The 227985-nt window shown below is 71.0% G+C and carries 203 protein-coding genes and 8 tRNA genes (2 of these 211 only partly in view); 69 read left to right on the forward strand and 142 right to left on the reverse strand.

The window, feature by feature from the left end:
• Positions 1–12, forward strand: partial view of a VIT1/CCC1 transporter family protein gene (locus ACWEOH_RS15550; RefSeq protein ID WP_452032493.1) — the final stretch only. 1083 nt of this gene lie to the left of the window's left edge; 12 of the gene's 1095 nt are visible here — the last part of the coding sequence; its start codon lies beyond the left edge, outside the window; its stop codon occupies positions 10–12.
• 57 nt (positions 13–69) lie between these two features.
• On the opposite strand, the gene ACWEOH_RS15555 is transcribed toward ACWEOH_RS15550, so the two are convergent.
• Positions 70–546, reverse strand: a complete 477-nt coding sequence (locus ACWEOH_RS15555; RefSeq protein WP_452032495.1) for an Lrp/AsnC family transcriptional regulator — start codon at positions 544–546, stop codon at positions 70–72.
• Positions 547–656: 110 nt separating this feature from the next.
• Between ACWEOH_RS15555 and ACWEOH_RS15560 the strand changes: the two genes are divergently transcribed.
• Positions 657–1883, forward strand: coding sequence for a trans-sulfuration enzyme family protein (locus ACWEOH_RS15560; RefSeq protein ID WP_452032496.1), 1227 nt, complete (start codon positions 657–659; stop codon positions 1881–1883).
• A 64-nt stretch (positions 1884–1947) separates the two neighbouring features.
• Here the strand turns inward: ACWEOH_RS15560 and ACWEOH_RS15565 are convergent, their stop codons facing one another.
• Positions 1948–3375 (reverse strand): MFS transporter, encoded by a 1428-nt coding sequence (locus tag ACWEOH_RS15565; protein ID WP_452032498.1) that lies wholly within the window; start codon positions 3373–3375, stop codon positions 1948–1950.
• 89 nt (positions 3376–3464) lie between these two features.
• Positions 3465–5270 carry a DEAD/DEAH box helicase gene (locus ACWEOH_RS15570; protein WP_452032500.1) on the reverse strand — a complete coding sequence of 602 codons (1806 nt, stop codon included), beginning with the start codon at positions 5268–5270 and terminating at the stop codon, positions 3465–3467.
• Between the two features lie 118 nt (positions 5271–5388).
• Between ACWEOH_RS15570 and ACWEOH_RS15575 the strand changes: the two genes are divergently transcribed.
• On the forward strand, positions 5389–6174 hold the full coding sequence (locus ACWEOH_RS15575) for an SGNH/GDSL hydrolase family protein (protein ID WP_452032502.1): 786 nt from the start codon (positions 5389–5391) through the stop codon (positions 6172–6174).
• A gap of 6 nt (positions 6175–6180) precedes the next feature.
• On the opposite strand, the gene ACWEOH_RS15580 is transcribed toward ACWEOH_RS15575, so the two are convergent.
• Positions 6181–7470, reverse strand: coding sequence for a D-alanyl-D-alanine carboxypeptidase family protein (locus ACWEOH_RS15580; RefSeq protein WP_452032503.1), 1290 nt, complete (start codon positions 7468–7470; stop codon positions 6181–6183).
• Between the two features lie 81 nt (positions 7471–7551).
• Positions 7552–8355 (reverse strand): TrmH family RNA methyltransferase, encoded by an 804-nt coding sequence (locus ACWEOH_RS15585; RefSeq protein ID WP_452032505.1) that lies wholly within the window; start codon positions 8353–8355, stop codon positions 7552–7554.
• A 112-nt stretch (positions 8356–8467) separates the two neighbouring features.
• On the opposite strand from ACWEOH_RS15585, the gene ACWEOH_RS15590 reads away from it, so the two are divergent.
• A complete protein-coding gene (locus ACWEOH_RS15590) occupies positions 8468–9289 on the forward strand; it encodes an NAD-dependent protein deacetylase (RefSeq protein WP_452033896.1) in 822 nt (273 codons plus the stop codon).
• A 36-nt stretch (positions 9290–9325) separates the two neighbouring features.
• On the opposite strand, the gene ACWEOH_RS15595 is transcribed toward ACWEOH_RS15590, so the two are convergent.
• Positions 9326–10426, reverse strand: a complete 1101-nt coding sequence (locus ACWEOH_RS15595; protein WP_452032507.1) for a glycosyltransferase family 4 protein — start codon at positions 10424–10426, stop codon at positions 9326–9328.
• Complete coding sequence (locus ACWEOH_RS15600) at positions 10423–11316, reverse strand: alpha/beta fold hydrolase (RefSeq protein ID WP_452032509.1); 894 nt, start codon at positions 11314–11316, stop codon at positions 10423–10425. The genes ACWEOH_RS15595 and ACWEOH_RS15600 overlap by 4 nt, the downstream gene beginning before the upstream one ends.
• 111 nt (positions 11317–11427) lie before the next feature.
• Between ACWEOH_RS15600 and ACWEOH_RS15605 the strand changes: the two genes are divergently transcribed.
• The gene (locus ACWEOH_RS15605; protein WP_452032511.1) at positions 11428–12231 is read left to right on the forward strand and encodes an exonuclease domain-containing protein; all 804 of its coding nucleotides are present in this window, start codon (positions 11428–11430) and stop codon (positions 12229–12231) included.
• Between the two features lie 181 nt (positions 12232–12412).
• Entirely contained in the window at positions 12413–12883 is a 471-nt protein-coding gene (locus ACWEOH_RS15610) for a hypothetical protein (RefSeq protein WP_452032513.1), read from the forward strand.
• Positions 12884–12988: 105 nt separating this feature from the next.
• On the opposite strand, the gene ACWEOH_RS15615 is transcribed toward ACWEOH_RS15610, so the two are convergent.
• From ACWEOH_RS15615 to glgA, 3 genes are all read right to left on the reverse strand, one after another.
• Positions 12989–13237 (reverse strand): type B 50S ribosomal protein L31, encoded by a 249-nt coding sequence (locus ACWEOH_RS15615; protein ID WP_452032515.1) that lies wholly within the window; start codon positions 13235–13237, stop codon positions 12989–12991.
• 113 nt (positions 13238–13350) lie between these two features.
• Positions 13351–14136: an ABC transporter ATP-binding protein gene (locus tag ACWEOH_RS15620; protein WP_148734974.1), complete on the reverse strand. Its 786-nt coding sequence runs from the start codon at positions 14134–14136 to the stop codon at positions 13351–13353.
• 74 nt (positions 14137–14210) lie between these two features.
• Positions 14211–15398, reverse strand: a complete 1188-nt coding sequence (gene glgA / locus ACWEOH_RS15625) for a glycogen synthase (RefSeq protein WP_452032517.1) — start codon at positions 15396–15398, stop codon at positions 14211–14213.
• A gap of 88 nt (positions 15399–15486) precedes the next feature.
• Between glgA and glgC the strand changes: the two genes are divergently transcribed.
• The 3 genes from glgC to ACWEOH_RS15640 all read left to right on the forward strand — a co-directional run bounded on the left by glgC (position 15487) and on the right by ACWEOH_RS15640 (position 18426).
• The gene (gene glgC / locus ACWEOH_RS15630) at positions 15487–16734 is read left to right on the forward strand and encodes a glucose-1-phosphate adenylyltransferase (RefSeq protein WP_452032519.1); all 1248 of its coding nucleotides are present in this window, start codon (positions 15487–15489) and stop codon (positions 16732–16734) included.
• On the forward strand, positions 16731–17393 hold the full coding sequence (gene serB / locus ACWEOH_RS15635) for a phosphoserine phosphatase SerB (RefSeq protein WP_452032521.1): 663 nt from the start codon (positions 16731–16733) through the stop codon (positions 17391–17393). The genes glgC and serB overlap by 4 nt, the downstream gene beginning before the upstream one ends.
• Before the next feature lie 85 nt (positions 17394–17478).
• Positions 17479–18426 (forward strand): SMP-30/gluconolactonase/LRE family protein, encoded by a 948-nt coding sequence (locus tag ACWEOH_RS15640; RefSeq protein WP_452032523.1) that lies wholly within the window; start codon positions 17479–17481, stop codon positions 18424–18426.
• Positions 18427–18495: 69 nt separating this feature from the next.
• Here the strand turns inward: ACWEOH_RS15640 and fabG are convergent, their stop codons facing one another.
• The gene (fabG, locus tag ACWEOH_RS15645; RefSeq protein WP_452032525.1) at positions 18496–19206 is read right to left on the reverse strand and encodes a 3-oxoacyl-ACP reductase FabG; all 711 of its coding nucleotides are present in this window, start codon (positions 19204–19206) and stop codon (positions 18496–18498) included.
• A 167-nt stretch (positions 19207–19373) separates the two neighbouring features.
• On the opposite strand from fabG, the gene ACWEOH_RS15650 reads away from it, so the two are divergent.
• The 3 genes from ACWEOH_RS15650 to ACWEOH_RS15660 are packed head-to-tail and all read left to right on the forward strand — an operon-like array spanning position 19374 to position 20928.
• On the forward strand, positions 19374–19808 hold the full coding sequence (locus ACWEOH_RS15650; protein WP_452032526.1) for a DUF3099 domain-containing protein: 435 nt from the start codon (positions 19374–19376) through the stop codon (positions 19806–19808).
• Complete coding sequence (locus tag ACWEOH_RS15655; RefSeq protein ID WP_452032528.1) at positions 19805–20050, forward strand: hypothetical protein; 246 nt, start codon at positions 19805–19807, stop codon at positions 20048–20050. Before ACWEOH_RS15650 ends, ACWEOH_RS15655 begins: the two co-directional genes overlap by 4 nt.
• Positions 20047–20928 carry an SURF1 family cytochrome oxidase biogenesis protein gene (locus ACWEOH_RS15660; protein WP_452032530.1) on the forward strand — a complete coding sequence of 294 codons (882 nt, stop codon included), beginning with the start codon at positions 20047–20049 and terminating at the stop codon, positions 20926–20928. The genes ACWEOH_RS15655 and ACWEOH_RS15660 overlap by 4 nt, the downstream gene beginning before the upstream one ends.
• Positions 20929–20974: 46 nt before the next feature.
• Here the strand turns inward: ACWEOH_RS15660 and ACWEOH_RS15665 are convergent, their stop codons facing one another.
• Entirely contained in the window at positions 20975–22573 is a 1599-nt protein-coding gene (locus ACWEOH_RS15665; RefSeq protein ID WP_452032532.1) for an ABC-F family ATP-binding cassette domain-containing protein, read from the reverse strand.
• A gap of 175 nt (positions 22574–22748) precedes the next feature.
• Between ACWEOH_RS15665 and ACWEOH_RS15670 the strand changes: the two genes are divergently transcribed.
• The gene (locus ACWEOH_RS15670) at positions 22749–23846 is read left to right on the forward strand and encodes a winged helix DNA-binding domain-containing protein (protein WP_452032535.1); all 1098 of its coding nucleotides are present in this window, start codon (positions 22749–22751) and stop codon (positions 23844–23846) included.
• A gap of 81 nt (positions 23847–23927) precedes the next feature.
• On the opposite strand, the gene ACWEOH_RS15675 is transcribed toward ACWEOH_RS15670, so the two are convergent.
• Both ACWEOH_RS15675 and ACWEOH_RS15680 read right to left on the reverse strand, forming a co-directional pair.
• Positions 23928–24488, reverse strand: a complete 561-nt coding sequence (locus ACWEOH_RS15675) for a YceI family protein (protein WP_452032536.1) — start codon at positions 24486–24488, stop codon at positions 23928–23930.
• A gap of 75 nt (positions 24489–24563) precedes the next feature.
• Positions 24564–25742 carry a glycoside hydrolase family 3 N-terminal domain-containing protein gene (locus tag ACWEOH_RS15680; protein WP_452032538.1) on the reverse strand — a complete coding sequence of 393 codons (1179 nt, stop codon included), beginning with the start codon at positions 25740–25742 and terminating at the stop codon, positions 24564–24566.
• Positions 25743–25821: 79 nt separating this feature from the next.
• Between ACWEOH_RS15680 and ACWEOH_RS15685 the strand changes: the two genes are divergently transcribed.
• The 6 genes from ACWEOH_RS15685 (at position 25822) to ACWEOH_RS15710 (ending at position 32094) form a co-directional block, all read left to right on the forward strand.
• Positions 25822–26958 (forward strand): aggregation-promoting factor C-terminal-like domain-containing protein, encoded by a 1137-nt coding sequence (locus ACWEOH_RS15685; RefSeq protein ID WP_452032540.1) that lies wholly within the window; start codon positions 25822–25824, stop codon positions 26956–26958.
• Positions 26959–27006: 48 nt separating this feature from the next.
• Positions 27007–27834 carry an oxygenase MpaB family protein gene (locus ACWEOH_RS15690; RefSeq protein ID WP_452032542.1) on the forward strand — a complete coding sequence of 276 codons (828 nt, stop codon included), beginning with the start codon at positions 27007–27009 and terminating at the stop codon, positions 27832–27834.
• Complete coding sequence (locus tag ACWEOH_RS15695) at positions 27831–28325, forward strand: Lrp/AsnC family transcriptional regulator (RefSeq protein ID WP_148734963.1); 495 nt, start codon at positions 27831–27833, stop codon at positions 28323–28325. Before ACWEOH_RS15690 ends, ACWEOH_RS15695 begins: the two co-directional genes overlap by 4 nt.
• 108 nt (positions 28326–28433) lie before the next feature.
• On the forward strand, positions 28434–29576 hold the full coding sequence (pdhA, locus tag ACWEOH_RS15700) for a pyruvate dehydrogenase (acetyl-transferring) E1 component subunit alpha (RefSeq protein ID WP_452032544.1): 1143 nt from the start codon (positions 28434–28436) through the stop codon (positions 29574–29576).
• The gene (locus ACWEOH_RS15705; protein WP_148734961.1) at positions 29573–30595 is read left to right on the forward strand and encodes an alpha-ketoacid dehydrogenase subunit beta; all 1023 of its coding nucleotides are present in this window, start codon (positions 29573–29575) and stop codon (positions 30593–30595) included. Before pdhA ends, ACWEOH_RS15705 begins: the two co-directional genes overlap by 4 nt.
• Positions 30595–32094, forward strand: a complete 1500-nt coding sequence (locus tag ACWEOH_RS15710; protein WP_452032546.1) for a dihydrolipoamide acetyltransferase family protein — start codon at positions 30595–30597, stop codon at positions 32092–32094. Before ACWEOH_RS15705 ends, ACWEOH_RS15710 begins: the two co-directional genes overlap by 1 nt.
• A 106-nt stretch (positions 32095–32200) precedes the next feature.
• On the opposite strand, the gene ACWEOH_RS15715 is transcribed toward ACWEOH_RS15710, so the two are convergent.
• From ACWEOH_RS15715 to ACWEOH_RS15745, 7 genes are all read right to left on the reverse strand, one after another.
• Positions 32201–32725 (reverse strand): hypothetical protein, encoded by a 525-nt coding sequence (locus tag ACWEOH_RS15715; protein WP_452032548.1) that lies wholly within the window; start codon positions 32723–32725, stop codon positions 32201–32203.
• Between the two features lie 95 nt (positions 32726–32820).
• A complete protein-coding gene (locus ACWEOH_RS15720; protein ID WP_452032550.1) occupies positions 32821–33318 on the reverse strand; it encodes a glutathione peroxidase in 498 nt (165 codons plus the stop codon).
• Between the two features lie 811 nt (positions 33319–34129).
• Positions 34130–34504 (reverse strand): hypothetical protein, encoded by a 375-nt coding sequence (locus ACWEOH_RS15725; RefSeq protein WP_452032552.1) that lies wholly within the window; start codon positions 34502–34504, stop codon positions 34130–34132.
• Positions 34505–34516: 12 nt separating this feature from the next.
• Positions 34517–37372 carry a CHAT domain-containing protein gene (locus ACWEOH_RS15730; RefSeq protein ID WP_452032554.1) on the reverse strand — a complete coding sequence of 952 codons (2856 nt, stop codon included), beginning with the start codon at positions 37370–37372 and terminating at the stop codon, positions 34517–34519.
• 283 nt (positions 37373–37655) lie between these two features.
• Positions 37656–38567: a tetratricopeptide repeat protein gene (locus ACWEOH_RS15735; RefSeq protein ID WP_452032556.1), complete on the reverse strand. Its 912-nt coding sequence runs from the start codon at positions 38565–38567 to the stop codon at positions 37656–37658.
• A gap of 63 nt (positions 38568–38630) precedes the next feature.
• The gene (locus tag ACWEOH_RS15740; protein WP_452032558.1) at positions 38631–40382 is read right to left on the reverse strand and encodes a CHAT domain-containing protein; all 1752 of its coding nucleotides are present in this window, start codon (positions 40380–40382) and stop codon (positions 38631–38633) included.
• Between the two features lies 1 nt (position 40383).
• Positions 40384–41232 carry a hypothetical protein gene (locus ACWEOH_RS15745; protein WP_452032560.1) on the reverse strand — a complete coding sequence of 283 codons (849 nt, stop codon included), beginning with the start codon at positions 41230–41232 and terminating at the stop codon, positions 40384–40386.
• 124 nt (positions 41233–41356) lie between these two features.
• On the opposite strand from ACWEOH_RS15745, the gene ACWEOH_RS15750 reads away from it, so the two are divergent.
• The 3 genes from ACWEOH_RS15750 to ACWEOH_RS15760 all read left to right on the forward strand — a co-directional run bounded on the left by ACWEOH_RS15750 (position 41357) and on the right by ACWEOH_RS15760 (position 47476).
• Positions 41357–42151 carry a hypothetical protein gene (locus ACWEOH_RS15750; protein ID WP_452032561.1) on the forward strand — a complete coding sequence of 265 codons (795 nt, stop codon included), beginning with the start codon at positions 41357–41359 and terminating at the stop codon, positions 42149–42151.
• A gap of 3 nt (positions 42152–42154) precedes the next feature.
• On the forward strand, positions 42155–44131 hold the full coding sequence (locus ACWEOH_RS15755) for a caspase family protein (protein WP_452032563.1): 1977 nt from the start codon (positions 42155–42157) through the stop codon (positions 44129–44131).
• Between the two features lie 141 nt (positions 44132–44272).
• Entirely contained in the window at positions 44273–47476 is a 3204-nt protein-coding gene (locus tag ACWEOH_RS15760; RefSeq protein ID WP_452032565.1) for a CHAT domain-containing protein, read from the forward strand.
• A 569-nt stretch (positions 47477–48045) separates the two neighbouring features.
• Here the strand turns inward: ACWEOH_RS15760 and ACWEOH_RS15765 are convergent.
• The 12 genes from ACWEOH_RS15765 to rplU all read right to left on the reverse strand — a co-directional run bounded on the left by ACWEOH_RS15765 (position 48046) and on the right by rplU (position 59107).
• Positions 48046–51216, reverse strand: a complete 3171-nt coding sequence (locus ACWEOH_RS15765) for a CHAT domain-containing tetratricopeptide repeat protein (RefSeq protein ID WP_452032567.1) — start codon at positions 51214–51216, stop codon at positions 48046–48048.
• A gap of 533 nt (positions 51217–51749) precedes the next feature.
• Complete coding sequence (locus tag ACWEOH_RS15770) at positions 51750–51986, reverse strand: helix-turn-helix transcriptional regulator (RefSeq protein WP_452032569.1); 237 nt, start codon at positions 51984–51986, stop codon at positions 51750–51752.
• Positions 51987–52162: 176 nt separating this feature from the next.
• Positions 52163–52238: transfer RNA gene (locus ACWEOH_RS15775), tRNA-Ala, on the reverse strand.
• A gap of 100 nt (positions 52239–52338) precedes the next feature.
• Complete coding sequence (rsfS, locus tag ACWEOH_RS15780) at positions 52339–52728, reverse strand: ribosome silencing factor (RefSeq protein ID WP_148734957.1); 390 nt, start codon at positions 52726–52728, stop codon at positions 52339–52341.
• Between the two features lie 36 nt (positions 52729–52764).
• A complete protein-coding gene (locus ACWEOH_RS15785) occupies positions 52765–53883 on the reverse strand; it encodes a hypothetical protein (RefSeq protein ID WP_452032571.1) in 1119 nt (372 codons plus the stop codon).
• A gap of 35 nt (positions 53884–53918) precedes the next feature.
• The gene (gene nadD, locus ACWEOH_RS15790; protein WP_452032573.1) at positions 53919–54518 is read right to left on the reverse strand and encodes a nicotinate-nucleotide adenylyltransferase; all 600 of its coding nucleotides are present in this window, start codon (positions 54516–54518) and stop codon (positions 53919–53921) included.
• 9 nt (positions 54519–54527) lie between these two features.
• Complete coding sequence (locus tag ACWEOH_RS15795; RefSeq protein WP_452032575.1) at positions 54528–54749, reverse strand: hypothetical protein; 222 nt, start codon at positions 54747–54749, stop codon at positions 54528–54530.
• 50 nt (positions 54750–54799) lie between these two features.
• Complete coding sequence (locus tag ACWEOH_RS15800; protein WP_452032577.1) at positions 54800–56068, reverse strand: glutamate-5-semialdehyde dehydrogenase; 1269 nt, start codon at positions 56066–56068, stop codon at positions 54800–54802.
• 24 nt (positions 56069–56092) lie between these two features.
• The gene (proB, locus tag ACWEOH_RS15805) at positions 56093–56896 is read right to left on the reverse strand and encodes a glutamate 5-kinase (RefSeq protein WP_452032579.1); all 804 of its coding nucleotides are present in this window, start codon (positions 56894–56896) and stop codon (positions 56093–56095) included.
• Positions 56893–58440, reverse strand: a complete 1548-nt coding sequence (obgE, locus tag ACWEOH_RS15810) for a GTPase ObgE (protein ID WP_452032581.1) — start codon at positions 58438–58440, stop codon at positions 56893–56895. Before obgE ends, proB begins: the two co-directional genes overlap by 4 nt.
• 75 nt (positions 58441–58515) lie before the next feature.
• Positions 58516–58773, reverse strand: coding sequence for a 50S ribosomal protein L27 (gene rpmA, locus ACWEOH_RS15815; RefSeq protein ID WP_148734951.1), 258 nt, complete (start codon positions 58771–58773; stop codon positions 58516–58518).
• A gap of 25 nt (positions 58774–58798) precedes the next feature.
• Positions 58799–59107 (reverse strand): 50S ribosomal protein L21, encoded by a 309-nt coding sequence (gene rplU / locus ACWEOH_RS15820; RefSeq protein ID WP_148734950.1) that lies wholly within the window; start codon positions 59105–59107, stop codon positions 58799–58801.
• Positions 59108–59324: 217 nt separating this feature from the next.
• Here rplU and ACWEOH_RS15825 point away from each other — a divergent pair, with 217 nt between their 5' ends.
• Entirely contained in the window at positions 59325–59621 is a 297-nt protein-coding gene (locus tag ACWEOH_RS15825) for a DUF4031 domain-containing protein (RefSeq protein ID WP_452032583.1), read from the forward strand.
• Positions 59622–59662: 41 nt separating this feature from the next.
• Here the strand turns inward: ACWEOH_RS15825 and ACWEOH_RS15830 are convergent, their stop codons facing one another.
• Entirely contained in the window at positions 59663–62395 is a 2733-nt protein-coding gene (locus tag ACWEOH_RS15830; RefSeq protein ID WP_452032585.1) for an Rne/Rng family ribonuclease, read from the reverse strand.
• 278 nt (positions 62396–62673) lie between these two features.
• Between ACWEOH_RS15830 and ACWEOH_RS15835 the strand changes: the two genes are divergently transcribed.
• Entirely contained in the window at positions 62674–63300 is a 627-nt protein-coding gene (locus ACWEOH_RS15835; protein ID WP_452032587.1) for a vitamin K epoxide reductase family protein, read from the forward strand.
• 83 nt (positions 63301–63383) lie between these two features.
• On the opposite strand, the gene ndk is transcribed toward ACWEOH_RS15835, so the two are convergent.
• The 5 genes from ndk to ACWEOH_RS15860 all read right to left on the reverse strand — a co-directional run bounded on the left by ndk (position 63384) and on the right by ACWEOH_RS15860 (position 69601).
• Positions 63384–63806, reverse strand: a complete 423-nt coding sequence (gene ndk, locus ACWEOH_RS15840) for a nucleoside-diphosphate kinase (RefSeq protein WP_452032589.1) — start codon at positions 63804–63806, stop codon at positions 63384–63386.
• On the reverse strand, positions 63803–64300 hold the full coding sequence (locus ACWEOH_RS15845; RefSeq protein WP_452032590.1) for a DUF4233 domain-containing protein: 498 nt from the start codon (positions 64298–64300) through the stop codon (positions 63803–63805). The genes ndk and ACWEOH_RS15845 overlap by 4 nt, the downstream gene beginning before the upstream one ends.
• Complete coding sequence (locus tag ACWEOH_RS15850) at positions 64297–65673, reverse strand: bifunctional folylpolyglutamate synthase/dihydrofolate synthase (protein ID WP_452032592.1); 1377 nt, start codon at positions 65671–65673, stop codon at positions 64297–64299. Before ACWEOH_RS15850 ends, ACWEOH_RS15845 begins: the two co-directional genes overlap by 4 nt.
• Positions 65670–68975 (reverse strand): isoleucine--tRNA ligase, encoded by a 3306-nt coding sequence (ileS, locus tag ACWEOH_RS15855; protein WP_452032594.1) that lies wholly within the window; start codon positions 68973–68975, stop codon positions 65670–65672. Before ileS ends, ACWEOH_RS15850 begins: the two co-directional genes overlap by 4 nt.
• Before the next feature lie 230 nt (positions 68976–69205).
• Positions 69206–69601, reverse strand: a complete 396-nt coding sequence (locus ACWEOH_RS15860; protein ID WP_452032596.1) for a GntR family transcriptional regulator — start codon at positions 69599–69601, stop codon at positions 69206–69208.
• Positions 69602–69810: 209 nt separating this feature from the next.
• Between ACWEOH_RS15860 and ACWEOH_RS15865 the strand changes: the two genes are divergently transcribed.
• From ACWEOH_RS15865 to ACWEOH_RS15880, 4 genes are all read left to right on the forward strand, one after another.
• Positions 69811–71163, forward strand: a complete 1353-nt coding sequence (locus ACWEOH_RS15865; protein WP_452032598.1) for an MFS transporter — start codon at positions 69811–69813, stop codon at positions 71161–71163.
• Between the two features lie 104 nt (positions 71164–71267).
• Positions 71268–73850: a valine--tRNA ligase gene (gene valS / locus ACWEOH_RS15870; protein WP_452032600.1), complete on the forward strand. Its 2583-nt coding sequence runs from the start codon at positions 71268–71270 to the stop codon at positions 73848–73850.
• Between the two features lie 9 nt (positions 73851–73859).
• Positions 73860–74306, forward strand: a complete 447-nt coding sequence (locus tag ACWEOH_RS15875) for an N-acetyltransferase family protein (RefSeq protein WP_452032602.1) — start codon at positions 73860–73862, stop codon at positions 74304–74306.
• Positions 74306–74530 (forward strand): hypothetical protein, encoded by a 225-nt coding sequence (locus ACWEOH_RS15880; protein ID WP_452032604.1) that lies wholly within the window; start codon positions 74306–74308, stop codon positions 74528–74530. Before ACWEOH_RS15875 ends, ACWEOH_RS15880 begins: the two co-directional genes overlap by 1 nt.
• A gap of 4 nt (positions 74531–74534) precedes the next feature.
• Here ACWEOH_RS15880 and ACWEOH_RS15885 read toward each other — a convergent pair whose 3' ends face one another.
• On the reverse strand, positions 74535–75368 hold the full coding sequence (locus tag ACWEOH_RS15885; protein ID WP_452032606.1) for a methyltransferase domain-containing protein: 834 nt from the start codon (positions 75366–75368) through the stop codon (positions 74535–74537).
• Positions 75369–75422: 54 nt separating this feature from the next.
• Here ACWEOH_RS15885 and ACWEOH_RS15890 point away from each other — a divergent pair, with 54 nt between their 5' ends.
• Positions 75423–77471: a M3 family metallopeptidase gene (locus ACWEOH_RS15890; protein ID WP_452032608.1), complete on the forward strand. Its 2049-nt coding sequence runs from the start codon at positions 75423–75425 to the stop codon at positions 77469–77471.
• A gap of 114 nt (positions 77472–77585) precedes the next feature.
• Here ACWEOH_RS15890 and ACWEOH_RS15895 read toward each other — a convergent pair whose 3' ends face one another.
• The 5 genes from ACWEOH_RS15895 to sufB all read right to left on the reverse strand — a co-directional run bounded on the left by ACWEOH_RS15895 (position 77586) and on the right by sufB (position 81703).
• Positions 77586–77915 (reverse strand): metal-sulfur cluster assembly factor, encoded by a 330-nt coding sequence (locus ACWEOH_RS15895; RefSeq protein ID WP_148734936.1) that lies wholly within the window; start codon positions 77913–77915, stop codon positions 77586–77588.
• 20 nt (positions 77916–77935) lie between these two features.
• Entirely contained in the window at positions 77936–78706 is a 771-nt protein-coding gene (gene sufC / locus ACWEOH_RS15900; protein ID WP_148734935.1) for a Fe-S cluster assembly ATPase SufC, read from the reverse strand.
• A 62-nt stretch (positions 78707–78768) separates the two neighbouring features.
• Positions 78769–79095, reverse strand: a complete 327-nt coding sequence (locus ACWEOH_RS15905) for a non-heme iron oxygenase ferredoxin subunit (RefSeq protein ID WP_376954794.1) — start codon at positions 79093–79095, stop codon at positions 78769–78771.
• A 1-nt stretch (position 79096) separates the two neighbouring features.
• Positions 79097–80254, reverse strand: coding sequence for a Fe-S cluster assembly protein SufD (gene sufD / locus ACWEOH_RS15910; protein WP_452032610.1), 1158 nt, complete (start codon positions 80252–80254; stop codon positions 79097–79099).
• Between the two features lie 30 nt (positions 80255–80284).
• Positions 80285–81703 carry a Fe-S cluster assembly protein SufB gene (sufB, locus tag ACWEOH_RS15915; protein ID WP_452032612.1) on the reverse strand — a complete coding sequence of 473 codons (1419 nt, stop codon included), beginning with the start codon at positions 81701–81703 and terminating at the stop codon, positions 80285–80287.
• A 249-nt stretch (positions 81704–81952) separates the two neighbouring features.
• Between sufB and ACWEOH_RS15920 the strand changes: the two genes are divergently transcribed.
• Genes ACWEOH_RS15920 through ACWEOH_RS15930 form a run of 3 tightly spaced genes read left to right on the forward strand, consistent with a single transcriptional unit; the run spans position 81953 to position 83488 of the window.
• Positions 81953–82879, forward strand: coding sequence for a COX15/CtaA family protein (locus ACWEOH_RS15920; RefSeq protein WP_452032613.1), 927 nt, complete (start codon positions 81953–81955; stop codon positions 82877–82879).
• Positions 82876–83037, forward strand: coding sequence for a hypothetical protein (locus ACWEOH_RS15925; protein ID WP_452032615.1), 162 nt, complete (start codon positions 82876–82878; stop codon positions 83035–83037). The genes ACWEOH_RS15920 and ACWEOH_RS15925 overlap by 4 nt, the downstream gene beginning before the upstream one ends.
• Before the next feature lie 4 nt (positions 83038–83041).
• On the forward strand, positions 83042–83488 hold the full coding sequence (locus tag ACWEOH_RS15930; RefSeq protein WP_452032616.1) for a gamma carbonic anhydrase family protein: 447 nt from the start codon (positions 83042–83044) through the stop codon (positions 83486–83488).
• Here the strand turns inward: ACWEOH_RS15930 and ACWEOH_RS15935 are convergent.
• A complete protein-coding gene (locus ACWEOH_RS15935) occupies positions 83485–86382 on the reverse strand; it encodes a helix-turn-helix transcriptional regulator (protein ID WP_452032618.1) in 2898 nt (965 codons plus the stop codon). The two genes, ACWEOH_RS15930 and ACWEOH_RS15935, sit on opposite strands and share 4 nt — an antisense overlap.
• A gap of 131 nt (positions 86383–86513) precedes the next feature.
• Between ACWEOH_RS15935 and ACWEOH_RS15940 the strand changes: the two genes are divergently transcribed.
• Positions 86514–86756, forward strand: coding sequence for a hypothetical protein (locus ACWEOH_RS15940; protein ID WP_452032620.1), 243 nt, complete (start codon positions 86514–86516; stop codon positions 86754–86756).
• A 135-nt stretch (positions 86757–86891) separates the two neighbouring features.
• Here ACWEOH_RS15940 and ACWEOH_RS15945 read toward each other — a convergent pair whose 3' ends face one another.
• The gene (locus ACWEOH_RS15945) at positions 86892–87815 is read right to left on the reverse strand and encodes a heme o synthase (protein ID WP_452032622.1); all 924 of its coding nucleotides are present in this window, start codon (positions 87813–87815) and stop codon (positions 86892–86894) included.
• A 321-nt stretch (positions 87816–88136) separates the two neighbouring features.
• Here ACWEOH_RS15945 and tkt point away from each other — a divergent pair, with 321 nt between their 5' ends.
• From tkt to pgl, 6 genes are read left to right on the forward strand one after another with little or no spacing between them, the layout of a single operon-like run.
• Positions 88137–90227: a transketolase gene (gene tkt, locus ACWEOH_RS15950; RefSeq protein ID WP_452032624.1), complete on the forward strand. Its 2091-nt coding sequence runs from the start codon at positions 88137–88139 to the stop codon at positions 90225–90227.
• 24 nt (positions 90228–90251) lie between these two features.
• Complete coding sequence (gene tal / locus ACWEOH_RS15955) at positions 90252–91379, forward strand: transaldolase (protein ID WP_452032626.1); 1128 nt, start codon at positions 90252–90254, stop codon at positions 91377–91379.
• Positions 91376–92980, forward strand: coding sequence for a glucose-6-phosphate isomerase (locus ACWEOH_RS15960; protein ID WP_452032628.1), 1605 nt, complete (start codon positions 91376–91378; stop codon positions 92978–92980). Before tal ends, ACWEOH_RS15960 begins: the two co-directional genes overlap by 4 nt.
• A gap of 17 nt (positions 92981–92997) precedes the next feature.
• On the forward strand, positions 92998–94539 hold the full coding sequence (zwf, locus tag ACWEOH_RS15965) for a glucose-6-phosphate dehydrogenase (RefSeq protein ID WP_452032630.1): 1542 nt from the start codon (positions 92998–93000) through the stop codon (positions 94537–94539).
• Positions 94536–95495, forward strand: coding sequence for a glucose-6-phosphate dehydrogenase assembly protein OpcA (locus tag ACWEOH_RS15970; RefSeq protein ID WP_452032632.1), 960 nt, complete (start codon positions 94536–94538; stop codon positions 95493–95495). Before zwf ends, ACWEOH_RS15970 begins: the two co-directional genes overlap by 4 nt.
• A complete protein-coding gene (gene pgl / locus ACWEOH_RS15975; RefSeq protein WP_452032634.1) occupies positions 95492–96262 on the forward strand; it encodes a 6-phosphogluconolactonase in 771 nt (256 codons plus the stop codon). The genes ACWEOH_RS15970 and pgl overlap by 4 nt, the downstream gene beginning before the upstream one ends.
• 112 nt (positions 96263–96374) lie before the next feature.
• On the opposite strand, the gene ACWEOH_RS15980 is transcribed toward pgl, so the two are convergent.
• The 12 genes from ACWEOH_RS15980 to coaE form a co-directional block, all read right to left on the reverse strand.
• Complete coding sequence (locus tag ACWEOH_RS15980; RefSeq protein ID WP_148734920.1) at positions 96375–96743, reverse strand: RNA polymerase-binding protein RbpA; 369 nt, start codon at positions 96741–96743, stop codon at positions 96375–96377.
• Between the two features lie 13 nt (positions 96744–96756).
• Positions 96757–97008 carry a preprotein translocase subunit SecG gene (gene secG, locus ACWEOH_RS15985; protein WP_108595410.1) on the reverse strand — a complete coding sequence of 84 codons (252 nt, stop codon included), beginning with the start codon at positions 97006–97008 and terminating at the stop codon, positions 96757–96759.
• Between the two features lie 85 nt (positions 97009–97093).
• Positions 97094–97882 (reverse strand): triose-phosphate isomerase, encoded by a 789-nt coding sequence (tpiA, locus tag ACWEOH_RS15990; RefSeq protein ID WP_452032637.1) that lies wholly within the window; start codon positions 97880–97882, stop codon positions 97094–97096.
• A complete protein-coding gene (locus tag ACWEOH_RS15995; RefSeq protein ID WP_452032639.1) occupies positions 97873–99087 on the reverse strand; it encodes a phosphoglycerate kinase in 1215 nt (404 codons plus the stop codon). The genes tpiA and ACWEOH_RS15995 overlap by 10 nt, the downstream gene beginning before the upstream one ends.
• An 11-nt stretch (positions 99088–99098) precedes the next feature.
• Complete coding sequence (gene gap, locus ACWEOH_RS16000; protein WP_452032641.1) at positions 99099–100103, reverse strand: type I glyceraldehyde-3-phosphate dehydrogenase; 1005 nt, start codon at positions 100101–100103, stop codon at positions 99099–99101.
• 95 nt (positions 100104–100198) lie between these two features.
• Positions 100199–100825 carry a superoxide dismutase gene (locus ACWEOH_RS16005; RefSeq protein WP_452032643.1) on the reverse strand — a complete coding sequence of 209 codons (627 nt, stop codon included), beginning with the start codon at positions 100823–100825 and terminating at the stop codon, positions 100199–100201.
• Positions 100826–101015: 190 nt separating this feature from the next.
• The gene (gene whiA / locus ACWEOH_RS16010; RefSeq protein WP_148734915.1) at positions 101016–101993 is read right to left on the reverse strand and encodes a DNA-binding protein WhiA; all 978 of its coding nucleotides are present in this window, start codon (positions 101991–101993) and stop codon (positions 101016–101018) included.
• 37 nt (positions 101994–102030) lie between these two features.
• Entirely contained in the window at positions 102031–102912 is an 882-nt protein-coding gene (rapZ, locus tag ACWEOH_RS16015) for an RNase adapter RapZ (RefSeq protein ID WP_452032646.1), read from the reverse strand.
• A 36-nt stretch (positions 102913–102948) separates the two neighbouring features.
• Positions 102949–104910, reverse strand: a complete 1962-nt coding sequence (gene uvrC, locus ACWEOH_RS16020; protein ID WP_452032648.1) for an excinuclease ABC subunit UvrC — start codon at positions 104908–104910, stop codon at positions 102949–102951.
• Between the two features lie 5 nt (positions 104911–104915).
• A complete protein-coding gene (uvrA, locus tag ACWEOH_RS16025) occupies positions 104916–107807 on the reverse strand; it encodes an excinuclease ABC subunit UvrA (protein WP_452032650.1) in 2892 nt (963 codons plus the stop codon).
• Positions 107808–107905: 98 nt separating this feature from the next.
• Positions 107906–109972, reverse strand: coding sequence for an excinuclease ABC subunit UvrB (gene uvrB, locus ACWEOH_RS16030; RefSeq protein WP_452032652.1), 2067 nt, complete (start codon positions 109970–109972; stop codon positions 107906–107908).
• Between the two features lie 97 nt (positions 109973–110069).
• The gene (gene coaE, locus ACWEOH_RS16035; RefSeq protein ID WP_452032654.1) at positions 110070–110681 is read right to left on the reverse strand and encodes a dephospho-CoA kinase; all 612 of its coding nucleotides are present in this window, start codon (positions 110679–110681) and stop codon (positions 110070–110072) included.
• A 77-nt stretch (positions 110682–110758) separates the two neighbouring features.
• Here coaE and ACWEOH_RS16040 point away from each other — a divergent pair, with 77 nt between their 5' ends.
• Positions 110759–111379, forward strand: coding sequence for a DUF4126 domain-containing protein (locus ACWEOH_RS16040; protein ID WP_452032656.1), 621 nt, complete (start codon positions 110759–110761; stop codon positions 111377–111379).
• Between the two features lie 97 nt (positions 111380–111476).
• On the opposite strand, the gene rpsA is transcribed toward ACWEOH_RS16040, so the two are convergent.
• The 4 genes from rpsA to ACWEOH_RS16060 form a co-directional block, all read right to left on the reverse strand.
• A complete protein-coding gene (rpsA, locus tag ACWEOH_RS16045; protein WP_452032658.1) occupies positions 111477–112925 on the reverse strand; it encodes a 30S ribosomal protein S1 in 1449 nt (482 codons plus the stop codon).
• Positions 112926–113176: 251 nt separating this feature from the next.
• Positions 113177–114850 (reverse strand): DUF885 domain-containing protein, encoded by a 1674-nt coding sequence (locus tag ACWEOH_RS16050; protein WP_452032660.1) that lies wholly within the window; start codon positions 114848–114850, stop codon positions 113177–113179.
• A 145-nt stretch (positions 114851–114995) separates the two neighbouring features.
• Positions 114996–117695, reverse strand: a complete 2700-nt coding sequence (gene polA / locus ACWEOH_RS16055; protein ID WP_452032662.1) for a DNA polymerase I — start codon at positions 117693–117695, stop codon at positions 114996–114998.
• Between the two features lie 141 nt (positions 117696–117836).
• A complete protein-coding gene (locus ACWEOH_RS16060) occupies positions 117837–118442 on the reverse strand; it encodes an ANTAR domain-containing response regulator (protein ID WP_130352818.1) in 606 nt (201 codons plus the stop codon).
• A gap of 36 nt (positions 118443–118478) precedes the next feature.
• On the opposite strand from ACWEOH_RS16060, the gene ACWEOH_RS16065 reads away from it, so the two are divergent.
• Positions 118479–118564, forward strand: a tRNA-Leu gene (locus ACWEOH_RS16065).
• Between the two features lie 111 nt (positions 118565–118675).
• Here the strand turns inward: ACWEOH_RS16065 and pyk are convergent.
• From pyk to ACWEOH_RS16215, 30 genes are all read right to left on the reverse strand, one after another.
• Positions 118676–120091 (reverse strand): pyruvate kinase, encoded by a 1416-nt coding sequence (gene pyk / locus ACWEOH_RS16070; protein ID WP_452032664.1) that lies wholly within the window; start codon positions 120089–120091, stop codon positions 118676–118678.
• A gap of 84 nt (positions 120092–120175) precedes the next feature.
• Positions 120176–121633 (reverse strand): glutamate synthase subunit beta, encoded by a 1458-nt coding sequence (locus tag ACWEOH_RS16075; RefSeq protein WP_452032666.1) that lies wholly within the window; start codon positions 121631–121633, stop codon positions 120176–120178.
• Between the two features lie 114 nt (positions 121634–121747).
• Positions 121748–126271: a glutamate synthase large subunit gene (gene gltB / locus ACWEOH_RS16080; RefSeq protein ID WP_452033898.1), complete on the reverse strand. Its 4524-nt coding sequence runs from the start codon at positions 126269–126271 to the stop codon at positions 121748–121750.
• A gap of 160 nt (positions 126272–126431) precedes the next feature.
• Positions 126432–127442, reverse strand: coding sequence for a prolipoprotein diacylglyceryl transferase (lgt, locus tag ACWEOH_RS16085; protein ID WP_452032668.1), 1011 nt, complete (start codon positions 127440–127442; stop codon positions 126432–126434).
• A 59-nt stretch (positions 127443–127501) separates the two neighbouring features.
• The gene (gene trpA, locus ACWEOH_RS16090; RefSeq protein ID WP_452032669.1) at positions 127502–128299 is read right to left on the reverse strand and encodes a tryptophan synthase subunit alpha; all 798 of its coding nucleotides are present in this window, start codon (positions 128297–128299) and stop codon (positions 127502–127504) included.
• Positions 128296–129504, reverse strand: coding sequence for a tryptophan synthase subunit beta (trpB, locus tag ACWEOH_RS16095; protein ID WP_452032671.1), 1209 nt, complete (start codon positions 129502–129504; stop codon positions 128296–128298). The genes trpA and trpB overlap by 4 nt, the downstream gene beginning before the upstream one ends.
• A gap of 1 nt (position 129505) precedes the next feature.
• Positions 129506–130276 (reverse strand): indole-3-glycerol phosphate synthase TrpC, encoded by a 771-nt coding sequence (gene trpC, locus ACWEOH_RS16100; RefSeq protein ID WP_452032673.1) that lies wholly within the window; start codon positions 130274–130276, stop codon positions 129506–129508.
• A gap of 3 nt (positions 130277–130279) precedes the next feature.
• Positions 130280–130510 (reverse strand): DUF6704 family protein, encoded by a 231-nt coding sequence (locus ACWEOH_RS16105; RefSeq protein ID WP_148734899.1) that lies wholly within the window; start codon positions 130508–130510, stop codon positions 130280–130282.
• A 33-nt stretch (positions 130511–130543) separates the two neighbouring features.
• The gene (locus tag ACWEOH_RS16110) at positions 130544–131320 is read right to left on the reverse strand and encodes a Trp biosynthesis-associated membrane protein (RefSeq protein ID WP_452032675.1); all 777 of its coding nucleotides are present in this window, start codon (positions 131318–131320) and stop codon (positions 130544–130546) included.
• Positions 131317–132837, reverse strand: coding sequence for an anthranilate synthase component I (locus ACWEOH_RS16115; protein WP_452032677.1), 1521 nt, complete (start codon positions 132835–132837; stop codon positions 131317–131319). Before ACWEOH_RS16115 ends, ACWEOH_RS16110 begins: the two co-directional genes overlap by 4 nt.
• A 34-nt stretch (positions 132838–132871) precedes the next feature.
• Positions 132872–133285: a phosphoribosyl-AMP cyclohydrolase gene (gene hisI / locus ACWEOH_RS16120; protein ID WP_452032679.1), complete on the reverse strand. Its 414-nt coding sequence runs from the start codon at positions 133283–133285 to the stop codon at positions 132872–132874.
• Positions 133282–134043, reverse strand: coding sequence for an imidazole glycerol phosphate synthase subunit HisF (gene hisF, locus ACWEOH_RS16125; RefSeq protein ID WP_452032681.1), 762 nt, complete (start codon positions 134041–134043; stop codon positions 133282–133284). The genes hisI and hisF overlap by 4 nt, the downstream gene beginning before the upstream one ends.
• Before the next feature lie 10 nt (positions 134044–134053).
• Complete coding sequence (hisG, locus tag ACWEOH_RS16130; RefSeq protein ID WP_452032682.1) at positions 134054–134893, reverse strand: ATP phosphoribosyltransferase; 840 nt, start codon at positions 134891–134893, stop codon at positions 134054–134056.
• 45 nt (positions 134894–134938) lie between these two features.
• A complete protein-coding gene (locus ACWEOH_RS16135) occupies positions 134939–135202 on the reverse strand; it encodes a phosphoribosyl-ATP diphosphatase (protein WP_148734894.1) in 264 nt (87 codons plus the stop codon).
• A gap of 9 nt (positions 135203–135211) precedes the next feature.
• Complete coding sequence (gene rpe, locus ACWEOH_RS16140) at positions 135212–135883, reverse strand: ribulose-phosphate 3-epimerase (protein ID WP_452032684.1); 672 nt, start codon at positions 135881–135883, stop codon at positions 135212–135214.
• Positions 135884–135893: 10 nt separating this feature from the next.
• A complete protein-coding gene (locus ACWEOH_RS16145) occupies positions 135894–137399 on the reverse strand; it encodes an RsmB/NOP family class I SAM-dependent RNA methyltransferase (RefSeq protein WP_452032686.1) in 1506 nt (501 codons plus the stop codon).
• Entirely contained in the window at positions 137396–138334 is a 939-nt protein-coding gene (fmt, locus tag ACWEOH_RS16150) for a methionyl-tRNA formyltransferase (RefSeq protein ID WP_452032688.1), read from the reverse strand. Before fmt ends, ACWEOH_RS16145 begins: the two co-directional genes overlap by 4 nt.
• A gap of 49 nt (positions 138335–138383) precedes the next feature.
• Positions 138384–140345 carry a primosomal protein N' family DNA-binding protein gene (locus ACWEOH_RS16155; RefSeq protein ID WP_452032690.1) on the reverse strand — a complete coding sequence of 654 codons (1962 nt, stop codon included), beginning with the start codon at positions 140343–140345 and terminating at the stop codon, positions 138384–138386.
• 1 nt (position 140346) lies between these two features.
• The gene (metK, locus tag ACWEOH_RS16160; RefSeq protein ID WP_452032692.1) at positions 140347–141540 is read right to left on the reverse strand and encodes a methionine adenosyltransferase; all 1194 of its coding nucleotides are present in this window, start codon (positions 141538–141540) and stop codon (positions 140347–140349) included.
• Complete coding sequence (gene coaBC, locus ACWEOH_RS16165) at positions 141537–142793, reverse strand: bifunctional phosphopantothenoylcysteine decarboxylase/phosphopantothenate--cysteine ligase CoaBC (protein WP_452032693.1); 1257 nt, start codon at positions 142791–142793, stop codon at positions 141537–141539. Before coaBC ends, metK begins: the two co-directional genes overlap by 4 nt.
• Before the next feature lie 10 nt (positions 142794–142803).
• Entirely contained in the window at positions 142804–143061 is a 258-nt protein-coding gene (rpoZ, locus tag ACWEOH_RS16170; RefSeq protein ID WP_067947279.1) for a DNA-directed RNA polymerase subunit omega, read from the reverse strand.
• Between the two features lie 63 nt (positions 143062–143124).
• On the reverse strand, positions 143125–144057 hold the full coding sequence (gene gmk / locus ACWEOH_RS16175; RefSeq protein ID WP_452032696.1) for a guanylate kinase: 933 nt from the start codon (positions 144055–144057) through the stop codon (positions 143125–143127).
• Positions 144050–144934 (reverse strand): orotidine-5'-phosphate decarboxylase, encoded by an 885-nt coding sequence (gene pyrF / locus ACWEOH_RS16180; RefSeq protein ID WP_452032698.1) that lies wholly within the window; start codon positions 144932–144934, stop codon positions 144050–144052. Before pyrF ends, gmk begins: the two co-directional genes overlap by 8 nt.
• Entirely contained in the window at positions 144931–148218 is a 3288-nt protein-coding gene (gene carB / locus ACWEOH_RS16185) for a carbamoyl-phosphate synthase large subunit (RefSeq protein WP_452032700.1), read from the reverse strand. Before carB ends, pyrF begins: the two co-directional genes overlap by 4 nt.
• The gene (gene carA, locus ACWEOH_RS16190) at positions 148218–149375 is read right to left on the reverse strand and encodes a glutamine-hydrolyzing carbamoyl-phosphate synthase small subunit (RefSeq protein WP_452032702.1); all 1158 of its coding nucleotides are present in this window, start codon (positions 149373–149375) and stop codon (positions 148218–148220) included. The genes carB and carA overlap by 1 nt, the downstream gene beginning before the upstream one ends.
• Positions 149368–149925: a PH-like domain-containing protein gene (locus ACWEOH_RS16195; protein ID WP_452032704.1), complete on the reverse strand. Its 558-nt coding sequence runs from the start codon at positions 149923–149925 to the stop codon at positions 149368–149370. Before ACWEOH_RS16195 ends, carA begins: the two co-directional genes overlap by 8 nt.
• A complete protein-coding gene (locus tag ACWEOH_RS16200) occupies positions 149918–151258 on the reverse strand; it encodes a dihydroorotase (protein WP_452032706.1) in 1341 nt (446 codons plus the stop codon). The genes ACWEOH_RS16195 and ACWEOH_RS16200 overlap by 8 nt, the downstream gene beginning before the upstream one ends.
• Positions 151258–152208, reverse strand: a complete 951-nt coding sequence (locus ACWEOH_RS16205; protein ID WP_452032708.1) for an aspartate carbamoyltransferase catalytic subunit — start codon at positions 152206–152208, stop codon at positions 151258–151260. The genes ACWEOH_RS16200 and ACWEOH_RS16205 overlap by 1 nt, the downstream gene beginning before the upstream one ends.
• A complete protein-coding gene (gene pyrR / locus ACWEOH_RS16210) occupies positions 152208–152747 on the reverse strand; it encodes a bifunctional pyr operon transcriptional regulator/uracil phosphoribosyltransferase PyrR (protein WP_452032710.1) in 540 nt (179 codons plus the stop codon). The genes ACWEOH_RS16205 and pyrR overlap by 1 nt, the downstream gene beginning before the upstream one ends.
• Before the next feature lie 154 nt (positions 152748–152901).
• Complete coding sequence (locus tag ACWEOH_RS16215) at positions 152902–153438, reverse strand: DoxX family membrane protein (protein WP_452032712.1); 537 nt, start codon at positions 153436–153438, stop codon at positions 152902–152904.
• A gap of 192 nt (positions 153439–153630) precedes the next feature.
• Here ACWEOH_RS16215 and ACWEOH_RS16220 point away from each other — a divergent pair, with 192 nt between their 5' ends.
• Both ACWEOH_RS16220 and ACWEOH_RS16225 read left to right on the forward strand, forming a co-directional pair.
• Positions 153631–154926, forward strand: coding sequence for a glycosyltransferase (locus tag ACWEOH_RS16220; protein ID WP_452032714.1), 1296 nt, complete (start codon positions 153631–153633; stop codon positions 154924–154926).
• Positions 154927–154935: 9 nt separating this feature from the next.
• Positions 154936–155604 carry a hypothetical protein gene (locus ACWEOH_RS16225; RefSeq protein WP_452032716.1) on the forward strand — a complete coding sequence of 223 codons (669 nt, stop codon included), beginning with the start codon at positions 154936–154938 and terminating at the stop codon, positions 155602–155604.
• On the opposite strand, the gene nusB is transcribed toward ACWEOH_RS16225, so the two are convergent.
• The 13 genes from nusB to ACWEOH_RS16290 all read right to left on the reverse strand — a co-directional run bounded on the left by nusB (position 155601) and on the right by ACWEOH_RS16290 (position 167980).
• The gene (gene nusB, locus ACWEOH_RS16230) at positions 155601–156014 is read right to left on the reverse strand and encodes a transcription antitermination factor NusB (protein ID WP_148734880.1); all 414 of its coding nucleotides are present in this window, start codon (positions 156012–156014) and stop codon (positions 155601–155603) included. The two genes, ACWEOH_RS16225 and nusB, sit on opposite strands and share 4 nt — an antisense overlap.
• Positions 156014–156577 carry an elongation factor P gene (efp, locus tag ACWEOH_RS16235; RefSeq protein WP_452032718.1) on the reverse strand — a complete coding sequence of 188 codons (564 nt, stop codon included), beginning with the start codon at positions 156575–156577 and terminating at the stop codon, positions 156014–156016. The genes nusB and efp overlap by 1 nt, the downstream gene beginning before the upstream one ends.
• Before the next feature lie 77 nt (positions 156578–156654).
• Positions 156655–157095 (reverse strand): type II 3-dehydroquinate dehydratase, encoded by a 441-nt coding sequence (locus ACWEOH_RS16240; RefSeq protein WP_148734878.1) that lies wholly within the window; start codon positions 157093–157095, stop codon positions 156655–156657.
• A gap of 52 nt (positions 157096–157147) precedes the next feature.
• On the reverse strand, positions 157148–158233 hold the full coding sequence (gene aroB, locus ACWEOH_RS16245; RefSeq protein ID WP_452032720.1) for a 3-dehydroquinate synthase: 1086 nt from the start codon (positions 158231–158233) through the stop codon (positions 157148–157150).
• On the reverse strand, positions 158230–158748 hold the full coding sequence (locus ACWEOH_RS16250; protein ID WP_452032722.1) for a shikimate kinase: 519 nt from the start codon (positions 158746–158748) through the stop codon (positions 158230–158232). The genes aroB and ACWEOH_RS16250 overlap by 4 nt, the downstream gene beginning before the upstream one ends.
• Positions 158741–159961 (reverse strand): chorismate synthase, encoded by a 1221-nt coding sequence (aroC, locus tag ACWEOH_RS16255; RefSeq protein WP_452032724.1) that lies wholly within the window; start codon positions 159959–159961, stop codon positions 158741–158743. The genes ACWEOH_RS16250 and aroC overlap by 8 nt, the downstream gene beginning before the upstream one ends.
• A gap of 24 nt (positions 159962–159985) precedes the next feature.
• Positions 159986–160813, reverse strand: coding sequence for a shikimate dehydrogenase (locus tag ACWEOH_RS16260; protein ID WP_452032726.1), 828 nt, complete (start codon positions 160811–160813; stop codon positions 159986–159988).
• Positions 160803–162158 carry an endolytic transglycosylase MltG gene (mltG, locus tag ACWEOH_RS16265; protein ID WP_452032728.1) on the reverse strand — a complete coding sequence of 452 codons (1356 nt, stop codon included), beginning with the start codon at positions 162156–162158 and terminating at the stop codon, positions 160803–160805. The genes ACWEOH_RS16260 and mltG overlap by 11 nt, the downstream gene beginning before the upstream one ends.
• Positions 162155–162631, reverse strand: coding sequence for a Holliday junction resolvase RuvX (gene ruvX, locus ACWEOH_RS16270; protein ID WP_452032730.1), 477 nt, complete (start codon positions 162629–162631; stop codon positions 162155–162157). The genes mltG and ruvX overlap by 4 nt, the downstream gene beginning before the upstream one ends.
• A 4-nt stretch (positions 162632–162635) precedes the next feature.
• The gene (gene alaS / locus ACWEOH_RS16275; RefSeq protein WP_452032732.1) at positions 162636–165293 is read right to left on the reverse strand and encodes an alanine--tRNA ligase; all 2658 of its coding nucleotides are present in this window, start codon (positions 165291–165293) and stop codon (positions 162636–162638) included.
• A gap of 55 nt (positions 165294–165348) precedes the next feature.
• Positions 165349–165549 carry a hypothetical protein gene (locus ACWEOH_RS16280; RefSeq protein ID WP_452032734.1) on the reverse strand — a complete coding sequence of 67 codons (201 nt, stop codon included), beginning with the start codon at positions 165547–165549 and terminating at the stop codon, positions 165349–165351.
• Positions 165550–165723: 174 nt separating this feature from the next.
• Positions 165724–166347, reverse strand: a complete 624-nt coding sequence (gene rpsD / locus ACWEOH_RS16285; RefSeq protein WP_148734870.1) for a 30S ribosomal protein S4 — start codon at positions 166345–166347, stop codon at positions 165724–165726.
• Positions 166348–166561: 214 nt separating this feature from the next.
• Positions 166562–167980: a replication-associated recombination protein A gene (locus tag ACWEOH_RS16290; RefSeq protein ID WP_452032736.1), complete on the reverse strand. Its 1419-nt coding sequence runs from the start codon at positions 167978–167980 to the stop codon at positions 166562–166564.
• A 149-nt stretch (positions 167981–168129) separates the two neighbouring features.
• On the opposite strand from ACWEOH_RS16290, the gene ACWEOH_RS16295 reads away from it, so the two are divergent.
• Positions 168130–168915 (forward strand): peptidylprolyl isomerase, encoded by a 786-nt coding sequence (locus ACWEOH_RS16295; RefSeq protein ID WP_452032738.1) that lies wholly within the window; start codon positions 168130–168132, stop codon positions 168913–168915.
• Positions 168916–169004: 89 nt separating this feature from the next.
• Complete coding sequence (locus ACWEOH_RS16300; protein WP_452032740.1) at positions 169005–170237, forward strand: DUF349 domain-containing protein; 1233 nt, start codon at positions 169005–169007, stop codon at positions 170235–170237.
• A 16-nt stretch (positions 170238–170253) separates the two neighbouring features.
• On the opposite strand, the gene ACWEOH_RS16305 is transcribed toward ACWEOH_RS16300, so the two are convergent.
• Positions 170254–170691: an ester cyclase gene (locus tag ACWEOH_RS16305; protein WP_452032742.1), complete on the reverse strand. Its 438-nt coding sequence runs from the start codon at positions 170689–170691 to the stop codon at positions 170254–170256.
• 163 nt (positions 170692–170854) lie between these two features.
• Between ACWEOH_RS16305 and ACWEOH_RS16310 the strand changes: the two genes are divergently transcribed.
• A complete protein-coding gene (locus ACWEOH_RS16310) occupies positions 170855–171448 on the forward strand; it encodes a hypothetical protein (RefSeq protein ID WP_452032744.1) in 594 nt (197 codons plus the stop codon).
• On the opposite strand, the gene ACWEOH_RS16315 is transcribed toward ACWEOH_RS16310, so the two are convergent.
• The 12 genes from ACWEOH_RS16315 to pdxS all read right to left on the reverse strand — a co-directional run bounded on the left by ACWEOH_RS16315 (position 171427) and on the right by pdxS (position 183264).
• A complete protein-coding gene (locus ACWEOH_RS16315) occupies positions 171427–173682 on the reverse strand; it encodes a RelA/SpoT family protein (protein ID WP_452032746.1) in 2256 nt (751 codons plus the stop codon). The genes ACWEOH_RS16310 and ACWEOH_RS16315 overlap by 22 nt on opposite strands.
• 71 nt (positions 173683–173753) lie before the next feature.
• Complete coding sequence (gene secF, locus ACWEOH_RS16320) at positions 173754–174782, reverse strand: protein translocase subunit SecF (RefSeq protein WP_452032748.1); 1029 nt, start codon at positions 174780–174782, stop codon at positions 173754–173756.
• Positions 174782–176515: a protein translocase subunit SecD gene (secD, locus tag ACWEOH_RS16325; RefSeq protein ID WP_452032750.1), complete on the reverse strand. Its 1734-nt coding sequence runs from the start codon at positions 176513–176515 to the stop codon at positions 174782–174784. Before secD ends, secF begins: the two co-directional genes overlap by 1 nt.
• Positions 176516–176578: 63 nt before the next feature.
• Positions 176579–176938 (reverse strand): preprotein translocase subunit YajC, encoded by a 360-nt coding sequence (gene yajC, locus ACWEOH_RS16330; protein WP_238476427.1) that lies wholly within the window; start codon positions 176936–176938, stop codon positions 176579–176581.
• Between the two features lie 99 nt (positions 176939–177037).
• Positions 177038–178111 carry a Holliday junction branch migration DNA helicase RuvB gene (gene ruvB / locus ACWEOH_RS16335; RefSeq protein ID WP_452032752.1) on the reverse strand — a complete coding sequence of 358 codons (1074 nt, stop codon included), beginning with the start codon at positions 178109–178111 and terminating at the stop codon, positions 177038–177040.
• Positions 178108–178731, reverse strand: a complete 624-nt coding sequence (gene ruvA / locus ACWEOH_RS16340; protein ID WP_452032754.1) for a Holliday junction branch migration protein RuvA — start codon at positions 178729–178731, stop codon at positions 178108–178110. Before ruvA ends, ruvB begins: the two co-directional genes overlap by 4 nt.
• On the reverse strand, positions 178728–179336 hold the full coding sequence (gene ruvC / locus ACWEOH_RS16345) for a crossover junction endodeoxyribonuclease RuvC (RefSeq protein WP_187432701.1): 609 nt from the start codon (positions 179334–179336) through the stop codon (positions 178728–178730). The genes ruvA and ruvC overlap by 4 nt, the downstream gene beginning before the upstream one ends.
• 10 nt (positions 179337–179346) lie before the next feature.
• Positions 179347–180105 (reverse strand): YebC/PmpR family DNA-binding transcriptional regulator, encoded by a 759-nt coding sequence (locus ACWEOH_RS16350; RefSeq protein ID WP_148734859.1) that lies wholly within the window; start codon positions 180103–180105, stop codon positions 179347–179349.
• Between the two features lie 140 nt (positions 180106–180245).
• Positions 180246–180773: a DUF1697 domain-containing protein gene (locus ACWEOH_RS16355; RefSeq protein WP_452032757.1), complete on the reverse strand. Its 528-nt coding sequence runs from the start codon at positions 180771–180773 to the stop codon at positions 180246–180248.
• Between the two features lie 58 nt (positions 180774–180831).
• Complete coding sequence (locus ACWEOH_RS16360) at positions 180832–181569, reverse strand: hemerythrin domain-containing protein (RefSeq protein WP_452032759.1); 738 nt, start codon at positions 181567–181569, stop codon at positions 180832–180834.
• A gap of 151 nt (positions 181570–181720) precedes the next feature.
• On the reverse strand, positions 181721–182380 hold the full coding sequence (gene pdxT, locus ACWEOH_RS16365; protein ID WP_452033900.1) for a pyridoxal 5'-phosphate synthase glutaminase subunit PdxT: 660 nt from the start codon (positions 182378–182380) through the stop codon (positions 181721–181723).
• Positions 182374–183264 (reverse strand): pyridoxal 5'-phosphate synthase lyase subunit PdxS, encoded by an 891-nt coding sequence (pdxS, locus tag ACWEOH_RS16370; protein WP_452032761.1) that lies wholly within the window; start codon positions 183262–183264, stop codon positions 182374–182376. Before pdxS ends, pdxT begins: the two co-directional genes overlap by 7 nt.
• Before the next feature lie 111 nt (positions 183265–183375).
• Here pdxS and ACWEOH_RS16375 point away from each other — a divergent pair, with 111 nt between their 5' ends.
• Both ACWEOH_RS16375 and pdxY read left to right on the forward strand, forming a co-directional pair.
• Positions 183376–184728 carry an aminotransferase class I/II-fold pyridoxal phosphate-dependent enzyme gene (locus ACWEOH_RS16375; protein WP_452032763.1) on the forward strand — a complete coding sequence of 451 codons (1353 nt, stop codon included), beginning with the start codon at positions 183376–183378 and terminating at the stop codon, positions 184726–184728.
• 7 nt (positions 184729–184735) lie between these two features.
• Complete coding sequence (pdxY, locus tag ACWEOH_RS16380) at positions 184736–185587, forward strand: pyridoxal kinase PdxY (protein ID WP_452032765.1); 852 nt, start codon at positions 184736–184738, stop codon at positions 185585–185587.
• A 12-nt stretch (positions 185588–185599) separates the two neighbouring features.
• On the opposite strand, the gene ACWEOH_RS16385 is transcribed toward pdxY, so the two are convergent.
• Together ACWEOH_RS16385 and thrS are read right to left on the reverse strand one after the other, a co-directional pair.
• A complete protein-coding gene (locus tag ACWEOH_RS16385; protein ID WP_148734852.1) occupies positions 185600–186163 on the reverse strand; it encodes an HIT family protein in 564 nt (187 codons plus the stop codon).
• Positions 186160–188067 (reverse strand): threonine--tRNA ligase, encoded by a 1908-nt coding sequence (thrS, locus tag ACWEOH_RS16390; RefSeq protein WP_452033902.1) that lies wholly within the window; start codon positions 188065–188067, stop codon positions 186160–186162. Before thrS ends, ACWEOH_RS16385 begins: the two co-directional genes overlap by 4 nt.
• Before the next feature lie 323 nt (positions 188068–188390).
• Between thrS and ACWEOH_RS16395 the strand changes: the two genes are divergently transcribed.
• Positions 188391–190445, forward strand: a complete 2055-nt coding sequence (locus ACWEOH_RS16395; protein ID WP_452032767.1) for a glycosyl hydrolase family 28-related protein — start codon at positions 188391–188393, stop codon at positions 190443–190445.
• A 100-nt stretch (positions 190446–190545) separates the two neighbouring features.
• Here ACWEOH_RS16395 and ACWEOH_RS16400 read toward each other — a convergent pair.
• From ACWEOH_RS16400 to ACWEOH_RS16410, 3 genes are all read right to left on the reverse strand, one after another.
• Positions 190546–190620: transfer RNA gene (locus ACWEOH_RS16400), tRNA-Val, on the reverse strand.
• A 26-nt stretch (positions 190621–190646) separates the two neighbouring features.
• Positions 190647–190720, reverse strand: a tRNA-Cys gene (locus tag ACWEOH_RS16405).
• Positions 190721–190773: 53 nt separating this feature from the next.
• A tRNA-Gly gene (locus ACWEOH_RS16410) sits at positions 190774–190846 on the reverse strand.
• A 239-nt stretch (positions 190847–191085) separates the two neighbouring features.
• Between ACWEOH_RS16410 and ACWEOH_RS16415 the strand changes: the two genes are divergently transcribed.
• Both ACWEOH_RS16415 and ACWEOH_RS16420 read left to right on the forward strand, forming a co-directional pair.
• Positions 191086–191161 (forward strand) — tRNA-Val (locus tag ACWEOH_RS16415).
• Between the two features lie 152 nt (positions 191162–191313).
• Positions 191314–191673 (forward strand): VOC family protein, encoded by a 360-nt coding sequence (locus ACWEOH_RS16420; RefSeq protein WP_452032769.1) that lies wholly within the window; start codon positions 191314–191316, stop codon positions 191671–191673.
• A 64-nt stretch (positions 191674–191737) separates the two neighbouring features.
• Here ACWEOH_RS16420 and ACWEOH_RS16425 read toward each other — a convergent pair whose 3' ends face one another.
• The 3 genes from ACWEOH_RS16425 to zapE all read right to left on the reverse strand — a co-directional run bounded on the left by ACWEOH_RS16425 (position 191738) and on the right by zapE (position 194935).
• Positions 191738–192286, reverse strand: a complete 549-nt coding sequence (locus ACWEOH_RS16425; RefSeq protein WP_452032771.1) for a type II toxin-antitoxin system PemK/MazF family toxin — start codon at positions 192284–192286, stop codon at positions 191738–191740.
• 42 nt (positions 192287–192328) lie between these two features.
• Positions 192329–193594 (reverse strand): ammonium transporter, encoded by a 1266-nt coding sequence (locus ACWEOH_RS16430; RefSeq protein WP_452032773.1) that lies wholly within the window; start codon positions 193592–193594, stop codon positions 192329–192331.
• A 285-nt stretch (positions 193595–193879) separates the two neighbouring features.
• Positions 193880–194935: a cell division protein ZapE gene (zapE, locus tag ACWEOH_RS16435; protein ID WP_452032775.1), complete on the reverse strand. Its 1056-nt coding sequence runs from the start codon at positions 194933–194935 to the stop codon at positions 193880–193882.
• Positions 194936–195078: 143 nt separating this feature from the next.
• On the opposite strand from zapE, the gene ACWEOH_RS16440 reads away from it, so the two are divergent.
• Positions 195079–195978, forward strand: coding sequence for a sulfurtransferase (locus tag ACWEOH_RS16440; protein ID WP_452032777.1), 900 nt, complete (start codon positions 195079–195081; stop codon positions 195976–195978).
• A 70-nt stretch (positions 195979–196048) separates the two neighbouring features.
• The gene (locus tag ACWEOH_RS16445) at positions 196049–196486 is read left to right on the forward strand and encodes a SufE family protein (protein WP_452032779.1); all 438 of its coding nucleotides are present in this window, start codon (positions 196049–196051) and stop codon (positions 196484–196486) included.
• Between the two features lie 62 nt (positions 196487–196548).
• On the opposite strand, the gene ACWEOH_RS16450 is transcribed toward ACWEOH_RS16445, so the two are convergent.
• Positions 196549–197763, reverse strand: coding sequence for an alpha/beta hydrolase family protein (locus ACWEOH_RS16450; protein WP_452032781.1), 1215 nt, complete (start codon positions 197761–197763; stop codon positions 196549–196551).
• 91 nt (positions 197764–197854) lie between these two features.
• Between ACWEOH_RS16450 and ACWEOH_RS16455 the strand changes: the two genes are divergently transcribed.
• The 4 genes from ACWEOH_RS16455 (at position 197855) to ACWEOH_RS16470 (ending at position 203088) form a co-directional block, all read left to right on the forward strand.
• On the forward strand, positions 197855–198445 hold the full coding sequence (locus ACWEOH_RS16455) for a DUF3000 domain-containing protein (RefSeq protein WP_148734841.1): 591 nt from the start codon (positions 197855–197857) through the stop codon (positions 198443–198445).
• Positions 198438–199634: a ribonuclease D gene (locus ACWEOH_RS16460; RefSeq protein WP_452032783.1), complete on the forward strand. Its 1197-nt coding sequence runs from the start codon at positions 198438–198440 to the stop codon at positions 199632–199634. The genes ACWEOH_RS16455 and ACWEOH_RS16460 overlap by 8 nt, the downstream gene beginning before the upstream one ends.
• Before the next feature lie 77 nt (positions 199635–199711).
• Positions 199712–200917 carry a thiolase family protein gene (locus tag ACWEOH_RS16465; protein WP_148734839.1) on the forward strand — a complete coding sequence of 402 codons (1206 nt, stop codon included), beginning with the start codon at positions 199712–199714 and terminating at the stop codon, positions 200915–200917.
• 5 nt (positions 200918–200922) lie between these two features.
• On the forward strand, positions 200923–203088 hold the full coding sequence (locus ACWEOH_RS16470; RefSeq protein WP_452032785.1) for a 3-hydroxyacyl-CoA dehydrogenase NAD-binding domain-containing protein: 2166 nt from the start codon (positions 200923–200925) through the stop codon (positions 203086–203088).
• Between the two features lie 56 nt (positions 203089–203144).
• Here the strand turns inward: ACWEOH_RS16470 and dxs are convergent, their stop codons facing one another.
• A complete protein-coding gene (gene dxs / locus ACWEOH_RS16475; RefSeq protein ID WP_452032787.1) occupies positions 203145–205091 on the reverse strand; it encodes a 1-deoxy-D-xylulose-5-phosphate synthase in 1947 nt (648 codons plus the stop codon).
• A gap of 155 nt (positions 205092–205246) precedes the next feature.
• Between dxs and ACWEOH_RS16480 the strand changes: the two genes are divergently transcribed.
• Positions 205247–206434, forward strand: coding sequence for a pyridoxal phosphate-dependent aminotransferase (locus ACWEOH_RS16480; protein WP_452032789.1), 1188 nt, complete (start codon positions 205247–205249; stop codon positions 206432–206434).
• Between the two features lie 79 nt (positions 206435–206513).
• Here ACWEOH_RS16480 and acnA read toward each other — a convergent pair whose 3' ends face one another.
• The 4 genes from acnA to dut all read right to left on the reverse strand — a co-directional run bounded on the left by acnA (position 206514) and on the right by dut (position 211446).
• Entirely contained in the window at positions 206514–209324 is a 2811-nt protein-coding gene (gene acnA, locus ACWEOH_RS16485; protein WP_452032791.1) for an aconitate hydratase AcnA, read from the reverse strand.
• A 153-nt stretch (positions 209325–209477) separates the two neighbouring features.
• Positions 209478–210368: a DUF3159 domain-containing protein gene (locus ACWEOH_RS16490; protein ID WP_452032793.1), complete on the reverse strand. Its 891-nt coding sequence runs from the start codon at positions 210366–210368 to the stop codon at positions 209478–209480.
• A gap of 2 nt (positions 210369–210370) precedes the next feature.
• Positions 210371–210991, reverse strand: coding sequence for a DUF3710 domain-containing protein (locus ACWEOH_RS16495; protein ID WP_452032795.1), 621 nt, complete (start codon positions 210989–210991; stop codon positions 210371–210373).
• A complete protein-coding gene (dut, locus tag ACWEOH_RS16500) occupies positions 210988–211446 on the reverse strand; it encodes a dUTP diphosphatase (protein WP_452032797.1) in 459 nt (152 codons plus the stop codon). The genes ACWEOH_RS16495 and dut overlap by 4 nt, the downstream gene beginning before the upstream one ends.
• A 38-nt stretch (positions 211447–211484) precedes the next feature.
• Here dut and ACWEOH_RS16505 point away from each other — a divergent pair, with 38 nt between their 5' ends.
• On the forward strand, positions 211485–211949 hold the full coding sequence (locus tag ACWEOH_RS16505) for a DUF3093 domain-containing protein (RefSeq protein WP_452032799.1): 465 nt from the start codon (positions 211485–211487) through the stop codon (positions 211947–211949).
• On the opposite strand, the gene ACWEOH_RS16510 is transcribed toward ACWEOH_RS16505, so the two are convergent.
• Positions 211946–212239 carry a DUF4193 domain-containing protein gene (locus ACWEOH_RS16510; protein WP_148734830.1) on the reverse strand — a complete coding sequence of 98 codons (294 nt, stop codon included), beginning with the start codon at positions 212237–212239 and terminating at the stop codon, positions 211946–211948. The two genes, ACWEOH_RS16505 and ACWEOH_RS16510, sit on opposite strands and share 4 nt — an antisense overlap.
• A 205-nt stretch (positions 212240–212444) precedes the next feature.
• On the opposite strand from ACWEOH_RS16510, the gene sepH reads away from it, so the two are divergent.
• Together sepH and ACWEOH_RS16520 are read left to right on the forward strand one after the other, a co-directional pair.
• Complete coding sequence (gene sepH / locus ACWEOH_RS16515) at positions 212445–213560, forward strand: septation protein SepH (protein WP_452032801.1); 1116 nt, start codon at positions 212445–212447, stop codon at positions 213558–213560.
• A gap of 152 nt (positions 213561–213712) precedes the next feature.
• Positions 213713–213997: a hypothetical protein gene (locus tag ACWEOH_RS16520; RefSeq protein WP_148734828.1), complete on the forward strand. Its 285-nt coding sequence runs from the start codon at positions 213713–213715 to the stop codon at positions 213995–213997.
• Positions 213998–214099: 102 nt separating this feature from the next.
• On the opposite strand, the gene clpX is transcribed toward ACWEOH_RS16520, so the two are convergent.
• The 6 genes from clpX to ACWEOH_RS16550 form a co-directional block, all read right to left on the reverse strand.
• Positions 214100–215377 (reverse strand): ATP-dependent Clp protease ATP-binding subunit ClpX, encoded by a 1278-nt coding sequence (clpX, locus tag ACWEOH_RS16525; RefSeq protein ID WP_452032803.1) that lies wholly within the window; start codon positions 215375–215377, stop codon positions 214100–214102.
• A gap of 196 nt (positions 215378–215573) precedes the next feature.
• Complete coding sequence (locus tag ACWEOH_RS16530) at positions 215574–216242, reverse strand: ATP-dependent Clp protease proteolytic subunit (RefSeq protein WP_148734826.1); 669 nt, start codon at positions 216240–216242, stop codon at positions 215574–215576.
• 24 nt (positions 216243–216266) lie between these two features.
• Positions 216267–216899: an ATP-dependent Clp protease proteolytic subunit gene (locus ACWEOH_RS16535; protein WP_274379505.1), complete on the reverse strand. Its 633-nt coding sequence runs from the start codon at positions 216897–216899 to the stop codon at positions 216267–216269.
• Positions 216900–216932: 33 nt separating this feature from the next.
• The gene (locus tag ACWEOH_RS16540) at positions 216933–217445 is read right to left on the reverse strand and encodes a tetratricopeptide repeat protein (protein WP_452032805.1); all 513 of its coding nucleotides are present in this window, start codon (positions 217443–217445) and stop codon (positions 216933–216935) included.
• A gap of 68 nt (positions 217446–217513) precedes the next feature.
• Positions 217514–218986, reverse strand: a complete 1473-nt coding sequence (gene tig, locus ACWEOH_RS16545) for a trigger factor (RefSeq protein WP_452032806.1) — start codon at positions 218984–218986, stop codon at positions 217514–217516.
• Between the two features lie 56 nt (positions 218987–219042).
• Positions 219043–219116: transfer RNA gene (locus tag ACWEOH_RS16550), tRNA-Pro, on the reverse strand.
• 268 nt (positions 219117–219384) lie between these two features.
• Between ACWEOH_RS16550 and ACWEOH_RS16555 the strand changes: the two genes are divergently transcribed.
• Positions 219385–223137 (forward strand): SCO7613 C-terminal domain-containing membrane protein, encoded by a 3753-nt coding sequence (locus ACWEOH_RS16555; protein ID WP_452032808.1) that lies wholly within the window; start codon positions 219385–219387, stop codon positions 223135–223137.
• A 39-nt stretch (positions 223138–223176) separates the two neighbouring features.
• Here ACWEOH_RS16555 and ACWEOH_RS16560 read toward each other — a convergent pair whose 3' ends face one another.
• Positions 223177–223548, reverse strand: coding sequence for a nuclear transport factor 2 family protein (locus tag ACWEOH_RS16560; protein WP_452032810.1), 372 nt, complete (start codon positions 223546–223548; stop codon positions 223177–223179).
• Positions 223549–223643: 95 nt separating this feature from the next.
• Here ACWEOH_RS16560 and ACWEOH_RS16565 point away from each other — a divergent pair.
• The 7 genes from ACWEOH_RS16565 (at position 223644) to ACWEOH_RS16595 (ending at position 227934) form a co-directional block, all read left to right on the forward strand.
• Positions 223644–223717 (forward strand) — tRNA-Gly (locus tag ACWEOH_RS16565).
• Positions 223718–223813: 96 nt separating this feature from the next.
• Positions 223814–224140 (forward strand): hypothetical protein, encoded by a 327-nt coding sequence (locus ACWEOH_RS16570; protein ID WP_452032812.1) that lies wholly within the window; start codon positions 223814–223816, stop codon positions 224138–224140.
• 126 nt (positions 224141–224266) lie between these two features.
• The gene (locus tag ACWEOH_RS16575; protein ID WP_452032814.1) at positions 224267–224677 is read left to right on the forward strand and encodes a hypothetical protein; all 411 of its coding nucleotides are present in this window, start codon (positions 224267–224269) and stop codon (positions 224675–224677) included.
• Between the two features lie 265 nt (positions 224678–224942).
• Positions 224943–225806 (forward strand): alpha/beta fold hydrolase, encoded by an 864-nt coding sequence (locus tag ACWEOH_RS16580; RefSeq protein WP_452033904.1) that lies wholly within the window; start codon positions 224943–224945, stop codon positions 225804–225806.
• A gap of 128 nt (positions 225807–225934) precedes the next feature.
• Positions 225935–226435: a Dps family protein gene (locus ACWEOH_RS16585; RefSeq protein WP_452032816.1), complete on the forward strand. Its 501-nt coding sequence runs from the start codon at positions 225935–225937 to the stop codon at positions 226433–226435.
• Positions 226436–226477: 42 nt separating this feature from the next.
• Complete coding sequence (locus tag ACWEOH_RS16590) at positions 226478–227173, forward strand: hypothetical protein (RefSeq protein ID WP_452032818.1); 696 nt, start codon at positions 226478–226480, stop codon at positions 227171–227173.
• A complete protein-coding gene (locus ACWEOH_RS16595; protein ID WP_452032820.1) occupies positions 227170–227934 on the forward strand; it encodes a hypothetical protein in 765 nt (254 codons plus the stop codon). The genes ACWEOH_RS16590 and ACWEOH_RS16595 overlap by 4 nt, the downstream gene beginning before the upstream one ends.
• 27 nt (positions 227935–227961) lie before the next feature.
• Here the strand turns inward: ACWEOH_RS16595 and ACWEOH_RS16600 are convergent, their stop codons facing one another.
• Positions 227962–227985: the end of a response regulator gene (locus tag ACWEOH_RS16600; protein ID WP_148734816.1), read on the reverse strand. Its footprint extends 639 nt past the window's final position; the window shows 24 of its 663 coding nt (coding positions 640–663); its start codon lies beyond the right edge, outside the window; its stop codon occupies positions 227962–227964.

The following is a 227985-nucleotide window of genomic DNA, read 5'->3' on the forward strand; positions in this document are numbered from 1 at the left end:
ACGATCGGCTGACGCGCGGTCGGCTGGACCGCCGCTCCGCGCTGGTGGGCGTGCGACCCGGTGGTTCGCCTACCCGACGAGCCGGTTCCAGCCGTCGCCTTCGACGTGCTCGAAGATGAGGTTCGTCTCGGTGTGCGCCACGGCCGGATGCCCCGTGAGGTGTGCGAGCACGAACTCGCGGAGCTCCTCGGCGTCGCGCGCGGCGACGTGCAGCAGGTAGTCCTCCGCGCCCGCCATGTGGTACACGGCGAGGACGCCCGGCAAGTGCGGCACCTGCGCGCGGAACGCGTCGATCTCGCTGCGATCGTGCTTCACGAGGCGCACCGCGATGAGCGCCTGCAGCGACACCCCGAGCGAGGCCAGGTCGACGTCGACATGGTACCCGCGCACCGTGCCGAGGCTCTGCAACCGCCGCAGCCGGAGCGATACGGTGGACTCGGCGACGCCGACCTCCGCGGCGAGGGCGGCGCCCGAGGCCCTCGCATTCGCCGAGAGCGCGCGCAGCAGCGCACGGTCGACGCGGTCGAGTTCGGGTTTCTGCGCCATGAGCTCGGCTCCCCTCGGTGTGGCGTGAAGATTCTTCGGCCCTGAGAGTCTAGCGCGACGATCGTGCATGCGGGTTTGCGAATTGCTGCAGATCCTGCTTTCTTCGAGGCATGCAGACATCGTCGTCGCAGTTCGAGACCCGCGCCGTGCACGGCGGCATGGACGGGGTCCGGGCGAGCGGATCCCACGTTCCCGTCATCGACTTCTCCACCACGAACCCGCTCGGGTCGGTCGAGACCGGCGGCCTCTCCTACGAGGAGCTCGCCACCGGCCACGACCTCGGCGAGGGCCGATCGGCCGTCTACCAGCGGCTCTGGCAGCCCGGCGTCGCGCGCTTCGAGGAGTCGCTCGCGGGACTCGAGGGCACCGAGGGCGCGGTCGCGTTCGCGAGCGGCATGGCGGCGCTCGCGGCGACGCTCATCGCGACGGCCTCCGCCGGCAGGCCGCACGTCGTGGCCGTGCGCCCGCTCTACGGCGGCACCGACCACGTACTCGAGAGCGGCCTGCTCGGCACCCGGGTCACCTGGACCGACGCCGACGGCATCGCCGCCGCGATCGAGGCCGACACCGGGCTCGTCGTCGTCGAGACGCCCGCGAACCCGACGCTCGAGCTCCTCGACCTGCGCCGGGTGACGGATGCCGCGGGCGACGTGCCCGTCCTCGTCGACAACACCTTCGCCACGCCCGTGCTGCAGCGCCCGGCCGAGCACGGCGCCACGCTCGTGCTGCACAGCGCCACGAAGTACCTCGGCGGACACGGCGACGTCATGGGCGGCGTAGTGGCAGCCGACCGCGACTGGGTCGAGCGGCTCCGTCGCGTCCGCGCGCTCACGGGCGGACTCCTGCACCCGATGGCGGCGTACCTGCTGCACCGCGGCCTGCGCACGCTTCCGGTGCGGGTCCGCGCCCAGCAGGAGACGGCGCGCGTGCTCGCCGAGCGCCTGGTCGCCCACCCCGCGGTGGCGCGCGTGCACTACCCCGGGCTTCCCGGTCAGGACCCGCAGGGGCTCGTCGGCACGCAGCTGGCCGGTCCCGGCGCGATCATCGCGATCGAACTCGCCGGCGGCTACGACGCGGCGGCGCGCTTCACGGAGTCGTGCGAGCTCGCCACGCACGCAGTGTCGCTCGGCGGGGTCGACTCGCTCGTGCAGCACCCGGCGTCGCTGACGCACCGACCCGTGGCGGGCGAGGCGAAGCCGAACGCCGGGGTCGTCCGCATCTCGGTCGGCCTCGAGCACGTCGACGACCTCACGGCCGACTTCATGTCGGCGCTCGACGCCGCGGCCGAGCACGGCGGGCTCGCGGTTCCCGAGCGCGCCGACGCCACGGTCGCCTGAGCCGCCGCGAGCCCCGCTCCGCGAGCGGCGCGCTTCGCGCGAGGAGCCGCTCCGCCCGCCCCGCTCACTCGGCGGCGTGCGGGGGCACGTGCGCCGAGCCGTGCGACGGCGCGTCGGCGGCCGGCGGCGTCGCGCCCGTGGCGTCGGGCGACGGGGTCGGGTTCCGGATGCCGAGCCACGACACGACGCCGCCGATGACCAGGAACACGGCCGTGGCGACGGCCGCCCGGCGGTAGCCGACGACATCGAGCTGGGTGCCCACGATCACGCCGATGCTCGCGATCGCGACGAGCCCGGCGATGCGCGCCACGGCGTTGTTGACCGCGGAGCCGATGCCCGCGCGAGCCGGGTCGACCGCGCCGAGGATGGCGGCGGTGAGCGGCGCCACCGTGATGGCCATGCCGAGCCCCATGAGCAGGATGCCTGGCAGGAGGTGCAGCCAGTAGTTCAGGTCCGCCTGCACCATGACCGTCAGCAGGTAGCCGACGCCGACGACGAGCGGCCCGATCGTCATGAAGATGCGCGGGCCGTAGCGCGTCGACAGGGTGCCGAACCGGGAGCCGAACAGCACGAGCATGATGGTGGGCGGCAGCGTCGCGAGGCCCGCCAGCGTCGCCGAGAATCCGGCGAACTGCTGCAGGAAGATCGTCAGCACGAACGGTCCGAGCGAGAACGCCGCGTAGATGAACAGCGTGGCGACATTCCCCCAGGCGAAGTTGCGCGCCCCGAACAACGAGAGCGGCAGCATCGGATACGGAGTACGGCGCTCCCAGAGCACGAACACCACGAGCGCGGCGAGCCCGACGACGAGCGGGACCCAGACCACGGGCGACGCCCACCCGAACCGGCCCTGCTCGATGAGGGCGAACACCGTGCCGCCCAGGCCGACGACGCCGAGGGCCGCGCCCGCCCAGTCGATCGGCTCACGATCGGGGTTCGGCTCGTCGCGACCGAGCGCGCGCATCATCACGAGCGCCACGGCGATGGGCACGACGTTGATCCAGAACACGAGTCGCCATGAGACGAGGTCGACCAGCAGCCCGCCGAAGAGCGGCCCGATGAGGAACGCGCTCGTGGTCCAGGCGGTCCACTGCCCGATCGCGCGACCCTGCTCGGACTTCGAGAAGGTCGCGATGATGATCGCGAGCGAGCTCGGCACGAGCAGGGCACCCGCTGCGCCCTGGAGCGCACGGCCGACGATGAAGACGATGCCGCTCGGCGCGATCGCGCAGATCACCGAGGTGACGGCGAAGCCGTAGAGCCCGATGCGGATGATGCGCAGCCTGCCGAAGGAGTCGGACAGCGACCCCGCGAGCAGGATGAACGCACCGAGCGTGAGCAGGTACGCGTCGACCGCCCACTGCTGCAGCGCGAGGCCGCCACCGAGCTCGGCGGCGAGCGACGGCAGGGCGACGTTGATGACCGCACCGTCGAGGAACGCGATGAACGAGACGACGATCGCGACGATGAGCACTCGGGTGCGGCGTTCCACCCGCCCATGCTGGCACACGCCGCCGACGTCCGCCGAGCGGGTTCGGGTCGAGCACCGTCAGCGTCCGCCGAATGCGATCAGGCGGGTCTTCAGCGCCCGCCGAGCCGCTTGCGCAGCAGCTCGATGCGCGCCTGCAGCTGCGTCACGGTCGCGTGCGCGACGTCGGGGCCGCCGCACGCCCGGCGCAGCTCGCCGTGCACGAGCGAGTGCGGATTGCCGGTCTGCCGGGCGTAGAGCCCGACGAGCGAGTTGAGCAGCGACCGCTGCTCCTTGAGCGTGCGGTAGAGCGCCACGGGCTCGGCCTGAGCGGATGCCTCGGTCTCGACCGCGTGCCGACGCCGATCCCCCGCGCGGCGCGCCTGCCGGGCCTGCCGATGGCGCAGCAGCTCCGAGACCTGCTCGGGCTCGAGCAGTCCGGGGATGCCGATGAAGTCGTGCTCCTCGTCGCTGCCGGGCTCGGCGAGCGTGCCGAACTCGGTGCCGTCGAAGACGACGCGATCGAACGCGGCATCCGAGGCGATCGCCTCCCAGGTCCCGAGGCCGACCTCCTCCGACGCACGGTCCTCGCGGTTCGCGGACTCGAGGAGGCTGTCGTCGAGGCCGTCATCGTCGCGGTCGCCGTCGCGGCGGTCGAGCGCATGGTCGCGCTCGAGCTCGAGCTGGGCCGCCAGCTCCATGAGCACCGGCACGTTCGGGAGGAACACCGACGCGGTCTCGCCGCGGCGCCGGGCGCGCACGAAGCGGCCGATCGCCTGCGCGAAGAACAGCGGCGTCGAGGCGCTCGTCGCGTAGACCCCGACGGCGAGCCGCGGCACGTCGACGCCCTCGGACACCATGCGCACGGCGACCATCCAGCGCCGCGTGTTGTCCGAGAACTCCTCGATGCGCGCGCTCGCCTCCTTCTCGTCGGAGAGCACCACCGTGACGGGTTCGCCGCAGATGCCCTCGAGGATCTGCGCGTACGCGCGCGCGACGCTCTGGTCGGTCGCGATGACGAGCCCGCCGGCGTCGGGGATGGACTGTCGCACCTCGGTGAGGCGGCGGTCGGCGGAGGCGAGCACGGCGGGGATCCACTCCCCCGTCGGCTCGAGCGCCGTGCGCCAGGCCGACGAGGTGATGTCCTTCGTGTTGTCCTCGCCAAGGCGGGCCTCCATCTCGTCGCCCGCCTTCGTGCGCCAGCGCATGTGCCCGGCGTAGACCATGAAGATGACGGGCCGCACGACGCTGTCGGCCAGCGCGCGGCCGTAGCCGTAGTCGTAGTCCGTCTGCGACAGGCGGATGCCCTTCGCGTCGGGCTCGTACCGCACGAACGGGATGGGCGCCGTGTCGGACCGGAACGGCGTGCCCGTGAGCGACAGCCGCTTCGTCGCCGGCTCGAACGCCTCGCGGATCGCGTCGCCCCACGAGAGCGCGTCGCCGCCGTGGTGCACCTCGTCGAGGATGACGAGCGTGCGCCCCGAGATCGTGAGCTCGCGATGCAGCGCGGGGCGCATCGCGACCTGCGCGTAGGTGACCGCGACGCCGTGGAAGTGGCGGGCGGTCTGGCCGTGGGCGTTGCGGAACCCGGGGTCGAGCCGGATGCCGGCGCGGGCCGCGGCATCCGCCCACTGCCGCTTCAGGTGGTCGGTCGGCGCGACGACCGTGATGCGGTCGATGACTCGGCGGTGCCGCAGCTCGGCGGCGAGCCGCAGGGCGAAGGTCGTCTTGCCGGCGCCCGGCGTCGCCGCGGCCAGGAAGTCGCGCGGCAGCTCGGCGAGGTACTGCTCGAGGGCTTCGGCCTGCCACGCGCGCAACTTGCTGGCGGTGCCCCAGGCGGCGCGCTCTGGGAAGGACGGGGAGAGGTGCTCGGCGGCCGAGGTGCCCGGCAGGTGGCCGGAGGGGGTCGCTGTGCTCACTGGATCCGAGCGTAGCGGAGGGCCCCGACATCCCCCGAACCGGGCGATTGAGCAGACGGTCCGGCGCACGCCGGGCACGATGACCGGCCGCGTCGGCAGCCGTTGGCACAATGGAGGCATGGTCAAGCAGCAGCATCCGTGGTCCCGCTACGTCGCCCTCGGCGACTCGTTCACGGAGGGCATCGGCGACCCCGAGCCCACCGTGCCGGGCGGGCACCGCGGCTGGGCCGACCGCGTGGCCGAGGTGCTCTCGCTGGGCACCGAGGACTTCGCCTACGCGAACCTCGCGGTGCGCGGCAAGCTCATCCAGCAGATCGTCGACGAGCAGCTCGAGCCCGCGCTGGCGCTCCGGCCCGACCTCATCACCATCTCCGCGGGCGGCAACGACGTCATCCGTCCGGGCACCGACCCCGACGAGATCGCCGCGCGGTTCGAGTACGCGATCGAGCGGCTCTCCCGCGACCACGCCACCATCGTGCTGTTCACGGGCGTCGACGTGGGCTTCTCCCCCGTCTTCCGCGGCATCCGGGGCAAGGTGGCGATCTACAACGAGAACCTGCGCTCGATCGCCGCGAAGCACGACTGCATCGTCGCCGACCAATGGGCCCTCGCCGAGATCCAGGACCAGCGCATGTGGGCGCCCGACCGGCTGCACCTCAACACGCTCGGCCACCACACGGTCGCGCGCATGGTGCTCGCGGCGCTCAACGTCGACAACGACCTCGAGCCCATGAAGCCCGAGCCGCTGCCGCAGGGCACGTGGCGGCAGGCGCGCGTGGAAGACCTGGCGTGGGCGCGCGAGTACCTCGTGCCGTGGGTGCTCCGCCGCATCCGGCACCAGTCGTCGGGCGACCTCATCTCCGCCAAGCGACCGGATGCCGGGCCGTACACGCTCCCCGACTGAGACGCGTCAGCCGGCGGTCGTCGCCGCCGTCGACTCGAGCGCGCCCGGGTGCGTGAGCCGCCACCAGGCGCCGGGGTCGGTGATCGTCGCGTCGAGCACGAGCGGCACCGTGATCTCCTGCGTGCCGGCGTGCACGACGGCCGTGCCCACCTCGTCGCCGCGGGCGCCGAGCGTCACCGGGTCGGCGTGCACCTCGACGTCGACGGGCGTGTCGTTCCATACGACGACGGTCGCCCCGCCCGTCGTGCGCGCGCGAGCGGTGTCGCCCCATGGCGTGTCGTAGGTCGCGAGCGCCTCGTCGGCCTCGAGCGGCACCACCTCGTGGAACCCGGGTGCGATGGAGTCCAGCAGGGCCGCGATCGCGTCGTTCAGCACGGCGTGCGTCTCGCCGCCGAGCAGCACGCCGACGACCGTGATCGAGGAGGCGCCCACGGCGAAGTCGGCCGAGAACAGCAGGTTCGCCGCGTCATCCGTCGTGCCCGTCTTGATGCCGTCGACGCCGTGCGTGCCGAGCAGCTTGTTGCCGTTCTTCAGCGTGCCGAGCTCGGGGATGTCGACCGCCTGCGTCGCCACGATCTCGGCGAGAACCGGGTTCTCGAGCGCGAGTTCGCCGAGCCGCACGAGGTCGGCGGCCGTGCTGACGTTGTCGAGCGACAGGCCGCTGGAGTCGGCGATGCGCGTGTTCGCGAGCCCGTGCGCCTCGAGCCAGGTGCGCGCCCGCTCGAGGAAGCCGTCGACCGAGCCGAACGCCCAGTTGGCGATGGAGATCGCGTAGTTGTTGCCCGACGGCAGCATCATCGCCTCGAGGCTCTCGCGCAGCGTAAGGGTCGCCCCGGCCTGTACCGGCGCGACCGAGCCGTTCTGCGCGATCATGTCCCAGTAGATGTCGACGTCGGCGTCGGTGTACGTGATCTCGGGGCCGCCCTCGCCGGCCGCGATCGGATGCTCCTCCAGCACGACGAGCGCGGTGATCACCTTCGTGATGCTCGCCGTGGCCATGGGCGCCTGCTCGTTGCCCGCGACGAGCAGCCCGTCGTAGCCGACGGCCGCGACCGCGTAGGTGCCGAACCCGGGCAGCGCGAGCGCCTGGGGGGCGGCCACGACGGGCTCGGGATCGGTGACCGCGGGCTGGGCGGCCGGAACGGGTGCCCCGAGCGCGCCGGCCGTGTAGACGCCACCCGTCGTGAGCAGCGCGACCACGAGCGCGAGCGCGCCGAACACGACGATGCGGCGCCGGCGGTAGACCGAGGCGCTCGGGCGACGCGCGTCGACGTCGGCGGGGGCAGGGGATGGCACGCATCGAGCCTAACCGCGCCGGCTGGTGATCCCCGGTACGGCGCGGGTCGCGCCGGCGTCGACTGCGGCGGCGCCGACGGCTCAGTCGACCGCGAGCGCGTAGAGCACCACGGCCGCGGCGGCCGCGACGTTGAGCGAGTCCACACCATGCGCCATCGGGATGGTCACGATGCGGTCGGCCGCGTCGAGCGCCCGGGCGCTGAGCCCGTCGCCCTCCGCGCCGAACACGAGCGCGAGCCGCTCGGGCGGATCGTCTGCGAGGTCGCGGAGCGACACGGCGTCGTCGGCGAGGGCGAGCGCCGCGATCGAGAACCCGTGGGCGTGCAGCATCCGTGCCGCCTCGGGCCACTCGGGCAGGCGTGTCCACGGCACCTGGAACACCGTGCCCATGCTGACCCGCACGCTCCGCCGGTAGAGGGGGTCGGCGCACCGGGGCGTCACGAGCACGGCGTCCGCGCCGAGGGCGGCGACCGAGCGGAAGATCGCGCCGACGTTCGTGTGGTCGACGATGTCCTCGAGCACGACGACCCGACGCGCGGTCGCGAGCAGCTCGCCCGGGTCGGGCAGTCGCGGGCGCTCGAATGCGGCGAGGGCGCCTCGGTGCACGCGGTACCCGGTGATCGCCTCGAGCTGCTCGGGGTCGGCCAGGTGCACGGGGATGTCGAACGGCTCGAGCACCGCCTCGAGCCCCTGCAGCCACTTCTCCTCCATGAGCACCGACCGCGGGCGGTGCCCGGCGCCGATTGCCCGGCGGATGACCTTCGCGGACTCCGCGATGTAGAGGCCGTTGGCTGGCTCGTGGGCGCTGCGCAGTGCCACGTCGGTGAGCCCCGCGTAATCGGCCACGTCGTCGGATGCCGCGTCGCGGACACGTTCGATGTGCATGGTCCTCCTCCCCTCCAGCCTGCCAGCGCCCGAAACAATCCCGAAAACCGACGCGTCTAGAATCGGACCACCGTCGAAGGGAGACACGCTGGTGCCTGGCCTCGAAGCCCCGATGCTGACCGACGAGCTGCTCGATGCGGCCGTCGGGTTGATGCGCGGCGCGCGGGTCGCGGTGCTCACGGGCGCGGGCGTGTCCACCGACTCCGGCATCCCCGACTACCGCGGCGAGGGCGCTCCCGTGCGCACGCCGATGACGTTCCAGGCGTTCCTCTCCTCCGAGGCGGCGCGCAAGCGCTACTGGGCCGGCAGCCACCTCGGCTGGCGCAACTTCGGCGCCGCGCGGCCGAACTCCGGGCACCTGGCCCTCGCCGAGCTGGAGGCGGGCGGCGTCGTGCCAGGCATCGTGACCCAGAACGTCGACGGCCTGCACCGCCGCGCCGGCAGCCGGCACGTCGTCGAGCTGCACGGCGGCATGGACCGCGTGCTCTGCCTCACCTGCGGGCAGCACTACGCCCGCCAGGCCATCGCCGACCGGCTCTCCGAGCTGAATCCCGCGACCGACCTCGACGTGGCGATCCGCATGGCGCCCGACGGCGACGTCGAGGTCGACGACGTCGATGCGATGGTCATCCCCGCGTGCACGGTCTGCGGCGGCATCCTGAAGCCCGACGTGGTGTTCTTCGGCGAGTTCGTGCCGGCCGACACCTACCAGGCGGCCGCGTCGCTCGTGCAGGGCGCCGACGCGCTGCTGGTGGCGGGATCGTCGCTCGTCGTGAACTCGGGCGTGCGGCTCCTCGAGCTCGCGCGTCGGCGCCGCATGCCGATCATCGTGGTGAACCGCGGCATCACGAAGGGCGACAGCCGCGCCGCCGTGAAGATCGACGCGGGCACGAGCGAGACCCTCGTCGCCATGGCCGACGCGCTGCTCGGCTGACGCTCGCCACGCACGACGAGGCCCGACGGCCCGGGATCAGCGCCGACGCCCGTCGCGACGCCGACGCGTCCCCGGCGCCACCGTGCGGCGCATGAGCTCGAGCAGCTGCTCGGCCGACCTCGCCCAGGTGAAGCGGGCGGCGACGTCGACGGATGCCGCGGAGCGCCGCTCCCACTCCCCCGGCCGCCCGAGCGACCACAGCGCGGCGACGAGCGCCTCGGGGTTGTCGGGATCGAAGTAGAGGGCGGCGTCGCCGCCGATCTCGCGGAAGATCGGGATGTCGCTCACGACCACCGGCGTGCCGAGGCGCATCGCCTCGACGAGCGGGATGCCGAAGCCCTCGGCCCGGGACGCATGCACGAGCGCCGTCGCGCCCGACAGGAGCTGCGCGTACTCGGCATCGGTGACGCCGTCGTGGAACACGAGGCGCGCCTGCGGTGCGAGCCGGGTCAGCCGCTCGCGCTCCGCGCGGCCGATGCGGCTGGCCAGGTGCAGCTCGTGGTCGGGCAGCGCGGCCACGGCGCGCACGAGCGTGTCGACGTTCTTGTAGGGCATGTACGAGCCCATGTAGACGAGCCGGTTGCCCTCGGGCCGCGAGCGAGGCAGCGACGGCGTTCCGAGGTCGTCGGCGGCGTTCGACACCACCGTGACGGGGCGATCGGTGAGGTGGTGCTCGCGGATGAGGCCGGCAGTGGTCTGCGAGACGGTGACGACCGCGTCCGCGCGGTTCAGCAGCATCCGCTGGGGCCACCAGGCGAGGTGGTACAGCCGCCACAGGATGCGCACGAACCAGGGCAGGTCGCGCGGCGGCGTGCGGTTCTCGTAGTAGATGAGGTCGTGCAGCGTCAGCAGGAGCTTGTAGTTCCGGCCCCACGAGCCCATGGTCTGCATGGGCGTGAAGACGATGTCGGGCCGCAGCTGCTTGACCTGCTGCGCCACGAACGGCTCGCGCGGGCTCGTCGGGGAGCTCACGAGCTGCCACGGCAGGGACGGCAGCATGTCGAGCTGGCGATGGTCGCTGATGAGCATGGTGAGCGGATGCCGCTTCGCGAGCTCCGTCACGATGCCCGCCGTGAAGCGGCTGATGCCGTCGTGGTGCCCGATGCGCACGTAGCGGCAGTCGACGACGATCCTCACGCGTGTGCTCCCGAGCGGAGGAACCGCAGGATGCGCGCCGCGGCATCGCCCGGCGTCTCGTAGTGGATGAGGTGCCCGACCTCGGGGATGACCTCGAGCGTCGCGTCGGGGAACAGGGTCGCGAGCCGGTGCTGCGCCTCGATCGGCGTGACGTCGTCGCGCTCGGCCGCGACGAGCAGCGTCGGCACGTCGATGTCGTGCGCGTACTCGCTCACGTCGTGGCTGACCGACGCGCGGAACGCCTCGAGCACGGCGTCGCGGTCGCCGAACGCGGAGAAGTAGCGGTCGTGCTGGTCGTGGATCCAGCGTCGGAGCGACTTGGAGCGCGTCTTCGCCATGGTGACGCTCATGACTCGCACGATCGCGCCGTTGCGCAGCAGCGCGAAGCCGGCCTTCTCGGGCAGCGCGGCCGCGGTGCGGTAGTAGCCCACGGCGAGGCGGGTCATGATCGCGCGCGGGCCCTCGAGCGCGGGCGCGCCGATCGGGTTGACGAGCACCAGCCGCTCGGGCCGCAGTCCGCGCGCGACCGCCGCAGACGAGATGATCGATCCGAACGAGTGGCCGAGGAGGGCGTACGGGCCCGTGATGCCCACGGCGTCGATGAACGCCGCGAGCCAGTCCGCGTAGGCGTCGATGTCGTGCGGCCGGTCGGCGAACGTCGCCGAGGCGCCGAATCCGGGCAGGTCGGGCGAGATGAACCGGAACCCCGGCAACTGGGCGACCACCGGCTCGAGGCCGTGGTGGTCGCCGCGGAAGCCGTGCACGAGCACGAGCACCGGGGCATCCGCGGGGCCGTACTCCCACCACGCGGTCTCGGTGCCGTCGACGTCGACGCGATGCTCGCTGACGGGGATGCGAGCGAGCTGCTCGTCGTACGGGGAGGCGATCATTCCGCACATTCTACGGCGCGGGGGCTGGGCGATCGCCCGGGCCCCACAGCGCTCGCGACACACGCGGCGCGCTCCCCCGGGTCTGTGGGTGGGCGCCCATAGCCTTCCACCATGGATGCCTCGAGCAGCGCCCGCTGGGCCGACACCCTCGCCGTCTTCGACCTCGAGACCACCGGCATCGACGTCGACACGTGCCGCATCGTGACGGCCCACGTCGGCGTCATCGGCGCCGACGGCGCGGTGCTCGAGCAGCAGGAGTGGCTCGTCGATCCGGGCGTCGAGATCCCCACCGCCGCATCGCTCATCCACGGCGTCACGACCGAGCGCGCCCGTCTCGAGGGCCAGTCGGCGGTCAGCGCCATCGCCGAGATCATCGCCGCATTGACGGATGCCGCGAGCCGCGGCCTCCCGATCGTCGCGTACAACGCCGCCTACGACCTCACCGTGCTCGAGCGCGAGGCCGAGCGCTACGGGCACGCCCCGCTCCCCGGACCGGGTCCCGTCGTCGACCCGCTCGTCATCGACAAGGCCGTCGACCGCTACCGCCGTGGCAAGCGCACGCTCACGGCCGCCGCCGCGCACTACGGGGTGCCGTTGCTCGACGCCCACGATGCCGGCGCCGACGCCGTCGCCGCGGGCCGAGTGGCGCAGGCCATCGCGCGCGCGTTCCCCGACCTGGCGGCGCTCGCGGTGGGCGACCTGCACGATCGCCAGGTCGACTGGTGCCGCGAGCAGGCCGAGAGCTACCAGGCGTACCGCCGGGCCAACGGCGAGCCCGCGTTCACGACGTCGGGCGCGTGGCCCGTCCGACGCGCGACCGCGGTGCTCGTGGTCGCCGCGCCTGCTCCCGTCCTGGCGCCACCGGCACCCGTCGAGGCGCCCCTGCCGCCCGGCTCCGACGACATGCTCTTCTGAGGCTCGCCCTCGCGGTCTCCGACCATCGCCAACGTCGCATGCAGGAAGAACTGGTCGAGGTGCGGTGTGTCGCCGACGCGATCGCGGCGTGTCGGCCTGTCTTCCTGCATCTCTCGCAGCACACGGGGTGGTGCGTCCGCAAGGCGGTTGCCGCCGGGCCGTGAGGTCGTAGGCTCCGGGCATGACCGATTCCGAGCCGATCCTGCGCCACGTCTGGCTCCTCGACGGTCGCTCGCTGTGCGACCGGAGCAGTCGCCCCGCCGAGCTCCGCCCGCCGACGCCCGAGGAGTTCGACGCGGAGACCGCCCAGACCGAGGCCGCGCCGGCGTGCACCGCCTGCCTGTTCCTGGCTGCGAACCTGCGACAGGATGCGGCGGCCATCCTTCGCGATGCGCGAAGCGTCTGGCCACCCACCGCGGCGGCGGCGTGGGAGTCGCTCACCGACACTCGTTGGACGCAGCGCCTCGACGTCGAGGCGATCGCCCGATCGGAGCCGATCGACGCGCCGCCCGACTTCGACGGTCTCGTGCTCGCCCTCGACGCCGCCGAGCTCGATCGGATCCGCGCCGAGTGGGCCGCCGATCGGCAGCGTCGGCGCAACGCCCTGATCGGCTACTGGACCCCGTCGCAGGACTCCGAGGACGGCACCTGATCCCGTCGAGCCGTGCCGCGAGACCGTCGAGCCGTGCCGCGAGATCGTCGCCGGGCACGCCGAAGGGCGGACGACCGGAGTCGCCCGCCCTTCGGATCGGCAGGACTACTTGCCGAAGTTCTTGAAGCGCTGGTTGAACTTCTCGACGCGGCCGGCCGAGTCCATGATGCGCTGCTTGCCCGTGTAGAACGGGTGCGACTCCGACGAGATCTCGACGTCGATGACGGGGTAGGTGACGCCGTCGAGCTCGATGGTCTTCTCGCTCGTCGCGGTCGAGCGGGTGAGGAACGTGGCGCCCGAGGCGAGGTCGCGGAAGACGACGGCGTTGTACTCGGGGTGGATGTCGGTCTTCATGGAGACTTCCTTGCTGATCGGATGTGACGGGGAATCCCGCGCGCTGGGCGCAGGGAAAGCATGATGGCCCTCGGGCCAGCTATCGAGTCTAGCAGAGTCGACGCGACCGCACGTCAGGCGGCGCGCGCGGCGAACCGGCCGTCGGCTTCGGAGAGGTCGATCGACAGCCCGAACGTGTCGCTGAGGCTCTCGGACGTGAGCGCCTCGGTCAGCGGGCCGGCGGTCACGACCTTGCCGCCCGAGAGCAGCAGCGCGTGCGTGAAGCCCTGCGGGATCTCCTCGACGTGGTGGGTGACCATGACGATCGCGGGCGACGACGGCGACGAGGCGTAGCCGCCGAGCAGGCCGACGAGCTCCTCGCGGGCACCCAGGTCGAGGCTCGCGGCCGGCTCGTCGAGCAGCAGCAGCTCGGGGTCGGTCATGACCGAGCGGGCGATCTGCACGCGCTTCTGCTCACCGTCGGAGAGGCTGCCGAAGCGGCGCTCCGCGAAGCCCTCGAGCCCCCACTCGGTGAGGACGCGCTGCGCACGGCGGAGGTCGATCTCCTCGTACTCCTCGTTCCAGCGGCCGGTGACCGAGTAGGCCGCGGTCAGCACCACGTCGAGCACGGTCTCGTTCTTGGGGATCTTGCGGGCCATCGCGGTGGACGCGAAGCCGATCATGGGGCGCAGCTCGAAGACGTCGACCTTGCCGAGCGCCTCCTGGAGCACGTCGGCCGTGCCCTTGCTCGGGTGCATCGCCGCGGCCGCGATCTGCAGCAGGGTGGTCTTGCCCGCGCCGTTCGGACCGAGGATGACCCAGCGCTGGTCGGAGTCGACGCTCCACGTCACCGAGTCGAGGATCGGATTCCCGTCTCGGATGACCGACACGTCGTGGAACTGCAGCACCGTACTCGCCATGCCCACCATGCTATCGGGACCGGAAGGGCCCTCCGGTCCGCGCGCAGTCCTCGACGACGCCCCGTGGCGGTGGCTCAACTCCCGAGGACCCGTGCGTAGAGCTCGCGCGTGCGGGCGGCGATCGCGTCCCACGCGAAGTGCTCCTCAGCGCGACGGCGACCGGCCTGGCCCATCGCCTTCGCCCCAGCCGGATCGCTCACCACGCGGGTCAGCGCCGCGGCCAGGTCGGCGACGAACGCGTCGGGGTGGAGCGGGGTTCCAGTGCCGTCGTCGACCTGCTCGATCGGCACGAGCACGCCCGTGACGCCGTCGTCGACGACCTCGGGGATGCCGCCGGTCGCCGTGCCCACGACGGGCGCGCCGCACGCCATCGCCTCGAGGTTCACGATGCCGAGCGGCTCGTACACCGAGGGGCACACGAACGTGGTCGCCGCGGTCAGGAGCGCCGTGAGCTCGGGCCGCGGGAGGTGCCGGTCGATCCACACGACGCCGCCGCGCTCGGCGCTGAGCTCCTCGACGAGGCCCGTGACCTCGGCCATGATCTCCTCGGTGTCGGGCGCGCCCGCGCACAGCACGAGCTGCACGTCGGCGGGCAGCAGCCGCGCGGCGCGCAGCAGGTACGGCAGGCCCTTCTGCCGGGTGATGCGGCCCACAAAGATGACCGACGGGCGGTCGGGGTCGAGCCCCAGCGACCGTGCGAGGTCGGCGTCGTGGTTCGGCTTCCAGTCGGTGAGGTCGATGCCGTTGTAGACCACCTCGACGCGCTCGGGGTCGATGGCGGGGTACGCGCGCAGGATGTCGCGGCGCATGCCTTCGCTCACGGCGATCACGGCGTCGGCGTCCTCGAACGCGGTGCGCTCCACCCATGAGGAGAGGCGGTAGCCGCCGCCGAGCTGCTCGGCCTTCCACGGACGGAGCGGTTCGAGGCTGTGCGCGGTGACGACGTGCGGGATGTCGTGCAGGCGCTTGGCCGTGAAGCCGGCGAAGTTGGCGTACCAGGTGTGCGAGTGCACGAGGTCGGCGCCCGCGGCATCCCCGGCCATCAGCAGGTCGACGCCCATCGTGCCGAGCGCGGGGTTGCGGCCGTCGAACTCGGCGGGCGTTCCGTAGCCGATCGTGCCCGCTTCGTCGCGTGATGCGCCGAAGCAGCGGACGATGACGTCGAGGTCGCGGCGGAGCGCCCTGACGAGCTCTGCGACATGCACCCCCGCTCCTCCGTAGACCTCGGGCGGGTACTCGCGGGTGAGCAGGTCGACACGCATGCTGCAACGGTAGCGCAGCGGATGCGGCATCCGACATGGGCCGACATCGACCCCCGAAATCGCACGGCGTCTGACTACGCTGGGGTCCATGGCCACGCGCAAGGTATTCGGCATCGTGCTCGCCGGCGGCGAGGGCAAGCGGCTCATGCCCCTCACGGAGGACCGGGCCAAGCCCGCGGTTCCGTTCGGGGGACAGTACCGGCTCATCGACTTCGCCCTGTCGAACCTGCTCAACTCCGGCCTGAGGCAGATCGTGGTGCTGACGCAGTACAAGTCGCACAGCCTCGACCGCCACATCTCGCAGACGTGGCGCATGAACGGGCTGCTGAACTCCTACGTGGCCTCGGTGCCCGCGCAGCAGCGCCTCGGCAAGCGCTGGTTCTCGGGGTCGGCCGACGCGATCCTGCAGAGCCTCAACCTCATCTACGACGAGCAGCCCGACATCATCGTCGTCGTCGGCGCGGACCACGTGTACCGCATGGACTTCAGCCAGATGATCGACGCGCACATCCAGTCGGGCCAGGCGGCGACGGTCGCGGCGATCCGCCAGCCCATCTCGCTCGCCGACCAGTTCGGGGTGATCGAGGTCGACAAGGAGCACCCCGACCGCATCCACCGCTTCCTCGAGAAGCCGAAGGAGCCCGTCGGCCTGCCCGACGCCCCCAACGAGGTGCTCGCCTCGATGGGCAACTACGTCTTCGACGCCGACGCGCTGATCGATGCGGTGCTCCGCGACGGGGAGCGCACCGACTCGAGCCACGACATGGGCGGCGACATCATCCCCGCCTTCGTCTCGCAGGGTGCGGCGGGCGTGTACGACCTCAAGCGCAATGACGTGCCCGGGTCCACCGACCGCGACCGCTACTACTGGCGCGACGTGGGGACCATCGACTCGTTCTTCGAGGCGCACCAGGACCTCATCTCGGTGCTGCCCGTCTTCAACCTCTACAACCGCGAGTGGCCGATCTTCAGCCAGCAGCTCAACTCGCCGCCGGCGAAGTTCACGCGCGACGCTCGCGGCTCGCTCGGCACGGTCATCGACTCGATCGTCTCGCTCGGATCCGTCATCTCGGGCGCGCACGTCGAACGCAGCGTGCTCGGTCCGTGGGCGATCGTGGGCTCTGGCGCGCACGTCGCGGACTCGATCCTGTTCGACCGCGCCCGCATCGAGGCGGGCGCGACCGTGCAGCGGGCCATCCTCGACAAGGAGGTCGTCGTCGAGGCCGGTGCGCACATCGGCGTCGACCGCGCCGAAGACCTCGCGCGCGGCTTCATCGTGACCGACAGCGGCATCACGGTCGTCGGCAAGGGCTCCCGGGTCCGGGTCACGGCGTGACGGGCACGGCGGCCGGCCGCGCGAGCGGCCCCCTCGTCGTGCTCGACGCCGACTCCACGCTCATCCGCGAGGAGGCGATCGAGCTGCTGGCGGATGCCGCGGGCAGCCTCGAGCTCGTCACCGAGGTCACCGAGCGCGCGATGCGCGGCGAGCTCGACTTCGCCGAGAGCCTGCGCGAGCGCGTCGCGACGCTCACCGGACTCGACGTCGCCGAGTTCGAGCGCGCCCGCGCCCGGATGACGCCGACTGCCGGCGTCGAGGAGCTCATCGAGCGGGTGCACGCGATCGACGGCCGTGTCGGCGTGGTCTCGGGCGGGTTCCACGAGCTGCTCGATCCGCTCGCCGAACGCTTGGGCCTCGACTTCTGCCGCGCGAACCGCCTGGAGGTGGTCGACGGCCGCCTCTCCGGACGGGTCGACGGCGCCATCGTCGACGCGGCCGGCAAGGCGGCAGCGCTCGAGGAGTGGGCGGCGGCGAGCGGCATCCCGCTCGAGCGCACGGTCGCCGTGGGCGACGGCGCCAACGACCTGCAGATGCTCGGCCGGGCTCGCCTGGGGGTCGCGTTCTGCGCGAAGCCGGTGGTGCGCCGGCAGGCGCATGTCGCGATCGACGCACCCGATCTCAGCGCGGTGCTGCCCCTCCTCGGCTTGCGCGGCTGACCCGGTCGCGAGAGCGGATCGGCGGCGGGCTGGGAGCTTCCTCCGAACCCCGACGGCGGCGCCGGATCGGACGTAGCCTGTGCCCATGTCCGGTCGCATCGTCGCACGTACGTTCGCCGCCGCCGCGCTGACCGGACTCCTCGCCGTCGGCGCGGTCGGCACCGCACAGGCAGCCGCACCGCCGGGCGGCGGAGCGGTCGAGGACCTCATCGCCCTCCCCGACGGGTTCCAGCCCGAGGGCATCGCGATCGGCAACGGTCCCACCGCCTACGTCGGCTCGCTCGCCGACGGCGACGTCTACGTGTTCGACCTCCGCACGGGCGAGGAGATCACGACCCTCCAGGGCCCCGGCACGCCCTCGGTCGGCCTCAAGGTCGACCAGCGCGGGCGGCTCTTCATCGCCGGCGGACCCACGGGCACGGCGCGCGTCGTCGACGCGTCCACGGGTGACGTGCTGGAGACCTACCAGCTGACGACCGGACCTGCCTTCATCAACGACGTCGTGCTGACCCGCGACGGCGCGTGGTTCACGAACAGCTTCGCCGGCGAGCTCTACTTCGTGCCGCTGGGTGCGGCGGGCGCGCTCCCCGACGCGTCCGACGTCGTGACGCTGCCGCTCACGGGCGACTGGGTGCAGCAGGGCGGATTCAATGCGAACGGCATCACCGAGACGCCCGACCACCAGGCGCTGCTCGTCATCCAGTCGGCGACCGCGACGCTCTTCCGCGTCGATCCGGCCACGGGTGAGGCGACGGCGGTCGACCTCGGCGGGGAGTCGCTGGCGGCCGGCGACGGACTGCTCGTCGTCGGGAACACGCTCTACGTGGTGCAGAACCAGCTGAACACCGTCGCGGTCGTGCAGCTCAGCCCCGACGGCACGAGCGGCACGGTCGTCGACCGGATCACCGATCCCGACTTCCAGGTGCCGACGACGGTCGCTCGGTTCGGCATGAGCCTGTTCCTCCCGAACGCGCGCTTCGGCACTCCGCCGACGCCCGACACCGAGTACTCGGTGGTGCGCATCGACCGCTGAGCGGCCGATCGTCGAACCATCGCATCGCCGCGCCGGCGACGCGCGCGGCGAGGGGTACGTCGCCGGACGCTAGTGCCCCATCCCGAGGCCGCCGTCGACGGGGATGACGGCACCCGAGATGTAGCCCGCATCGTCGCCGGCGAGCCAGGTGACGACCTTGGCGACCTCGACGGGCGTCGCGAACCGACCCATCGGGATGGTCTTCTGGTACTCGGCCTGCTGCGCCTCGGACAGCTCGTCGGTCATGTCGGTCTGGATGAAGCCGGGCGCCACGACGTTCGTCGTGATGTTCCGGGCGCCGAGCTCGCGCGTGAGCGAACGCGCCATGCCCACGAGGGCGGCCTTCGACGCCGCGTAGTTGACCTGGCCGGGCGACCCGTAGAGCCCGACGACGCTCGAGATGAGCACGATGCGACCGAACCGCGCCTTGAGCATGCCCTTCGACGCGCGCTTGATCACGCGGAACGCGCCCGTGAGGTTCGTGTCGATGACGCTCGTGAACTCGTCCTCGGTCATGCGCAGCAGGAGCGTGTCGCGGGTGATGCCGGCGTTCGCCACGACCACCTCGACGGGACCGAGAGCCGCCTCGACCTCACTGAACGCCTGGTCGACCGACGCGGCATCCGTGACGTCGGCCCGCACCGTGAGCGCGCCCTCGGGGCCCTCGCCCGAGCGGGCCGTGACCGCGACCCGGTGGCCCTCGGCGAGGAACTCCTGGGCGATCGCGTAGCCGATCCCCCGGTTGCCACCGGTCACGAGGACGGTACGGCTCGTCGTCATGCTGGACTCCGTTCTGTGCGGTCGGGCGATGCCCTGCTGCGAAGGGGCGATGCCCCGGCCGATCGGCCCGTCCCAGCATAGAGGCTCCCGATCGGGGCATCCGTGGCGGCCGGACGGACGTAGGCTTGGGGTATGAGGAGGGCGCCACGAGACCCACGGCGACCAGCATGAAGCAGCAGTCGATCACCACGCTGCCGCCCTCGCCCGAAGCGGAGCGGCGTTCGCGCATGATCAAGTACACGATCGCGATGTCCATCCGCGTCGCGTGCATCTTCTGCATGCTCTTCGCGCAGGGCTGGTGGCTCGTCGTGTTCGCCGCCGGTGCGGTGTTCCTCCCCTACGTCGCGGTCGTGCTCGCCAACGTGAGCGGTCCGACGCGCAACGACGAGGTGCTGCGGCCCGGCAGCATCGTCCCGGTCGGGACGCCGCCCGATGGCGACGCCCGGCCGGAGGACGGGGCGCCCGAGGCGGGCACGTGGGGTGAGCCGGCGCCCGACGCCCCTGCGCCCGAGGCGACGGAGCCCGAGGGCGACCCGACATCGGCGCACGACGCGGGCCCCGCGGCATCCGATCGCGACGGCGATGAGCGCGGTGCCGCGTGATCGGCGGCCTCGGGGCGGAACCCGCCCAGGACGTCTGCTCGCGCGCCGCGTGCCGTGAGCCCGCGATCTGGCGCATCGACTGGCAGAACCCGCGCATCCACACCGGCGACCGGTGGAAGACCTGGCTCGCGTGCGACGAGCACGTGGAGTACCTCCGCGGGTTCCTCGAGGCGCGGTCCTTCCCGGTGCGGGTCGCGGCCTTCGACCCGGTGACGGATGCCACGGCGGGGGCTGAGCCGTGAGCGAATGGTCGTTCCTCAGGTCGTCGCGGTGGGCGGGCTACCTGGCGCTCGTGATCGTGTTCGCGATCGCGTGCAGCGCGCTCGGCACGTGGCAGCTCAACCGTCGGGCCGAGGCGCTCGCCGAGGTCGCCCGGATCGACGCCAACTACGACGCCGAGGCGGTACCGGTGGCCGAGGCCCTGCCCGATCCGGCCGGATTCGACGCCGACCAGCGCTGGCAGGTCGTCGCCCTCTCGGGCGAGTTCCTCGCCGACGAGGAGGTCGTCGTGCGCAACCGCCCATTCGAGGGCAGCTCGGGCTTCGAGGTGATCACGCCGTTCCGCCTCGACGACGGCACCGTGTTCATGGTGAACCGCGGTTGGATCGCCCAGGACTCCGACGGTCGGCCGAGCGAGTACGCGGCGCCGCCGACCGGGCGCGTCGACGTCGAGGCGCGCCTGAAGGCCGGCGAGGGCCGGATCGCCGGGCGCACGTCGACGGGGAACGAGCTCGCCACGATCGACCTCGACGAGCTCGCGGAGCGCATCGGTGGGCCGACCTATACGGGCGCGTACGGCCTGCTCGTGCAGCGCGGCGAGGACGCCGACGAGCCACCCCTCGCGGCCGCGCGTCCGGTGCGCGACGAGGGTCCGCACCTCTCCTATGCGCTGCAGTGGTTCGTGTTCGCGCTGCTCGGGTTCGCCGGGCTCGCGTGGGCGGCGAACCAGGAGCGCAAGGGGCTCGCCGAGGCATCCGCCGCCTCGGGTGCGACGACGGATGCCGCGACCGCGTCCGGCGAGCCGGCATCGGGCACTCCGGTGCGGGCGACGCGACGCCCGAAGCGGGAGCGGAAGGACGCCGACGCCGACCTCGAGGACGAGGTGCTCGACCGGCGGTGATGGAGCGTGCGGAAGCGCGTCGCTTCGCGCCGCGCTGACCTGATGCTCACGCCAGCTCGATGAGCTCCTGGTACTCCCGCGACCAGTGGTCCTCGGTGCCGTCGGGCATGATGAGCACGCGCTCGGGGTTGAGCGCCTCCACCGCGCCGGGGTCGTGGCTGACGAGCACGACCGAGCCCTCGTAGTGCGCGAGCGCGTCGAGGATCTCCTCGCGGCTCGCGGGGTCGAGGTTGTTCGTCGGCTCGTCCAGCAGCAGCACGTTCGCACCCGACACGACGATCATCGCGAGCGCCAGGCGGGTCTTCTCGCCGCCCGAGAGCACGCCGGCGGGCTTGTGCACGTCGTCGCCCGTGAAGAGGAACGAGCCGAGCACCTTGCGCGCCTCGGTCTCGGTGAGGTTCGGCGACGCGCTCACCATGTTCTGCAGCACGGTGCGCTTCACCTCGAGCGTCTCGTGCTCCTGCGCGTAGTAGCCGACACGCAGGCCGTGTCCGGGCTCGATGACGCCCGTGTCGGGCTCGTCGACGCCGGCGAGGATGCGGAGCAGCGTCGTCTTGCCCGCGCCGTTGAGCCCGATGATGACGACCTTCGAGCCGCGGTCGATCGCGAGGTCGACCGCGGTGAAGATCTCCAGCGAGCCGTAGCTCTTCGAGAGGTCGCTCGCGGTGAGCGGCGTGCGACCGCAGGGCGCCGGCGTCGGGAAGCGGAGCTTGGCCACCCGGTCGACCGAGCGCACCTCCTCGAGCCCGGCGAGGAGCTTCTCGGCGCGCGCCACCATCTGGTGCGCGGCGGCCGCCTTGGAGGCCTTCGCGCCGAACTTCGCCGCCTGCAGCTGCAGCACGCCGGCCTTCTTCTCGGCGTTGGCGCGCTCCTTCTTGCGGCGCTCCTCGTCGGCCGCGCGCTGGCGCAGGTAGTGCTTCCAGCCCATGTTGTAGATGTCGATGATCGAGCGGTTCGCGTCGAGGTAGAACACCCGGTTCACGACCTCGCCGACGAGCTCGACGTCATGGCTGATCACGATGACGCCGCCCTTGTAGCCCTTGAGGAACTCGCGGAGCCAGACGACCGAGTCGGCGTCGAGGTGGTTCGTGGGCTCGTCGAGGATCATCGTCTCGGCGTCGGAGAAGAGGATGCGGGCGAGCTCGATGCGGCGGCGCTGGCCGCCCGACAGGGTCTTCAGCGGCTGGTCGAGGATGCGGTCGGGCAGGTTGAGGTTCGACGCGATCGACGCGGCCTCGGCCTCGGCGGCGTAGCCCCCGAGCGCAGTGAAGCGGTCGGTGAGGTTGCCGTACTTCTTCATCGCGCGCTCGGCGACCGCCGGGTCGTCGCTGCCCATCTGCACGGATGCCTCGTGCATGCCGAGCACGAGGGAGCCGAGTCCGCGCGCGTCGAGGATGCGCGTGCGCGCGAGCATGTCGGGATCGCCCGAGCGCGGGTCCTGGGGCAGGTAGCCGATCTCGCCCGAGCGGTCGATGCGCCCGCCCGTCGGCAGGGTCTCGCCCGCGAGCGTCTTCGTGAGCGTGGTCTTGCCTGCGCCGTTGCGGCCGACGAGTCCCACCTTGTCACCCGAGGACACGCGGAAGTCCACGTGCTCCATGAGCACGCGCGCGCCGATGCGGATCTCGAGATCATGGACGGCGAGCAAAGGGATCCTCCGGGCGGAACGGGTGGTGGGCGACGTGCCGAGCGGCACAGCCGCCCAGTCTATCGCCGATGGCATGGGTGGCCGCCCCGAGCTGATCGGCAGCACGCCCGGACGACCGGCGGCGGGCGAGACGATCAGCCGAGCGGATGTCGCCGGCATCCGCCAGACTCGAGACATGCCGAAGCCCGCCAGCACGGCCCGCCTGCGGGCGGCCCGCCTCGCCGCGCACGGACTCCGCGACGGGCTGCCGTCGATCACCGACGCCGTGCGGCGCCTGGGTGCCGTGCAGGCGCAGGACTTCGTCGCGGCGAAGTGGGTGCTCGGCGCACGGGTCCCGGGCTCCGTCGCCGCCGACGTCGACGCGGCGCTCGAGTCGCGCGAGGTCGTGCGTTCCTGGCCGATGCGGGGCACGCTGCACATCCTCCCCACCGAGCAGCTCCGACCGATCCTGTCGATCACCGGCCCCCGCGAGCTGCGACGGGCGGCGCTGACGCACCGCACGCTCGGGCTCGACGACCAGACCTACCTGCGGGCTCGCGCGGTGGCCGAGCGGGTCCTCGCCGACGGTGCGATGTCCCGCGAGGAGTTGACGGGCGCATGGGAGGAGGCCGGCATCTCGACGGCGGGCCAACGCGGGTACCACCTCATCTGGTGGATCGCGCTCGAGGCCGTGATCTGCTGCGGACCGGTCGAGGGCCGCACCCAGCGCTTCGTCCTGCTCGACGACTGGGCGCCGCAGCAGGTCGCCCTGCCCGAGCGCGACGAGATCCTCGCCGGCCTGTTCACGGCCTACGTCGCCGGACACGGGCCCGTGACGGTGCAGGACTTCGCCTGGTGGGCCGGGCTCACGCTCGGCGACGCGCGCACGGCGCTCGCAGCCGCGGGCGACGCGGTCGTGCCGTTCGACGCCGAGCGGGTCGTCGTCGCCGACGCCGGCTGGGCGGGCGATCCCGACGCCGCGGCGCCGCGCCCGGCCGGCCGATTCGCGCTCGCCGCGTTCGACGAGTACTTCCTCGGTTACCGCGACCGCGCGCCGGTCTGCGAGCCGCTCCACGCCGGCCGCGTGGTACCGGGCGGCAACGGCGTGTTCCAGCCGATCCTCGTCGCCGGCGGTGTGGTCGAGGGGCTGTGGAAGGTCGCGCGGGCGCGAGGCGGGGCATCCGTCGCCCTGCACGGCTTCGACGGCGAACTGCAGCCCGCGCGCTACCGCCCGGCGGTCGCGAGGTGGGCGCGCTTCACGGGCGAGCGCCTCGACGCCGTCACGACCGCCTGAGCCGTCGACCGGCACTCCCCCTCCCCCGAACGCCGAACGGGCGGCGCCGAGTGCCGGCACCGCCCGTTCGCACGCGTCGGACTACTGCTCGAGCGCAGCCTGGAGCTCGAGCGTGATGGTGACGTGGTCGCCGAGGAGCACGCCGCCGGTCTCGAGCGCCGCGTTGTAGGTGAGGCCGAAGTCCTCGCGGTTCACGACGGCCTTCGCGGTGGCGCCGCCCTTGTAGTTGCCGTAGGGGTCGCCGCCGAAGCCGCCGAAGTCGAAGTCGAAGGTGACGGGCTTGGTGATGCCGCGCATGGTGAGGTCGCCGTCCACCTTGAAGTCGCCGCCCTCGACGCGCACGCCGGTCGAGACGAAGTCGATCGTCGGGTGGGACTCCGCCTCGAAGAAGTCGCCGGTGCGCAGGTGCGCGTCGCGGTTCGGCTCGTTCGTCGTGATCGACGCGACCTCGGCCGACGCGGTCACCTGGGAGTCGAGGGGGTTCTCGGCCGTGACGAAGGTGGCGTCGAAGCGCTCGAACTTGCCCTTCACCTTGCTGATCATGAGGTGACGGATGCTGAAGCCGACCTCGCTGTGCGCGGTGTCGACCTTCCAGGTGCCCACTCGGTAGCCGGGGATCTCGATCGTGGCGGTGCTCGTCATAGTGCGTTGTTCTCCGTGTTCGGTTCGTGCGGCCGGATCAGCCACACTCGATACGAACGCATTGATATGTCGCGTCTATTCCCCGGACCCGGAATCCGTCTCCTCGAGGGCGATCGTGCGACGGAGCGTCAGCACCCGCTCGACCGCATCGTCCAGGCGCTCCCCGCTGAGGCGGCCCGACTCGACCGCGCCCGTGAGCGACCCGACGAGGCCGTCCACCGAGATGCCGACCTCCGCCGGATCGGCGGGCAGCACGTAGAGCAGCAGGTCGCATCCCGCGGCGACCGCGCGCACGGCGTTCTCCCCCGGATCGGCGTACTCGGGCAGGTCGTTGCGCTGGAGCATGAGCATGTCGTCGCTCACGACGACGCCGTCGAAGCCCAGTTCGTCGCGCAGGATCCGGTGCCACTCCGCCGAGAGCGACGCCGGCGCCTGGTCGATCGCCGGGTACGCCAGGTGACCCGTCATCACGAGCTCGGCGCCGGCGTCGATGCCCGCCTCGAACGGGACGGCCGGTCCGGCCCGCCACTCGTCGATCGTGAGCGGCGCGGTCGGGATGCTCGTGTGCGAGTCGCCGGGAGCGGCGCCATGGCCCGGGAAGTGCTTGAGCGTGCTCTCCACGACGTGGCGCTCACCCGACACGGCCGCGGCCACGCGATCGGCGGCGGCCCTCGGGTCCGTCCCGAGGATGCGACCCGCGATGAACGACTCGGGATCGGGCGTGACGTCGGCGACGATCCCGAAGTTCACCGAGACGCCCGCATCGGCGAGGGCCGTGGCGCGGGCGGCGAATGCGTCCTCGGATGCCGCGGGCGGCTCGTTGCGGAGCACGTCCGCGCCGGGCTGGCCGTCCCAGGGCAGTCGCTGCACCTCGCCGCCCTCCTCGTCGATCCCGATGAGCGTGGGCGCCTCGGGATCGGCCTGCAGCGACGCCGTCAGCTCGGCCAGCTCGGGCGGGGTCGCTGGCATGTTGTCGCCCATGAGGATGAGCCCCGACACGCCCTGGTCGACGTAGGCGCGCAGCGGCGCGGGATCGACGCCCGGGGCGTGCAGCATGAGCAGCGCGGCCGCCTTCTGCTCGGTGGTCAGCTGCGACATCCGCTCGTCGACCCAGTCGCCGACGGGATCGACGGACCGCGACGGCGCGGCCGTCTCCGGTGTCCGCGCGGCGGGTGCGGGCGCGACGCAGGCGGCGGTACCGGCGAGCACGGCCACGGCCAGCAGCGGCAGGATCGTCGTTCTCGTCGTTCGCACCGGCCCGAGTGTACGCTGCGTGTCCGAACGTCCGCCGAGCAGGCTCGTGGGTAGACTCGCGGGGCTCGGAGGGGGTCCTGTGCGAATCGGAGGGAAGGCGGTCGCGGGCATCGCGGTGGTGCTCGCCGTGCTCGCCCTGCCCGCCGTGCCGGCCGTCGCCGAGGACTATCCGACCTGGGACGAGGTGCAGGCCGCGAAGGCCGACGTGACGACCCGCGAGGCCGAGGCGACGCGGATCACCGCGTTCGTCGACGAGCTCGAGGCCGAGGCCGGACGCCTTGGCGACGCCGCCGTCGTGGCCGCCGCGGCATCCGCTGCCGCCGAGTCGGCGCGCGCCGCCGCAGAGACGCGCGCCACGACACTCCGCACGCAGGCCGACGCCGCCGCGGCCGAAGCCGAGGCATCCGCCGCCCGCCTCGGACGCGTGAGCGCGGTGCTTGCCCGCTCGGGCGGCGCGGACGTCGGGCTGCGGCTCTTCTTCGACGACGGCAGCGCATCCGACCTGCTCATGGGGCTCTCCCGCGCAGCGCAGCTCGCCGACCTCTACGGCGGGGTCGCCGCACAGGCGAAGACCACGCGAGCGGATGCCGCGGCGCTGAGCGAGCAGGCGGATGTCGCGGAGTCCGAGCGGACCCGACTCGCTGCCGAGGCCGAGGCGGCCGCCGCCGAGGCGGAGGCGGCGCACGAGGCGGCAGAGGCGCGCGTGGTCGAGCAGCAGGGCGTGCTCGACACGCTCTACGCCCAGCTCGCGAGCCTGCGCGACCGCACGGTCGAGCTCGAGCGGCAGTACCGGATCGGCGAGCAGGTCGCCCAGGAGCAGGCCGCCCGTGCCGCCGCCGCTGCCGCCGCCGCAGCGGCCGGCGCGTCGAGCGGCGGCAGCACTGGACCGCCACCGCCGGGCGTCGTCGTCGACCGGGCGGCGGCGAAGGCGTACGCCGCGAGCCGCATGGCGGCGTACGGCTGGGGCTCGGACCAGTTCCGGTGCCTCGACCTGCTCTGGACGCGGGAGTCGGTCTGGCGCGCGAACGCCTACAACGCCTCGAGCGGCGCGTACGGCATCCCCCAGTCGCTGCCCGGCAGCAAGATGGCGAGCGCCGGAGCCGACTGGCGCACGAACGCGGCCACGCAGATCAACTGGGGCCTCGGGTACATCGACGCCCGCTACGGCTCGCCGTGCGCGGCGTGGGCTCATTCCGAAGCGGTCAACTGGTACTGACCGGCCGGTCGGTACGAGACGCCCGCCCGCGCAGTACAGACTGTACGGATGCGCGACCAGGACGAGCTCGAGGTGTTCCGCCGGCACGGCGCGGAGGGCGTGCTGCTGCTCGGCGGCGGCGCGGCCCTCCTCCTGCAGCTCGCCGACCCCCGGATCGCCCACGGCGTGGTGCGGCACAGCGACTTCCGCACGCGCCCGCTCGATCGCCTCGTCGGCACCCTCGACTACATCTACGCGATCGGGTTCGGCGACGACGAGACCGTGCGTGCCGCAGTGCGGGCGGTCAACGCGGCGCACGTGCCCGTGCGCGCAGCCGCGGGCGACGGGCGCCCGGCCTACAGCGCGTTCGACGCGGATGCGCAGCGCTGGGTGGCCTCGACGCTGGCGGCCGTGGCGCTCGAGCTGCGGGAACGGCTCTGGGGCCCGGTCGACGAGGCGACGGGCGACGCGATCGTGCGCGGGTACGCCGCCGTGGGCCAACGCCTCCAGGCGACGCGCGAGGGATGGCCCGAGACGCGAGCCGAGTTCGACGCGTGGTGGGCCGACCGCTCCGAGCGGCTGGCGGTGGGCGATGAGGCCCGTGCGGTCGCGCGCGCGCTGCTGTCGCGCGAGGCCGGCTTCCCGGCGGGCGCGACGACGCTGCTCGCCCCGGTGCGGCTCCTCACCGCGGCGCTCCTGCCGGCGCCCGTCCGCGAGGCGTACGGCTTCCGATGGACGCCGCGCACCGAGCGCGTCGCGGACGGCTGGATCCGCGGGATCGGCGCCGTCTGGCCGCTGCTTCCCCGGGCCGTCAGGCACGCCCCCATGCGCGCATCCCTCCGTCGCACCGGGCGTCGCAGCCGCTACGCTGGGCTTGAGCACCGAGGACGACGATGACCCAGCCAGCACCGCACCGGAACGAGCCGCTCGACAGCATCGATCGGCGCATCGTCGCGGAGCTCAGCCGAGATGGTCGCCTCTCCGTCCGAACGCTCGCGGAGCGCGTGCACATCTCCCGCACGGCCGCCCACAATCGCGTGCAGCAGCTGCAGAAGCGCGGCGTCATCACGGGCTTCGGCGCGCAGATCGACCGCAAGGCGATCGGCCTGAACATCTCGGCGCTCGTCGTCGTGCGCATCGGCGAGGTGTCGTGGGAGCAGATCGCCGCGAAGCTGGCCACCCTCCCCTTCGTCGAGAAGGTGCAGGCCGTCTCGGGCGACATCGACATCATGCTCACCGTGAGCGCGCCCGACCATGAACAGCTGAGCCAGGCGATCCTCCGCGACATCCACGACATGCCCGGCGTGGTGTCCACGAGGTCGCACCTGATCCTCGCCGAACTCGACGGACATCCGCCCGCGCAGACCCTGGACATCTGGCGCACCTGAGGCCCGTCTCGGCGGACGAACGGCAACCGTTTCACGCTGGCAGTGCCGTTCGTTCACGCTTGTCCGGGACGCCCAGCGAGGGCCTCCGGATGGGCGCACCATGGCCATATGAGCCTCAATGTCGAGCACCACGGCGTCCGCGCCCTCCCGTCCGAGAAACCGATCCGGCTGCTCGACAACGCCGGCCACGCGGTGCACGGCGCGGCCGCCGGCGGCTTCGAGCTGCCCGACGTCGAGACGCTCGTCGAGCTGTATCGGCGCATGGTCGTCGCACGCCGATTCGACGTGCAGGTCACCGCCCTCACGAAGCAGGGACGTCTTGCCACCTACCCCTCCGCGTACGGCCAGGAGGCTTGCGAGATCGGCGCCATCTCGGCGATCGAGGCGCGCGACTGGTTCTTCCCGACCTACCGCGACAGCATCGCGCTGCTGACCCGCGGCATCGAGCCCGGCGACATCCTCGCCTCCTTCCGCGGCGACTGGCACAACGGCTACGACCAGCACGCGCACCGCACGGCTTCGCAGGCGACGCCGCTCGCGACGCAGGCGCTGCACGCCGTGGGGCTCGCACACGCCGCCCGACTTCGGCAGGACCCGATCGTGACGATGACGTACCTCGGCGACGGCGCCACGAGCGAGGGCGACGCGCATGAGGCGTTCAACTTCGCCGCGGTCTGGCAGACGCCGACGGTCTTCCTGATCCAGAACAACGGCTTCGCCATCTCGACGCCGGTCTCGCGCCAGACCCGCGCCGCCACGCTCGCCGACAAGGCGGTCGGCTACGGCATGCCCGGCTACCACGTCGACGGCAACGACGTCGCGGCCATGTACGCGGTGACGCACGCCGCGGTCGAGCGCGCCCGCGCCGGCGGCGGCCCCACCCTCATCGAGGGCCTCACCTACCGGATCGAGGCGCACACGAACTCCGACGACCCGACGCGCTACCGCCACTCCCGCGACGTCGAGCACTGGAAGCGCCGCGACCCGATCGAGCGCCTCGAGAAGTACCTCGTCTCCGAGGGTGCGCTGAGCGAGTCGGCGCGTGCCGAGATCGCGGATGCCGCGGAGGCCGTGGCGGCGCACACGCGCGAGGTCATGACCGCCGAGGCCGAGCTCGACCCGCTGGAGCTCTTCGACCACGTGTACGGCCGGAAACGCGCTTCGCTCCTCGAGCAGCGTGCCCGCCTCGAGGCCGAGCTCGCCGACGCCGCCATGCACGCCGCCGCCGACCACGCCGGAGCCGCCCGATGACCGCGACCTCGACCAAGCCCGACGCCCCCGAGGCATCCGCGCCCACGCAGCTCACGATGGCCGGCGCGCTCAACGCCGCGCTCCGCGACGCCATGGAGGCTGACGACCGGGTCGTCGTCTACGGCGAGGACGTCGGCCCGCTCGGCGGCGTCTTCCGCGTCACCGACGGACTCCAGGAGCGCTTCGGCGAGGACCGCATCTGGGACTCGCCGCTGGCCGAGTCCGGCATCGTGGGCACCGCGGTGGGCATGGCCATGTACGGCATGCGCCCGGTCGTCGAGATGCAGTTCGACGCGTTCAGCTATCCGGCGTTCGAGCAGATGGTCTCGCACGTCGCGAAGATGCGGAACCGTACGAAGGGCCGGATGACGCTGCCCATGGTCGTGCGCATCCCGTGCGCCGGCGCGATCGGCGGCGTCGAGCACCACTCCGACTCCTCGGAGGCGTACTGGACGTCGACGCCCGGCCTCACGGTCGTGATGCCGTCGAACCCCGCCGACGCGTACTCGATGCTGCGCGAGGCGATCGAGAGCGACGACCCCGTCGTGTTCATGGAGCCGAAGAGCCGCTACTGGTCGAAGGCCGAGATGTCGCTGCCCGTGCGCACCGCGCCGATGGACCGCGCCGTCGTGGTGCGCGAGGGCACCGACGCGACCCTCCTCGCCTACGGACCGACCGTCCGCACCGCCCTCGAGGCGGCCGACGCCGCCGCGGCCGAGGACCTGTCGATCGAGGTCGTCGACCTGCGCAGCCTCTCCCCCTTCGACGACGAGACCGTCGGGGCATCCGTGCGCAAGACCTCGCGGGCAGCCGTGATCCACGAGGCCGCGCAGTTCGGCGGCTACGGCGCCGAGGTCGCGGCCCGGGTGACCGAGCGCAACTTCCACTGGCTCTCGGCGCCCGTGCTGCGCATCACCGGCTTCGACATCCCGTTCCCGTCGCCGAAGCTCGAGGAGTACCACCTGCCGACGCCCGACCGCGTGCTCGCCGCGCTCGACACGTGGGAGTGGGACGACTGATGGGCCGCGACTTCATCCTCCCCGACCTCGGCGAGGGCCTCACCGAGGCCGAGGTCGTCGCCTGGCTCGTCGCGCCGGGCGACGAGGTCGGCATCGACCAGCCCGTCGTCGAGCTCGAGTCCGCGAAGTCGGTCGTGCAGCTGCCGACGCCGTTCGCCGGCGTCGTCGAGACGCTCGGCGGCGAGGTCGGCCAGGTGCTGCACGCGGGCGACGTGCTCATGACGCTCGCCCCGGTCGGCGCCGAGATGGCATCGGATGCCGCGCCCGCGGCCGAGGCGTCGACGGCTGTCGCGCCCGCGGCCGAGGCGTCGACGGCTGCCGCTCCCGCACCGGTCGCCGCCGAGCCCGGCATCGCCGTGCCCACCGAGGCCGCCTCCGAGGAGTCGGGCGCGGTGCTCATCGGCTACGGCACGAAGGCCACGACCGCGACGAAGCGGTCTGCCGCGGCACCCACGCGGTTCGGGCGTCGCCGGCGCCCCGCCGGGACCGGCGCAGGCGGCGCCGGCGGCTCGGGCGGATCCGGCAGCGCCGGCCGCACCGCGACCGGGCCGGCGCCCGCCCGACTGGACCCGGCTCGCCGCTCCCCCGTCGTCTCCCCGATCGTGCGCCGGATCGCCCGCGCGCACGGCTTCGACGCGAGCCAGCTCGACGGTTCGGGCCCCGACCACCTCGTGATGCGCCGCGACGTCGAGGCGTACGTGCAGGAGCTCGAGGGCGCGCCGACGCCCGCACCCGAGGCCACGGTCGCCGAGTCCGCGACGCCCGAACGCGAGCTCGCGGCATCCGCTGCCGTGACGCCTGGGCCGGCCGGCGACCGCCGCGTACCGCTCGACCGGATGGGACGCGCCGCCGCGGCGCATTTCTCGCGGTCGCGCCGCGAGATCCCCGAGGCGACCGTGTGGATGGACGTCGACGCGACCGAGCTGCTCTCGGCGCGCCGGCAGCTGCAGGAGGCGACCGGAGAGCGCTTCGGCGTCACGGCGCTCGTGGCGCGCTTCATCGTGGCCGGGCTGGCGCGGCATCCGCTGCTCAACTCGAGCTTCGACGCCGAGCGCGACGAGATCGTGCTGCACGGCGACGTGAACCTCGGCATCGCCGCGCAGACGCCGCGCGGCCTGCTCGTGCCCGTGGTGCACGGCGCGGGCACGATGTCGCTGCGCGAGCTGCGCGATGCGATCGGCGCGCGCAGCGAGGAGGCGGCGTCGGGCGCGTTCCCGCCCTCGGCGCTCACCGGCGGCACGTTCACGCTGAACAACTACGGCACGCTCGGCGTCGACGGCTCCGCGGCGATCATCAACCACCCCGAGGCGGGCATGCTCGGCATCGGGCGCCTCGTCGAGCGGCCGTGGGTCGTCGACGGGACGCTGGCCGTTCGCACGGTGACCGAGCTCACGCTCTCGTTCGACCATCGCGTGTGCGACGGCGCCGAGGCCGCGGCGTTCCTGACCTTCGTCGCGCGCTGCATCGAGCGTCCGGTGTCGGTGCTCGCCGACCTCTGAGGCCGTCCGGCCTCCTCCCGCTGAGCCCGGCCGAACGTCGCCGGGCAGGCGGATGCCGCGGCGCCGGGCTCGAGGCGGCCGCCGCGGCATCCGTCGATCAGGGGGATCAGAAGAAGTCGTCGGGCGTGCCCGCTGCGCGTTCGACGTCGCGCGTGCTCTCGCCGGCGGCCCGGAGCTTGGCGACTGCGACCCGGAGGCCGGACTCCATCTGCGCCGCCCACGAGTCCGAGTCCCGTGCGCTCGACTCCGCGGCGCGTGCGCGCTCTTCTGCGGCCTCGGCGGTGGCCCGGGCGTCGGCGACCTGGCGCAGCGCCAGCGAGATCCCGTAGTAGGCGGCGACCATCGTGGCGATCGGCGCGGCGATGACCGCGAGCGCGCTGATCGCGGCGCCGGTCGGGCTGAACGCGATGAGCAGCGCGAACGCCAGGAAGAGCACGACGATGCCCACGAGCACCACGAGCATGAACCGCAGGTCGCGACCCCAGACGCGCGACGGTGAGCGCTGCGAGGATCCGCCGCCGGATTCGGGCTGGGGACCCGCGGGCATCACCACGGTGTCATCGGGCTGCTGGGCCGGATAGCCGGCCTGCGCCCCCTGGTCGACGATCTGACGTGAGTACGCGTCGGTCATGGCTCCCCCGCTTCCCGTGCATTGCCGGACCCCCCAATTGTGGGTCGGCCCGGCGAAGGGGTCAAGGAAACGCGCCGCCCGGACGCCCTCGCGCGTCAGGCGGCCGCGGCCTCCGCGACGCCTCGCTCGATGACCGCGAGCACCGCGGGGTCGTCGGGCTGCACGTTCGGACGGAACCGGGCGACCTCGCCGTCGGGGAGCAGCACGAACTTCTCGAAGTTCCAGGTCACGCGCCCGGCCTTGCCCGCGGCATCCGGCACCTTCGTGAGCTCGACGTAGAGCGGATGCCGCTTGCGCCCGTTGACCTTCACCTTGGCCATGAGCGGGAACGTCACGCCATAGGTCATCGAGCAGAACGACTTGATGTCCTCCGAGCTGCCCGGCTCCTGGCCGGCGAACTGGTTGCAGGGGAAGCCGAGCACGGTGAAGCCGCGGTCGCCGTACTCGCGCTGCAGCGCCTCGAGCTTCTCGTACTGCGGCGTGAGCCCGCACCGCGAGGCGACGTTCACCACCAGCACGACGCGGTCGTCGTACTCGGCCAGGGTCGTCGTCTCGCCGTCGATGGTCGTGAGCGGGATGTCTCGGAGGTCCACGCTTCGAGCCTAACGCGGGCTCGCTGGGTGTCTGCGCAGACCGCGGATACGACGATGGCCGGCGCTTCCGCGACCGGCCATTCCGTTCAAGTGGTGGATCTGAGGGGACTCGAACCCCTGACCCCCTGACGGCTCTGCACAGTGGCTTGGCGCACGTGTTCGGTTGTGGATGCCAGCAATTGTAAGGGAGCGCGGGCTGATCCAGGGGTCGGCCGTGGTCGCTCGTTGCCGTCAGATGCAGGTCTCTGTGGATGAAAAGAGCCGCCAAGAGGCCGCAGTTGCCTGGCACCCGCCTTCGGGCAGTGGGGCGAACTCCGCGCTGCACTTCGCAGCACCGGGTCATCGGGCGCAATGCTTGGGGTCAAGAACCGTGCGACGCATCGATGGCCCCACAGCGCGGAGGCATTCACACGATCCAAAAACAACTGATTGCAACTTTGGTCCACGTACCCAGACGCCCGGGTCTGTCCATGAGTACACCGAACGGTACGAACCGACGCGGTGCGTCCACTGCGGAGCGCACGCGCAAGAAGACACGCAATGACGAACCCGTAAACACTCGACGGACAGCTCGACAAGGACGGCATCTCGTTGTACGGCGACCGTCGCTGGGCCGAGCACACGGAAGCCCATCGGAAGAACACCGATTCTTCCCGGAGGTGACCTGACACGGTTGTCGTCGATGAATGCCACGTCGGGTGCTCCGGCATCCGCGTGTGTAAGTTGCCTTGCTGTCGTCCTTGTCCCGAACGCCGATCGTGACCTCGACCTCCTGCAGGGTGGCTCAGATGACTAACGCTCCATCCCGGCGTCAGGCAGTGTCGATTCGCCGGAGGAGGTCGCGGGCATCCTGGTGATCTTCCGCCGAGCGGGCGAGTCGCAGAGCCTCCAAGCCGTGGCGGCGGGCCGATGTTGGGTGACCACAATTCAAGTACACCTGAGCGAGGCAGTACTCGACCTCGTGAGTGCCGGTATCCAGCTCCTCGAGCATCTTGGCCTGGGTGATCGCCTCTTGGCAGGAGCCTCCGATCTCAAGGGCATAGATAAGCGCAATGCGGTAGTTGAGTTCCGTCGGGAACAACTCGACCATCGATCTGATCTCCTTGAGCGCTTCGAATCTCTGTCGACCATCGGGAGAGCTCGCATCCAGCGTTAGCTTTCGGGCGATGCGGGCGTGCTCATCCATCGTGGGTACCTTTCATGCTCCGACGTGGGCAAACGCCGCCCAATAGTACGGGTCGGCGAAGGGCGCCGCTTCAGCGTCGAGGCCGGGGTCGCCTTCGGTGACGCCGAGATCGCGTTGGACTCGGGTCGCGAGGTCTTCGATCCCGGAACGAAGGGTCGGCGGCCAGCCCTCGGTTGCTCGTGAGAGCTCCGCGCGATCGGCGGAACGAAGCCAGTTTTGGGCACGGGCTAGCGCTGCAGGTGCTGTCGCGCCGAGCGCGAGCTCCTCGTAGAACCGGTTCATCAGCACGGTTGTGGCACTGTCGTCCACGCGCCATAGCGAGCCCACGACCGCTGCGGCACCAGCCTCGAGCAACCCGTACAGCAGCGTGACGGGTTCGTCCGGGATTCCGCTGGCGGCTAGGTTGGTCTCGCATGCGGCGAGCACCGCCAGCCGTACACCGCTGAGGTCCATCCGGAGGATCGAACGCAGGTCGATCTCGCTGTCCGCGATGGCGAGCACGCTGTCTAGTGGTGTTACGAGGTCCGAGCGGGCGTGGCATGAGAAGTGGACAAGACCGCAGCGCGAGATCTCGTTCGGAAGCGCAGTGGCAGTGGCTGCATGAGCGCGCAGCATGCGAAGCTCGGGGAATATGTCCTTCACGCGCTCGAGCTCGCGGGGCTGACCGTCGCCGAAGCCGTCGACACCGAGAGCGATCTGAAGGGGTCTCGACCTCTCAGCCCGGCGCTGAGCTCGCCTCAGAAACCGCAGGTTGGGTTGGTAGCTGAGCGCGGTCGCGGCGAGGACGGGCTCGCCCTGCGGCCCTGGGGCAGCGTGGAGTGGGACCAGCCCGAGATATCCGACCGGGACGAGGTTGAGTTCAGTGGGCGTTCCAAGTGCGTCGATGAGAGGCGCCATGACGGCGTCTGACGCCCAGGCCAGCAGGGAGCCCAGCTCGGACCTCCACGATCCCGGCGGGCCGCCATATGCCTGCCGGAAGCGTCCGACGTGGTCGGCGGTCGCAGCTGAGGTGAGGTGTGGGAAATCGAGCGTCTCGATCCGACCGTCGATGAGGAGCAGCGCAAACCCGCCGTGTCGGCTCGCCCCGACAAAAGCGAAGGGCTGACCACCGATCTTGCGTTGCAACTCCTCCACACCGGCAGGCCCGAGCATCGAGGGCAGATCTGCACCCATACGTCCGAGTTCGGCAAGTGCGTCGTCATAGCTGGCCTTGGCCTGCCGACGGGTGGCGATCTCGCCCGCCCTCCAGGGCAGGGCCGGCTCGATGGCTGCCAGCTCGTCCAGCACAGCCAACTGTCGAGCCGACTCCTCGAAACGGGTCCGCAGGTCCTGGTGGCCCAGTGCGTCGAGGCGGTCCAGCTCCGCCGCTTCGCGCGCCAGTGTCTCGGTTAACAGGCGAGCCCGGTGGGTCTCAAGTGACCAGACCGCCTGGCTCGCATCGCCGTCCCGCATGGCCGCGTAGGCCGCTTCGACCGGCATCTGTTGAACCTTTGCCAGCCAGCCCTCCTTATGCTCTCGCCCCAGTTGGCCGTCAACGAGTAGCTGTGCGGAGACCAGTCCGGAGCGGTACGTCTCCGCGGCCAGCGCCCACTCCCCGCGTTCGGCCGCGGCATCGCCGAGAATTTGGGCGGAGAGCAGCGCGGCCGCGGAGTTGTCGACTCCGCGCTCGAAGTTGCCCGTCAGCACGGCCGCCGCCTCAGTGAGGTCAGGGTTGTCGCGCGACCGCGAAGACTCGAGCATGGCGACACCGAGGTTGTGGCGGGCGACCCAGCTGTGCGGGTCAGCGGAAGCGGCTGCTCGGAACACCTCGACGGCTCGATCGAGGTCAGCCGATCGGTGCTCGTCGGTCCAGCGGTCGAAGAGCGCGATCCCGAGAGTGTGTAGCGCGAGATCGCGGCCAGGATCCCCGGGGGCAAGAACCTTGAGAACAGCTTCGGCGCTGGTGATGGCGTCGTCGCGGTCGTAATGGCCGCCGATCACAATCGCGAGGTTTGCCCAGCCCATTGCGTCGACGGCGATTTCCCGGCGTGACCTGCCGCCGCTCTGCAGCAAGTCGCGGTAGTTGCGTATCGCACTGCGCAGGTCATCGGCGCGCTTAAGGAGCCAGTAGCGATAAGCACTACCCTGCGCGAGCGTTCGCAGTGCCGACGCGCGCTCCGCCTCGGTCTCGGCGGTAGCACTGGCATTGGCCGCCAGACCGATGGACTCGTCGAGGTCGGCCAACTCTGCGTACCGCTCGTAGCGCCTGCCCAACGCGGCAGCCAGGTCCACGGCAGCGGCTACACGGATGGATGGCTCCTCACTCTCGGCTCGCTCCAAGGCGAGCCGGTAGGTCGCAACAGCCTCGTCGAAATCGGCCCGATCGCCGCTCATGTCGGCCCGGCGTTCCAGTGCGCGGGCGACCCGGTTGAGCGTCTCCGGATGAGCCGGTGAGAGCGCTGCGACCGCGCGGCGGGCAACCTCGATCGCCACGTCGGCCTCAGCCGGGTTGGAATTCGCTCTCGCGAGAGCGTCGTGCAGCTCGCTGACGGCGCAGAGTGTACGGACCTCGGCTTCGGGATCGAGATAAGGGCCGGCCGCTGTCAGCGCGAGAACCTCGGTGGCCTCGTCGAGGTCGGAGTTCGACGAGGCAAGGTTGGCCCGCAGCAGCAGGGCCTCGGCAAGCGTGGTGCGATAGCCGGTAAGAAAGGCGCCGTCGGCCAGGGGGTTCGAAACCGCGCTCCTCAGCAGGCGGACGGCAGCGTCGGCGTCGTCGTACGCCCCAGTACGCCGGGCTCTGTCAAGATGCGCGCTCCCATACTGAAGATCACTGAGAAGTGCGCTGGCGAGCCGTCCCTCCTCGTCGCGACGTCGGCGCCTCCAGCGCACCCTGTGCTCCCTTGATGCTTCTCCGTACGAAAACAACTTCGGTAGTCGGTGGCGTATTGCACCTCCTCAGCCAAGAGGACTGCTTAAGGCATGATACCGGAGGCATCACACCGCCGCCGGCGTAGCGCGCTGGCGGATGGCGGGGTCCAGCACGTCTGCAAGTGGGACGCCGAGGTTGTGCTGAGCCCAAGTGTGCCCGGCATAGGCCGCCTTGGTGTACCAGCTGCGAGCCTCGGCCCGCTCGGGCGGGTCCAGATCCTCACTGAGCAGGTTTCCAAGCGGGTCAATCAGCTCTGAACCGCTCCAGTGCATGTTGTGCGCCGGCGTGGCCGGCCCGGGCGGCCCTCTTCCACCAGGTGCGGGCCTCGGCCAGCTCCGGCGGATCCAACAACTGCGCGAGCAGGACTCCGAGGTTGTACTGGGCACCGGTGTCCCCGGCTTCGGCAGCCAGAGTCCACCAGGTGCGTGCCTCCACAAGCTCCGGTGGGTCCAGATCCTCAATGAGCAGGACCCCAAGGTTGTACTGGGCATCGGTGTTTCCGCCATCGGCAGCCCGAGTCAACCAGGTGCGTGCCTCCACCAGGTCCGGTGGGTCCAGATCCTCACTGAGCAGGATCCCGAGGTTGACCTGGGCTTTGGTGTGCCCGCCTTTGGCAGCCTTGGTATACCAGGTGCGCGCCTCGGCCAGTTCCGGCGGGTCCAACCTTTTAGCGAGCAGCACCCCGAGGTTGTACTGGGCGCTGGCGTCCCCGGCCTTGGCAGCCTTGGTGTACCAGGTGCGGGCCTCGGCCAACTCCGGCGGGTGCAGCATGTCTGCAAGTAGGACGCCGAGGTTGTGCTGGGCCCAAGTGTGGCCGGCTTTGGCAGCCTTGGTATACCAGCTGCGGGCCTCGGGGAGCTCCGGCAGGTCCAGATCCTCACTGAGCAGGATCCCAAGGTTGTACTGGGCGTCGGTGTTCCCGGCTTTGGCAGCCTTGGTATACCAGCTGCGGGCCTCGGCCAGCTCAGGCGGGTTCAGCCTGCTGGCGAGCAGGTTTCCGAGCTTGTATTGGGCGGTGGCGTCCCCAGCTTCTGCCAGGGTCCACCAATTGCGGGCCTCGGCCAGCTCAGACGGGTTCAGCCTGGCGGCGAGCAGGGCGCCGAGGTTCTGCGCACGCCGGAACTTCATCGACTCGTACCCAACCTCGTCGGTCACGGTCGGCAGCTCCAAGCAGAGCCACGATCGCAGCCGCCAACTCCACCGTAGCGCAGATCCCGGCTAGATGCGTTCATCAGGTCCACGTGTCGCGAATTCGCATGAGCTGATGAGGCGATGCTGGACGTCCATGTCGAAGCTGAACCACGATGGCGTCTCGCGCCACCTCCCGGCCGCGGTCGATGTCCCGAATGTGACCTTGATCCCGCCTTCGGGAGACGGGAAGACGTACTTCCAGCTCTCCATCAGGAAGTTCTCCGGCATCGTTCGCGTGATGCTCGGCTCGATCGGCTCGATGTCGACCGCCTCGAGCGGCACGTTGCCGACGCGGGCGCCGTACTCTCGGCTGAGGGTCCGCATCGCGTCCCGAGTGTCTGCGAGTGTCGCCCGGCCGAGGAGCAGTCCACCCGGGAGCCAGAGCCGAAGGTCGCCGGGATGGTCGGCGTCGATATTAACGGACAGGCTGGTGATCAGGTCGTCGCGCGACGAGACGGCAACGTTCGCGGCATCCTGAAATCGCCAGAGGCGATGCGTCTGGCCCTCGTACTCCATGACCTCAGCGTCGGGGCCCAGCAACGCCAGGGCGCGGGAGAGGTTGTCGAAAACGCTCAGGCCGAGGAACCCGGCCCCATACGACGGTCGGCCTTTTGAATCCGGCCGCTTCTGGGGTTCTGTGCCATTCAACGTGTACCAGCCGACCAACGACAGGTCGAGAAGCTCGGTGTCGGGTGCGTCGACGAACAACACCGGAGCCAACCAGTCCACGTCGTAGCCTGACCTCAAGAGGGCGAGACGCCCGCTCGCCACGGCCTCTTCGACCCGAGCCTCCTCCAGGAGGAGGCCTCGATAGAACGCCCCGCCGAAGACCACCGCGGCGTCGTCCAGAACCGGCAGCTGCATCGCAACGACGGCCGGGATGCCCACTGCGATCAGTTTCGTCGCGATCGCGCTGAATGGATCCCCGGGGACAACCGTTGCGCTCTGGCACGAGTTCAGGAAGGCCAGCCGAAGGGTTGTCGCCCCTCCGATCATGTTCGCGAGGATCGATCCCGTGACCTGGTGGGATCGGCCATCCTCTTTCTCCAGGATCAGCGCCGCCTCAGCAGCCGCCGGGCCGCGCGAGTGTCCGATGTAGTGGAGGATATGGAACCCGCCCCGCAACGCCTGCTGAAGCGCATCGACAGTAGGAGGCTCCAGCCACGTGATATCGGCGAGCCCGGTCCGCGTCAACTCCTCGAGCTCGCCTTCCACGCGCTCGCGCTCTGCCGCTGTGTCGAGCGCATCCATGTCGCTGGGACTGCAGGTGACGCCCAGGATCCTGACCATTCCAGACACCAGAAGCGGATCACTTCGGCGGTTGGTCTTCACTTCCCGGAGGATGGTGATGTCCGGCTGAGTAGCGAGGTATAGCGGGTCGTCGTAGAGCAGTTCCCACGGAATCGCCAGAAGCTGCGGCGCTGACTGGAAGTCGAGGGTGACCCGAACCCGAGATCCCGGGGCTGCAGCATCCGCCCGCGCCTTGTCGTAGATCTTGCGGGCGTCGGCTTTGAAGACGGCCTCGAACAGGCGAGTGCCCAGTCCTTCGAGGTCTGGGGTGGAGCGATTCGGTGACGCGGCAGGAGCAGACAGATCACGCGTCGCCATCCTGGAGCCACCAAGGGCGATATCAGGAACGATCACCTCGACCGCGGAGGAATCATCGCCCCGGCGAATCGTCGCGCGCGTGCCGCCAGCACCGCTCAGCGCGAATTCGACCCTCAGATCGATGGGCGCCCGACTTTCGACCGGGTTGCGTGGGGCAGCATCCACGTCCACGTCAGGGATCCTTGACCGTCCACGCGAACTGGACCGTCGACTCCTTGCCGAGGCTCGCAGACGCGACCGTCGCCGTAACTATTGATGGGTCGGAGCTCGCTGCTGTGGGCTTGCCCGAGTACTTTCCCGTACTCGCGTTGATGCTAGTGCCACCCGGATGCCCAAGTGACGAATACTCCATGTCGTCGGGTCCGAGCGCCTTGACCGCGAATGCATGGATGTCTTCGTTCACGGTGCTCGTCTGGTCCGCTGGGGGCGTGACGGTGATCGTCGTCACTTCGGCATCGTCGGGCTCCCTTTCGCCGTCGGTCCCCGCAGATAGGACGCCCTGCATGATCGCCGTGATGGCAGCGGCCGATCCGGTGGCGACCTTCTCGTGAGTGACTGCCAGCAACGCGAACTGCTCCGACGCTCGGCGACCAGCGAGTCGAAGATCGCGGAGATCAGCCGTGTCGTCCGCAATCTGCGCGTAGTAACTCGCGATGATCGTGTCGGACCAGCGCCGATAAACGATGTCGCGTTCGATGGTCTGGAGAGGGTTCAGGAATAGGGCGACGGCAAGCACGGCCACCACGGCTGCAGCCGCGATGCCGGCGGCAATATTCTCGCTCTCGATTGCCCGCCAGGCCAGGAAAACGCCGCCAGCAACGAGCGCCACGCCGATTGCGCCGATCAAGATCAATCGCCAGGTCCGAGCCGCCTTGTCCGACTTTCCCAGGCCCCTGATGAATTCGCGAGCGTTCGCGTTCGCGGCGGCGATCTCGGACGCTTCCTCGGTCTTGAGTCGGGAGTAGACAGTCGGATCTACGCCGTCCTTCGGAATCGCCTGAAAGGCTCTTCTCGTCGCCATGGGCACACATTATTGGCGAGCAACATGCGCGCGCCAGTGTCTCGGATCGACTTTGCCACTTGTCTGTCAATTCGTGATAGGGAAATAATGAGGCTGACTGCAGGTTCCAGGGTGGGGGAACGTCATGACGCCGTCACAATTCATCTCTTGCTCGCCGCGACTCCTGCCGCGTTCCGACTGGGCACGCGCCGCAAGGAATGCGATCGACCAGAATGCGGCGAATCGACCGTTAGGCGTAGACGACGACGAACTGTCGAGGGCCAGCGAGGGTGATCGCCTCGCCGTCGATGTGACCCGCTACTGGGGTTCGGGCGGCGTGCATCTTACTGTCGGATTCATCGACACGCCCGACCGAGAGCTCCGCGATCGGATCGTGGCGCATCTGAATGCCTGGGGTGAGACGGCTACTGTCGAGTTCCGGCCATCCGACCGCGAGCCGCAGGTGCGCATCGCGCGCTGGACCCCGGCGGACTCGCCGGGTGATGAGGGCTACTGGTCGAATCTCGGCACTGACATTCTGCTCATCGACGCGGACCGGCCCACGATGAATCTCGAGGCATTCACGATGGCGACGCCCGACTCGGAGTTTTATCGTGTGGTGCGTCACGAAGCCGGCCACACCCTGGGCTTCCCCCACGAGCACATGCGGCAGGCAATCGTCCAGCGCCTCGACCGCGAGAAGGTCATCCGCGCCTACATGGCGTCCCAGGGTTGGTCACCCCAGGAAGTGATCGATCAGGTCCTAACACCTCTCGAGGAGTCCTCGATCCTCGGCACGCCGACCGCGGAAGAGGACTCGATCATGTGCTATCAGATCCCCGGGTTCCTCACGACGAACGGCGAGGACATCGCGGGCGGTTCGGACATCACCCCAGGCGATCGGGCTTTCGTCGCGCAGATCTATCCCAAGCAGGGGTAGACGGTGCCTCCGCGCCATCACGTCCTGCTGATCGGGATCGACGCCTACGATGGCGGCGGCATGCTGACCGGCTGCGTCAACGACATCGATGTCGTGCAGCGCCTCCTCATCGACCGTGTCGGAGTACCCGCCGCTCACATTCGCCGGCTCACGGCGCCGCGCTTCGGCAGCCCGCACGAGACAGACGTCCCGGAGGAATCGCCCGTGCTCGACACGATCCGGGCTGCCCTCTGGGAGCTCGGCACCGACGCTGTGGCGCCTGAGGACCGGGTCTTCATCTACTACTCCGGACACGGCACACAGAGTTTGCTGTCGCGCGACGGAGGCCCGCGGTTCGCGCGCGAGGCGCTGCTTCCGAAGGACAAGAAGCAGGGCACTGAGTATCGGCTCCTCTACGACTGGGAACTCAACGCGCTCATCGCCCGAATCGCCGCACGGTCGGCAGCCGTGACGGTGATCCTGGACTGTTGCAACTCCGGGGGAGCCACGCGGAGCCTCGACGAGGGGTCGACCACCGGGACGGATAGATTCTGGCCCACGCCCGAACTCACTCTGCCCGCTGGCACGGAACCCCCGGCCGGGTCCGTTCGCGGGATCGTACCGGCCGTCACCTCGCTCCAGCAGTGCCAGGTCGTGGCGGCCTGTCGCGATGACCAGCGCGCGCGCGAGTCTGGCACCGCCGGGGGCATGACAAATGGAGAGCTGAGCCGGGCGCTCCTGGCGAACCTCTCTGCCCTGTCGCACACGGAGTTGCAGGATCTGCGTTGGGGCCGCATATGGCGCGGAATTGAGGCGGATGTTCGGGAAGCGAACGCGCTCCAGACTCCTTGGCTGTTCGGTCGGTTCGGTCGACGGGTGTTCGGGTTCGGCCCGGACGATGAGACCGATCCCGGCTACGCAGTGGTGCAGATCCCCGCCGGTTACCGGATCGACGCCGGATCGCTGGCCGGGGTTACGGTCGACGCGGAGATCGGCGTCTATGGGGAGGGTCCTCCGGCCTTCCCCCCGCTGGGCACTGACGACGATCTCGCCGCCCGCAAGGGCACGATCCGCGTCGTGAAGTCAGAGCGCGCGACTAGCGAGGCGGTGGCCGTGGAGCCGTTCGTGCTGCCTGCAGCGCCACGCGGGCGACTGATCGGTTCCGGTCGCGGCGCAGAGCTTCAGGTGGCCTTGGACCCCCTCGACGCCGACTTGGCGGCGCAGCTTGACGCATCACCGCTTATCGAGATGGTTGAGCCGGACCGAGCGGAGCTCACTCTCGTGCGCAGGATCGACGGCGACTGGGCACTGGTCGATGACGTCCATGGCACAGGCGACAACGCGGACGATCCGCTTCTCGCAACGATCCCTGTCGACCGGATCGGCCTTGCGCGGTCCGCGGTCGAGCACTATCAGGCTTACTCCGCGCCGCTTCGGATGGCGCGAGCCTGCCGCGATCTGCCCAGCCTTCTGCGACTTTGGCTGCTCGATTGCGGCGACGCCTCTTTCGCGGGCGATGCCGCACAGGATCCTGACCTTCCGCAGGTTCAGCCAGGCGAGCACGCGCCGTACGAAGTGGAAATCGGGGACCGCATCTGCATCGCCGTCGAGAACGCCGCCGACGTGTCGCTGTCTGTGGCGCTCTTCGACTGCGCTGCCAGCGGCAGGGTGCTGCTGCTCGGCGAGAAGGTGATCCCCCGGCAGGCCCGGCACGTGTTCTGGCTCGATGATACGTTGGGAGAACCGTTCAGCGCGGGCTTGCCCGAGGATCGCTCCGTCGGAGTCGACCGAATAGCAGCCATCGCCACAACGCGGCGCGACGTTTCCCTCCGGTATCTGGAGCGACGACAGTCCTTCGACGAGATCATCCACCCGCTTCGCGATCGGGCGGCGCTGAGGGATCTGGGGGGAGAACGACGAAGTGACGCGCCGCCGACCGACAGCTGGACCTCGGCCTTGACGGCGCTTCGGATCGTAGGGCCTGGAGCGTTCGGGCGATGAACGCCGCGGTTGTGCGCAAGCCCGGTCTTCCTGAACCGGCTTCGTGGAGCTTCGCCCTTCCGGGCGGTGGCTGTGCGACGAGCGCCGAGCGGTCGGACCACCGACGGCTTGGGTGTCGTCGGGCGCGACGATAGGGGCAAGATGCCTACGGTGAAGTTCGGGGCAGGTCCCCAACCGGAGGTCTTCCGGAGCATCTTCGACGATGCGCTGCGGCGCGTCGATGACGCGTATGCCGGCCGATGGCCGCTTCCAGCGCCTCCGATCCCACCCGACGTCGACGCGTCAGCGCTTCTAACGGCGATCGCGGAGCTGGCCTCCGATGAGAGGCTGGGCCGCTTTGCAAGCGCGTTTGCGAATGGTTCGAGCAGCGCCGTCCTCGCGATGCCCGGGGTAGTTGCGGCGGCACTGCCCGGAGTCGAGCAATGTCTCGATCTCTGCCACCATTTGCTTACCGAGGAGGACAATGAGGGATTGGCAAACATCGGGGAGTCCGTTTCGCAGCTCGCGGCAGCGGCAGGTGAGGATCTTGAGGCGTTCGCCGTCCTAATTCCGACCGCACGTGCACGCTTCGCACTTAGAAGAATGCGCGATACCGTCAGCGCGTACGACGCCGCGATCGGCCTGGCGCAAAGCCTTCGGTCGCAGCTACCCGCGGACACCCTGAAAATCTGCCATGACAACCGTGGCCTCGCCACACTGCGACTCGGGCAGCCGCATCGCGCGCTCGAGGACTTCCGCATTGCTTCTCGACTCGCCGACGATCCGACATCGAAGGCTTACATCGACGAGCATCGAGGTCATGCGTTGCTCGATCTCGGCGAGTTCGATCGCGCGATCGCCGTGATGGAGTCGAACCTCCGTCGGATCGAGGCGATGTCGGTAGACACGCTGCTGCACGCAGATGCGCTAAACAACCTCGCGCATGCCCACGAGCTGGCGGGGAATGACGAGCGCGCTCTCGCCTTGTATGAACGTCGAGCCGAAGTGCTTCCTTATGAACTCGTTGAACGCCGCTACACGACAGCGCGAGCTCGCGCCCGAGTGCTTGTCCGCCTCGGAGACCAACAGGCCTCCGCCAGCGCCTTCGCGGAAGCCATTCATCTGGCCGAGGCATCCGTTCGCGCGCGTGTGGACCGAGAACGGTTCGATGCCGGATGGGCGAACGCGATCGCGCGACTGGTCGACGTCGACGGATCTGTCTGGAAACTGCGGTCGGAGGCCCTTGAGCGCGATCGAGCGGGAGATTTGGACGCTGCGAGAGAACTCTACCTGCGTGTATCCGAGGCGGCATCTCGAGTAGGAGATGAGCTGACTGCGCTCGAGTGCAGCGCGCACGTCGGCGCCATCGAGGCTGGTTTCGGCGCTCTTGCCCGCCGCGCACAGATCCGGCTGTCATCGGTGCGCCAGACAGCACTTACCCGGGGTCTCGCGTACCCAGCTGTCCTTGCGGGGGCGGCACTCGCCGGGCTGATCCGCCGCGGTCTCGAGTCAAACGATGCTGACCTCGACGCTCTATTTCTCACGGTAGAAGGCTGGGGGCTCGGATGGTTGGCAATTGAGCAACGCGAGGAGCTCGAGCCGAGGCTGCGCTCACAGGTTGTCTTCCGTGACCCTGGACCCGAGCTCGAAGAACTCGGACGCAGCGCCTCAGGGCATGGAGCGTTCGAACTGGCAATCCGCTATTTCGATGAAGCACTCGAACTTGCCCGAGACACCCGCGACCTGAAACGGGAGGTCTTCCGTACAGCGAATCTACTCGCTGCGCTGGAACGCGTTCCATCGGCGAAGGAGAGGACCGGCGAGGTCGCTAGCAGACTGCGAGAATTCGCGATGGACGCAGCGACGCCGGTCGAAGGACGTTTGGCGGCGCTGCACTCGCTCGGCGGGTACTTACTGAAGGAGGATGCGAGGTCCAGTCTTGATGTGCTTCGAGAGGGGTCAACCCTTTTCGAAACGCTCCGCCACGAGGCTGCGGGAGCGGTGGGTCTCGATCCTTCGCGCCTGCCCGAACTGGAGTCCCGGTTTCCCGTGCACGAACTGCTGCTAAGTGCACTGATTCAGGCGCGCGAGCCCGACATCGATGCCTTCAACCAGTTACAGCGACTTCGCGCCCGGCGTCTCATGGAGCGCCTCGCTTGGCTTCGCGACCCAGGCGAGGAATTTCAGCCGCCGGACAGCGTAGCCGTCGCTGAGTTGCTCGGTCGGTTGCCGGTGCCAACAACCCTCGTCGATGTCACCTCGGCGCCGTGGGGATTGCGCGCGTTCATCGTGGACGAGGCAGGCGTCCGGACGGTCGATGCGCACGGATCGACGGCCGAGCTCACCAGCGCAGATGTCGGCGATGTGAGACGGCGGGCGGCGTCGATTCTCGAGCTCACGCTCACAGCGAACGTCATGCGCGAGCTTGTTTCGCATGTGGAAAGCCTACTGCCGCCTGGTCGACCGATCCTGATCGCTGTCGACGACCCACTGTCGAACCTGCCGTTCGAGGCTATCCCGTTCGACGGCAGGTCCTGGGCGGAACAGCGGCCGATGGGGCGGATCCCTGCGATCGCAGCACTGCAGTTCACGCGCCCTCGCAGCTGGGCGGGAAGATCTATCGTCGTAGGCGACTCGGCAGGAGATCTTCCGGGCGCTCTCGATGAGTGTGCGCACGTTGCACGTGCGTTGGGCGCGAAAGCTTTAGTGAGGCAGGACTGCACCCTCTCGGCGGTCCGGGCCGCGATGTCCTCCGCAGGTGAGCGTCCGGACCTCGATGTCATTCACATCGCTGTCCATGGGCGCGCGGACGCGCGGAAGGGCGGGCGAGCCAGTCTTCTGTTCGCTGACGGAGCGGCAACCTCCTGGGTGGAGTTCGGTGAACTCGCGCAGCTGTCGTGGCGTGCGGGCCTCGTCGTCTTCTCGGGCTGCAGCACAGCAGTAGGTGGTCCCCGCGATGGCCAGGGCCTGTTCGGAGTGGTCCAATCGATCTTCGAAGCCGGAGCGCCTGTGGCGGTGGCAAGTCTATGGCCGGTCGACGATCAGAGCGCGCGAGACTTCATGATTGCTTTCCACGAGAGACTAGAGGCCGCGCGAACGAGAGCGAACTGGGTCGACCTCCGGCAGGTGTTGGATGAAGCGCGGCGCCACCTGCGCAGCCGGTCCACTCCTGGCAATCGGACGACTCACCCGACGTCGGTCGACGACGCCCGCACCCGCCGTGACGGGAGGGATCTGTGGTCGGCCGAGTCAGTGGACGAGACTCCGGCGGCAGCACCGACGAAGATGTTGCCGCAGTCTGCCGCGGCGCTCGAGTGGGCGGCCTTCACGCTGATCGGCGATCCGATCCTCCGGGTGCGTGCCTAGTGACTGATGCGAACTCCACCGAGGCGAATGACCCGCTCGAACCGGATACGGGTGACAACGAGGCCATTTATGCCGGGCGCTCGAACGACTCCGCGACGCCTTTTCGGTGGTCAGCCGGACCCTCGTCGATTGGCTGCGCGAGCATCGCACAAGCACGATCGGTGCTGATCTGGAGACGCATCCCGACACTCTCGCCCCTCGCTCTGCGAGACGCTGCCTCCGGATCTGTCTCCGGTGCGCTCACTATCGCGTTGACCCCCAGCATCCCGCATGCGGATGAGATCCGCGGCGCGCCAGCCGCCTCCTCGATAACCGCGGTCGGTCTGCCTCTGCGCAGCGCCTGGGATGACGAGTCCACCGCCCATCTCGCGTCAAACCCTCGAGTCGATCGGCTCGGCGGCATCCCTCGCAGAGCAGGACGACGCCGCATTCAGCCTGTTGTCCGAGGAAGCCTTACGCCACGGGAAAGTCGGAGGACTTCCCGACGCTCTCGGTCTCAGCGCCGCCATCGTCGCACGGGAGCGCGCGGTGCGCGACGAGACTCAAGGCGGCGGGCTGATCACGTCGTCTCATGTCGAGACCGACAGGATCGGGTTGCCGATGACGACGAACGAAGCCCACGACAGCATGTCCTGCGTGTCAGGCTCGATCGGAGGATGCGCTGCGGCTCGGTTGTCGAAGCCTAGATCTCGTCCATCGCGCGCCCGACCGCTATGACTACCTCGCCGTTCATCGAGCCACGTCCGCAGGTGCGCCCGCGCTCGGTCCATCACCGCGCGGATATCGACCCAGCTTGCGTGCGCTCTCGCCGCGTTGAACTCCTGGTAGAAGCCAGCCATGAACACCATGGCGGCCTCGTCCTCGACCGGCCACAGGCTGGCGACGGTCACGATGGAACCCGTCGCCGCCGCTGCCTGTGCGATTCCGTACAGCCCGCGCCCGTTGCGGGGGCCTCCGACGGCGGTACTGCAACCTGAGAACACGATCAGCAGGCCACTCCATGGCAGGTCGACGAGACGATCGAAGTTGACCCACTCTGGCGACATGCCGTCGGCGGCGAAGAGGAGGCTCGCACGACCACCTCTCAGCACGTCTGCTCTGCCGTGCACCGCTAAGTGCACGACGTCGTGATCGCCCGCGATAAGGCGCTGCTGGACCGCATGTACGGTGCAACCGGGCCCGATCATCGGCTGAGTCGCGAGCGCCGCCGCCACCTCCCGGCACTCGTCGGCCGCGTACGGAAGATCTCCAGTCGAGTCGCCTGCCACTATCGATCTGGATGACCATTTGTGCGGGGGTGGGTAACGGAGCATGCCGACTGCCGCGATGCGCCCGATGGATCGGAAAGCACCCCAAGGCCGCCCACCCGAAGGAATAGCGTGTAGCGGCAGGTTTGCTAACTCATCGTCGCAGGCCATGAGGAGCGATTGGCCGGGCGCGACGGCTGCCTCCACCGCCGCGACGAGGTCGCTCAGAATCTCGGAAGAGTTGGTGAGATGGACGATCTCACGCGCTCGCCTTCGCACGTCGCCGAATTGCACCGATCGCAACGGTCCCAGGTCGCCCGGGACGTCGACGAGACGCAATCCCTGATCATCGAGTATGTAAGCACGGAGTCCTCGAGGCACGATGGCGAGGTCCACGAAGGTGGTCGGCGTTGGCAGCCCCGCGACCAGTGCAGCCGACTCCGCAAGGTCTGGCGGGGAATACGCCGTCCCCTGCCGTGTCGCAAGCGCCGACAAGAGGGCGCGCGCCCTGGTGCGCTGCAGGATGTCGAATGACTCCGAAGCCGGGTTCGTGCTCGATGCCAGGGCGGCGAGCATCGCGGGGTAGACGCCGAAGCCTTCGTCGACGGCGCTCGCCTCTGCGTGTCGCGATCCGAGATCGTACTCGCGCCGAATAGCCTCAACAGACTCCGCGGCGGCACGGAGATCAGGCAACCCGGCCGAAGGATCGACAGCGGTTGCCTCGATCGCAAGCGCGAAATGGCAGCTGAGCCGCGCGTGGTGGCTCAGGCCGGGATAATCTAGCGCGGCACGCAGTTCGGTCTCGAGTTGCGCGGCGAGGACCGGATCGACGTCAGGAACCACGCCCGGCTCCGTCTCGATGAGCAGTGTAAGCAGCTCCCCGCTAAGGATTGCATAGTTGTTAGTGTTGCCGAGATTCTGCGCCCCTGCTCTCGCCTGCTGATAGAAGTCGACGGCCATGGCGGGTGACAGTTTCCGTACCAAATTCGCCAGCCGTGCCATCGACGAGCCCGCGTCGATGATGCCAAGCCGTTCGGCGTGGTGATCACCGATCTGACTCCTCACGACGTCGTTCAGCTCACCCAGGCGTATGGCCTCGAGCGACAGGATCATCGAGTCCCGGTCGGCAATGCTCGCGTCCAGTCCTGCCTCCAGCATCCCCGCCAATGCGTCGCTCGCCATGGCCGCGGGTGGAATCAAGCCGGCACCGATAGCGTCGGCGCGAACGTTGGCCGCGGCGGCGTACGCTTCGCGTGCGCCGATTTCTCCGAGCTCTGCCCGTGTCGCGGCCATCACGGCGACACCCAGCAGCTCGGTCAATCGGTCGCCATTCTCTGCGGCGCCCGCAACCGCACGCTGCAGAGCCGGAACTGCCTCCTTCAGACGTCTCGCCCGCCTCAGCGAGAACCCGAGGCGGAGGTCCTCTGCGGTCCGCGAATCGACCGGGACGGCGCGTGAAAGCGCCTCTGTTGTCGCGTCAAGGAAGCGCTGCGGCTGAATCCGAGACTCGATGTCTTCCGCCGCGAATCCGAACGCCTGCGCAAGCGCTCGCTCCGCGGCCTCGTGCTCACCGACGGCTGCGGCCGCGATCGCTCGGCTTCTCGCGCCTATGTAGGCACGATCGGGCGGAGCATCACCGAACCATTGCTCGGCTCGCCGGTACGCATTGAAGGCCCTCGCGTCATCTCCGGACTGCTGGTACGCCTCAGCAAGATTGTGAAGGAGGAGCCAACGTGGCGCGGACGGCTCACCCGACTCCGCTGCGCGAACATTGTCCTCGAGAAGTTGCACGGCGAGGTCCAGCTCTCCGACCTGCTGAAGGGCGCTCGCCAGATCCATGTTGACGTAGCTGCGAGCCATCGGCTCATCGGCGAAGCTCTGGGCTTCATAGAGGTCGTCGATCGCCTCGTCCGGCATCCCCAGTTCGAGGAGGGTCACCCCGCGGTTGTCGTACACCCTCGCCAGGTCGCTCCGCGGGGGCGGTGAGAGCTGCTCGCCCACGTTCAGGGCTTGAGTGAGCACTTGCGCGAGACTCTCGAACGTCTCACCCGCCAATCGCATTCGTTCGGCAGCAGTGTTGTACAGGCTGAAGGCGTGGGAGAGCTGTCCCAGGGCAACGGCGATGTCCGCGACGGTGCGGGTAAGTCGCCCAGACAGGGCTCGGTCCCCTGACCCCCACAATTCGTCACATGCAGGCTCGCCATGACGGAGGGCGAGCAGCAGGTCCTCCGCCACGGCGACCAGAACTCCTCGCGCACCTTCGTCGCCGAAGTCCAGCATCGCCGACAGGAGCAGTACCGCGTCTTCGCGATGTGGGTAGCTCCTGGCGAGGAGGTCGAGCATTGTGCCGACGTGCAGGGTCCTCAGTTCATCGCTGACGCTGTAGTCGCTGGGTGCGCGATGCTGCGACCACAGTTCCAGCTTGCGGTCCACGCCCTGCAACGCGGCATAGAACGCACTGAGCTGTTCCTCGCCATCATCCTCCCGTTGCATTCCTCATCGCCTCCAAAGTCGCCAATGCTTCTTACTTAGGGCTGCTGTCGCTCGGCAGGTGCCGGGAAGCGTCGCTCCCAACGAACATCTGGTGATGCTGCTGGCCGACGCCGTTGTTGGCGACCTCCGATACCGAGGATTGATCCGCACGGCGAGGTTGGCCGACTCGATGGTCAGAGGAGAGTTTCTCGGTGGCGACCCCAGGGGACGCCACCGGATTCCGTGTATCCCAACGATTAGAGACATCCCGGTTCCCCACTTCGATGTGATAGCCCGGAGTGCCGGACCCGCCCCTGTCATACTCCTATTCCCGCGACTTGAAAAGTCCTCATTTACTAGGACCAACTTTGACAAGCCCTGTCGGCCGACACTCTTGGATGTCCTCATGCGGGGGGACTTCCGGCGACATGGTGAAAGCGGAGTGTGATTCGGCTGTAAGTCTCGAAGTGGCTGGCCTGGGCTGGCTGGCAGGGTTAGTGCTGGCGCTCCTGCTGTGGTCGTGACTCGGGATTCCGAGCAGAGCAGACGACCCTTCACCGTCCTCTTCGCCGATCCGTGCGGTCCTTAAGCCAAGCCGCCACGTTCTCGCGGCTGTATCTCAGGTGCTTGCCGAGCTTGGTGGCCTTCGGCCCCGTTCCTTCGAGACGCCAGTGGTAGATGGTCTCTCTGGACAGCTGGAGGTACTGCGCGAGCTCGTCGACACTGAGGTATTCGCCGAGGTTCTCGTCGAACCGTGCTTCGGGGACGTTGGGTTGGGGTGATCTGCTCATACTCCTTAGGAGTGCGCGTCGCCCCGCGATGCTCGACGTCAGTGGGAATCGGATGTGGATGCCTGTGGCATCCCGCCGACCGAAACGAAAAAGGCCCCAAAAGGGCCTCGACCGCCTCGAACGGGCCGTCCCCCACGAAGAAAACCCCCGAGAATCTCGCGACTCTCAGGGGTTCTTGGTGGATCTGAGGGGACTCGAACCCCTGACCCCCTGCATGCCATGCAGGTGCGCTACCAGCTGCGCCACAGACCCGTGCGCCCCGTTCGGGGCAACGAATTGAGCTTACACCAGCCGGGGCCCTCCGATGAAATCGAGCGGTGCTCAGCCGACGGATGCCGCGGAAGCCCCGAGCTCAGCTCGAGGAGCTGCCGCTGCCCGCCGCGAGCAGCGGTGCGACCGGCAGCACCGGGCAGTCGAGCCACAGGCGTTCGAGACCGTAGTACAGCCGCTCCTCGCGGTGGAAGACGTGCACGACGAGGTCGCCGAAGTCGAGCAGCACCCATCGTCCGGCGTCGTGGCCCTCGCGGCGGTGCGTCTTGGCGCCGGCCTTGCGGAGCACGTCCTCGACCTCATCGGCGATCGCGATCACGTTGCGCTCGGACGTGCCCGTGACGATGAGGAACACGTCGGCGAAGGGCAGCGGCACCGACACGTCGAGGGCGACGAGGTCCTCGCCGCCCTTCGAGTCGGCCGCGCGCGCCGCGAGGGCGAGCGAGTCGAGTGCCTGGTCGGATGCGGTCATACGCTCACTTCCGGTAGCTGGTGATGACGCGGCCGATCAGAACAGGCCGGCGACCGCGCCGATGATGAGGGTGGCGACGACGCCGAGGGCGAGCACGCCGGCCGTGACGGCGAGCACGAGCGGAACGTTCATGCCCTCCTTCTTCGGGGGCGCCATCATGGCGCGTGCATTGTTCTGGGTGCTGATCGCCCGTGTGGCCGCGACGGGTGCGCCGACGCCCGCGCCGTCCTCGACCTGGTCGAACAGGCGGTCGACGTCGGAGGAGTCGATCTGGCTGGGATGCACGCCCGTCGCGCCGAAGCTGCGCGGCAGGTCGATCGAGCCGGTCACGATGACCTCGCCGCTCTTCGCGAGCGCGTCGCTCATCGGGCCCTGATCTGGCAGGTTGGGCAGGATGAGCGCGTTCGTCGTCGTCGGCACGCCGTGGCTGATGCCGCCGCGCGACAGCAGCTGGTCGAACGGCTCGGCCCGCTCGATCGGGGCGTCGAGCTGCGACGTCCAGTGCCCGACCGGCTTGGGGGCGGCGGCGGGCTCGTCGGCGATCGCGGCATCCGCGACCTGGTGCGGCGCGGGCGCGCGCGTCGGCGCCGGCGGCTGGCCGAACGGGTTCGACGTCGCACTCGGCATCGGAGCTGCAGGCGTGGGCGCCGCGGGTGCGGGAGCCGGGGGCGCGACGGCCGTAGGCGCCGAGGGCGTCTCGGGCCCGAGGTCGTCGAAGATGTCGAGGTCGTGGAACTCGCCCGCCGCGTGCGCGTCGAGCATCGCCCGCAGCTCACGGCGCGTGAGCGTGCGCTCGGGCGTCGAGGGCTCGGGCACGGGCTCCTGGCGCGGCGGTGCGGAGGCGGTGGGGTCGAACTGCGGAGGGTACGGACTGCCGGGCGCAGCCGAGGGCGGCGACGCGATGGCGCCGCCGAACGGAGACGACGGGTCGGCGAATCCGCCGGCCGGACGGGGCGCCGTGTAGTCGGTCTGCGGCGCCTGCGGCGGAGCCGAAACGGGCTGCGGGGCCGGCGGCGGCACCTGTGCCTGCGGCGGTAGTTGCGGCGGCACCTGCTGCTGCGCGGGCGGAGCCTGCGGCGCGGGGGCCGGGGCGGGCGGGGCATCGGGGGTCGACGAAGCCGCCTGCTGCTCGAGCAGGCGTTCGCGTTCTCGCATCTCTCGCCGCGTCAGCGGCGGTTCCTGCGACGACGTCATTCGACACTCCGATAGAGGTGGTGCTTGGAGATGTACTGGACGACCCCATCAGGCACCAAGTACCACACCGGGAAACCCCAGCGTACCCGGTCTCGGCAGTCGGTCGACGAGATCGCCAGTGCCGGGACCTCCAGCAAGCTTACGTCCTGCTCCGGCAAACCCGAAACGGACAGGTCATGTCCCGGACGACTCACAGCCACGAAGTGGGCGAGCTCCCAGAGCTCCTCCACGTCGCGCCAGCTGAGGATCTGAGCGATCGCATCGGCCCCCGTGATGAAGAAGAGCTCCGCCTCGGGGCGCTCGCGACGGATGTCGCGGAGGGTGTCGATCGTGAACGTCGGCTTGCCGCGATCGATGTCGACGCGGCTGACGGTGAAGCGCGGGTTCGACGCGGTCGCGATGACCGTCATGAGGTAGCGATGCTCGGCCGGGGTGACCACCGACTTGTACGTCGGCTCCCCCGTCGGCACGAAGACGACCTCGTCGAGTCCGTACGACTGGGCGACCTCGCTGGCCGCGACCAGGTGGCCGTGGTGGATCGGATCGAACGTGCCGCCCATCACGCCGATGCGTGGTCGGCCGCTCCCGCCGCTCATGGCGCGACCTCAGTGGCCGCCGTGCTCGCCCCCGCCGTGGCGCGCCGCGTAGGCCTCGGCCTTGGACCGGTGCCGGTTGGCGACGTCGCGGTACGACGCCGTGACGAAGGCCAGTGCGGCGAAGATGATGAGCGCCACGAGTCCGTAGACCCACGCCTCCACGGGGAGCTCCCTCGCGTGCACCGTCTCGGTCAGCACCGTGCCGGTCAGCATTGCGGTCGTGAGGCTCATTCGCCGTTCCTTTCGATCCTGCGGGTGTTGCTCGTGACAGTCTAGCGAGGTCAGGCGCGCACGTGCCCGGCGCCGCGCACGATCCACTTCGTGCTCGTCAGCTCGGGCAGGCCCATGGGCCCTCGGGCATGCAGCTTCTGCGTCGAGATGCCCACCTCGGCGCCGAATCCGAACTCCGCGCCGTCGGTGAACCGCGTCGACGCGTTCACCATGACCGCCGCGGCATCCACCTCGTTGAGGAACCGCTCGGCGTTGCCGAGGTCGTTCGTGACGATCGACTCGGTGTGCTTCGTGGAGTAGCGGCGGATGTGGCGCAGCGCGTCGTCCATCGAGTCGACGATGCCCACCGAGAGGTCGAGGCTCATGTGCTCGGTCGCCCAATCCTCGTCGGTCACGGGCACGGTCTCGGGTCGCAGGGCGTGCACGCGCTCGTCGGCGTGCACGGTGACGCCGGATGCCTCGAGCCGGTCGAGCACCGCCGGCAGCAGCCGCTCGGCGGCGTCGCGGTGCACCAGCAGCGTCTCGAGCGCGTTGCACACGCTCGGTCGCTGCACCTTCGCATTGTGCACGAGCTCGACGGCCCAGTCCTCGCGCGCGGATGCGTCGAGGAACATGTGCACGACGCCGGCGCCCGTCTCGATGACGGGCACCTTCGCCTCGTCGACGACCGCCCGGATGAGGCCCGCGCTGCCGCGCGGGATGAGCACGTCGACGTAGTCGCGGGCCTGCATGAGGTGGCGCGCGCCGGCGCGGCCGAAGTCGTCGACCGTCTGCACGCCGTCGGCGGGAAGGCCCACGGACTCGAGCGCGTCGCGCAGCACGCCGAGGAGCACGTGGTTGGTCTGCTCGGCGGCGGTGCCGCCGCGGAGCACGACCGCGTTGCCGCTCTTCAGCGCGAGCACGGCGATGTCGATCGTCACGTTGGGACGCGCCTCGTAGATCGCGCCGACGACGCCGAGCGGCACCCGCACCTGGTCGATCCGAACGCCGTTCGGGAGCGAACGGCCGCTCACGGTGTCGCCGATCGGGTCGGTGAGCGCGATGACCTCGAGGACGGCGTCGGCCAGGGCGCCGACGCGGCGCTCGTCGAGGGCGAGGCGGTCGAGGAGTCCGCTGGAGAGGCCGGCCTCGCCGCCCGCCTCGAGGTCGCGGGCGTTGGCGGCGATGATCTCGGCAGCGCGCTCGCGCAGGAGGACGGAGACCTGCTCGAGCGCGGCATCCTTCTCGGCCGTCGTCGCGCGGGCGAGCCGGTACGACGCCTCCTTCGCGGCGGCGAGCCGCGCGTCGATCACCGTCGTGTCGAGGTCGGGGTGCTCCATGGCACCAGCCTAGGCGAGCGCGGCCTACGCCCCGGCCGTGTGACGAACGGGGGCCGCGTCGAACCAGGTCCCCACCTCGGCGCCCGTGAGGGCCTGCGACACGAGCGGCGTCGCGGTGATGAGCACGGCGGCACCCGACTCCGCGGCGATGCGGGCGGCCGAGACCTTGGTCTCCGCTCCCCCGGTGCCGACGCCGGCGCGTCCGATCGACCCGATCTCGACGTCCGCGAGCGGGTCGCCGAACGGCACGTGCTCGATCCGCTCGGCGCCCTCGAGGTGCGGCGGCTTCGTGTAGAGCGCGTCGACGTCGGAGAGGAGCACGAGCAGGTCGGCGCCGATCAGCTCGGCCACCATCGCGGCGAGGCGGTCGTTGTCGCCGAACCGGATCTCGTGCGTCGCCACGGTGTCGTTCTCGTTGACGATGGGCAGGATGCGCAGGGCGAGGAGCCGGTCCATGGCGCGCTGCGCGTTCGAGCGCGGCGTCGCGTGCTCGAGGTCGCCCGCGGTGAGCAGCACCTGGCCTGCGACGATGCCGTAGCGGTCGAGCGAGTCCTGGTAGCGGAAGACGAGCAGGTTCTGCCCCACGGATGCCGCGGCCTGCTGCGTCGCGAGGTCGTTGGGCCGTTCGGCGAGCCTGAGGTAGGGCATGCCCGTGGCGATCGCGCCCGACGAGACGAGCACGACCTCGGTGCCGCGCTCGTGCGCCGCGGCGAGGGCGTCGACGAGCGGGCCGATCTGGCCGGCGTTCTCGCCGCTGATGGACGACGAGCCCACCTTCACGACGATGCGACGGGCGTTCGGGATGTCGGCGCGGGTGCGCGGGGTCACCGGTCGTCGTCCTCCGTACCGGGCTCGGCGGGCCCGATCGCGTCCTCGTCCTCGGACCAGATCCCGGCCTCGCGCTCGCGCTGCAGCTCTGCGCGGGCCTCGGCCTTCGCGTCCATGCGCTCGTGGTACTCGCTGCGGCGCTCGGCGCGCGTCGCGCGGCGGTTGTCGTCGAGGCGCACGTCGGTGCCGCGCGGCGCGGTGATCAGCTCGGCCGTCGACGTGAGCGTGGGCTCCCAGTCGAACACGACGCCCGAGCCGGCTCCGATGACGACGGTCGACCCGGCGACCGCGCCGGCGCGCACCAGTTCGTCCTCGACGCCGAGGCGGGCCAGCCGGTCGGCGAGGTAGCCGACGGCCTCGTCGTTGGTGAAGTCGGTCTGCGCGACCCAGCGCTCGGGCTTCGCGCCCAGCACGCGGTAGATCGTGCCGTAGCTGCCGCCCTCGGGGCGCACGACGAATCCGACCTCGTCGACGGCCTTCGGGCGCATCACGATGCGCTCGGGTGCGGGTGCCGCGGCGGCGGCCGCACGCGCCTCGTCGACGAGCTCGCCGAGCGCGTAGCCGAGCTGGCGGAGGCCCTCGTGGCTCACGGTCGAGATCTCGAACACGCGGTAGCCGCGCGCCTCGAACTCGGGGCGCACGAAGTCGGCCAGCTCGCGGGCCTCGGGCACGTCGACCTTGTTCAGCGCGATGAGCTGCGGGCGGTCGAGGAGCGGCACCTGCCCCTCGGGCACGGGGTACGCGGCGAGCTCGGCGAGGATCACGTCGAGGTCGCTGACGGGATCGCGGCCGGGCTCGAGCGTGGCGCAGTCGATGACGTGCAGGAGGGCGGAGCAGCGCTCGACGTGGCGGAGGAACTCGAGGCCGAGGCCCTTGCCCTCGCTCGCGCCCTCGATGAGGCCGGGCACGTCGGCGACGGTGTAGCGGTGGTCGCCCGCCTGCACGACGCCGAGGTTCGGATGCAGCGTGGTGAACGGGTAGTCCGCGATCTTCGGCCGTGCGGCCGAGAGGGCGGCGATGAGGCTCGACTTGCCCGCCGACGGGAAGCCGACGAGCGCGACATCCGCAATGGTCTTCAGCTCGAGCGCGACCTCGCCCTCGTAGCCGGGCGTGCCGAGCAGCGCGAAGCCGGGCGCCTTGCGCTTCGTGCTCGCGAGTGCGGCGTTGCCGAGGCCGCCGAGGCCGCCCGGTGCGACGACGAAGCGCAGGCCGGGCTGGTCGAGGTCGGCGAGCTCGACGCCCTCCTCGTCCTTCACGACCGTGCCGACGGGCACGGGGAGTTCGAGCGTCTCGCCCGCGGCGCCCGAGCGGTTGTCGCCCATGCCGGGCTGGCCGTTGTCGGACGAGCGGTGCGGCCGACCGTGGTACGCCAGGAGCGTCGTGACCTGGGGATCGGCGACGAGCACGATGTCGCCGCCGTGGCCGCCGTTGCCGCCGTCTGGACCGGCGAGCGGCTTGAACTTCTCGCGGCGCACCGAGACGCACCCGTTGCCGCCGTTGCCGGCGCGCACGAACAACGTCACGCGGTCGACGAAGCTGACCATGCCGCTGCCCTCCTGTTGCTCTGGGAAATGCGTGAGGGCGAGCCGAAGCCCGCCCTCACACGACCGATCGGTCGACTATTCGCCGGCCGCCACGATGTTGACGACCTTGCGGCCGCCCTTGGTGCCGAACTGCACGGCGCCGGCCTCGAGCGCGAAGAGCGTGTCGTCGCCACCGCGACCGACGCCCGCACCCGGGTGGAAGTGGGTGCCGCGCTGGCGGACGAGGATCTCGCCCGCGCTGACGACCTGACCGCCGAAGCGCTTCACGCCGAGGCGCTGCGCGTTCGAGTCACGACCGTTGCGAGTCGAGCTCGCTCCCTTTTTGTGTGCCATGTCTGCTTCTCCTTGCGGGCCGCTGCTACTTGATGCCGGTGATCTTGACGCGCGTGAGCTCCTGACGGTGGCCCTGGCGCTTCTTGTAGCCGGTCTTGTTCTTGAACTTCTGGATCACGATCTTGGGACCGCGGAGGTCGTTCAGGACCTCGGCCGTGACCGTGATCTTCGCGAGCGACTTGGCGTCGGAGGTGATCTTGTCGCCGTCGACGAAGAGGACCGGCGTGAGCTGGACGTTGCCGTCCTTGTCCGCCTTGATCCGGTCCATCGTCACGATGGTGCCGACTTCAACCTTCTCCTGCCGACCGCCGGCGCGCACTACTGCGTAAACCACTACTCGTACCTATCTCTGGGGAGCCGGGGCTCCGGTGTCTGATGGGATGTCACTGCGCGGGACCCCAGCGGGATGGAGGGTCGTCACTGCCAGAAAACTGTGCGGGCACACCGGGATAAGCCGGTGGCACCAGCGGTCGAGTCTACCGGATGCCCCGGGGCCGGTCAAACGCGCGTCACCCGGCGCGTCGCGCGGACCGACGCGTAGGATCGGGCCCATGACCGTGCTCATCGACACGCCGCTCTGGCCGAAGCACGGCACGGTCTGGGCGCACCTCGTGAGCGACCGTTCGGTCGCCGAGCTGCGCGCCTTCGCCGAGCGCAACGGGGTACCGGCGCGCGCCTTCGACCTCGACCACTACGACGTCCCCGTCGAGCGGTGGGACGAGCTCGTGGCCGCGGGCGCCGAACCCGTGTCGCCGCGCGAGCTCGTGCGCCGGCTCGCGGCGAGCGGGCTGCGCGTCACGCCCCGCGAGCGGCACGGCCGGGGCGGACCCGGGCGGCACCACGGCTGACGGCGCGCGAGCGCCGCAGCCGGGACCGCCCGGGTCGAGGCCTACTCCTGGTGCTCGCCGGCGGTCGTGCCGTCGGCGCGCGTGATCACCGGCGGACCGCCGGCGGTGCTGAGCGCCGCGGTCGAGACGCGGCGACTGCGGGATCGTCCCTCGCCGGCCTTCTTCGGGGCGGGCAGCGCGTCGAGCACCGAGTCGAGGAGCCCCTCGGCCTCGGCGGCCCGCACGGTGCGACGCCGCTCGGCCGGCGCGACGGGCGGCAGGTCGAGGTCGACGCGAGGCGACTCGGATGCCGCCGCGGGCTCGGCGGCGGGCGCGGACTCGCGTGCGGCCCGCTCGGGCGCGCCGGACTCGGCCCGCGCCGGTGCAGCGGTCGCCGAGACCTCGGCCGGACCCTGCTCCTGCGACACGCGGCGGTGACGTCCGCGACGGCGTCCGCCCGAGGACGGCTGCGACTCGCGTCCGCTCGGCGCGGCCGTCGCCTCGGCCGGCGCGGCGTCGGTCGTCGCGGCGGCCACCTCGGCCTCGCGAGCCGGCTCGGCTGCGGGCGACGCGACCTCGCCGTCCGAGGCGGCGGGCGCGGCATCCGTCGCCGGCTTGTGGTCGGCGTGCGGGATGGTCGACGCGGCGATCTGGGCGAGGGCGTGCTTCACGTCCTCGGTGATCGCGTGCGTGCCCGTGTGCGCCTTGGCCTCGGCGGGCTGCTGCTGCGGCTGGTTGCCGCCGCCGCGACCGCGCCGGCGCTCCACCTGCTGCTGCGGCGCGCGGTGCTTCATGATCGGCTCGTGGTGCACGATGATGCCCCGGCCGGCGCACACCTCGCAGGGCTCGCTGAACGACTCGAGGAGGCCGAGGCCGAGCTTCTTGCGGGTCATCTGCACGAGGCCGAGCGAGGTGACCTCGGCGACCTGGTGCTTCGTGCGGTCGCGTGAGAGGCACTCGACGAGGCGCCGCAGCACGAGGTCGCGGTTCGACTCGAGCACCATGTCGATGAAGTCGACGACGATGATGCCGCCGATGTCGCGGAGCCGCAGCTGTCGCACGATCTCCTCAGCGGCCTCGAGGTTGTTCTTGGTGACGGTCTCCTCGAGGTTGCCGCCCGAACCCACGAACTTGCCGGTGTTCACGTCGACGACCGTCATCGCCTCGGTGCGGTCGATGATGAGCGACCCGCCCGACGGCAGCCAGACCTTGCGGTCGAGCGCCTTCTCGATCTGCTCGGTGATGCGGAACTCGTCGAACGCGTCGCGTTCGCCCGAGTACGCCTCGACGCGCTCGAGCAGGTCGGGTGCCACGGCGCGCAGGTAGCGCTCGATCGTCTCGCGCGCGTCGTCGCCCGAGATGATCATCTTCTGGAAGTCCTCGTTGAAGACGTCGCGGACGATCTTGATCAGCAGGTCGGGCTCGGAGTGCAGCAGCGCGGGCGCCTGCACCTTCTCGAGCTGCGTCGAGATGTCGGCCCACTGCGCGATGAGGCGGTTCACGTCGAGCGTGAGCTGCTCCTCGGTGGCGCCCTCGGCGGCGGTGCGCACGATGACGCCGACGTTGTCGGGCAGCACCTCCTTGAGGATCTTCTTGAGGCGCGCGCGCTCGGTGTCGGGCAGCTTGCGGCTGATGCCGTTCATCGAGCCGTTCGGCACGTACACGAGGTAACGGCCGGGCAGCGAGACCTGGCTGGTGAGGCGGGCGCCCTTGTGGCCCACCGGGTCCTTCGTGACCTGCACGAGCACGCGGTCGCCCGGCTTCAGGGCGAGCTCGATGCGGCGGGGCTGGTTCTTCTCGCCGTTCTCGGCGGCGGCGTCCCAGTCGACCTCGCCGGAGTAGAGCACCGCGTTGCGGCCGCGACCGATGTCGACGAACGCGGCCTCCATGCTCGGCAGCACGTTCTGCACGCGGCCGAGGTAGACGTTGCCGATGAGCGAGGCGTCCTGGTTGCGGGCGACGTAGTGCTCGACGAGCACGCCATCCTCCATCACGCCGATCTGCACGCGGCCGTCCTTCGCGCGCACGACCATCTGGCGGTCGACCGACTCGCGGCGGGCGAGGAACTCCGCCTCGGTGATGACCGCACGGCGGCGACCGGCGTCGCGACCGTCGCGACGGCGCTGCTTCTTCGCCTCGAGACGGGTCGAGCCCTTGACCTTCTGCGGCTCGGTGATGAGCTCGGGCTCGCGGGGCTTGCGCACCTTGACCACCGTGTTCGCCGGCTCGTCGCCGCTCGGGCGGCCCTCCTCGCCGCTGCGGCGGCGGGTGCGACGGCGCACGCTCGAGGACTCCTCCGCAGCGCCGGCGCCACCGCGGTCGCCGCGCTCGGGGCGTTCGGGCCGCTCGGCGGGAACGAGCACGGGCGGCGCGTGGAAGATGAGCGAGGTCGTGGTCAGCGTCGCGGGGATCGGCGAGGCGGGCTCGGGCGACGGCTCGGGCTCGGCGTCGGCCTCGGCGGCGGCCTCCTCCGCCTCGGGGGCGTCGGCGGCGTCGTCCGCGTCGTCGGCGTCGTCGGTGCTCGCCTCGGCCTCATCGGTCGCGTCGGCGGCCGGTGCGGTCTCGACCTCGTCGGATGCCGCGACGGTCGGCTCGTCGACCGAGCGCGCCTCTGCGGCATCCGATTCGGGCGCTGCCGGCGACGTCTCGTCGACGGGCGACTCGCCGTTCAGCGCGGTGCGGTCGGGCGTGCGACCCCGACCGTTGCGTCGGGCCCCGAACAGGCCGCCGCGTCGCTTCGCTGTGCCGCTGCCGGAATCGGGTTCGTTCGTGTGGTTGTCGTTGCCTTCCACCATCTCTGGTGCACTCCTACGACGGTGTGGACGGCCGCGCCATCCGCTCCGTTCTCGTCTCGAGCGGTCTCGCGCCCTGCGCGGAACCGCCAATCCTTCTCACTGCTGCGACCGGCTGGGTGCCTGTGTCGCCACGTCTCGCGGTGCATCTCACCGCCTACTCGGATGCGGGGCATCCTCAAAGCCTTCGTCTGCGTCGCGGCGGGCGCGGCCCGTGCGACTCCTTCGATTATCGCACGCTCTCACAGGGTCGTGTGGAAACGGCATGCCACAATACGAACATGCCGGACACTCCCCCGCGGTCCCGACCCGTCGCGGTCGCCGTGTTCCTCGTGATCGCCGGGGCGTTGGGCCTGCTCGCCGCGTTCGAGCTGTCGGTCGAGAAGGTCCTCGTACTGGCCGATCCCGAGCACGTCCCGAACTGCAACGTCGGGGTGCTCGTGGGCTGCAGCACGAACCTCGCATCGTGGCAGGGCTCGGTGTTCGGCTTCCCGAATCCGTTCATCGGCATGATGGCCTGGCCCGTCGTCATCACGATCGCGGTGGCGATCCTGGCCGGAGCGCAGTTCGCACGGTGGTTCTGGATCGGGTTCAACGTGGGCGTCGCCGGGGCCCTGGTCTTCGTGGGCTGGCTCATCTACCAGAGCATCTACGTGCTCGACGTGCTGTGCCCCTGGTGCATGCTGACGTGGGCGGTGACCATCCCGACGTTCTGGGTGGTGACCCTGCACAACCTGCGCGAGGGTCATATTCCCGCGTCGGCACGTGTCCGGCGCCTCGCGGCCGAGTGGTTCAAGTGGATCCCGCTCATCACGGTCGTCCTCTACGCGATCGTCATCGTGCTCGCGCAGGCGCAGATGAACGCCATCCCGCGCGTGATGATCGACCTGCAGAACCTCTTCGGCTAGGCGATCGCGTCGACCCCGCCGGGGCCGCCGCCCAGACCCCAGGGCGCGCGCCGGCCGGGCGACCCGGCCGGCGCGGCATCCGATCAGGCGAACCAGAGCGCGAGCTCGCGCTCGGCCGACTCCACCGAGTCGGAGCCGTGCACGAGGTTCTGCTGCACCCGGAGGCCCCAGTCGCGGCCGAAGTCGCCGCGGATCGAGCCGGGCGCCGCGGTCGTGGGGTCGGTGGTGCCGCCGAGGATCCGGAAGCCCTCGATGACGCGGTTGCCGGCGACGCGCATGGCGACGACGGGGCCCGACTGCATGAACTCCAGCAGCGGCTCGTAGAAGGGCTTGCCCTCGTGCTCGGCGTAGTGTCGCGCGAGCAGGTCGCGGTCGGGCTGCACCATGCGGATGTCGACGAGGGAGTAGCCCTTCGCCTCGATGCGGCGGAGGATCTCGCCCGTCAGGTTGCGCGCGACGCCGTCGGGCTTCACGAGCACGAGGGTCTCCTCGATGGGGGTCGTCATTCCTGTTCCTTCCCCGGATCGGCCGATGCCGTCCGTTCACGGTCGATCCGTGCACCGACGACCATGCAGTACGCCCACAGGCCGCCGAAGATGGCGCCGACGAAGAACATCGCCGGATTGAGCAGGCCCGCCGCGAGGATGAGCCCCTGGATGGCCCATCCGACGCCGTACCCCCACCGGAACCGCAGGAGTCCGATGGTGGCGACGAGGCCGAGGATCACCACGCCGCCGGCCGCCAGCGCGATCCACGGCGGCAGGTCGAACGTGCCGTTCTCGGTGGGCGCGAGGCCCCAGATCACGAGCGCGGCGAGGAAGACGACGATGATCTCGAACGCGAGCACGATGGAGGCGAGGGTGCGCTGCACCGAGCGCGGCTCGACGGCCACGGGCTCGGCGCCGGGGACGTCGGCCGGCGTGTCGGGCTCGCCGGGCTGGTCACGTGCGGTGTCGGAATCGGGCTCGTGCTCGGCCGGCGTGTCCGGTCCGCCGCTCATGCGCGACCCCAGCCGCGGTCGGCGCCGATCGCCATCGCCTCGGCGACGAGCCCGATCGAGCCGGTCACGACCACCGCGCGCTTCGGCGCCTCGGACGCCCACTCGCGCGCCTCGTCGAGCGCGTCGTCGAGCCGGTCGACGACCTGTACGCGCTCGGGCCCGATGCGGGCCGCGATCGACGCCGCCACCTCGCCGGCGTCGCGGGCCCGCTCGGAGTCGGGCCGCGTCACGAGGAACGCGCCGCCCGTGCGAGCGAGCACCGAGGCGATGCCCTCGGCGTCCTTGTCGGCGAGCACGCCGAACACGAACACGACCTCGTCGAAGTCGAAGTACTCCTCGAGCGCCGCCACGAGCGAGGCAGCCCCGTGAGGATTGTGCGCCGCGTCGACGATGACCGTCGGCTCGGTGCCGATCGTCTGCAGGCGCCCGGGCGACGTCGTCGTCGCGAGGCCGTCGACGACCTCGTCGGCGAGGCGCACGGCGCCCCCGCCGATGAACGCCTCGACCGCCGCGATGGCCACGGCGGCGTTCTCGGCCTGGTGCCGGCCGAACAGCGGCAGCGCGATGTCGCGGTACTCCCCCGCGAGTCCGCGGATCGACACGAGCTGTCCGCCGACGGCCACGCGCGACTCGAGCACGTCGAAGGCGTCGCCCTCGACGGCGAGCGTCGACTCGGTGAGATCGGCCGCATCCTCGAGCACCTCGAGCGCGGCATCGGGCTGGCGTGCACTGACCACGGATGCCGCGGGCTTGATGATGCCCGACTTCGTGCGCGCGATCTCGGTGATCGTCGAGCCGAGGCGCGACTGGTGGTCGAGGTCGATCGGCGTGAACACCGCGACCTGCCCGTCGGCCACGTTCGTGGAGTCCCACTCGCCGCCCATGCCCACCTCGAGCACGACGACGTCGACGGGCGCGTCGGCGAAGCACGCGAAGGCGAGCACCGTGAGCACCTCGAAGAAGGTCAGCGGCTCCTCGCCGGCGCCCTCGAGCTCGGCGTCGACGATCGCGATGAACGGGAGGATCTCCTCCCAGTTCCGCGCGACGGCCTCGTCGGCGATGGGCTCGCCGTCGATGCGGATGCGCTCGGTGAACCGCTCGAGGTGCGGGCTCGTGAGCAGGCCGGTGCGGAGGCCCGAGGCGCGCAGCAGGCTCTCGATCATGCGGCTCGTCGACGTCTTGCCGTTCGTGCCGGTGATGTGGATCACGGGCGCGGCGCGGTGCGGGTCGCCGAGCAGCTCGACGGTCCGCCGCGTCGGCGCCAGCCTCGGCCGCGGCGAGCCCTCGCCGACACGGGCGATGAGCTCGGCATACACGGCGTCGGCCGCGTCGCGTGCCTCGGCGGCCTCGAAGTCGTCGGATGCGTCGGTCACAGCTTCTCCAGGTCCACGAGCAGGGCGGAGCCGTCGCCGACCGGACGCGACGCCGTGGCGCCCGCCACGTCGGCGGCCGTCTCGATGTCGAGCTCGGAGGCGAGCGTCTCCCGGGCGATGAGCGCATGGTGCGCGGATGCCGCGGCGGCGCCGATCGCGTCGAGCGTGAGGCCGAGGCGGATGCGATCGCCCACCTCGAGGCCGGCGGCCTTGCGGGCCTCCTGCACGGCGCGGACGACATCGCGCGCGAGGCCCTCGGCCTCCAGTTCGGGCGTCGTCGCGGTGTCGAGCAGCACGAAGCCGCCGTCGGACAGCAGCGCGAGCGCGTTCGATCCGTCGCCCGAGCCGCCGGCCTCGAGCACGAGGTCGTACTCGCCGGGCTCCAGCGCGATGCCGCCGGCCACGACGCCCTCGTCGTTGAGCGACCAGTCGCCCGACCGCGCCGCCTGGATCGCCTGCTGCACCGACTTGCCGAGGCGTGGTCCGGCGGCCCGCGCGTTGACGCTGAGCCGCTTCGTGACGCCGTAGGCCTCGGCGCTCGAGTCGTCGAGCGGCACGAGGTCGACCGACTTCACGTTGAGCTCGTCGCGCAGGATGCCCTCGAAGGGCGCGAGCGCTGCGGCATCCGACGTCACGACCGTGAGGTTCGCGAGCGGAAGGCGCACGCGGCGACCCGCCTGCTTGCGCAGCGCGAGGGTGGCGCCGCTGATCTCGCGGACGGCGTCCATGGCGGCGACGAGCGCCGGGTCGGCCGGGAACTCATCGGCGTCGGGCCAGTCGGCCAGGTGCACGCTGCGGCCGCCCGTGAGCCCGCGCCAGACCTGTTCCGTGACGAGCGGGAGCAGCGGCGCGGCGAGGCGCGTGTAGGTCTCGAGGACCGTGAAGAGCGTGTCGAACGCCTCGGAACCCGAGCCGTCCTCGCCGACGCCCGCCCAGAACCGGTCGCGCGACCGGCGCACGTACCAATTGGTGAGCACGTCGGCGAAGTCGCGCAGCTTCTGCGCCGCGAGCGGCGAGTCGAAGTCCTCGAGGTCGGCGGTGACGCCGGCCACGAGGTCGCGCAGCTTCGCGAGCAGGTAGCGGTCGAGCACGTCGGCCGAGTCGGTGCGCCGCTGCGCCTCGTAGCCGCCCTCGCGCGCCGTGTTGGCGTAGAGCGAGAAGAAGTACCACGTGCTCCACAGCGGCAGCATGACCTGCCGCACGCCCTCGCGGATGCCCTCCTCTGTGACGACGAGGTTGCCGCCGCGCAGCACCGAGCTCGACATCAGGAACCAGCGCATGGCGTCGGAGCCGTCGCGGTCGAAGACCTCGGAGACGTCGGGGTAGTTGCGCAGCGACTTCGACATCTTCTGCCCGTCGCTGCCGAGGACGATGCCGTGGCTCACCACGTTCTCGAACGCCGGGCGGTCGAAGAGCGCCGTCGACAGCACGTGCAGGGTGTAGAACCAGCCGCGGGTCTGCCCGATGTACTCGACGATGAAGTCGGCCGGGTTGTGCGAGTCGAACCACTCCTGGTTCTCGAACGGGTAGTGCACCTGCGCGAACGGCATCGAGCCCGAGTCGAACCACACGTCGAGCACGTCGGGGATGCGCCGCATGGTGCTCTTCCCGGTGGGGTCGTCGGGATTCGGGCGGGTCAGGTCGTCGATGAACGGGCGGTGCAGGTCGGGCTCGCCGTGCGAGTTGCGCGGCAGCACGCCGAAGTCGCGCTCGAGCTCCTCGAGCGAGCCGTAGACGTCGATGCGCGGGTGCTCGGGGTCGTCGCTCTTCCACACGGGGATCGGCGAGCCCCAGTACCGGTTGCGGCTGATCGACCAGTCGCGGGCCCCGGCGACCCACTTGCCGAACTGGCCGTCCTTGACGTTCTCGGGGACCCAGGTGATCTCCTGGTTCAGCTCGCCCATGCGGTCGCGGAAGTCGGGCACGCGGATGAACCAGCTCGACACCGCCTTGTAGATGAGCGGGTTGCGGCAGCGCCAGCAGTGCGGGTACGAGTGCTCGTAGCTCGCCTGGCGGAGCAGCCGGCCCTCGGCCTTGAGCACCTGCGTGAGCGGCTTGTTCGCATCGAACCAGAGGAGCCCAGCGACATCCGTGACCGCCGGGAGGAACCGGCCGCCCTCGTCGAGCGAGAGGATCACCGGGATGCCGGCGGCCTCGCCCACCTTCTGGTCCTCCTCGCCGTAGGCGGGGGCCTGGTGCACGATGCCGGTGCCGTCGTCGGTCGTGACGTAGTCGGCGACGAGGATCTGCCAGGCGTTCTGCAGCCCGTAGTGGTCGACGTCGGCGTAGTAGTCGAAGAGCCGGTCGTAGGTCACGCCCTCGAGCTCGGCTCCGGTGACCGTGCGGGAGACCGCGGCTCGGGCGCCCTCGGCCGAGTCGTAGCCGAGCTCCTTGGCGTAGCTGCCCACCAGGTCGCGGGCGAGCAGGTACTCGGCGCCGAGCACCTCGGTGTCGGTCGCCCCCACGTGCTCGCGATTGACGGTCGCGTCGGGCGTGCCGTTCGGTCCCGCGGGCACGACGGCGTACTCGATGCCGGGACCGACCGCGAGCGCGAAGTTCGTCGGCAGCGTCCACGGCGTCGTCGTCCACGCGAGGGCGCGCACAGCGGTGAGCCCGAGCGACTCCGCCTTCGCACCGGTGAGCGGGAAGGTGACCGTGACGGTCTGGTCCTGGCGCATCTTGTAGACGTCGTCGTCCATGCGCAGCTCGTGGTTCGACAGCGGCGTCTGGTCGCGCCAGCAGTACGGCAGCACGCGGTAGCCCTCGTAGGCGAGGCCCTTGTCGTAGAGCGTCTTGAACGCCCAGATCACGGACTCCATGAAGGGGAGGTCGAGCGTCTTGTAGTCGTTCTCGAAGTCGACCCAGCGCGCCTGGCGGGTGACGTAGTCCTGCCACTCCTCGGTGTAGCGCAGCACGGCGTCGCGCGCGGCCTGGTTGAAGGCCGCGATGCCCATCTCCTCGATCTCGCTCTTGTCGGTGATGCCGAGCTGGCGCTCGGCCTCGAGCTCGGCGGGCAGGCCGTGGGTGTCCCAGCCGAACCGGCGGTGCACCTGGTGCCCGCGCATGGTCTGGAACCGCGGGAAGAGGTCCTTCGCGTAACCCGTGAGGAGGTGCCCGTAGTGCGGCAGGCCGTTGGCGAACGGCGGGCCGTCGTAGAAGACCCACTCGGGTGCGCCGTCGCGCTGGTCGATCGACGCCCGGAAGGTGTCGTCGGCCTTCCAGAACGCGAGGACCTCGCGCTCGACCGACGGGAAGTCGGGCGATGGGGCGACGGAGTGGTCGTCTGGGGTACGGGGGTACACGCTCGCTCCTTGCGGGGACGGATGCTTCCGCGAGGACGCCGGCCGCTCGATCGAGCTCCGCCGCGGTACCACCTCGCTTGCCCCGGGATCAACGATCCTGAGGCCCCTCGTTGCGGCTGTGACGGGCCGACCCGTTCGGTTCTACCAGCGACCGGATGCCACGGGGCATCCGCTCGCGTTCTTCCGAAGACTCCCCGGTGATGGCCGGATCGATGTCGTTGCCCTCAAGCCTACCGTGTCGGCGCGGTGCGGATCACTCCGGGCGACGACGGCGACCACCGGTACGCCTCGCTGATGAGCGCGAGCAGGGCGCTCTCGGGCAGGTCGTGCAGCTTGGCCTCGTCGACGAGGTCGTGGATCGCCCCGGCGAGGGCGGCGTGGCCGCCGATGCGCACCGCGACGACGGCGCCGCGGCCGCGGTGCAGCTCGATGAGGCCCTCGTCGCGCAGCACGCGATATGCCCGCAGCACGGTGTGCATGTTCACGCCGAGATCGCCCGCGAGGTCGCGTGCGGCGGGGAGGCGCTCGCCGCCGATGACGCGACCGTCGATGATCGCGGCACGCACGGCCGACGCGAGCTGCTCGAAGAGCGGGGTCGGACGGGTCGGATCGAGTCGGATCAGCACATTCCGATCGTATTGTGCTAGTCGAATGCGAACAAGTTGCTTGTCGGTCGGATCGGCCGCTGCCATGATGAGTCCGAGCCGCGTCGTCGGGGCGTCCCCGCTCCCCCAGCGCGCCCCGTCGACCGGCCCGGATCACGCCGTCGGTCGCGCGACGCCGGCACCCGCCGAGCCGTCGGGCTCACCGCAGCCAGAACCCACAAGGACCCATCGTGACCACTGCAACCCCCGTGCCCACCACGCCCGCGGACCCGCCCCACATCCGACGCATCGCGTGGGCGTCCATGGTCGGCACCTCGCTCGAGTCGTTCGACTTCTACGTCTTCGCGTACTTCTCGGCGTTCTTCGTCGGCCCGCTCTTCTTCGACCCGCTCGGCGAGTTCGGCGGCACGCTCGCCGCGTTCTCGACGATCGCCCTGGCGTTCGTGGTCCGCCCGATCGGCGCCGCGATCTTCGGCCACATGGGCGACCGCCTCGGGCGCCGCGCGACGCTGCTCTGGACCGTCGGCATCATGGGGGTCGCGACCGGCCTCATCGGCCTCCTGCCGACCTACGCGCAGGCCGGCTGGCTCGGCGCCGTCGGCCTGGTGCTGCTGCGCATCGTGCAGGGGCTCTCGCTCGGCGGCGAGTGGGGTGGCTCGATCCTGCTCGCGACCGAGCACTCGAACCCCGTGAAGCGCGCGTTCTACGCCGCCATCCCGCAGCTCGGCTCCCCCGTCGGCTCGATCCTCTCCGCGGCCCTGTTCATCATCATGACCATCGTGCTCCCCGCCGAGGAGATCGCGGCGTGGGGCTGGCGCATCCCGTTCCTCCTCGCGATCCCGCTGCTGCTCGTCTCGCTCTACCTGCGCTGGTCGATCGACGAGACGCCGGTGTTCAAGGAGGTCGTCGCCGAGGGCCGCCGCGACCGCGTCCCGTTCGCGACCATGTTCCAGAAGCGCCCCGTGGCGATCCTCATCGCCATCGGCGCGGCGATGCTCGGCATCGGCTCGTACTCGCTGATGAACACGTACACCATCAACTACGGCGCGGCGGAGCTCGGCTTCAGCTTCCAGGACCTCCTCATCGCGACCACGATCGGCGGCCTGCTGCAGCTCGTCACGATCCCGCTCTTCGGCGCGTGGGCGAATCGCATCGGCTCCGCGCGGGTCGTGGCGTGGGGCGCGCTCGGCACGCTGCTCATCACGTTCCCGATGTACTTCCTGCTCCAGTTCGCGACGTTCCCGATCCTCGTGGGCACCATGATCATCGGCGGCATCCTGCCGACCATGTCGTGGGCGGCGCTCGGCGGCCTCATGAACGACCTGTTCCCCGACCACTTCCGCTACTCGGCGCTCTCGGTCTCATACGCGATCGCGGCCACCGTGGGCGGCTTCGTGCCGCTCGTGACGGTGGCGCTCGGCGAGGCGACGGGGTACGTGTGGTGGCACCCGGGGATCGTGCTCGCCGTGCTCTCCGCCGTGACGCTCGTCGCCGCGTGGGCGGCCGCCCGGATGCCGGTGGTGCCCGAGTCGGGCGACCCCGAGCAGCAGCTCGAAGCGCAGGCGGCCGGTCCCACCGCCTGAGCGGCCCGCTCCGCGGGGTGCGACGCTCCATCCGCTAGGCTGGAGCGTCGCACATTCAGGCACCCCCATGGACTCGGTGCCGTACATACTGAACCCGGAGCATCATGACCGACACCCCGCGCATCCCCGACAAGCCCGCACTCGAGGGCCTCGAAGCCAAGTGGGGCGGCGTCTGGGAGCAGGACGGCACCTACCGGTTCGACCGCGAGTCGGCCACGCGCGACGCGATCTACTCGATCGACACCCCGCCGCCCACCGCATCGGGCTCGCTGCACATCGGCCACGTGTTCTCGTTCACGCACACCGACCTCGTGGCGCGCTACCAGCGCATGCGCGGCCGCAGCGTCTTCTACCCCATGGGCTGGGACGACAACGGCCTGCCCACCGAGCGCCGCGTGCAGAACTACTACGGCGTGCGCTGCGACCCGACGCTGCCGTACGACCCCGACTTCGTGCCGCCGTTCGAGGGCGGCGACAACAAGAGCACGAAGGCCGCCGACCAGCTGCCGATCAGCCGCCGCAACTTCATCGAACTGTGCGAGAAGCTCACCGTGGAGGACGAGCAGGAGTTCGAGGCGCTGTTCCGCGCGCTCGGCCTGTCGGTCGACTGGACGCAGACCTATCGCACGATCGCCGACGAGGCACTGTTCACGTCGCAGCTCGCGTTCATCCGCAACGTCGAGCGCGGCGAGGCCTACCAGGCGCTCGCGCCCACGCTCTGGGACGTGACGTTCCGCACCGCGGTGGCCCAGGCCGAGCTCGAGGACCGCGAGCAGGCCGGCCACTACCATCGGGTGACGTTCCACCGCCCCGACGGCGGCACGGTCGAGATCGAGACGAGCCGCCCCGAGCTCATCCCCGCGTGCGTGGCCCTCGTCGCCCACCCCGACGACGAGCGCTACCAGCCGCTGTTCGGCACGACCGTGACGACGCCCGTGTTCGGCGTCGAGGTGCCGGTCGTGGCGCACCACCTCGCCCAGAAGGACAAGGGCACCGGGATCGCCATGATCTGCACGTTCGGCGACGTGACCGACGTGGTGTGGTGGCGCGAGCTCGATCTCCCCAACCGCACGATCATCGGGTTCGACGGCCGCATCGTCGCCGAGGCGCCCGACGCCATCACCTCGGAGTCCGGTCGTGCCGCGTTCGCCGAGCTCGCCGGCAAGACCGCCTACTCGGCCAAGCAGGCAGTGGTCGAGCAGCTCCGCGCGTCGGGCGACCTCCTCGGCGAGCCCAAGGCCATCACGCACCCCGTGAAGTTCTTCGAGAAGGGCGACCGCCCGCTCGAGATCGTCTCCACGCGTCAGTGGTACATCGTGAACGGCGCGCGCGACGAGGAGCTGCGATCGCGCCTCGTCGACGGCGGCCGCGAGATCGACTGGCGCCCCGACTTCATGCGCGTGCGCTACGAGAACTGGGTGGGCGGACTCGCGGGCGACTGGCTGATCTCCCGCCAGCGTTTCTTCGGCGTGCCGATCCCGGTGTGGTACCCGCTCGACGCCGACGGGAATCCCGTATTCGACGAGCCCATCGTCGCGACGCGCGAGCTGCTGCCGGTCGACCCGTCGTCGGCCACCGCGCCGGGCTACGAGGAGTCTCAGCGCGGCGAGCCGGGCGGCTTCGTCGGCGAGCACGACATCATGGACACCTGGGCGACGTCCTCGCTCACCCCGCAGCTCGCTGGCGGCTGGGAGCGCGACCCCGAGCTGTTCGACCTCGTCTTCCCGTACTCGCTGCGGCCGCAGGCCCAGGACATCATCCGTACGTGGCTGTTCTCCACGGTGCTGCGCGCCGAGCTGGAGCACGGCACCCAGCCGTGGGCGAACGCGGCGATCTCGGGCTTCATCGTCGACCCCGACCGCAAGAAGATGTCGAAGTCGAAGGGCAACGTGGTGACCCCCGCCGGCCTGCTCGAGCAGCACGGCTCGGACGCGGTGCGGTACTGGGCCGCGTCGAGCCGCCTCGGCGTCGACGCCGCGTTCGATCCGCAGAACCCGACGCAGGTGAAGATCGGCCGGCGCCTCAGCATCAAGGTGCTGAACGCCGCGAAGTTCATCCTCGGCTTCGACGGCAGCGCGGACGCCCCGGTGACCGTGCCGATCGACCGCAGCATGCTCGCCGAGCTCGCCGACGTCGTCGCGAGCGCCACGCGTTCGTTCGACGCCTACGACCACGCCCGGGCGCTCGAGGTCGCCGAGACCTTCTTCTGGACCTTCTGCGACGACTACCTCGAGCTCGTCAAGGAGCGCGCCTACGGCGAGCCGAGTCCCGAGCAGGCCTCGGCCGTCGCGGCGCTGAAGACCGCGCTCTCGGTGCTGCTGCGCCTGTTCGCGCCGGTCATCCCGTTCGCGACCGAGGAGGCCTGGCGCTGGTCGAACGAGGGCTCGGTGCACCGCGCCGCGTGGCCGACGACCGACGAACTCGCCGCCCGCGGTGAGGCCGGTGTCGAGCTGCTCGAGCTCGCGAGCCTGGCGCTCACGGGCATCCGTCGCGCCAAGACCGACGCGAAGGCATCGCAGAAGACCCCGGTGTCGAGCGCCGTGATCGCCGCCCCGGCGACCGCGATCGCGCTGCTCGAGTCCGCGGCATCCGACCTCCGCGCAGTGGGGCGCATCGCGTCGCTGTCGTTCGTGGAGGCCGACGAGTTCGAGGTGCGCGACATCGTGCTCGCCGCACCCGAGGCGTAGGGGGAACGCATGGCACACGAGATCCGCATGGCGGGCGACGACGACTTCTTCGGCTGGCTGCCGCTGTTCGAGGCGTACTGCCGGTTCTACGAGACCGATCTCGACGACGCGAAGGCGCTCATCGTCTGGAACTGGATCCGCGACGAGCACGACCCGCTCGAGGCGGCACTCGCCGTCGACGAGGAGGGCACGCCCGTCGGACTCGCGCAGTATCGGGTCGTGCCCGACACGCTCCAGGCGACGCGAGGCCTCTACCTCGATGATCTCTACGTCGACCCCGAGTCGCGCGGATCGGGGGTCGGGCGGGCGCTCATCGAGTTCGTGCACGCGCGCTCGCGGGAGATCGGCTCGGGCGGCGTGAGCTGGATCACGGCGGCCGACAACGCCGACGCGCAGAAGCTCTACGACGACCTGGCGCGCCGCACGACGTGGGTCACCTACGAGATGGACGCCTGATGCGCCTCGGCACGCGCTGGGAGTTCGGCGCCGAGCCGCCGGCATCCGTGCCCGCCGACCTGCGCCCGCGCATCGCGGCCGCCGAAGCGGGCCACGAGGGCGAGGGCGCCGGCCGCCACTGGACGCTGACCTGGCTCGAGGGCCGCCCGATCGTCGAGCTCGACGACGGTACCGTCATCAGCGACGCCATCATCGACGTGCACGACGCCGACGAGGACTGGTAGGCCCTCAGGCCTTCGCGAGCACCTCGGCGTGCGGCATGAGCAGCCACCCGTCGCCGTCGGTCGCCCAATCGCGCCATGCCTGGCCGATGCGCGCCAGCTCGGCCGGGTTCGAGTGTCCCGACTCGATCGCGTGCGCCGCGAACTGCGACTGCGTCGCCCGCTCGGCCCACGAGTTGCCCCACCACTCGCGCTCGAGCGCGGTCGAGAACACCCAGGTCGTCGCGGTGGATTCCAGGTCGACGAAGCCCGCCTCGCGCACCCATCGCGTGAGGTGACGGCCCGCGTCGGGCTCCCCGCCGTTGCCGATCGCGACGTCGTGGTAGAGCTCGAGCCAGCGGTCGAGGCCCGACGACGCGGGGCTCCAGATCACGCCGCCGTAGTCGACGTCGCGCACCGCGAGGATGCCGCCGGGCTTCAGCACCCGCCGGAACTCGCGCAGCGCGTCGACGGGCCGGGCGAGGTGCTGCAGCACCTGGTGCGCGTGCACGACGTCGAACGCGGCATCCGCGAACTCGAGGGCGTAGGCATCGCCGACGCGGAAGTCGACGTTGTCGACGCGCTCGCTCGACGCGAGGCCCGCGGCGCGCGCGACAACGTCGGCCGCGGCGTCGACGCCCGTCACGAGGCCGGGTCGCACGCGGCGCGCGAGGTCGATGGTGATGGTGCCCGGGCCGCTGCCGACGTCGAGCACGCGGGCGCCGGCCTCGAGGTGCGGCGCGAGGTAGGCGGCGGAGTTGTCGACCGTGCGCCAGGAGTGCACGCGGAGCACGCTCTCGTGATGGCCGTGCGTGTACGCCTCGGCCGGTGCGGACTCGATCGACTCCCCGTCGCGCTGCATACGTCGAGCCTACGACCGTCGCGACGCCGTCGCGCTCGCCCCTAGGGTGGTCGGATGGACGATCGCACGAACCCGTTCCTCGAACCCAGTCCGCTCCCCTACCGCCTCCCGCTGTTCGGGCTCGTGCGGCCCGAGCACTACCGCGAGGCGATCGAGGCGGGCATGCGCGAGCAGCGCGCCGAGGTCGAGGCGATCGCCACGGATGCCGCGCCGCCGAGCTTCGAGAACACGCTCGTCGCCCTCGAGCGGTCGGGGGTCCTCCTCCGCCGGGTGCTGCCCGTGTTCGCGAACGCGAGCTCGGCCGACGCGAGCGACGAGCTCGACGCCCTCGAGGCCGAGCTGGCGCCGAAGCTCGCCGCGCACCGCGACGCCATCCGCCTCGACCCGCGCCTGTTCGCGCGCATCGGCGTGCTGCACGGCCTCCGAGACGACCTGGGCCTCGATCCCGATCAGGCCTACCTCCTCGACCGCACCTACACCGAGGCGGTCCTCGCCGGCGCCGGGCTCGACCCCGAGGGGCGGAGCCGCCTCACCGGGCTCAACGAACGCCTCTCCTCGCTCACCACGGCCTTCCAGCAGGACCTGCTCGCCGACACGAACGACCTCGCGCTGCACCTCACCGACGAGGCGGAACTCGACGGGCTGGATGCCGGCGCGCGGTCGGCGGCGCGCGAGGCGGCCCGCTCGAGGGATCTCGACGGGTGGCTCATCACGCTCGTGCTCCCGACGGGGCAGCCGGCGCTCGCCGCGCTCACCCGACCCGACGTGCGCGACCGCCTCCTCGCCGCGTCCAGGGCGCGCGGCTCTCGCGGCGGAGCGCACGACACTCGGGCCGGGCTGCTCGAGATCGTGTGCCTGCGCGCCGAGCGGGCGAAGCTGCTCGGGTTCCCCGACCACGCCGCGGCCGTGACCGCGGGCGAGACCGCCGGCTCCCCCGAGGCCGTCGCGGCCCTCCTCGACGAGCTCGTGCCGCCGGCGACGCGGAACGTCGCGCGCGAGCGCGCCGACCTCGCCGCACGGGCGACCGCCGCCGGTGCCCGCACACCCGTCGCCGCCGACTGGGCGTTCCTCGCCGAGCAGGTGCGCGCCGAGCGCCACGACGTCGATCTCGCAGGACTGCGACCGTACTTCGAGCTCGACCGCGTGCTCGTCGACGGCGTCTTCCACGCCGCAGGCCTGCTCTACGGCCTCCGGTTCGCCCGCCGCGCCGACCTCGTCGGCTACCACCCTGACACGCGCGTCTACGAGGTGTTCGAAGCCGACGACTCCCCGGTCGGCCTGTACCTCTTCGACCCGTACACGCGCGACTCGAAGCGCGGCGGGGCGTGGATGAGCGCGCTCGTCGACCAGTCCGAGCTCACGGGCGACCTACCCGTCGTCGTCAACAACATGAACGTCCCGAAGCCCGCCGCCGGCGAGCCGACGCTCCTCACGTTCGACGAGACCGAGACGCTGTTCCACGAGTTCGGGCACGCCCTGCACGGCCTGCTCGCGCGTGTCCGCTACCCGTCGCAGGCCGGCACGAACGTCTTCCGCGACTTCGTCGAGCTGCCCAGCCAGGTGAACGAACTGTGGGTGCTGCGCCCAGAGGTGCTCGGGCACTACGCCGTGCACCACGAGACGGGCGCGCGGATGCCGCAGCAGCTCGCCGATTGCCTCATCGCCGCGCGCGGCTTCAACCAGGGCTTCGAGACCGCGGAGTACCTCGGCGCCGCCGTGCTCGACCAGGCATGGCATCGCCTCGGCGCGGAGGACGACGGAGCCGAGGTGACCGACGTCACCGGGTTCGAGCACGCGGCGCTCGCGGCCGCGGGCCTCGCCGACCCGCTCGTGCCGCCGCGGTACTCGAGCGCGTACTTCGCCCACGTGTTCGCGGGCGGCTATGACGCCGGGTACTACTCGTACATCTGGAGCGAGGTGCCGGGCGCCGACGTCATGGAATGGTTCGAGCACAACGGCGGCGCGACCCGCGAGAACGGCGACCGGTACCGCCGCGAGGTGCTCGAGCCGGGCGGCTCGCGCGATCCGGGCGAGTCGATCCGCGCGCTGCTCGGACGCGAGCCGTCGATCGACGCGCTGCTGCGGCGCCGCGGCCTGGCCTGAGCGGCGGCACCGCCGCGACGCCGGGTTCGGTCGCCGCCGAGCACGTGCCGCTGAAATGCGACGACGCCCCGGATGCACGCGGCATCCGGGGCGTCGGGGTCGGAACGAAATGGGTTAGATCGCGAACCCGAGGGCGCGCATCATGTCGCGGCCGTCGTCGGTGATCCGCTCGGGGCCCCACGGCGGCATCCACACCCAGTTGATGCGGAACGCGTCGACGATGCCGTCGAGCGCCTCGGCGGTCTGCTCCTCGAGCACGTCGGTGAGGGGGCATCCGGCGCTCGTGAGCGTCATGTGGATGACGAGCGCGTCGTGCTCGTCATCCCAGCCGAGGTCGTAGATCAGGCCGAGGTCGACGACGTTGACGCCGAGCTCGGGGTCCATCACGTCCTTGAGCGCCTCGGTGACCGCGTCGTAGCGCTCGGGTGCGAGTGTGGTGACCATGATGCGATTCTAGCCGCGGCCTACTCGGCGACGGCCGTCTCCGCGACCTGGTAGCGGTCGTAGCCCTCTTCCTCGAGCCGCTCGGCGAGCTCGGGGCCGCCCTGCTCGGCGATCCTGCCCGCGACGAACACGTGCACGAAGTCGGGGTGGATGTACCGGAGGATGCGCGTGTAGTGCGTGATCAGCATGATGCCGAGGCCCGTGTTGGCCTTGGCACGGTTCACGCCCTCGGAGACGATCTTCAGCGCATCGACGTCGAGGCCGGAGTCGGTCTCGTCGAGCACGGCGAAGCGCGGCTTCAGCAGCTCGAGCTGGAGGATCTCGTTGCGCTTCTTCTCGCCGCCCGAGAAGCCCTCGTTGACGTTGCGCTCGGCGAAGACCGGGTCCATTCGGAGGTTGGACATCGACTCGCGGACGTCCTTCACCCAGCCGCGGATCGAGGGCGCCTCGCCGTCGATCGCGGTCTTGGCGGTGCGGAGGAAGTTGGTGACGGTCACGCCGGGGATCTCGACGGGGTACTGCATCGCGAGGAACAGGCCGGCGCGAGCGCGGGCGTCGACGGTCATCTCGAGCACGTTCTCGCCGTCGAGCAGGATCTCGCCCTGGACGACGGTGTACTTGGGGTGACCGGCGATCGTGTAGGCGAGGGTCGACTTGCCGGAGCCGTTCGGCCCCATGATCGCGTGGATCTCGCCCTCGTTGATGGTGAGGTCGACGCCGCGGAGGATCTCGCGGACGCCCTGGTCGGTCTCGACGTTGACGTGCAGGTTCTTGATCTCGAGCACGGACATGGTTCTTGTGGATCTCTTTCGTTCGTCGGCCGCTCGGGCCGGAAGCTGGTGGGTCGGGCTGGTCAGACGGTCAGGGTGACCGACGGGTCGATGTGCACGTCGCCGTCCTTCACCTCGACCTGGAACACGGGGACGGGCTCGTACGCGGGGAGGGTCAGCGGCTTGCCGGTCGTGAGAGAGAACTTCGAGCCGTGCGCCCAGCACTCGAGCGTGTCGTCCTCCACGAAGCCCTCGGCGAGGGAGATGTCGCCGTGAGTGCAGGTGTCGCCGATGGCGAAGATGTCGCCCGCGGCGTCCTTCACGACGGCGATCGGCACGCCCTCGACCACGAAGCGCGCGGCCTCGTTGGTGCCGAGGTCGTCGACGGCGCAGATGCGAACGGATGCCACGTCAGCTCCCCTGCAGCTCGGCCTCGAGCGCGGCCGTGAGCCGCTCCTCGAGCTCGGGCGAGCCGATCTTCTGGACGATCTCGGTGAGGAAGCCGCGCACCACGAGCCGGCGCGCCTCGTCTTCGCGGATGCCGCGCGCCATCAGGTAGAACAGTTGCTCGTCGTCGAAGCGGCCGGTCGCGCTCGCGTGGCCGGCCCCCTCGATGTCGCCCGTCTCGATCTCGAGGTTCGGCACCGAGTCGGCACGGGTGCCATCGGTGAGGACGAGGTTCCGGTTCTGCTCGTAGCTGTCGGTGCCGACCGCGGCGTTGCCGATGAGCACGTCGCCGATCCAGACGCTGCGCGCGCCATCGCCCTGCAGCGCGCCCTTGTAGGTCACGCGGCTGCGGGTGTGCGGCGCGTCGTGGTGCACGAACACCTGCTGCTCGAGGTGCTGTCCGGCGTCGGCGAAGTAGAGACCGAGGGCCTCGACGTCGGAGCCCTGCTCGGCGAGGTGCGTCGACGGATTGACCCGCACGACCTTGCCGCCGAGCGAGACGACGATGTGCTTGAGGAACGAGTCGCGGCCGAGACGCGCGAAGTGGCTCGCGAGGTGCACCGCGTCGTCGTCCCACTCCTGGAGGGAGACGACTGTGAGCGAGGCGCCCTCGCCGACGACGATCTCGACGTTCTCGCTGAGGCGGGCAGGACCGGTGCCGCGGAGCACGATGAGGCCGCGGCTGTTCGGCGCCGCCTGGATGACCGTGTGCGCGGCCCGCGGCGACTCGCCGAGCCCGTGCCGGGTGACGACGACGGTCTTCTCGTCCTCGCCGTCGACCGTGACGAGCAGGGCCTCGCCGAAGCTCGACCACGCGTTCGCCGCGGCGCGCTCCTCGGGGATCCCGCCGGTGCCGCCGACGCGGGCGTCGTCGCGGGCGATCCACGACACGTCGACGCCCGCGGCATCCGTCGACTCGACCTCGACGCGCGAGCCGTCGAGCTCGCCGCCGGTGAGGTCGGCGAACGCGGCGACGGGCGAGAGCTTCCACTCGTGCTCGCGGCCGGTGACCGGGGCGAAGTCGTCGACGTTCACCGAGCGGAAGCGCTCGGAGCGCGTCTGCACGGGCACGAAGGCGCCGTCGGAGTGCGGTCGGAACCCGTGCTGCTCGGCGGTGGGCATGGCTGTGCTCTGCGTTGCGGCGGTCATTCTCTAGCCGACCGATCCTTCCATGCCCATCTCGATGAGCTTGTTGAGTTCCATCGCGTACTCCATGGGGAGCTCGCGCGCGATGGGCTCGATGAAGCCGCGCACGATCATCGCCATGGCCTCGTCTTCGGGGATGCCCCGAGCCATCAGGTAGAAGAGCTGCTCCTCGCTGACCTTCGAGACCGTGGCCTCGTGGCCGAGCACGACGTCGTCGACGCGGATGTCGATCGCCGGGTAGGTGTCGGAGCGGGAGATGGTGTCGACGAGCAGGGCGTCGCAGCGCACCGTGTTCGCCGCGTGGTGGGCGTTGGCGTCGACGCGGACCTCACCGCGGTAGCCGGCGCGGCCGCCGCCGCGCGCGATCGACTTCGAGACGATCGACGACTGGGTGTAGGGCGCCATGTGGATCATCTTGGCGCCGGCGTCCTGGTGCTGGCCCGGGCCCGCGAACGCGACCGAGAGGGTCTCGCCCTTGGCGTGCTCGCCCATGAGGAAGATCGACGGGTACTTCATCGTGACCTTCGAGCCGATGTTGCCGTCGATCCACTCCATGGTGGCGCCCTCGGCGGCCGTGGCGCGCTTGGTCACGAGGTTGTAGACGTTGTTCGACCAGTTCTGGATCGTCGTGTAGCGCACGCGGGCGTTCTTCTTCACGATGATCTCGACGACGGCCGAGTGCAGCGAGTCCGACTTGTAGATCGGGGCCGTGCAGCCCTCGATGTAGTGCACGTAGGAGCCCTCGTCGGCGATGATGAGCGTGCGCTCGAACTGGCCCATGTTCTCGGTGTTGATGCGGAAGTAGGCCTGCAGCGGGATCTCGACGTGCACGCCCGGCGGCACGTAGACGAACGAGCCGCCCGACCACACCGCGGTGTTCAGCGCGGCGAACTTGTTGTCGCCCGCGGGGATCACCGTGCCGAAGTACTCCTCGAAGAACTCGGGGTGCTCCCGCAGCGCCGTGTCGGTGTCCATGAAGATGACGCCCTGGCGCTCGAGCTCCTCGTTGATCTGGTGATAGACCACCTCGGACTCGTACTGCGCGGCGACGCCGGCCACGAGGCGCTGGCGCTCGGCCTCGGGGATGCCGAGGCGCTCGTAGGTGTTCTTGATGTCGTCGGGCAGGTCCTCCCAGGTCTGGGCCTGCTTCTCGGTGGAGCGGACGAAGTACTTGATGTTGTCGAAGTCGATCTCCGAGAGATCGGCGCCCCAGGTGGGCATGGGCTTGCGCTCGAAGAGCTGCAGCGCACGCTGGCGGCGCTGGAGCATCCACTCGGGCTCCTCTTTCAGCCGCGAGATGTCCGCGACGACCTCGGGCGAGATGCCGCGTCGGGCGGATGCGCCGGCGACATCGGAGTCGGCCCAGCCGAACTCGTACGTGCCGAGCCCTTCCAGTTCGGGGCGGTCGATCAGTACGTCCGTCATGCTCTCCCTCTTCTCCTCCCGTGCGACCGGCTATCAGTCCGGCTCATGCCCCCTCGCGGGTCGAGGTGCTCGACGGGAGGGCGATGATGTGCGGGTGGCTCCAGTGCGAACCTAAGATGGTTGGCAACCCGTATCGCGCGTTGGCGCGCCTCGCGGGATCTCCAACCCCTCAAGTCTATAGGGTCGCACTCCCGGCTGGTCCGATCTCCCAGTGCCGTCACAGTCCGACCCGGATCAGGACCCTTCAGCGTGAATCGCTTCGCCCAGTGGCTGCCCGATCGCATCGACACGCGGATCCGCGTGTTCGCGTGGCTCTCGTTCGCCGTGCAGACGATGATCATCGGCACGGGCGGCGCGGTGCGGCTCACGGGTTCGGGCCTCGGATGCCCCACCTGGCCGACCTGCACGGCCGACTCGCTCGTGCCCACCGAGGAGCTCAGCTACCACTCGCTCATCGAGTTCGGGAACCGCATGATGACGGGCGTCGTCGGCATCGTCGCGCTCGTGCTGTTCGTGCTCGTGTGGCGCATCCGCCGGCAGCGGCGCGACCTCTTCACGCTCGCGTTCATCGTGGGCGCCGGCGTCGTCGCGCAGGCGATCGTCGGTGGCATCACCGTGTGGACGGGGCTCAACCCGTTCATCGTCGGCTTCCACTACGTGTCGTCGCTCCTGCTCGTGTGCGTGTGCGCCGCCTTCATCGTGCGCATGGACGCGACCCCCGGCCCCCGTGAGCTCGCCGTCCCGGGCTGGTACGCCGGCCTCACGCACGCCACGACCGCCGTGCTCGCCCTCACGATCGTGTTCGGCATCCTCACGACAGGCGCGGGCCCGCACTCCGGGGATGCCGCGGTCGGCCGCAACGGCTTCGAGGCCGAGCTCCTCGAGCACGTTCACGCGTGGCCGGGCTACGCCCTGCTCGCCCTGACCGTCGCGCTGGTCGTCGGCGCCTGGCGCCTGCGCCTGCCGACCCTCCGCTGGACGATCGTGCTCCTCGCCGCCGAGCTCGTGCAGATCGCCGTCGGCCTCTACCAGGCGCGCAACGGCCTTCCTCCGCTCGCCGTGGGCGTGCACATGGTGCTCGCCGCCCTCACCGCCGCCACGATGACCGTGGTGGTGCTGCGGCTCAAGCGTCCCGTCTCGGCCGACCGGCCGGTGGAGGCATCCGTCGGCGCATGATCGTCGAGCATCGCGGCCGCACGCCGCGCATCGACCCCGCGGCCACGATCGCGCCCGGCGCGATCGTGTCGGGCGACGTGGTGATCGAGGCGGGCGCGCGCATCCTGCACGGGGCGGTGCTCACGGCGGAGGACGGCGAGGTGCGCGGTCGGGCGTGAGTCCGTGGTGCTCGAGCACGCCGTCATCCGGGGCCGCGCGGGGCATCCGGCCGTCATCGGGTCCCACGTGATGGTGGGCCCGCACGCGCACCTCAACGGCGCCACGGTCGGCGACCGGGCGTTCATCGCAACGGGCGCGTCGCTCTTCCCCGGCGCGGTCGTCGGCGAGGACGCCGAGGTGCGCATCAACGGCATCGTGCAGGTGAACACGACACTCGAGCCGGGCGCGGTCGTCCCGATCGGCTGGGTGGCCGTCGGATCCCCCGCGCGCATCCTGTCCCCCGATCGGCACGAGGAGATCTGGGCGATCCAGCAGGCGCTCGACTTCCCCGGCACGGTCTACGGCGTCGACCGGGCCGTGGGCGTGGAGCAGCTCATGCGCCGCCAGTCGGCGTTCTACGCGGCCCACGACGGCGACCGCGAGCTCGACGAGCTCGACGATCCCGATTAGGGGCCGGTCGGGCCCTCGTCCGCCACGCGGTGCACCAGTCGGGCGAGCTCGACGCGATTCGCGGTCCCGGTCTTCGCGAGCAGGTGGGACACGTGCGTGCTCACGGTCTTCTCGCTGATCATGAGCGTCCGGGCGATCTCGGCGTACGTGCGACCGACCGCGATGAGGTCGAGCACGTCGCGCTCGCGTTCGGTGAGGCCGGGCAGAGGGGCCGGCGCAGCGGATGCCGCGTCGCCCGGCTCTTCGATCGGGACCCGTGCACGAGCGGCGAGATCGAGCAGCTCGCCCTCGACCGGCCTCGCGCCCAGCCGGCGTGCGAGCGCGAGCCCGGTGCGGAGCATCTCGGCGCCCGCCTGCCGGTCGTGGCCCCGGCCGAGCAGTGCCTCCGCGGCGCGCCAGCGCGCGTAGGCCTCCTCCCATGGGAGATGCGCATCGGCGCAGGCCTCGACCGTCTCCGTCCAGCAGGACGCTGCGGCGGCATCCGCTCGCGCGCGAGCGCGCTCGGCGACGTACAGGCGGTCGAGCGCGTCGACCTGGTGTCGCATGAGCTCCGTCCACGTTCCCGAGTCCTCGATGACGTGGGGGAAGCGCTCGACGAGGGCGTCGAGGGTCGCGAGGATCGCATCCGTCGGTTCACCGCCGTCCCTCGCCGCTTGCGCCCGGTCGGCGAGTGCCCTGGCCGCGAAGGGCAGCAGCCACTCCGCCATGGTCGGCGGGACCCCGCGATCGACGGCGCCCTCGAGTGCGGCGGCATAGGCGCCGACGGGGTCGCCCGCGCCGAGCCGGACCTCGGCACGGACCGCGTCGTACTCGACGGCGAGGAACGCCGACCCGTTCACGACGAGTTCCTCGACCCGCAGCAGGTGTCCCTCGGCCTCCCGCTGTCGGCCCTGGAGCACGGCGAGCCGGGCTGCCGCGAGACGGGCCTCGAGATCACCCAGCGGCCCGGGATCGGAGCCCAGCGCCACCCGGAGCCGTTCGTCGGCCTCGTGCCAGCCGCCCACGGTCAACCATGAGCTGGCCTCGGCAGCCGAGAGCCACGCGATGTACGCGTGCGGACCGCCGTGCGCCTCCAGTTCGAGTCGACGGTCCCGCATGCGGAGTGCGAAGGCCTCGCTCGCCCAGGTCTCGATGGCGTTCGCCTCCCACATCGACGCGTGCACGAACGCCCACCATGCGCGCGCCTCGAGGGCGGGGGCCTGCGCCGCTCGCCCGAGCTCGGCCGCGACGGCCGTCTCCTCCGCGAAGTTCGCCGCCATCGAACCGGCCGAGAGCGCGAGTGACAACGCCTGTGGGTCTCCCGCCGTGCGGGCCACGTCGATCGCCGTTCGTGCGTGTGCGAGAGCGGCCGGGTCGCCGGCCCAGAGTTCCGCGTGCGCCAGCTCTGCGAGCGCGATCGCGTACTCGCGACTCGACGTGTCGGCCGACGCGAGCCCGACGGCCTCCCGCATCTCGTCGACCTCGATGAAGGACCTTCCGCGCATGAACCGCAGGTGCATGCGCCGGACGCGGAGCTCGGCCGCGACGAGCGGCTCGGCCCGTCCGTCCACCCGCGCGAGCAGGGCCTCGACGGCGTCGAGCTCGTCGCCGGTGGCGCCGGCATCGGCCGCCGCGTGCCGGAGCCGTCGGAGCAGTTCGTCGAGCGACGGCGTGACGTCGTCGAGGTCCTCGCGCAGGCTCACCGCGCGCCGGAGCAGCCGGAGTTCCTCCGCGCGACCCGCGGCATCACCCGCCGCGGCGGCGGCTCGCAGGGCCCAGTCGAAGGCGGCCAGGGTCTCGCCGGCGCGGTACCGATGGTCGGCGATGGCGATCACCGACGCCGCAGGAGCCGGATCCGCGAGTCGTGCCTCCAGGAGCTTCGCGAACCGACGATGCCATTCGCGCCGTTCGTCCTCTCCGAGCGAGGCCTCGAGCACCTCGGCGTTCATGGGGTGGTGGAACCAGTACGCGCCGTCGTCGAGCAGGTCGAGCGTCCCCTGGTCGACCGCTTCGGTGAGGCGGGCGCGGATCGCGTCCACCGACGCGTCGGCATCGACCACCTCGGCGAGCTCGCCCGCGTGCATCGCGACGCCGCCCACGGCCAGCACCGTGGCGAGCCGGCGCGTCTCGGGCGTCAGGCGGAACCATGCCTGCAGCACCGCCGAACTGAGGTCGGCGGGGAATGTCTCGGGTGCGGCCCGCGCATCCGCGGGCAGCCCGCTGACCATGAGGCGGGTGAAGTAGGGGTTGCCCCGGGTGCGACCGTGCACGTCGTCGATCAACGACTGGTGCGGAACCGCGCCGAGCAGCGCCTGCAGCTGTTCGGCGGTGCCTGCTCGGTCGAGGGGGTCGAGGGCGAGCTCGGACATGCGGGGAAGTCGGCGGATGTCCGCGAGCCAGCGCTGCAACGGATGCCCCAGGCCCACCTCCCCCGCGCGGAGGGTCGCGATCACGCTCAGTCGGCGTCGTGCTGGGCCGGCGATGACGTACATCAGCGCATCGAGGGTCGACTGGTCGGCCCACTGCACGTCGTCGACGACGAGCACGACCGGACGTTCCCGGCATCGCCGGCCGAGCCAGTCGTCGAAGCGCACGGTGAGATCGCGGTCGTCGCCGTCGAGCTCGACCCCGCCCCCGTCGTCTTCCTCGTCCATCGCGCGCAGCGCGGCGCGGATCGGCATCAGCGGTATCGACATCGACGTGAGGGGCAGGCACGCCCCGAAGATCGTCAGCGCCCGACGGCCGTTCGAGCAGGCGTGCGCCACCAGCGCCGTCTTCCCCACGCCGGCGTCCCCGGAGACGACGAGGGCCTGCGCCTCCTCGGCGGCGGATCGATCGAGGAGCCCCCTGATGGTCCCGAGTTCCCGCTCGCGCCCGACGAACACCGGCGACGACGGCCCGGGTGGCACGGCCACCATCCCAGTCTGGCACCGCTGCGCCGACGGATCTCAGGATGTTCCGCCCCCATCTCAGGGGTCGCACCCGATTCGGCGTACCCGTCGGGGGCGGAGCGTGGTGCCGTCCGATTCCCTGAAAGGCAACGATCATGTCCACTGCACGCACCGTCGGCGCATCCCTCTTCATCGCCGCGTTCCTCACGACGGCCATCGCCGCCCCCGCATCCGCCCGCCCCGAGGGGGCGCCCGCCGCTCCGTCCGTGCAGTCGCACGGGTTCGGAGAGTGCTCGCTGCAGCGCATCGACGACCAGTTCGTCCGCTGCGACGACCTGACGGGGGCCGGCGTCGGCGCCCCGTCCTGGATCCCCGAGCAGCAACCACGCTTCTTCTGAGGAGTACGCATCTCCTGACGGGTGCGCCGGAGTGGACCGGCGCACCCGTCTCATGTCAGCACAGCCCACTGCGAGGTGGTGTCGCGCATCCGACGGCGGTGCGCCGGGTCAGGGACGGCGCACCGTCCCTCCGACTCAGAACGGAAGCAGCGGGTCGATCCCGATCGCGAGGAACAGCAGCGAGAGGTACGCGATCGAGCCGTGGAACACGCGCATCGGCGAGACCTGCTCATGGCGGATCGCGAGGTTGTAGAGGCGGTGCGTCTCGTAGATGAACCAGATGCCGGTCACCACGGCGACCGTCGAGTAGAGCAGGCCCATGCCCGCGACGGGGATGAGCAGCAGCGAGCACGCCACGGTCGCCCACGCGTAGAGGATCACCTGCAGGCCGACCTGGGCCCGGCCGCGCACGACCGCGAGCATCGGCACGCCGGCGGCGGCGTAGTCGTCCTTGTACTTCATCGAGAGCGGCCAGTAGTGCGGCGGCGTCCAGAGGAAGATGATGAGGAACAGGATGAACGGGGTCCAGCTCAGGCTGCCGGTGACGGCCGCCCAGCCGATGAGCACCGGCATGCATCCGGCGACGCCACCCCAGACGATGTTCTGCGAGGTACGCCGCTTGAGGATGAGGCTGTAGAAGACGACGTAGAGCAGGATCGCGGCGAGCGAGAGCAGCGCGGCGAGCCAGTTGGTGAAGACCCAGAGCCAGGCGATGGATGCCGCGCCGAGCCCGTAGGCGAAGACGAGCGCCTCGCGGTCGGTGAGCTCGCCGGTGACGAGCGGGCGGCCGCGCGTGCGCCGCATGACGCGGTCGATGTCGCGGTCGATGTAGCAGTTGAACGCCCCGGCCGAGCCGGCGCTCATCGCTCCGCCGATGAGGGTGGCCACGAGCAGCCAGAGGTTCGGGAGCCCGTTCTGGGCGAGGATCATGGTCGGTGCGGTCACCACGAGCAGCAGCTCGATGACGCGCGGCTTGGTGAGAGCGAGGTACGCGGCGAGCTTCCGCCGTACCGTCATCGCCGGACGCGACTCGCGTGTGTGTACGGCTGCTGCCTGCATCGTTCCTCTTCTGGGCGCGGGTGTCTCGACCACTCCCCGTGCGGCCTCCAACGATTCTAGGACATGCTCGCGCGCGGGTTCGGGGAATGCGCTTTCCACCTCACATCACGCGGAGTCGGGTGTGAGTCACAGCCCGTCACACTGGGCCCCGGAATCCATATACTGAGGAATGCGCGCCCGGCTTCGCGGGTTCGACCATGAGGGCGTCTCGCAAGACTGCCGGTCGGATCCGTCGCCCGGGCGGAACCGCGCCGCAACGTCCTCGGCGGGTCGGGGCCGGTCGGTTCCCGACGCCGTCACGATCGGAAGGAACATCACCTCGTGGCAACTCTGCAGTGGGAACCCATCGACGATCGCGCGGTCGACACGGCGCGCGTCCTCGCGGCCGACGCCGTCGAGAAGGTCGGGAACGGGCACCCCGGCACCGCGATGAGCCTGGCCCCCGCGGCCTACCTCCTCTTCCAGAAGGTGATGCGTCGCGACCCGGCCGACCACAGGTGGCTCGGCCGCGACCGCTTCATCCTCTCGGCGGGCCACAGCTCGCTCACGCAGTACGTGCAGCTGTACCTCGCGGGTGACGGCCTCGAGCTCGACGACCTGAAGGCGCTGCGCACGTGGGGCTCGAAGACCCCCGGCCACCCCGAGTACGGCCACACCGACGGCGTCGAGATCACGACCGGCCCGCTCGGCCAGGGCCTGTCCTCCGCGGTCGGGTTCGCGTACGCGTCCCGTTACGAGCGGGGCCTGTTCGACCCCGAGGCCGCGCCGGGCACGAGCCCGTTCGACCACTTCGTCTACGTGGTCGCCGGCGACGGCGACCTGCAGGAGGGCGTGACCAGCGAGGCATCCTCGCTCGCCGGCCACCAGCAGCTCGGCAACCTCGTCGTGATCTACGACTCGAACCAGATCTCGATCGAGGACGACACCAACATCGCCTTCACCGAAGACGTCGCGAAGCGCTACGAGGCCTACGGCTGGCACGTGCAGACCGTCGACTGGAAGAAGACCGGCCAGTACGTCGAAGACGTCGCCGAGCTGCACCGCGCGATCGAGGCCGCCCAGGGCGAGACCTCGAAGCCCTCGATCATCATCCTGAAGACCATCATCGGCTGGCCGAGCCCCGGCAAGCAGAACACCGGCAAGATCCACGGCTCGGCGCTCGGCGCGGCCGAGCTCGCCGCCACGAAGGAGGTGCTCGGCTTCGACCCCGAGCAGACCTTCGTCGTCGCCGAGGACGTCATCGAGCACACGCGTGAAGCGCGCGAGCGCGGCGCCGTCGCGCACGCCGAGTGGCAGGTCGGGTTCGACGCCTGGGCCGCGGCGAACCCCGAGCGCAAGGCGCTGCTCGACCGCCTCGAGGCGGGCGAGCTGCCTGACGGCATCGAGGCCCTGCTGCCGTCGTTCGAGGGCGGCACCGAGCTGTCCACCCGCGCGGCATCCGGCAAGGTCATCAACGCCCTCGCGGGCGAGCTGCCCGAGTTCTGGGGAGGCTCGGCCGACCTCGCGGAGTCGAACCTCACGACCATCAACGACGCGGCCTCGTTCATCCCGACCGAGTGGTCGACGCACGAGTTCGCCGGCAACCCCTACGGCCGCGTGCTGCACTTCGGCATCCGCGAGCACGCCATGGCCGCCATCGTCAACGGCATCGTGTTGCACGGCCCTACGCGCCCGTTCGGCGGCACGTTCCTGATCTTCAGCGACTACATGCGCCCCGCGGTGCGTCTCGCCGCGCTCATGCACGTGCCGTCGATCTTCGTCTGGACCCACGACTCGGTCGCCCTCGGCGAGGACGGCCCCACGCACCAGCCGATCGAGCAGCTCGCGACGCTCCGCGCGATCCCGAACTTCACCGTCGTGCGGCCCGCCGACGCGAACGAGGTCGCGGTCGCCTGGCTCGAGATCCTGAAGCGTCGCGGTGGCCCCGTCGGCCTCGCGCTGACCCGCCAGAACATCCCCGTGTTCGAGCGCGGCGACGGCGCGGCATCCGGTGACACGCTCGCCTCGGCCGAGGGCCTCGTGAAGGGCGCCTACGTGCTCGCCGAGGCGCCGTCGGGTGAGCCCGACGTGATCCTCATCGCCACCGGCTCCGAGGTGCAGCTCGCCGTCGCGGCGCGCGAGCGCCTCGCCGAGGAGGGCATCCAGGCGCGCGTCGTCTCGGCGCCGAGCCTCGAGTGGTTCGAGGAGCAGGACGCCGAGTACCGCGAGGCCGTGCTGCCGGCGTCCGTCACCGCCCGCGTCTCCGTCGAGGCCGGCATCGCCCTCACGTGGCGCCCGTACGTCGGCGACCGCGGCCGGAGCGTCTCGATCGAGCACTTCGGCGCCTCCGCCGACTACAAGACCCTGTTCCGCGAGTTCGGCATCACCACCGATGCCGTCGTCGCCGCCGCCAAGGAAACGCTCGCCGCCTGACGGGCGAGAAGGAGAATCACCGACATGGCCACGCAGACCCAGTCCACCCAGTCCCCCACCGAGGCCCTCTCGCAGGCCGGCGTCAGCATCTGGCTCGACGACCTCTCGCGCGAGCGCATCACCTCGGGCGGCCTCGCGCGCCTGATCGCCGACCGCAACGTCGTGGGCGTCACCACCAACCCGACGATCTTCGCCGGCGCGCTCTCGAAGGGCGACGCCTACACCGAGCAGCTGCACGCGCTCGCGGGGTCCGGCGCCGACGTCGACACCGCGGTGTTCGAGACCACGACCGACGACGTGCGCGACGCGGCCGACATCCTTCGTCCCGTCTACGACGCCACCGGCGGCTACGACGGCCGGGTGTCGATCGAGGTCGCGCCCGACCTCGCGCACGACACGAAGGCGACCATCGAGCAGGCGCACGCGCTCTGGGAGAAGGTCGACCGGCCGAACGTGATGATCAAGATCCCGGCGACCGTCGAGGGGCTGGACGCGATCACCGCCGCGATCGGCGCGGGCATCAGCGTGAACGTCACCCTGATCTTCAGCCTCGACCGGTACCGCGAGGTGATCAATGCGTACCTCGCCGGTCTCGAGCAGGCGAAGGCTGCGGGCATCGACCTGTCCACGATCCACTCGGTCGCGTCGTTCTTCGTCTCTCGCGTCGACACCGAGATCGACAAGCGCCTGGCCGCGATCGGCACCGACGAGGCGCTCGCGCTGAAGAGCAAGGCCGGCGTCGCGAACGCGCAGCTCGCCTACGAGCTCTACGAGGATGCCTTCGCCTCCGACCGCGCTGGCGCGCTGCTCGCGGCGGGCGCGAACCGTCAGCGGCCGCTGTGGGCGTCGACCGGAGTGAAGGACCCGGCCCTGCCCGACACCCTGTACGTGGTCGAGCTCGTCGCCCAGGGCGTGGTGAACACGATGCCCGAGAAGACCCTCGAGGCGACCTTCGACCACGGCGAGATCCGCGGCGACACGGTGACCGGGTCCTACCCCGAGGCCGGTGCGGTCCTCGACGCGCTGGCTGCGGTGGGCGTCGACTACGACGACGTCACCGCCGTGCTGGAGCGCGAGGGCGTGGAGAAGTTCATCGTGTCGTGGCACGAGCTGCTCGACACGGTCCGCACCGCACTGGAGGCGGCCCGATGAGCTTCCGCATCTCGGTCAGCGGCGCGGCCGCCGACGCCGTCCGCCGCACTGTGCCGGGCCTCGTGTCCGACCTCATCGCCAGCGGCATCACCGCGCAGGACCCCGAGCTCTGGGGCCCGGCGGCCGAGGAAGAGGCGTCGAAGCGCCTCGGCTGGACCGAGGCGGTCGCGGTGTCGCGCCCGCTCGTGGCCGAGATCGAGGCGCTCCGCGAGCAGCTCGAAGACGACGGCGTCACGCACATCGTGCTGGCGGGCATGGGCGGCTCGTCGCTCGCGCCCGAGGTCATCACGCGCACCGCGCGCGTCGAGCTTACCGTGCTCGACTCGACCGAGCCCGGCCAGGTGCGCGCGGCGCTCGCCGACCGCCTCGTCGAATCGGCGCTCGTCGTCTCGTCGAAGTCGGGTTCGACCGCCGAGACCGACAGCCAGCGACGGGTCTACGAGCAGGCGTTCCGCGACGCCGGCATCGACCCGGCGAAGCGCATCGTCGTCGTGACCGACCCCGGCTCCCCGCTCGACGAGTCGGCGCGGGCCGCCGGCTATCGCGTCTTCAACGCCGACCCGAACGTGGGCGGCCGCTACTCCGCGCTGACCGCCTTCGGCCTCGTGCCCTCCGGCCTCGCGGGCGTCGACATCGCCGAGGTCCTCGACGAGGCCGAGACGATCGAGCTCTCGCTCGCGATCGACAGCCCCGAGAACCCGGGCCTTGTGCTCGGCGCCGCCATCGCGGCCACCGCGCCGCTGCGCGACAAGCTCGCGATCGTCGCCGACGGCACGCACATCGTCGGCTTCGCCGACTGGGCCGAGCAGCTCATCGCCGAGTCCACGGGCAAGGAGGGCACCGGCATCCTGCCCGTCGTGCTCGACGTGAACTCGCCCGAGCTCACCGCCGACCTCCCCGACGTGCAGGTCGTGCGCCTCGTCGACGACGCGGGCGACGAGATCTTCCGCAACGACACGCACGGCGAGATCCGCGTCTCGGGCACGCTCGGTGCGCAGCTGCTCGTCTGGGAGTACGCGACCGCGGTCGCCGGGCGCCTGCTCGGCATCAATCCCTTCGACCAGCCCGACGTGGAGTCGGCGAAGATCGCCGCCCGCGGCCTGCTCGACGCGCGCCCCGAGCCCGCTCCTGCGGCGTTCGTCGCCGACGGCATCGAGGTCCGCGGCACGCCCGAGGTCATCGGCGCGTCGAGCGACCTCGCCTCGGCCATCGAGGTGCTGCTCGAGGAGCTCCCTGCGAACGGCTACCTCTCCGTCCAGGCCTACGTCGACCGCGTCGCGCACCCCGAGGTCGCCCGCATCCGCGACCGCCTCGCGGCGCGCGCCGGACGCCCGGTCACCTTCGGCTGGGGACCGCGCTTCCTGCACTCGACCGGCCAGTTCCACAAGGGCGGCCCCGCGGTCGGCGTGTTTCTGCAGATCACGGAGCAGCCCGCCGAGGACCTCGAGATCCCCGAGCGACCGTTCACGTTCGGCGAGCTCATCGCCGCGCAGGCGTCCGGCGACGCGAGCGTGCTCGCCGACCACGGCCGCCCGGTGCTCACGCTGACGCTGACGGACCCCGCCGCGAACATCGCGACGTTGTTCGACGCGGTCGGCTGATCCAGGGAGGATCCGCATTGGCTCCTGCAGAGATCTCCGCCCAGCACAACCCGCTGCGCTCCCCCAAGGACTACCGCCTCAACCGGATCGCCGGACCCTCGAGCCTCATCATCTTCGGGGTGACCGGCGATCTCTCGCGCAAGAAGCTCATGCCCGCGGTCTACGACCTCGCGAACCGCGGGCTCCTGCCGCCCGGGTTCGCGCTGGTCGGGTTCGCGCGCCGCGACTGGGCGGACGAGGACTTCGAGCGCGTCGTGCACGACTCGGTGCAGCAGTACGCCCGCACCGAGTTCCGCGAGGACGTCTGGAAGCAGCTCGCCCGCGGCATCCGCTTCGTGCAGGGCGACTTCGACGACGACGCGGCCTTCGACCGCCTGCGCACCGTCGTCGACGAGCTCGACCGCGAACGCGGCACGATGGGCAACCACGCGTTCTACCTGTCGATCCCGCCCAAGTCGTTCCCGCTGGTGACCGAACAGCTCAAGCGCTCGGGCCTCACCGAGCAGAAGGACGGCCAGTGGCGACGCGTCGTCATCGAGAAGCCGTTCGGCAGCGACCTGAAGTCGGCGCGCGAGCTGAACGACGTCGTCGCGTCGGTGTTCCCGCCCGATGCGGTGTTCCGCATCGACCACTACCTCGGCAAGGAGACCGTCCAGAACATCCTGGCGCTCCGGTTCGCGAACCAGCTCTACGAGCCCATCTGGAACGCGAACTACGTCGACCACGTGCAGATCACCATGGCCGAGGACATCGGCGTGGGCGGTCGCGCCGGGTACTACGACGGCATCGGCGCGGCGCGCGACGTCATCCAGAACCACCTGCTGCAGCTGCTCGCGCTCACCGCCATGGAGGAGCCGATCTCGTTCGACGCCGCCGACCTGCGCGCCGAGAAGGAGAAGATCCTCGCGGCCGTGCGCCTGCCCGACGACCTGGCGACGGGCACGGCCCGAGGCCAGTACTCGGGCGGCTGGCAGGGCGGCGAGAAGGTCGTCGGCTTCCTCGACGAGGAGGGCATGAACCCGAACTCGACGACCGAGACGTACGCGGCCATGAAGCTGCTCATCGGCACCCGCCGGTGGGCGGGCGTGCCGTTCTACCTCCGCGCGGGCAAGCGCCTCGGCCGCCGCGTCACCGAGATCGCGGTCGTCTTCAAGCGCGCGCCCCAGCAGGTGTTCGCCGACAGCCAGACGTCCGAGCTCGGCCAGAACGCCCTCGTGATCCGGGTGCAGCCCGACGAGGGCGTCACCATCCGGTTCGGCTCGAAGGTGCCGGGCGCCGGTATGCAGGTGCGCGACGTCACGATGGACTTCGGCTACGGCCACGCGTTCACCGAGGCGAGCCCCGAGGCCTACGAGCGCCTCATCCTCGACGTGCTGCTCGGCGACCCGCCCCTCTTCCCCCGCCAGGAGGAGGTCGAGCTCTCGTGGAAGATCCTCGACCCGATCGAGGAGTTCTGGGACACGCAGGGCCAGCCCGAGCAGTACCGCCCCGGCACCTGGGGACCGAGCTCCGCCGACGAGCTCCTGCACCGCGACGGACGAAGCTGGAGGCGCCCGTGATCGTCGAACTGCCCGACACGACGACGAGCCAGGTCTCCAAGACCCTCGTCAAGATCCGCGAGGAGGGCGGCGTCGTCGCCCTCGGCCGCGTGCTCACCCTCGTGATCGCCACCGCGCCCGGCAGCGAGGAGGAGGCGATCGAGGCCGCGAACGACGCGTCACGGGAGCATCCGATGCGCGTCATCGTGGTCTCGAGCGACCCCGAGGAGGCGCCCGACCTTGACGCACGCCTCGACGCGGAGATCCGAGTGGGCGGCGACGCCGGCGCGAGCGAGGTCATCGTCCTGCGCGCGCACGGCGATGCGGCGCGTGACGAGGAGAGCCTCGTCATGGGCCTGCTGCTGCCCGATGCCCCGGTCGTCACATGGTGGCCCGGCGCCTCCCCCGAGGTGCCCGGACAGTCCCCGCTCGGGCGCATCGCACATCGGCGCATCACGGATGCCTCGACGAAGCCCGACCCGCAGCACGCGCTGCACGCCTGCGCCACGAGCTACACGCCCGGCGACGCCGACTTCGCGTGGACGCGGCTCACGCTCTGGCGTGCGCAGCTCGCGGCCGTGCTCGACCAGCCGCCGTACGCGCCGATCACGGCGGTCAAGGTGACGGGGGCGATCGACTCGCCGTCGACCACGCTGCTCGCGGCCTGGCTGCACCTGCAGCTCGACGCGCCGACGAGCTACGAGCTCACGCCCGTCGAGGAGGGCTCGCACGGCATCCACGGCGTGGAACTGCAGCGCGACGGCGGCACCGTGGAGCTCGTGCGCGACATCCCCGGCGTCGCCACGCTAAACCAGCCCGGCCAGCCGACGCACCACGTCGCGTTGCCGCGCCGCAACCTCCGCGACTGCCTCGCCGACGAACTCCGCCGCCTCGACCCCGACGAGTTGTACGGTGAAGTGATCACGAGCGGCCTCGCGCTGCTCGGCGACGCGGAGGCCGAAGGAGTCCATGCATGACGAATGAGCGGCGGGTGCTCGTCCACCCCGACAAGGCATCGCTGGCGGGATCCGTGGCCGCACGGTTCATCACCAAGATGCTCGACATCCTCGACGAGCAGGCCGTCGCGCACGTCGTGCTGACCGGTGGCTCCATGGGCTCGGCAGTGCTCGAGGCGGTGGCGTCCTCGCCGGCGCGCACGACCATCGACTGGTCCCGCGTGCACTTCTGGTGGGGCGACGAGCGCTGGGTGCCCGCCGGCGACGCCGACCGCAACGACCTGCAGGCGCAGCAGGCGCTGCTCGACGATCTGGATCTCCCCGAGGAGAACGTGCACCCGTTCCCCGCGTCCGACGCCGGCATCGACCTCGACGAGGCGGCGGAGGCGTACGCGGCGGAGCTGTCGGAGCACGGCGTCGACGGGCTCCCGCACCCGATCTTCGACATCACGTTCCTCGGCGTCGGACCCGATGGTCACATCGCGTCGCTCTTCCCGCACCGTTCGGGCATCCAGGTGACCGACCGCACGGTCATCCCCGTGCGCAACTCCCCCAAGCCGCCGCCCGAGCGACTCAGCCTCACGCGGCCGGTGATCAACTCGTCGCAGCGCATCTGGATGGTGCTCGCCGGCGCCGACAAGGCCTCGGCGCTCGGTCTCGCCCTCGCGGGCGCGAGTCGCGACGAGGTGCCCGCCGCCGGCATCAAGGGACGCCGACGCACGGTGTTCTTCGTCGACGCCGACGCGGCGGCCGAGGTGCCCGAGTCGCTCATCGCACGCGACTACTGAACGAGCGGGCGGATGCCTCGAGCGCACGCTCCCGGACTCGAAACCTCTCCCCGGAGACACGGAAGGGGCCGGCCATCATGGCCGGCCCCTTCCGCATGTCTGCGGGGTGACGTCACTCCTGCGGAGCGACCTGCCCACGGCGCGCGCGAAGCTGCGTGAGGGCCTCCTCGAGCAGCGCGGCGGCCTCCTCGTCGGTGCGACGCTCCTTCACGTAGGCGAGGTGCGTCTTGTAGGGCTCGAGCTTCGACACCGACGGCGGGTTGTCCTTGTCGCGACCGGCCGGCAGCCCCGTGGAGGGGCTGTCGATGATCTCGGGGATCTCCTCCTCGGGCAGGTTCGCCGCGAAGTACCGCACGGTCTCGTTGCCCTGGGCGTCCCAGTAGCTCACGGCGACGCGGTCGGCGTGGAAGCCGCGATCCTGCTCGCCCATCGGGCCCGCGCCCACGCGCGACCCACGGATGGCGCTGTTGCCTGATGCCATGGCGACTCCCCCGTCAGATTCCGGCGTCGAACTTCGTGATGAGTCCGAGCACGACGATGCACGTCACCCACACGAGTCCGAGGATGACGGTGATCCGATTGAGGTTCCGCTCGGCCACGCCGGACGCGCCGAGGCTGGAGGTGACGCCGCCGCCGAACATGTCGGACAGACCGCCGCCGCGGCCCTTGTGCAGCAGGATGAGCAGCGTCAGCAGGAGGCTCGTGAGACCGAGCAGCACCTGCAGGACGACCTGGAGAATCTCCACGGTGAACCTTTCCGGGCACGACGCAGGGTGTCGTGCCGACAATCGAGTATAGCCGCACCCGCGACCGGGCTGATGGAACCCGCCGTCAGGCCCCGACGTGCTTCTTGAACCGGGCGATGCTCGAGAACTCGTCGATGTCGAGGCTCGCGCCGCCCACGAGGGCGCCGTCCACATTCGGCTCGCGCAGGAAGGATGCGATGTTCGCCGCCTTCACCGACCCGCCGTAGAGGATGCGCGTCGCCTGCGCGACATCGTCGCCGAGCACCTCGGCGATCACCTCGCGCAGGGCGGCGGCCACCTTCTCGGCCTGCTCGGGCGTGGCCGCCTGGCCGGAGCCGATCGCCCAGACCGGCTCGTACGCGACCACGAGGCCCTTGGCGCCGTCGACGCCCTCGAGCGCCGTGCGCAGCTGCGCCACGGGCACCGCGCTGGCGCCGAACCGCTCGAGGTCTTCGGCGGTCTCGCCGACGCACACGACCGGGACGAGCCCGTGACGCTGGGCCGCGAGCACCTTCGCGTTGACGAGGGCGTCGGTCTCGTGGTGGTACGTGCGTCGCTCGGAGTGGCCGATGATGACGTACGCGCAGTCGAGGGCCGCGAGGAACGCGCCCGAGACCTCGCCCGTGTAGGCGCCCGAGTCGTGCGCCGACAGGTCCTGCGCGCCGTAGGCGAGCGGGAGCGAGTCGGCCGCGATGAGCGTCTGCACCGAGCGGAGGTCGGTGAACGGCGGGAACACGGCCACCTCGGCGTCGGCGTAGTCGTGCTTCGCGTCGGCCAGCGCCCACGCGAGCTTCTGCACGAACGCGATCGACTGCAGGTGGTCGAGGTTCATCTTCCAGTTGCCCGCGATGAACGGGGTGCGCTTCACTGCCATCCGAGGACCTCCAGTCCGGGGAGCTTCTTGCCCTCGAGGAACTCGAGGCTCGCGCCTCCGCCCGTCGAGATGTGTCCGAATGCATCGTCGGCGAAGCCGAGCTGGCGGACCGCCGCGGCGGAGTCGCCGCCGCCGACGACGCTGAGGCCGTCGACCTCGGTGAGGGCCTGCGCGACCACGCGCGTGCCGTCGGCGAAGGGAGCCAGCTCGAACACGCCCATCGGGCCGTTCCAGAACACGGTCTTCGAGGTGCGGATCCGCTCGGCGAAGGCCGCCGCCGTGTCGGGCCCGATGTCGAGGCCGAGTCCGGATGCCCCGAACGCGGTCTGCTCGATCGCGTCGGCCGGCGCGACCTCGTGCGCGGCATCCGCGGCGAAGCGCTCGGCCACGACCACGTCGGTCGGCAGCAGGATGTCGACACCGCGCTCGGCGGCCTCGGTCAGGTATCCCCGCACCGTCTCGATCTGGTCCTCCTCGAGGAGGCTCGATCCGACCTTGTGGCCCTGCGCGGCGAGGAACGTGAACAGCATGCCGCCGCCGATAAGCAGCGCGTCGACCCGCGGGAGCAGGTGCGCGATGACGCCGAGCTTGTCGGACACCTTCGAGCCGCCGAGGACGACCGTGTACGGGCGCTCGGGCGACTCCGTGAGCCGGTCGAGCACGTCGAGCTCCGAGGCGATGAGAAGGCCCGCGGCGCTCGGACGCAGGTCCTCCAGCTCGTAGACGCTCGCCTGCTTGCGGTGCACGACGCCGAAGCCGTCGGAGACGACCGCGTCGGCGAACTCGGCGAGCTGGCCGGCGAACGCCGTGCGCTCGGCCTCGTTCTTCGAGGTCTCCCCCGGGTTGAACCGGAGGTTCTCGAGCACGAGCACCTCGCCGTCGCCGAGCGCCGTGACCATCGCCGCGGCATCCGCGCCGACCGTGTCGGACGCGAACGCCACCGGAGCATCGATGAGCTCGTCGAGGCGTGCCGCCACGGGCGCGAGGCTGTACTTCGCGTCGGGCGCCCCGTCAGGGCGACCGAGGTGGGAGACCACGATGACGCGGGCCCCCTGGCCGATGAGGGCCTCGAGGGTGGGTTCCGACGCCCGCACGCGGCCGTCGTCCGTGATGACCCCGTCCTGGAGAGGAACGTTGAGGTCGCAACGGACGACGACGCGCTTGCCGGCGAGCGGACCGAGGGAATCGATCGTTCGCAGGGTCACGATGGCCCGATTCAGAGGCGCTCGGCGACGTACTCGGTGAGGTCGACGAGGCGGTTGGAGTAGCCCCACTCGTTGTCGTACCAGCCCGAGAGCTTCACCTGGTCGCCGATCACGCGCGTGAGGCCGGCGTCGAAGATGCAGGAGTACGGGTCGGAGACGATGTCGCTCGAGACGATCTCGTCTTCCGTGTACTTCAGGATGCCCTTCAGCGGGCCGTCGGCCGCGGCCCTGTAGGCGGCCTTGACCTCGTCGACCGTCACCGGACGCGACGCCGTGACCGTGAGGTCGGTGATCGAGCCGGTGGGGACCGGGACGCGAAGGGCGAAGCCGTCGAGCTTGCCGACGAGCTCGGGCAGCACGAGGCCAATGGCCTTCGCCGCGCCGGTCGAGGTCGGGACGATGTTGATGGCGGCGGCGCGGGCGCGGCGCAGGTCCTTGTGGGGGCCGTCCTGCAGGTTCTGGTCGGCCGTGTAGGCGTGCACCGTGGTCATGAGGCCGCGCTCGATGCCGAACGCGTCGTTGAAGACCTTGGCCAGCGGCGCGAGGCAGTTCGTGGTGCACGACGCGTTCGAGATGATGTTGTGCTTCTCGGGGTCGTACGAGTCCTCGTTGACGCCCATGACGAAGGTCGCGTCCTCGTCGGTCGCGGGAGCCGAGATGAGGACCTTCTTCGCGCCCGCCTCGAGGTGCTTGCGCGCGTCGGCGGCCTTGGTGAAGAAGCCGGTCGACTCGATGACGATGTCGACGCCGAGCTCGCCCCAGGGCAGGTTCGCGGGGTCGCGCTCCGCGAAGGCCTTGATGGCCTTGCCGTCCACGATGATGTGGTCGTCGTCGTAGTCGACGGTCGCGTCGAGACGGCCCGTGACCGAGTCGTACTTCAGCAGGTGCGCGAGCGTCTTGTTGTCGGTGAGGTCGTTCACGGCGACGATCTCGAGGTCGGCGCCCTGGGCGAGGGCGGCGCGGAAGTAGTTGCGGCCGATGCGGCCGAAGCCGTTGATGCCGATCTTTACGGACACGGATGTCTCCTGAATTGACGTGCGCGACTGCGCTGATTCCAAGGTGAACTGATCGGACGGCGGTGTCCCCGGACGGCGCCCGGGGACACCATCCGCTAAGACAGTAGCAGCAGCCCTGAGGTCTTCTCGCGTGCGGCCTGGAGGCGCTGCTGGGCGTTGTCCCAGTTCGCGATGTTCCAGAACGCCTTGACGTAATCGGCGCGCACGTTCTGGTAGTCGAGGTAGTACGCGTGCTCCCAGACGTCGAGCATCAGCAGCGGGACGATGCCCGCCGGCAGGTTGCCCTGCTGGTCGAAGAACTGCACGATGATGGGCCGCTGGCCGATCGAGTCCCATGCGAGCACGGCCCAGCCGGAGCCCTGCACGCCGAGCGCGGTCGCGGTGAAGTGGGCCTGGAACTTGTCGAACGAGCCGAACTCGTCGTCGATCGCCGCGGCGAGCTCGCCGGTCGGCTTGTCGCCGCCGTCGGGCGACAGGTTGGTCCAGAAGATCGAGTGGTTGACGTGGCCGCCGAGGTTGAACGCGAGGTCCTTCTCGAGCTTGTTGACGTTGGCGAGGTTGCCCGAGTCGCGCGCCTCGGCGAGCTGGGCGAGGGCCGTGTTGGCACCGGTCACGTACGCCTGGTGGTGCTTCGAGTGGTGCAGCTCCATGATCCGGCCGCTGATCGACGGCTCAAGGGCCGCGTAGTCGTACGGGAGATCGGGGAGGGTGTAGTCAGCCATTGCTTCTCCTTGTCAGATGCCGGGGAACCGGGCCTCTGCCCGGCGCGACCGCGGCATCCCCTAGCCTATGCCTGACGCTGCGGGCGCTGCCGGGCCTTGACGCTTTCGGTCACGGGCTACCGGGTATCGGCAGCGGATGCCGCGACGCGGCGCCGGGGCACACGGATGCCGCGACGCGGCCCACACCCGCTCAGTCGTCGAGGTCGGCGGGCAGGCTCGCCTCGGTGCCGGGGACGCCGAGCTCCGCCGCGCGCTTGTCGGCCATGGCGAGCAGTCGCCGGATGCGCCCGGCGACGGCGTCCTTCGTCATGGGCGGGTCGGCGTGGTGGCCGAGCTCGTCGAGGCTCGCGTCGCGGTGCGCGAGGCGCAGCTCGCCGGCGTACTTCAGATGGTCGGGGATGTCGTCGCCGAGTAGCTCCATGGCTCGCTCGACGCGGGCGCACGCGGCCACGGCGGCCTGCGCCGACCGGCGGAGGTTCGCGTCGTCGAAGTTGACGAGGCGGTTCGCCGTGGCGCGCACCTCGCGGCGCTGGCGCAGCTCCTCCCAGTTGCGCACGGTGTCGGTCGCGCCCATGATCGCGAGCATCGCGCTGATCGCCTCGCCGTCGCGGATCACGACCCGGTGGACCCCGCGCACCTCGCGGGCCTTCGCCGAGATGCCGAGGCGTCCGGCGGCGCCGACGAGGGCCATGGCCGTCTCGTTGCCGGGGCAGGTGACCTCGAGCGCCGCCGATCGGCCCGGGTCGGTGAGGCTGCCGTGCGCGAGGAACGCCCCTCGCCAGACGGCCGCGACGTCGTCGCGCGAGCCGGTGGTGAGCTTGTTCGGCAGCCCGCGGACGGGTCGGCGGCGGGCATCCAGGAGGCCGGTCTGCCGGGCGAGCGTCTCACCGCCGTCGAGCACGCGCACCAGGTACTGGTTCTGCCGGCGGATGCCGGACGGCGAGATCACCGAGACATCGGGTCGCACGCCGTAGAGCTCGCCGAGGTCGCGGGTCACCCGACGGGCGATGGTCGGCGAGTCGAGCTCCGCCTCGATCGCGATGCGACCCGAGATGATGTGCAGCCCGCCGGCGAAGCGCAGCACCGAGGCGAGCTCGGCGGCGCGCACGCTCGTCTTCGACACCTCGACCCGCGCGAGTTCCTCTTTCACGTCGGCGGTCAGCGCCACGTCACGTCCTCTCGTTCATTCAACTGGTGCGGCCGGCTCATTCACGGCCGCGATCGCGGTGCTTCACGCTGACGGCCACGCCCGGGAGTGCGGCCAGGCGGTCGGCCAGCTCGCGGACGATGGCGACCGAGCGGTGCTTGCCGCCGGTGCATCCGATCGCGATGGTCGCGTGTCGCTTGTTCTCACGTTGGTAGCCCGCGAGCACCGGCTCGAGCGCGGCGGCGTAGGCGTCGATGAACTCGCGCGCACCGGGCTGGCCGAGCACGTACTCGGCCACCTCGGGGTCCTCGCCGTTGAGGTGTCGCAGCTCGGGGATCCAGAACGGGTTCGGCAGGAACCGCGCGTCGGCCACGAGGTCGGCGTCGGCCGGGAGCCCGTACTTGAAGCCGAAGCTCAGCAGCGTGACGCGCAGGCCGGCGCGGCCCTCCTCGGCGAAGGTCTCGGTGATGAGCGTCGCGAGCTGGTGGATGTTGAGGTCGGAGGTGTCGACGACGATGTCGCTCGACTCGCGCAGCTCGGCCAGTCGCCCCCGCTCGGCGCCGATGCCGTCGAGGAGCGTGCCGTTGCCCTGCAGCGGGTGCGGGCGGCGGACCGACTCGAACCGGCGCACGAGCACGGCGTCGGTGGCGTCGAGGAACACGACGCGCACGTTCACCCCCGTGCGCAGCGCCTGGATGATGTCCTGCAGCTCCGAGAAGAAGTCGCGACCGCGCACGTCGACGACGGCCGCGATGCGTGGCAGCGAGGCCCCTGCGCGCTCGACGAGCTCGACGAGCGGACGCAGCATCTGCGGCGGGAGGTTGTCGACGACGTACCAGCCCAGGTCTTCGAGCGCGTTGCCGACGGTCGATCGTCCGGCGCCCGACATCCCGGTGACGATGAGCATCTCCTGCTGGTGGTGCTCAGCCTCGGCTGCCATCGTCTCGAGCCCCCCTTTTCGCGTCGACACCCCAGCCTACCGGGGCGCCGACACGCCGTCAGCGTGCAGGTGCGCGTGAACGGTGGCCGCGAGGCTCGGCCCGATGCCCTTCACCTCGGCGATCTCGGTCTCGCCCGCGCTGCGCAGGCGTTTCACCGATCCGAAGTGCTTGAGCAGCTCCCGCACGCGTGCCGGCCCGAGGCCCGGGATCTCGGAGAGCACGGTCGAGATGTCGCGCTTGCGGCGTTGGCGCTGGTGCGTGATGGCGAACCGGTGCGCCTCGTCGCGGACGCGCTGGAAGAGGAACAGCGCGTCGCTGTTGCGCGGCAGGATGACGGGGAAGTCCGCGTCGGGCGTCCAGATCTCCTCGAGCCGCTTCGCGATGCCGCAGAGGTAGATGCCCTCGACGCCCGACTCCTCGAGCGCGCGTGCGGCGGCCGCCACCTGCGGCTGGCCGCCGTCGACGACGAGCAGGTTGGGGCGGTAGACGAACTTCCGGCGCCGTTCGGAGACCACCGGGGCATCCGCCGCATCGCCGTCGGCCACATCGGGGCGTGTGCCCGCACCCGCTGCAGCCTGATCGGATGCCTCGTCGTCGGCCCGCCGCCCGAGGTAGGCCAGCCGGCGCGTGAGCACCTGGTGGATCGAGTCGGTGTCATCGGTGGAGCTCGGGATGGTGAACCGGCGGTACTCGTCCTTCCGCGCGAGGCCGTCTTCGAAGACGACCATCGACGCGACGATGTTCGTGCCGCTGAGGTGCGAGACGTCGTAGCACTCGATGCGCAGCGGCGCGTCGGCCATGCCGAGGGCCTCCTGGATGTCCTCCAGCGCGCGGGAGCGGGTCGTGAAGTCGGCGCTGCGGCGGGTCTTGTAGAGCATCAGGGACTGCTTGGCGTTCTGCGTTGCGGTAGCGAGCAGCTGGGCCTTCGCGCCGCGCTGTGCGACCCGCAGGTGCACGTTGCGGCCCGCGAGCCCGCCGAGCCAGGTCTCGAGCGCCTCGGCGTCGTCGGGCAGTTCGGGCACGACGACCTCGCGGGCCGGCGTGAGGTCGTCGCCGTACGCGTTCTGCACGACCACGTCGACGAGCTCGCCGAGGGGCACGTCGAGCTCCTTGTCGACCGTCCAGGACCGTTCACCCCGGATGCGACCGCCGCGGACCATGAACAGGTGCACCGCAGCGGCGAGCTCGTCGTGCTCGATGCCGAACACGTCGAGGTCGACGCGGTCGCCGAGCACCACCGCGCTCTTCTCGAAGAACGCCGTCGCGGCCTGCAGCTGGTCGCGCTTGCGGGCGGCCGTCTCGTAGTCCTGCACGGCGGACGACGCATGCATCTCGCGCTCGAGGTCGCGCACGATGCGCGGGTCCTGGTTCTGCATGAATGCGACGAACCGGTCGACGTTGGCCCGGTGCTCCTCGATGGTGACCTTGCCAGAGCACGGCCCGAAGCACCGGCCGATCTGCCCGGCGAAGCACGGCTTGCCGGTCGCCATCGCGCGCCGGTAGTCGCTGTCCTTGCACGTGCGGATCGGGAACAGCTTGATGAGGATCTCGAGCATGTCGGTGACGGCCCACATCTTCGGGTACGGCCCGAAGTACCGGGCTCCCGGGATGCCGCGCTTGCGGGAGACCATCGCCCGAGGCGCCTCGTCGGCGAGCGTCACGACGAGGTAGGGGTAGGACTTGTCGTCCTTGAAGCGCACGTTGAACGGAGGCTTCAGCTCGTTGATCCACGTGATCTCGAGGTTCAGCGCCTCGACGTCGCTCGCGACCACGGTCCACTCGACGGATGCCGCGCTCAGCACCATGCGGCGGGTGCGCTCGTGCAGGCTGTACAGCGGCGCGAAGTAGTTCGACAGCCGCGCGCGCAGGTTCTTCGCCTTGCCGACGTAGAGCACTCGCCGATCGGCGTCCCGGAACCGGTAGACGCCGGGACCCGTGGGGATCTCCCCCGGCTTCGGCCGGTACGGGACGGTGTCGCGTGACAGCGCTGTGCTCATCTGTGTCAGCTGGCGACCTCGACGCGCGCGGATGCCGCGTCGAAGATCTCGCGCAGGAAGTAGCCGGTGTGGCTCTCGGCCACGCGGGCCACCTGCTCGGGCGTGCCGGTCGCGACGACCTGCCCGCCGCCCGAGCCGCCCTCGGGCCCGAGGTCGATGATCCAGTCGGCGGACTTGATGACGTCGAGGTTGTGCTCGATGACGATGACCGTGTTGCCCTTGTCGACGAGCTTGCCCAGCACCTTCAGGAGCTTGCGCACGTCTTCGAAGTGCAGGCCCGTGGTGGGCTCGTCGAGCACGTACACGCTGCGGCCGTTCGACCGGCGCTGGAGCTCGGTCGCGAGCTTCACGCGCTGCGCCTCGCCGCCCGACAGGGTCGTGGCGCTCTGCCCGAGCTGCACGTAGCCGAGCCCGACGTCGACGAGGGTCTTCAGGTACCGGTGGATCGCCGAGATCGGCTCGAAGAACTCCGCCGCCTCGCTGATCGGCATCTCGAGCACCTCGGCGATGTTCTTGCCCTTGTAGTGCACCTGCAGCGTCTCGCGGTTGTACCGCTTGCCGCCGCAGACCTCGCATGCGACGTAGACGTCGGGCAGGAAGTTCATCTCGATCTTGATGGTGCCGTCGCCCGCGCACGCCTCGCAGCGCCCGCCCTTGACGTTGAAGCTGAACCGGCCGGGCAGGTAACCGCGCGCCTTCGCCTCGGTGGTCTCGGAGAAGAGCGTGCGGATGCGGTCGAACACACCCGTGTAGGTCGCCGGGTTCGACCGCGGGGTGCGGCCGATCGGCGCCTGGTCGACGTGCACCACCTTGTCGAGCTGCTCGATGCCCGTGACGCGGCGGTGCTTGCCGGGCACCTTGCGGGCGCCGTTGAGCCGGTTCGCGAGCACGCGGTAGAGGATGTCGTTGACGAGCGAGGACTTGCCCGAGCCGCTCACGCCCGTGACCGCCGTGAACGTGCCGAGCGGGAACTCGACGTCGACGCCGCGCAGGTTGTTGGCCTCGGCGCCCTGCACCGAGATCATGCGCCCGGGATCGATCGCGCGTCGCCGCGACGGCATCGCGATCTCCTTGCGGCCCGACAGGTAGTCGCCCGTCAGCGAGCGGGAGTTCTTGAGCAGGTCGGCGTAGCTGCCCGAGTGCACGACCGTGCCGCCGTTCACGCCGGCGCCCGGGCCGATGTCGACGATCCAGTCGGCCGTGCGGATCGTGTCCTCGTCGTGCTCGACGACGATCAGCGTGTTGCCGAGGTCGCGCAGCGCGACGAGCGTGTCGATGAGGCGGCGGTTGTCGCGCTGGTGCAGACCGATGCTCGGCTCGTCGAGCACGTAGAGCACGCCCGTGAGGCCCGACCCGATCTGCGTCGCGAGCCGGATTCGCTGCGCCTCGCCGCCCGAGAGCGTGCCGGCCGCCCGAGCGAGGTCGAGGTAGCTGAGCCCGACCCGGATCAGGAAGTCGAGCCGCACCTTGATCTCGCGGAGCACCTGCGCGCCGATGGCCTGCTCGCGCTCGGTGAGGTGCAGGCGGTCCATGAACGCGCGGGCGTCGGTGAGGCTGAGCAGCCCGACGTCGGCGATGCTGTGCTCGTGGATGAGCACCGAGAGCACCTCGGGCTTGAGGCGCTTGCCGTCGCACACGGGGCACGGCACCTCGCGGAGGTACTCGGCCCAGCGCGCTCGCTGCACGTCGGTCTCGGCCTGGAGGTACTGCCGCTCGATGTAGGGCACGACGCCCTCGAACCCCGAGGTGTAGCTCATCTCGCGGCCGTAGCGGTTGCGCCAGCGCACCTTGACCTCGAAGTTGTCGCCCCGCAGCACGGCGCCGCGTGCATCGGCCGGGAGCTCCTCCCACGGCGTGTCGAGCGAGAAGCCGAGGTCGCGGGCCAGCCCGTCGAGCAGCTTCTCGTAGTAGTTGTAGAGGCTCTTGCCCTGCGAGGTCCACGGCAGGATGACGCCCTCGGCGATGCTGAGGCTCGTGTCGCCCAGCAGCAGCGCCTCGTCGACCGACATGCGCGTGCCGAGGCCGGAGCACTCGGGGCAGGCGCCGAACGGCGCGTTGAACGAGAAGGTGCGCGGCTCGATCTCGGTGAGCTGGATCGGGTGCTGGTTGGGGCACGAGAGCTTCTCGGAGAACGTCGTCCACGCGTCGGGCCCGGTCTCGTCGACGAAGTTGACCTGCACGAGCCCGTCGGTGAGTCGCAGGGCCGTCTCGAGCGAGTCGGTGAGGCGGCCGAGGAGCTCGGGTCCGGCGACGAGGCGGTCGATCACCACGGAGATGTCGTGCTTGACCTGCTTCTTCAGCACCGGCGGCTCGTCGAGTCGGATGACCTCGCCGTCGACGACGGCACGTGAGTAGCCGCCCGCCGCGAGCTCGCGGAACAGGTCGACGAATTCGCCCTTCTTCTGCGACACCACCGGGCTGAGCACTTGGTAGCGCGTACCCTCGGGCAGCTCCATGAGCTGGTCGGCGATCTGCTGCACGGTCTGCCGCTGGATCTTCTCGCCGCACACCGGACAGTGCGGCACGCCGATGCGCGCCCAGAGGAGGCGCATGTAGTCGTAGATCTCGGTGATGGTGCCGACCGTCGAGCGCGGGTTGCGGTTCGTCGACTTCTGGTCGATCGAGACCGCCGGGCTCAGCCCCTCGATGAAGTCGACGTCGGGACGGTCGACCTGGCCGAGGAACTGGCGGGCGTAGGCGGAGAGCGACTCGACGTAGCGACGCTGGCCCTCGGCGAAGATCGTGTCGAATGCGAGCGAGGACTTGCCCGAGCCCGAGAGGCCTGTGAACACGACCATCGCGTCGCGCGGGATCTCGACGTCGACGTTCTGCAGGTTGTGCACGCGGGCGCCGCGGACACTCAGGCGCGAGTGGGCATCGAGACGTGAAACTGGCACCCTCCGAGTCTAGAGAGCGCCACCGACACCGAGTCCGCCGCGGCACGTGCTCTCAGCGAACATACGTTCGATTCTCGTGATCGACGGGACTCCCCCGCCTACGTCAGGTGTCCGGCCTTCTCCATCTGCCGCAGCTCCCGCTTGAGCTCGGAGACCTCGTCGCGCAACCGCGCCGCGAGCTCGAACTTCAGCTCTCCTGCGGCCTCGAGCATCTGGTCGTTGAGGTCGCGGATCAGGTCTTCGAGGTCGTTCGCGCCCTCGGCGGCGATGCCCTCGCGGCGGAGGTTCGGCACGGGGGCCTTGGTGCGCCCCTCGCGGCCGGCGAGCAGCTCCGCGGTGTCGGCCTCCTCGCGCGCGAGCACCGCCGTGATGTCGGCGATGCGCTTGCGCAGCGGCTGCGGGTCGATGCCGTTCGCGCGGTTGTACTCGAGCTGCTTCTCGCGGCGACGCGTCGTCTCGTCGATCGCCGCCGCCATCGACTCGGTGAGCACATCGGCGTACATGTGCACCTCGCCCGACACGTTGCGCGCGGCCCGGCCGATGGTCTGGACGAGCGAGGTCGACGAGCGCAGGAAGCCCTCCTTGTCGGCGTCGAGGATCGCCACGAGCGAGACCTCGGGCAGGTCGAGGCCCTCGCGGAGCAGGTTGATGCCGACCAGCACGTCGTAGACGCCGGCGCGCAGCTCGGTGAGCAGCTCGACGCGGCGGAGCGTGTCGACGTCGGAGTGCAGGTAGCGCACGCGCACGCCTGCCTCGGTGAGGAAGTCGGTGAGCTCCTCTGCCATGCGCTTGGTGAGCGTCGTGACGAGCACGCGCTCGTCGCGTTCGGCGCGGACGCGGATCTCCTCGAGCAGGTCGTCGATCTGGCCCTTCGACGGCTTCACCACGATCTGCGGGTCGACGAGGCCGGTCGGGCGGATGATCTGCTCGACGACGCCGTCGGCGACGCCCATCTCGTAGCGGCCCGGGGTCGCCGAGAGGTATACGGTCTGACCGACGCGCGCCTTGAACTCGTCCCACTTGAGCGGTCGGTTGTCGATGGCGCTCGGCAGCCGGAACCCGTGCTCGACCAGCGTGCGCTTGCGCGAGGAGTCGCCCTCGTACATCGACCCGATCTGCGGCACGGTGACGTGCGACTCGTCGATGACGACGAGGAAGTCGTCGGCGAAGTAGTCGAGGAGGCAATGCGGCGCCTCCCCCGGCGCGCGGCCGTCGATGTGCCGTGAGTAGTTCTCGATGCCCGAGCAGAACCCGATCTGCTCCATCATCTCGAGGTCGAACGTGGTGCGCATTCGCAGGCGCTGCGCCTCGAGCAACTTGCCCTCGCGCTCGAGCTCGGCGAGGCGCTCGTCGAGCTCGTCGCGGATCGTGCCGATCGCCCGCTGCATCACGTCGGTGCTCGCGACGTAGTGCGAGCCCGGGAACACCGGGACGGCATCGAGCTTCGCCACGACCTGCCCGGTGAGCGGGTGCAGGCTGTAGAGCGCCTCGATCTCGTCGCCGAACATCTCGATGCGGATGGCCAGCTCCTCGTAGACCGGGATGATCTCGATCGTGTCGCCGCGCACGCGGAACGTGCCGCGCGAGAACGCGAGGTCGTTGCGCTGGTACTGCATGGACACGAACTTGCGGATGAGCCAGTCGCGGTCGACGCGCTGACCCACCTGGAGCGGCATCATCGCGTTGAGGTACTCCTCGGGCGTGCCGAGGCCGTAGATGCACGACACCGTCGAGACGACCACGACGTCGCGCCGACTGAGCAGCGAGTTCGTGGTGGAGTGCCGCAGCCGCTCGACCTCGGCGTTGATCGACGAGTCCTTCTCGATGAAGGTGTCGGTCTGCGGCACGTAGGCCTCTGGCTGGTAGTAGTCGTAGTAGGAGACGAAGTACTCCACCGCGTTGTTCGGCATCAGCTCGCGGAACTCGGTGGCCAGCTGGGCCGCGAGCGTCTTGTTGTGCGCGAGCACGAGCGTGGGCCGCTGCACCTGCTCGATGAGCCAGGCGGTCGTCGCGGACTTGCCGGTGCCGGTGGCGCCGAGCAGCACCACGTCGGTCTCACCGGCGTTGATGCGGGCGGCGAGGTCGGCGATCGCCGTGGGCTGGTCGCCGCTCGGCTGGTACTCGCTCACGACCTCGAACGGACGGACGGAACGCGTGGCCTGCATGCGTTCAAGTCTAGGATCGCCCGCCGACACTCCGGCCGGCGTGCGCCGAGGGCGAACGCGAGCAGGTGCGAGCCGCGGCATCCGCTCGACGAGCCCCCTACGCCCGCGCGCGCTCCTGGCGGATGCGCTGCCAGAGCGCGTCGGTCTGGCTCATGGTGTGCGCCATCGAGCCGTCGGTGTCGATCACGACGTCGGCGATCGAGAGCCGGGCCGTGTTGTCCACCTGCGCGTCCACGCGCGCCTCGGCGTGGATCGGGTCGTATCCGCGCTCCTGCACCAGGCGCTCGACCTGCGTGCGTCGCGGCGCGTTCGTCACGACGATGAGGTCGAAGGGGTGGTCGACGGATGCCTCGACGAGCAGCGGCACGTCGTAGACCACCACGGCGTCGGGGTCCTCGGCCTCCGCGCGCTCGATGAGCTTGCGCGACAGCTCGCGGACGGCCGGGTGCACGATCGCGTTGAGCCGCGTGCGCGCGGCGTCGTCGGCGAACACGAGCTCGCCGAGCTTCGGACGGTCGAGCCGGCCGTCGTGCCCCACCACGCCCTCGCCGAACTCGGCGACGATCGAGTCGAACGCGGGCTTGCCGGGCTCGACGACGCGTCGTGCGAGGTCGTCGGCGTCGATGTGCACCGCCCCGTGCTCGACGAGGCGCCTGGCGACCGTGGACTTGCCGGAGGCGATTCCGCCCGTGAGACCGATCAGATACACGCTCACCACTCTATCCGTGCGACACTCGACCCGACGGCGACGCCGGGTCGGCGGGCCGCGCGGCCGAGGGGGTGCGGATGCTCGAGCTGCTGACCGGCACGGGCCTCGCGCTCGCGGCCGGGCTCAATGCGTGGATCCCGCTCGTCGTGCTCGGCGCCCTCGACCGCTTCACGGGACTGGTCGAGCTCCCGGCTGCATGGGCGTGGCTCGCGAACGAGTGGGTGCTCCTCATCCTCGTGGTGCTGCTCGTGTTCGAGTTCGTCGCCGACAAGGTGCCCGGGCTCGATTCGATCAACGACGTGGTGCAGACATTCGTCCGCCCGACGGCCGGCGGCATCGCGTTCGGCTCGGGCGTCGGCGCGACGACCGTCGCGGTCACCGATCCCGAGGCCTTCTTCGCCTCGCAGCAGTGGGTGCCGATCGCCATCGGCATCGTGCTCGCGCTGGGCGTGCACCTTGCGAAAGCGGCCGCGCGACCGATCGTGAACGCCTCGACGGCCGGCGTCGGCGCGCCCGTCGCGAGCGCCGCGGAGGACGCGGGCAGCTTCACGCTCGCGTTCGCCGCCATCCTCGCGCCCGTGCTCGTGCTGCTGGGCATCGTCGTGATGGCCGCACTCGTCGTGTGGCTCGTGCGACGGCGCCGACTGCGGCGCGACCGGGCGGCGGCGGCGCTGCCACCGCCGCCCGTCACCGGCTGATCGGGCGACCGCCGAGGCGACCGAGCCGGCACGGCTGCCCGTGGGACGCCGGAAGGCCGGCCCCCGAGGGGACCGGCCTTCCGTTCGTCGCGTGCGACTAGTTGTTGCTCGAGAGCTTCTCGCGCAGCGCAGCGAGCGACGCGTCGTCGGCGAGGGTGCCGGACGCCGCCGAGTCGCTCGAGTACGACGCCGAGCCCGAGAACGAGTCGTCGGCGGCAGCGGCAGCGTTCGCCTGGGCGACCTGCTTCTTGTGCGCCTCCCAACGAGCCTGGGCCGCAGCGTAGTCCTGCTCCCACTTCTCGCGCTGGGCCTCGAAGCCCTCGCGCCACTCGTTCGTCTCGGGGTCGAAGCCCTCGGGGTACTTGTAGTTGCCCTGCTCGTCGTACTCGGTGAGCATGCCGTAGAGCGCCGGGTCGAACTCGGTGCCCTCGGGGTCGACGCCCTCGTTGGCCTGCTTGAGCGAGAGCGAGATGCGGCGACGCTCGAGGTCGATGTCGATGACCTTGACGAAGACCTCCTCGCCGACCGACACGACCTGCTCGGCCAGCTCGACGTGACGACCCGACAGCTCCGAGATGTGCACGAGGCCCTCGATGCCGTCGGCGACGCGGACGAACGCGCCGAACGGGACGAGCTTCGTGACCTTGCCCGGGGTGACCTGGCCGATCGCGTGCGTGCGGGCGAAGACCTGCCACGGGTCCTCCTGCGTCGCCTTGAGCGACAGGGAGACCCGCTCGCGGTCGAGCTCGACGGAGAGCACCTCGACGGTGACCTCCTGGCCGACCTCGACGACCTCGCTGGCGTGCTCGATGTGCTTCCACGACAGCTCGGAGACGTGCACGAGTCCGTCCACGCCGCCGAGGTCGACGAACGCACCGAAGTTGACGATCGACGAGATGACGCCCTTGCGGATCTGGCCCGGGTGGAGGTTCGCGAGGAACGTGGAGCGCGACTCGGACTGCGTCTGCTCGAGCAGCGCGCGGCGCGAGAGCACGACGTTGTTGCGGTTCTTGTCGAGCTCGAGGATCTTCGCCTCGATCTCCTGGCCGAGGTACGGCGTGAGGTCGCGGACGCGGCGGAGCTCGATGAGCGAGGCCGGGAGGAAGCCGCGGAGGCCGATGTCGACGATCAGGCCGCCCTTGACGACCTCGATGACCTGGCCGGTCACGACGCCGTCGGCTTCCTTGATCTTCTCCACGTCGCCCCAGGCGCGCTCGTACTGGGCGCGCTTCTTCGACAGGATGAGTCGGCCTTCCTTGTCCTCCTTCTGGAGAACAAGAGCCTCGACGGTGTCGCCGACGCCGACGACCTCGCTGGGGTCGACATCGTGCTTGATGGAAAGCTCGCGGGAGGGGATCACACCCTCGGTCTTGTAGCCGACGTCGAGGAGGACCTCGTCGCGGTCGATCTTCACGACGGTACCCTCGATGAGGTCGCCGTCGTTGAAGAACTTCAGAGTCTTCTCGACCGCGGCGAGGAAATCGTCAGCAGATCCGATGTCGTTGATCGCGACCTGCTTGGGCGCCTTGGTCGTTGCGGTTGTCATGTAGTGAATGCTCCGTAAAGGACAGAATCGAGCCCGTCGCGAAGTAGAGCGTTTATGATTTCCGCGGCGGGCATGCGGACAGGGATGTCACACGCGTGACGCTCCATCCTAACCGACGGCGGAGGCCGTCGGCAACCGGACATGGGCGGCCTTCTCGGGCACCCGTGCGACGCAACGCTCCGGGTGTGAGCCCTGCGCCGACCACGTGCCGGCGCAGGGCTCGTCACCTGGGTCGGCGACCCACGCGACCCTCAGCCCAGCAGCGCTCCGCGCAGCGTGTCGAGCCCGACGCCGCCGAGGTCGAGCGCGCGGCGGTGGAACTCGCGGATGTCGAAGGCGTCGCCCTCGCTGCGCGCGACCTCGTCGCGCAGCTGCTCCCAGATGCGCTGGCCCACCTTGTAGGAGGGAGCCTGCCCCGGCCAGCCGAGGTAGCGGTTCACCTCGAACCGCACGAAGCCCTCGTTCATGTTCACGTTCTGCGACAGGAATTCGAGTGCGTACGCCCCGTTCCACGGGCCCTCGCCGTCGGGACGCGGCTTGCCGAGGTGCACGCCGATGTCGAGCACGACGCGCGCGGCGCGCATGCGCTGCCCGTCGAGCATGCCGAGCCGGTCGGCGGGATCGTCGAGGTAGCCGAGCCCCTCCATGAGCCGCTCGGCGTAGAGCGCCCAGCCCTCGGCGTGGCCCGACGTGCCGGCCAGCTGGCGCCGCCACGTGTTGAGCTTGCCGCGATTGACGACCGCCTGCCCGATCTGCAGGTGGTGGCCCGGAACGCCCTCGTGGTACACCGTGGTGAGCTCGCGCCAGGTGTCGAACTCGGTCACGCCCTCGGGCACCGACCACCACATGCGGCCCGGCCTGCTGAAGTCGTCGCTCGGGCCCGTGTAGTAGATGCCGCCCTCCTGCGTCGGCGCGATGAGGCACTCGAGCGTGCGGATCTCGGCGGGGATGTCGAACTGCGTCGCGCCGAGCTCGGCGACGGCGCGATCGCTCGTCTCCTGCATCCACCGCTGCAGCGCGTCGGTGCCGTGCAGCTTGCGCGCCGGGTCGCCGTCGAGGTGCGCGATCGCCTCGGCGACGGATGCCCCGGGCTTGATCTCGCGAGCGATGGACTCCTGCTCGGCGACCATGCGGGCGAGCTCCTCGATGCCCCACTCGTAGGTCTCGTCGAGGTCGATGACCGCGCCGAGGAACCGGCGCGACTGGAGCGCGTACAGCTCGCGCCCGACCGCGTCGCGTTCGCCGGCCACGGGAGCGAGCTCACCCTCGAGGAAGTCGGCGAGTGCACCGTAGGCGGTCGCCGCCTCGGCCGCCCCGCGCTCGAGCTCGCGGCGCAGCGGCTCGGCGAGCTCCTCGTCACCGGCCTTGGCGTGCTCGGCGAAGGTCGCGAAGAACCCGTCGGCCTTCGCGATGCGCCGCGCCTGCGCGGCGACCTCGCGCACCTGCCGCACGGCGGGGACGACGCCCTCGCCCATGCCCGACCGGAGGGTGGCGACGTACCCGTCGATCGCGCGCGGCACCTCGCCGAGCCGGGACGCGATGCGCTCCCAGTCGTCGCGCGAGTCGGTGGCCATGATGTCGAACACCTCGCGGATCTCCTGCGCTGGGCTCGCGATCACGTTGAGGTCGCGCAGGTGGAGCTTCGCCTCGTGGCTCTCGAGGTCGAGGGCGAGCTCGCTGCCGAGGTCGGCGACCGTGATGCGATCGACGTCGTCGACCGGGTCGGCGGCGCGCAGCGCAGCCAGCGCCCGGCGCGTCTCGTCGACGACCCGCTCGTGGCCCTCGGGCGAGTAGTCGGCGAGCCGGTCGTCGGCCGAGGATCGGCCGATGTACGTGCCGACGGCGGGGTTCAGCTCGACGAGGGTGTCGACCCACCCTTCGGCGATGCGGTCGACGTCGGACGGGGTGCGCTCACTCGATGCCATGGAGCGAGCCTAGGGCACCCCGCCGACGCGCAGCGGACGCCCTGACGACGGGCCCGAACGGCGTCGGCGAGCACGCGGCGGCCGCCACCCCGCGAAGGATGCCGCGTGCCGCATGCGTCGGCGCGCGGCATCCGTGCCTGCCGGCTCAGTGAGCCGCGTCGTCCCAGTTCGCGCCCCGCCCGATCTGCACGTCGAGTGGCACGAGGAGGTCGGCCGCACTCGCCATGCGGCCGCGGACGATCTCCTCGAGAAGGTCGGATTCGCCGTCCGCCACCTCGAAGATGAGCTCGTCGTGCACCTGCATCAGCATGCGGCTCCCGAGCCCGCGGGCGGCGATGTCGGCCTCGACGCGCGACATCGCGATCTTGATGATGTCGGCGGCCGACCCCTGGATCGGCGAGTTGAGCGCGGCGCGCTCGGCGTTCTCGCGGAGCACGCGGTTGGGGCTGGACAGGTCGGGAAACGGGCGCCGGCGGCCGAAGATCGTCTCGGTGTAGCCGTCGATGCGTGCCTGCTCGACCACGCCGCGCAGGTAGTCGCGCACGGCGCCGAAGCGCTCGAAGTACTCGCGCATGAGCTGCTGGGCCTCCGCGCGCTCGATGCGGAGCTGCTTGGAGAGGCCGAACGCGCTGAGCCCGTAGGCCAGCCCGTAGGACATCGCCTTGACCTTCGTGCGCATCAGGTTGGTGACGTCGGCCGGGTCGACCGAGAAGACCCTCGCGCCGACGAAGCGGTGGAGGTCTTCTCCGGCGTTGAACGCCTCGATGAGCCCGGGGTCGCCCGAGAGGTGCGCCATGATGCGCATCTCGATCTGCGAGTAGTCGGCCGTGAGCAGCTCGGCGTACTCGGGACCGTGGCGGAACGCCTCGCGGATGCGACGCCCGTCTTCGGTGCGGATGGGGATGTTCTGCAGGTTGGGGTCGTTCGACGACATGCGCCCGGTGGCCGCGCCGATCTGGCCGTACGTCGTGTGGATGCGCCCGTCGGCGCCGATCGCCTTGTCGAGGGACTCGATGATCTGGCGGAGCTTCGTGACGTCGCGGTGCTCGAGCAGGTAGCCGAGGAACGGGTGCGGGTTCGACTCCTGGAGGTCGGCCAGCGCGTTCGCGTCGGTGGTGTAGCCGGTCTTCGTCGCCCGGGTCTTGGGCATGCCGAGCTGGTCGAAGAGCACCTCTTGGAGCTGCTTCGGCGAGCCGAGGTTGATCTCGCGGCCGATCTCGGCGTAGGCCGCCTCCGCCAGCGCCGCGGCGCGCGCACCGAGCTCGCCGGAGAGCGTGGCGAGCTCACCGTGGTCGACGGTGACGCCGCGGAGCTCCATGGCGGCGAGCACGTGCACGAGCGGCATCTCGATCTCGGCGAGCAGGCGTCGCGACTCGTCGGAGAGGGCGCGGAGCACGACGGGCGCGAGGCGGAGCGTGTACCAGGCGTATTCGGGTGCGCCGGAATCGCTGCCCTCCTCGGGGACGAGCATCGCCGGGTCGGCCTGCGGCACGGTCTCACCGAGGTGCTGCGCCACGAGGTCGGCGAGCGTCTTCTCCTGCAGGATCGGCCGCACGAGCCATCCGGCGAGGAGCGTGTCGAGCACGAGCCCGTCGATCGCCAGACCCGACCGCGTGAGCGCCTTCAGCTGCGGCTTCGCGTCGGTGAGGATCTTCGGCGCGTCGCTCGCGAGCCACGCCTCGAACGGCGCCGTCTCGGGCGCGCCCTCCCGCCACGCGAGGTGCACCGACTCGTCGGTCGTCGCGATGCCGGCGCCGATCACGCGCCCGTCGACGACTTCGAGGCTGAGGCCGAGCCCGGCCGGCTCGGCGGCCGCCGCGTGCTCCAGCCAGGCCGCGAGCTCGTCGCCGACGAGTCGCTGCGGGGTGGGCGCCGTGGGCGCGGGGCCGGTCTCGACGACTTCGGCCTGGGCGGGCGCGGATGCCGCGGCCGCGCCGCCCCCGCCGTTGGCCTCGCCCGTGACGAGCTTCGTCACGCGCTCCATGAGCGTGCGGAACTCGAGCCGCTCGAAGATGGGACGGACGGACTCGAGGTCGATCGGCCGGGACTCGAGCTCGGCGATCTCGACGTCGAGCTCGACGTCGCGCACGAGCTGGTTGAGCTTGCGGTTGCGCATCGCGTTCTCGCGCCCGTCGCGCAGGTTCTGCCCGACGACGCCCTTGATCTCGTCGGCGTGCTCGAGGATGCCGTCGAGGTCGCCGTAGAGGCCGAGCCACTTCACCGCGGTCTTCTCACCGACCTTGGGGATGCCAGGCAGGTTGTCGCTCGTCTCGCCGACGAGCGCGGCCACGTCGGGGTACTGCTCGGGGCGGATGCCGTAGCGCTCGACGACCGCGTCGGTGTCGTAGCGCTTGAGCTGCGAGACCCCCTGCGTGTTGGGGTAGAGGAGCGTGACGTCGTCGTTGACGAGTTGGATGGTGTCGCGGTCGCCCGACACGAGCAGCACGCGATACCCCTCGGCGACGGCCCGCGCCGCGAGCGTGGCGAGGATGTCGTCGGCCTCGAAGTCCTCCTTCTCGAGCGTGCGCACGCCCATGGCGCGCAGTGCGTCTTGGAGGAGCGGTACCTGCCCCCGGAACTCGACCGGCGTCTCGCCGCGGTTGCCCTTGTACTCCGCGTACTCGCGCGTGCGGAACGACTGGCGGGACATGTCGAACGCGACCGCCAGGTGCGTCGGCTTCTCGTTCTGCAGCAGCAGGAGCAGCATCGACAGGAAGCCGTGGATGGCGTTCGTGTGCTGTCCGTCGCGCGTCGAGAAGCTGTCGACGGGGAGGGCGTAGAAGGCGCGGAAGGCCAGCGAATGGCCGTCGATCACGAGGAGGGTGGGCTTGTCTGCGTCCGGCACCCACCAAGACTACAAGCGACCGACGACACCGATCGGCCGCCGGCGACGGGTGACGGATGCCGCGGCCGCGGCTGCCCGCGGAGACGACGGATGCCGCGACGAACGGGTCGTCGCGGCATCCGATGCTCGGGCTCTGGAGCCCTACTTCTTGGGGGCGAGCTGCTCGATGATGGCCTGGGAGACGTCCTTCATGGTGAGGCGACGGTCCATCGACGCCTTCTGGATCCAGCGGAACGCCTCGGGCTCGGTGAGGCCCATCTTCTCGTTGAGCAGGCCCTTGGCGCGGTCGACGAGCTTGCGGGTCTCGAAGCGCTCGACGAGGTCGCCGACCTCGGCCTCGAGCGCGATGATCTGGGCGTGCCGGGCGAGCGCGATCTCGATGGCCGGCAGCAGGTCGTTCGGGGTGAACGGCTTGACGACGTAGGCGAGGGCGCCCGCTTCGCTCGCGCGCTCGACGAGCTCCTTCTGGCTGAACGCGGTGAGGAGCACGACCGGGGCGATGTGGCCCTTCGAGAGTCGCTCGGCCGCCGAGATGCCGTCGAGCTGGGGCATCTTCACGTCCATGATGACGAGGTCGGGGCGCAGCTCGGTCGCGAGTGCCACCGCCGTCTCACCGTCGCCGGCCTCTCCGACGACCTCGTAGCCGTTGTCGCGGAGGATCTCGACGATGTCGAGGCGGATGAGGGACTCGTCCTCCGCCACGACCACGCGGCGCGGCGCCGGCTGGGTCTGTTCGCTGTCTGTCACGCAGGAAAGCCTACGGTATTCTGGGCGGGGCCTCTGGCCGGTGTGGCGGAATGGCAGACGCGGAGCACTCAAAATGCTTTGCCCGAGAGGGCGTGTGGGTTCGACCCCCACCACCGGCACCATCACGGCTCAGCCTCGCCCACGCTCCGCATTCCCCCCACGGCATCCTGGCCGCTGCGACCGCGACACGACGAACGGCCCGGTCATCCGACCGGGCCGTTCGCAGGATGGGGCTAGAGCACCTCGCCCACGACGTGCACGCGCACGTCGTTGGTGGTGCCGGGGATGCCGGGAGGCGAACCCGAGATGATGACGACCTTCTCGCCGTTGACCGCCATGCCGGTCTTCGCGAGCACCTCGTCGACTTGGCCGACCATCTGGTCGGTGTGCGTCACGCGGTCCACGACGAACGACTCGACGCCCCAGTTGAGCGCCATGCGGCGCCGGATGGCGGGGTCGGGCGTGAACGCGAGGATCGGGATGACCGAGCGGATGCGGGTCATCCGTCGCACCGACTCGCCCGTCTCGGTGAAGACGCAGAGGTACTTGGCCTCGACGAAGTCGGCCACCTCGACGGCCGCGAGCGTGATCGCGCCGGCCTGCGTGCGCGGCTTGGTGCCGAGCGGCGGGATGCGCTCGAGCCCGTGCTGCTCGGTCGACTCGACGATGCGCGCCATGGTCTTGACGGTGATCACCGGGTACTCGCCCACGCTCGTCTCGCCCGACAGCATGACCGCGTCGGCGCCGTCGAGGATGGCGTTCGCGACGTCGGAGGTCTCGGCGCGCGTCGGCACCGGGCTGTGGATCATCGACTCGAGCATCTGCGTCGCCACGATGACGGGCTTCGCGAGGCGGCGGGAGATCTCGATGGCGCGCTTCTGCACGATGGGCACGGCCTCGAGCGGCAGCTCGACGCCGAGGTCGCCGCGGGCGACCATGATCGCGTCGAACGCCTCGACGATCTCCTCGAGCGCGTCGACGGCCTGCGGCTTCTCGATCTTCGCGATGACCGGCACGCGGCGGCCGACCTCGTCCATGATCTCGCGCACGCGCTCGACGTCGGCGGCGTTCCGCACGAACGAGAGGGCGATCAGGTCGGCGCCGAGCTCGAGGCCCCAGCGCAGGTCGGCCTCGTCCTTCTCCGAGAGCGCGGGCACGTTGACCGCGACGCCGGGGAGGTTGATGCCCTTGTTGTTCGAGACCGGGCCGGCGACGACGACCTTGGTCGTCACGACGGTGCCGTCGGTCTCGACGACCTCGACGCGCACCTTGCCGTCGTCGATGAGCAGGTGGTCGCCGGGCTTCACGTCCTGGGGCAGGCCCTTGAAGGTCGTGCCGACGATCTCCTTGGTGCCGAGGATCTCCTCGGTGGTGATCTTGAAGATGTCGCCCTCGGCGAGCTCGTGGGGGCCGTCCTCGAACTTGCCGAGGCGGATCTTCGGGCCCTGGAGGTCGATGAGCACCGCGACCGCGCGGCCGGAGTCGTTCGCCGCCTTCCGGACGTTCTGGTAGACCCCCTCGTGCACGTCGTAGGTGCCGTGGCTGAGGTTCATGCGCGCGACGTCGACGCCGGCATCGATGATCGCCCGGATCTGCTCATAGCTCGACGTCGCCGGCCCGAGGGTGGCGACGATCTTCGCTCGTCTCATCTGGTGTGTGCTCCCGTGTTCCGCGCCGAGGCGCTGGGTTCGTGGTCGTGGGTCGTGCGTCGCGCCGACGGCGCTCCGCGTGGGCTAGATCGCGAAGGCGCGGGCGTGCGCGGCGATCGGGCTCGGCAACTCGGTGTCGCCTTCAAGGTACCGGTCCACGGCGGATGCCGCAGCGCGGCCCTCTGCGATGGCCCACACGATGAGGGACTGGCCGCGTCCGGCGTCGCCGGCCACGAACACGCCCGGCTGGGACGTGCTGTAGTCGGCGTCACGGGCGATGTTGCCGCGGTCGGTGACGGGCAGCTGCAGCTGCTCGTCGAGCTCGCGGGTCTCGGGGCCCGTGAAGCCGAGCGCGAGGAGCACGAGGTCCGCGGGGATCTCGCGCTCGGTGCCCGCCTTCGGCACGCGGCGCCCGTCGAGGTACTCGGTCTCGGCGACGCGGATGGCGCGCACCTCGCCGGCGTCGTTCGCGAGGAACTCGACCGTCGAGGCGAGGTACTGGCGCACGCCGCCCTCCTCGTGCGCGCTCTGCACCTCGAACAGCGTCGGGTGCATCGGCCACGGCTGCTCCGACGGACGCGACGGGCTCGGCTGCTTGCCGATCGCGAGGTTCGTCACCGAGAGCGCGCCCTGGCGGTGCGCGGTGCCGATGCAGTCGGCGCCGGTGTCGCCGCCGCCGAGGACGACGACGTGCTTGCCCTCCGCCGTGATCTGGTCGAAGACCTCGTCGCCGGCAAGGTGGCGGTTGGACTGCACGAGGTACTCCATGGCGAAGTGCACGCCCGGCAGGTCGCGGCCGGGGATCGGCAGGTCCCGGGGCACGAGCGCGCCCGTGGCGACCACGACGGCGTCGTACCGCTCGCGGAGCTGCTCCCACGTGATGTCGACACCGATGTTCACGCCCGCGCGGAAGCGGGTGCCCTCTGCGGTCATCTGCGCGAGGCGCAGGTCGAGGTGCTTCTTCTCCATCTTGAAGTCGGGGATGCCGTAACGCAGCAGGCCGCCGATCCGGTCGTCGCGCTCGAACACCGCGACCGTGTGACCGGCGCGCGTCAGCTGCTGCGCGGCGGCGAGCCCCGCGGGACCCGAGCCGACCACGGCCACGGTCTTGCCGGTGAGGCGCCCAGGCGGCTGCGGCTGCACCCAGCCGTTGCCGAACGCCTGGTCGATGATCGACACCTCGACCTGCTTGATGGTGACGGCGGGCTGGTTGATGCCGAGCACGCACGCCGACTCGCACGGCGCCGGGCAGAGGCGGCCGGTGAACTCGGGGAAGTTGTTCGTCGCGTGCAGGCGCTCGATCGCGGCGCGGCCCTCGCCGCGCCACATCAGGTCGTTCCACTCGGGGATCAGGTTGCCGAGCGGGCAGCCCTGGTGGCAGAACGGGATGCCGCAGTCCATGCAGCGACCGGCCTGGCGTCGGAGCTGGGCGGGGTCGCCCTGCTCGTAGACCTCTTTCCAGTCCATGATGCGCACCGGCACGGGGCGCCGCTTCGGCAGCTCCCGCTCGGTGACCTTCAGAAAGCCCTTCGGGTCAGCCACCCGTCACCTCCAAGCGGTTCGTGGGCACGGTGCGAGTCCGCACCTCGGTCGTCTCAGCCACCCGTCACCTCCAAGCGGTTCATAGGCACGGCTCGCGTCCACACCTCGGTCGTCTCAGCCACCCGTCACCTCCAGGATTCGCGTCCACACCACGTCGCCGTCGGGGTCGAGGCCCTCGTCGACCGCGCTCTGGCGGGTCCGGAGCACCGCCGCGTAGTCGCGCGGCAGCACCTTCGTGAAGCGGTCGAACGCGACGTCGCCCTCCGCGAGCAGCTGCGCGGCGACCGCGGAGTCGGTCTGCTCGAGGTGCTGCTCGAGCAGGTCGCGCACGATCTCGATGTCGGCGCTGCCGAGCGGCAGCAGCTCGAGCTCGCCCGAGCTCAGCGCCTCGCGGTTCACGCGGCCCTCGCGCAGGCCGAGCACGTAGGCGGTGCCGCCCGACATGCCCGCGCCGAGGTTGCGGCCGGTGTCGCCGAGGATGAGCGCCAGGCCGCCCGTCATGTACTCGAGCGCGTGGTCGCCCACGCCCTCGACCACGGCGGTCGCACCCGAGTTGCGCACGAGGAACCGCTCGCCGACGATGCCGCGGATGAACATGCTGCCACGCGTCGCGCCGTAGCCGATCACGTTTCCAGCGATCACGTTGCGCTCCGCGACGAAGCCGCTGTCACGCGACGGGCGCAGCACGAGCTGGCCGCCCGAGAGCCCCTTGCCGACGTAGTCGTTCGAGTCGCCCTCGAGGCGCAGCATGATGCCGCTGGGGAGGAAAGCGCCGAGCGACTGGCCCGCCGAGCCGGTCAGCGTCACGTCGATCGAGCCCGCCGGGAGGCCGTGCTCGCCGTGGCGGACCGTGACCTCGTGGCCGAGCATGGTGCCGACGGCGCGCTCGGTGTTGCGGATCGGCAGCGTGATCTCGACGCTGCCGCCCTGCTCGAGCACGATCGCACCGCGGCGGATGAGCTCGTTGTCGAAGTGCTCGTCGAGCTCGTGGTCCTGCTGGCGGAGGTTGCGGCGCGGCTCGGACTCCGAGAAGTCGGGGCCGACGAGCACTGGCGTGAGGTCGAGGCCCGACGCCTTCCAGTGCTCGACCGCGCGGTCGACGTCGAGCAGGTCGCGCCGGCCGATGACCTCGTCGAGCGAGCGGTAGCCGAGCTCGGCGAGGTACTCGCGCACCTCCTGCGCGATGAACTCGAAGAAGTTGACCACGAACTCGGGCTTGCCGCTGAAGCGCTTGCGCAGCTCGGGGTTCTGCGTGGCGACGCCGACCGGGCAGGTGTCGAGGTGGCAGACCCGCATCATGACGCATCCCTCGACCACGAGCGGCGCGGTGGCGAAGCCGAACTCCTCGGCGCCGAGCAGGGCGCCGACGATGACGTCGCGGCCGGACTTCAGCTGTCCGTCGACCTGCACCACGACGCGGTCGCGCATGCCGTTCAGCATGAGCGTCTGCTGCGTCTCGGCGAGCCCGAGCTCCCACGGCGTGCCGGCGTGCTTCAGCGAGTTGAGCGGGCTCGCGCCGGTGCCGCCGTCGTGCCCCGAGACGAGGATCACGTCGGCGAGGGCCTTCGCCGTGCCCGCCGCGACCGCGCCGATGCCCGACTGGCTCACGAGCTTCACGTGCACGCGCGCCTTGGGGTTCGCGCGCTTCAGGTCGAAGATGAGCTGCTTGAGGTCTTCGATGGAGTAGATGTCGTGGTGCGGCGGCGGCGAGATGAGCCCGACGCCGGCGGTCGCGTGGCGGGTGCGGGCGACCCACGGGTACACCTTCGTCGGCGGCAGCTGGCCGCCCTCGCCCGGCTTCGCGCCCTGGGCCAGCTTGATCTGGATGTCGTCGGCGTGCGTGAGGTACATGCTCGTGACGCCGAAGCGGCCCGAGGCGACCTGCTTGATCGCGCTGCGGCGCTCGGGGTCGAGCAGGCGATCGAGGTCCTCGCCGCCCTCGCCCGTGTTCGACTTCGCACCGATCCGGTTCATGGCGATCGCGAGGGTCTCGTGCGCCTCCTTCGAGATGGAGCCGTAGCTCATCGCGCCGGTGGAGAACCGCTTCAGGATCGACTCGATCGGCTCGACCTCGTCGATCGGCACCGGCGCGCGCGAGCCCGTGCGGAGCGCGAACATCCCGCGCAGCGTCATCAGGTCCTCGGCCTGGGAATCGACGAGCGAGGTGTACTCGCGGAACACGTCGTAGCGGCGGTTCCGCGTCGCGTGCTGCAGGCGGAACACCGTCTCGGGGTTGAACAGGTGCGGCGATCCGTCGCGGCGCCACTGGTACTCGCCGCCCGTCGCGAGGCGCTCGTGCGCGCGCACGGCGACGTCCTCGGGGTAGGCGACGCGGTGGCGGTGCACGTTCTCTGCCGCGATCACGTCGATGCCGACGCCGCCGAGCTTCGAGGTGGTGCCCGTGAAGTACTCGTCGATGAACTCCTGCGAGAGGCCGACGGCCTCGAACGCCTGGGCGCCCGCGTACGACGAGATGGTCGAGATGCCCATCTTCGACATGATCTTCAGCACGCCCTTTCCGAGCGCCTTGATCACGTTGTGCACCGCCTGCTCGGGCGTGACGCCCGTGATGACGCCGGAGCGCACCAGGTCCTCGCAGGTCTCCATCGCGAGGTACGGGTTCACGGCGGATGCCCCGAAGCCCACGAGCAGCGCGATGTGGTGCACCTCGCGCACGTCGCCGGCCTCGACGACGAGGCCGACCTTCATGCGGGTCTGCGACCGGATGAGGTGGTGGTGCACGGCGGAGAGCATGAGCAGCGACGGGATCGGCGCGAGGTCCTTGGTGGAGTCGCGGTCGCTCAGGACGATGAACGACGCGCCCTCCTCGATGGCCTCGTCGACCTCGTCGCAGAGCTCGTCGAGGCGCGCGCGCATCGCCTCGGGGCCATCGTCGACGCGGTAGAGGCCCTTCAGCGTCTTGGTGGTGCGCGAGCCGATGCGCGGGTCGATGTGCACGATCTTCGCGAGCTCGTCGTTGTCGATGACCGGGAAGTCGAGCACGACCTGGCGCGCGTGCTCGGGCCCGGCGTCGAGCAGGTTGCGCTCTGGGCCGAGCGACGAGCCGAGCGACGTGACGACGGCCTCCCGGATCGAGTCCAGCGGCGGGTTCGTGACCTGCGCGAACTGCTGCGTGAAGTAGTCGAAGAGCAGGCGCGGCCGCTTGGAGAGCACCGCGATCGGAGTGTCGGATCCCATCGCGCCGAGCGGCTCCTGGCCGGTGCGCGCCATGGGCGTGAGGAGGATCTTCACCTCCTCCTCCGTGTAGCCGAAGGTCTTCTGGCGGCGGTTCACCGACGCCGGCGGGTGCACGATGTGCTCGCGCTCTGGCAGCTCGGCGAGGCGGATGCGACCGGCGTCGAGCCACTTCCCCCACGGCTCGGATGCCGCGAGCTCGGCCTTGATCTCGTCGTCCTCGATGAGGCGACCGGCCTCGGTGTCGACGAGGAACATGCGCCCCGGCTGCAGACGGCCCTTGCGCACGATCCGCGACTGGTCGATGTCGAGCACGCCGATCTCGCTCGCGAGCACGACGAGGCCGTCGTCGGTGACGATGTACCGGCCGGGGCGCAGGCCGTTGCGGTCGAGCGTCGCACCGACGAGCGTGCCGTCGGTGAAGACGATCGCGGCGGGGCCGTCCCACGGCTCCATGAGCATCGAGTGGTACTCGTAGAACTCCCGGCGGGCCGGGTCGATCTCGGTCTGGTTCTCCCACGCCTCGGGCACCATCATCATGACGGCGTGCGGGAGGCTGCGGCCCGCGAGCGTGAGCAGCTCCACGACCTCGTCGAACGAGGCCGAGTCGCTCGCACCCGGCGTGACGATGGGCAGGATCGGGTCGAGGTCGCCGAGCATCTCCGACTCGAGCTGCGACTGGCGGGCCCGCATCCAGTTGCGGTTGCCCTGGATCGTGTTGATCTCGCCGTTGTGCGCGATCATGCGGAACGGCTGCGCGAGGGGCCACGACGGGAACGTGTTCGTCGAGTAGCGCGAGTGCACGAGCGCGAGCTTCGACGCGAACCGCTCGTCGGAGAGGTCGGGGTAGAACGGCTCGAGCTGGAGGGTCGTGACCATGCCCTTGTAGACGAGCGTGCGGCACGACAGCGACGCGAAGTAGAGCTCGATCTCGCGCTCGGCGCGCTTGCGCAGGCGGAAGGCGAGCCGGTCGAGGGCGATGCCCGAGAGGCGGTCGCCGTCGGAGGTCGTCGCCGAGGACTGCACGTAGAGCTGCTGCACGACGGGCATGGCGGCGCGGGCCAGGGTGCCGAGCTCCTCGGGCCGAACGGGGACCTCGCGCCATCCGATGACCTCGAGCCCCTCGGATGCCGCGAGCTCGGCGAGCCGGCGCTTGACGCTCGACCGCGTGGTGGGGTCGACGGGGAGGAACGCGTTGCCGACCGCGTACGAGCCCGCGGCGGGGAGCGCGAAGGGTGCTACGGCGCGCAGGAACGCGTCGGGGACCTGGGTGATGATGCCGGCGCCATCTCCGGTTCCGGCGTCGGAGCCGACCGCCCCGCGGTGCTCGAGATGACGCAGCGCGTCGAGAGCGGCCGTGATGATGTCGTGCCCCGCGGTGCCGCGGAGCGTCGCGACCATCGCGAGGCCGCAGGCGTCCTTCTCGGCGGCGGGGTCGTACATGCCCTGCGCGTCGGGAACGAGACCGAACCTCGAGAAGGGTGGAGTGAGCGACACGTGGACCGTCCTCATCAACTAGATAACAGCGGGGGACGTCGTCGGCCCTTCGAAGGGATGTCGCGACGCATGGTGCGGCGTCGCGTCGGAGAACGTGCGATGGACGCTACGGCGTGGTGGACCGGCTCGAGCTTGTGGCTGCGGTCTCGCCCGTGGTGTTCTCACCCTCGACGCCATCGTCGAGAGAGTCGGAGTCGGACTCGGTTTCGTCAGAGTCTACCTCAGCGTCGGGTCCCTTCCATTCACGGCCGGGAACGTACGGCGACGGCTCGTCGCCGGTGTGCCGGCGGCGCTGCAGGAGGTAGAGGACGATGCCGAACACGACCGCGGCCCATGACGCCCACACGTTGACGCGCACGCCGAGGAACATCTCGCTCGGGTCGACGCGGATCGCCTCGAAGAACGCGCGGCCCGTGCCGTACCAGATCAGGTAGAGCGCGAACGCCTTGCCCCAGCGCAGGTTGATGCGACGCTCGAGGAAGATGATGAGCGCGGCGCCCGCGAGGTTCCAGACGATCTCGTAGAGGAACGTGGGGTGGAACAGCGTGCCGTCGGCGAGGCCCGCCGGGAACGCGGCGTTGTCGGACTCGATCTCGAGGCCCCACGGCAGGTCGGTGGGCAGGCCGAAGAGCTCGTGGTTGAACCAGTTGCCGAGGCGGCCCACGGCCTGGGCCACGAGCAGGCCCGGGGCCAGCGCGTCGGCGAACGACCAGAACCGGATGCCGGTGAAGCGGCAGCCGATCCAGACGCCGACGGCGCCGCCGATCAGCGCGCCGTAGATGGCGTTGCCGCCCTCCCAGATGTTCCAGATCGCGCCCGGCTGGAACGGGTTGAAGACGTTGGCGCCCTCGTAGAAGTAGTCGTCGGGGTGCGTGAGCACGTGGTACAGCCGCGCGCCGATGATGCCCAGCGGCACCGCCCAGAGGGCGATGTCGAGCACGATGCCGGGCTCGGCGCCCCGCTTCGTGAGCCGGCGGCCGGTGATGATCACGGCGAGGACGATGCCGAGGAGGATGCACAGCGCGTACATGTGGATGTTCAGGGTCCAGCCGAAGATCGGGATCTCGAGGACCTGCCACGCGTAGTCCGGGCTCGGGATGCTGAACGGAGCGATCACGCCGTCGACTGCCTTTCGTCAGGGGGTGCGGCCGCCGCAGCGGCCTCCAAGAGCGTACTTCACTCGGGCTGCGCGCCGCGTGCGAGCTCCGCCGCCAGCTCGCCGGCCGCGCCGACCCCGCCATCGGCGAGTGCCTTCACGAGCGCGGAGCCGACGATCGCGCCGTCGGCGTACTCGAGCACCTCGGCGACCTGGGCGGCCGTGGAGATGCCGAGGCCGACGCAGCTCGCGGGCGAACCCGCGTCGGCGAGCCGGGACACGAGCGTGCGCGCCGCCTGGTCGACGTCGCTGCGCGCGCCGGTGATGCCCATCGTCGAGACGGCGTAGACGAAGCCGCGGCTCGCGTCGACGGCCTGCGCGATGCGCGCGTCGGTCGACGTGGGCGCCGCGAGGAACACCCGGTCGAGTCCGGTGCGCTCGGATGCCGCGATCCAGTCGGCCGCCTCGTCGGGGATCAGGTCGGGCGTGATGAGGCCCGCTCCCCCGGCGGCGGCGAGGTCGTCCGCGAAGCGGTCGACGCCGTACTGCACGACGGGGTTCCAGTAGGTCATGATCAGCACCGGGGCATCCGTGCGCTCGGTGATGCGGCGCACCGCCTCGAAGCCGTCGGCGAGGCGGAACCCGTTCTGGAGGGCCTGCTGCGTCGCGGCCTGGATGACGGGGCCGTCCATGACCGGGTCGGAGTACGGCAGGCCGAGCTCGAGCACGTCGACGCCGTGCTCGACGAGCGCGACGGCCGCCTCGACGCTCTCGTCGAGCGTCGGGAAGCCGACCGGGAGGTAGCCGATGAGGGCGCCGCGCGCCTCCTCGTTCCGTCGGCGGATGACCGGCCCGACCGTCCGCAGCGCGTCGCTCACTCGGTTGCTCCCTCGTCGTACAGGTCGAAGTACGTCGCCGCGGTGTCCATGTCCTTGTCCCCCCGGCCCGAGAGGCTCACGAGGATCGTGGCGTCGGGTCCGAGCTCGCGGCCGAGCTCGAGCGTGCCCGCGAGGGCGTGCGCCGACTCGATGGCGGGGATGATGCCCTCGGTGCGCGTGAGCAGGCGCAGCGCCTCCATGGCGGCGGCATCCGTCACCGGGAGGTACTCGGCGCGGCCGATCGCGGCGAGCCAGGCGTGCTCGGGGCCGACGCCCGGGTAGTCGAGGCCCGCGGAGATGGAGTGCGATTCGATGGTCTGGCCGTCCTCGTCCTGCAGGAGGTAGCTGCGTGCGCCGTGCAGCACGCCGGGGCGGCCCTTGGTGATGGTCGCGGCGTGGCGCTCGGTCTCGACGCCCTCGCCGCCGGCCTCGTAGCCGACGAGGCGCACGTCGGCGTCGTCGAGGAACGCGTGGAAGATGCCGATCGCGTTCGAGCCGCCGCCCACGCACGCGGTGACCGCCGTGGGCAGCGCACCCGTGAGGTCGAGCACCTGCTGGCGCGCCTCCTCGCCGATGACCTTCTGGAAGTCGCGCACCATCTCGGGGAACGGGTGCGGGCCGGCCACCGTGCCGAAGATGTAGTTGGTGGTCGCCACGTTGGTGACCCAGTCGCGCATGGCCTCGTTGATCGCGTCCTTAAGCGTGCGCGAGCCCGCCTTCACGGCCACGACCTCAGCGCCGAGGAGCCGCATGCGTGCGACGTTGAGCGCCTGGCGCTCGGTGTCGACCTCGCCCATGTAGATCGTGCACTCGAGCCCGAACAGCGCCGCGGCGGTCGCCGTGGCGACGCCGTGCTGGCCGGCGCCCGTCTCGGCGATGACGCGCGTCTTGCCGATGCGCTTCGTGAGCAGCGCCTGGCCGAGCACGTTGTTGATCTTGTGCGACCCCGTGTGGTTGAGGTCCTCGCGCTTCAGGATGATGCGTGCCCCGCCGGCGTGCGCGGCGAACCGCGGCACCTCGGTGATGATCGAGGGCCGCCCCGTGTAGCTGCGGCCGAGCTCGGCGAGCTCCTCGCCGAACGCGGGGTCGAGCTTCGCGAGGTCGTACGCCTCGCCCAGCTCGTCGAGGGCGGCGACGAGGGACTCGGGCACGAAGCGCCCGCCGAAGTCGCCGAAGTACGGACCGGTCTGCGCTCTCAGCGCCATGTCACACCGCCAGGAAGGCTCGGAGGTTTTCGATCGGGTCGCCGGTGACGAGGGCCTCGCCCACGAGCACGACGTCGGCGCCCGCGGCGCGGTAGTGCGCCACGTCGGCCGCTGACAGCACCGCGGACTCGGCGACCTTGATCGCGTCGGCCGGGAACCGGTCGGCGAGTCGGCCGAACAGGTCGCGGTCGAGCTCGAAGGTGGAGAGGTCTCGGGCGTTCACGCCGATGAGCCGGGCGCCGAGCGCGGCGGCCCGGTCGAGCTCCTCGGCGGAGTGCGTCTCGACGAGCGGCGTCATGCCGAGCTCGACGATCAGGTCGAAGAGCTCGCGCAGCGTGGCGTCGTCGAGCGCCGCGACGATGAGGAGCACGAGGTCGGCGCCGGCGGCGCGGGCCTCGAGCACCTGGTACGGCGTCGCGATGAAGTCCTTGCGCAGCACGGGCAGTGCCACGGCCGCGCGCACGGCCTCGAGGTCGGCGAGCGAGCCGCCGAAGCGGCGTCCCTCGGTGAGCACACTGATGGCGCTCGCCCCGCCCAGCTCGTAGCTGCGGGCCAGCGCGGCCGGGTCGGCGATCTGCGCCAGCGCGCCGCGCGACGGGCTCGAGCGCTTGATCTCGGCGATGACCTTGATGTGCTCGGCGGGGCTCAGCGCCTCGAGCGCGTCGATGGCCGCCGGGCGCTCGAGCGCAGCACGCTCGACCTCGGCGAAGGGGCGCGTCTCACGGCGCGACAGAGAATCGGCGACCGCGTTCGCCGTCAGCTCGGACAGCACGCGTCAGTGCACCCTCTCGGCGACCTTCGCGCCGCCGACGCCGTAGCCGGCGCGGGCGAGGATCCAGCCGACGATCGCGCCGATGAGGAGCAGGCCGGCAGAGGCCCAGACGAGCCACTGCACGTCGAAGAAGAACGCGACCGTGCCGATGACGAACGCGATGAGCATGATCGTGACGGAGGTCCACGCCGCGGGCGAGTGTCCGTGGCCGGGATCTGCGTGCTCAGTGCTCATGATGCTCCTTCGTTGCGGGGTTCGGGGGTCAGTCTAGCGGCTGCGCTCGGTCGGGCCTTCGCCCGCGGCGTGGCCGTCGGCGGGCGCGTCGGCTGCGTCCTCCGCGTCGCGCGCGGCGGGTGCCTCGGCGTCTTCTCGCGCGTCAGGTGCGCCGGGTGCGTCCGGCGCGCCGGATGCCGCGACGGGCTCCTCATCGGTGGGGTCGTCTCCGCGGCTCAGCTCGTCCCAGTCGTCGATGGCGCGATCGGATGCCGCGCGCTCGCGATCCCCGACCGAGCGGGCCTCGTCGGCATCGGCGAGGCGGGCACCCCGGTAGCGGCGCGAGGACGCGGGCCAGCGCGTGCCGGTGACGAGCACCGCGATCCCGGCGAGGACCAGCAGCACGCCCCCGGCGATCGCCGCGACGGGCCACGCGGTGGCGGTCGCCGAGGCCACGAGCTCGGCGGTCGGTCCGGATCCCGTGACGCCCGTGGCATCCGTCACCGCAGGAGCGACCGCGCCGATCGGGTCGCCGAGCGAAAGGCCCGCGGCGAGGAGGACGCACCCGCCGAGGAGGATCTCGAGCACGCCGAGCACGATCCGGATGCCGGGTCCGGCGATCGCGAGCGCCGCGACGAGCGCGACCCCGGCGAGCCCGAGCGCCGCGAGGGCGGGCGAGGCGACGCTGCCGGGCACGGCGATCGCCTCGCCGCCCGCCGCGGCATCCGTCAGCCGGAGCTCGTACCAGGTCTGGCTCCACGACAGGAGCGCGAGGCCCGCGCCGATGATCGTGACGACGAGCACCGGCAGCTTCATCCGCGCGGCGGTCACTCGACCCTCCGCATCGCGTTCGCGACCGCAACCGCTCGCAGCGGCGCCGCGGCCTTGTTCACCGACTCCTGGAACTCGGACTCGGGCACCGAGTCGGCCACGAGGCCGCCGCCCGCCTGCACGCGCGCGACGCCGCCCGAGATGGTCGCCGTGCGGATGGCGATCGCGAGGTCGGCGTCGCCGCCGAAGCCGAAGTACCCGACGACGCCGCCGTAGAGGCCGCGCTGCGCAGGCTCCAGCTCGTCGATGATCTCGAGCGCACGCGGCTTCGGCGCGCCCGAGAGCGTGCCCGCCGGGAAGGTCGCGCGGAACACGTCGACCGCGTTCGCGTCGTCGCGCAGGTCGCCCTCGACCGACGAGACGAGGTGCATGATGTGGCTGAAGCGCTCGACGCGCATGAACTCGGTGACCTCGACCGATCCCGCGAGGCAGACCTTCGCGAGGTCGTTGCGGGCCAGGTCGACGAGCATGAGGTGCTCCGCCTGCTCCTTGGGGTCGGCGACGAGCTCGGCCTCGAGCTCGGCGTCCTGCTCGGGCGTCGCGCCGCGCGGCTTCGACCCGGCGATGGGGTGCGTGAACACGCGGCCGTCCTGCACCTTCACGAGCGCCTCGGGCGAGGAGCCGACGATCCAGTACGGCTCGCCGGCCGGGTCGTCGAGGTGAAGCACGTACATGTAGGGGCTCGGGTTCAGGCTGCGCAGCACGCGGTAGACGTCGAGCGGGTGGGCGGTCGCCTCCAGCTCGAACCGCTGGGCGATCACGACCTGGAAGACGTCGCCCTCGCGGATGTACTCCTTCGACCGCTCGACGGCTGCGAGGAAGTCGGCCTTCTCGGTGCGGTGCGCGGGGCTCGCGGCGGTCGAGAGGTCGATCTCGGCGAGCCACGCCTCCGACGGCCGGGCCAGGCGCCGTTGCATCCGGTCGAGGCGCTCCTGCGCGTCGACCCAGAGGCCGTCGGGCGCGTCGTCGCCGTCGTTGAGCACGGATGCCACGAGCTGCACGGTGCCCGTGCGGTGGTCGATCACGACGAGCTCGGACACGAACGAGAACGCCTGTCCGGGCATCCGGAAGTCCGCAGGCGGGCGGTTCGGCAGGCGCTCGATCTGGCGGATCGCCTCCCACCCGATGAAGCCCACGAGGCCGCCCGTGAGCGGCGGCGCTCCGGGCACGTCCTCGGTGCGCCAGCGCTCGAAGAGCGCCTCGAGGGCGGCGAGCGGCGCGAGGCCGGCGGCATCGCCGAGCGCGCGCTCCGCGCTCAGGCCGTAGTCCTGCCACTCGACGCGGCCGTCGTGCTCGGTGAGCACGCCGTAGGAGGACGCGCCGACGAACGAGTACCGCGACCAGATGCCGCCCTGCTCGGCGGACTCGAGCAGGAACGTGCCAGGGCGGCCCTCGGCGAGCTTGCGGTAGATGCCGACCGGCGTCTCGCCGTCGGCGAAGAGCTCGCGCGTCACGGGCACGACACGGCGGCCGGGCAGCAGCGCGGTGAACTCCTCGAAGCTCGTGGTGGCGGGCACGCGGATCTCCTCGTCGTCTCGGCGGGTGTCGTCGTCAGTCGGCCGCGGCGGGCGCGATGCCCGTGCGCACCTCGAGCGGGTCGCCGTCGAAGCACGTGCGCGTGCCCGTGTGGCATGCCGCACCGACCTGCTCGACCGTGACGAGCAGGGTGTCGGCGTCGCAGTCGAGCGCCGCCGCGCGCACGTACTGCACATGGCCCGAGGTGTCGCCCTTGCGCCAGTACTCCTGCCGCGAGCGCGACCAGAAGGTCACCCGGCCCTCGGTCAGCGTGCGCCGCATCGCCTCGCGGTCCATCCAGCCGAGCATGAGGACCTCGCCGGTGCCCTCCTGCTGGATGATCGCCGGCAGCAGCCCGTCGGCGTTGAAGGTCGCCCGGTCGAGCGGCGATCCCCCGGGCGTCCACGCCTCGTCGTCGCGCTCCAGCTCCTCGTCGCCCAGTTCGCTCATCGCACGATCCTCCCATCGGCCGCGAGGGCGGCCTTGACCTCGGCGATGGTGATCTCGCCGTTGTGGAACACGGATGCCGCGAGCACCGCGTCGGCGCCCGCCGCGATCGCCGGCCCGAAGTCGCCGACGGCGCCCGCGCCGCCCGACGCGATCACGGGCACGCTCGCGAGCTCGTGCATGAGGGCCGTGAGCTCGAGGTCGAAGCCCTGCTTCGTGCCGTCGGCGTCGATCGAGTTCACGAGCAGCTCGCCGGCGCCCAGCTCGATCGCGGTGCGCGCCCACTCGAGCGCGTCGAGGTCGGTCTCGGTGCGGCCGCCGTGCGTCGTCACCACGAAGCCGGACGGGGTACGGTCGGAGCGCTTCACGTCGAGCGACAGCACGCAGACCTGGGCACCGAACCGGTCGGCGATCTCGGCGACGAGCTGCGGGCGCGCGATCGCGGCGCTGTTCACGCCGATCTTGTCGGCGCCGTGCCCGAGGAGGCGCGCGACGTCCTCGGCGGAGCGCACGCCGCCGCCCACCGTCAGCGGGATGAAGACCTGCTCGGCGACGCGCTGCACCATCCCGTAGGTGGTGGACCGGTCGTCGACGGTCGCGGTGACGTCGAGGAACGTGAGCTCGTCGGCACCCTGGTCGGAATAGCGCGCGGCGAGCTCGACGGGGTCGCCGGCGTCGCGCAGGTTCTGGAAGTTCACGCCCTTCACGACGCGGCCGCCGGCCACGTCGAGGCATGGGATCACTCGGACGGCGAGGGACATGCGGGCTCCCCTACAGTCGCGCCGCGTGGATCGCGCTCACGAGGATCGCCCGCGCGCCGAGGGCGTACAGGTCGTCCATGACGTGGTTCATGTCCACGCGCGGGATCATGACCCGCACGGCCGCCCAGTCCTTGTCGTGCAGGGGCGACACCGTGGGCGACTCGAAGCCCGGAGCGACGGCCGTGGCGGCCTCGAGCGCCGTCACGGGCACGTCGTAGTCGAGCATGACGTACTGCCGGGCGACGAGGACGCCCTGCAGGCGCCGCATGAGCGTGTTCGTTCCCGGCTTCTCGACGCCGGAGCCGATGAGCACGGCCTCGGAGTCGAGGATGACCGGGCCGAAGATGTCGAGGCCCGCCTTGCGCAGCGTGCCCCCGGTGGAGACGACGTCGGCGACGGCATCCGCGACGCCGAGCCGCACGGCGGACTCGACGGCGCCGTCGAGCTTCACGAGCTTCGCCGTGACGCCGTTGCGCTCGAGGAAGGCGCCGACGAGACCGGGATAGCTCGTCGCGACGCGGACGCCGTGGAGGTCGGCGAGCACCGAGTACGCGCCGGGCGGACCGGCGAAGCGGAACGTCGAGTCGCCGAAGCCGAGCGGCGCGATCTCGGTGGCGTCGGAGCCCGAGTCGAGCAGCAGGTCGCGACCGGTGATGCCGACGTCGAGCGCGCCCGAGCCGACGTAGGTCGCGATGTCGCGCGGGCGGAGGTAGAAGAACTCGACCCCGTTGCGGGGGTCGGCGACGATGAGCTCGCGCGGGTCGCGACGGCCGGTGTACCCGGCCTCGTAGAGCATCTGCGCGGCGGTGTCGGAGAGCGAGCCCTTGTTGGGCACGGCGATTCGGAGCATTCCCTGGCTTTCGTGTCGACGGAACTGATCTGCGGTCATGGCGGATCAGAGATGTCGGTACACGTCGGCGAGGGTCAGGCCCTTGGCGAGCATGAGCACCTGCAGGTGGTAGAGCAGCTGCGAGATCTCCTCGGCGGTCTCGTCGTCGCCCTGGTACTCGGCGGCCATCCATACCTCGGCCGCCTCCTCGACGATCTTCTTGCCGATGGCGTGCACGCCGGCGTCGAGCTGGCGCACGGTGCCGGAACCCTCTGGGCGGGTGGTGGCTTTGTCGCTGAGCTCGACGAAGAGGTCGTCGAAGGATTTCACTCCCCTAGGCTACCGGTGCGCGTGGGTGTGCGCCGACGCGGCGTCGCGCAGCGACGCGATGCGCTCGGCCGGCACCTCGCCGCCGAAGACGGCGGAGCCCGCGACGAACGTGTCCGCGCCCGCCTCGGCCGCGATGCCGATGGTGTCGGCGGTGATCCCGCCGTCGACCTGCAGCCACACGTCGAGCCCGGTGCTGCGCACGGCGTCGGCCACCCGACGGAGCTTCGGCATGGTCTCGGGGATGAACGCCTGCCCGCCGAAGCCCGGCTCGACGGTCATGATCAGCACCTGGTCGAACTCGGGCAGGAGGTCGAGGTAGGGCGTGGCATCCGTGCCCGGCTTCAGGGCGATGCCCGCGCGGGCGCCGATCTCGCGCAGCCGGCGCGCGAGCGACACGGGCTCGCCGGCCGCCTCGGCGTGGAACGTGACCGAGTACGCACCCGCCTCGGCGTAGCCCGGCGCCCAACGGTCGGGGTCGTCGATCATGAGGTGCACGTCGAGCGGGATGGGCGACACCTGCTGCAGCCGCTCGACCATCGGCAGGCCGAACGTGAGGTTCGGCACGAAGTGGTTGTCCATGATGTCGACGTGCACGAGATCCGCCGTCGCGATGCGTCCGAGCTCGTGCTCGAGGTTCGCGAAGTCGGCGGCGAGGATGCTCGGGTTGATGCGCGTCGTCATGCGGCACAGCCTACCGAGCGGCCTCCGGGGCATCCGTCGTCGTGCGCTGCACGAGCGCGACGAACATCGCGTCGGTGCCGTGCCGGTGCGGCCAGAGCTGCGCGGTGTCTGGCGCGCCGGCGAGGTCGAGCGGATGCCGCGCCACACCCTGCACGACGGCCTGCGTGTCGAGCTGCCGGATGCCGCCGTCCCACCGTTGGAGCGCCGCGTTCAGCGTCCCGTGGGTCTCTGCGGTGTGCGGCGAGCACGTGACGTACGCGAGGATGCCGCCCGGCGCGAGCGCTCGCACCGCGGCGTCGAACAGCTCGCCCTGCAGCCGCGTGAGCTCGGCGACGTCGGACGGCGCCTTGCGCCACCGCGCCTCGGGGCGACGTCGGAGCGCACCGAGGCCGGTGCAGGGCGCGTCGAGCAGGATGCGGTCGAATCCGTCGGGCGCGCCGAGCGCGGCCGCATCGACCTGGCGGCCGTCGCCCACGCGCACCTCGACGGGCAGCGGCACCCCGACGATCGCCCTGCGCACGAGATCGGCGCGTGCCGGGACGAGCTCGTTGGCCGCGAGCACCGCGCCGCCCGCCGCGGCCTCGGCGGCGAGCACGGCGGTCTTGCCGCCGGGGCCGGAGCACAGGTCGAGCCAGCGCTCCCCCGGCCGGACCGGTGCCGCCCGGGTGAGCGCGAGCGCGGCGAGCTGGGACCCCTCGTCCTGCACGCGGATGCGTCCCTCCGACGACTCGGCGGCCGCGATCGCGTCGTCGGCGACGCCGCCGATCGGCGAGTACCGATCGGGTTCGAAGCCGGGGAGGTCGTCGGCGTCGACGCCGAGGCCGGGCAGCACCGCGAGGTTCACCCGCGGCGACGCGTTGTCGGCGACGAGCAGGGCTTCCAGCTCGTCGCCGCGACCCTCGTGCTCGAGGGCGGCGCGGAAGGCCCGCACGATCCACTCGGGGTGGCTCTCGAGCCGGGCGAGGCGCTCCTCGTCGCTGCGGGCGCCCTCGCCGATGAGCTCGCGCCAGCCCTCGGGCGACGTGCGGGAGATCGTGCGCAGCACGGCGTTCGCGAAGCCCGCCGCCTTCGGCTCGACCCGGCGCGCGAGCGCGACCTGCTCGTTCACCGCGGCGTGCGTGGGCACCCGGGTCGCGAGCAGCTGGTGCGCGCCGAGCCGCAGCACGTCGAGCACGGCGGGGTCGATCGCCGACGTCGGCCGGCCCGCGGCGAGCTCGATGACCCGGTCGTAGGTGCCCTGCCGGCGCAGTGTGCCGTAGGTCAGCTCGGTCGCGAGGGCGGCATCCGCCTTGCTCAACCCCGCCCGGCGGATGCGCACGGGCAGCAGCAGGTTCGCGTAGGCCTCGTCGGCGCGCACGGCCGCGAGCACGTCGTACGCCACGAGCCGCGCGGGCGCGACGCGCTCGTCGCGGCGCGGGCCGCCGCGAGCACCACCGCTGCGAGCGGGGCGCTGCGCGCGACCGTCACGATCGCGCCCGCCGCCGGGTCCACGTCCGCCGCCCTGCTCGGCGTTCATCGCGCCACCGCCCCGTCGCGACCCGAGCCCCGCCACCAATCCGCCGCCGACATGGCCGTGCGGCCGGCGGGCTGAACCCGACGCAGCTCGAGCAGGCCCGTGCCGGTGCCGATGAGGAGGTGTCGCCCGACGAGTCGGACTGCGCCCGGGGCGAGCGCCGCGGCATCCGTCGCCGTCGCCTCGGTCGCCTCGGCGAGTTCGAGTACCTTCACGCGCTGGTCGTCGACCGTGGTCCACGCGCCGGGCTCGGGCGTGACGCCGCGGAAGCGGTTGCGCACGTCATCCGCCGGCGCCCCCCAGTCGAGCCGGGCGTCGTCGATGCCGAGCTTCGGCGCGAACGTCGGCTCCCCCGCCTGCGGTGTCGCGGACGCCGAGCCCTCGGCGATGCCGTCGACGACCTCGGCGAGCAGGTCGGCGCCCTCGTGCGCGAGCGCCTCGAGCAGCTCTCCCGCGGTGTCCTCGCCCGCGTTCCGCGTGCGCATGGCGAACACGTCGCCCGCGTCGAGCTCGGGCACGAGCCGGAACACGGATGCCCCGGTCTCGGCTTCGCCGGCGATGAGTGCATGCTGCACGGGCGCCGCGCCGCGCCACGCGGGCAGGAGCGAGAAGTGCAGGTTGATCCAGCCGTGCTCGGGCGCGGACAGCAGCGGCTCGCGGACGAGTCCCCCGTAGGCGACGATGACGCCGAGGTCGGCATCGAGCGCGACGATGCGCTGCGTCGTCGCCTCGTCGAGCCGTGCCGCTTCGATGACCTCGAGGCCGAGCCGCTCGGCCGCGGCGGCCACGGGCGACGGGGTCAGCACGCGCTTGCGGCCCTGCGGCGCCGGGGGGCGCGTCACGACGGCGATGATCTCGTGGCCGCTCGCGGCGAGTCGTTCGAGCGACGGGACGGCGGCGGCCGGCGTGCCGGCGAACACGAGACGGAGCTTCTGCACACTCCATTGTGGCCGACCGGCGTGCACGGCGGATCCGACGGCCCTCGCGTCAGGGCACGTCGGGATCGTCGAAGCGCACGCGCAGCACCGGCGGTCGCCGCACGGGCCGCCCGGCCACGGGCCGGCGCCGCTCGGTCGCCACGCGGATCATCTCCGCCCGCAGCTCGCGCGCGACGCGGGAGCCCGCGCCGTAGTCGAACCGCACGATCGCCCGCTGCAGGCCCTCCTCCTCGTCGCCGGTGGGCGCCGGTCCGAGCACGTCGACCCCGTCGATCCCGCGCACGGCGTCGACCGCCCGCGTGACGGCGGCGTGCCCGGCAGTGACGCTCGCGACCCGCACCGCGGGCGGGAAGCTCAGGGCGCGCCGGGCGGCGAGCTCGGTGGCGGCCCACGCGGGCTGCCGCCACGTCGAGAGCGCCGTGGCCAGCGCGCCGCCGACGCCGACGAGGAAGACCGGTGCGCCCGGAGCGGCCAGGGCGCCCGCGTTCGACCACCACCGCAGGCAGTCCTCGGCGACGCGCAGGGACTCACGCAGCAGCATCCGCTCGCCGTCGAGCAGGAGGACGGCGCGATACCCGCCGTCGGCGATGGGCTCCGCGCCGCGCGTGGCGACGACGAGCGCCGGTTCGGCGCCCACGCGCAACACCGGACGCTCGCCGTCGGAGAGGATCACGCGTGCGCGCGGGAAGGCGCGACCGAGCTCCTCGGCCGTGCGGCTCGCCCCCACGGTCGCGGCGCGCAGGCGTGTGCCGTCGCACACCGGGCACCGCCAGCCGCTCGCGCTCGTGCCGCACAGGACGCAGCGCGGGTCGCCGCCCGCACGCGGCACCACGAGCGTGCCGCCGCAGGCCGCGCAGTGGGCCGTCTCCCGGCAGCGGTCGCACGTGAGCAGCGGGGCGTTGCCCGGGCGTGCCACCTGCACGAGCACCGGACCCTCGCGCACGGCCTCCTGCGCCTGCCGCCAGGCCGACGAGGGGATGCGCGCGGACCCCGGCTCGGGGCTCGCCTGCTGCTCGGTGAGCACGACCTTCGGGCGCACCTGTGCGGCCGGTTCGATCGCCTGGACCCACCCGATCCCGACGAGCCGCTCGACCTCGACACTGCGCGTGTGCGCCATGAACAGCAGCGCGGCACCGCTCTGCTCCTGGCGCACGAGCGCCGCGTCGCGCGGATGCACGCCCGGGGCGAGCGGCTCGCTCAGCAGCGGGTCGCCGTCGTCCCAGATCGCGATCAAGCCCAAGCGGGCCGCCGGCGCGTACACGGTCGAGCGGTTGCCGACGATGATGCGGGCGTCGTCGCGCGTCGCGTCGAGGAACGCGCGGTAGCGGTCGCCGCCCGACTGCCGAGCGTCGGTGCGCAGCACGCGTCGCGGGTCCACGAGGGCGTGGAGCGCCGCCTCGAGCTGCTCCTGGTCGCGGTAGTCGGGCACGACGAGCAGCGCCGAGCGGTCTCGGCGCAGCGCGTGGGCGGCCGCCTGCGCGAGCGTGACGGCCCACGCGCCGACCACCCCCGTCGGCAGGCGCAGCGGACGCGGATCGGCGGCGAGCGTCATGCGGTCGCCCCGGTCGATGCCCGTCTCGACCCGGCCGGCGGGCGCGCCGTGGATCGCCGGCGGCGCCTCAGGCAGGGGCCCGGGCTCGCCCGGCGATGCGAGCCACGACCGCTCGACGCGCACGTACCGGCTGGGGATGGCGAGGCGCAGGATGTCGCTCGCGTTGCCCGCCGCCCGATCGGCGACGGCGCGCGCGAGCGTCCACACCTCGGGCACGAGCATCGGCACCTCGGAGACGACGTCCTCGAGCTCGCTCAGGGTGCCGCCGTACTCGCTCGTGTCGGCGAGCTCGACGAGCCAGCCGTCGGCGATCCGGCCGCCGGTGCGCAGCGGCATGCGCACCCGGACCCCGGGCCGAGCCCGCTCGCGCAGGCCCTCGGGCACGGCGTAGTCGAAGAGCTGGTCGAGCTGCGGCAGGGGCGAGTCGACGAGCACCCTGGCGACGGCGCCGCCCGGCACGTCAGAGACCGGCGGCGCTGCGGAGGTCGTCGACGCGGTCGAGCCGCTCCCAGGTGAACTCGGGCAGCTCGCGTCCGAAGTGGCCGTAGGTGGCGGTCTTCGCGTAGATCGGCCGCAGCAGGTCGAGGTCGCGGATGATGGCCGCGGGCCGGAGGTCGAACACCTCGCGGATCGCCCCGATGATGCGCTCGTCGGGCACGTGCGCGGTGCCGAACGACTCGACGTAGAGGCCGACGGGCGCCGCCTTGCCGATCGCGTACGCGACCTGCAGCTCGAGCCGATCGGCGAGCCCCGCCGCGACCGCGTTCTTCGCGACCCATCGCATGGCGTAGGCCGCCGAGCGGTCGACCTTCGACGGGTCCTTGCCGCTGAAGGCGCCGCCGCCGTGGCGGCTGGCGCCGCCGTACGTGTCGATGATGATCTTGCGCCCGGTGAGGCCCGCGTCGCCCTGCGGGCCGCCGATCTCGAAGCGGCCGGTCGGGTTGATGAGCACCGAGAGGTCGTTGCGCGAGAGTTCGACGGTCTCGAGCACCGGCTGGATGACGAGCTCCTCGACCTCGGCGCGCAGCTGCTCGGTCGAGATGGCCGGCGAGTGCTGCGTCGAGAGCACGACGGTCTCGATCGTGCGCGGCACCTGGCCGTCGTAGCCGACCGTGACCTGGGTCTTGCCGTCGGGGCGCAGGTAGTCGAGCTCGCCCTGCTTGCGCACCGCGGAGAGTCGCTCGGCGAGGCGGTGCGCGAGCCAGATCGGCACGGGCATGAGCTCGCGGGTCTCCCGGGTGGCGTAGCCGAACATGATGCCCTGGTCGCCGGCGCCCTGGCGGTCGAGGGCGTCGTCGCTGGCACGCTCGCGTGCCTCGAAGGCGTTGTCGACGCCCTGCGCGATGTCGGGCGACTGCCCGCCGATCGACACCGAGACGCCGCACGAGCGGCCGTCGAACCACACGTCCGACGAGTTGTATCCGATCGATGTCACGCGGTCGCGCACGATCGCGGGGATCTCCACGTACCCCGTCGTCGAGACCTCGCCCGCCACGTGCACGAGACCGGTCGTGACCAGCGTCTCGACGGCGACCCGGGCGTGCGGATCGACGGTGAGGAGGGCGTCCAGGATCGAGTCGGAGACCTGGTCGCAGATCTTGTCGGGGTGACCCTCGGTGACGGATTCGGAGGTGAACAGTCGGAGTGCGCTCATGTCGTGGGCTCGTGTTCCTTCGTGGTGTCGGCGGCGACCGCCGTGGTCGTCGCCATCGAGACAACCACGTCGAGGATGTCATGGGCCACTGCTGTCTTGGTTCCGTGTGCTCGTGTGACGATCTCGCCGTCGCGTCCGATCACGACGACGGCGTTCTCGTCGGTCGCGAATCCCTCGTGCCAGCCCACGCGATTGACCACGAGCAGGTCGGCGCCCTTCGCCTCGCGCTTGGCGCGGCCGAGGGCCAGGAGGGCCTCGTCTTCGGGCTCGGTCTCGGCGGCGAAGCCCACGAGCAGCGTGCCGTCGTGCGGCGCGTGGCCGAGCCCGGCGAGGATGTCGGGATTGCGCACGAGCTCGAGTGTCAGCCCCGAATCGCTCGCGTCCTTCTTGAGCTTCGACTCGCTCACGTCGGCGGGCCGGTAGTCGGCGACCGCAGCGGCCATCACGACGACGTCGGCTTCGCGCGCGGCGTCGGTCACGGCATCCTGCAGCTCGAGCGCGGTCGACACGCGGCGGATGTCGCAGCCGCCCGGATCGGCCACCTCGAGGTTCGCGGCGATGAGGGTCACCTCGGCGCCGCGGGCCCGTGCCGCCTCGGCGATCGCGACGCCCTGCTTGCCGCTGGAGCGGTTGCCGAGGAACCGCACGGGATCGAGCGGCTCCCTGGTGCCGCCCGCGGTCACGACGACACGCAGGCCGGCGAGGTCGCGTCGACCGGATGCCGCGGCGACCTCGAGCGCGGCGGCTGCGATCACGTCGGGCTCCTCCATGCGTCCGGGCCCGCTGTCGGCGCCCGTGAGCTGGCCGACGGCCGGCCCGACGACGGTGACGCCGCGCGCGAGGAGCGTCGCGATGTTCGCCTGCGTGGCCGGATGCCGCCACATCTCGGTGTGCATCGCGGGCGCGATGACCACGGGCGCCTCGCTCGCGAGCACGGTGTTGCCGAGCAGGTCGTCGGCGAGGCCCGTGGCGAGCTTCGCGATCGTGTTGGCCGTGGCAGGCGCGATCACGATGAGGTCGGCGGCCTGCCCGATGGCGACGTGGCGTACCTCGGCCACGCCCTCGTAGAGGTCGGTGTGCACCGGGTTGCGCGAGATCGCCTCGAGCGTCGGACGGCCGACGAAGCGGAGCGCGCCCTCGGTCGGCACGACGTGGACGTCGTGCCCGGCGAGCACGAGCGCGCGGACGACGCCCACGGCCTTGTACGCCGCGATGCCGCCGGTGATGCCGACGACGATGTTGAGCGGCGACATCCGTGCCGTGCTACTCGCCGATGGGGCGGAGGCGGAGCTTGTCCTCGTTGATCTCGTGGAGCGCGACCGACAACGGCTTGTCGTCGATCGACGAGTCGACGAGCGGCCCGACGTTGTCGAAGAGGCTGCCCTCGTGCAGGTCCGCGTAGTAGTCGTTGATCTGGCGAGCGCGCTTCGACGCGAAGATCACGAGCTGGTACTTCGAGTCGACCTTCGAGAGCAGGTCGTCGATGGGCGGATCGATGATGCCGGACAGCTTCTCAGCCATGGAGGAACTCCTTCAGACGGAACGGGCGCACCTCGGTGCGCGGAAAGTCGTGGCCCGGGCAGCTCAGCGCCGACCCTTGCGGGGCCTCATCAAGTCTACGACCTTTTGCGCGGCCTCGCCGACGTCGTGGTTCACCACCTGGTGGTCGAACTCGTCGACCGCCGCGAGCTCGACCTTCGCGGTCTCGAGCCGGCGCTGCTGCTCGGCGGGGCTCTCGGTGCCTCGGCCGACGAGCCGGCGAACGAGCTCGTCCCACGTCGGCGGGAGCAGGAACACGAGGGTCGCCTCGGGCATCGCGCGGCGCACCGAGCGGGCGCCCTGGATGTCGATCTCGAGCAGCACGCTGTCGCCGGCGGCGATCGCCTGCTCCACCGCGCGACGCGGCGTACCGTAGCGGAAGGCGTTGTGGACGGTCGCCCACTCGAGCAGCTCGCCCGCGTCGACCATGCGGTCGAACTCGGCGTCGTCGACGAAGAAGTAGTGCTCGCCCTCGACCTCGCCGGGCCGGGGCGCGCGCGTCGTGGCCGACACCGAGAGCCGCACGTCGGGGTGATGGCGACGGATGTAGCCGGCCACCGTGCCCTTGCCGACGGCCGTCGGGCCCGCGAGCACGACGAGGCGGTCGCCCGTGCCGCCGTGCGACGCGATCCACTCGGCGACGAACTCGCGCAGCCGTCGGCGCTGCAGGCGCCCGAGGCCGCCGAGGCGCTTCGAGGTGGCGATCTGGAGGTCCTGCATGATGCGCGCGCTCTTCGTCGCGCCGATCGCGGGGATCGAGGTCAGGAACTCGGGCACGCGCAGGCGGCCCTCGACGCCCTCGGGCGCCTCGTACGCGACGCGCAGCACGTCGAGCGGGCTGCGCGCGCCGTCGGCGATGTCGGCCTTCACCGCGGCCCGGGCCCGGCGCGCGGCGACGGCGGCACGGGACGCCGCGACGCGGTCGACCTCGGGCGGGCTCGACGGGGTGGCGGTCGTGGTCGTGGTGGTGTCAGGCAATCGCCGCTCCGTACTCGTCGACGCGACGCGCGAGCGCGTCGCCCAGTCCGTCGGGTCCCGCCATGAGCAGCGACCGCGACTCGTTCGCGACCACTCCGCCGGCGTACGAGCCGAAGCGGGCCCGGATGTCGCGGGGCTCCGCCCCCTGGTGGCCGAAGCCGGGCGCCAGCACGGGCAGGCCGGGGCGCGGCGGCTCGCCGTCGAGGTCGATGCCGGCCGACGGGAGGTCGGTGGTGGCGCCGAACACGACGCCGATCGAGCCGACGGCGCGCTCCGCGGCATCCGTGCGGCCCTGGTTCCAGCCGATGACGCCCTGCGTGATGGCCTGCGCGACCGTGGAGCCGGCGCGGCTCGACTGCTGCAGCACGGCCCGCTGGATCGCGGCGGCCTCGGGGTTCGAGGTCGCGGCGAGCACGAAGAGGCCCTTGCCGGCGGCCTCGGCGGACGTCATGACCTGCTCGATCGAGCCGAGTCCCTGGTAGGCGCTGATCGTCATGGCGTCGGCCTCGAGGCTCGACCCCGGGCGCAGCCACGCCTCGCCGTAGGCCTCGACGGTCGAGCCGATGTCGCCGCGCTTCACGTCGGCGATCACGAGGAGCCCCGCGTCGCGCGCCTCGGCGAGCAACCGCTCGAGCACCGCGTAGCCCGCCGCACCGTGCCGCTCGAAGAACGCGACCTGCGGCTTCACGATGCCGATGCGGCCGGCCGCCGCCTCGATCGCGCGCAGGCCGAGCTCGCGCACGCCCTCGGCGGAATCGGGCTGGCCCCACGCGGCGAGCACCGACGCATGGGGGTCGAGGCCGAGGCAGAGGTGCCCGTAGGCCGCGAAGACGGCCTCGAGCCGCTCGCCGAAGGGCGTCACGTCGTTCGCCCTCACGCGGGCACCTCCCGACGGGCGCCGTACTCCTGCAGGCTCGTCACCTCGAACCCGCCGCGCACGGCGTCGAGCGAGGCGACCGCGGCCGAGAGCTCGGCGATGGTCGTGAACAGCGGGATGTCGGCCGCCACCGCGGCGGCGCGGATCTCGTAGCCGTCGGCGCGGGCCGACCGGCCGCTCGGCGTGTTCACGACCACGTCGACCTCGCCGCGGTGGATGAGCTCGACGACGGACGACGCGTCGGCGGAGGGCTTGTCGCTGAACTTCAGCACCTCGCGCGCCTGGATGCCGTTGCGGCGCAGCACCTCCGCGGTGCCCTCGGTCGCCGTGATGTCGTATCCGAGCTGCTGCAGGCGCAGCACCGGGAGGATGATGGCGCGCTTGTCGCGGTCGGAGACCGAGACGAAGACCGTGCCCGACAGCGGCATCCCGCCGTAAGCCGCGAGCTGGCTCTTCGCGAACGCGGTCGGGAAGTCGCGGTCGATGCCCATGACCTCTCCGGTCGAGCGCATCTCGGGGCCGAGCACCGAGTCGACCATGATGCCCTCGCGCGTGCGGAACCGGTGGAACGGCAGCACGGCCTCCTTGACGGCGACGGGCGCGTCGAGCGGCACGTTCGAGCCGTCGGATGCCGGGAGCATGCCCTCGGCGATGAGCTCGGCGATCGACGCGCCGACCATGATGCGCGACGCCGCCTTCGCGAGCGGGATGCCGAGCGCCTTCGAGACGAACGGCACCGTGCGGCTCGCGCGCGGGTTGGCCTCGAGCACGTAGAGCACGCCAGCGCCGATGGCGAACTGCACGTTGAGCAGGCCCTTCACGCCGACGCCCTCCGCGATCGCACGGGTCGCCGTGCGCACGCGGTCGATCTCGGCCCGGCCGAGCGTGACGGGCGGCAGGGTGCAGCTCGAGTCGCCCGAGTGGATGCCCGCCTCCTCGATGTGCTCCATGACGCCGCCGATGTAGAGGTCGGTGCCGTCGTAGAGCGCGTCGACGTCGATCTCGATCGCGTCGTCGAGGAAGCGGTCGACGAGCAGCGGGTGGCTCGGCCCGACGATGCCCTGGCCCTCGATGCGGGCGAAGTAGTCGGCGAGCGAGGGCGAGTCGTAGACGATCTCCATGCCGCGTCCGCCGAGCACGTAGCTCGGGCGCACGAGCACCGGGTAGCCGATGCCCTCGGCCACGTGCACGGCGCCGGCGAGGTCGATCGCGGTGCCGTTGCGCGGCGCGAGCAGGCCCGCGTCCTCGAGGATGCCGGCGAAGAGGCCGCGCTCCTCGGCGAGGTCGATCGCGGCGGGGCTCGTGCCGAGGATCGGCACGCCGGCCGCCTCGAGGCCCTTCGCGAGGCCGAGCGCGGTCTGGCCGCCGAGCTGCACGACGACGCCCACGAGCTCGCCGGTCTGCGACTCCGCGTGGATGACCTCGAGCACGTCCTCGAGCGTGAGCGGCTCGAAGTAGAGGCGGTCGCTCGTGTCGTAGTCGGTCGAGACCGTCTCGGGGTTGCAGTTGATCATGATCGTCTCGAACCCGGCCTCGGAGAGCGCGAACGACGCGTGCACGCACGAGTAGTCGAACTCGACGCCCTGGCCGATGCGGTTCGGGCCCGAGCCGAGGATGACGACCTTGCGGCGGTCGCTCGGCTCGACCTCGGTCTCGAGGTCGTAGCTCGAGTAGTGGTACGGCGTGAGCGCCGGGAACTCCCCTGCGCACGTGTCGACGGTCTTGTACACCGGCCGGATGCCGAGGATGTGCCGCACTTCGCGGGCGTCGGCCTCGCCGAAGCCGCGGAGCTGGCCGATCTGCGCGTCCGAGAAGCCGTGGTCCTTCGCGAGCAGCAGCGTGTCGTGGTCGAGCGCCTCGGCGTCGGCCACGGCCTGCGCCACCTCGTTGATGAGCACGATCTGGTCGAGGAACCAGGGGTCGATCTTCGTCGCCTCGAAGAGCTCCTCGACCGTGGCGCCCTTGCGCAGCGCCTGCTGCACGAGCACGATGCGGCCGTCGGTGGGCGTGCGGCTCGCCTCGACGAGCTCGGCGACCGAGCGGTCCTCCTCGCCCCAGTGGAACGACGACCCGCGCTTCTCGAGCGAGCGCAGCGCCTTCTGCAGCGCCGTGGCGTAGTTGCGGCCGATCGCCATGGCCTCGCCGACGGACTTCATGGTCGTCGTGAGCGTGGGGTCGGCGGCCGGGAACTTCTCGAACGCGAACCGCGGCACCTTCACGACGATGTAGTCGAGCGTCGGCTCGAAGCTCGCGGGCGTGACGCGCGTGATGTCGTTCGGGATCTCGTCGAGGCGGTAGCCGATGGCGAGCTTCGCCGCGATCTTCGCGATCGGGAAGCCCGTGGCCTTCGACGCCAGCGCCGACGACCGCGACACGCGCGGGTTCATCTCGATGACGATGATCCGGCCGTTCTCGGGATCGACCGCGAACTGGATGTTGCAGCCGCCGGTGTCCACGCCGACGGCGCGGATGATGTCGATGCCGATGTCGCGCAGGCGCTGGTACTCGCGGTCGGTGAGGGTGAGCGCGGGCGCCACCGTGATCGAGTCGCCCGTGTGCACGCCGACCGGGTCGACGTTCTCGATCGAGCAGACCACGACCGTGTTGTCGGCGGTGTCGCGCATGAGCTCGAGCTCGTACTCCTTCCAGCCGAGGATCGACTCCTCCAGGAGCACCTCGGTGGTCGGCGAGTCGTGCAGGCCCTGCGTCACGATGCGGACGAGGTCCTCCTCGGTGTACGCGAAGCCCGAGCCGAGGCCGCCCATGGTGAACGAGGGACGCACGACGAGCGGGTAGCCGAGGTCCTCGGCGAACGCCTTCGCCTCGTCGAGGGTCCTCGCCACGTGGGAGCGCGCGACATCCGCGCCCGCCTCGATCACGAGGTCCTTGAACAGCTGCCGGTCCTCGCCCTTGCGGATGGCGTCGACCTTCGCGCCGATGAGCTCCACGCCGTGCTTCTCGAGGATGCCCGCGTCGTGCAGCGCGATCGCCGCGTTCAGCGCGGTCTGGCCGCCCAGCGTCGGCAGCACCGCGTCGGGGCGCTCCTTCACGATGATCGACTCGATGACCTCGGGGGTGATCGGCTCGATATAGGTCGCGTCGGCGAAGCCGGGGTCGGTCATGATCGTGGCCGGGTTCGGGTTCACGAGGATGACGCGCACGCCCTCGGCGCGCAGCACGCGGCACGCCTGGGTGCCCGAGTAGTCGAACTCTGCGGCCTGTCCGATGACGATCGGGCCGGACCCGATGACGAGGACGCTCTGGATGTCGTCGCGCTTGGGCATCAGGCGTCGTGCTCCTTGCTCGCGATCACCATGTCGCGGAACCGGTCGAAGAGGTAGTTGGCGTCGTGCGGGCCGGCCGCCGACTCGGGGTGGTACTGCACCGAGAACGCGGGGATGTCGAGGCAGTTCAGCCCCTCCACGACGTTGTCGTTGAGGTCGTAGTGGCTCACCTCGACGCGGCCGAAGCCCTCGCTCGACTCGCTCACGCGGTCGATGGGGGCGTCGACGGCGAAGCCGTGGTTGTGGGCCGTGATCTCGACCCGGCCGGTCGCCTTGTCGAGCACCGGCTGGTTGATGCCGCGGTGGCCGAAGGGCAGCTTGTAGGTGCCGAAGCCCAGCGCGCGCCCGAGCAGCTGGTTGCCGAAGCAGATGCCGAAGTACGGCAGTCCCTCGCGCAGCGTGGTGCGCAGCAGGTCGACGTGCCGGTCGGATGCCCCGGGGTCCCCGGGCCCGTTCGAGAAGAACAGCGCGTCGGGCTCGAGCGCGAGCACGTCCTCGGCGGTGACCGACTGGGGCACGACATGCACGTCGAAGCCACGCTCGGCGAGGAAGTTGAGCGTCGACGTCTTGACGCCGAGGTCGAGCACGGCGACGGAACCGACCCGCTCGCCCTGCGCGGGCAGCGTGTACGACTCGGTCGTCGACACCGTGCCCGAGAGGTTGCGGCCCGCCATCTCGGCGCCGCCGAGCACGAGCTCGAGCTGCTCGCCGTGCGTGAGCACCGCGCCGTCGCCCGAGAAGATCCCCGCGCGCATGGCGCCCGCCGAGCGGATGTGCCGGGTGACCGCGCGGGTGTCGATGCCGCTGATGCCGACGACGCCCGCGGCCTCGAGGTCGTCGTCGAGGCTGCGCTGGGAGCGGAAGTTCGACACGACCCGGGAGGGGTCGCGCACGACGAAGCCCGCCACCCACAGCTTCGAGGACTCCATGTCCTCGTCGTTCATGCCCGTGTTGCCGATGTGCGGCGCGGTCATCATCACGATCTGGCCGGCGTACGACGGGTCGGTCAGGGTCTCCTGGTAGCCCGTCATCCCGGTCGCGAAGACCGCCTCGCCGAGCGTGACGCCGCGGGCGCCGTAGGCGCGTCCCTCGTACCGCCGTCCGTCCTCGAGCACGAGCACGGCGGGGTCGTTCGTGCGGGTCAGGGTCTCAGTCATCCGAGGCCTCGCTCTCCTGTTGCTGGTCCGGCCGCGTCGCGACGTGCGCGGCGGCGATGTCGTTGACGGCGGCGATGATGCGCGCCGAGTCGCCCGGGTACCGGGCCCTGAGGTAGCTGTCGACGTGCGGCGCCTCGAGCTCGGGGTCGGCGACGTGCGCGATCCACGTGACCGCGATCAGGCCCTCGGGCTCGACGCCCCGGTCGATGGCGTAGGTGGCCCCACCGGCGGCGGCGATGCGATCGGCGGGCACCCAGGTCGGCGGCTCCCCCGCGATCCGGAGCACCAGGCCGTCGGGCGACACCTCGATGCGGGCGGCGCCGCGGAACGCGAGCCCCTGCACGGCGAGCCGCTCGAGGGGCTGGCCCACGGGAGTGGTCGCGACGTAGAGCACCTCGGTCTCGAGCGCCGGTGCGGGCAGCGAGGACGGCACCGGGTACGCCGAGAGCGTCTCGTCGCGCACGGTGCGACGCCGCCACGAGCGGATCATGAGCCACGCGACGACGGCGATGATCGCGACCGCGACCAGGGCGCCGATCAACTCACCCACGCGCGACCTCCCGCTCGGCGGCGAGCTCCGCCACCTCGTCGGCCGGGCGCACGGCGCCGTCGAGCACGGTCGCGTAGCCCGCGTGGAACGTGGCGACCACGCGGCCCGGCAGCCGGCGCCCCAGGTACGGCGAGTTCACGCTGCGCCCGGCGAGGCGGTCGAGTCCGAACTCGGATGCCGCGGCCGGGTCGTAGAGCACGACCTCGGCGGGAGCGCCGGCGGCGATGGCCTGCCCGTGGCCGGCGAGCCGCCCGATGCGGGCCGGCGTCGCCGAGAGGACGCGCGCGACATCCGACCAGCCCAGCAGGCCGTTCTCGACGACCGCGGCGTGCACGACCGACAGCGCCGACTCGAGGCCGACCATGCCGTTCGCGGCCGCGTCCCACTCGCTCTCCTTGGCCTCGACCGGGTGCGGCGCGTGGTCGGTGGCGACGATGTCGATGGTGCCGTCGGCGAGCGCGGCCCGCAGCGCCTCCACGTCCTCGGCGCGGCGGAGGGGCGGGTTCACCTTGTAGCGCGGGTCGTAGCTCGACACGAGGTCCTCGGTGAGCAGCAGGTGGTGGGGGGTGACCTCGGCGGTGACGTCGATGCCGCGGGCCTTCGCCCAGCGGATCACCTCGACCGACCCGGCGGTGGAGACGTGGCACACGTGCAGCCGGCTGCCGACGTGCTCGGCGAGCAGCACGTCGCGCGCGATGATCGACTCCTCGGCGACCGCGGGCCAGCCCGCGAGGCCGAGCTCGCCCGAGAGCGCGCCCTCGTTCATCTGCGCGCCCTGCGTGAGGCGCGGCTCCTGCGCGTGCTGGGCGATGACGCCGTCGAACGCCTTCACGTACTCGAGCGCCCGGCGCATAAGGAGCGGGTCTGACACGCAGAACCCGTCGTCGCTGAACACGCGCACGTTCGCGCGGGAGCGGGCCATGGCGCCGAGCTCGGCGAGCTGCTCGCCCTTGAGGCCCACGGTGACGGCGCCGATGGGCTGCACGGTGGCGTAGCCGGCGGCGCGACCGAGGCTCGCCTCCTGCTCGACGACGCCGGCGGTGTCGGCCACGGGGAAGGTGTTCGCCATGGCGAAGACCGTGGTGAACCCGCCGGCGGCCGCGGCCTGCGTTCCGGTGAGCACGGTCTCGCTCTGCTCGTAGCCGGGCTCGCGCAGGTGCGTGTGCAGGTCGACGAGGCCCGGGAGGGCGAGGAGCCCGTCGGCGTCGACCACCGTGGCGCCCGCGGCATCCGCGATGCTGCCGATCTCGGCGACGACGCCCTCGGCGACCAGCAGGTCGGCGCGTTCGCCCGTGGGCAGGGTCGCACTCGTGATGAGGAATCGCTCGGTCATCAGGCCTCTCCCCGTTCGCCGGACAGCAGGAGGTAGAGGGCGGCCATTCTCACTGATACTCCGTTCGCGACCTGCTCGCGCACCGTCGACTGCGCCGAATCGGCGACACGGGCGGCGATCTCCAGCCCGCGGTTCATCGGGCCGGGGTGCATGACCATCGTAGTCGGGGGCAGCCGGTCGAACCGGGCGTCGTCGAGGCCCCAGGTCCGGGCGTACTCGCGGCTGTTCGGGAAGAACGCCGCCTGCATGCGCTCCGCCTGGATGCGGAGCATCATGACGACGTCGGGCTCGCCCGCGAGCGCCGCGTCGAGGTCGTAGCCGACGCGCGCGGGCCAGCCGGCGGTGTCGACCGGCACCAGCGTCGGCGGGCCGACGAGCTCCACCTCGGCGCCGAGCGTCTCGAGCAGCCACACGTTCGAGCGGGCGACGCGCGAGTGCAGGATGTCGCCGACGATCACGACGCGCACGCCCTCGAGGTCGCGACCGCGCGACGCCGTGCCGTGCAGCCGGCGCCGGATGGTGAACGCGTCGAGGAGCGCCTGGGTCGGATGCTCGTGCGTGCCGTCGCCGGCGTTCACGACGCCCGCGTCGATCCATCCGCTCGTGGCGAGCGTCTGCGGTGCGCCCGACGCGTGGTGGCGGATGACGACGCCGTCGGCGCCCATCGCCTGGAGGGTCTGCGCGGTGTCCTTCAGGCTCTCGCCCTTCGAGACGCTCGAGCCCTTCGCGCTGAAGTTGATGACGTCGGCCGAGAGGCGCTTCGCGGCCGCCTCGAACGAGATGCGCGTGCGCGTCGAGTCCTCGAAGAAGAGGTTCACGACCGTCTTGCCGCGCAGGGTCGGCAGCTTCTTCATCTCGCGCTCCTGCACGGCCGCCATGTCCTCGGCGATGTCGAGCAGCGCGATGGCCTCGTCGCGGGCGAGGTCCTTCGTGGAGAGCAGGTGGCGCATCAGTCCTCGCCCCCGTCGATGGTGACGGCATCGTCGCCGTCGATCTCGGACAGGTGCACGTTGATGCGCTCGCGCGCGGAGCTCGGCAGGTTCTTGCCGACGAAGTCCGCGCGGATCGGGAACTCGCGGTGGCCGCGGTCGACGAGCACCGCGAGTCGCACGGCCTTCGCGCGGCCGAGGTCGGCGAGCGCGTCGAACGCGGCCCGGATGGTGCGGCCGGAGTAGAGCACGTCGTCGACGAGCACGACGGTGGCGCCGTCGATGCCGCCGGCCGGCACCCAGGTCGGCTGCGGCGCGCGCACCGGATGCCGGTCGAGGTCGTCGCGGTACATGGTCACGTCGAGCGCGCCTGCGGGCACGTCGGAGGCCGCGATGCGGCCGATGATCGCCGCGAGGCGCTCGGCGAGCACGACGCCGCGGGTCGGGATGCCGAGGAGGACGAGCCGTTCGGCTCCGCGATTGGATTCGAGGATCTCGTGGGCGATGCGAGTGATCGCCCGATCGATGTCAGCCTGCTGCAGCACGGTGCGCACAGCCATGCGGACTCCCTTCTCCGCCTCACAGGACGGGCTTCAAGGTTGCCTTTGCGACGAGCCTACCAGCCGGGAGATGGCCGCTCGTGCGGCGGCCCCGGATACGCCGAAGGGCGGGACGCGATGCGCCCCGCCCTTCGCGTGTGCGAACGGATGCCCGTCATCGTGCGGACCGGACCGGCCCGCGGAGCGCCTTCGAGGCGACCACGAGGGCGGCCGCGATGAGCACGACGTTCTTCAGCACGTACTGGCCGAGCAGCGTGGGCCCGGTGGCGGCGAACAGCTCGCCGGGGAAGAACACGAGCGGTGAGAGGATGCCGACGAACGCGATCGCGAGCATCACGAGGCCGAAGCGCGCGAACACGCCCGAGATGAGCGCGAGGCCGGCGACGGTCTCGATGATCGCGGTGAGCACGAGCGCGAGCTGGCCTCCGACGAGGCCGAAGGTGAGCACGCCCCAGGTCGCCTCGACGAGCGGCTCGACCGGGCTCACGCCAGGGAAGAACTTCAGCACGCCGAAGGCGACGAACACGGCGCCGAGGGCGACGCGCAGCGAGGGGACGCTCCAGCGCTCGAGGAACGCCTTCAGCATCGCCTCGAGCGCGGCGAGCCGGTCGAGCACGCCGATGCGCGAGACCGGGACGGGACGGGGGCCGATGGGCTGGAGCCCGGGGGTGGTGGCGGGGATCGTGGACATGACGAACGTGCTCCTTCCAGAGCGTGGATTCGAGTGGGAACGACGCGCAGCGGTGCGGCGATATCCAGTGAACCGGTGGGGCCCACCCCGGCGGATCGGGGTTCGCGTGGGAATCCGGAGAGGGTTAACCCTCGAAGCGTGCCGGGGTCTCCACGTGGCGATCCCGGGCCTGCTGGTGCTGGAATGAGCGGCATGGTCGCCGTGATGATCCAGGCGATGCCCTTCCGCGGGCACGTCGCACCGCTCGCCGAGGTCGCTCGGGCGTTCACCGCCGCGGGGCACGACGTGCGCGCGTACACGGGCTCCGCGCACGCCGACGCGTTCGAGCGCGCAGGAGCCGAGGTCGTGCGATGGCGCGCGGCACCCGACTTCGACGAGCACGACGTCGCTGCGACCTTCCCCCGCCTCGTCGGGCGCAAAGGTCCGGCGCAGACGCTCCGCAACGTCGAGGACCTCTTCGTGCGCACGGCCGAAGGCCAGGTCCAGGACCTGCTCGCCGAATACGCCGACCGGCCGTGGGACGTCATCGTGGCCGACGAGCTGAGCCTCGGCGCCGCGCTGGTTTCGGAGCTCACGGGCACGCACTGGGCGACGGTCGCCATCACGCCGCTCGCACTCCAGAGCCGCGATCTCCCGCCGGTCGGCATCGGGCTGCGCCCGGGTCGCGGGCCGCTCGGCCGGGCCCGCGACGCCGCGCTGCGCCGGATCGTGCCGCGCCTCGCCGCCGCCCTGCAGCGCGCCTACGACGAGCAGCGACGGCGCCTCGGCCTCCCGCCGGGCGTCCGGCCGTTCGCGGAGGCCGGGTTCTCGACCGAGCTCGTGTGCGCCACCGGCGTCCCCGAGCTCGACTGGCCGCGGAGCGACCTGCCCGACTCGGTCGCCTGGGTCGGCGCACTCGCCCCCGCCGGCGTCTCGGGACTCACGCTTCCGCCGTGGTGGGACCAGCTGCTCGCCGACCCGCGCCCGATCGCCCTCGTCACGCAGGGCACGCAGAACACCGATCCGAACGACCTCGTGGCGCCGGCCTTCGCGGCGCTCGGGCGGCAGGACGTGCAGGTGGTCGCCACGACCGGCCGTGCGGATGCCGCGGGCTTCCCGTTCGCCGCCCCGCCCAACGCGCGCGTGGCGCCGGTGGTGCCGTTCGGCGACCTGCTCCCCCGCACCGACGTCGTCGTCACGAACGGCGGATGGGGCGGCGTGCTCGCCGGGCTGGCGCACGGCATCCCGCTCGTGGTCGCCGGCGGCGACCTCGACAAGCCGGAGGTGGCGGCCCGGGTCCGGGCGGCGGGCGCCGGGATCAGCCTCCGCACGGGGCATCCGACCCCGCGGCAGGTGCTGGGCGCCTGGCGCCGGGTCCGCGACGACCCGGGGTATCGCGATGCGGCGCGACGCATCGCCGCGCGGCTCGCCGAACACGACGGACCCGCCGAGGTGGTCGAGCACGTCGCACGGCTCGCCGCGACCCCGCAGCCCTCCGAGCGACGCTAGGTTCGGTATATGCGACGACACCCCGCGCGGATGTGGAGCGTGGTCATCGCGCTCATCGCCGCGGCGTGGGCGTTCTTCCTGCTGCCACCGCAGCAGGCCGCCTGGTCGGGGGCGGGTTCACCCGCGTGGCTTCGCGCCCTCGACGCCATGCCGGTCTACGAGGGACTGCGCGAGGCGCTCCCGGCCACGGGTTCGTCGGACGCCTACCTCGTGTTCGGCGCCGCGGCATCCGTCTCGTTCGCCCTGCTCTGGTTCGCGACCGGGCCCGTCTTCGCGGCACTCGGCTGGAGCGGACGCGTGCTCGGCGCGTTGGTGCTCGCCGCGGCGCCCATCACGCTGCTGAGCTACCTCAACCATCCGGCGGATGCCCCGGTGCACCTGCTCTGGGGCGCCGAGCTGTTCGCCCTGCTCGCCATCGGCGTGTGGGGCCTCGTCGTCGCGTCCGTTGCGCCGCGGGGCAGCGGCATCCCCCTGTGGGAGCGCCTCCTCGTCGGATCGACGCTCCTCGTCATCGTGTTCGCGACCGTCGCGCTGGGCTACTGGCCGCACGGCAGCCTCGTGGGTCTCGGACTCGAAGCCGCTGTCCTCGCCGGGCTCGCGCCGCGGTGGGCGGATCCGTCCGAACGGCAGCGGCCCGCGGCATCCGTCGAAGGGAACGGAACCCGCCCGGGCGTCTAGGCCTTCGCGTGCGAGATCGCCGCGAGCAGGCCGTTCACGAAGCCGGCCGAGTCGTCCGTCGACAGCACGGTCGCCGCCTCGACGGCCTCGGAGATCGCGACCGGGTCGGGCACCTCGTCGTTGTAGAGGATCTCCCAGACCCCGATGCGCAGGAGCGCGCGGTCGACCGCCGGCATGCGCTCGAGGGTCCAGCCGCGCGAGTGCGTGGTGATGAGCTCGTCGATCTCCTCGCGGTGGTCGACGATGCCGTCGACGATCTCGCGGGCGTACAGCCACGACGCCTGGCGCTCGGGCTCGTTGACGGCGCGCTCGGCCTCGGCGGCAAGCACCTGCTCGACGGGAACCTGGCGCATGTCGGCCGAGTACAGCATGTCGAGGGCGCGCTTGCGCGCCTTGGTGCGGGCGCTCACTAGTCGTTCACGCGGCCGAGGTACTCACCCGAGCGGGTGTCGACCTTGACCTTGGTGCCGGTCTCGAGGAAGAGCGGGACCTGGATCTCGTAGCCGGTCTCGACGGTCGCCGGCTTGGTGCCGCCGGTCGAGCGGTCGCCCTGCAGGCCCGGCTCGGTGTAGGTGATCTCGAGCACGACCGACGCGGGCAGGTCGACGTAGAGCGGGTTGCCGTTGTTCAGGGCGATGGTCACGGCCTGGTTCTCGAGCATGAAGTTCTTCGCGTCGCCGACGACCGTCGCGGGCACCGTGATCTGGTCGTAGTCGGTCGCGTCCATGAACACGAAGCCGTCGCCGTCGCTGTAGAGGTAGGTGAAGTCGCGGCGGTCGACGTTCTCGATGTCGACCTTGGCACCGGCGTTGTAGGTGCGGTCGACGACCTTGCCGGTCACGACGTTCTTGAGCTTGGTGCGGACGAACGCGCCGCCCTTGCCGGGCTTGACGTGCTGGAACTCGACGACGCTCCAGAGCTGGCCGTCGATGTTCAGGACGACGCCGTTCTTGATGTCCGCGGTGCTTGCCATGGGTGGGTGTTTCCGATCGATCGTGGGAAGTCAGAGGGCACGCCGGATTCGCGTGCGACTGATCGAGTGTAGTCGACTCAGCCGAGCGACCGCAGGACCCAGTCGACCGCGAGCCGATAGGAATCGGCGCCGAAGCCGGCGATCACGCCGGTCGCCACGCCCGAGATGACGCTCGTGTGACGGAACTCCTCGCGCGCGTGCGGGTTCGACAAGTGCACCTCGACGAGCGGCACGCCCGCCTGCTTCAGCTGCGCCGCGGCGTCGCGGAGCGCGTAGCTGTAGTGCGTGAACGCGGCGGGGTTGAGCACCACCGGCAGGCGGCGATCGACGGCCTCGTGGATCCAGCCGATCAGCTCGGCCTCGTCGTCGGTCTGCCGCAGGTCGATCTCGACGTCGTCGGGCACGGATGCCGCGAGGCCCGCGCCGATGTCGGCGAGCGTCTCCGATCCGTACACCTCGGGCTCGCGCGTGCCGAGGCGGCCGAGGTTGGGCCCGTTCAGCACGAGGATCGTCGTCATGCGGAAAGCCTAGCGGCGCGGCATCCGTGGGCTTCGCGGCCCTCGATCCCGTTCAGGATCCGATCTCCTGGTACGCGGCGAACAGCAGCGACTGGTCGGGCGCCTGCATGACGGTCGGCTTGGCGAGGTCGTCGAGCACGATGAACCGGAGCTGACCCCCGCGCGCCTTCTTGTCGCGCTGCATGGTCGCGAGGAGCGTGTTCCACCGGCCGGCCGGGTAGCTCGTGGGCAGGCCGAGCAGGTCGAGGACGCGCTTGTGCCGGTCGGCGACCTCGTCGGAGAGGCGGCCGGAGAGGCGGCCGAGCTCGGCGGCGAACGCCATGCCGACCGAGATCGCCGCGCCGTGCCGCCACTGGTAGCGCTCGGCGTGCTCGACCGCGTGGCCGAGCGTGTGCCCGTAGTTGAGGATCTCGCGCAGGCCCTGCTCGGTGAAGTCCTCGGAGACCACGTCGGCCTTCATCTGGATGGCGAGCTCGACGACTCGGCGGAACTCGGGCGACGTCGGGTCGGTCGCGACGTCGGGGTCGGCCTCGATGACGTCGAGGATCTCGGGGTACCGGATGAACCCGGCCTTCACGATCTCGGCGAAGCCCGCGAGGATCTCGTTCCGCGGCAGCGTGTCGAGCAGCCCGAGGTCACAGAGCACCGCCGCCGGGGCGTGGAAGACGCCGACGAGGTTCTTGCCCTCGTTCGTGTTGATGCCGGTCTTGCCGCCCACGGCTGCGTCGACCATGCCGAGCACCGTGGTGGGCACCTGCACGGCGCGGACGCCGCGCAGCCATGTGCCCGCGACGAACCCGGCGAGGTCGGTGATCGCGCCGCCGCCGAGCCCGACGATCGCGTCGCTGCGCGTGAAGTCCGCCTGCCCGAGGATCTGCCAGCAGAACGCAGCGACCTCGATGCGCTTGCCCGCCTCGGCGTCGGGCACCTCGGCGAGCAGCACCTCGAAGCGGTCGCCGAGCTCCTCGCGCAACTCGGCCGCGCGGGCGCCGAGGGTCGGGGCGTGCACGACGAGCACCTTGCGCACGGCCGGGCCGAGCGCATCGCCGAGCTCCGCGACGACGCCGCGGCCGACGACGACGTCGTATCCCGCGTCGCCGCCCACCCGGATCGCCGTGCGCGTCTCGCCTGCCGTCATGCTGCTCCTCCGAAGCGCCCGGTGATGTCGTCGACGATGCGTGCGACCGAGCGGCGCGACGTGTCGATGTCGAGGTCGGCGAGCTCCGCGTAGATGGGCGCGCGCTCCTCGAGGATGGCCGTCCAGGCGCCGATCCCGCCCGCCGCGATGAGCGGGCGGTTGCCGCCCGCGAGCCGCGGGGCGACCGCCTCGGGGCTGACGCGCAGCCACACCACCTGCAGGTCGGCGAGGTCGGCGCGCGTGTCGGGGTGCAGCACGGCGCCGCCCCCGAGCGAGATCACCGCCTCCTCGTGCAGCGCCTCGGCGACGACCACGCGCTCGATGATGCGGAAGTACTCCTCGCCCTCGCGCTCGAAGATCTCCTCGATCGGGCCGTACCGCTCCACGATGCGCTGGTCGGTGTCGATGAACGGCGCGCCGGCGGATGCCGCGAGCCGATGCCCGACGCGCGACTTGCCGGAGCCCATCGGGCCGATGAGCACGATGGGCAGGCTGACGCGGGCGCCCTCAGACACGATCGGCGGCGGTGTCCGCCGAGGCGATCTCGGTGCGGAGCGCTTCGGGGATGGACGCGAGGTAGGACTCGAGGTTGCGGCGCGTCTCGCCGACGGAGTCGCCGCCGAACTTCTCGAGCACGGCGTTCGCGAGGGTGAGCGCGACCATGGCCTCGGCGACGACGCCCGCGGCAGGCACGGCGCAGACGTCGGAGCGCTGGTGGTGCGCGGGCGCCGCCTCGCCGGTCGCGACGTCGATGGTCGGCAGCGCGCGCGGCACGGTGGCGATGGGCTTCATGCCCGCGCGCACGCGCAGCACGGTGCCGGTCGACATGCCGCCCTCGGTGCCGCCCGCACGATCGCTGGCGCGCACGATGCGCCCGTCGCTCAGGTGCAGCTCGTCGTGCGCCGCGGAGCCGCGCCGGGTCGTGGTGGTGAAGCCGTCGCCGACCTCGACCCCCTTGATCGCCTGGATGCCCATGAGGGCGGCGGCGAGCTGCGCGTCGAGGCGACGGTCCCAGTGCACGTAGGAGCCGAGCCCGGGCGGGACCCCGTAGGCCAGCACCTCGACGACGCCGCCGAGCGTGTCGCCGTCCTTGTGCGCGGAGTCGACCTCGGCCACCATGCGCGACGAGGTCTCCTCGTCGAAGCAGCGCAGCGGGTCTGCGTCGAGGCGGTCGACGTCGTCGGGCACGGGCAGCGGGCGGTCCTCGGGCACGCGCACCGGGCCGATGGCGATCGTGTGCGACACGAGGCGGATGCCGAGCTCCCCGAGGAACCCGCGGGCGACCGCGCCGAGGGCGACGCGCGCCGCGGTCTCGCGGGCGCTCGCCCGCTCGAGCACCGGGCGGGCCTCGTCGAAGTCGTACTTCTGCATGCCGACGAGGTCGGCGTGACCGGGGCGCGGGCGGGTCAGCGGCGCGCCCCGGCCGCGCCCGAGCTTCTCGGGGTCGATCGGCTCGGGGCTCATGACCTCCTGCCACTTCGGCCACTCGGTGTTGCCGATGCGCAGCGCGATCGGGCTGCCGAGCGACTCGCCGTGGCGCACGCCGCCCGAGATCGCGAGCTCGTCCTGCTCGAACTTCATGCGGGCGCCGCGGCCGTAGCCGAGCTTGCGGCGCGCGAGGTCGGCGCGGATGGCGTCGAGCGAGACGGGGATACCGGCGGGAAGACCCTCGAGGATCGCGACGAGCTCAGGGCCGTGCGACTCTCCGGCAGTGAGCCAACGGAGCATGGACTCCATCCTTCCACAGCCCGATCAGAGCGAGCGGCGCATGACGTCGAGCACGGCCGCCTCGTCGGGCAGCGCCTGGAACGGGTCGCCCGACGTGAAGATCCGCACCTGCAGCACGGCCTGGTGCAGCAGCATCTCGAGCCCGTGCACGACCGTGCCGCCGGCCTCCAGCCACTGCGACACGAGCCGGGTGGGCCACGGCGCGTAGGCCACGTCGAACAGGGTCGCGCGGCGCAGGGCGGCGGATGCCTCGGCGCCCGGGTCCGCGCCGCCGGGCAGTGTGCTCACCACGAGGTCGGCCTCCTCGAGGGTCGCGAGGTCGGCGATCGGACGCACCTCGACGGCCAGCCCGAGCCGCGCGCCGAGGTCGACGACGGACTCCCCCGCCTCGGGCCGCCGCAGCAGCACCTGCACGCTCGCGGCGCCGAGCTCGGCCATGGCCGCGAGGGCGGATGCCGCGGTCGCTCCCCCGCCGACGAGGACGCCGTGGCGGATCCGGTCGCAGCCGGCCTCGCGGAGGGCACGCACGATGCCGCCGACGTCGGTGTTGAACCCGCGGCGCACGCCGTCGGCGAGCAGCACCGTGTTCGCGGCGTTCGTCAGCGTCGCGAGCTCGTCGACCTCGTCGAGCAGCGGCAGCACGTCCTGCTTGAGCGGCATCGTGAGCGAGAGCCCGCGCCACGACGCGTCGCGGGTGTCGAGGAACTCGCGCAGCCCGGCGCCGTCGAGCTCGATCGCGGTGTACTCCCAGTCGAGGCCGAGCAGGTCGTACGCGGCGCGATGCAGCGCGGGGCTCTTCGAGTGCGCGATCGGCGATCCCAGCACCGCGAGGCGGAGCCGGTCACTGGCCATAGTCGGGGTGATCCTCGAGCCACTGGTAGAACTGCTCGGCCGCGGCCTCGTGCTCCTCGATGGTCGTCGAGAACACGGTCTCGCCGGTCTCGGGATTCACCGTCACGAAGTACAGCCAGGGTCCGTCGGCGGGGTTCAGTGCGGCCTGGATCGCCTCGGCGCCGGGGTTGCCGATCGGGCCGGGCGGCAGTCCCGCGTGCACGTAGGTGTTGTAGGGATTGCTCGCGTCGGCGCGTTCCGCGTCGGTGGTCGTGACGACCGAGTTGTCGCCCGTGCCGTAGTGCACGGTCGAGTCGAACTGCAGCAGCATCCCCTGGTCGAGGCGGTTCTGGATCACCCGCGAGACCTTGGTGAAGTCCTGCGGCAGGCCCTCGCGCTGGATGAGCGACGCGATCGTGGCGACGCGGAGCCGGTCGTCGGGTGCGACGCCCGCCTCGTCGTAGGCGGCGATGCCCTGGGCGACCATCGTCTGCACGACCTCCTGGGCGGTGACACCGGGATTGAACGTGTAGGTCGCCGGGAACAGGAAGCCCTCGACGCTCGTGGCCCCGGCCGGCAGGCCGAGCGCCTGCGGGTTCGCGGCCGCGGCCTCGAGTTCCTCGATGGGGAGCTGCAGCACCGCCGAAGCCTCGGCGAGGGCGTCCTTCGCCCAGGTGCCCTCCGTGATGAGCAACGTGTTCTCGAGCTTGTTCGCCGGGTCCATGAGGGCGTCGAGGGCGGCCTGCGCGCTCATCTCCTCGGCGAGCGTGTAGGCGCCGGGGTGGAACTCGGGGTCCGTCGGCTGCTCCAGCAGGAGGTCGTAGAAGGCGTCGTACGAGGCGGTCACGCCGGCGTCGACGAGGTTCTCGGCGACGTCCGAGCCGGTGTCGCCGGCGTGGATCACGAACATGACCTCACCGGTCCCCGATCCCGTGTAGTCGGCCGCCGGCGTGAACCGCTCGATGACCGCGTTGATGGGACCCTGCAGGAAGAAGAAGGCGCCGACCGCGAGCGCGGCGACGACGAGGAGCCCCACGAGGCATCCCCACGGCCCGCGTCGCCGGGTGCGGGCGTGCTCGGGGTCGTGGTCGTGGTAGTCGGGTGCCGCGGCGGCGCGCCGTTCGGCGCGTGACGGCTTGCGCGGCTCGTACACCTCGGGCTCGGGCTCCTCGAGTGCCCGCCGTTCCGCCTCGCGCGCCTCGCGGCGGGTCATCGGCTGGCCGGCCGCTCCACCGGAGCGCGAGAGCGGGGTCGAACCGGCGGCCGCGCCGCCGGCGGCGTCGGGGGTCTCTCCGGCGAGCAGCGCGTGCCAGTCCGTGGCATCGCCCGGCGCGGAGCCGCGCGGCTCGTGGGGAAGGTGGGTCACAGGGGGGACGACCCTTCGTCTGTCGTGACGAGGCGGCCGGGCTCGGTGCCCGACGCCCGTTCCGTGTCGATGGCGTGTTGCAGAATGATAACGGCTGCGACTTGGTCGACGATGGGACGCTGGCTGCGACTCGACTTCCCCGACGCCCGCAGGGCCTGCTGCGCGCTCACGGTCGAGAGCCGTTCGTCGACGAGTCGCACCGCCGCGCCGGCCGCCGCGAGCCGCCCGGCGAAGGCCACCGCGTCGTCGGTCGACGCCGTCGGCGCGCCCGACAGCGAGAGCGGATTGCCCACGACGAGCTCGATCGCGCCGAACTCCTCGGCGAGCTCGAGGATGCGGCGGACGTCGGCGTCGCCGTCGGCGTCGCGCGCGACCGTCTCGACGGGCACGGCGAGCAGCCCGCCGGCGTCGCACCGGGCGACGCCGATCCGGGCTCGCCCGACGTCGATGCCGAGCCTCGCTCCCGAGCGCATGGGACTACCGGCCGAGCTCGCGCTTCACCGCGTCGAGGGCCGCCGGGATGGCGGACACGTCGTTGCCGCCGCCCTGTGCGAGGTCGGGCTTGCCGCCGCCGCCGCCGCCGAGCACCGTGGCCATCGCCTTCGCGAGCGGCCCGGCGTTCGCGCCGGCATCCCGCGCGGCCGGCGAGGTGGCCACGATCGCGACGGGCTTGCCGCCGATGTCGGCCGCGAGCGCCACGACGGATGCCGCGTCGCCGAGCTTCGACCGCACGGCCGTCGCGAGCGAGCGCAGCTCGTCGCCCGAGCCGAGGCGACCGACCGTCTCGGCCACGAGGAGCACGTCGCCCGTGCGCACCGCGTTCGCGGCGAGGGCGGGGACGCGGTCGCTGAGCGCCCGCGCCTCGAACTGCGCGATCTTCTTCTCGGCGGACTTCAGGCTCGCCACGAGCTCGCCGACACGGTCGACGAGCAGCTCGGGCCGCGTCTTCAGGCTGGAGCTGAGCTCGTTCACGAGCGCCCGCTCGGCGGCGAACCGCTGGAACGCCTCGCGGCCGACGAGCGACTCGACGCGGCGGTTGGACGCGCCGACCGACGACTCGCCGACGATGTTGATCATGCCGATCTCGGAGCTCGAGACGACGTGGGTGCCCGCGCAGAGCTCGCGCGACCACGGTCCGCCGATGTCGACGACGCGCACGACGTCGCCGTACTTCTCGCCGAACAGCGCCATGGCGCCGAGCGACTTCGCCTCGTCGAGGGTCATCTCGCGGGTCTGCACCGGCAGGTTGTCGCGGATCGCGTTGTTCGAGATCTCCTCGATCTCGCTGCGCGTCTCGGACGAGAGAGCGGAGTTCCACCCGTAGTCGAGGCGCAGGTAGCCGGCCTTGTTGAACGAGCCGGACTGGTGCGCGGTGGGGCCGAGCACCTGGCGCAGAGCCGCGTGCACGATATGCGTGCCCGAGTGGGCCTGCGTCGCCCCGCGACGGTAGTCCTCGTCGACGAGCGTGGTGGCGTGCTCGCCGACCGCGACCTCGCCCGACGTGACCTTCACGGTGTGGCTGATGAGCCCCTTCACGGGCTTCTGCACGTCGAGGACCTCGAGCTCGAAGCCGTTGCCCACGATGCGACCCTGGTCGGGCGCCTGGCCGCCGGACTCCGCGTAGAGCGAGGTCTCGGCGAGGATGACCTCCGCCGTCTGGCCCGCCGTCGCGACGGGCACCGGGTGGCCGTCGACGATGATGCCGAGCACGGACGACTCGGTCGAGAGCTCGGTGTAGCCGGTGAAGATCGTCTCGCCCTTGGCGCGGAAGTCGCTGTAGACCGACAGGTCGGCGAGCACCTTCTTCTTCGACTTCGCGTCGGCCTTCGCGCGCGTGCGCTGCGCCGTCATGAGCTCGTCGAACGCGCCGCGATCGACGGAGAGCCCCGCCTCCTCGGCCATCTCGAGCGTGAGCTCGATCGGGAAGCCGTAGGTGTCGTGCAGCAGGAACGCGGTGTCGCCCGCGAGCTCCTCGCGGCCCGACTGCTTGGTCGACGCGACCGCGCCGTCGAGGATCGACGTGCCCGCCGCGAGGGTGCGCAGGAACGTCTCCTCCTCGCCGAGCGCGAGCTGCTCGATGTGCGCGTAGTCGCGCGCGACCTCGGGGTACGCCGCCTTCATGGCGTCGCGGGATGCCGCGAAGAGCTCCCGGAACGTCGGCCCCTCGACGCCGAGCAGGCGCATCGCCCGGATGGTGCGGCGCAGCAGGCGGCGCAGGATGTAGCCGCGGCCCTCGTTCGACGGGCTCACGCCGTCGCTCATGAGCATGAGCGCTGAGCGCACGTGGTCGGCGATGACGCGCATCCGGACGTCGTCCTCGTGGTCGGCGCCGTACCGGTGCCCCGACAGCTCGGAGGCCTTGTCGAGCACCGGACGCACCTGGTCGATCTCGTACAGGTTGTCAACGCCCTGCTTGATGAAGGCGACGCGCTCGAGCCCCATGCCGGTGTCGATGTTCTTCTTCGGCAGCTCCTTCACGATGCGGAAGTCGGTCTTCGACTTCACGTCGTCGATGAGGTACTGCATGAACACCAGGTTCCAGATCTCGACGTAGCGGTCGTCGTCGGTGGCGGGGCCGCCGTCGATGCCGTACGCGGGGCCGCGGTCGAAGAAGATCTCCGAGCACGGGCCGGCCGGGCCGGGCTGCCCGGTGTGCCAGTAGTTCGTGTCCTTGTCGAGGCGCTGGATGCGGTCGTCGGGCAGGCCGGCGACCTTCTTCCAGAGCTCGATGGCCTCGTCGTCGTCCTTGTAGACGGTGACCCAGAGGTCCTTCGGTTCGAAGCCGTAGCCGCCGCCGGCCTCGGGCGTCGTCAGCAGCTCCCAGGCGAGGCTGATCGCCCCCTCCTTGAAGTAGTCGCCGAACGAGAAGTTGCCGTTCATCTGGAAGAACGTGCCGTGCCGGGGGGTCTTGCCGACCTCCTCGATGTCGTTCGTGCGGATGCACTTCTGCACGCTCGTCGCACGCGGGTACGGCGGCGGCACGAGTCCCGTGAGGTACGGCACGAACGGTACCATGCCGGCCACCGTGAAGAGGAGCGTCGGGTCGTCGGAGACGAGCGAGGCGGAGGGCACGACGGTGTGGCCGCGCGCGGCGAAGAAGTCCAGCCAGCGCTGGCGGATGTCTGCGGTCTGCATGGTTCCGTTCTGGTTCAGCGGCCCGATCGGCCGCGGCGAGTCCTGGAGCCGGCGGTCAGCCGACGGCGGGCCGCTCCTCCTGCGCGCGGAGCTCGGCGTCGCGCTCGTGGTAGCCCTCGGCGATCGCCTTCCCGAATGCGCGGGCCTTCGCGTCGATCGAGGAGAAGAACTCCTGGCCCTGCTTGGTCTGGTTGAGCTGGTGCGCGGCGACGAAGCCGGCCGCGACGCCGATGGCGAACCACACGATGCTCTTCACGAAGTGCTCCTCTGCCCGATGCGTGCCGCGGGAGTCCCGGCTCGGCACTCGATCCAGTCTAGTGGCGTCGGATGCCGCGGCAGCAGGCCACGGCGCCCCCGATCGGCGCCTCCCGGGAACGCGACAGGGGCCGCGGGAGGATCCCCGCGGCCCCTGTCGGACGGTGTGCGCCGATCAGCGAGCGGCGTAGTACTCGACGACGAGCTGCACGTCACAGGTCACGGGGACCTCGGCGCGCTTCGGACGACGCGAGAGCGTGGCCTGGAGCTTGTCGAGCTCCACGTCGAGGTAGCCCGGGAGCTTGGGGAGCACGTCGACGTGGCCGCCGGCCGCGGCGACCTGGAACGGCTCGGTGCCCTCGGAGCGCTGCTTGACGCCGATGACCTGGCCCGGCTTCACGCGGAAGGAGGGGCGATCGACGATCTTGCCGTCGACGAGGATGTGGCGGTGCACCACGAACTGGCGGGCCTGCGCGATGGTGCGGGCGAAGCCGGCGCGCAGCACGAGCGCGTCGAGGCGCATCTCGAGCAGCTCGACGAGGTTCTCACCCGTCAGGCCGTCGGTGCGGCGGGCCTCGTTGAACGCGATGCGGAGCTGCTTCTCGCGGATGCCGTACTGGGCGCGGAGGCGCTGCTTCTCGCGAAGACGCACGGCGTAGTCGGAGTCCTGCTTGCGCTTGGTGCGGCCGTGCTCGCCGGGAGCGTACGGGCGCTTCTCCATGTACTTGGCGGCCTTCGGGGTGAGGGCGACGCCGAGCGCGCGGGAGAGGCGGGTCTTGCTACGTGACTGGTTCGACACAAGTGTCCTTTCGGAAGAATCTCAAATGCGATTTCACGGCGCACGGTCGCGCCGGAAGTCCGTGTCAGAGGGATTCGCCAAGGGTGGATCGGCTACAGATCGCACCCGTTCGCCGGTGACCCTCTCGCAGCCGCGCTCGAGGATCTGGCTTCAGGCCAGCGACCACTTTATCATGCGCGCCGCCTCGCACGGCGCGCCGGGCGGTCAGGGCGCGTCAGCGCCCGCCGCGCACGATGCGCCGGAGCTTCGCCAGCCGCGCCGAGACCTCGCGCTCGTTGCCGTGCTCGGTGGGCTCGTAGTACGTCGCGCCGCGCAGCTCGGTGGGCAGGTACTCCTGCGCCACGACGCCGATGGCGTCGTCGTGGGGGTAGACGTAGCCCTTGCCGTGGCCGAGACGCTTCGCGCCCGGGTAATGGGCGTCGCGGAGGTGCTTGGGCACGCGCCCCGCGCGACCCTCGCGCACGTCGGCGATCGCGCGGTCGATGCCGAGGTAGGCCGCGTTCGACTTCGGCGCGGTGGCGAGGTGCACGACCGCCTGCGCGAGCGGGATGCGGCCCTCTGGCATGCCGATGTACTGCACGGCGTCGGCCGCGGCGACCGCGACGCCGAGCGCCGTGGGGTCGGCCATCCCGATGTCCTCGGAGGCGAGCACGATGATGCGCCGGGCGATGAACCTCGGGTCCTCGCCGGCCTCGATCATGCGGGCGAGGTAGTGCAGCGCGGCGTCGACGTCGCTGCCGCGCACCGACTTGATGAACGCGCTGATCACGTCGTAGTGCTCGTCGCCGTTGCGGTCGTAGCGAAGGAGAGCGCGATCGACGGCCCGGGCCACGACCTCGGCGGTGATGACGGGCTTCGCGGGCGCCGCGGCATCCGCCGGCTCGACCTCGTCGTCGTCGGCCCCCTCGGCCTCGACATCGGCGGCGTCGCCGTCGGCTGCGGCCCGGGACGCGGCCTGGCTCGCCGCGACGGATGCCGCCTCGAGGGCCGTGAGCGCACGACGCGCGTCGCCCGAGGCCAGCCGGATGATCGCGGCGCGCGCCTCGGCCTCGAGCTCGACCGCCCCGGCGAGGCCGCGCGGATCGGCGAGGGCGCGATCGACGAGCACGCCGAGGTCGTCGTCGGTGAGGAGCTCGAGCGTGAGCAGGAGCGAACGCGACAGGAGCGGCGAGATGACCGAGAACGACGGGTTCTCGGTGGTCGCGGCGACGAGGATGACCCACCCGTTCTCGACGCCCGGGAGCAGCGCGTCCTGCTGCGCCTTCGTGAAGCGGTGGATCTCGTCGAGGAAGAGCACGGTGGAGAGCCCGTAGAGGTCGCGCGAGGCGCGCGCCTCCTCCATCACCTGCCGCACGTCGCGCACGCCGGCCGTGACCGCGGAGAGCTCGACGAACTTGCGACCGGACGAGCGGGCGATCGCCTGCGCCAGCGTGGTCTTGCCCGTGCCCGGCGGGCCCCACAGGATGACGGACACCGAGCCCGACTCGCCGCTGCGGTCGCCCGCGAGCGCCACGAGCGGCGACCCGGGGGTGAGCAGGTGGCGCTGCCCCGCGACCTCGTCGAGGCTCGTCGGCCGCATGCGCACGGCGAGCGGCGTCGCGCCGGAGCGCAGCCCCGGGCTGGAGTCCACCATGCCGTCCAGCGTAGCCGCGGCATCCGACACCGCCGCCGTGCCGCCGCCCGAGCGAGCGCCCGCGCGTGGGCGCACCCGCCCGCGCGATTGGTGCCGACGGCGGCGCGTTGCGTAGAGTCGGCACGCAGGAGTCCCGAGAAGGAGCATGCGTGGCATCCAACGACCGTCAGGCGCGTGAGGAACGCGCCCGCCTCCGCACGTACCAGGCGCGCCAGGAGGTCCACGTCCGCAAGCAGAGCCGCCGCGTGCGGGACAACGTGATCGCGGTCGTCGCCCTCGTCGTCGTGCTGGCCCTCGCGACCGCCGCGCAGCTCTTCTACTTCAGCGGCGGGCCAGGCACCCCGGTCGCCGAGCCCACGGAGACCCCGACGGCCACGCCGACCCCGCCGGCCGGTGAGAACCAGGGCGACGTCCCCTCGCCCGACATCGCCGAGGGACGCGCCTGGACGGGCACCCTCACGCTCAACGACATCCCCCTCGGCGTCGAGCTCGACGGCGCGGCGGCGCCGCAGGCGGTCTCGAGCGAGATCAGCCTCATCCAGTCGGGCTTCTACGACGGCACGAGCTGTCACCGCCTCACGCGCGACAACATCTGGGTGCTGCAGTGCGGCGACCCGGCCGGCGACGGCACGGGCGGCCCCGGCTACAGCTACGGCCCGGTCGAGAACGCGCCCGAGGACGGCCTCTATCCCGCCGGCACGATCGCGATGGCGCGCCAGATGGGCAACGCCTACAGCCAGGGCAGCCAGTTCTTCATCGTCTACGAGGACACGCAGCTCACCCCCGACGAGGCCGGCGGCTACACCGTGATCGGCCGCGTGACGAGCGGACTCGACGAGCTGAAGTCGGGCGTCACGGACGCCGGAACGGCCGACGGCGGCACCGACGGAGCGCCCGCCGTTCCGGTGACGATGACCGGGTTCACGATCCAGTGACGACCCCGCGCCGCCCGATGGCGGTGCAATAGGCTTGATGCCGTCAACGCCGCCCATGGGCGGCATCCGACCACGACAGGGTGAGGCCCGTGACCGATTCAGAGCAGCAACCGTGGGGCCGCGTCGACGAGACGGGCACCGTCTTCGTGCGGACGAGCGACGGCGAGCGGGAGGTCGGCCAGTACCCCGACGCGACGCCTGAGGAGGCGCTCGCGTACTTCGAGCGCAAGTACGCCGACCTCGCCGGCCAGGTCGGCCTGCTCGAGCAGCGCGTCCGCCGTGGCGCACCCGCCGCGGATGTCTCGAAGGCCGTCGCGAGCCTGCGCGATTCGGTCGCCGGCGCGAACGCCGTGGGCGACCTCGAGTCCCTCTCCCGACGCCTCGAGGCGCTGTCGGGCACTACGAAGGAGCTCACCGAGCAGCAGCAGGCCGAGGCGAAGGCCGCCCTCGCCGACGCGATCGCCGAGCGCACCCGCATCGTCGAGCAGGCCGAGGCGCTCGCCGCGCAAGACCCCGCGAAGACCCAGTGGAAGCAGGCGACCGCCGAGCTCGACGCCCTCTTCGCGAGCTGGCAGCAGCACCAGCAGGAGGGGCCGCGCCTGCCCAAGAACGAGGCCAACGAGCTGTGGAAGCGATTCCGCACCGCCCGTTCGACCATCGAGCAGCACCGCAAGGCCTTCTTCGCGGAGCTCGACGCCGCGCACCGCGACGTCCGCGCCCGCAAGCAGCAGCTCATCGAGCGGGCAGAGGCCCTCGCGCCGCGCGGCGCCGACGCCGTCGGCGACTACCGCGCCCTGCTCGACGAGTGGAAGCAGGCCGGCCGCGCCGGCAAGAAGGTCGACGACGCCCTGTGGGCGAAGTTCAAGGCCGCGGGCGACGTGCTGTTCCAGGCGAAGGCCGAGATCGACGCGCAGGAGGACGAGGCCTACCGCGCCAACCTCACCGAGAAGCTCGCGCTCCTCGAGGAGGCCGAGAAGCTCCTCACCGAGACCGACCCGAAGCAGGCCCGCACCGCGCTCAACCGCATCCAGCGCAGCTGGGACGACATCGGCCGCGTGCCCCGCGACCAGGTGCGCCCGGTCGAGGACCGCCTGCGCAAGGTCGAGACGCACGTGCGCTCGCTCGAGGACGAGCGCTGGCAGCGCGAGGACCCCGAGAAGAAGGCGCGCTCCGAGGGCATGGTCGGGCAGCTGCAGGACGCGATCGCGAAGCTCGAGGCCGAGCTCGCCGCAGCCGAGGCGTCCGGCGACCAGCGCGCGGCCGCGGAGGCGCGCGAGGCACTCGACGCGCGTCGGTCGTGGCTGAAGGCGGTCGGCGGCTAGGGCCGCGCGTCATCAACTAGCTCGCGGAGGCGGGCTCCGCTTCCGACATGAGTCCCAGCTGCTGCGTGACAGCCAAGGTGTCGTAGAAGTCCCACATCTCCGTCACCTTGCCACCCGTGAAATGGTAGATGGTGGTGCCCTCCAGCACCAACTGCTTGCCGGTGGGCGGACCGTACTCTTCCGTCGTTCCCGTGTGGGTGGCGCGGACCGTGTAGCGACTGACCACCTTGTCCCCTTCGGCGATGACGTCCTCGGTCGTCACGCTCATGGCCGGAAAGGCCGCCAGCCACGGGGCGAGGTACCGCTTGACTTCCTGGACGCCCCGCACGTCTCCATCAGGTTCGTGGGCGATGACGTCCTCCACGACGAGCTCCTCGATGGAGTCGAGGCGCCCTTGGCCGTAGATCTCGTCCCGAGCGCGGAGTAGCAGGGCCTTGTTCTCTTCGGTGGACATGGGGCGCCTCCGTCCTCCCAGTGCTTGCCCCTCACCGTAGACGAACTCCAGACGCGGCACACGGGCCGAGGACTCGCCCGTCCCCCGCGTTGGCGCGAGGCCGTTCTCCACAGCGCGCCCGCGTGCTGGCAGTCGGCGTGATCGGATGCCGCAGCATGGCCTCATGGCCAGGCTCCCATCGGTGCTCGACACCCACGACCTCCCGCTCGCCGAGCTGTGCGCGGCGCGCCTCGACGGCGAGCTCTTCACGATCGACGACGGCTGGGCGCCGCTCGACGAGCCCGACCTGCCGGCGTTCCGGGCCGCCGTCACCGCGTTGCGCGCGCCGCGCTCGCTCGTGATCGAGCGGATGTCGGCGGCGTGGGTGCACGGCGCGATCGTCGCTCCCCCGCCCGTCGCCCAGTTCTGCGTCCCGCTCAAGGCCCGCATCGCGGTGATCGGCGATCATCGCGCCCAGGTGCGCGAGGTGCGCATCGACGACGACGAGATCATACGGTTCGGCGGCGTGCCGTGCACGACGCCCGTGCGCACCGCGTTCGACCTGCTGCGCGATCCGGGGCTCGACGACGACGACATCGTCACCGCGGTCGCGTCGCTCGCGGCGACGCATCCGCGGCTCGCCGCCGCCGTGCTCGACCGCTTCGAGGCCGCGCCTCGGTTGCCGCACAAGGCGACGGCGCTCGCGCGCCTCGACCGAGCCGAGCAATCGAGGCGCTCGGGCGATGCGGACGCGGCTCAGCCGTCGCTGACGCGGTAGACGTCGTAGACGGCGTCGATGCGCCGCACCGCGTTAAGCACGCGGTCGAGGTGCGTGGTGTCGCCCATCTCGAACACGAAGCGACTGAGGGCGAGCCGGTCGGTCGACGTCGACACGTTCGCCGAGAGGATGTTCACGTGGTGCTCCGAGAGCACCCGGGTCACGTCGGAGAGCAGCCCCGCCCGGTCGAGCGCCTCGATCTGGATCTGCACGAGGAACACGCTCTTCGAGCTCGGCGCCCACTCGACCTCGATCATGCGCTCGGGCTCGCGCATCAGCGCCTGCACGTTGTGGCAGGCCGCCTGGTGCACCGAGACGCCCGAGCCGCGCGTGATGAAGCCGACGATCTCGTCGCCCGGCACGGGCGTACAGCACCGGGCGAGCTTCACGAGGATGTCGGGAGCGCCGCGCACGAGCACGCCCGAGTCGCTGTTGCGCGGAAGCGGGCGCGAGCGCGTTGAGATGGGGATGTCGGGCTCATCGTCGCCCTCGTCGACGTCGCGCACGAGCGCGACGACCTTCTCGATCACGGACTGCGTCGAGACGTGCCCCTCGCCCACGGCCGCGTACAGCGACGACACGTCGTCGTACTTCAGCAACGCCGCGACCTCGGCGAACGAGTCCTGGCTCATGAGCTTCTGGAGCGGCAGGTTCTGCTTGCGCATCGCCCGCGCGATCGCATCGCGGCCCTGCTCGATGGCCTCGTCGCGACGCTCCTTGGTGAACCACTGCCGGATCTTGTTGCGGGCGCGAGGGCTCTTGACGAACGTGAGCCAGTCCTTGCTCGGACCCGAGTCGGGGTTCTTCGAGGTGAACACCTCGACGACGTCGCCGCTGTTGAGCTCGCTCTCGAGCGGCACCAGGCGCCCGTTGACCTTGGCGCCCATGGTGCGGTGGCCGACCTCGGTGTGCACCGCGTAGGCGAAGTCGACCGGCGTCGCACCCGCGGGCAGGCCGATGACGCGGCCCTTCGGCGTGAAGACGTAGACCTCCTTCGCGCCGATCTCGAAGCGCAGCGAGTCGAGGAACTCCCCCGGGTCGGCGGTCTCGGCCTGCCAGTCCGAGATGTGCGCGAGCCAGGCCATGTCGGTCTCGTGCGCGCTCGCGCTGTCGGTGGCGCGGCCCGAGTTCACCCGCTCCTTGTACTTCCAGTGCGCGGCGACGCCGTACTCGGCGCGCTGGTGCATGTCGTGCGTGCGGATCTGGATCTCGACCGCGCGACCCTTCGGCCCCAGCACCGTGGTGTGCAGCGACTGGTAGAGGTTGAACTTCGGGGTGGCGATGTAGTCCTTGAAGCGCCCGGGCAGCGGGGTCCAGCGCGCGTGGATCGACCCGAGCACGGCGTAGCAGTCGCGCACCGAGTTGACGAGCACCCGGATGCCGACGAGGTCGTAGATCTCGTCGAAGTCGCGGCCGCGCACGATCATCTTCTGGTAGATGGAGTAGTACTGCTTCGGCCGGCCCATGACCTTGCCGCGGATGCGCGCCGCCTTGAGGTCCTCGTTCACGAGGTCGATGACGGTCTGCACGAACTCCTCGCGCTGCGGCGTGCGCTGCTTCACGAGGCTCTCGATCTCGGCGTAGAGCTTCGGGTAGAGCACGGCGAACGAGAGGTCCTCGAGCTCCCACTTGATGGCCTGGATGCCGAGGCGGTGCGCGAGCGGAGCGTAGATCTCGAGCGTCTCGGTGGCCTTGCGCGAGGCGGACTCCGCGGGGACGAAGCCCCACGTGCGCGCATTGTGCAGCCGGTCGGCGAGCTTGATGATGAGCACGCGGATGTCCTTCGACATCGCGACGATCATCTTGCGGACGGTCTCGGCCTGCGTCGAGTCGCCGTACTTGACCTTGTCGAGCTTCGTGACCCCGTCGACGAGCATCGCGATCTCGTCGCCGAAGTCGTGGCGCACCTCGTCGAGCGTGTAGGCGGTGTCTTCGACGGTGTCGTGCAGGAGCGCCGCGGCGACGGTCTTCGGGCCGATGCCGAGGTCGGCGAGGATCTGCGCGACCGCGATCGGGTGCGTGATGTACGGCTCGCCGCTCTTGCGCTTCTGCCCCTCGTGCGCCCGCTCGGCGACCGTGTAGGCGCGCTCGATGAGCCCGAGATCGGCCTTCGGGTGGTGCATCCGCACCGTGCGCATGAGCGTGTCGACGGCTCCCGACGGCTGCGCCTTCGAGAAGATGCGGGGCACGAGGCGGCGCAGCGAAGCGGTCGAGTTGACTCCCGCCTCAGTCATGCGCGCACCTCCAAGACTCAATTATCGCCGCTTCGAGGTGTGCTCCGTGCCGCTCTCGCCCGATGCGAACATCAGGCCGGCGTGGGCAGGGCCCCCGCGGTCTCGGCGGTCGCACCGCCGGCCCGCTCGCGCTCCTTCAGCACCTTCTGGTCGTGCCGCTTGATCGCCGGCTCGCCCTCGCGCAACTGCGAGTAGAGCGGCGCCGCGATGAACACGGTCGACCAGGTGCCGACGAGGATGCCGATCAGCAGCGCGAGCGAGATGTCGCGCAGCGTGTCGGCGCCGAGCACGCCCGCACCGATGAAGAGGATGGCCGCGACCGGGAGCGCCGCCACGACGCTCGTGTTGATCGAGCGCACCAGGGTCTGGTTCACGGCGAGGTTCACCGACTCGGCGAACGTCCTCCGCGACTCGGGTCCGGCGTCCTCGGCCGTGTTCTCGCGGATCTTGTCGAACACCACGACGGTGTCGTAGAGCGAGTAGCTGAGGATCGTGAGCACGCCGATGGTGGCGGCGGGACTGATCTCGAAGCCGACGGCGGCGTAGATGCCGACGGTGGCGATGAGGTCGCCGATGAGCGCGAGGATCGCCGCCAAGGACATCTTCCACGTTCGGAAGTACAGCGCCATGATGATCGCGGCGAGCAGGACGAACGCGACGAGGCCGACGAGCGCCTGCCTCGTGACATCCGCGCCCCAGCTCGGCCCGATGAACGACGAGGTGACCTCGGAGACGGGGACGTCGTAGGCCTCGGCCAGTGCAGAGGCGACCTCGAGCGACTCCGACTGCTCGAGCTGCTCGGTCTGCACGCGTACGCCGTCGCCGCCCACGATCGTGACGTGGGAGACGGCGCCCGGTACGACCGACGCGACGGCGTCGCTCGCGGGCTGCGTCGTGGCGTTCTCGACGCCCGCGATCTGGAACTGCGATCCGCCACGGAACTCGATGCTGAAGTTCGCACCGCGCAGCAGCGGGACGGCGATCGTCAGGATGATGATCACGCCCGCGATCAGGTACCACTTCTTGCGGCCGCCGACGAAGTTGAACGAGCGCTTGCCGGTGTAGAGGTCGTTGCCGAATTGGGTGAGCCGGTTGGCCATCAGGACTCCTTGCCTTCGCTCGACCCGCTGCCGACGCCCGCGGTGGCCTTGCGTTCTGCGATGGTCTGGCGCTTCTGCGCCTCCTTCGAGCTCGACGCGACCTTGCTCGCGGGGACCGCGACCGGCTTGCGGAACTCGGCACGGCCGCGGTAGACCGCGCCCAGTGCGTTCGGGTCGAGGCCCGACCAGGGGTTGCCGCTCGAGAAGAACCTGGTCTGCGCGAGCAGTTGCAGCATCGGGTGCGTGAACAGGATCACGACGACCACGTCGATGATCGTGGTGAGACCCAGCGTGTAGGCGAAGCCCTTCACGCTGCCGACCGCGAGGATGAACAGCACGATGGCGGCGAGAAGGTTCACGCCCTTCGACGCGAGGATCGTGCGGAACGCACGCTTCCAGCCGGCCTCGACCGCGCCGACCAGCGGACGCCCGTCGCGCAACTCGTCGCGGACGCGTTCGAAGTACACGATGAACGAGTCGGCCGTGAAGCCGATCGCGACGATGAGGCCCGCGATGCCGGCGAGCGAGAGGCGGTAGCCCTCGCGCCACGACAGGATCGTGATCGACAGGTACGTGATGAGGCCGACGATGACGAGCGACGCGATCGTCACGCTGCCGAGCGCCCGGTATTGGAACAGCGTGTAGATGACGACCAGGATGAGGCCGATCAGGCCCGCGATCAGGCCCGACTGCAGTTGCGAGGTGCCGAGCGTCGCCGAGATCGTGTCGGACGACTGCACCGTGAAGCTGATCGGCAGGGCGCCGAACTTCAGCTGGTCGGCGAGCGACTTCGACGACTCCTGCGTGAAGCTGCCCGTGATCTGCGGGCGACCGTCGGTGATGACGCCGTTCATCGAGGGCGCCGTGAGGACGGCGCCGTCGAGCACGAACGCGAACTGGTCGCGCGGCGTCTGGCCCTGCAGGCCGTAGAGGCGCGTCGAGACCTCGGCGAAGTCGCTCGTGCCCTGGTCGTCGAACTGGATGTTCACGGCCCACTGGCCGGTGTTCGCACCGGTCTGGGTCTGGATCATGCCGTTCGTGGCGTCGACGATGTTCTCACCGCTGGCCTCGACCGGGCCGAGGAGGTACTTCGCGGTGCGCGACACGTCGCACGTGACGAGCGGCTCGTCGGCGGGGGCGACGTTCGTGGCCGCCTCGTCGAGCGTCGAGCAGTCGAAGTTGTCGAACTCGTCCTGGAGGGCGGGCGTGATCCACGCGGGGTCGCTGCCGTCCGTCGGCTCCGCCGTCGGCGTGTCCGAGAGCTCCTCGGCGGGCTCGGTGGGCGCGGGGCTCTCGGTGGAGTCGATCGCCTGGTTCGTCGCGGCATCCGCGAGCAGCACCGCTCGCAGCTCGAGCTTGGCGGACGACTCGATGCGCGCACGCGTCTGGTCGTCGAGCTCGCCCGGGATGCGGACGACGACGTTCGAGCCCTCGGTGTTGATCTCGGCTTCGGCCACGCCTGAGGCGTCGACGCGCTGGCGGATGATCGACACCGCCTGGTCGAGCTGCTCCTGCGAGACGGATGCCCCGGTCTCGACCTTGGGCTCGAGGATGATCTGCGTGCCGCCCTCGAGGTCGAGGGCGAGCTTCGGAGTCCAGGAGCCGTTGCCCCAGATCACGCCGGCGGCGTTGATCGCGAAGAGTCCGACGATGATGACGCCGAGCCAGGTGAGCGATCGCCAGGCCTTGCGAACGGGGGTCGGCCGCGATGACCGCTTCGATGGTGCAGCCACGTGTTCTGCTTTCTGTGCTGGAGCCCGCGCGACACCGCGCGGGCCGAGCCTCGGGTGGGAGCCTTAGTCGTCCGACTTCTTGGTGTCGGGCGTCTCGTCGCTGGGCGTGTCCTCGACGCGCTCGCCGTACTCGGGCTCGCCGTCGGCGTCCGCCGGGCCGACCTCGGTCGCGGCAGCGACCGCCGCGGGCTCCACCACGCGCGCGATCGTCTGGCGGTGCACCGTGAGCACCGTGCCGGGCGAGGTCTCCAGGAGGACCTGGTTCTCGTCCTCGTCGATCGACAGGATGGTTCCGAAGACGCCGAAGTTGGTCATCACCTTCGCCCCCGGCTGGACCTTCGACTGCAGCTCCTGCTGCTCCGTCCGGCGCTTGCGCGAGTTGCGGAACATGAAGAAGATCAGCACCGCCAGGACGGCGAGCATGATGATAGTGAACGGATCGAACGTCATGAGGGGGAGGAACCTTCCGGTGTGCGGGGAACCGCACGAAGTCGACGGCGGTGAGGACGAAACCTCAATGGATTATAGGTCATCGATCGGAAGGGTCGCTGCGCCCTGGGGAGCGCTCTCCGACAAGCCGAAGTGACGCCATGCCGCGGGGGTTGCGACCCGGCCGCGGGGGGTGCGCGTGATGAGCCCGATGCGCACGAGGAAGGGCTCGACGACCGCCTCGATCGTCTCGGCCTCCTCGCCCACGGAGACCGCGAGCGTGTTCAGCCCGACCGGTCCCCCGCCGAACCGGGTGAGGATCGTCTGCATCACCGCGCGGTCGAGCCGATCGAGCCCGAGCGCGTCGACGTCGTAGAGGTCGAGCGCGGCCCGCACCGCCTCGACGTCGGCCCGCCCGGTGTGCACGAGCGCGTAGTCGCGGACGCGCCGGAGCAGCCGGTTGGCGATGCGGGGTGTGCCGCGGCATCGCCCGGCGATCTCGGCGAGGGCCTCGCGGTCGATGGCGAGCCCGAGCATCGACGCCGCGCGCGCGAGCACCTGCTCGAGCTCGGCCTGGTCGTAGAACTCGAGGTGCGCCGTGAAGCCGAATCGGTCGCGGAGCGGGTTCGGCAGCAGGCCGGCGCGCGTCGTGGCGCCCACGAGCGTGAACGGCGCGAGATCGAGCGGCACCGAAGTGGCCCCAGCGCCCTTGCCGACCATGATGTCGATGCGGAAGTCCTCCATGGCCAGGTAGAGCATCTCTTCGGCCGATCTGGCCATGCGATGGATCTCGTCGATGAAGAGCACCTCGCCGGGCACGAGCGAGCTCAGGATCGCGGCGAGGTCGCCCGCGTGCTGGATCGCCGGCCCGCTCGACATGCGCAGCGGCCGGCCGCCCTCGTGCGCCACGATCATGGCGAGCGTCGTCTTGCCGAGCCCGGGCGGCCCCGCGAGCAGGATGTGGTCGGGCGTGCGCTGCTGCAGCGTGGCCGCCGTGAGCAGGAGCTGCAGCTGCCCCCTGACCCGGGTCTGCCCGACGAACTCGGCGAGGCTGCGGGGGCGCAGTGCGCCCTCGAACGCGAGCTCGGCCTCGGACGCGAGCACCGGGTCGGTGAGGTCGAGGTCGCGGTCGGCGTCGTCGACGCCGCTCACGTCGCGGTCGCTCATCGTGCCCGACCCGCCTGCTGCGCCGGGCCGAGCCGGGCGAGCGTGAGCCGCAGCAATGCGGGCACGGATGCCGCGTCGGCATCGGATGCCTCGGCCACCGTCTCTTCGACCGCCTCGGCGGCCACCTTCTCGGACCAGCCCAGCCCCGTGAGCGCGGCGAGCACGTTGTCGGCCGCCCCGCCGCGCGCCACGGGCACGGGCGCCGACGGGGTGGCACGCGGAGCGACGAGCTTGCCCGCGAGCGACACCGTGATGAGCTTCGCGGTCTTGGGGCCGATGCCGCTGACTTTGCGGAACACCGCGTCGTCGTCGTGCTGCACGGCGGTCGCGACCTGCTCGGGCGAGAGCGCCGAGAGCACGCCGAGCGCCGATTTCGGGCCGACGCCGGTTACGCCGATGAGCAGCTCGAACACGTCGAGCTCGTCGCGCGTGCCGAACCCGAAGAGCGTCAGCGCGTCTTCGCGCACGATGAGGCTGGTGTGCACCGTGATCTCGTCGCCCTCTCGGCTGGCCAGTGCGAGCGCGGGCGTGGCGTTGACGTGGAACCCCACGCCGCCGACCTCGATCACGACCGAGCTGCCGGCCGTCGTGAGCACGCGGCCGCGGAGAGAGGAGATCACTCCTTCACCCTACGGGCCGCCCCCGACACGGCGGCGGAGCGCTCCGCGGCGAGCCACGCACGCTGCGCGGGGGTGAGCGCCGCGTCGTCTGCGGGACCGCGGCGTGAATCGGCCACGGCCTCCCCCGCCGCGCCGCCGGTGCGCCAGGCGTGGCAGATCGCCAGCGCGAGCGCGTCCGCGGCATCCGCCGGCTTCGGCACCTGCTCGAGGCCGAGGATGCGGGCGACCATCGCGCCCACTTGCGCCTTGTCGGCGCGGCCGTACCCGGTGATCGCGGCCTTCACCTCGCTCGGCGTGTGGAGCGCCACGGGCAGCGCGCGCCGCGCGGCGATGAGCATGGCCACGCCCGAGATCTGGGCGGTGCCCATGATCGTCGACACGTCGCTGCGGGCGAAGACCCGCTCGAGCGCGACCGCCTGGGGCCGGTGCTCGTCGACGATGGCCTCGAGCCCGTCGGCGATGCGTGCGAGCCGCCGGGGCGTGTCGAGGTCGGCGGGCGACCGCAGCACCACGACGTCGACGAGCCGCGCCGTGCGGTTCGGCTCGACATCGACCACGCCCACGCCGCAGCGCGTGAGTCCCGGGTCGATGCCGAGCACGCGCACGGCGATCGGCCTAGTCCTCGTCCTCGAGCTCCGCCTGCACCTCGCGGCTCAGGTCGAAGTTGCTGTACACGTTCTGCACGTCGTCGCTGTCCTCCAGCGCGTCGATGAGGCGGAACACCTTGCGAGCCGTGTCCGCGTCGATCTCGACCTTGAGGTTCGGCACGAACTCCACGTCGGCCGACTCGTAGTCGAGCCCGGCCTCCTGCAGCGCCTTGCGGACCGCGACCATGTCGGACGGGTCGGTGATGACCTCGAAGCCCTGGGCGTGCGGCTCGATCTCCTCGGCGCCGGCCTCGAGGGCGGCCATCATGACGTCGTCTTCGGTCGTGCCCTCGCCCGAGACGACGATGACGCCCTTGCGGGTGAAGTTGTAGGCGACCGAGCCCGGGTCGGCGAGCGTGCCGCCGTTGCGGCTGAGGCCAGTGCGCACCTCGGCGGCCGCACGGTTCTTGTTGTCGGTCAGCACCTCGACCATCATGGCCACGCCCGACGGGCCGTACGCCTCGTACGTGATGCTCTGGTACTCGACCGCCTCGCCGCCGATGCCGGCGCCGCGCTTGATGGCCCGGTCGATGTTGTCGTTCGGCACCGAGGTCTTCTTGGCCTTCTGCACGGCGTCGTACAGGGTCGGGTTGCCGTTGAGGTCGGCGCCGCCCATCTTGGCGGCGACCTCGATGTTCTTGATGAGCTTGGCGAAGGACTTCGCGCGACGCGCGTCGATGACGGCCTTCTTGTGCTTCGTCGTGGCCCACTTGGAATGCCCGGACATGCTGCTCCTGGTTCGGCTTCTCGGCGGGTCCGCCCGCCGACATCCCATTCTAGGCCAGCCCTGCGCCGGGCCCCGGGCGGCTGGCGGATGCCGCGGCAACGCGCTCCGGCCGCCACCCGCCGCCGATCGGGGCGGCCGCGTCAGCCGAGCAGCTTCGCCAGCGTGCGCAGGTTGCGGTTCGTCGTGGTCGGCTTGAACCGCGCCTTCGCGAGCACCTTCGCGAACGGGGTGTCGACCGTCGTGCCCTTCACCGGGTTCCAGTACACGACGCCGTCGCCGCGCCGGATCGGGTCGACGTCGGGGTCGGTCTCCCCCGCGGTGTCGAGCAGGTCGTCGAGCGCGGATGCCTCGGACGCGAACACGACCCATGGCTGGCGCGAGTCGTCGCCGGCGTCGAAGGGAAACGCGTCGATGACGCGCTCGAGCTCCTCGCGCGTGACCAGCACGATCCACGCCTCGTAGCCGAAGCGCTCGCCGAGCGCCCGCTCGAGGTCGCGCTTCAGCGCGGCGGCATCCGTGCGCCCGCTGTCGAAGGCGACGTTGCCGCTCGCGAGCACGGTGCGCACGTCGTCGAAGCCGAGCGACTCGACGAGGTCGCGCAGGTCGGCTGAGCGGATGGTGATGCCGCCGACGTTGACGCCACGCAGCAGTGCGATGTAGCGGGTCATGGCCCGAGTGTATGGGGCTCCCCGTCATGCGGACGGCCCGCGACGCCGCTCGTGCGGGTCACGGTATCGGCGGAACCGGCCGTCCGTCGTAGAGCTCGTCCATCGCCCGCTCGTAGCGGCGCTTCAGCAGCAGCGTGTAGAGCAGCCGCACGGGAGCGGGGAGGTTCTCCTTCATCCAGGCCGGTCGCTCGTCCTCGGGGATCGTCGCGATCATCAGGCCGAACTGGATCGCCATCACGTCGCGCGGCAGCTCCTTGCGTGCCTCCTGGATGCCGGTGCGGGCATGCTCGCCCATCTCGTCCCACTCCGACTGGGTGAGCACGGAACCGGCGACCGGGAGGATCTCGTCCTCCTCGCGCCCGAGGTGGCCGATGAGCGTGTCCCGCACGCGCTCGACCCCTTCGGCGAGTCGGTCGCGCGTCGCGGCGTCCGCCGACGCACGCCAGGGCTCGACCAGCGGTTCCACCTCGCGGAGCTCGGCGGCCACCTGCGCGTGCTGCGTGCGCATCAGCTCCACGTGCGGGGCGCACCCCGGCGATCGCTCGACGAGGCGGTCCCACAGCACGACGTCCTCGGTCTCGTGGTGCAGGTGCAGCGCGAAGAAGTCCATCGACGCGTAATCCGCGACGACGTCGGCGCGGACGCGGTCGCCCTCGTCGACCTCGCGCACCAGCCCGGGCAGCTCCCGATACAGCCAGCGGAAGATGCGATGCACCTGGATGAGGTCGGAGGTGTCGCATCCCAGCGGCTCACCCGCAGGACGCGGCTCCGACGAGCTCGGCAGTTTCGTGACCACGGGGCACCCCGTTCCCGCGCCGCTCCCAACCGATCGCGCGCCCGGCGCGGCGCTGCTCCGGGCGGACGTGACGCAGGGAGGCTACGCGCGGTCCCGGGTCACCCGCATCGGGGTTACCCCCGATTCCGCGACGGACCTCGGGAGCATGCCGTCAGGCGCTCGCCCGGTCGGCGATCCGGTCGCGGACCTTGCCGAGGAAGTACGCGTGGAAGCGGTACTCGCCGTTGATCTCGGGGTGGAAGCTCGTGCCGAGCAGGTTGCCCTGCTCGACCGCCACGACGCGGCCGTCGGGGATCCTCGCGAGCGCCGTGGCGGCGGGACCGACCGACTCCACTACCGGCCCGCGGATGAACACGGCGTGCACCGGCGCGTCGCCGAGTGCCGGGACCTCGAGGTCGGTCTCGAACGACTGGTTCTGCGAGCCGAACGCGTTGCGGCGCACGACGACGTCGAGGCCGCCGAGCGACTCCTGGCCGGCGATCGCGTCGAGCACCGTGTCGGCCAGCATGATGAGCCCGGCGCACGTGCCGTAGACCGGCAGGCCGTCGGCGATCCTCGCCTTGAGGGGCTCGGCGAGCCCGTAGGCGCGCGACAGCTTGTCCATGACGGTCGACTCGCCGCCGGGGATGACGAGCCCCTCGAGCGCGGCGAGCTCCTCGGGCCGGCGGACGAGCGTCACGTGCGCGCCGAGGCGCGACAGCACGTGCGCGTGCTCGCGGAAGTCGCCCTGCAGGGCGAGCACACCGACGCGGGGACCGGCCGAGGCCGGCTCCCCCGCGTCGAGCGACTCGCTCCGGAGGGTGGTCACCAGCCGCGCTCCGCCAGGCGGTGCGGCGCCGCAAGGTCGGCCACGTTGATGCCGACCATGGCCTCGCCGAGTCCGCGCGACACGTCGGCGATGACCGACGGGTCGTCGTAGAACGTGGTCGCCTTCACGATCGCGGCCGCGCGCTCCTGGGGGTTGCCCGACTTGAAGATGCCCGACCCGACGAACACGCCGTCGGCGCCGAGCTGCATCATCATGGCCGCGTCGGCGGGGGTTGCGACGCCGCCGGCGACGAAGAGCACGACCGGCAGCTTGCCGGTCTCGGCGACCTCGAGCACGAGCTCGTACGGGGCCTGCAGCTCCTTGGCGGCGACGTAGAGCTCGTCGCGCGTCATCGACTTCAGCTGGTTGATCTCGGAGGTGATCTTGCGGATGTGCTTGGTCGCCTCGGAGACGTCGCCGGTGCCGGCCTCGCCCTTCGAGCGGATCATGGCCGCGCCCTCGTTGATGCGACGCAGCGCCTCTCCGAGGTTCGTGGCGCCGCAGACGAACGGCGTGTTGAAGGCCCACTTGTCGATGTGGTTCACGTAGTCGGCCGGCGAGAGCACCTCGGACTCGTCGATGTAGTCGACGTCGAGCGCCTGCAGCACCTGCGCCTCGACGAAGTGGCCGATGCGCGCCTTCGCCATGACGGGGATGGAGACCTCGGCGATGATCGCCTCGATGAGGTCGGGGTCGCTCATGCGGGCGACGCCGCCCTGGGCACGGATGTCGGCGGGCACGCGCTCGAGTGCCATGACGGCGACGGCGCCGGCGTCCTCGGCGATGCGGGCCTGCTCGGCGGTGACGACGTCCATGATGACGCCGCCCTTCAGCATCTCGGCGAGGCCGCGCTTCACGCGGCTCGAGCCGGTCTCGGCAGTGCTCATCTGGGGGTTCCCTTCGGTGGAGGATGCGTGTTGACGCAGGCTCTCGGCCAATACGATCGCTTGGCCTAGGCCAAACGGTAGCATGGACGGCGACCGACCATCGGAGGAGCCATGGATCGTGACCTGACCCTCGAGATCTCCGGCCGCGCGGCCGCGGACATCGCCGACAGCGTGCGCGCCCTGATCGAACGCGGCGCCCTGCAGCCGGGTCAGGCGCTGCCGCCCGTGCGGACGCTGGCCGACACCCTCGGCGTGAACCGGAACACCGCCGTCGCGGCGTACCGGCAGCTCACTCAGGCCGGCGTCGTCGTCACGCGCGGACGCGGCGGCACGCACGTCGCCGACCGCTCCGCCGTGCCGCAGGAGGGGTTCGCCGCCGACAGCGTGCTCCGCGACGTCGCGACCGGCAACCCCGATTCCGACCTCATCCCCGACCCGTCACGAGCACTCGCCCGTATGGCGGGTCGTCCCGTGCTCTACGGCGAGCCCGTCATCGACCCCGGGCTCGAACAGTGGGCGCAGTCCTGGATGCGCTCGGACCTCTCCCCCGAGCAACTGCGGCTGACCATTACGAGCGGCGCGGCCGACGCCGTCGAGCGGCTCCTCGCGCAGGCGCTCGTGCGCGACGACGCGGTGGCGCTCGAGGACCCGTGCTTCCTCACGAGCATCCACACCGTTCGAGTCGGCGGGTACCGCGCGGTGCCGGTGCCGGTCGACGACGAGGGCATGACCGTCGAGGGCCTGCGCACCGCGCTCGACCAGGGCGTACGCGCCATCGTGTGCACGCCGCGGGCGCAGAATCCCACGGGCGCGAGCCTGACCGAGGCTCGCGCCGCGGAGCTGCGGGCCGTGCTGCGGGCCCATCCGTACGTGCTCGTGATCGAGGACGACCACTTCTCGATGCTGTCCCGCCGTCCGTTCCACTCGCTCATCGGTCCCGATCACCGACGCTGGGCGCTCGTGCGCTCGGTCTCGAAGTTCCTCGGCCCCGACATGTGCCTCGCCGTGACGGCGTCCGACCCCGACACCGCGGAACGGCTCGCGATGCGGCTCACGCCGGGCACCACCTGGGTGAGCCACCTGCTGCAGCGCCTGGTGCTCGCGCTCGTGACCGACCCCGAGGTCGCCGCCGGGATCGAGGCGGCCGGCGCGCACTACGCCGACCGCAACCGTGCGTTCGCCGAGCGACTGACCGCGCTCGGGATCCCCGCTGCGGCCGGCGACGGGCTCAACCTCTGGGTCGCGCTCCCGGTGCCGGCCCGTGACGTGTCGGAGCAGCTCATGCGACGCGGCTGGCTCGCCCGACCGGGCGACGCGTTCGTGCTCGCCGACGCGCCCGCCGCACGGCGGCTGCGGCTCACGGTGCACGACCTCGGCGCCACCGATGCCGAGCGCCTCGCCGCCGACATCGCGGCCGCCGTCCGGGCCGCGGGTGGACGGCTCGTCCCGGCCGGGATGCGATGATCGACCGGTGAAGGTCCTCTCGATCCAGTCCGCCGTCGCCTACGGGCATGTCGGCAACTCGGCCGCCGTGTTCCCGCTCCAGCGCATCGGCGTCGAGGTCATGCCGGTCTACACCGTGAACTTCTCCAACCACACGGGCTACGGCGAATGGCGCGGGCCGCTCATCGATCCCGACGACGTGCGAGCGGTGATCACGGGCATCGAGGAGCGCGGCGCGTTCCCGGAGATCGACGTCGTGCTCTCGGGCTACCAGGGCGGCGAGGGCATCGCCGACGTCATCCTCGACGCGGTGGCCCGTGTCAAGGCCGCGAACCCGTCGGCCATCTACGCCTGCGACCCGGTCATGGGCAACGCGAAGTCCGGATGCTTCGTGGCGCCGGCGATCCCGGTGCTGCTCCGCGACCGCGTGGTGCCGGCCGCCGACCTCATCACGCCGAACCAGTTCGAGCTCGGCTACCTGACGGACACCGAGCCCGACACGCTGGAGTCGACGCTCGAGTCGGTCGACCTCATCCGGGCCTCGGGACCGCGCACGGTGCTCGTGACGAGCGTCGAGCGGCCCGATCGCGAGGAGGGCACGATCGAGATGCTCGCCGTCGACGACACGGGCGCCTGGATCGCGCAGACCCCCCTGCTGCCGATGAAGGCGAACGGCTCGGGCGACGTGACCGCGGCGCTCTTCACGGCGCACTACCGCCGCACCGGGGATGCCGCGACGGCACTCGCGCGCACGACCTCGAGCGTCTTCGACCTGCTCGAGCGCACCCACGCGTCGGGCGAGCGCGAGCTGCAGCTCGTCGAGTCGCAGGAGTCCTACGCCAACCCGCGCATGCAGTTCGCGGTCCGCCAGGTGCGCTGAGCCCGGACCCGGTCAGCTCGGCCAGGCCTCGGCGATCTCCTGGCGCACCTCGCCCAGGAGCCGCGGCAGGGCCTTGGTGCCCGCGATGATCGGGAAGAAGTTCGCGTCGAGCGCCCACCGCGGCACGATGTGCTGGTGCAGGTGCTCGGCGATGCCCGCCCCCGCAATGCGGCCCTGGTTCATGCCGATGTTGAACCCGTCGCATCGGGAGACCTGCTTCACGACCCGCATCGCCACCTGCGTGAGCTCCCCGATCTCGGCGACCTCCTCGGGCGTCGCCTCGTCGTACGTGGCGATATGGCGGTACGGGCAGACGAGCAGGTGCCCGCTGTTGTAGGGGTACAGGTTGAGCAGCACGTAGGCGAGCTTCCCGCGCGCGACGATGAGCGACTGCTCGTCGCTCAGCTCGGGCGCCCGGCAGAACGGGCACGAGTGCTCGTCGGGCTGCTGGCCGTGCTGGATGTAGACGAGCCGATGCGGGGTCCACAGTCGCTGGAACGCGTCGGGCACGCCGGCGAGGTCGGCCGCGGCATCCGTCGGGACACCGTCGAACTCGTCGGCCTGGTACGCGCTCATCCGAACAGGTCGTCCCTCGTGGTCACCTGGCGGCGATCGTCGATCGCCGCGCGGATCCGCTCGATCGCGTCGGCGACCGGCACGCCGTTCTCCTGGGTGCCGTCGCGGAAGCGGAAGCTCACGGTCGCGCCGGCGCGGTCGTTCTCGCCCGCGATGAGCTGGAACGGCACCTTCTGGGTGGTGTGCGTGCGGATCTTCTTCTGCATGCGGTCGTCGCTCGTGTCGAGCTCGGCGCGGACGCCGGCGCGCTGCAGCTGCCGCACGATGTCGCCGAGGTACTCCGCGTACTCGTCGGCCACCGGGATGCCGATGACCTGCACAGGTGCGAGCCACACGGGGAACGCTCCCGCGTAGTGCTCGGTGAGCACGCCGAAGAACCGCTCGATCGACCCGAACTTCGCCGAGTGGATCATGACCGGCTGCTGATGGGTGCCGTCGGCGGCGGTGTACTCGAGCCCGAAGCCCGCGGGCTGGTTGAAGTCGTACTGGATGGTCGACATCTGCCAGGTGCGGCCGATCGCGTCGCGCGCCTGCACCGAGATCTTCGGGCCGTAGAACGCGGCGCCTCCCGGGTCGGGCACGAGCTCGAGGCCCGAGGCCTCCGCGACCTCGCGCAGCACGTTCGTGGCCACCTCCCACTGGTCGTCGGTGCCCTTGAACTTGTCGGATGCCGCGTCGCGCGTCGAGAGCTCGAGGTAGAAGTCGTCGAGGCCGAAGTCGCGCAGCAGGCCCAGCACGAAGTCGAGCAGGTGCTTGATCTCCGCGGGAGCCTGCTCGGGCGTGACGTAGCTGTGCGAGTCGTCCTGGGTGAGGCCGCGCACGCGGGTGAGCCCCTGCACCACGCCCGACTTCTCGTAGCGGTAGACGGTGCCGAACTCGAAGAACCGCAGCGGCAGCTCGCGGTACGACCGACCGCGCGACCGGAAGATGAGGTTCTGCATGGGGCAGTTCATCGCCTTCAGGTAGTACTCGCTGTTCTCGAGGTCCATCGGCGGGAACATGGTGTCCTTGTAGTACGGCAGGTGCCCCGACAGCTCGAAGACGTGCGCCTTCGTGATGTGCGGGGTCGAGACGTACTGGAACCCCTCCTCGATGTGACGGCGGCGGACGTAGTCCTCCATCTCCCGCTTGATGATGCCGCCCTTCGGATGGAACACCGGCAGGCCGCTGCCGATCTCCTCGGGGAACGAGAACAGGTCGAGCTCGGCGCCGAGCTTGCGGTGGTCGCGGCGGGCGGCCTCCTCGAGCCGGTGCTGGTAGGCGCGCAGCTCGTCCTTGGTCGGCCAGGCGGTGCCGTAGATGCGCTGCAGCTGCGGGTTCTTCTCGGAGCCGCGCCAGTACGCAGCGGCCACGCGCATGAGCGCCCACCCGTTGCCGATCATCCGGGTGTTCGGCAGGTGCGGCCCTCGGCAGAGGTCCTTCCAGGCGACCTCGCCGGTCTTCGGGTCGACGTTGTCGTAGATGGTGAGCTCGGCGCCGCCGACCTCGACCGACTCGCTCTCCTCGAACTGCTCGGTGCCGCTTCCGTGGCCCTTCAGCCCGATGAGCTCGAGCTTGTACGGCTCCGTAGAGAGCTCGGCGCGGGCGTCGTCGTCGGTCACGACCCGGCGCACGAACCGCTGCCCCGAGCGGATGATGCGCGCCATCTCCTTGTCGAGCGCCTTGAGGTCCTCGGGAGTGAACGGCTCGACGACGTCGAAGTCGTAGTAGAAGCCGTCGGTCACGGGCGGGCCGATGCCGAGCTTCGCCTCGGGATTGACGTTCTGCACCGCCTGCGCGAGCACGTGGGCGGTGGAGTGGCGCAGGATGCTCAGGCCGTCGAGCGAGTCGATCGTGACGGGCTCGACGACGTCGGACTCCGTCACCGTTGCGGCCAGGTCCTTCAGCTCGCCGTTGACGCGCATCGCGACAACGGATCGATCGGTGAAGAGCTCGAAGCCGTCGGCCACTGTGATCCACTCCCTGTGAGTCGAAACGAACCCTTCAACTGTAGTGCGACGCGCCACACCGGCCGGCCGCCCGGCTTGCAGCCGCAGCACGCAAGCGACGCCCCCGGGATGCCGCTGCTTGCGCCCGCTTGCGCCCGGCGCTGCAAGAACACGACTTTCCGTCGACAATCCCTCGCAACCCCTTGTGACGCCGCTCGACGTCGGCATACCCTCGCCTCACTCGCGGGGAAGTCCGCGGTGTCCGATGACGTGCACCACCGAGAGGAAACGAGTCGACGATGACGCGTCCCACGATCCCCCTCCCACCGCTCGTCCGCCGCCGACCATGGCGCGGCCGGTCCGCCGTCGCGGCGGCGGCCGCAGCCGCGATCGTCGCCGGAGCCGCGCTCGCGGGCCCCGCGGCATCCGCTGCGCCTGCGGCCCCGGTCGTGACGCGTGCGGCGCTCGACCCCGCCCTCGTCGCCGGCCGTGGCGCCGACGTGCCGTTCCTCGAGCAGGAGGCCGAGCGCGCGACGACGAACGGCGAGGTCATCGGGCCAGACCGCACGGCCTACACGCTGCCTGCCGAGGCATCCGGCCGCAGCGCGGTGCGGCTCGACCCGGGCGAGCACGTGGAGTTCACGCTGCCCGCCGCCGCGAACGCGATCACCGTGCGGTACAGCATCCCCGACGCCCCCAACGGCGGCGGCATCACGGCGCCCCTCGAGGTGCGCGTGGACGGCGGCGCGCCGCAGGAGCTGACGCTCACTTCCGAGTACTCGTGGCTCTACAACCAGTACCCGTTCACGAACGACCCGAATGCGGGCCTGCTCCACCCCGACTGGTGGATCACCGAGTGCGGCTGCGTGCCGGGCGAGGGCTACGAGGTCCAGAAGCCGTTCCGGCCGATGCACTTCTACGACGAGCAGCGGATGCTCCTCGGCGCGACGTACCCGGCCGGCTCGGTCGTCCGCCTCACAGCACCCCAGGCCACGGATGCCGCGTGGACGGTCATCGACCTGCTGGACTCCGAGCTCGTGGCGTCCCCGACCCCGCAGCCCGCGGCATCCGTCAGCGTGACGAAGTTCGGCGCCGACGCCACCGGCCGCCGCGACGCGGCACCCGCGTTCCGCACCGCGATCCGGTACGCCCAGCAGCATGACGTCGACGTGTTCATCCCGGCGGGCACGTTCCGCGTCGAGGAGCACCTCATCGTCGACGATGTGACGATCCGCGGCGCCGGCAACTGGCACTCGATCGTGTTCGGCGACGAGGTGGCGCTCACGAAGCCCACGCCCGACGGCTCGGTGCACACCGGCGTCGGGTTCTACGGCAGGGACGCCGCCGACGGCGGCAGCCGCAACGTGCACCTGTCGGACTTCGCCATCCGCGGCGACGTGCGCGAGCGCATCGACACCGACCAGGTCAACGGCGTCGGCGGCGCGATGAGCGACTCGACGATCGAGCGGCTGCACATCGAGCACACGAAGGTGGGCCTGTGGTTCGACGGACCCATGCACGACCTCGTCGTGCGCGACAACATCGTGGTCGACCAGATCGCCGATGCGCTCAACTTCCACACCGGCGTGACGGACTCGCTCGTCGCGGGCAACTTCATCCGGAACACGGGCGACGACGGCCTCGCGATGTGGTCGGAGGGCACGGCGAACGCGCGCAACACGTTCGACCGCAACACCGTGCAGACGCCGACGCTCGCGAACGGCATCGCGATCTACGGCGGCGCCGACAACACGGTGTCGAACAACCTCGTCGCCGACCCTATCCGCGAGGGCAGCGGCCTGCACGCCGGGTCCCGGTTCGGCGCCGTGCCGTTCACGGGGACGCTCGCGTTCACCGACAACACGACGGTGCGTGCGGGCGGCTACGAGCTCAACTGGAACATCGGCCTCGGCGCGATCTGGTTCTACGCGCTCGACCGCTCGATCGACCAGGCCGACATCCGCGTGTCGGGCGACTTCCTCGACAACACGTACAACGCGATCATGCTCGTGTCCGACTGGCCGGTGAAGGACCAGGTGTCGATCTCGAACGTGCACTTCGAGGACGTCCGCGTCGACGGCACGGGCACCTCGGTCGTGAGCGCCCGCGTCGCCGGCTCGGCGTCGTTCGAGAACGTCGACGCCCGGAACGTGGGCGCCGTCGGCGTGAACAACTGCGGCTCATTCAACTTCACGCCTGCAGGCTCGGAGTTCTCGCTCGTCGACCTCGGCGGGAACGACTCGAGCGGCGTGAACACCACCGGCCCGTGGCTGGCCCCGTGGGAGCTGCCGAACACCATCACCTGCAACGACCGGCCGCCGGTCGTGGCGCCGCCGGCGCCGTCGCCCTGGTGACGCGCTGAGCAGGGCAGGCCGGATGCCTCGACGGGGCGTCCGGCCCGTTCCGAATCGTGCCTGGGAACGCGAAAGGCCCCGGCTCATGCCGGGGCCTTCGTGGTGGGCGATACTGGGATCGAACCAGTGACCTCTTCCGTGTCAGGGAAGCGCGCTACCGCTGCGCCAATCGCCCAAGTCGAGGAGCTGCGCTCTCAGGCTTGGAGGTGGATACGGGATTCGAACCCGTGTATACGGCTTTGCAGGCCGCTGCCTCGCCTCTCGGCCAATCCACCGTGTCTGGGTTCACCACCAAAGAACAGAAGGGGCTTTCGCCCCTGCTGATCAGAGCGGATGACGAGACTCGAACTCGCGACCCTCACCTTGGCAAGGTGATGCGCTACCAACTGCGCCACATCCGCGTTGTCGCTGTTTCGGCGACAGAGAGACTCTAACGGATTCGGTGAACGAATCACAAACCGAGGGGGCCGCATGGCACGTTCGGCCCGGTCATCGCCCGAATCCGTACGTGTTTCCCGGGCGTGTCGACGCCTCGCCGCGGTCGATTGCGCACCACCCGGCTCGCCGATGTGCATTCGCCCGGTCGGGTCGGCTAGTATCGAGTCCGCGGTCACGACGAGATCGGAACCGCATCCCACATGGGCGATTGGCGCAGCTGGTAGCGCGCTTCCTTCACACGGAAGAGGTCGTCGGTTCGAGCCCGGCATCGCCCACCAAGAGACCCCCGGTTCGCCGGGGGTCTTCCTCGTTCGGGGCTGCCTTCGCGGCCTGCATGCGCAACCCCGTTGCCGGCCCTTCGCACGGCGGCTACCGTGGCTGGCGCACAGCGTGGCAGCGGTGCCGCGCGCGAACCGCGAGCGGAGGAACCATGACCGGTGAAGTGTCGTTCATCGAGTTCGGCGGGGCGGATGCCATGACCGCGCGTTCGTTCTACGGGAAGTTGTTCGGCTGGTCGTTCGAGACCGGTCCAGGCGGCGACGGGTACGCGATCGAGGGCGTCGGCGTCCCGGCGGGCGTCCACGGCGGCGACGAGGGCGCGTCGCCCTACGTCTTCTTCCGAGTCGAGGACCTCGACGCCGCGGTCGCGGAGGTCATCCGCCTCGGCGGCACGGTCGAAGACCTCCCGGGAGGCGACGACGAGGCGACCGCCGCGATCTTCGGCGAGTTCCGCCTCTGCCGTGACGACCAGGGGTCGCCGTTCGGCCTGCATCGACCGCCGCGCCACTGATGCGGGTCCGAAGACACGTCGGTCCACCGAACCGGCGCCGGTACCCGGCATTCGAACGAGCGGCTCAGCGCCAGCCGTACCGCTCGCCGAGCGCGCTCGCGATCCGGCCGTAGCGGGCCGCGTCGAGCGACGCGGCCTCACGGCGCATGCCGTCGGCCCGCACCCGGAACACGCGGTCGATGCGGGCCCAGCTCGCCCGGCCCGCGGCATCCCACGCCCCGTCGCCCAGGGCGACGAAGTCTCGGTCGCCGTCGTGCGGCTTGCTCGTCAGTTGCACTGCCAGGAAGTCCCCTCCCCCGGATGCCGCGACGATCGCGACCGGGCGGTCCTTGCCGCGCCCGTCGCGCTCCTCGAACGGCACCCACGTCCAGACGATCTCGCCGGGATCGGGCTCGCCGTCACGCGACGGCGTGTACGCGAGCCGCACGCCCTTCAGGCGCCGCGGATCCACCTCGACCGTGGCCGACGGCCCCGTCTGCCCGGGTGAGAGCAACCCGGTCGAGACCGACGCGGCCGTGCCCGCGGCATCCGTCGAGACTGTCTGCTGCCGCCCGCCGGTGAACGACCGGATGACACGCCCGAGGGCGGTGAGGAAGCGGCTGGTGTCTGGCACACCCGCACACTACCCCACCGCCCTCGCGGTGAATCAGCGTCGTCAGACGGTCTCGAGCTTGTAGCCCTCCTCGCCGTGCACGACGGTGTCGATGCCGGCGATCTCGTCCTCGTTCTTGACCCGGAAGCCGATGGTCTTCTGGATCGCGAAGCCGATGACCCAGGCGAACACGAAGGAGTACAGCAGCACCGCGATCGCCGCGATGGCCTGCGCGGCCAGCTGGTTGAACTGGCCGCTGTAGATGAGGCCGGTGCCGTTGGCGAAGAAGCCGAGGTAGAGCGTGCCGATGAGGCCGCCGACGAGGTGGATGCCCACCACGTCGAGCGAGTCGTCGAAGCCCCACTTGAACTTCAGGTCGATGGCGAGGGCGCAGACGGCACCCGCGAGCAGGCCCAGCACGATCGCCCAGAACGGGGTCAGGAAGGCACACGCCGGGGTGATCGCGACGAGGCCGGCGACGGCGCCCGAGGCGGCACCGACGGAGGTCGGCTTGCCGTCCCTGATCTTCTCGACGACGAGCCAGGCCAGCAGGGCCGCGGCCGGAGCGGCGAGCGTGTTGATCCAGGCGAGCGCTGCGGTGCCGTCGGCGGCGAGCTCGGAGCCCGCGTTGAACCCGAACCAGCCGAACCACAGGAGGCCGGCCCCGAGGAGCACGAACGGCGGGTTGTGGGGCACGTGCGCGCCCTTCGAGAAGCCGACGCGCTTGCCGAGCACGAGCGCCAGGGCGAGGGCCGCGGCACCGGCGTTGATGTGCACCGCCGTGCCACCCGCGAAGTCGAGCGCTCCGACGCCCAGGAACGACTCCTGGAGGCCGTAGGTGATCCAGCCGCCGTAGGCGAACGAGCCGTCCTCGGCGAGGCCGAAGTTGAAGACCCAGCTCGCCACCGGGAAGTAGACGATGGTCGCCCAGAGCGCGGCGAAGATCATCCATGCGCCGAACTTGGCGCGGTCGGCGATGGCGCCCGAGACGAGCGCGACCGTGATGATCGCGAAGGTCGCCTGGAAGCCGACGAAGGCGAGCGGCGGGTAGGCCGCGCCCTCAGGCGTCTCGAGGAGGCTCGTCAGGCCGATGGCCGACCAGTCGATGGACCACGGCGCGCTGAGGCCGTCGGCCGACGGGAATGCGATCGCGTATCCGTAGAGCACCCACAGGACGCCGATCAGGCCCATCGCGCCGAAGCTCAGCATCATCATGCTGATGACGCTCTTCGCCTTGACGAGGCCGCCGTAGAAGAACGCGAGCCCGGGGGTCATGAGCAGCACGAGTGCTGCTGATATCAGTAGGAACGCGGTGTTGCCTTGATCCATCTCGAACCTCTCTCGGATGCAGGGGTTGGGGAAACCTGTGCGGCCCAGTCTCATGACGGGACGTTTCGAGAGGGATCGTCTTGTGTTTCGCGTTCGTTACGGCATGGGCCGCTCGCGTAAACAGCGTGTTTCGGCGCACCGGGCAGGTGATGTGAATCGCGGTCCGCCGGGAATGCGGTCACAGGTGCGAACTGCGGTGACGGATGCCGCGGCGCGGGTGTCGACGGCGCGGGCCGATGCCGCGACGCGGGTGTCGATGGCGCGGGCGGATGCCGCGTGCTCGCCTCAGTCGTGCGGCGGCAGCTCGCCCGTGGTGAGCGCGATCATGCGGCTCATCGCCCGCAGGTACTTCTTGCGGTAGCCGCCGGCCATCATCTCGTCGTCGAAGACCTGGTCGAGCGGGAGTCCGCTCGCGAGGATCGGGACCTCGGCGTCGTAGACGCGGTCGATGAATGCCACGAGGCGCAGGGCGGCGTTCTGGTTCGAGAGCTGGTGCACGCCCTCGAGGCCGATGAACTCGACGCCTTCGATGAGCTTGATGTACTTCGAAGGGTGCACCGTCGCCAAGTGCGCGATGAGGTCGTCGAAGTGGTCGCGCGAGACGGCGTGGCCGCGGGCGGCGAGCACTTCGGTCGCGTGCGCGACGGCGGCGTCGTCGGCCAGCGCCTCGGCGTGCCCCTCGGTGTCGCGGCGGCGGTAGTCGAGCCCGTCGATGCGCAGCGTCTCGAAGTTCGAGGAGAGCGCGTGGATCTCGCGGAGGAAGTCGGCGGCCGCGAACCGGCCCTCGCCGAGCGCGTTCGGGGGCGTGTTCGAGGTCGCGGCCACGCGCGTGCCGCCGGCCATGAGCTCGCCGAGGAACCGGGTCATGAGCATGGTGTCGCCCGGGTCGTCGAGCTCGAACTCGTCGATGCAGACGAGGCGGGCGCCGCGTAGCAGCTCGACCGCCTTGGCGTAGCCGAGGGCGCCGACGAGCGCGGTGTACTCGATGAACGTGCCGAAGTACTTCGGACCGTGGGCGACGTGCCAGAGCGCCGCGAGGAGGTGCGTCTTGCCGACGCCGAATCCACCGTCGAGGTAGACGCCGGGGAGCTCGATGCGAGCGGGGCGCTTGCGGGAGAAGAAGCCGCCGGGGCGCTGCGCGGCGCGCCAGGCGCCCGCGAACTCGTTCAGCCGGTCGAGCGCGGCCTGCTGCGACGGGTAGTCGGGATCGGGCCGATACGATTCGAAGGACGCGTGCTCGAACTGCGGCGGCGGCACCAGCTCCGAGGCGATCTCCGCGGCCGAGATCGACGGATTCCGCTCGACGAGGCGGATGAGGGCATGGCTCGCTGCCGTGGTCATGCTGGAGGGACTCCCGTATTGCACCGGATGACGGGCATGCTGACTTCCACCCGCACGCCGCGTAGATTCGAGGTGGACAGGTCACCAGCCTAGTCCGCTCCCCCGCACGCCCCGTCTGACCCGACGTTCCCAGGAGGTTCCCCATGCCCGCCGAGTTCGACTCCGCCGCCAAGTTCGCCGAGTACGCCCACCCCGAGCGTCTCGTCACCACCGACTGGCTCGCCGAGCGGCTCGGCCAACCGGGTCTCGTGGTCGTCGAGTCCGATGAAGACGTGCTGCTCTACGAGACCGGCCACATCCCGGGGGCCGTCAAGGTCGACTGGCACACCGACCTCAACGACCCCGTCGTGCGCGACTACATCGACGGCGAGCAGTTCGCCGCGCTGCTCGGCTCGAAGGGCATCTCGCGCGACACCACCGTCGTCATCTACGGCGACAAGAACAACTGGTGGGCCGCGTACGCGCTCTGGGTGTTCACGCTCTTCGGCCACGAGGACGTGCGCCTCCTCGATGGCGGCCGCGACCTCTGGATCGCCGAGGGCCGCGAGCTCACCACCGACGTCCCCGTGGTCGACCTCGTCGACTACCCGGTGGTCGAGCGCGACGACAGCGTCGTCCGCGCGTTCAAGGACGACGTGCTCGCCCACTTCGGCAACCCGCTCATCGACGTCCGCTCCCCCGAGGAGTACAACGGCGAGCGCACGAGCGCACCCGCATACCCCGAGGAGGGCGCGCTGCGCGCCGGCCACATCCCCACCGCGGCATCCGTGCCCTGGGCCCGTGCCGCCGCGACCGACGGCACCTTCAAGACGCGTGAGGAGCTCGACGCGATCTACCGCGGCGAGGCCGGCCTGCAGGACGGCGACGACGTGATCGCGTACTGCCGCATCGGCGAGCGTTCGAGCCACACGTGGTTCGTGCTCACCCACCTGCTCGGCTTCGAGCAGGTGCGCAACTACGACGGCTCGTGGACCGAGTGGGGCAGCGCGGTCCGCGTGCCGATCGTGTCGGGCGCGGAGCGCGGCGAGGTCCCCACCCGCTAGTCGACGTCTCCGATCCGCTCGGGGAGCCGTGCGGGCGAGCTTCTGCGTCCGAGATGGGAGAATGGAACCGATGGACGCAACGACCCTCCCCGCCCCGCTCGCCGAGACCCGCGAGGACTTCCTCGCGCTCGGCGTCAAGGACCGGCTGCAGCTGCTGCTCGAGTTCTCGAACGAGCTGCCCGAGCTGCCCGAGCGGTATCGCGACCATCCCGACCTCCTCGAGAAGGTCGAGGAGTGCCAGTCGCCGGTCTACATCTTCGTCGAGGTCGTCGATGGTCACGTGCATCTGCACGCGACGGCGCCGGCCGAATCGCCCACCACGCGCGGCTTCGCCTCGATCCTGGTGCAGGGCCTCGACGGGCTCACGGTCGGCGAGGTACTCGACGTGCCCGGCGACTACCCGCAGTCGCTCGGCCTCGCCGATGCCGTGTCCCCGCTCCGGGTGCGCGGTATGACCGGCATGCTCGGTCGCGTGAAGCGCCAGGTACGCGAGCGCGTCGCCGCCTGACGCGATCGGATGCCGCAGCGGCGCGTCGCGGCATCCGCTGCTCTCTGCGTGCCTCGGCCTGCCTAGCCCGTGATCTCGGCCTCGTCGGCGAGTCGGCGCGCGTCGAGCGAGCTGCGCTCGAGCCAGCCCCGCACGAGCTCCGTCCAGCGCTCGCGGTCGTGGTTCCACAGCTTCGTGTGGCGGGCGCCCTCGAACTCCTCGAACTGCACGAGGTCGGGCCGCGCGGCGGCGAGTCGGCGCGAGCCGTCGATCGGCACGAAGCCGTCGTCGACGCTGTGCATGAGCAGGATCGGGACCGGCAGCTCCTCGGCGCGCGCGACGGGATCGAGGTCGTCGACGTCGATGGGCGCGGCCACGCCCGTCAGTCCGCCGCTCCACGGACCGCCGAGGACGCGGGCCACCGCGTCCCCGAGGCCGCGTGGGAAGCCGAGCGCCTGTCCCTGGAAGCGGAGGATGTCGACCCAGTCGATCGCCGGCGAGTCGAGGATGAGCCCGACGAGCCGCTCGCGGACGGCGGCCGAGCGCAGCACGGCCTGCAGCGCGATCGCGCCGCCCATCGACCAGCCCATGAGCACGATCCGGTCGGCGCCGTGGTCCTCCGCGAAGCGCACGGCGGCGACCACGTCGGCCCACTCGGTGCCGCCGAGGCCGTAGCGGCGGTCTTCGCTCTCGGGCGCCTCGCCGTCGTTGCGATACGACATGAGGAGCGAGTTCCAGCCAGCCTCCCTGACGGGATCCACGGCTCGCAGCGCCTCCTGGCGCTTCGCACCGCGCCCGTGCACCTGGATGACCCAGCGGTCCGTCGGCGTTGCCGCGGGCACGAACCACGCCGGGGCCGGCCCGAGCGGGGTGTCGACCACCACGTTCTCGTACTCGTGCCCGAGCTCCCACGGCCCCAGGTGGTACCACCCGCTGACCCGGCCGTGACCGGCCCGGTCGAGCCGTCCGAAGTCGACGGATTCGACACGCCGGCGCACGACGCGCTCGTCCTCGTCGATCACGTCGCCGATCCGCGCGTAGCCCGAGTCGTGCTCGAACCAGAGGCCGTAGCGGCCGCGCATGCGGGTCTCGTCGGATGCCGCGAGCACGACCTCGCCCGCAGCGAGGTCGACCCCGACGATGCGCTCCTCGTCGGGCCGCGTCGTGGGCGGGATCACCACTCGCCGGGCGTACGCCACCGTGACCACCGCGGCGGCGGCCGCGACGGCTGCAGTGAGCATCCCGACGGCCACTGCGGCGACTCCGAGCGTTCCGACAGCGCCGGTGCGTCGACCCATCCGTGCCCTCCCTCGCGAAGGTGTCGTCCGTCTGGCATGCGATGCGGCGTGCCGCCGACATGACCCCTGTTCGAGAGCCTAGTCTGCACTCGTGCCCGACTCCTCGCCGCATCGGCCTGCCGAGTTCGAGGCCGCACTCGAGGCGTTGCGAGCGGCCTCGCTGCGGCCCGAACTGCGTGTGTCGGAGATCCCCGCGCCAGGCTCGCTCGCCCCCTGGGCGGTAGCGCTGTCGGCTGATGTCGCTCCCAGTCGTCACGGCGACGACTCCGACCTCGGCACCGGACGCTTCGTGCTGCTCTACGACCCCGACGAGCCCGAGGCGTGGGGCGGACGATTCCGGGTCGTGTGCTTCGCCCAGGCTCCCCTCGAGACCGACATCGGCCTCGACCCGTTCCTGGCGGATGTCGCGTGGTCGTGGCTCGTCGACGCGCTCGATGCGCGCGGCGCCCGGTACATCGCGGCCTCGGGCACTGCGACCAAGATCCTGTCCACCGGATTTGGCGAGCTGGCCCGCCAGGGCGACGGCGCGCAGATCGAGGTGCGGGCCTCGTGGACCCCCCTCGATGCCGCCGTAGGCCCGCATGTGGAAGGCTGGGGAGAGTTGTTGTGCATGCTCGCGGGGCTGCCGCCTCGATCCGAGGGGGTGACCGCCCTGCCCCGACGGAGGACCAAGCGTGGATGAATTCCGGGTGATCGAGTCGCCCGCCGACTTCGAGGACGCGGTGCGGCGACTCGCCGACGGCGAGGGTCCCGTCGCGGTCGACGCCGAGCGTGCGAGCGGATTCCGCTACTCCCAGCGCGCCTACCTCATCCAGATGTACCGCCGCGGCTCGGGCACCTTCCTGTTCGATCCGCCCCGGATCCCCGACTTCACCTCGCTCGAGGACGCCGTCCACGCCGAGGAGTGGGTGCTGCACGCCGCGAGCCAGGACCTCGCCTGCCTGCGTGAGGTCGGGCTCGACCCCGACCACATCTTCGACACTGAGCTCGCCGCCAGACTGCTCGGGATGCCGCGCGTCGGCCTGGCCTCGGTCGTGGAGGAGCTGCTCGGCATCAAGCTCGCGAAGGAGCACTCGGCCGCCGACTGGTCGACCCGGCCGCTGCCGCAGTCGTGGCTGACCTACGCCGCCCTCGACGTCGAGCTCCTCGTCGACGTGCGCGACCGCCTGGCAGAGCGCCTCGAGGAGTCCGGCAAGGCCGACCTCGCCGGCCAGGAGTTCGCCGCAGTGCTCACGCGTGAGGCGAAGCCGGCGGCCGCCGAGCCGTGGCGCCGCCTCTCCGGCATCCACGGGCTGCGCAATCCGCGCAACCTCGCCGTGGCGCGCGAGCTCTGGCTCGCCCGCGACGAACGGGCCGCCGAGCTCGACGTCGCGCCCGGTCGCATGGTCCCCGACGCCTCGATCCTCGCCGTCGCGAAGGCGATGCCGCAGTCCCGCCGCGCCCTGGCCGACCTCCGGGAGTTCACGGGCCGCGCGAGCCGCTCCGAGCTCGACCGCTGGTGGACCGCCGTTGAGACCGGCCTCGTCACCCCCCAGCTCCCCGCCGTGCGCGTGCCGAGCGACTCGCCGCCCCCGCCGCGGGCGTGGGCCATGCGCAACCCCGAGGCCGACGCCCGGCTGCGCCTCGCGAAGGCCGGCGTCGCCGAGGTCGCCGAGCGGCTCGAGATGCCGGTGGAGAACCTGCTGACGCCCGATCACCTGCGTCGCGTCGCCTGGCAGCCGCCTGCTGAGCCCGACGCGGCCGGGGTCGCGGCAGCGCTCGCGGCCCTCGGAGCCCGCCCATGGCAGGTTGCCGAAACCGCACAGATCATCGCCGACGCCTTTGTGGAGGCGTCACAATCGGTGCAGGACGCCGCGAGCAGCGGATCGTAGGTTCCGTCAACCGATTCCGCCCCCTTCCGAAGCGTTCCTAGGATCGAAGCATCCTCTGATCGAAACGGAGCTGCAGCGTGGCTGAACGAGCTGATGTCGTGTTCGTCGACGGGGTCCGCACCCCGTTCGGACGAGCCGGCGACAAGGGCATGTACTGGAACACGAGGGCCGACGACCTCGCCGTGAAGGCGATCACCGGACTCCTCGAGCGCAACCCGAACCTGCCCAAGGAACGCGTCGACGACGTGGCCATCGCCGCCACGACGCAGACGGGCGACCAGGGCCTCACACTCGGCCGCACCGCCGCGATCCTCGCCGGCCTGCCCCTCAGCGTGCCGGGCTTCGCCATCGACCGCATGTGCGCCGGCGCCATGACCGCCGTGACCACCACGGGCGCGGGCATCGGCTTCGGCCAGTACGACGTCGTCATCGCCGGCGGCGTGGAGCACATGGGCCGCCACCCGATGGGCCTCGACGCCGACCCCAACCCCCGGTTCCTGGCCGAGAAGCTCGTGAACCCCGACGCGCTCAACATGGGCACGACGGCCGAGCGTTTGCACGACCGGTTCCCCGAGCTCACCAAGGAGCGCAGCGACCGCTTCGGCATGCGCAGCCAGCAGAAGCTGCAGGCCGCCTACGACGCCGGGCACATCCAGCCCGACCTCGTACCGGTGGCCCTGCGCACCCCCGAGGGCTGGGGCCTCGCGACCGAAGACGAGGGTCGTCGCCCCGAGACCACCATGGAGGGCCTCGCGACCCTGAAGACCCCGTTCCGCCCGCACGGTCGCGTGACGGCGGGCAACGCGTCGCCGCTCACCGACGGCGCCACGGCCGCCATCCTTGCCAGCTCGGATGCCGCGAAGGAGCTCGGCCTCTCGGTCAAGATGCGCATGGTGAGCTTCGGCTTCGCCGGCGTCGAGCCCGAGGTCATGGGCATCGGTCCGATCCCGTCGACCGAGAAGGCGCTCAAGAACGCCGGCCTGACGATCGATGACATCGGCCTGTTCGAGCTCAACGAGGCGTTCGCCGTGCAGGTGCTGAGCTTCCTCGACCACTTCGGCATCGACGACGAGGACCCGCGCGTCAACCCGTGGGGCGGCGCGATCGCGATCGGCCACCCGCTCGCCGCGTCGGGCGTGCGCCTCATGCTGCAGCTCGCCCGCCAGTTCGAGCAGCACCCCGAGGTGCGCTACGGCCTCACCGCCATGTGCGTCGGCCTCGGCCAGGGCGGCAGCGTCATCTGGGAGAACCCGCACCACAAGCGCTACGGAAAGGGCCGCTGAGCGACATGACCGACTACTCGAAGATCGACTTCTCCGAGCTCGCGGCCGCGTTCGCCGACGACGAGGTCGTCACGCACTCGTACGTGCGCGACATCCGCCTGCCGTCGGGCCGGACGCTCGCCCTCATCACGCTCGACAACGACCGCGACCACACCCGCCCGTCGACGCTCGGCCCGGTGACCCTGCTCGAGCTGAACGATCGGCTCGACGAGCTGCAGGCGCGCGCCGCCGCCGGCGAGATCCAGGCGGTCGCGATCACGGGCAAGCCGTACTTCCTCGCCGCGGGCGCCGACCTCTCGAAGGTCGGCGAGATCCCGAGCCGCGACATCGCGCTGAAGATGGGCCAGCTCGGCCACATGGTCTTCGGCAAGCTCGGCGAGCTCGGCGTGCCGTCGTTCACGTTCATCAACGGGCTCGCCTTGGGCGGCGGGCTCGAGGTCGCGCTGAACTCCGACTACCGCACCGTGGATGCCTCGGCGCCGGCCATCGCCCTGCCCGAGGTGTTCCTCGGCATCGTGCCGGCCTGGGGCGGCGCCTACCTCCTTCCGAACCTGATCGGCATCGAGAACGCGCTGCGCGTCGTGGTCGAGAACCCGCTGAAGAACAACCGCATGCTGAAGGCGAAGGACGCCCTCGACCTCGGCATCGCCGACGCGATGTTCTCGCCGGTGAACTTCCTCGAGGACTCGCTGAAGTGGGCCGACGGCGTGCTCGGCGGAACCGTCACGGTGAAGCGCCCCAATGTTCCGGGCAAGCTCGAGAAGCTCGCCAAGTGGGACCTCGCGATCAACATCGCCCGCAAGAGCCTCGAGGGCAAGATCGGCACGACCGCGAAGTCGCCGTACGTCGCGCTCGACCTCCTGAAGGCCGCGAAGGGCGGCACGAAGGCCGAGGGCTTCGCCCGCGAGGACGAGGCACTGGCCGACCTCGTGGCCGGCGACCAGTTCGTGGCATCCATCTACGCGTTCAACCTCGTGCAGAAGCGCGCGAAGAAGCCGGCGGGCGCACCCGCCAAGGAGCTCGCGCGCAAGGTCACCAAGGTCGGCATCATCGGCGCCGGCCTGATGGCCAGCCAGTTCGCGCTCCTGTTCGTGCGCCGCCTGCAGATCCCCGTCGTCATCACCGACCTCGACCAGGCGCGCGTCGACAAGGGCATCTCGTACATCCACGACGAGATCGGCACGCTCGAGCAGAAGGGCCGCATCGACGCCGACGAGGCCAACCGCCTCCGCGCGCTCGTGTCGGGAACGACCGACAAGGCCGACTTCGCGGACTGCGACTGGGTCATCGAGGCCGTCTTCGAGGACCTCGCCGTCAAGCAGCAGGTGTTCGGCGAGGTCGAGCCGTTCCTCTCCGAGACCGCGATCCTCGCGACGAACACGTCGTCGCTCTCGGTCGAGCAGATCGGCGCGAAGCTCGCCCACCCCGAGCGCGTGGTCGGCTTCCACTTCTTCAACCCGGTGGCAGTCATGCCGCTCCTCGAGATCGTGAAGGCGCCGGCCACCGACGACGCGACGCTCGCCACGGCGTTCGCCGTCGCCGCGAAGCTGAAGAAGAGCGCCGTGCTCACCGCCGACGCTCCCGGCTTCGTCGTGAACCGCCTGCTCGCCAAGGTGATGGGCGAGGCGGCGCGCGCCGTCGACGAGGGCACTCCGGTGCCGGTCGTCGAGAAGGCGCTCGCGCCGATCGGCCTGCCGATGGGGCCGTTCGAGCTCATCGACCTTGTCGGTTGGGCCGTGGCCGCCCACGTGCAGGACACGATGGTGCGCGAGTTCCCCGAGCGGTTCTACTCTTCGGAGAACCTGCACGCGCTCGCGAAGCTCGGCGGCCCCGTCGTCGAGAAGGACAAGCACGGCAAGGTCACCGACCTCTCCAAGGAGGCGAAGAAGGCCATCTCGGTCGGCAAGGCTCCGGTCGACGAGGCCACGATCCTCCGCCGCGTCGAGGACGAGCTCGCCCGCGAGATCAAGCTGATGCTCGACGAGGAGGTCGTCGCGGCGGCCGAGGACATCGACCTCTGCCTCATCCTCGGCGCAGGCTGGCCGTTCCAGGCGGGCGGGGCGACCCCCTACCTCGACCGCGTCGGGGCGTCCGAGCGGGCGTTCGGCGACACGTTCCACCACCCGCCGATACTCGGTGTCGGCAGCAAGCAGGCCGCGGCGGTCGCGTAGCATCCGTCGCCTCGAACGGCCCTCGGCACTCGCCGGGGGCCGTTCGCGTCAGAGCGTCAGACGCGCGGCTGGGAACCCGTGTCGCTCGAGACGTGCTCGAGGCCCGCGCCGCGCGCGTGCGGCAGCTTCGAGCCGAGCACCATCGCGGTCACGTCGCGCGCGATGTGCTGCGGGGTGAGGCCGACGCGCTCGAGGATGTCGCCGCGCGAGCCGTGCTCGAGGAACTCGTCGGGCAGGCCGATCTCGGTGACCGCGGTGTCGACGTCGGCCTGACGCAGGTCCTGGCGGATGCGCGTGCCGATGCCGCCGACGCGGATCCCGTCTTCCAGGCTCACGACGATGCGGTGCTCACGTGCGAGGTCGATCACGCTGCGCGGCACGGGCACGACCCAGCGCGGGTCGACGACGGTGGCGCCGATCCCCTGCGCCTCGAGACGCTCGGCGACCTGGAGTCCGATGCCGGCCATCGGGCCGACCGTGACGAGCAGCACGTCCTTGCGCGCGGACTCGGCGAGCACGTCGACGCCGTCGTCGGTGCGGCGGATCGCGTCGTAGTCGACCCCGACCGTGCCCTTCGGGAAGCGCAGCACCGTGGGTGCGTCGTCGACCGTGACGGCCTCGGCCAGCTCTTCGGCGAGGCGCACCGAGTCGCGTGGCGCCGCGATGCGGATGCCGGGCACGACCTGCAGGATCGAGAGGTCCCAGACACCGTGGTGGCTCGGGCCGTCGGGGCCGGTGACGCCGGCGCGGTCGAGCACGAACGTGACGCCGGCCTTGTGCAGTGCGACATCCATCAGGACCTGGTCGAACGCGCGGTTGATGAACGTGGCGTACACGGCGACGACGGGATGGAGGCCGCCGAACGCGAGACCTGCCGCCGAGGTCGCGGCGTGCTGCTCGGCGATGCCGACGTCGAACACGCGGTTCGGGAAGCGCTCGGCCATGCGGTGCAGGCCGGTGGGCCGGAGCATCGCCGCGGTGATGCCGACGAGGCGCTCGTCGTGCTCGGCGAGGCGCACGAGCTCGTCGGCGAACACGCCCGTCCATGACGGCGCCGACGCCTTCTCGAGCGACTCGCCCGTCTCGGGGTCGATCTGGCCGACGGCGTGGAACTGGTCGGCGATGTCGCGCCGTGCGGGCTCGTAGCCGCGGCCCTTGTCGGTGATCGCGTGCACGATGACGGGCGCGCCGTAGTCCTTCGCCTGACGGAGCGCCTCCTCCATGGCGCGCTCGTCGTGGCCGTCGACGGGCCCGAGGTACTTGATGTCGAGGTTGGAGTAGAGCGCCTCGTTGCCCGTGAAGCGGCTGAGGAAGCCGTGCAGGCCGCCCCGGACGCCTCGGTAGAAGGCCCGTGCGGGGCCGCCGAGCCGATCGGCCGCCCGGCTGCTCGAGAGATGCAGGTTGCGGTAGGTCTGCTTGGTGCGCACCGCGCTCAGGAACCGGCCCATGCCGCCGATCGTGGGCGCGTAGGAGCGGCCGTTGTCGTTGACGATGACGATGAGCTTGCGGGTGTTGTCGTCGGAGATGTTGTTGAGCGCCTCCCACGTCATGCCGCCCGTGAGCGCGCCGTCGCCGACCACGGCGACGACGTGCCGGTCGTCCTGCCCGGTCATCTCGAACGCCTTCGAGATGCCGTCGGCCCATGAGAGCGAGCTCGACGCGTGCGAGCTCTCGACGATGTCGTGCTCGGACTCCGACCGCTGGGGGTAGCCGGCGAGCCCGCCGGTCTTGCGCAGCGTCGAGAGGTCGCGACGACCCGTGAGGAGCTTGTGCACGTACGACTGGTGCCCGGTGTCGAACACGATCGCGTCGCGAGGCGAGTCGAACACCCGGTGGATCGCGATCGTCATCTCCACGACGCCGAGGTTCGGCCCGAGGTGACCGCCCGTCTTCGACACGGATGCCACGAGGTACTCGCGGATCTCCGTCGCGAGCTGCTCGAGCTGCTCGTGACTCAGCGCATCGAGGTCGCGCGGTCCCGAGATGTTCTCGAGCAGGGTCATCGGAGCCGCCTTTCCCACGCCCCGGTAGGGCGAGGCACCCGTCGATTCTACGCGACCCTGCCGGACGTGCCCGGCGGGGGTGGCGGACTCGTTCCGACCGGACGAGAATGCGACCGACGGCCCCGAGGCCCGGCGGGAGCCGCCCGGAGGCGGTCATGCGAACACGACCCGCACGCCTGGCGAACGTCGCCGGCTTCAACATCGACGTCGTGGCCGACGCGGCCGGGAATGATCCCGACGTGCTGCGGCTGGAGAACCTCGACACCGACCTCGCCCCGCCGGCCGAGGCGATCGAGGCGACCCGCGAGGCGGTGGGCGAGCTCTCGGCGAACTCCTACCTGCCGTTCATCGGCAGGCTCGACCTCCGCGAAGCGGTCGCGGCCCGGGTCCGAAGCCGTTCGGGCGTTGCATTCGACCCCGAACGGGAGGTCGTGATCACGGCGTCGGACGGCGACGCGGTGCTCGATGCGCTCCTCACGCTCGTCGACCAGGGGGACGAGGTGATCCTCACCGACCCCTGCTACGCCGGCCTGGTGAACCGGGTGCGGCTGGTCGGCGCCGTGCCGCGGCTGGTGCCGCTCCGAAGCGACGGACGGGCATGGCGCCTCGACCTCGAGGTGCTCGCCGATGCCGTCACGGATCGCACGCGCGCCGTCCTGCTGCTCAACCCGTCGTTCCCGACCGGATGCGTGCTCACCGACGAGGAGTGGACGGAGGTCGCCCGTCTCTGCGTCGACCGCGACCTCTGGCTGCTCTACTGGGGCCTGATGGAGGGGATCGTCTTCGACGGCGCGCCGGTGCGGCATCCGCTGCCGATCGCGGGGATGCGCGATCGCACCGTCACCATCGGGACGGTGAGCTGCGAGCAGCGCATGATCGGCTGGCGCATCGGATGGATGGTCGCACCCGAGATCGTCATGCGCGACCTCGCGGTCGTGCACATCTACAACGGCATCGTCGCCGGCGGCATCGGCCAGGCGGGTGCGCTCGCGGCACTCACCGCGCCCGACGACGGCCTCGCCGCGAGCGTCGCGGCGTGGCAGGAGCGCCGCGACGTGGTCGGCGCCGAACTGCGGGGCTTCCCGATGACGCCCGCGGCCGGCGGCTGGTCGCAGCTGCTGGACGCCCGCGAACTGGGTGTCGACGCCGAGGACCTCTCGCGCGCGCTGCTCGCGCACAAGGTGGCCGCGACGCCCATGACGGGGTGGGGCGGCCGCATCGCCGACCGCCACGTGCGTCTCGTGTTCAGCCGGGAGCCCGCGGAGCGGCTGCGGCTGCTCGGCGAGCGGATGCTGGGCGCCCTCGACGACCTGGGGGTACCGTCCTCGTGGCGCCGCGGCTGAGCACGGTCGGGACGCGACGACGGCCCGGCCCCTCGCGGGGACCGGGCCGTCGGTGCGTCAGCCTCAGACGGGCGCAGGCTCAGACGAGCGACCGAAGCACGTACTGCAGGATGCCGCCGTTGCGGTAGTAGTCCGCCTCACCGGGGGTGTCGATGCGCACGACCGCGTCGAACTCCACGGTCTGCTTGCCCTCGGGCGAGTGCTCGCTCGGCTCGGCGACCACGTGCACGGTGCGCGGCGTGGTGCCCTCGTTGAGCTGCTCGAGGCCCGAGATCGAGACGACCTCGGTGCCGTCGAGCCCGAGCGAGTCCGCCGTCTCACCAGCCGGGAACTGCAGCGGCACGACGCCCATGCCGATGAGGTTCGAACGGTGGATGCGCTCGAAGCTCTCGGTGATGACGGCCTTCACGCCCAGCAGGTTCGTGCCCTTCGCGGCCCAGTCGCGGCTCGAGCCCGAGCCGTACTCCTTGCCGCCGAAGATGACGAGCGGAGTGCCCTGCGCCTGGTAGTTCATCGACGCGTCGTAGATGAACGACTGCGGCCCGCCCTCCTGGGTGAAGTCACGCGTGAAGCCGCCCTCGACGCCGTCGAGGAGCTGGTTCTTCAGGCGGATGTTCGCGAAAGTGCCGCGGATCATGACCTCGTGGTTGCCGCGACGCGAGCCGTAGGAGTTGAAGTCCTTGCGGTCGACGCCGTGCTCGGTGAGGTACTGGCCCGCGGGGCTGTCGGCCTTGATCGAGCCGGCCGGCGAGATGTGGTCGGTGGTGACCGAGTCGCCGAGCTTCGCGAGCACGCGCGCGCCGACGATGTCGGTCACCGGCGTGGTCTCGAGCGTCATGCCCTCGAAGTACGGCGGCCGGCGCACGTAGGTCGACTCCGCGTCCCACTCGAAGATGGCACCCGTCGGGGTGGGCAGGGTGCGCCAGCGCTCGTCGCCCTCGAAGACGCTCGCATACTGCTGCGTGAACATGTCCTCGTTGATCGACTCGTCGATCGTCTTCTGCACCTCGGCCGCGTCGGGCCAGATGTCCTTGAGGAAGACGTCGTTGCCGTCGGAGTCGGTGCCGAGCGGATCAGTCTCGAAGTCGAAGTTCATCGAGCCGGCGAGCGAGTACGCGATCACGAGCGGCGGGCTCGCGAGGTAGTTCATCTTCACGTCGGGGTTGATGCGGCCCTCGAAGTTGCGGTTGCCCGAGAGCACCGCGGTCACGGCGAGGTCGTTCTCCTGCACCGCGGCCGAGACCTCCTCGATGAGCGGGCCCGAGTTGCCGATGCAGGTGGTGCAGCCGTAGCCGACGGTGTAGAAGCCGAGGTCCTCGAGGTCCTTCGTGAGACCGGCCTTCTCGTAGTAGTCGGTGACGACCTTCGACCCCGGGGCCAGCGTGGTCTTCACCCACGGCTTGGCCTTCAGGCCCTTCTTCACCGCGTTGCGGGCGAGCAGGCCCGCGGCGAGCATGACCGACGGGTTGGAGGTGTTCGTGCACGACGTGATCGCCGCGATCGTCACGGCGCCGTGGTCGAGCGTGTAGCTCGCGCCGTCGGCGGCGTCGACCCGGGTCGGCTTCGACGCGGACTTCGGGGCGTGCGAGTGGTGGTGGTGGACGTGCAGGTTGTACTCGTCCTCAGGGGTGTTGCTCGGCGGGTCGGAGGCCGGGAACGACTCGGAGATCTCGAGGTCGACGAGGTCGTGCTCGACGTCGGCGTAGTCGGTGAGGTCCTTCTCGAACTGCGCCTTCGCGTCGGCGAGGATGATGCGGTCCTGCGGGCGCTTGGGGCCGGCGATCGACGGCACAACGGTCGACAGGTCGAGCTCGAGGTACTCCGAGTAGACGGCCTCGTTCTCGGGGTCGTGCCAGAGCTGCTGCACCTTCGAGTACTCCTCGACGAGCGCGAGCTGCTCCTCGCTGCGACCGGTGAGGCGCAGGTACTCGATCGTCACGTCGTCGATCGGGAAGATGGCGGCGGTCGAGCCGAACTCGGGGCTCATGTTGCCGATGGTGGCGCGGTTGGCGAGCGGCACGGATGCCACGCCCGAGCCGTAGAACTCCACGAACTTGCCGACCACGCCGTGCTTGCGCAGCATGTCGGTGATCGTGAGCACCACGTCGGTGGCGGTCACGCCCATGGGGATCTCGCCCGAGAGCTTGAAGCCGACGACCTTGGGGATGAGCATCGACACGGGCTGGCCGAGCATTGCCGCCTCGGCCTCGATGCCGCCGACGCCCCAGCCGAGCACGCCGAGGCCGTTGACCATCGTGGTGTGCGAGTCGGTGCCGACGCACGTGTCGGGGTAGGCGCGGGTCACGCCGTTCACGTCGCGGTCGTAGATGACCTTCGCGAGGTGCTCGATGTTCACCTGGTGCACGATGCCGGTGCCCGGGGGGACGACCTTGAAGTCGTCGAACGCGGTCTGGCCCCAGCGCAGGAACTGGTATCGCTCGCCGTTGCGCTCGTACTCGATCTCGACGTTGCGCTCGAGGGCGTTCTCGCTGCCGAAGAGGTCGGCGATGACGGAGTGGTCGATGACCATCTCGGCCGGCGAGAGCGGGTTGATGCGGTTGGGGTCGCCGCCGAGGGCGAGGACGGCCTCGCGCATGGTGGCGAGGTCGACGATGCAGGGCACGCCGGTGAAGTCCTGCATGACCACGCGCGCGGGCGTGAACTGGATCTCGGTGTCGGGCTCGGCCGTCGGGACCCAGGAGCCGAGCGCCTCGATCTGCGCCTTCGTGACATTGGCGCCGTCCTCGGTGCGGAGGAGGCTCTCGAGGAGCACCTTCAGGCTGAACGGCAGCTTCTCGTGGCCGGGCACGGTGTCGAGACGGTAGATCTCGTAGGACTGGTCACCGACGTGGAGCGTGTCCTTCGCCCCGAAACTGTTCACTGCAGACACGATGTCCTCTCCTTCGCGGATGCCGCGCGAGCACGCGCACGACGCTCCATCTTCTCCGTCAGACAGGGGGCTGATCCAGCAAGGCTCACCTAAGCGTGCCACGGACCGGCACCGTCATGGGGACGGATTTATCTTGACGTCGAGATAACTGTATCACTCCGACGAGCGCGCGGCCGACGGGTACACGGCCCGCACGACGAGCCACGTGAACACCAGAACGAGGGCGTAGAGCGGCACGCCCATGAGCAATCGGGTCACGCCGAGCGCCTCGACGTTGTCGACGAGGTAGAGGGGCACCTGCACGACGAGTCGCGCGACGAAGAGGCCGATCCAGACCAGTGTGAGGAACTGTGCGGCCCGGTACTTGCGCCGGTCTTCGCGCCACGCCACGCCGTCGCCCATGAGGAAGCCCACGATGAGCCCGATCGCCGGCCAGCGCACGAGCAGGGAGATCAGGAGTGCCACGGCGTACGCGGCGTTCGTGAAGAACCCGAGCACGTAGTTGTCGCGGGCGTCGCCGGTCCAGAGCGCGAGCGCGGCCGACGCGATGACGCCGATGAGTCCGGCGATCGCCTGGGTGGGCTGCCCCTTCGTCACGATGCGGGCGAGGGTGAACACGACCGCGAGCCCGACGGATGCCGCGAGTGCCGGTACGAGGGCGGCCTGCGGATCCTGGCCCGCGACGCTGGTGAGCAGGCTGTAGGTCACGAGGAACACGAGGCCGGGCAGCAGCGCCTCGAGGATGCCGCGCACTCCCCCGACGGCAGTGAGCAGATCGCGGCCGGTCAGCTTCTCCTCGCGCGCGATCGCGCCGAGCCCGCTCTTCTCCGCGGCGGCGGCGAACTGGCGCGCGAATTCCCCGGAGTCGGGGCCCGCAGCGCCGGCGGTCGCCGCGCCAGGGGCGTCGGGCGTCACGTCGTCGACGGAGCCGCCGTCAGCGGAGCCGGCGCCGGCGGCACTGGCTGCCGGGTCGGTCGGCGGCCGCGCCGCGGCATCCGCCCGCTCGTCGTGCCCGGGCTCGCGCTCGGCGTCGGGTCCCGGCATCGCTACGCGGTGGGCGCGCCGGACGAGGCGGCCGGCATGCGGAGCGGGATGAGGTCGCGCGGCGGCATGGGCGTCGAGCCGCGCACGACGACGATCGAACGGAAGAGGTCCTCCACCTGGGCGGCCGCGGCCGGGTCGACCGCCGCCTCGCCGGCGATCACGCCGCGCAGGAACCAGCGCGGGCCGTCGACGCCGATGAAGCGGGCGAGGCGCATGTGCCCGGCCTGGCCTTCTGCGGCGGCGACGGGGATCTGGGCGAGCAGCTCGGGGCCGAACGCGCCCTCGCGCACCGTGGTGGTGCCGCCCTGCCGGGCGATCTGGTCGGCGATCTGCGCGCGGATCTCGTGCCACAGCCCGGCGGAGCGCGGCGCGGCGAACGGCTGCACCTGCAGGGTCGAGTTGGCGTAGTCGAGGCCGATCGCGACGACCCGCTTCGTGCCCTCCTCGACCTCGAGGCGCAGGTGCAGGCCCTCGCGGGGCAGCACCTTGACGCCGCCGAGGTCGACGTAGGGCCGCACGGGGTTCGCCTCGGCCTCGTCGAACGGGCCGGCGGTGGCCCGGTCCTCGGGTGCGGACTTGGGCTGGTCGACGGGGACGTCGTCGACGTTCTCGATGTCGCTCACGCGTTCACTCCTGACTTGTGCTCCCCGAATCCCGTGGAGCCGAATCCCCCCTCGCCGCGCAGGCTGCCGGGGAGCCGCTCGACCTCGACGAACCGCGCCCGGCTGACCGGCATGACGACGAGCTGGGCGATGCGGTCGCCCGCCTCGATCGTGTAGGGCTCGCTGGCGTCGGTGTTGAGCAGTGCGACCCTGATCTCACCGCGGTATCCGGCGTCGACGGTGCCCGGCGCGTTCACGATCGTGAGCCCGTGCTTGAACGCGAGCCCCGACCGCGGGACCACGAATCCGACGTAGCCGTCGGGCAGCGCGATCGCGACGCCCGTGCCGACCGTGGCACGCTCGCCGGGGCCCAGCACGACGGACTCGGAGGCATGGAGGTCGGCGCCCGCATCGCCCGGATGGGCGTACGACGGGACGCGATCGGCCGTGATCAGCACATCGACGGAATCGGTCACTGTTCGAGGGTAGTGCAGAAGTCTGGTCTGATAGTCCCATGCCCGACTACCGCGAGAAGCTGTGGCCGTCGCCGTGGATCTACCTCGCGACGCTGCTGCTCATCCCCGCGAGCATCCTCGTGCTCGCCCCCGTCTCGCTGCCGGCCGGCATCGTGACCGGCATCGTCCTCTACATCGCGGCCGTGGGCTCGCTCACGCTCACGGCGCCGGTCATCGAGGTTCGCGATCGGATGCTGCGAGCCGGCCGCGCCCAGATCTCCCTCGATCACACGGGCGAGGCGGTCGCCGCGTTCGACGCGGCCGCGCGCATCGAGCGCGGCACGGGACTCGACGCGCGCGCGTACCTCGTGATCCGCGGATGGGTGCACCCGGTGGTGCGCGTGCCCATCACCGATCCCGCGGATCCGGCGCCGTACTGGCTGCTGTCGAGTCGTCGGCCCAAAGAACTGGCCGCCGTGATCAACGGATCACGACGGCCTGAGCGCGGGGAGGGCGCGACCTAGGAGGCGCACTCCATGCAGATCGGACCGAGCTTGGTCTCGTGGTCGATCTGCGAGCGGTGCTTCACGAGGAAGCAGTTCACGCACGTGAACTCATCGGCCTGCGGGGGCAGCACGACGACGTCGAGCTCGACGTCGGAGAGGTCGGCTCCGGGCAGGTCGAAGCCGCCGGGGTTGTCGGCGTCTTCGACGTCCACCACACCCGACATCTTGTCGGGGACGCGCTCCTTCAGGGCCTCGATCGACTCGGAGTCGTCTTCGGTCTTGCGCGGTGCGTCGTAATCCGTTGCCATTCCCATCCATTTCCTCATCGCCGAAGATTCGGCGGCGATAGTCTGCATCAAATCGGTGGCGTAAGCAAACCACTTGCGTCCCGCTTGCACGGCTGTGCGGACCGGCTACCTCGTCAACTTCCGGCGCGCCCGTGCTATTCCCGAACGCTCCCCTTCGCCCGTGGCATCCTTGGGCGGAGACGAAGGCACGGAAGGGCTTGTCGCGATGCAGGAACTGAAGGTAATCGGAGTCGAGAACGGCGCGCTGCTCGCCGCCTCCGACGATGGCGCACGCTTCCGGATCGAGATCGACGAGGTCCTGCAGTCGCGGATCCGCCAGGCGCAGCCCGAGACGCACACCGGCCCCAAGCCCTCGCCGCGCGAGGTGCAGTCGCTCATCCGCTCCGGACTCTCCGCCGACGACGTGGCGCAGGTCACCGGGGCATCCGTCGACTACGTCCGCCGCTTCGAGGGCCCGGTCCTCGCCGAGCGCGAGCACGTGGTGACCTCCGCGCTGGCCGTTCCCGTGCACGTCACGGTCGAGGTCGACCCCAACGACGACCCGCCCACGTTCGGCGGCGTCATCCGCGACCGGCTGGCGAAGCTCGGCGCGCACGGCGAACGCTGGGCGAGCTGGAAGGACGAGGAGCGCGGCTGGATCGTCAAGCTCGAGTTCACGGCCGACGCGATCGACCACGACGCCCGCTGGGGCTTCGAGCCGCGGAAGCAGTCGCTGCACCCGATGAACGGCGAGGCGACGACGCTCTCGCAGCAGGGCGAGCTGAAGGGCGGCCTCATCCCCCGGCTCCGCGCCGTCGCGCCCGAGGCCGACGAATCGCGCTTCGACAGCGGCGCGTTCACCTTCGACGAGCCCGAGTTCGGCGAGCACGACACCGCCCCGCACCTCGAGCCGCTCCCCTACGCCCGCGCGACGCCGGCGACCTCGAGCCCGGCCGTCACGCGCGCCGCCATCAAGCGCGCCGATGAGCCGAAGGAGTCGATGGGCGAGACCGCCGACCTGCTCGAGGCGCTCCGGCGCCGTCGCGGGGAGCGCGAGTCCGCGGCCGCCGAGACCGAGCAGCCGCAGCTCCCGCTGCCGCTCGCGCCCGCGCCGGCCCAGGCGTCGGAGACCCCGAAGTCCCAGCCGGCGGAGGCCGCACCCGAGGACAAGCCCGGCGCTGCGGCACGGGCGCTGTGGGGCGGCGGCAAGACGTCGGGCGCCTCGAACAAGCCCGCGAACGGCTCGAACGGTTCGCAGCGACCCGCCAAGAAGGGCCGGGCCTCCATGCCGAGCTGGGACGAGATCGTCTTCGGCGCGCGATCCGACGACGACCTCGCCTGACCTCTCTCGTACTCGGATTCGCGCACTGGGAGAGCGCGAGCGGCCTTCGCCAGCGTCGCTCATGCTCCTGGAGTTCACCCTCGCGCGACCTGCCGCTGCGCCATGCCCGGTGCTACCATTCGAACATACGTTCGAACGCGGTGGAGGTGCGCATGCCCCGGGTGCAGGAGCTCGTCGAGGTCTGGACGAGCGACGCCGGTGAGCCCCAGCGGCTCGTGTGGCGCGCGCGGCGCTTCCGCGTGACCGACATGCCGACGGCGCTCGTCGGCCCCTGCGACTGGTGGGCGCCGTTCGCGGGCCACGACGTCTCCCCCGGCCGCGTGCCGCTGGCGATCTCGGGGTGGCGGTTCCAGGCGAGCGCCGACGACGGCGAGACGCACGTGTTCGACGTCGAGCACGACGGCGCGCACTGGCAGCTCGTGCGCGTCTACGACTGAGTCGGCCGCATCCGAGCGGGCAGATCGCGCCCGCGCGTGAACGAACGTGCAGGCGGTCGGCCGGCAGGCGCACGTGCCGCTTGAAACGGCCGTCGGATGCCGCTACGCGGACTTCTCGGCGCGACGCGGCTTGTGCGGCACGATGGTGGGCGCCGCGTTGTCGAGCACCGCCGCCTTCGTGACGACCACCCGGGCGACACCGGTGGACGAGGGCACCTCGAACATGATGGGTCCGAGCACCTCCTCCATGATGGCGCGGAGGCCGCGGGCGCCCGTCTGGCGCAGCACGGCCAGGTCGGCGATGGCCTCGAGGGCCGCATCCTCGAAGTCGAGCTCCACGCCGTCGAGCTCGAACATGCGCTGGTACTGCTTCACGAGCGCGTTCTTCGGCTCGGTGAGGATCTCCATGAGCGCGTCACGGTCGAGCGGCGTGACGGTGGCCACCACGGGGAGCCGGCCGATGAACTCGGGGATGAGGCCGAACTTGTGCAGGTCTTCGGGGAGGACCTCGCTGAACAGCTCGGCCTCGTCTTGCTTGCTGTGCAGCGGGGCGCCGAAGCCGATGCCGCGCTTGCCCGCACGCGAGGAGATGATGTCCTCGAGCCCGGCGAACGCGCCAGCGACGATGAACAGCACGTTCGTGGTGTCGATCTGGATGAACTCCTGGTGCGGATGCTTCCGCCCGCCCTGCGGCGGCACCGATGCGACCGTGCCCTCGAGGATCTTCAGGAGCGCCTGCTGCACGCCCTCGCCGGAGACGTCGCGGGTGATCGACGGGTTCTCGGCCTTGCGGGCGATCTTGTCGACCTCGTCGATGTAGATGATGCCGGTCTCGGCGCGCTTGACGTCGTAGTCGGCGGCCTGGATGAGCTTGAGGAGGATGTTCTCGACGTCTTCGCCGACGTAGCCCGCCTCGGTGAGGGCAGTGGCGTCGGCGACGGCGAACGGCACGTTGAGCTGCTTCGCGAGCGTCTGGGCAAGGTAGGTCTTGCCGCAGCCCGTCGGGCCGATGAGGAGGATGTTCGACTTCGCGATCTCGACGTCGTCGTGGGCGCGGTCGGCCGGAGTGAGGGTCGTGCGGGCGCGGACGCGCTTGTAGTGGTTGTAGACCGCGACGGCCAGGGCGCGCTTCGCGGCATCCTGCCCGATGACGTACTCCTCGAGGAAGGCGAAGATCTCCTTCGGCTTCGGCAGCTCGAACTCGCCGACCTCGGTCTCGCCGGCCTCGGCGAGCCGCTCCTCGATGATCTCGTTGCAGAGTTCGACGCACTCGTCGCAGATGTAGACGCCGGGCCCGGCGATGAGCTGCTGGACCTGCTTCTGGCTCTTGCCGCAGAAGGAGCACTTGAGCAGGTCGGCGCTCTCCCCGATGCGTGCCATCGAACCCTCCCTGTCGACGAGTCTGATCCGAGCCTAGCCCGAGATCGGAGCGTTGCGGCGTGGCGCGCCCGTATTGGGGTGGAGCCGCGGTTTCGCGCTCCGCGAACCCCGCGGCGGCCGCTGCCCCGCACGCGCGAAACGCGGCGGACGAGCCGGTCGGGACCGGTCGGCCGCCGCGTTCACGCGGTCGGATCGGCTATCGCGCGAGCGCCGGCAAGCTCTTGCGCGAGGTGAGCACCTGGTCGATGAGGCCGTACTCGAGGGCCTCCTCGGCGGACAGGATCTTGTCGCGGTCGATGTCGGCGTTGACCTGCTCCTGCGTCCGGTTCGAGTGACGCGAGAGCGTCTCCTCGAGCCACGAGCGCATGCGCATGATCTCGGCCGCCTGGATCTCGATGTCGGAGGCCTGGCCGTGGCCGGCCTCGCCCATGGCGGGCTGGTGGATGAGCACTCGGGCGTTCGGCAGCGCGAGTCGCTTGCCCGGGGTGCCGGCCGAGGCGATCACGGCCGCGGCCGACGCGGCCTGGCCGAGCACGACGGTCTGGATCTGCGGACGGATGTACTGCATCGTGTCGTAGATCGCCGTCATGGCCGTGAAGGAGCCGCCGGGCGAGTTGATGTAGAGGATGATGTCGCGGTCGGGGTCCATCGACTCGAGCACCAGCAGCTGGGCCATGATGTCGTCGGCCGACGCGTCGTCGACCTGGACGCCCAGGAAGATGATGCGGTCCTCGAAGAGCTTCGCGTAGGGGTCCTGGCGCTTGTAGCCGTAGGCCGTGCGCTCCTCGAAGCTCGGCAGGATGTAGCGCGAGCCCGGCATCTGCAGGCCGCCGTTCGCGACGCCGCCGAAGGTGGGGGTGTTCATTCGCTCGTTCTCTCTTCTCTCGTCCTACGCAGCCTGGTCGGTCCCGCCGCCGCCGGACACGTCGAGCGCCGACTCGCGGATGTGGTCCACGAAGCCGTACTCGAGCGCCTCCTGCGCGTTGAACCAGCGGTCGCGGTCGCCGTCGGCGTTGATCTGCTCGACGGACTTGCCGGTCTGCGCCGCCGTGATCTCGGCGAGGCGGCGCTTCATGTCGAGGATGAGCTGCGCCTGCGTCTGGATGTCGCTCGCGGTACCGCCGAAGCCGCCGTGCGGCTGGTGCAGCAGCACTCGCGCGTTGGGGGTGATGTACCGCTTGCCCTTCGTGCCGGCCGTGAGGAGGAGCTGCCCCATCGACGCGGCCATGCCGATGCCGACGGTGACGATGTCGTTGGGCACGAACTGCATCGTGTCGTAGATCGCCATGCCGGCCGTGATCGAGCCGCCGGGCGAGTTCACGTAGAGGTAGATGTCCTTCTTCGGGTCCTCCGCCGCGAGGAGCAGCAGCTTCGCAGCGATCTCGTTCGCATTGTCGTCGCGCACCTCAGAGCCGAGCCAGATGATGCGGTCCTTCAGCAGTCGATCGAACACACCGGGCTGCAGTGTCGGTTCGGCCATGGATTTCGCTCCGTTTCCGTTGTCGCGTTCACTCGAATCTATCCGGTGCAACACACGCGAACGGGGCTGTTCGCCCTAGGCGGATGCCGCGCCGTCGCGCGACTCGCCGGCGCTCTCCGCGAGGTCCCGGGCGTAGGCGCCGAGCGCCCGTCGGTACTGCGTCACATGAACGGCGAGGGCCGCCACGGCCTCGGATGCCGCGAGCCGGGCATCGCCCGCGTCGACACGGGCCAGCGCACGGAACCCGATCACGGCGTCGCGGAGGTCGCCGGACTCGGGCTCGATCGCGTCGAGGAGGGCGATCGCCTCCTGCGGGCGGCCGAGGTTGCGCAGCGTCGACGCGAGCTGCACGTGCAGCTCGACGCGTGGCCGACCGTCGAGGCCGAGGTCGAGGGCACGCCGGTAGAACGGCTCCGCCTCGGCCTCGAGTCCGGCGGAGTCGCGTGCGCCCCCCTGCTCGAACGGCGCGCGCGGGTCGTCGTCGGGCAATTCCGCGGCGAGCGCGTCGATGCGGCGGACGACCTCGTCGCCGCCGAGCTCGCCCGCGGCATCCCACACGGCGTCGACCCGCTGCTGCCAGTCCTGCACGATCCCTCCCGGAGACGACGCGGGGCCGGACGGCATCCGTCCGGCCCCGCGGGGTGATCGATCGCCGACTACTCGGCGTCGGCCTTCTTCGTGGCGCGCTTGCGCGCGGGCTTCTTGGGCTCCTCGGCCTCCGCCTCGGCGGGCGCCTCGTCGGCGTCGGCCTTCTTGGCGGCGCGCTTGCGGGCCGGCTTCTGCTCCTCGGCGGGCGCCTCGGCGGCCTCGGTCGACGGAGCCGCGGCATCCGCCTCGGTCTCATCGGCGTCGGGGACTGCGGTGAACTCGGAGAGGTCGACCGGGTTGCCCGCGGCATCCTTCACCGTGACCTTGCCCAGCGCGATCGCGAGCGCCTTGTTGCGCGCGACCTCGCCGACCATGGCGGGGATCTGGCCGTTCTGGCTCAGGATCTGCACGAACTCGTTCGGGTCCATGCCGTACTGCGCGGCGCCCTGCACGAGGTACTGGGTGAGCTCGTCCTGGCTGACCTGCACCTTCTCGGCCTCGGCGATTGCGTCGAGCACGATCTGGGTCTTGAAGGCCTTGGTGCTGGCCTCGGTGACCTCCGCGCGGTGCTCGTCGTCCTCGAGGCGACCCTCGGACTCGAGGTGGCGGTGCACCTCGTCCTCGATGACGCTGTCGGCGACGGGCACGTCGACGAGCTCGAGGAGCTTGTCGACGAGGAGGTCACGGGCCTGCGAGCCCTGGCCGAACGACTTGTTGCGGGCGACCTGCTCCTTGAGGCTCGCGGTGAGCTCGTCGAGCGTGTCGAACTCGCTGGCGATCTGCGCGAAGTCGTCGTCGGCCTCGGGGAGCTCGCGCTCCTTGACGGCCGTCACGGTCACGGTGATCTCGGCGGTCTCGCCCTCGTGGTCGCCGCCCAGGAGCTTGGACTCGAACGTGGTGGTCTCGTCGGCGGTGAGCGACTCGAGCGCCTCGTCGATGCCCTCGAGCAGCTCGCCCGAGCCGACCTCGTAGGAGATGCCGCTCGCGGTGTCGACCTCGGCGCCGTCGATGATCGCGACGAGGTCGAGGGTCACGAAGTCGCCGGTCGTGGCCGGGCGGTCGACCGTGATGAGCGTGCCGAAGCGGCTGCGCAGGCGCTCGAGCTCCTCGTTGACCTCGTCATCGCCGACCTCGACCGAGTCGACCGTGAGCTCGAGGCCGTCGTAGGCGGGGAGCTCGATCTCGGGACGCACGTCGACCTCGATGGCGAGGAGCAGGTCGCCTGAGAAGTCCTTCTCGTTCGGCCACTCGACGATGTCGGCCTCGGGGCGACCGAGGGGGCGAAGCTCGTGCTCGCTGACGGCGGCGCGGTAGAAGCCGTCGAGACCCTCGTTGACCGCGTGCTCGAGCACGGCGGCCTTGCCGACGCGCTGGTCGATGATGGGCGGCGGCACCTTGCCCTTGCGGAAGCCCGGCACGTTGATCTGCTCGGCGATGTGCTCGTAGGCGTGGGCGATGCTGGGCTTCAGCTCCTCGGGCGTCACCGAGATGGTGAGCTTGGCGCGCGTCGGGCTCAGCTTCTCAACCGAAGTGGTCGGCATGGGGAGGATCTCCTGTTGTGTGGAAGTTCGTGTCGGGTCTCGTCTCGGGCGACCCGTCGGGGCGACAGGATTCGAACCTGCGACCTCCCGCTCCCAAAGCGGGCGCTCTACCAAGCTGAGCTACGCCCCGAGTCGCTGACTCAACTCGTCGATTCACCCGCGCGGGCATGCCGAAGCACGCGTCAGGCGGATGGACCCCGGAAAGTCTACTGCACGGCGATCGGAGCGCGTGTCGCGGCCCTCAGGCGGAGCATGACCCCCGAACGTCTCCTGCACGGGGATCGGAGCGCGTGTCGCGGGAGGGTTCGGTGCGACACGCCGTGTTGCACCGCGTGACCCCCGAACGGGCGCTGTGGATGGTCCGCCGGCGAGCGGATGCCGCGTGGCAGAGTGTGCGCATGACCGACCGACCGTCGAGCGTCGAAGCTCGAGGCATCCGGCGCTGGCCCGCCGATCCCGCCTGGCTCGTGGACACGACACGGTGTCCCGCGTGCTTCAGTCCGCTCGCGTCGACGCGCTGCGACGTGTGCGGCCTCGACGTGGCCGTGCCGGCAGCGGCGGAGCTGTTCCGGCTGGCGACCGAGATCTACGAGGACGAGCAGGCCCGCCGGTCGTTCATCGATCGCATGCGGTCGGATCAGGCCGCGCGCGAGGCGGTCGCCGCGATGCCCGATGCCGCATCGCCCATCGCGATCCCCGTCCCGCCACCCCTCCCCGACACGGGCGTCGCCGTCCAGGCCGTGCCGCCGCCGCTTCCCGATGCCGGTGTCGCGCCGCAGGTCGTTCCACCGCCGCTCCCGCCGCAGGACGTCGCCGAGCCGATCACCTCGCCCGAAGCGACGACGCCGGCTCGGCGCCGCTCCGGCGTGCAGGTGCTCCTCCTCACGCTCGGCGTCGTGCTCATCTCGGTCGCAGCGATCGTGTTCCTCTTCGTCGCCTACCTCGTGGCGAACCTCGAGGTGCGCTCCGTGATCATCGCCGCGGCGAGCATCCTCGTGCTCGGGGTGGCGTGGCTGCTGCGGGCGCGGAGCCTTCCGGGCACGGCCGAGGGGGTCGCATCCGTCGCGGTGGTCCTGCTGCTGCTCGACGTGTGGATCGTGCGCGCGAACGCGCTCTTCGGCTCCGACGCACTCGAGGCATCCGCGTACACCGGCATCGCACTCGCCGTGGTCACCGCGCTGCTCGCAGGCACCCGCGTCGTGAGCCGGATTCGCGTCCCGGGCTTCGCCGCCGCTGCGCTGGCACCCGTGTCCGCCTTCCTGCTCGCGTTCTCCATCGATCCCGACTCGGGGGCCGGCCCCTGGCTCGGGGGCCTCGCCGTGGTCGTGGTCGGCGCCGTCGCCGTCTGGCTGCTCCCACGCTCGCCCGAGCGGATCATCCTGTGCTCGGCCGGGCTCGTCGGCGCCGCCATCGCCCTCGCGAGCGCGGCGTGGGCGTTCCCCGGGCTCGCCTGGGGCCAGGCCTGGGCGTTCCTCGCGGTCGCCGCGGCCTGCGTGGTGCTCGTGGTCGCCACACTCGCAGCGCGGGTGCCCGCCGCACGGGCCTGGGGCGTCGTCGCTGCCGTCGGCGCCGGGGCGGCCATGGCGCTCGCGCCGGCGGTCGGCATCGCCACGGAACTCGACGAAGGGGTCTCGACGTGGCTCGCGCCGGCCGCGGCCGGCGCCGTCGCCGCGGTCTTCGCCGCCGTCACGCGGGGTCCGGCGATCGTCCGCCGCCCCGCACTGGTCGCGATGATCGCCGCGGCCACCGTCGCCGCGGTCGCCTCCATCCAGGGCCCGTTCCTCGTCTGCGCGACGATCTTCGAGCGGCTCCTGGCGAGCGACCCGCCGTGGCAGGTCGACCATGGCTCCGTGATCCGCTGGACGTCGGAGACGAACCTCGACGCCGCCACGATCCTCGTGCCGTTCGTGATCGCCGTCGGCTCCCTCGTGGTCCTCCTCCTCATGGGGGCGGCACGGAAGCTCCTCGCCATCCCGGTCGCCGCGGCCCTCGTCGGCGGGATCATCGGCGGGGCGATGGCACCGGGCGCCGCCCTGCCGGTCGCGATCCTCGTCGCGGTCGGCGTCGTCGCGCTGGGGTTCGCCGCGCTCCGCGACCGCCTGACGGCGCCGGGGCTGCTCGCGGTCCTCGCGATCCTCGGCATGGGCGCCGTCGCGTTCGCGTGGTGGATCGGCTGGTCGAACGAGGACGTGTGGCCGTGGGCGACCGCGGTCGTCCTGGCCACGGTCATCGCGGGTCGCGTGCTGGCATCCCGGGTCTGGGCCGAGCTCGCGGCGCAGATCGTCGGCGCCGCCCACCTCGTGCTCGCGGTCGTGATCGTCGCCGTCACCTCGTTCGCGATCCCGTCGTGGCTCGATGCCTCCGGCGTCGAGGTCGCGGATCCGTGGACCTCGAGCTGGCTCTGGCTCGGCACGGTCGCGGCCGTGCTGCTCGGCGCGTTCGTATTCGCTCCGCGCCTGGTCACCCGTGACCGCCTCGCCCTGGCGACGCCGGCGCTGGCCGCCGCGGTCGTCGGCGCGTTCGCGGTCGCACTCCCCGCGGCCCTCGTCGGGGTCGTGATCCTCGGCTGGCTCCCTGCCGCGATCGTCGCCGTCGTGACGAGCGTCGGTACCCGCCTGGTCGAGGCACGACTCCTGCGCATCCTCCTCGCCGCGACCGGGCCCGTGATGATCGCCCTCGCACTCGAACGCGTGCTCGCGTCCATCCCCGACGCGCCGCCGTCGGTGCTCGGCGCGGCCGCCGGCGTGCTCGCCGCCGCCGGCCTCGCGCCGCTCGTGCTGCCTGCCGACGGTGGCGTGCGTCTCGCCTGGCGGGCCTCGGTCGGGGTCTCCGGCGTCGTCACGCTCGCCGCCATCGGTTCGGCGGGCGATCAGGCGTGGCTTCTCCTGCTGGTGCTGGCGCCCGTGCCGATCATCCTCGCCGCGCTCGACGGCGATCCGATCGGCGGCGCATCGGAGACGCGCCACTTCTCGTGGCTGAGCCTCGCACTCGCGGTGGCCGCCGTGTGGGCCCGGCTGTCCGGCGAGGGCGTCGACGACATCGAGGCGTACACGCTGCCGCTCGCCGTCGGACTCGCCATCGCGGCCGGTCTCGTGACATGGCGTCGAGCGGCGTCGGCGACGGCGACCGCGATCGGTCGGACCGCGCTGTTCGCCGCGGCCGCCGGGGTGGCCGTGCTTCCGAGCGTCGCGTCGGCCGCGGACTCCGAGCTTCGCACGCTCGTGCTGGTCGCCGCCGGCACGATCGTCGCGCTCGCCTCCTCGTTCCTGCCCGAACGAGGCCGAGGAGTGCCGATCCGGCTGCTGGGCGTCGCGACCGGGTGGGTCGCCCTCACGGGTGCGGCAGTGGTGCGCGGTGGAGCGGTCGGCACCGGGGCGTCAAGCGACCTGCCCGCCGAGTTCTGGCCGGTGCTCGCGCTCGCCGCGGGGGTCGCACTCGCCGTCATCTGGGCACGGACGGATTCGCGGCCCGCCGTCATCGCGGAGGCCATGCTCGCGGCATCCGTCGTCGTGGCCGCGGTCCCGACCCTGCTCGCGATCATCGCGGGCGACCGGTCGGCGCTGCGAGCCGTCGTCCTCTTCTCGGCGCTGGCGGTCGTGCACGTGGCAGGAGCCGCCGTGAAGGCCAGGCCGTTCGCCGGTCCGATGCTCGCATGGAGCTCGCTCGGGGTGCTCGTGCTCGGCGGCATCCTCGCTCTGGTCTCGGGCGAGGTGGACCCCTTCGACCTGGTCACGGCGCCCGTCGGCGTCGCCCTCATCGGCGCCGGCGCCATCCGGATGACCCGTTCTCCTGAGCTCGGGAGCTGGCCGGCGCTCGGTCCCGGCCTGGCGGTCCTGCTCGTGCCGCCGCTCCTCGCCGACTTCATCGACTCCGACCTCTGGCGGCTCATCGCCCTCGGCATCGCGGCTTCGGCCGCCGTGGTGATCGGGGCCGTGCGACGGCTGCAGGCTCCGCTCCTGCTCGGCGGGAGCGTGCTGCTCGTGCACGCGGTCGCCCAACTCTGGCCGTGGATCCGGACGGCCTACGAGGCGGTGTGGTGGTGGCTCTGGCTCGGTATCGCGGGGGCCATCCTCATCGCGCTCGCCGCGACGTACGAGCGGCAGCTCCGGCTCCTCAAGGGCGTGGTGCGCACGATCGCCGACCTGCGCTGAGCCGTCACCGCGGTGGGTGGCCGGCCGCGCTGCATCGAGTCAGATGCGCTCGACCCACTGCTCGCGCCACTCGGGCGCCTCGAACGGGAGCGACCAGTACGCGGTCTCCTTCGCGATCCTGCCGTCCCGGAGCTCGAAGATGAACACGGCCTGGTACTCGGCCTCGTCGCCGTAGTCGAGCGCCGCCTCGACGACCCAGAGTTCGCCCTCGCCGATGATGCGGCGCGGCGTGATGGTGGGCAGCTTCGGGAAAGCCCGATAGACGCCTCGCCGGTTGTCACCGCCGACGATGCGTTCGCCGGACTGCGGCCATTCCATGACCGCGTCCTCGTGGAACACGTCGTCCATGCCGTCGACGTTCCCGGCGTTCAGCGTCGCGATCAGCGCCTCGACCGTCTCTCGCCCGCTCATGCGCGTTCTCCCTCGAACGGATGCCGCGCTCGCGCCTGCCGGGACCGGCCTCGGCGGTGTACTACGATGGTCCGGTGCCCGCGCGCGGGCGCCGCGCGGATGTAGCTCAATGGTAGAGCCTCAGTCTTCCAAACTGATTACGCGGGTTCGATTCCCGTCATCCGCTCCACCGAGGTCGAGCGTGCCCCATACTCGGATCGTGGAACCCGATCCGGCAGGCGAGCTCCCCTCCGTCGCTCGCACCGACATGCCCCCGCCTCGATTGATGATCGGCACCCATTCCACGACCTACTTCCGCTGGTCGGTGCGGTGCTGGATCATCGCGTTCGCCGCGAGCGCCCTGTTCTTCCTGTCGTTGCTGCTTCCGCTCGAGGTCCGCCGGGTGCCGTACGTCGTCGTTCCATTGGTGGCGCTCATCGCCTGCGCCGTCCTCGGCTTCATGGTCGCCCAGGGGCTGGGTTACCTGGGACGCGAGCGACGGCACGACGAATGGCGGCGGGGCTACACACTCGATCCTCGGGAGACGTCGCTGCCCCTCCTCGATCTGGACACCGGGCTCGTCATCCGACCAGCACGGGGCTCCGGAGCCTAGACGTCGGACGCCCCTCCCGCCACGAACCGGGGGCACCCCACCGACGGGGCAGTGTCGCTCGGCCACACTCGGCGTAGCGTGTGCCGTGAACCATCCATCGCGTGCGCCTCGACGAAGGAGGCCATCGTGACCGCACGACGCTCGGAGCGGACCCGCGTGGTCGCCGACCTGGCGTGGCTCGCCGGCCTGACCCAGGTCGTCTTCGGCCTCGCGCTGCTGGCGTCGCCCGAATCGGCGGTGGTCGCCGCGATCCTCGCGATCGTGGCGGGCACGCTCGCGGTGGTCGCCGGAGCGATGCTGCTCAATCGGCTGCCCACGTCGTGGACGACGATGACGTTCGCGTTCGTGCTCTCGATCGGCGCGTCGGCGTACGCCCTGTGGGTCGCGACGCCCTACTGGTGGGGAGCGGCCGTCAGCGGCATCCTCGCACTCGCCGGCCTGATCATCGAGTGGACCGACCGGGTGCCGCGCCCGTCGCCGGCTCCCGGCGCCTCTGTGCGCCGCTCCCGACGCCCGCACCCGCCGTCGCACCCCTGAGCGAGGTCCGCAACGCCCCTCCGACGGGGCGCTGCACGATCGCGGCCGCCGGGAGTATGTTGTGCCGTGGACGACCCCTTGCGTGCGCCTCGGGAAGGAGACCCTCGTGCGGACCCGAGTGCTCATCACCATCGCCGTCGCGGTCGTCGCGGCGGGTGCGGCCGTCGCCGCATGGGCGGGGGTCCGCCGGCGATCGACCCCGCCCGGGCTCTCGGGGCCGGCCGCACCGGCCGACGACGCGGCATCCGCACGTCATCGCGAACGGATGCACCCGAGGAAGCCGCAGTCGTCGCTCGCCGAGCGGTGGACCACCGTCGACGGCATCGACGTCTTCTACCGGGAGTCGCAGAACCCGCCCGACGCACCCGTGATGATGCACGTGCACGGCTTCGGCCTCTCCGGCCGCTACCTCCTTCCCACGGCGGAACGGCTCGGTGACGAGTTCCACACGCTCGTGCCCGACCTGCCGGGATTCGGTCGCAGCGGGAAGGCGAAGAACGCCCTCGACGTGCCCGACCTCGCCCACGCGGCGGCGCGCTTCCTCGACGAGCGCGGCATCGACAAGGTGACCCTCGTCGGCAACTCCATGGGCTGCCCCGTCATCTGCGAGTTCGCCTACCACTACCCCGAGCGGCTCGAGCGCGCGATCCTCGTCTCCCCCGCGGGCGGGCTGCACAACCAGCCCCTGGGCCGCGCGGTCGGCCAGCTCAGCCGGGACGGCACGCGCGAGCCGGCCAGGATGATCGGCGTGGCGACGCCCGACTACATGCGGTTCGGCGTGCCCAGCACGTTCAAGATGTTCCACGCGCTGACGCAGTACCCGTCGCTCGAGCGGCTGCTCGAGCTGCGCATCCCCACTCTCGTGGTCCTCGGCGACCGGGATCCGCTGCTGCCCTCACCGCACCGGGTCAGGGAGATCGCCGAGCGCACCGACACCCACGTGCTCGTCGTCGGCATCGACGGGGCGGCGCACGCCATCAACTTCAGCCATCCCGGCGAGCTCTCGCACGTGATCCGGCAGTTCATGGCCGACCGCCCCATCACCGACGACCCCGACTCCCCCGGTCACGCTCGCGTGTACGAGGTGCACCGCGGCGTGCACCATCCGCCGGCGAAGTCCGAGGCCTGATGCAGCGGATGCCGCGGCGCGACGCCGCGGCATCCGTGTCGACCCGGTGAGCGGAGCCTTCCCTTCCTTGAAATACGCGCGCCGCTGCGTAGCGTTGAAGGAGACGAACGCACACGGAAGGTGACACGATGACCGACACGAAGACCGCACCGAAGACCACCAAGACCGGCGCCGCGAACGCCGACGTCGCCGCAGGCGTCGCCCAGTACCTCACCCCCGTCGTGCACGAGCTCGTCGCGCTCGTCGTCAACGGCAAGCAGGCGCACTGGCACGTGCGCGGCGTCAACTTCATCGCCGTGCACGAGCTGCTCGACGACGTCGTGGCGCACGCCCAGGAGTGGGCCGACACCGCGGCGGAGCGCGTCGTGGCCCTCGGCCTCCCGATCGACGGCCGGCTCGCGACCGTCGCCGCGAAGAGCGGCGCCGCGAACCCGAAGCTCGGCTTCCAGCCCTACGAGGAGGCGATCGCCGACGTGGTCGCGCAGATCGACCTCGCGACCGAGAAGGTGAACGACGCGATCGAGGGCCTCGCCGAGCTCGACCCGGCCAGCCAGGACGTCGTGATCGAGATCCGCCGCGGCCTCGACAAGGACCGCTGGTTCCTCTTCTCGCACATCGCCGTCAAGTAGGCGCGATGGCGGGCCGACCGGGCCCGGGTGCAGAATGCCGCTATGACGGCGGATGCATCCGGGCCCGGTCCGTCTACGGGGGACGACGTCGCGCACCTCACGGACGCGCAGAAATCCCTGCGCGCGCAGATGCTCGCCACGGAGCACTGGAGCCTCCTCGCCTCGCGCTCCACGACGCAGAGCGAGGTGCTCACCCGGATCGCGATCTTCCTCACGCTCGTGTCCGCCGGCCTCGTGACCCTCGGCGTGCTCGGCAACGCGACGCAGTTCAGCGGCTGGTTCGGCGTCGCCGCGCTGGCCATCCTCTTCCTGCTCGTGGTGCTGGGGCTCATCACGCAGCTGCGCGTGTTCAACACCGCCCAGGAGGACCTCGCGTACGTCCTCGCCATGAACCGGCTCCGCGCCGCGTACGTGCACCTCGATCCGGGCATCCTGCCGTACTTCATGATGGGGACGTCCGACGACCTGCCGGGGGCGCAGCGGACCTACTACCCGTTCGCGGCGCGCGATCGCCTGCAGGTGTTCGCGAGTTCGATGGTGCTCATCCTCGTCGTGCACGCCGCGCTCGCGGGGCTCTTCGTCGGGGCGCTCGTCTACACGTTCACGTCGTCGGTGGGGTGGTCGATCGGCGTCGGCGTCGTCGTCGCGATCGCGTCGTTCGTGGGGTGGATGGTGTGGGGCTACCGCGGGTACCGCGCGGTGTGGCGCCTCCACGAGCCGTTGCGGAGCAGCGGATGAGCGACCACACGGACGATCCCCGGCGCGACGACGAGCCCGCAGGCACGGGTGACGTGCCACCGGCACACGACGACGCGGCGGACCGAGCCGAGCGCGCCCTCGAGGCGCAACTCCTCGCGACCGAGCACTGGAGCCTCCTCGCGTCGCGGAGCACGACCCAGGGCGAGGTGCTGACCCGCATCGCGATCTTCCTCACGCTCTTCTCGGCCGGCCTGCTCGCCATCGGCCTGCTCGGCCAGGCGACCGACTTCGACGGTTGGTTCCGGGCGGCCGCACTCGGCATCCTGGCGTTCATCTGGCTCGTCGGCTTCCTCACCCAGGTCCGTGTCATGAACGTGGCCGAGGAGGACATGATGTACGTGGTCGCGATGAACCGCCTCCGGGGCGCGTACCGGGAACTGCGGCCGGGGATCGAGCGGAACTTCCTCGCCTCGACCCACGACGACGAGGCCGGCGCCGACCAGACCTACTACTTCTTCCGGAGTCGCGGCATCAGCCAGGCCATCGGCAGTTCGGCGCTGCTCATCACCGTGGTGAATTCAACGGTGCTCGGCCTGTTCACCGGTGGCCTGGTGGTGGCGCTCGGCGGAGCCGTCGCCTGGGCGGTCGTCGCCGGAGCCGTGGTCGCGCTCGTGCAGCTCGTCGCCTCGACCTGGTACTCCGTTCGGCGATTCGTTCTCGCCTGGCGGCACTTCACCCCGCTCCATCCGTCGGTCGACTCGCAGCCGACGCTCTTCGACCGACGACGTCCGCCGAGGTGAGCGCGAAACGCTCGCCGGCCGCGCCAGTCAGCGCTGCAGCCAGGCGAGCAC

Source organism: Agromyces sp. NPDC004153, assembly GCF_053603635.1.

What these genes read in the sequence shown, in the direction of transcription:
- ACWEOH_RS15750 (WP_452032561.1), top strand. Translation starts at nt 41,357, where the DNA reads ATGACGCCGTCACAATTCATCTCTTGCTCGCCGCGACTCCTGCCGCGT.
- gltB (WP_452033898.1), bottom strand. Translation starts at nt 126,271, where the DNA reads ATGTACGACCCCGCCGCCGAGAAGGACGCCTGCGGCCTCGCGATGGTC.
- ACWEOH_RS15675 (WP_452032536.1), bottom strand. Translation starts at nt 24,488, where the DNA reads ATGACGAGCACCGCCACGATCGAGATCCCCGGCTACCGAGTGGGCACC.
- dxs (WP_452032787.1), bottom strand. Translation starts at nt 205,091, where the DNA reads ATGACCCTGCTCGAGAACATCTCGGGACCGCGCGACCTCGATGCGCTG.
- ACWEOH_RS15745 (WP_452032560.1), bottom strand. Translation starts at nt 41,232, where the DNA reads ATGGCGACGAGAAGAGCCTTTCAGGCGATTCCGAAGGACGGCGTAGAT.
- ACWEOH_RS16530 (WP_148734826.1), bottom strand. Translation starts at nt 216,242, where the DNA reads ATGAACACCCCCACCTTCGGCGGCGTCGCGAACGGCGGCCTGCAGATG.
- ACWEOH_RS15795 (WP_452032575.1), bottom strand. Translation starts at nt 54,749, where the DNA reads ATGAGCCTCACGACCGCAATGCTGACCGGCACGGTGCTGACCGAGACG.
- tal (WP_452032626.1), top strand. Translation starts at nt 90,252, where the DNA reads ATGGCCACGCAGACCCAGTCCACCCAGTCCCCCACCGAGGCCCTCTCG.
- ACWEOH_RS15980 (WP_148734920.1), bottom strand. Translation starts at nt 96,743, where the DNA reads ATGGCATCAGGCAACAGCGCCATCCGTGGGTCGCGCGTGGGCGCGGGC.
- ACWEOH_RS15560 (WP_452032496.1), top strand. Translation starts at nt 657, where the DNA reads ATGCAGACATCGTCGTCGCAGTTCGAGACCCGCGCCGTGCACGGCGGC.
- ACWEOH_RS15725 (WP_452032552.1), bottom strand. Translation starts at nt 34,504, where the DNA reads ATGGATGAGCACGCCCGCATCGCCCGAAAGCTAACGCTGGATGCGAGC.
- ACWEOH_RS15590 (WP_452033896.1), top strand. Translation starts at nt 8,468, where the DNA reads ATGCTGACCGACGAGCTGCTCGATGCGGCCGTCGGGTTGATGCGCGGC.
- ACWEOH_RS15605 (WP_452032511.1), top strand. Translation starts at nt 11,428, where the DNA reads ATGGATGCCTCGAGCAGCGCCCGCTGGGCCGACACCCTCGCCGTCTTC.
- nadD (WP_452032573.1), bottom strand. Translation starts at nt 54,518, where the DNA reads ATGAGCGGCGGGAGCGGCCGACCACGCATCGGCGTGATGGGCGGCACG.
- ACWEOH_RS15960 (WP_452032628.1), top strand. Translation starts at nt 91,376, where the DNA reads ATGAGCTTCCGCATCTCGGTCAGCGGCGCGGCCGCCGACGCCGTCCGC.
- ACWEOH_RS16470 (WP_452032785.1), top strand. Translation starts at nt 200,923, where the DNA reads ATGACCGACTACTCGAAGATCGACTTCTCCGAGCTCGCGGCCGCGTTC.
- pyk (WP_452032664.1), bottom strand. Translation starts at nt 120,091, where the DNA reads ATGAGACGAGCGAAGATCGTCGCCACCCTCGGGCCGGCGACGTCGAGC.
- ACWEOH_RS16260 (WP_452032726.1), bottom strand. Translation starts at nt 160,813, where the DNA reads ATGGCCAGTGACCGGCTCCGCCTCGCGGTGCTGGGATCGCCGATCGCG.
- ACWEOH_RS16445 (WP_452032779.1), top strand. Translation starts at nt 196,049, where the DNA reads ATGGACGCAACGACCCTCCCCGCCCCGCTCGCCGAGACCCGCGAGGAC.
- ACWEOH_RS15830 (WP_452032585.1), bottom strand. Translation starts at nt 62,395, where the DNA reads ATGGTGGAAGGCAACGACAACCACACGAACGAACCCGATTCCGGCAGC.
- ACWEOH_RS16505 (WP_452032799.1), top strand. Translation starts at nt 211,485, where the DNA reads ATGCCCGACTACCGCGAGAAGCTGTGGCCGTCGCCGTGGATCTACCTC.
- ACWEOH_RS15610 (WP_452032513.1), top strand. Translation starts at nt 12,413, where the DNA reads ATGACCGATTCCGAGCCGATCCTGCGCCACGTCTGGCTCCTCGACGGT.
- ACWEOH_RS15765 (WP_452032567.1), bottom strand. Translation starts at nt 51,216, where the DNA reads ATGCAACGGGAGGATGATGGCGAGGAACAGCTCAGTGCGTTCTATGCC.
- ndk (WP_452032589.1), bottom strand. Translation starts at nt 63,806, where the DNA reads ATGACGACCCCCATCGAGGAGACCCTCGTGCTCGTGAAGCCCGACGGC.
- rpoZ (WP_067947279.1), bottom strand. Translation starts at nt 143,061, where the DNA reads ATGGCTGAGAAGCTGTCCGGCATCATCGATCCGCCCATCGACGACCTG.
- carA (WP_452032702.1), bottom strand. Translation starts at nt 149,375, where the DNA reads ATGACTGAGACCCTGACCCGCACGAACGACCCCGCCGTGCTCGTGCTC.
- ruvB (WP_452032752.1), bottom strand. Translation starts at nt 178,111, where the DNA reads ATGAGCGACCGCGACGTGAGCGGCGTCGACGACGCCGACCGCGACCTC.
- ACWEOH_RS16430 (WP_452032773.1), bottom strand. Translation starts at nt 193,594, where the DNA reads ATGGATCAAGGCAACACCGCGTTCCTACTGATATCAGCAGCACTCGTG.
- ACWEOH_RS15620 (WP_148734974.1), bottom strand. Translation starts at nt 14,136, where the DNA reads ATGGCGAGTACGGTGCTGCAGTTCCACGACGTGTCGGTCATCCGAGAC.
- ACWEOH_RS15640 (WP_452032523.1), top strand. Translation starts at nt 17,479, where the DNA reads ATGTCCGGTCGCATCGTCGCACGTACGTTCGCCGCCGCCGCGCTGACC.
- zapE (WP_452032775.1), bottom strand. Translation starts at nt 194,935, where the DNA reads ATGACCACGGCAGCGAGCCATGCCCTCATCCGCCTCGTCGAGCGGAAT.
- pgl (WP_452032634.1), top strand. Translation starts at nt 95,492, where the DNA reads ATGACGAATGAGCGGCGGGTGCTCGTCCACCCCGACAAGGCATCGCTG.
- ACWEOH_RS16305 (WP_452032742.1), bottom strand. Translation starts at nt 170,691, where the DNA reads ATGTCCACCGAAGAGAACAAGGCCCTGCTACTCCGCGCTCGGGACGAG.
- yajC (WP_238476427.1), bottom strand. Translation starts at nt 176,938, where the DNA reads ATGCTCGCCGTCCTGGCGGTGCTGATCTTCTTCATGTTCCGCAACTCG.
- ACWEOH_RS16375 (WP_452032763.1), top strand. Translation starts at nt 183,376, where the DNA reads ATGGATCGTGACCTGACCCTCGAGATCTCCGGCCGCGCGGCCGCGGAC.
- rpmA (WP_148734951.1), bottom strand. Translation starts at nt 58,773, where the DNA reads ATGGCACACAAAAAGGGAGCGAGCTCGACTCGCAACGGTCGTGACTCG.
- ACWEOH_RS16105 (WP_148734899.1), bottom strand. Translation starts at nt 130,510, where the DNA reads ATGAGCACTGAGCACGCAGATCCCGGCCACGGACACTCGCCCGCGGCG.
- ACWEOH_RS15710 (WP_452032546.1), top strand. Translation starts at nt 30,595, where the DNA reads ATGGGCCGCGACTTCATCCTCCCCGACCTCGGCGAGGGCCTCACCGAG.
- ACWEOH_RS16220 (WP_452032714.1), top strand. Translation starts at nt 153,631, where the DNA reads ATGGTCGCCGTGATGATCCAGGCGATGCCCTTCCGCGGGCACGTCGCA.
- uvrB (WP_452032652.1), bottom strand. Translation starts at nt 109,972, where the DNA reads ATGCAGGCCACGCGTTCCGTCCGTCCGTTCGAGGTCGTGAGCGAGTAC.
- ACWEOH_RS15825 (WP_452032583.1), top strand. Translation starts at nt 59,325, where the DNA reads ATGACCGTGCTCATCGACACGCCGCTCTGGCCGAAGCACGGCACGGTC.
- ACWEOH_RS16145 (WP_452032686.1), bottom strand. Translation starts at nt 137,399, where the DNA reads ATGAACGCCGAGCAGGGCGGCGGACGTGGACCCGGCGGCGGGCGCGAT.
- ACWEOH_RS16005 (WP_452032643.1), bottom strand. Translation starts at nt 100,825, where the DNA reads ATGGCTGACTACACCCTCCCCGATCTCCCGTACGACTACGCGGCCCTT.
- ACWEOH_RS15875 (WP_452032602.1), top strand. Translation starts at nt 73,860, where the DNA reads ATGGCACACGAGATCCGCATGGCGGGCGACGACGACTTCTTCGGCTGG.
- ACWEOH_RS16040 (WP_452032656.1), top strand. Translation starts at nt 110,759, where the DNA reads ATGCTCGAGCTGCTGACCGGCACGGGCCTCGCGCTCGCGGCCGGGCTC.
- ACWEOH_RS15575 (WP_452032502.1), top strand. Translation starts at nt 5,389, where the DNA reads ATGGTCAAGCAGCAGCATCCGTGGTCCCGCTACGTCGCCCTCGGCGAC.
- ACWEOH_RS15705 (WP_148734961.1), top strand. Translation starts at nt 29,573, where the DNA reads ATGACCGCGACCTCGACCAAGCCCGACGCCCCCGAGGCATCCGCGCCC.
- ACWEOH_RS15695 (WP_148734963.1), top strand. Translation starts at nt 27,831, where the DNA reads ATGACCCAGCCAGCACCGCACCGGAACGAGCCGCTCGACAGCATCGAT.
- ACWEOH_RS16590 (WP_452032818.1), top strand. Translation starts at nt 226,478, where the DNA reads ATGACGGCGGATGCATCCGGGCCCGGTCCGTCTACGGGGGACGACGTC.
- ruvX (WP_452032730.1), bottom strand. Translation starts at nt 162,631, where the DNA reads ATGCGCTCGGGAGCGAGGCTCGGCATCGACGTCGGGCGAGCCCGGATC.
- hisG (WP_452032682.1), bottom strand. Translation starts at nt 134,893, where the DNA reads ATGCTCCGAATCGCCGTGCCCAACAAGGGCTCGCTCTCCGACACCGCC.
- fabG (WP_452032525.1), bottom strand. Translation starts at nt 19,206, where the DNA reads ATGACGACGAGCCGTACCGTCCTCGTGACCGGTGGCAACCGGGGGATC.
- ACWEOH_RS16355 (WP_452032757.1), bottom strand. Translation starts at nt 180,773, where the DNA reads ATGACCCGCTACATCGCACTGCTGCGTGGCGTCAACGTCGGCGGCATC.
- ACWEOH_RS15585 (WP_452032505.1), bottom strand. Translation starts at nt 8,355, where the DNA reads ATGCACATCGAACGTGTCCGCGACGCGGCATCCGACGACGTGGCCGAT.
- ACWEOH_RS16200 (WP_452032706.1), bottom strand. Translation starts at nt 151,258, where the DNA reads ATGACCGAGCGATTCCTCATCACGAGTGCGACCCTGCCCACGGGCGAA.
- secF (WP_452032748.1), bottom strand. Translation starts at nt 174,782, where the DNA reads ATGGCCAACCGGCTCACCCAATTCGGCAACGACCTCTACACCGGCAAG.
- ACWEOH_RS16315 (WP_452032746.1), bottom strand. Translation starts at nt 173,682, where the DNA reads ATGACTGAGGCGGGAGTCAACTCGACCGCTTCGCTGCGCCGCCTCGTG.
- thrS (WP_452033902.1), bottom strand. Translation starts at nt 188,067, where the DNA reads ATGCGCGTCAACGGCGAGCTGAAGGACCTGGCCGCAACGGTGACGGAG.
- ACWEOH_RS15945 (WP_452032622.1), bottom strand. Translation starts at nt 87,815, where the DNA reads ATGCAGGCAGCAGCCGTACACACACGCGAGTCGCGTCCGGCGATGACG.
- tpiA (WP_452032637.1), bottom strand. Translation starts at nt 97,882, where the DNA reads ATGGCAGTGAAGCGCACCCCGTTCATCGCGGGCAACTGGAAGATGAAC.
- rsfS (WP_148734957.1), bottom strand. Translation starts at nt 52,728, where the DNA reads ATGACCGCATCCGACCAGGCACTCGACTCGCTCGCCCTCGCGGCGCGC.
- ACWEOH_RS16440 (WP_452032777.1), top strand. Translation starts at nt 195,079, where the DNA reads ATGCCCGCCGAGTTCGACTCCGCCGCCAAGTTCGCCGAGTACGCCCAC.
- pdhA (WP_452032544.1), top strand. Translation starts at nt 28,434, where the DNA reads ATGAGCCTCAATGTCGAGCACCACGGCGTCCGCGCCCTCCCGTCCGAG.
- ACWEOH_RS15715 (WP_452032548.1), bottom strand. Translation starts at nt 32,725, where the DNA reads ATGACCGACGCGTACTCACGTCAGATCGTCGACCAGGGGGCGCAGGCC.
- ACWEOH_RS16450 (WP_452032781.1), bottom strand. Translation starts at nt 197,763, where the DNA reads ATGGGTCGACGCACCGGCGCTGTCGGAACGCTCGGAGTCGCCGCAGTG.
- ACWEOH_RS15885 (WP_452032606.1), bottom strand. Translation starts at nt 75,368, where the DNA reads ATGCAGCGCGACGGGGAGTCGATCGAGTCCGCACCGGCCGAGGCGTAC.
- ACWEOH_RS15940 (WP_452032620.1), top strand. Translation starts at nt 86,514, where the DNA reads ATGTCCACTGCACGCACCGTCGGCGCATCCCTCTTCATCGCCGCGTTC.
- ACWEOH_RS16585 (WP_452032816.1), top strand. Translation starts at nt 225,935, where the DNA reads ATGACCGACACGAAGACCGCACCGAAGACCACCAAGACCGGCGCCGCG.
- ACWEOH_RS15890 (WP_452032608.1), top strand. Translation starts at nt 75,423, where the DNA reads ATGGACGATCGCACGAACCCGTTCCTCGAACCCAGTCCGCTCCCCTAC.
- ACWEOH_RS15895 (WP_148734936.1), bottom strand. Translation starts at nt 77,915, where the DNA reads ATGGTCACCACACTCGCACCCGAGCGCTACGACGCGGTCACCGAGGCG.
- ACWEOH_RS15835 (WP_452032587.1), top strand. Translation starts at nt 62,674, where the DNA reads ATGCCGGACACTCCCCCGCGGTCCCGACCCGTCGCGGTCGCCGTGTTC.
- aroB (WP_452032720.1), bottom strand. Translation starts at nt 158,233, where the DNA reads ATGACGGCAGGCGAGACGCGCACGGCGATCCGGGTGGGCGGCGACGCG.
- rpsA (WP_452032658.1), bottom strand. Translation starts at nt 112,925, where the DNA reads ATGACAACCGCAACGACCAAGGCGCCCAAGCAGGTCGCGATCAACGAC.
- sufC (WP_148734935.1), bottom strand. Translation starts at nt 78,706, where the DNA reads ATGTCCGTGCTCGAGATCAAGAACCTGCACGTCAACGTCGAGACCGAC.
- tig (WP_452032806.1), bottom strand. Translation starts at nt 218,986, where the DNA reads ATGCCGACCACTTCGGTTGAGAAGCTGAGCCCGACGCGCGCCAAGCTC.
- carB (WP_452032700.1), bottom strand. Translation starts at nt 148,218, where the DNA reads ATGCCCAAGCGCGACGACATCCAGAGCGTCCTCGTCATCGGGTCCGGC.
- ACWEOH_RS16570 (WP_452032812.1), top strand. Translation starts at nt 223,814, where the DNA reads ATGATCGGCACCCATTCCACGACCTACTTCCGCTGGTCGGTGCGGTGC.
- ACWEOH_RS16310 (WP_452032744.1), top strand. Translation starts at nt 170,855, where the DNA reads ATGGCCAGGCTCCCATCGGTGCTCGACACCCACGACCTCCCGCTCGCC.
- coaBC (WP_452032693.1), bottom strand. Translation starts at nt 142,793, where the DNA reads ATGTCGCCGCTCAACATCGTCGTCGGCATCACCGGCGGCATCGCGGCG.
- metK (WP_452032692.1), bottom strand. Translation starts at nt 141,540, where the DNA reads ATGAGCGCACTCCGACTGTTCACCTCCGAATCCGTCACCGAGGGTCAC.
- ACWEOH_RS16580 (WP_452033904.1), top strand. Translation starts at nt 224,943, where the DNA reads ATGCACCCGAGGAAGCCGCAGTCGTCGCTCGCCGAGCGGTGGACCACC.
- ACWEOH_RS16555 (WP_452032808.1), top strand. Translation starts at nt 219,385, where the DNA reads ATGACCGACCGACCGTCGAGCGTCGAAGCTCGAGGCATCCGGCGCTGG.
- sufD (WP_452032610.1), bottom strand. Translation starts at nt 80,254, where the DNA reads ATGCCCACCGCCGAGCAGCACGGGTTCCGACCGCACTCCGACGGCGCC.
- glgA (WP_452032517.1), bottom strand. Translation starts at nt 15,398, where the DNA reads ATGCGTGTCGACCTGCTCACCCGCGAGTACCCGCCCGAGGTCTACGGA.
- uvrC (WP_452032648.1), bottom strand. Translation starts at nt 104,910, where the DNA reads ATGAGCACAGCGCTGTCACGCGACACCGTCCCGTACCGGCCGAAGCCG.
- ACWEOH_RS15600 (WP_452032509.1), bottom strand. Translation starts at nt 11,316, where the DNA reads ATGATCGCCTCCCCGTACGACGAGCAGCTCGCTCGCATCCCCGTCAGC.
- pyrR (WP_452032710.1), bottom strand. Translation starts at nt 152,747, where the DNA reads ATGGCTGTGCGCACCGTGCTGCAGCAGGCTGACATCGATCGGGCGATC.
- hisF (WP_452032681.1), bottom strand. Translation starts at nt 134,043, where the DNA reads ATGTCCCTCGCCGTCCGAGTGATCCCATGCCTCGACGTGGCCGGCGGC.
- ACWEOH_RS15770 (WP_452032569.1), bottom strand. Translation starts at nt 51,986, where the DNA reads ATGAGCAGATCACCCCAACCCAACGTCCCCGAAGCACGGTTCGACGAG.
- ACWEOH_RS15670 (WP_452032535.1), top strand. Translation starts at nt 22,749, where the DNA reads ATGCCGAAGCCCGCCAGCACGGCCCGCCTGCGGGCGGCCCGCCTCGCC.
- ACWEOH_RS15845 (WP_452032590.1), bottom strand. Translation starts at nt 64,300, where the DNA reads ATGAGCGGCGGACCGGACACGCCGGCCGAGCACGAGCCCGATTCCGAC.
- hisI (WP_452032679.1), bottom strand. Translation starts at nt 133,285, where the DNA reads ATGAGCGAACTGGGCGACGAGGAGCTGGAGCGCGACGACGAGGCGTGG.
- ACWEOH_RS16560 (WP_452032810.1), bottom strand. Translation starts at nt 223,548, where the DNA reads ATGAGCGGGCGAGAGACGGTCGAGGCGCTGATCGCGACGCTGAACGCC.
- ACWEOH_RS16480 (WP_452032789.1), top strand. Translation starts at nt 205,247, where the DNA reads ATGCGAACACGACCCGCACGCCTGGCGAACGTCGCCGGCTTCAACATC.
- ACWEOH_RS15800 (WP_452032577.1), bottom strand. Translation starts at nt 56,068, where the DNA reads ATGGAGCACCCCGACCTCGACACGACGGTGATCGACGCGCGGCTCGCC.
- ACWEOH_RS15785 (WP_452032571.1), bottom strand. Translation starts at nt 53,883, where the DNA reads ATGCGAGAACGCGAACGCCTGCTCGAGCAGCAGGCGGCTTCGTCGACC.
- ACWEOH_RS16240 (WP_148734878.1), bottom strand. Translation starts at nt 157,095, where the DNA reads ATGACGACGATCCTCGTGCTGAACGGGCCCAACCTCGGCCGCCTCGGC.
- ACWEOH_RS16490 (WP_452032793.1), bottom strand. Translation starts at nt 210,368, where the DNA reads ATGCCGGGACCCGACGCCGAGCGCGAGCCCGGGCACGACGAGCGGGCG.
- ACWEOH_RS16205 (WP_452032708.1), bottom strand. Translation starts at nt 152,208, where the DNA reads ATGCGCCACCTGCTCTCCACGAAGGACCTCGCCCGCGACGAGGCCATC.
- alaS (WP_452032732.1), bottom strand. Translation starts at nt 165,293, where the DNA reads ATGCAGACCGCAGACATCCGCCAGCGCTGGCTGGACTTCTTCGCCGCG.
- ACWEOH_RS16290 (WP_452032736.1), bottom strand. Translation starts at nt 167,980, where the DNA reads ATGGTGGACTCCAGCCCGGGGCTGCGCTCCGGCGCGACGCCGCTCGCC.
- clpX (WP_452032803.1), bottom strand. Translation starts at nt 215,377, where the DNA reads ATGGCACGCATCGGGGAGAGCGCCGACCTGCTCAAGTGCTCCTTCTGC.
- trpB (WP_452032671.1), bottom strand. Translation starts at nt 129,504, where the DNA reads ATGGCGCTGAGAGCGCAGACCGGTCCGTACTTCGGCGACTTCGGCGGG.
- ACWEOH_RS15555 (WP_452032495.1), bottom strand. Translation starts at nt 546, where the DNA reads ATGGCGCAGAAACCCGAACTCGACCGCGTCGACCGTGCGCTGCTGCGC.
- glgC (WP_452032519.1), top strand. Translation starts at nt 15,487, where the DNA reads ATGGCCACGCGCAAGGTATTCGGCATCGTGCTCGCCGGCGGCGAGGGC.
- ACWEOH_RS16420 (WP_452032769.1), top strand. Translation starts at nt 191,314, where the DNA reads ATGACCGGTGAAGTGTCGTTCATCGAGTTCGGCGGGGCGGATGCCATG.
- ACWEOH_RS16395 (WP_452032767.1), top strand. Translation starts at nt 188,391, where the DNA reads ATGACGCGTCCCACGATCCCCCTCCCACCGCTCGTCCGCCGCCGACCA.
- ACWEOH_RS16225 (WP_452032716.1), top strand. Translation starts at nt 154,936, where the DNA reads ATGCGACGACACCCCGCGCGGATGTGGAGCGTGGTCATCGCGCTCATC.
- ACWEOH_RS15690 (WP_452032542.1), top strand. Translation starts at nt 27,007, where the DNA reads ATGCGCGACCAGGACGAGCTCGAGGTGTTCCGCCGGCACGGCGCGGAG.
- ACWEOH_RS16385 (WP_148734852.1), bottom strand. Translation starts at nt 186,163, where the DNA reads ATGAGCGCGTACCAGGCCGACGAGTTCGACGGTGTCCCGACGGATGCC.
- valS (WP_452032600.1), top strand. Translation starts at nt 71,268, where the DNA reads ATGACCGACACCCCGCGCATCCCCGACAAGCCCGCACTCGAGGGCCTC.
- ACWEOH_RS15615 (WP_452032515.1), bottom strand. Translation starts at nt 13,237, where the DNA reads ATGAAGACCGACATCCACCCCGAGTACAACGCCGTCGTCTTCCGCGAC.
- ACWEOH_RS16595 (WP_452032820.1), top strand. Translation starts at nt 227,170, where the DNA reads ATGAGCGACCACACGGACGATCCCCGGCGCGACGACGAGCCCGCAGGC.
- ACWEOH_RS16350 (WP_148734859.1), bottom strand. Translation starts at nt 180,105, where the DNA reads ATGTCCGGGCATTCCAAGTGGGCCACGACGAAGCACAAGAAGGCCGTC.
- ACWEOH_RS15925 (WP_452032615.1), top strand. Translation starts at nt 82,876, where the DNA reads ATGATCGTCGAGCATCGCGGCCGCACGCCGCGCATCGACCCCGCGGCC.
- obgE (WP_452032581.1), bottom strand. Translation starts at nt 58,440, where the DNA reads ATGGTCAGCTTCGTCGACCGCGTGACGTTGTTCGTGCGCGCCGGCAAC.
- rapZ (WP_452032646.1), bottom strand. Translation starts at nt 102,912, where the DNA reads ATGGCAGCCGAGGCTGAGCACCACCAGCAGGAGATGCTCATCGTCACC.
- efp (WP_452032718.1), bottom strand. Translation starts at nt 156,577, where the DNA reads ATGGCAAGCACCGCGGACATCAAGAACGGCGTCGTCCTGAACATCGAC.
- ACWEOH_RS15650 (WP_452032526.1), top strand. Translation starts at nt 19,374, where the DNA reads ATGAAGCAGCAGTCGATCACCACGCTGCCGCCCTCGCCCGAAGCGGAG.
- ACWEOH_RS16510 (WP_148734830.1), bottom strand. Translation starts at nt 212,239, where the DNA reads ATGGCAACGGATTACGACGCACCGCGCAAGACCGAAGACGACTCCGAG.
- ACWEOH_RS15760 (WP_452032565.1), top strand. Translation starts at nt 44,273, where the DNA reads ATGCCTACGGTGAAGTTCGGGGCAGGTCCCCAACCGGAGGTCTTCCGG.
- sepH (WP_452032801.1), top strand. Translation starts at nt 212,445, where the DNA reads ATGCAGGAACTGAAGGTAATCGGAGTCGAGAACGGCGCGCTGCTCGCC.
- rpe (WP_452032684.1), bottom strand. Translation starts at nt 135,883, where the DNA reads ATGACGACGCGCATCAACCCGAGCATCCTCGCCGCCGACTTCGCGAAC.
- ACWEOH_RS16215 (WP_452032712.1), bottom strand. Translation starts at nt 153,438, where the DNA reads ATGTCCACGATCCCCGCCACCACCCCCGGGCTCCAGCCCATCGGCCCC.
- pdxS (WP_452032761.1), bottom strand. Translation starts at nt 183,264, where the DNA reads ATGAGCACTGCCGAGACCGGCTCGAGCCGCGTGAAGCGCGGCCTCGCC.
- sufB (WP_452032612.1), bottom strand. Translation starts at nt 81,703, where the DNA reads ATGACGGACGTACTGATCGACCGCCCCGAACTGGAAGGGCTCGGCACG.
- aroC (WP_452032724.1), bottom strand. Translation starts at nt 159,961, where the DNA reads ATGCTCCGTTGGCTCACTGCCGGAGAGTCGCACGGCCCTGAGCTCGTC.
- ACWEOH_RS16050 (WP_452032660.1), bottom strand. Translation starts at nt 114,850, where the DNA reads ATGGCATCGAGTGAGCGCACCCCGTCCGACGTCGACCGCATCGCCGAA.
- ACWEOH_RS16520 (WP_148734828.1), top strand. Translation starts at nt 213,713, where the DNA reads ATGCCCCGGGTGCAGGAGCTCGTCGAGGTCTGGACGAGCGACGCCGGT.
- ACWEOH_RS15880 (WP_452032604.1), top strand. Translation starts at nt 74,306, where the DNA reads ATGCGCCTCGGCACGCGCTGGGAGTTCGGCGCCGAGCCGCCGGCATCC.